This is a genomic window from Streptomyces sp. NPDC005863, assembly GCF_042871345.1.
Lineage (GTDB): Bacteria > Actinomycetota > Actinomycetes > Streptomycetales > Streptomycetaceae > Streptomyces.
On sequence record NZ_JBIAII010000004.1, the window covers coordinates 392451 to 619748 of the forward strand.

205 protein-coding genes, 3 pseudogenes and 1 riboswitch (1 of these 209 cut by a window edge) are annotated in these 227298 nt (G+C 71.5%); of the genes and pseudogenes, 113 read left to right on the top strand and 95 right to left on the bottom strand.

The annotated features are described in order from the left end of the window. From ACFYO9_RS18075 to ACFYO9_RS18085, 3 genes are all read right to left on the bottom strand, one after another. Positions 1–672, bottom strand: the 5' portion of a protein-coding gene (locus ACFYO9_RS18075) for an arylamine N-acetyltransferase (RefSeq protein WP_358777063.1). The gene continues 111 nt to the left of window position 1, outside the view; only the first 672 of its 783 coding nucleotides appear in the window; the start codon lies at positions 670–672; the stop codon falls past the left edge of the window. 112 nt (positions 673–784) lie between these two features. Further along, the gene (locus ACFYO9_RS18080; protein WP_358777062.1) at positions 785–2869 is read right to left on the bottom strand and encodes a M6 family metalloprotease domain-containing protein; all 2085 of its coding nucleotides are present in this window, start codon (positions 2867–2869) and stop codon (positions 785–787) included. Positions 2870–3009: 140 nt separating this feature from the next. Beyond that, entirely contained in the window at positions 3010–3732 is a 723-nt protein-coding gene (locus ACFYO9_RS18085; RefSeq protein WP_358777061.1) for a class I SAM-dependent methyltransferase, read from the bottom strand. Between the two features lie 493 nt (positions 3733–4225). Between ACFYO9_RS18085 and ACFYO9_RS18090 the strand changes: the two genes are divergently transcribed. Then, a complete protein-coding gene (locus ACFYO9_RS18090) occupies positions 4226–6445 on the top strand; it encodes an MMPL family transporter (protein ID WP_358777060.1) in 2220 nt (739 codons plus the stop codon). Positions 6446–6555: 110 nt separating this feature from the next. Here ACFYO9_RS18090 and ACFYO9_RS18095 read toward each other — a convergent pair whose 3' ends face one another. After that, positions 6556–7548: a DUF3048 domain-containing protein gene (locus ACFYO9_RS18095; protein ID WP_358777059.1), complete on the bottom strand. Its 993-nt coding sequence runs from the start codon at positions 7546–7548 to the stop codon at positions 6556–6558. A 295-nt stretch (positions 7549–7843) separates the two neighbouring features. On the opposite strand from ACFYO9_RS18095, the gene ACFYO9_RS18100 reads away from it, so the two are divergent. The 5 genes from ACFYO9_RS18100 to ACFYO9_RS18120 all read left to right on the top strand — a co-directional run bounded on the left by ACFYO9_RS18100 (position 7844) and on the right by ACFYO9_RS18120 (position 12517). Further along, positions 7844–9406, top strand: a complete 1563-nt coding sequence (locus tag ACFYO9_RS18100; protein WP_358777058.1) for a diacylglycerol kinase family protein — start codon at positions 7844–7846, stop codon at positions 9404–9406. A gap of 106 nt (positions 9407–9512) precedes the next feature. After that, positions 9513–9697, top strand: a riboswitch (cobalamin riboswitch). A gap of 29 nt (positions 9698–9726) precedes the next feature. Beyond that, positions 9727–10446 carry an energy-coupling factor ABC transporter permease gene (locus ACFYO9_RS18105; RefSeq protein ID WP_355807006.1) on the top strand — a complete coding sequence of 240 codons (720 nt, stop codon included), beginning with the start codon at positions 9727–9729 and terminating at the stop codon, positions 10444–10446. Then, entirely contained in the window at positions 10443–10850 is a 408-nt protein-coding gene (locus ACFYO9_RS18110) for an energy-coupling factor ABC transporter substrate-binding protein (RefSeq protein WP_358777057.1), read from the top strand. Before ACFYO9_RS18105 ends, ACFYO9_RS18110 begins: the two co-directional genes overlap by 4 nt. Before the next feature lie 6 nt (positions 10851–10856). After that, a complete protein-coding gene (gene cbiQ / locus ACFYO9_RS18115) occupies positions 10857–11606 on the top strand; it encodes a cobalt ECF transporter T component CbiQ (RefSeq protein WP_355807010.1) in 750 nt (249 codons plus the stop codon). After that, positions 11603–12517: an ATP-binding cassette domain-containing protein gene (locus tag ACFYO9_RS18120; protein ID WP_355807012.1), complete on the top strand. Its 915-nt coding sequence runs from the start codon at positions 11603–11605 to the stop codon at positions 12515–12517. The genes cbiQ and ACFYO9_RS18120 overlap by 4 nt, the downstream gene beginning before the upstream one ends. Before the next feature lie 38 nt (positions 12518–12555). On the opposite strand, the gene ACFYO9_RS18125 is transcribed toward ACFYO9_RS18120, so the two are convergent. Next, the gene (locus ACFYO9_RS18125) at positions 12556–13398 is read right to left on the bottom strand and encodes an endo alpha-1,4 polygalactosaminidase (protein WP_355807014.1); all 843 of its coding nucleotides are present in this window, start codon (positions 13396–13398) and stop codon (positions 12556–12558) included. A 206-nt stretch (positions 13399–13604) separates the two neighbouring features. Between ACFYO9_RS18125 and ACFYO9_RS18130 the strand changes: the two genes are divergently transcribed. Next, complete coding sequence (locus ACFYO9_RS18130) at positions 13605–14615, top strand: TIGR01777 family oxidoreductase (protein ID WP_355807015.1); 1011 nt, start codon at positions 13605–13607, stop codon at positions 14613–14615. A 34-nt stretch (positions 14616–14649) separates the two neighbouring features. On the opposite strand, the gene ACFYO9_RS18135 is transcribed toward ACFYO9_RS18130, so the two are convergent. From ACFYO9_RS18135 to ACFYO9_RS18150, 4 genes are all read right to left on the bottom strand, one after another. Further along, the gene (locus ACFYO9_RS18135; protein WP_358777056.1) at positions 14650–15870 is read right to left on the bottom strand and encodes a cytochrome P450; all 1221 of its coding nucleotides are present in this window, start codon (positions 15868–15870) and stop codon (positions 14650–14652) included. A 92-nt stretch (positions 15871–15962) separates the two neighbouring features. Continuing rightward, positions 15963–16553, bottom strand: a complete 591-nt coding sequence (locus ACFYO9_RS18140) for a DUF4232 domain-containing protein (protein ID WP_358777055.1) — start codon at positions 16551–16553, stop codon at positions 15963–15965. A 131-nt stretch (positions 16554–16684) separates the two neighbouring features. After that, positions 16685–16927 (bottom strand): hypothetical protein, encoded by a 243-nt coding sequence (locus ACFYO9_RS18145; RefSeq protein ID WP_355807020.1) that lies wholly within the window; start codon positions 16925–16927, stop codon positions 16685–16687. Continuing rightward, complete coding sequence (locus tag ACFYO9_RS18150; RefSeq protein WP_358777054.1) at positions 16924–18444, bottom strand: carboxyl transferase domain-containing protein; 1521 nt, start codon at positions 18442–18444, stop codon at positions 16924–16926. The genes ACFYO9_RS18145 and ACFYO9_RS18150 overlap by 4 nt, the downstream gene beginning before the upstream one ends. Positions 18445–18803: 359 nt before the next feature. Here ACFYO9_RS18150 and ACFYO9_RS18155 point away from each other — a divergent pair, with 359 nt between their 5' ends. Genes ACFYO9_RS18155 through ACFYO9_RS18165 form a run of 3 tightly spaced genes read left to right on the top strand, consistent with a single transcriptional unit; the run spans position 18804 to position 21651 of the window. Further along, complete coding sequence (locus ACFYO9_RS18155) at positions 18804–19883, top strand: type III polyketide synthase (protein ID WP_355807024.1); 1080 nt, start codon at positions 18804–18806, stop codon at positions 19881–19883. Then, positions 19880–21097 (top strand): cytochrome P450, encoded by a 1218-nt coding sequence (locus ACFYO9_RS18160; RefSeq protein WP_358777053.1) that lies wholly within the window; start codon positions 19880–19882, stop codon positions 21095–21097. Before ACFYO9_RS18155 ends, ACFYO9_RS18160 begins: the two co-directional genes overlap by 4 nt. Further along, positions 21094–21651, top strand: coding sequence for a cupin domain-containing protein (locus tag ACFYO9_RS18165; protein ID WP_355807027.1), 558 nt, complete (start codon positions 21094–21096; stop codon positions 21649–21651). Before ACFYO9_RS18160 ends, ACFYO9_RS18165 begins: the two co-directional genes overlap by 4 nt. Before the next feature lie 64 nt (positions 21652–21715). Here ACFYO9_RS18165 and ACFYO9_RS18170 read toward each other — a convergent pair whose 3' ends face one another. Next, complete coding sequence (locus ACFYO9_RS18170; RefSeq protein ID WP_355807029.1) at positions 21716–22210, bottom strand: hemerythrin domain-containing protein; 495 nt, start codon at positions 22208–22210, stop codon at positions 21716–21718. Between the two features lie 122 nt (positions 22211–22332). Continuing rightward, positions 22333–22632 (bottom strand): hypothetical protein, encoded by a 300-nt coding sequence (locus ACFYO9_RS18175; protein WP_355807031.1) that lies wholly within the window; start codon positions 22630–22632, stop codon positions 22333–22335. Positions 22633–22817: 185 nt separating this feature from the next. On the opposite strand from ACFYO9_RS18175, the gene ACFYO9_RS18180 reads away from it, so the two are divergent. Both ACFYO9_RS18180 and ACFYO9_RS18185 read left to right on the top strand, forming a co-directional pair. Then, positions 22818–23045 carry a DUF5133 domain-containing protein gene (locus ACFYO9_RS18180; RefSeq protein ID WP_355807033.1) on the top strand — a complete coding sequence of 76 codons (228 nt, stop codon included), beginning with the start codon at positions 22818–22820 and terminating at the stop codon, positions 23043–23045. A gap of 121 nt (positions 23046–23166) precedes the next feature. Continuing rightward, positions 23167–24189, top strand: a complete 1023-nt coding sequence (locus ACFYO9_RS18185) for a PHP domain-containing protein (protein WP_355807035.1) — start codon at positions 23167–23169, stop codon at positions 24187–24189. A 28-nt stretch (positions 24190–24217) separates the two neighbouring features. On the opposite strand, the gene ACFYO9_RS18190 is transcribed toward ACFYO9_RS18185, so the two are convergent. Genes ACFYO9_RS18190 through ACFYO9_RS18200 form a run of 3 tightly spaced genes read right to left on the bottom strand, consistent with a single transcriptional unit; the run spans position 24218 to position 27846 of the window. Beyond that, complete coding sequence (locus ACFYO9_RS18190) at positions 24218–26323, bottom strand: xanthine dehydrogenase family protein molybdopterin-binding subunit (protein ID WP_358777052.1); 2106 nt, start codon at positions 26321–26323, stop codon at positions 24218–24220. A gap of 30 nt (positions 26324–26353) precedes the next feature. Further along, a complete protein-coding gene (locus tag ACFYO9_RS18195; protein ID WP_355807038.1) occupies positions 26354–27349 on the bottom strand; it encodes a xanthine dehydrogenase family protein subunit M in 996 nt (331 codons plus the stop codon). Continuing rightward, on the bottom strand, positions 27346–27846 hold the full coding sequence (locus ACFYO9_RS18200; protein WP_358713788.1) for a 2Fe-2S iron-sulfur cluster-binding protein: 501 nt from the start codon (positions 27844–27846) through the stop codon (positions 27346–27348). Before ACFYO9_RS18200 ends, ACFYO9_RS18195 begins: the two co-directional genes overlap by 4 nt. Before the next feature lie 274 nt (positions 27847–28120). Between ACFYO9_RS18200 and ACFYO9_RS18205 the strand changes: the two genes are divergently transcribed. Then, positions 28121–28249 (top strand): LPFR motif small protein, encoded by a 129-nt coding sequence (locus ACFYO9_RS18205; RefSeq protein WP_355807042.1) that lies wholly within the window; start codon positions 28121–28123, stop codon positions 28247–28249. A gap of 199 nt (positions 28250–28448) precedes the next feature. Here ACFYO9_RS18205 and ACFYO9_RS18210 read toward each other — a convergent pair whose 3' ends face one another. Together ACFYO9_RS18210 and ACFYO9_RS18215 are read right to left on the bottom strand one after the other, a co-directional pair. Then, positions 28449–28604: a DUF6131 family protein gene (locus ACFYO9_RS18210; RefSeq protein WP_355807043.1), complete on the bottom strand. Its 156-nt coding sequence runs from the start codon at positions 28602–28604 to the stop codon at positions 28449–28451. Between the two features lie 156 nt (positions 28605–28760). Continuing rightward, a complete protein-coding gene (locus tag ACFYO9_RS18215; RefSeq protein ID WP_355807045.1) occupies positions 28761–29111 on the bottom strand; it encodes a PRC-barrel domain-containing protein in 351 nt (116 codons plus the stop codon). A 222-nt stretch (positions 29112–29333) separates the two neighbouring features. On the opposite strand from ACFYO9_RS18215, the gene ACFYO9_RS18220 reads away from it, so the two are divergent. Beyond that, entirely contained in the window at positions 29334–29903 is a 570-nt protein-coding gene (locus ACFYO9_RS18220; protein ID WP_358713752.1) for a DinB family protein, read from the top strand. 136 nt (positions 29904–30039) lie between these two features. Here ACFYO9_RS18220 and ACFYO9_RS18225 read toward each other — a convergent pair whose 3' ends face one another. Beyond that, entirely contained in the window at positions 30040–31056 is a 1017-nt protein-coding gene (locus ACFYO9_RS18225) for a GNAT family protein (RefSeq protein ID WP_358777075.1), read from the bottom strand. Positions 31057–31238: 182 nt separating this feature from the next. Between ACFYO9_RS18225 and ACFYO9_RS18230 the strand changes: the two genes are divergently transcribed. After that, on the top strand, positions 31239–31838 hold the full coding sequence (locus tag ACFYO9_RS18230) for a TetR/AcrR family transcriptional regulator (protein ID WP_358777050.1): 600 nt from the start codon (positions 31239–31241) through the stop codon (positions 31836–31838). 166 nt (positions 31839–32004) lie between these two features. On the opposite strand, the gene ACFYO9_RS18235 is transcribed toward ACFYO9_RS18230, so the two are convergent. Beyond that, on the bottom strand, positions 32005–32520 hold the full coding sequence (locus ACFYO9_RS18235) for a lytic polysaccharide monooxygenase auxiliary activity family 9 protein (RefSeq protein ID WP_355807051.1): 516 nt from the start codon (positions 32518–32520) through the stop codon (positions 32005–32007). A gap of 297 nt (positions 32521–32817) precedes the next feature. On the opposite strand from ACFYO9_RS18235, the gene ACFYO9_RS18240 reads away from it, so the two are divergent. Together ACFYO9_RS18240 and secD are read left to right on the top strand one after the other, a co-directional pair. Next, a complete protein-coding gene (locus ACFYO9_RS18240) occupies positions 32818–33333 on the top strand; it encodes a hypothetical protein (protein ID WP_355807053.1) in 516 nt (171 codons plus the stop codon). A 190-nt stretch (positions 33334–33523) separates the two neighbouring features. Then, a complete protein-coding gene (gene secD, locus ACFYO9_RS18245; RefSeq protein ID WP_358777049.1) occupies positions 33524–35866 on the top strand; it encodes a protein translocase subunit SecD in 2343 nt (780 codons plus the stop codon). 59 nt (positions 35867–35925) lie between these two features. Here secD and ACFYO9_RS18250 read toward each other — a convergent pair whose 3' ends face one another. The 4 genes from ACFYO9_RS18250 to ACFYO9_RS18265 form a co-directional block, all read right to left on the bottom strand. After that, positions 35926–36474, bottom strand: coding sequence for a TerB family tellurite resistance protein (locus tag ACFYO9_RS18250; RefSeq protein ID WP_355807057.1), 549 nt, complete (start codon positions 36472–36474; stop codon positions 35926–35928). 113 nt (positions 36475–36587) lie between these two features. Further along, positions 36588–37202, bottom strand: coding sequence for a TetR family transcriptional regulator (locus ACFYO9_RS18255; protein ID WP_355807059.1), 615 nt, complete (start codon positions 37200–37202; stop codon positions 36588–36590). A 136-nt stretch (positions 37203–37338) separates the two neighbouring features. Further along, the gene (locus ACFYO9_RS18260; protein WP_355807061.1) at positions 37339–38205 is read right to left on the bottom strand and encodes a DUF1206 domain-containing protein; all 867 of its coding nucleotides are present in this window, start codon (positions 38203–38205) and stop codon (positions 37339–37341) included. Positions 38206–38367: 162 nt separating this feature from the next. Next, positions 38368–38856, bottom strand: a complete 489-nt coding sequence (locus tag ACFYO9_RS18265; protein WP_355807062.1) for an STAS domain-containing protein — start codon at positions 38854–38856, stop codon at positions 38368–38370. A 387-nt stretch (positions 38857–39243) separates the two neighbouring features. Here ACFYO9_RS18265 and ACFYO9_RS18270 point away from each other — a divergent pair, with 387 nt between their 5' ends. From ACFYO9_RS18270 to ACFYO9_RS18280, 3 genes are all read left to right on the top strand, one after another. Continuing rightward, on the top strand, positions 39244–40020 hold the full coding sequence (locus ACFYO9_RS18270) for a hypothetical protein (RefSeq protein WP_355807063.1): 777 nt from the start codon (positions 39244–39246) through the stop codon (positions 40018–40020). Positions 40021–40151: 131 nt separating this feature from the next. Next, complete coding sequence (locus ACFYO9_RS18275) at positions 40152–40601, top strand: SRPBCC family protein (RefSeq protein WP_355807064.1); 450 nt, start codon at positions 40152–40154, stop codon at positions 40599–40601. 112 nt (positions 40602–40713) lie between these two features. Further along, the gene (locus tag ACFYO9_RS18280) at positions 40714–40977 is read left to right on the top strand and encodes a hypothetical protein (protein WP_355807065.1); all 264 of its coding nucleotides are present in this window, start codon (positions 40714–40716) and stop codon (positions 40975–40977) included. 15 nt (positions 40978–40992) lie between these two features. On the opposite strand, the gene ACFYO9_RS18285 is transcribed toward ACFYO9_RS18280, so the two are convergent. Further along, on the bottom strand, positions 40993–41871 hold the full coding sequence (locus ACFYO9_RS18285) for a TSUP family transporter (RefSeq protein WP_358777048.1): 879 nt from the start codon (positions 41869–41871) through the stop codon (positions 40993–40995). Positions 41872–41956: 85 nt separating this feature from the next. On the opposite strand from ACFYO9_RS18285, the gene ACFYO9_RS18290 reads away from it, so the two are divergent. Further along, positions 41957–42727 carry a helix-turn-helix transcriptional regulator gene (locus ACFYO9_RS18290; RefSeq protein ID WP_358777047.1) on the top strand — a complete coding sequence of 257 codons (771 nt, stop codon included), beginning with the start codon at positions 41957–41959 and terminating at the stop codon, positions 42725–42727. Positions 42728–42767: 40 nt separating this feature from the next. On the opposite strand, the gene ACFYO9_RS18295 is transcribed toward ACFYO9_RS18290, so the two are convergent. The 13 genes from ACFYO9_RS18295 to ACFYO9_RS18355 all read right to left on the bottom strand — a co-directional run bounded on the left by ACFYO9_RS18295 (position 42768) and on the right by ACFYO9_RS18355 (position 57948). Then, complete coding sequence (locus ACFYO9_RS18295) at positions 42768–43640, bottom strand: GyrI-like domain-containing protein (RefSeq protein ID WP_358777046.1); 873 nt, start codon at positions 43638–43640, stop codon at positions 42768–42770. A gap of 161 nt (positions 43641–43801) precedes the next feature. Continuing rightward, positions 43802–44458, bottom strand: coding sequence for a M23 family metallopeptidase (locus ACFYO9_RS18300; protein WP_358713776.1), 657 nt, complete (start codon positions 44456–44458; stop codon positions 43802–43804). 450 nt (positions 44459–44908) lie between these two features. Beyond that, on the bottom strand, positions 44909–45976 hold the full coding sequence (gene menC, locus ACFYO9_RS18305) for an o-succinylbenzoate synthase (RefSeq protein ID WP_358777074.1): 1068 nt from the start codon (positions 45974–45976) through the stop codon (positions 44909–44911). 41 nt (positions 45977–46017) lie between these two features. Next, the gene (locus tag ACFYO9_RS18310) at positions 46018–46821 is read right to left on the bottom strand and encodes a GNAT family N-acetyltransferase (RefSeq protein WP_355807073.1); all 804 of its coding nucleotides are present in this window, start codon (positions 46819–46821) and stop codon (positions 46018–46020) included. Continuing rightward, complete coding sequence (locus ACFYO9_RS18315) at positions 46818–47900, bottom strand: M20 family metallopeptidase (protein WP_358777073.1); 1083 nt, start codon at positions 47898–47900, stop codon at positions 46818–46820. The genes ACFYO9_RS18310 and ACFYO9_RS18315 overlap by 4 nt, the downstream gene beginning before the upstream one ends. A gap of 268 nt (positions 47901–48168) precedes the next feature. Then, positions 48169–49203: a membrane dipeptidase gene (locus tag ACFYO9_RS18320; protein ID WP_358777045.1), complete on the bottom strand. Its 1035-nt coding sequence runs from the start codon at positions 49201–49203 to the stop codon at positions 48169–48171. Between the two features lie 100 nt (positions 49204–49303). Continuing rightward, positions 49304–49999 carry an ATP-binding cassette domain-containing protein gene (locus ACFYO9_RS18325; protein WP_358777044.1) on the bottom strand — a complete coding sequence of 232 codons (696 nt, stop codon included), beginning with the start codon at positions 49997–49999 and terminating at the stop codon, positions 49304–49306. Next, positions 49996–51810 (bottom strand): dipeptide/oligopeptide/nickel ABC transporter permease/ATP-binding protein, encoded by a 1815-nt coding sequence (locus ACFYO9_RS18330; protein ID WP_358777043.1) that lies wholly within the window; start codon positions 51808–51810, stop codon positions 49996–49998. Before ACFYO9_RS18330 ends, ACFYO9_RS18325 begins: the two co-directional genes overlap by 4 nt. Then, positions 51810–52835, bottom strand: coding sequence for an ABC transporter permease (locus ACFYO9_RS18335; protein WP_358777042.1), 1026 nt, complete (start codon positions 52833–52835; stop codon positions 51810–51812). The genes ACFYO9_RS18330 and ACFYO9_RS18335 overlap by 1 nt, the downstream gene beginning before the upstream one ends. Continuing rightward, positions 52832–54406 carry an ABC transporter substrate-binding protein gene (locus ACFYO9_RS18340; RefSeq protein WP_358777041.1) on the bottom strand — a complete coding sequence of 525 codons (1575 nt, stop codon included), beginning with the start codon at positions 54404–54406 and terminating at the stop codon, positions 52832–52834. The genes ACFYO9_RS18335 and ACFYO9_RS18340 overlap by 4 nt, the downstream gene beginning before the upstream one ends. A gap of 260 nt (positions 54407–54666) precedes the next feature. After that, on the bottom strand, positions 54667–55593 hold the full coding sequence (locus tag ACFYO9_RS18345; RefSeq protein ID WP_358777040.1) for a serine hydrolase: 927 nt from the start codon (positions 55591–55593) through the stop codon (positions 54667–54669). Next, complete coding sequence (locus tag ACFYO9_RS18350) at positions 55590–56597, bottom strand: serine hydrolase (RefSeq protein ID WP_358777039.1); 1008 nt, start codon at positions 56595–56597, stop codon at positions 55590–55592. Before ACFYO9_RS18350 ends, ACFYO9_RS18345 begins: the two co-directional genes overlap by 4 nt. Before the next feature lie 25 nt (positions 56598–56622). Continuing rightward, positions 56623–57948, bottom strand: coding sequence for a serine hydrolase domain-containing protein (locus tag ACFYO9_RS18355; RefSeq protein WP_358777038.1), 1326 nt, complete (start codon positions 57946–57948; stop codon positions 56623–56625). Between the two features lie 172 nt (positions 57949–58120). Between ACFYO9_RS18355 and ACFYO9_RS18360 the strand changes: the two genes are divergently transcribed. Beyond that, the gene (locus tag ACFYO9_RS18360; protein ID WP_358777037.1) at positions 58121–58708 is read left to right on the top strand and encodes an isochorismatase family protein; all 588 of its coding nucleotides are present in this window, start codon (positions 58121–58123) and stop codon (positions 58706–58708) included. Positions 58709–58742: 34 nt separating this feature from the next. Here the strand turns inward: ACFYO9_RS18360 and ACFYO9_RS18365 are convergent, their stop codons facing one another. Then, a complete protein-coding gene (locus tag ACFYO9_RS18365) occupies positions 58743–60401 on the bottom strand; it encodes a helix-turn-helix domain-containing protein (RefSeq protein WP_358777036.1) in 1659 nt (552 codons plus the stop codon). A 107-nt stretch (positions 60402–60508) separates the two neighbouring features. Beyond that, positions 60509–61216 (bottom strand): amino acid racemase, encoded by a 708-nt coding sequence (locus tag ACFYO9_RS18370; protein WP_355807093.1) that lies wholly within the window; start codon positions 61214–61216, stop codon positions 60509–60511. A gap of 211 nt (positions 61217–61427) precedes the next feature. Between ACFYO9_RS18370 and ACFYO9_RS18375 the strand changes: the two genes are divergently transcribed. Continuing rightward, a complete protein-coding gene (locus tag ACFYO9_RS18375) occupies positions 61428–62567 on the top strand; it encodes a hypothetical protein (protein WP_358777035.1) in 1140 nt (379 codons plus the stop codon). Positions 62568–62588: 21 nt separating this feature from the next. On the opposite strand, the gene ACFYO9_RS18380 is transcribed toward ACFYO9_RS18375, so the two are convergent. Further along, positions 62589–64193, bottom strand: coding sequence for a sigma-70 family RNA polymerase sigma factor (locus ACFYO9_RS18380; RefSeq protein WP_388666407.1), 1605 nt, complete (start codon positions 64191–64193; stop codon positions 62589–62591). Between the two features lie 185 nt (positions 64194–64378). After that, positions 64379–65575, bottom strand: coding sequence for an alpha/beta hydrolase (locus ACFYO9_RS18385; protein ID WP_358777034.1), 1197 nt, complete (start codon positions 65573–65575; stop codon positions 64379–64381). Positions 65576–65818: 243 nt separating this feature from the next. On the opposite strand from ACFYO9_RS18385, the gene ACFYO9_RS18390 reads away from it, so the two are divergent. Further along, positions 65819–69040: an amidohydrolase family protein gene (locus ACFYO9_RS18390; protein ID WP_358777033.1), complete on the top strand. Its 3222-nt coding sequence runs from the start codon at positions 65819–65821 to the stop codon at positions 69038–69040. A gap of 74 nt (positions 69041–69114) precedes the next feature. On the opposite strand, the gene ACFYO9_RS18395 is transcribed toward ACFYO9_RS18390, so the two are convergent. The 3 genes from ACFYO9_RS18395 to ACFYO9_RS18405 all read right to left on the bottom strand — a co-directional run bounded on the left by ACFYO9_RS18395 (position 69115) and on the right by ACFYO9_RS18405 (position 71685). Next, positions 69115–69735, bottom strand: coding sequence for an L-threonylcarbamoyladenylate synthase (locus ACFYO9_RS18395; RefSeq protein ID WP_358777032.1), 621 nt, complete (start codon positions 69733–69735; stop codon positions 69115–69117). 181 nt (positions 69736–69916) lie between these two features. Then, on the bottom strand, positions 69917–70357 hold the full coding sequence (locus ACFYO9_RS18400; RefSeq protein WP_358777031.1) for a pyridoxamine 5'-phosphate oxidase family protein: 441 nt from the start codon (positions 70355–70357) through the stop codon (positions 69917–69919). Positions 70358–70398: 41 nt separating this feature from the next. Continuing rightward, on the bottom strand, positions 70399–71685 hold the full coding sequence (locus ACFYO9_RS18405; RefSeq protein ID WP_358777030.1) for an FAD-dependent monooxygenase: 1287 nt from the start codon (positions 71683–71685) through the stop codon (positions 70399–70401). Between the two features lie 80 nt (positions 71686–71765). Between ACFYO9_RS18405 and ACFYO9_RS18410 the strand changes: the two genes are divergently transcribed. After that, positions 71766–72344, top strand: coding sequence for a TetR/AcrR family transcriptional regulator C-terminal domain-containing protein (locus ACFYO9_RS18410; RefSeq protein ID WP_358777071.1), 579 nt, complete (start codon positions 71766–71768; stop codon positions 72342–72344). Here ACFYO9_RS18410 and ACFYO9_RS18415 read toward each other — a convergent pair. After that, entirely contained in the window at positions 72339–72698 is a 360-nt protein-coding gene (locus ACFYO9_RS18415) for a DoxX family protein (RefSeq protein WP_358777070.1), read from the bottom strand. The genes ACFYO9_RS18410 and ACFYO9_RS18415 overlap by 6 nt on opposite strands. 128 nt (positions 72699–72826) lie before the next feature. Then, positions 72827–73345: a hypothetical protein gene (locus ACFYO9_RS18420; protein ID WP_358777029.1), complete on the bottom strand. Its 519-nt coding sequence runs from the start codon at positions 73343–73345 to the stop codon at positions 72827–72829. Positions 73346–73498: 153 nt separating this feature from the next. On the opposite strand from ACFYO9_RS18420, the gene ACFYO9_RS18425 reads away from it, so the two are divergent. Next, complete coding sequence (locus tag ACFYO9_RS18425; protein WP_358777028.1) at positions 73499–75340, top strand: trypsin-like peptidase domain-containing protein; 1842 nt, start codon at positions 73499–73501, stop codon at positions 75338–75340. Between the two features lie 193 nt (positions 75341–75533). Here ACFYO9_RS18425 and ACFYO9_RS18430 read toward each other — a convergent pair whose 3' ends face one another. Further along, the gene (locus ACFYO9_RS18430; protein WP_355807244.1) at positions 75534–75917 is read right to left on the bottom strand and encodes a DUF2267 domain-containing protein; all 384 of its coding nucleotides are present in this window, start codon (positions 75915–75917) and stop codon (positions 75534–75536) included. Between the two features lie 201 nt (positions 75918–76118). Further along, positions 76119–76328: a hypothetical protein gene (locus ACFYO9_RS18435; protein ID WP_358777076.1), complete on the bottom strand. Its 210-nt coding sequence runs from the start codon at positions 76326–76328 to the stop codon at positions 76119–76121. Positions 76329–76477: 149 nt separating this feature from the next. On the opposite strand from ACFYO9_RS18435, the gene ACFYO9_RS18440 reads away from it, so the two are divergent. Next, positions 76478–77119 carry a type III effector protein gene (locus tag ACFYO9_RS18440; RefSeq protein ID WP_358777027.1) on the top strand — a complete coding sequence of 214 codons (642 nt, stop codon included), beginning with the start codon at positions 76478–76480 and terminating at the stop codon, positions 77117–77119. Between the two features lie 67 nt (positions 77120–77186). On the opposite strand, the gene ACFYO9_RS18445 is transcribed toward ACFYO9_RS18440, so the two are convergent. Continuing rightward, entirely contained in the window at positions 77187–77390 is a 204-nt protein-coding gene (locus ACFYO9_RS18445) for a hypothetical protein (protein ID WP_358777026.1), read from the bottom strand. 565 nt (positions 77391–77955) lie between these two features. Between ACFYO9_RS18445 and ACFYO9_RS18450 the strand changes: the two genes are divergently transcribed. Then, the gene (locus tag ACFYO9_RS18450) at positions 77956–80109 is read left to right on the top strand and encodes a HEAT repeat domain-containing protein (protein WP_358777025.1); all 2154 of its coding nucleotides are present in this window, start codon (positions 77956–77958) and stop codon (positions 80107–80109) included. Between the two features lie 115 nt (positions 80110–80224). Here ACFYO9_RS18450 and ACFYO9_RS18455 read toward each other — a convergent pair whose 3' ends face one another. After that, positions 80225–81184 carry a helix-turn-helix domain-containing protein gene (locus tag ACFYO9_RS18455; protein ID WP_358777024.1) on the bottom strand — a complete coding sequence of 320 codons (960 nt, stop codon included), beginning with the start codon at positions 81182–81184 and terminating at the stop codon, positions 80225–80227. A gap of 71 nt (positions 81185–81255) precedes the next feature. On the opposite strand from ACFYO9_RS18455, the gene ACFYO9_RS18460 reads away from it, so the two are divergent. Together ACFYO9_RS18460 and ACFYO9_RS18465 are read left to right on the top strand one after the other, a co-directional pair. Further along, positions 81256–82101, top strand: a complete 846-nt coding sequence (locus ACFYO9_RS18460) for an alpha/beta fold hydrolase (RefSeq protein ID WP_358777023.1) — start codon at positions 81256–81258, stop codon at positions 82099–82101. A 145-nt stretch (positions 82102–82246) separates the two neighbouring features. Then, on the top strand, positions 82247–83269 hold the full coding sequence (locus ACFYO9_RS18465) for a cation diffusion facilitator family transporter (protein WP_355807118.1): 1023 nt from the start codon (positions 82247–82249) through the stop codon (positions 83267–83269). 78 nt (positions 83270–83347) lie between these two features. Here the strand turns inward: ACFYO9_RS18465 and ACFYO9_RS18470 are convergent, their stop codons facing one another. Further along, a complete protein-coding gene (locus ACFYO9_RS18470; protein WP_358777022.1) occupies positions 83348–84283 on the bottom strand; it encodes a LysR family transcriptional regulator in 936 nt (311 codons plus the stop codon). A 119-nt stretch (positions 84284–84402) separates the two neighbouring features. Here ACFYO9_RS18470 and ACFYO9_RS18475 point away from each other — a divergent pair, with 119 nt between their 5' ends. The 7 genes from ACFYO9_RS18475 (at position 84403) to ACFYO9_RS18505 (ending at position 92648) form a co-directional block, all read left to right on the top strand. Next, positions 84403–85272 (top strand): alpha/beta fold hydrolase, encoded by an 870-nt coding sequence (locus tag ACFYO9_RS18475; protein WP_358777021.1) that lies wholly within the window; start codon positions 84403–84405, stop codon positions 85270–85272. A 229-nt stretch (positions 85273–85501) separates the two neighbouring features. Beyond that, positions 85502–86269, top strand: coding sequence for a GntR family transcriptional regulator (locus tag ACFYO9_RS18480; RefSeq protein WP_355807124.1), 768 nt, complete (start codon positions 85502–85504; stop codon positions 86267–86269). An 86-nt stretch (positions 86270–86355) separates the two neighbouring features. Beyond that, complete coding sequence (locus ACFYO9_RS18485; protein WP_055563275.1) at positions 86356–86583, top strand: ferredoxin family protein; 228 nt, start codon at positions 86356–86358, stop codon at positions 86581–86583. A 14-nt stretch (positions 86584–86597) separates the two neighbouring features. Next, a complete protein-coding gene (locus ACFYO9_RS18490) occupies positions 86598–88031 on the top strand; it encodes an ABC transporter substrate-binding protein (RefSeq protein WP_358777020.1) in 1434 nt (477 codons plus the stop codon). After that, a complete protein-coding gene (locus ACFYO9_RS18495) occupies positions 88028–88903 on the top strand; it encodes an ABC transporter permease (RefSeq protein WP_358713135.1) in 876 nt (291 codons plus the stop codon). The genes ACFYO9_RS18490 and ACFYO9_RS18495 overlap by 4 nt, the downstream gene beginning before the upstream one ends. Beyond that, positions 88900–89673 (top strand): ABC transporter ATP-binding protein, encoded by a 774-nt coding sequence (locus ACFYO9_RS18500; protein ID WP_358777019.1) that lies wholly within the window; start codon positions 88900–88902, stop codon positions 89671–89673. Before ACFYO9_RS18495 ends, ACFYO9_RS18500 begins: the two co-directional genes overlap by 4 nt. A gap of 74 nt (positions 89674–89747) precedes the next feature. Continuing rightward, a complete protein-coding gene (locus ACFYO9_RS18505) occupies positions 89748–92648 on the top strand; it encodes a fumarate reductase/succinate dehydrogenase flavoprotein subunit (RefSeq protein WP_388666410.1) in 2901 nt (966 codons plus the stop codon). Here the strand turns inward: ACFYO9_RS18505 and ACFYO9_RS18510 are convergent. The 3 genes and pseudogenes from ACFYO9_RS18510 to ACFYO9_RS18520 form a co-directional block, all read right to left on the bottom strand. Continuing rightward, the gene (locus tag ACFYO9_RS18510; protein ID WP_358777018.1) at positions 92588–93418 is read right to left on the bottom strand and encodes an MBL fold metallo-hydrolase; all 831 of its coding nucleotides are present in this window, start codon (positions 93416–93418) and stop codon (positions 92588–92590) included. The genes ACFYO9_RS18505 and ACFYO9_RS18510 overlap by 61 nt on opposite strands. 53 nt (positions 93419–93471) lie before the next feature. After that, positions 93472–94041: pseudogene (locus ACFYO9_RS18515) on the bottom strand (peroxiredoxin-like family protein); the annotation flags it as partial. Positions 94042–94080: 39 nt separating this feature from the next. Further along, positions 94081–94209: a hypothetical protein gene (locus ACFYO9_RS18520; protein ID WP_355807248.1), complete on the bottom strand. Its 129-nt coding sequence runs from the start codon at positions 94207–94209 to the stop codon at positions 94081–94083. A gap of 332 nt (positions 94210–94541) precedes the next feature. Here ACFYO9_RS18520 and ACFYO9_RS18525 point away from each other — a divergent pair, with 332 nt between their 5' ends. Continuing rightward, a complete protein-coding gene (locus ACFYO9_RS18525; protein WP_358777017.1) occupies positions 94542–95105 on the top strand; it encodes a hypothetical protein in 564 nt (187 codons plus the stop codon). 100 nt (positions 95106–95205) lie between these two features. Continuing rightward, positions 95206–96015 (top strand): GAF and ANTAR domain-containing protein, encoded by an 810-nt coding sequence (locus ACFYO9_RS18530; protein WP_358777016.1) that lies wholly within the window; start codon positions 95206–95208, stop codon positions 96013–96015. A gap of 69 nt (positions 96016–96084) precedes the next feature. On the opposite strand, the gene ACFYO9_RS18535 is transcribed toward ACFYO9_RS18530, so the two are convergent. Then, positions 96085–96780, bottom strand: a complete 696-nt coding sequence (locus ACFYO9_RS18535; protein WP_358777015.1) for a TetR/AcrR family transcriptional regulator C-terminal domain-containing protein — start codon at positions 96778–96780, stop codon at positions 96085–96087. A gap of 158 nt (positions 96781–96938) precedes the next feature. On the opposite strand from ACFYO9_RS18535, the gene ACFYO9_RS18540 reads away from it, so the two are divergent. Then, on the top strand, positions 96939–98423 hold the full coding sequence (locus tag ACFYO9_RS18540) for a serine hydrolase domain-containing protein (RefSeq protein ID WP_358777014.1): 1485 nt from the start codon (positions 96939–96941) through the stop codon (positions 98421–98423). Positions 98424–98587: 164 nt separating this feature from the next. Further along, complete coding sequence (locus ACFYO9_RS18545; protein ID WP_388666413.1) at positions 98588–100159, top strand: protein kinase; 1572 nt, start codon at positions 98588–98590, stop codon at positions 100157–100159. A gap of 63 nt (positions 100160–100222) precedes the next feature. Here ACFYO9_RS18545 and ACFYO9_RS18550 read toward each other — a convergent pair whose 3' ends face one another. The 5 genes from ACFYO9_RS18550 to ACFYO9_RS18570 form a co-directional block, all read right to left on the bottom strand. After that, positions 100223–100987, bottom strand: a complete 765-nt coding sequence (locus tag ACFYO9_RS18550) for an SDR family NAD(P)-dependent oxidoreductase (protein WP_358777013.1) — start codon at positions 100985–100987, stop codon at positions 100223–100225. Next, positions 100984–101970 (bottom strand): ornithine carbamoyltransferase, encoded by a 987-nt coding sequence (locus tag ACFYO9_RS18555; protein ID WP_358777012.1) that lies wholly within the window; start codon positions 101968–101970, stop codon positions 100984–100986. Before ACFYO9_RS18555 ends, ACFYO9_RS18550 begins: the two co-directional genes overlap by 4 nt. After that, a complete protein-coding gene (locus tag ACFYO9_RS18560) occupies positions 101967–103295 on the bottom strand; it encodes an APC family permease (RefSeq protein ID WP_358777011.1) in 1329 nt (442 codons plus the stop codon). The genes ACFYO9_RS18555 and ACFYO9_RS18560 overlap by 4 nt, the downstream gene beginning before the upstream one ends. Continuing rightward, positions 103292–103912 (bottom strand): ArpA protein, encoded by a 621-nt coding sequence (locus tag ACFYO9_RS18565; protein ID WP_358777010.1) that lies wholly within the window; start codon positions 103910–103912, stop codon positions 103292–103294. Before ACFYO9_RS18565 ends, ACFYO9_RS18560 begins: the two co-directional genes overlap by 4 nt. Before the next feature lie 380 nt (positions 103913–104292). Continuing rightward, a complete protein-coding gene (locus ACFYO9_RS18570) occupies positions 104293–104565 on the bottom strand; it encodes a hypothetical protein (RefSeq protein WP_358777009.1) in 273 nt (90 codons plus the stop codon). A gap of 205 nt (positions 104566–104770) precedes the next feature. Between ACFYO9_RS18570 and ACFYO9_RS18575 the strand changes: the two genes are divergently transcribed. Further along, positions 104771–105385 (top strand): LysE family transporter, encoded by a 615-nt coding sequence (locus ACFYO9_RS18575; RefSeq protein WP_355807151.1) that lies wholly within the window; start codon positions 104771–104773, stop codon positions 105383–105385. A gap of 6 nt (positions 105386–105391) precedes the next feature. On the opposite strand, the gene thrS is transcribed toward ACFYO9_RS18575, so the two are convergent. From thrS to ACFYO9_RS18590, 3 genes and pseudogenes are all read right to left on the bottom strand, one after another. Then, positions 105392–106633 (bottom strand): threonine--tRNA ligase, encoded by a 1242-nt coding sequence (gene thrS / locus ACFYO9_RS18580; protein WP_358777068.1) that lies wholly within the window; start codon positions 106631–106633, stop codon positions 105392–105394. A gap of 224 nt (positions 106634–106857) precedes the next feature. After that, positions 106858–107049 (bottom strand): DUF4236 domain-containing protein, encoded by a 192-nt coding sequence (locus ACFYO9_RS18585; protein WP_358713159.1) that lies wholly within the window; start codon positions 107047–107049, stop codon positions 106858–106860. Between the two features lie 47 nt (positions 107050–107096). Continuing rightward, positions 107097–107660, bottom strand: a pseudogene (locus ACFYO9_RS18590) (aldo/keto reductase); the annotation flags it as partial. Here ACFYO9_RS18590 and ACFYO9_RS18595 point away from each other — a divergent pair. The 8 genes and pseudogenes from ACFYO9_RS18595 to ACFYO9_RS18630 form a co-directional block, all read left to right on the top strand. Beyond that, positions 107654–108298, top strand: a pseudogene (locus tag ACFYO9_RS18595) (LysR substrate-binding domain-containing protein); the annotation flags it as partial. The pseudogenes ACFYO9_RS18590 and ACFYO9_RS18595 sit on opposite strands and share 7 nt — an antisense overlap. 134 nt (positions 108299–108432) lie before the next feature. Next, the gene (locus ACFYO9_RS18600) at positions 108433–109947 is read left to right on the top strand and encodes an alpha/beta hydrolase (protein WP_358777008.1); all 1515 of its coding nucleotides are present in this window, start codon (positions 108433–108435) and stop codon (positions 109945–109947) included. Positions 109948–110103: 156 nt separating this feature from the next. After that, positions 110104–110286: a hypothetical protein gene (locus ACFYO9_RS18605; protein ID WP_355807155.1), complete on the top strand. Its 183-nt coding sequence runs from the start codon at positions 110104–110106 to the stop codon at positions 110284–110286. Positions 110287–110508: 222 nt separating this feature from the next. After that, positions 110509–110805, top strand: coding sequence for a hypothetical protein (locus ACFYO9_RS18610; RefSeq protein WP_358777007.1), 297 nt, complete (start codon positions 110509–110511; stop codon positions 110803–110805). Between the two features lie 409 nt (positions 110806–111214). Then, entirely contained in the window at positions 111215–112111 is an 897-nt protein-coding gene (locus ACFYO9_RS18615) for a class I SAM-dependent methyltransferase (RefSeq protein ID WP_358777006.1), read from the top strand. A 91-nt stretch (positions 112112–112202) separates the two neighbouring features. After that, positions 112203–112526, top strand: coding sequence for a helix-turn-helix transcriptional regulator (locus ACFYO9_RS18620; RefSeq protein ID WP_358777005.1), 324 nt, complete (start codon positions 112203–112205; stop codon positions 112524–112526). Beyond that, positions 112523–114079, top strand: a complete 1557-nt coding sequence (locus ACFYO9_RS18625; protein WP_358777004.1) for a helix-turn-helix transcriptional regulator — start codon at positions 112523–112525, stop codon at positions 114077–114079. The genes ACFYO9_RS18620 and ACFYO9_RS18625 overlap by 4 nt, the downstream gene beginning before the upstream one ends. 84 nt (positions 114080–114163) lie before the next feature. Continuing rightward, on the top strand, positions 114164–114691 hold the full coding sequence (locus tag ACFYO9_RS18630; RefSeq protein ID WP_358777003.1) for an SRPBCC family protein: 528 nt from the start codon (positions 114164–114166) through the stop codon (positions 114689–114691). A 117-nt stretch (positions 114692–114808) separates the two neighbouring features. On the opposite strand, the gene ACFYO9_RS18635 is transcribed toward ACFYO9_RS18630, so the two are convergent. Next, positions 114809–116254, bottom strand: a complete 1446-nt coding sequence (locus ACFYO9_RS18635; protein WP_358777002.1) for an endonuclease/exonuclease/phosphatase family protein — start codon at positions 116252–116254, stop codon at positions 114809–114811. Between the two features lie 215 nt (positions 116255–116469). Here ACFYO9_RS18635 and ACFYO9_RS18640 point away from each other — a divergent pair, with 215 nt between their 5' ends. Further along, complete coding sequence (locus ACFYO9_RS18640; protein ID WP_358777001.1) at positions 116470–119631, top strand: BTAD domain-containing putative transcriptional regulator; 3162 nt, start codon at positions 116470–116472, stop codon at positions 119629–119631. Here the strand turns inward: ACFYO9_RS18640 and ACFYO9_RS18645 are convergent. Next, positions 119612–120403, bottom strand: a complete 792-nt coding sequence (locus ACFYO9_RS18645; RefSeq protein WP_358777000.1) for an ABC transporter permease — start codon at positions 120401–120403, stop codon at positions 119612–119614. The genes ACFYO9_RS18640 and ACFYO9_RS18645 overlap by 20 nt on opposite strands. Next, on the bottom strand, positions 120400–121392 hold the full coding sequence (locus ACFYO9_RS18650; protein ID WP_358776999.1) for an ATP-binding cassette domain-containing protein: 993 nt from the start codon (positions 121390–121392) through the stop codon (positions 120400–120402). Before ACFYO9_RS18650 ends, ACFYO9_RS18645 begins: the two co-directional genes overlap by 4 nt. Positions 121393–121866: 474 nt before the next feature. On the opposite strand from ACFYO9_RS18650, the gene ACFYO9_RS18655 reads away from it, so the two are divergent. From ACFYO9_RS18655 to ACFYO9_RS18665, 3 genes are all read left to right on the top strand, one after another. Continuing rightward, the gene (locus ACFYO9_RS18655) at positions 121867–122427 is read left to right on the top strand and encodes a helix-turn-helix domain-containing protein (protein WP_358776998.1); all 561 of its coding nucleotides are present in this window, start codon (positions 121867–121869) and stop codon (positions 122425–122427) included. 76 nt (positions 122428–122503) lie between these two features. Next, a complete protein-coding gene (locus ACFYO9_RS18660) occupies positions 122504–123019 on the top strand; it encodes a diadenosine tetraphosphate hydrolase (protein WP_358776997.1) in 516 nt (171 codons plus the stop codon). A gap of 345 nt (positions 123020–123364) precedes the next feature. Then, entirely contained in the window at positions 123365–124474 is a 1110-nt protein-coding gene (locus ACFYO9_RS18665) for a hypothetical protein (RefSeq protein WP_358776996.1), read from the top strand. A gap of 375 nt (positions 124475–124849) precedes the next feature. Here ACFYO9_RS18665 and ACFYO9_RS18670 read toward each other — a convergent pair whose 3' ends face one another. Then, a complete protein-coding gene (locus tag ACFYO9_RS18670; RefSeq protein ID WP_358776995.1) occupies positions 124850–126904 on the bottom strand; it encodes a hypothetical protein in 2055 nt (684 codons plus the stop codon). A gap of 341 nt (positions 126905–127245) precedes the next feature. Between ACFYO9_RS18670 and ACFYO9_RS18675 the strand changes: the two genes are divergently transcribed. Beyond that, positions 127246–128010, top strand: a complete 765-nt coding sequence (locus ACFYO9_RS18675; protein ID WP_358776994.1) for a barstar family protein — start codon at positions 127246–127248, stop codon at positions 128008–128010. A gap of 17 nt (positions 128011–128027) precedes the next feature. Here ACFYO9_RS18675 and ACFYO9_RS18680 read toward each other — a convergent pair whose 3' ends face one another. The 3 genes from ACFYO9_RS18680 to ACFYO9_RS18690 all read right to left on the bottom strand — a co-directional run bounded on the left by ACFYO9_RS18680 (position 128028) and on the right by ACFYO9_RS18690 (position 131581). Beyond that, a complete protein-coding gene (locus tag ACFYO9_RS18680; protein ID WP_358776993.1) occupies positions 128028–129239 on the bottom strand; it encodes a hypothetical protein in 1212 nt (403 codons plus the stop codon). Between the two features lie 840 nt (positions 129240–130079). Beyond that, a complete protein-coding gene (locus ACFYO9_RS18685) occupies positions 130080–130463 on the bottom strand; it encodes a helix-turn-helix transcriptional regulator (protein ID WP_358776992.1) in 384 nt (127 codons plus the stop codon). After that, positions 130460–131581, bottom strand: a complete 1122-nt coding sequence (locus ACFYO9_RS18690) for a site-specific integrase (protein WP_358776991.1) — start codon at positions 131579–131581, stop codon at positions 130460–130462. The genes ACFYO9_RS18685 and ACFYO9_RS18690 overlap by 4 nt, the downstream gene beginning before the upstream one ends. Positions 131582–131891: 310 nt before the next feature. Here ACFYO9_RS18690 and ACFYO9_RS18695 point away from each other — a divergent pair, with 310 nt between their 5' ends. From ACFYO9_RS18695 to ACFYO9_RS18720, 6 genes are all read left to right on the top strand, one after another. Continuing rightward, positions 131892–132404 (top strand): HAD domain-containing protein, encoded by a 513-nt coding sequence (locus ACFYO9_RS18695; RefSeq protein WP_358776990.1) that lies wholly within the window; start codon positions 131892–131894, stop codon positions 132402–132404. A gap of 187 nt (positions 132405–132591) precedes the next feature. Continuing rightward, positions 132592–133185 (top strand): hypothetical protein, encoded by a 594-nt coding sequence (locus tag ACFYO9_RS18700; RefSeq protein WP_388666428.1) that lies wholly within the window; start codon positions 132592–132594, stop codon positions 133183–133185. Between the two features lie 187 nt (positions 133186–133372). Further along, positions 133373–133786 (top strand): hypothetical protein, encoded by a 414-nt coding sequence (locus tag ACFYO9_RS18705; protein ID WP_358776988.1) that lies wholly within the window; start codon positions 133373–133375, stop codon positions 133784–133786. Positions 133787–133953: 167 nt separating this feature from the next. Next, a complete protein-coding gene (gene argG, locus ACFYO9_RS18710; RefSeq protein ID WP_355820422.1) occupies positions 133954–135408 on the top strand; it encodes an argininosuccinate synthase in 1455 nt (484 codons plus the stop codon). Between the two features lie 468 nt (positions 135409–135876). After that, the gene (locus tag ACFYO9_RS18715) at positions 135877–137223 is read left to right on the top strand and encodes an acyltransferase family protein (protein ID WP_358777067.1); all 1347 of its coding nucleotides are present in this window, start codon (positions 135877–135879) and stop codon (positions 137221–137223) included. Next, complete coding sequence (locus ACFYO9_RS18720) at positions 137220–137579, top strand: GNAT family N-acetyltransferase (RefSeq protein WP_355820423.1); 360 nt, start codon at positions 137220–137222, stop codon at positions 137577–137579. The genes ACFYO9_RS18715 and ACFYO9_RS18720 overlap by 4 nt, the downstream gene beginning before the upstream one ends. A 38-nt stretch (positions 137580–137617) precedes the next feature. On the opposite strand, the gene ACFYO9_RS18725 is transcribed toward ACFYO9_RS18720, so the two are convergent. Then, positions 137618–138427 carry a LysR family transcriptional regulator gene (locus ACFYO9_RS18725; RefSeq protein WP_358776987.1) on the bottom strand — a complete coding sequence of 270 codons (810 nt, stop codon included), beginning with the start codon at positions 138425–138427 and terminating at the stop codon, positions 137618–137620. 68 nt (positions 138428–138495) lie between these two features. On the opposite strand from ACFYO9_RS18725, the gene ACFYO9_RS18730 reads away from it, so the two are divergent. Together ACFYO9_RS18730 and ACFYO9_RS18735 are read left to right on the top strand one after the other, a co-directional pair. Next, on the top strand, positions 138496–139425 hold the full coding sequence (locus ACFYO9_RS18730) for an NAD(P)H-binding protein (protein WP_358776986.1): 930 nt from the start codon (positions 138496–138498) through the stop codon (positions 139423–139425). A 121-nt stretch (positions 139426–139546) separates the two neighbouring features. Further along, the gene (locus ACFYO9_RS18735; RefSeq protein WP_355820428.1) at positions 139547–139972 is read left to right on the top strand and encodes a pyridoxamine 5'-phosphate oxidase family protein; all 426 of its coding nucleotides are present in this window, start codon (positions 139547–139549) and stop codon (positions 139970–139972) included. A gap of 211 nt (positions 139973–140183) precedes the next feature. Here the strand turns inward: ACFYO9_RS18735 and ACFYO9_RS18740 are convergent, their stop codons facing one another. Beyond that, positions 140184–140699, bottom strand: a complete 516-nt coding sequence (locus ACFYO9_RS18740; protein ID WP_355820430.1) for a lytic polysaccharide monooxygenase auxiliary activity family 9 protein — start codon at positions 140697–140699, stop codon at positions 140184–140186. A gap of 275 nt (positions 140700–140974) precedes the next feature. Beyond that, positions 140975–141742 carry an SDR family oxidoreductase gene (locus ACFYO9_RS18745; protein WP_355820432.1) on the bottom strand — a complete coding sequence of 256 codons (768 nt, stop codon included), beginning with the start codon at positions 141740–141742 and terminating at the stop codon, positions 140975–140977. Between the two features lie 433 nt (positions 141743–142175). Here ACFYO9_RS18745 and ACFYO9_RS18750 point away from each other — a divergent pair, with 433 nt between their 5' ends. Beyond that, complete coding sequence (locus tag ACFYO9_RS18750) at positions 142176–142682, top strand: MarR family transcriptional regulator (RefSeq protein WP_355820456.1); 507 nt, start codon at positions 142176–142178, stop codon at positions 142680–142682. 333 nt (positions 142683–143015) lie between these two features. Here the strand turns inward: ACFYO9_RS18750 and ACFYO9_RS18755 are convergent, their stop codons facing one another. After that, a complete protein-coding gene (locus ACFYO9_RS18755) occupies positions 143016–143486 on the bottom strand; it encodes a DIP1984 family protein (protein ID WP_355820434.1) in 471 nt (156 codons plus the stop codon). 14 nt (positions 143487–143500) lie between these two features. Next, complete coding sequence (locus tag ACFYO9_RS18760; protein WP_358776985.1) at positions 143501–144631, bottom strand: protein kinase family protein; 1131 nt, start codon at positions 144629–144631, stop codon at positions 143501–143503. Positions 144632–144960: 329 nt separating this feature from the next. On the opposite strand from ACFYO9_RS18760, the gene ACFYO9_RS18765 reads away from it, so the two are divergent. Then, a complete protein-coding gene (locus ACFYO9_RS18765) occupies positions 144961–146355 on the top strand; it encodes an AMP-binding protein (protein WP_355820438.1) in 1395 nt (464 codons plus the stop codon). 72 nt (positions 146356–146427) lie between these two features. Here the strand turns inward: ACFYO9_RS18765 and ACFYO9_RS18770 are convergent, their stop codons facing one another. The 3 genes from ACFYO9_RS18770 to ACFYO9_RS18780 all read right to left on the bottom strand — a co-directional run bounded on the left by ACFYO9_RS18770 (position 146428) and on the right by ACFYO9_RS18780 (position 148829). Next, a complete protein-coding gene (locus ACFYO9_RS18770; protein WP_355820440.1) occupies positions 146428–146823 on the bottom strand; it encodes a DUF5958 family protein in 396 nt (131 codons plus the stop codon). Between the two features lie 78 nt (positions 146824–146901). Next, the gene (locus ACFYO9_RS18775) at positions 146902–147600 is read right to left on the bottom strand and encodes an alpha/beta hydrolase (protein WP_355820442.1); all 699 of its coding nucleotides are present in this window, start codon (positions 147598–147600) and stop codon (positions 146902–146904) included. A 101-nt stretch (positions 147601–147701) separates the two neighbouring features. Beyond that, positions 147702–148829: a ScbA/BarX family gamma-butyrolactone biosynthesis protein gene (locus tag ACFYO9_RS18780; protein ID WP_358776984.1), complete on the bottom strand. Its 1128-nt coding sequence runs from the start codon at positions 148827–148829 to the stop codon at positions 147702–147704. 451 nt (positions 148830–149280) lie between these two features. On the opposite strand from ACFYO9_RS18780, the gene ACFYO9_RS18785 reads away from it, so the two are divergent. Next, positions 149281–150012: an HAD family phosphatase gene (locus ACFYO9_RS18785; protein WP_358776983.1), complete on the top strand. Its 732-nt coding sequence runs from the start codon at positions 149281–149283 to the stop codon at positions 150010–150012. A gap of 332 nt (positions 150013–150344) precedes the next feature. After that, complete coding sequence (locus tag ACFYO9_RS18790) at positions 150345–151007, top strand: ScbR family autoregulator-binding transcription factor (protein WP_358776982.1); 663 nt, start codon at positions 150345–150347, stop codon at positions 151005–151007. A gap of 161 nt (positions 151008–151168) precedes the next feature. Here ACFYO9_RS18790 and ACFYO9_RS18795 read toward each other — a convergent pair whose 3' ends face one another. Beyond that, positions 151169–151939 (bottom strand): glucose 1-dehydrogenase, encoded by a 771-nt coding sequence (locus ACFYO9_RS18795; RefSeq protein ID WP_358776981.1) that lies wholly within the window; start codon positions 151937–151939, stop codon positions 151169–151171. Positions 151940–152443: 504 nt separating this feature from the next. Beyond that, positions 152444–153136, bottom strand: coding sequence for a ScbR family autoregulator-binding transcription factor (locus ACFYO9_RS18800; protein ID WP_358776980.1), 693 nt, complete (start codon positions 153134–153136; stop codon positions 152444–152446). A gap of 2264 nt (positions 153137–155400) precedes the next feature. Here ACFYO9_RS18800 and ACFYO9_RS18805 point away from each other — a divergent pair. Both ACFYO9_RS18805 and ACFYO9_RS18810 read left to right on the top strand, forming a co-directional pair. Then, positions 155401–156222 carry an AfsR/SARP family transcriptional regulator gene (locus ACFYO9_RS18805; RefSeq protein WP_358776562.1) on the top strand — a complete coding sequence of 274 codons (822 nt, stop codon included), beginning with the start codon at positions 155401–155403 and terminating at the stop codon, positions 156220–156222. Between the two features lie 1382 nt (positions 156223–157604). After that, positions 157605–157739 carry a hypothetical protein gene (locus tag ACFYO9_RS18810; RefSeq protein WP_358776564.1) on the top strand — a complete coding sequence of 45 codons (135 nt, stop codon included), beginning with the start codon at positions 157605–157607 and terminating at the stop codon, positions 157737–157739. A gap of 590 nt (positions 157740–158329) precedes the next feature. On the opposite strand, the gene ACFYO9_RS18815 is transcribed toward ACFYO9_RS18810, so the two are convergent. After that, positions 158330–159199, bottom strand: a complete 870-nt coding sequence (locus ACFYO9_RS18815) for a hypothetical protein (RefSeq protein WP_358776566.1) — start codon at positions 159197–159199, stop codon at positions 158330–158332. A 2123-nt stretch (positions 159200–161322) separates the two neighbouring features. Here ACFYO9_RS18815 and ACFYO9_RS18820 point away from each other — a divergent pair. The 16 genes from ACFYO9_RS18820 to ACFYO9_RS18895 all read left to right on the top strand — a co-directional run bounded on the left by ACFYO9_RS18820 (position 161323) and on the right by ACFYO9_RS18895 (position 183404). Then, positions 161323–162387 (top strand): type III polyketide synthase, encoded by a 1065-nt coding sequence (locus tag ACFYO9_RS18820; RefSeq protein WP_358776568.1) that lies wholly within the window; start codon positions 161323–161325, stop codon positions 162385–162387. A gap of 2199 nt (positions 162388–164586) precedes the next feature. After that, complete coding sequence (locus ACFYO9_RS18825) at positions 164587–165126, top strand: cupin domain-containing protein (RefSeq protein WP_355820535.1); 540 nt, start codon at positions 164587–164589, stop codon at positions 165124–165126. Between the two features lie 5 nt (positions 165127–165131). After that, a complete protein-coding gene (locus tag ACFYO9_RS18830) occupies positions 165132–166289 on the top strand; it encodes a DegT/DnrJ/EryC1/StrS aminotransferase family protein (RefSeq protein WP_358712477.1) in 1158 nt (385 codons plus the stop codon). Further along, positions 166286–167281, top strand: coding sequence for a class I SAM-dependent methyltransferase (locus tag ACFYO9_RS18835; protein WP_358776569.1), 996 nt, complete (start codon positions 166286–166288; stop codon positions 167279–167281). The genes ACFYO9_RS18830 and ACFYO9_RS18835 overlap by 4 nt, the downstream gene beginning before the upstream one ends. 238 nt (positions 167282–167519) lie before the next feature. Continuing rightward, positions 167520–168131 carry an NAD(P)H:quinone oxidoreductase gene (wrbA, locus tag ACFYO9_RS18840; protein WP_388666416.1) on the top strand — a complete coding sequence of 204 codons (612 nt, stop codon included), beginning with the start codon at positions 167520–167522 and terminating at the stop codon, positions 168129–168131. 783 nt (positions 168132–168914) lie between these two features. After that, the gene (locus tag ACFYO9_RS18845) at positions 168915–170501 is read left to right on the top strand and encodes a class I adenylate-forming enzyme family protein (protein ID WP_358779241.1); all 1587 of its coding nucleotides are present in this window, start codon (positions 168915–168917) and stop codon (positions 170499–170501) included. 1380 nt (positions 170502–171881) lie between these two features. Beyond that, positions 171882–173093, top strand: a complete 1212-nt coding sequence (gene metK, locus ACFYO9_RS18850; protein WP_355820496.1) for a methionine adenosyltransferase — start codon at positions 171882–171884, stop codon at positions 173091–173093. Positions 173094–173609: 516 nt separating this feature from the next. Then, positions 173610–174596 (top strand): carbohydrate kinase family protein, encoded by a 987-nt coding sequence (locus ACFYO9_RS18855; RefSeq protein WP_355820494.1) that lies wholly within the window; start codon positions 173610–173612, stop codon positions 174594–174596. Between the two features lie 277 nt (positions 174597–174873). Then, positions 174874–175779 carry a methylenetetrahydrofolate reductase [NAD(P)H] gene (gene metF / locus ACFYO9_RS18860; protein WP_358779242.1) on the top strand — a complete coding sequence of 302 codons (906 nt, stop codon included), beginning with the start codon at positions 174874–174876 and terminating at the stop codon, positions 175777–175779. 59 nt (positions 175780–175838) lie between these two features. Continuing rightward, positions 175839–175976 carry a hypothetical protein gene (locus ACFYO9_RS18865; protein WP_358779240.1) on the top strand — a complete coding sequence of 46 codons (138 nt, stop codon included), beginning with the start codon at positions 175839–175841 and terminating at the stop codon, positions 175974–175976. A 50-nt stretch (positions 175977–176026) separates the two neighbouring features. Then, complete coding sequence (locus ACFYO9_RS18870) at positions 176027–176566, top strand: hypothetical protein (protein WP_355820492.1); 540 nt, start codon at positions 176027–176029, stop codon at positions 176564–176566. Positions 176567–176772: 206 nt separating this feature from the next. Then, positions 176773–178299, top strand: a complete 1527-nt coding sequence (locus ACFYO9_RS18875; RefSeq protein ID WP_358779239.1) for an MFS transporter — start codon at positions 176773–176775, stop codon at positions 178297–178299. A gap of 455 nt (positions 178300–178754) precedes the next feature. Beyond that, the gene (locus ACFYO9_RS18880) at positions 178755–179006 is read left to right on the top strand and encodes a hypothetical protein (protein WP_358779238.1); all 252 of its coding nucleotides are present in this window, start codon (positions 178755–178757) and stop codon (positions 179004–179006) included. Positions 179007–179333: 327 nt separating this feature from the next. After that, the gene (locus ACFYO9_RS18885) at positions 179334–179516 is read left to right on the top strand and encodes a hypothetical protein (RefSeq protein WP_355820486.1); all 183 of its coding nucleotides are present in this window, start codon (positions 179334–179336) and stop codon (positions 179514–179516) included. A 349-nt stretch (positions 179517–179865) separates the two neighbouring features. After that, positions 179866–181902, top strand: coding sequence for an FAD/NAD(P)-binding protein (locus tag ACFYO9_RS18890; RefSeq protein WP_358779237.1), 2037 nt, complete (start codon positions 179866–179868; stop codon positions 181900–181902). A gap of 14 nt (positions 181903–181916) precedes the next feature. Beyond that, positions 181917–183404 carry an adenylosuccinate lyase family protein gene (locus ACFYO9_RS18895; RefSeq protein WP_358779236.1) on the top strand — a complete coding sequence of 496 codons (1488 nt, stop codon included), beginning with the start codon at positions 181917–181919 and terminating at the stop codon, positions 183402–183404. A 72-nt stretch (positions 183405–183476) separates the two neighbouring features. On the opposite strand, the gene ACFYO9_RS18900 is transcribed toward ACFYO9_RS18895, so the two are convergent. Both ACFYO9_RS18900 and ACFYO9_RS18905 read right to left on the bottom strand, forming a co-directional pair. Then, positions 183477–183698 carry a helix-turn-helix domain-containing protein gene (locus tag ACFYO9_RS18900; RefSeq protein WP_358779235.1) on the bottom strand — a complete coding sequence of 74 codons (222 nt, stop codon included), beginning with the start codon at positions 183696–183698 and terminating at the stop codon, positions 183477–183479. Continuing rightward, complete coding sequence (locus ACFYO9_RS18905; RefSeq protein WP_358779234.1) at positions 183695–184318, bottom strand: hypothetical protein; 624 nt, start codon at positions 184316–184318, stop codon at positions 183695–183697. The genes ACFYO9_RS18900 and ACFYO9_RS18905 overlap by 4 nt, the downstream gene beginning before the upstream one ends. 734 nt (positions 184319–185052) lie before the next feature. Here ACFYO9_RS18905 and ACFYO9_RS18910 point away from each other — a divergent pair. The 13 genes from ACFYO9_RS18910 (at position 185053) to ACFYO9_RS18970 (ending at position 201108) form a co-directional block, all read left to right on the top strand. Beyond that, the gene (locus ACFYO9_RS18910; protein WP_355820476.1) at positions 185053–186117 is read left to right on the top strand and encodes a polyprenyl synthetase family protein; all 1065 of its coding nucleotides are present in this window, start codon (positions 185053–185055) and stop codon (positions 186115–186117) included. A gap of 742 nt (positions 186118–186859) precedes the next feature. After that, positions 186860–188428: an FAD-dependent monooxygenase gene (locus ACFYO9_RS18915; RefSeq protein WP_358779233.1), complete on the top strand. Its 1569-nt coding sequence runs from the start codon at positions 186860–186862 to the stop codon at positions 188426–188428. 425 nt (positions 188429–188853) lie between these two features. Next, positions 188854–190623, top strand: coding sequence for a cytochrome bc complex cytochrome b subunit (locus ACFYO9_RS18920; RefSeq protein WP_358779232.1), 1770 nt, complete (start codon positions 188854–188856; stop codon positions 190621–190623). Between the two features lie 379 nt (positions 190624–191002). After that, positions 191003–191410, top strand: a complete 408-nt coding sequence (locus tag ACFYO9_RS18925) for a DUF3099 domain-containing protein (RefSeq protein ID WP_358779231.1) — start codon at positions 191003–191005, stop codon at positions 191408–191410. A gap of 558 nt (positions 191411–191968) precedes the next feature. Then, positions 191969–192871, top strand: a complete 903-nt coding sequence (locus ACFYO9_RS18930) for an aromatic prenyltransferase (RefSeq protein ID WP_358779230.1) — start codon at positions 191969–191971, stop codon at positions 192869–192871. Positions 192872–192964: 93 nt separating this feature from the next. Beyond that, a complete protein-coding gene (locus ACFYO9_RS18935; RefSeq protein WP_358779229.1) occupies positions 192965–194038 on the top strand; it encodes a methyltransferase in 1074 nt (357 codons plus the stop codon). A gap of 85 nt (positions 194039–194123) precedes the next feature. Beyond that, positions 194124–195047: an aromatic prenyltransferase gene (locus ACFYO9_RS18940; protein WP_358779228.1), complete on the top strand. Its 924-nt coding sequence runs from the start codon at positions 194124–194126 to the stop codon at positions 195045–195047. A gap of 351 nt (positions 195048–195398) precedes the next feature. Then, the gene (locus ACFYO9_RS18945; RefSeq protein ID WP_355820463.1) at positions 195399–195887 is read left to right on the top strand and encodes a PhzA/PhzB family protein; all 489 of its coding nucleotides are present in this window, start codon (positions 195399–195401) and stop codon (positions 195885–195887) included. A 35-nt stretch (positions 195888–195922) separates the two neighbouring features. Next, positions 195923–197098 (top strand): 3-deoxy-7-phosphoheptulonate synthase, encoded by a 1176-nt coding sequence (locus ACFYO9_RS18950; protein WP_359334217.1) that lies wholly within the window; start codon positions 195923–195925, stop codon positions 197096–197098. A gap of 97 nt (positions 197099–197195) precedes the next feature. Continuing rightward, a complete protein-coding gene (locus ACFYO9_RS18955; protein WP_355820548.1) occupies positions 197196–197819 on the top strand; it encodes an isochorismatase family protein in 624 nt (207 codons plus the stop codon). Further along, positions 197816–199771, top strand: a complete 1956-nt coding sequence (locus ACFYO9_RS18960; protein ID WP_358779397.1) for an anthranilate synthase family protein — start codon at positions 197816–197818, stop codon at positions 199769–199771. The genes ACFYO9_RS18955 and ACFYO9_RS18960 overlap by 4 nt, the downstream gene beginning before the upstream one ends. Before the next feature lie 108 nt (positions 199772–199879). Beyond that, complete coding sequence (gene phzG / locus ACFYO9_RS18965; protein WP_358779396.1) at positions 199880–200572, top strand: phenazine biosynthesis FMN-dependent oxidase PhzG; 693 nt, start codon at positions 199880–199882, stop codon at positions 200570–200572. A gap of 29 nt (positions 200573–200601) precedes the next feature. Then, positions 200602–201108, top strand: a complete 507-nt coding sequence (locus ACFYO9_RS18970; protein ID WP_388666419.1) for a PhzA/PhzB family protein — start codon at positions 200602–200604, stop codon at positions 201106–201108. A gap of 91 nt (positions 201109–201199) precedes the next feature. Here ACFYO9_RS18970 and wrbA (ACFYO9_RS18975) read toward each other — a convergent pair whose 3' ends face one another. Continuing rightward, positions 201200–201811 carry an NAD(P)H:quinone oxidoreductase gene (gene wrbA, locus ACFYO9_RS18975; RefSeq protein WP_388666422.1) on the bottom strand — a complete coding sequence of 204 codons (612 nt, stop codon included), beginning with the start codon at positions 201809–201811 and terminating at the stop codon, positions 201200–201202. A 559-nt stretch (positions 201812–202370) separates the two neighbouring features. On the opposite strand from wrbA (ACFYO9_RS18975), the gene sigJ (ACFYO9_RS18980) reads away from it, so the two are divergent. Beyond that, complete coding sequence (sigJ, locus tag ACFYO9_RS18980; RefSeq protein ID WP_358779060.1) at positions 202371–203303, top strand: RNA polymerase sigma factor SigJ; 933 nt, start codon at positions 202371–202373, stop codon at positions 203301–203303. Positions 203304–203392: 89 nt separating this feature from the next. On the opposite strand, the gene ACFYO9_RS18985 is transcribed toward sigJ (ACFYO9_RS18980), so the two are convergent. Continuing rightward, complete coding sequence (locus tag ACFYO9_RS18985; RefSeq protein WP_355820400.1) at positions 203393–203776, bottom strand: nuclear transport factor 2 family protein; 384 nt, start codon at positions 203774–203776, stop codon at positions 203393–203395. A 186-nt stretch (positions 203777–203962) separates the two neighbouring features. Between ACFYO9_RS18985 and sigJ (ACFYO9_RS18990) the strand changes: the two genes are divergently transcribed. Next, a complete protein-coding gene (sigJ, locus tag ACFYO9_RS18990; RefSeq protein ID WP_358779061.1) occupies positions 203963–204892 on the top strand; it encodes an RNA polymerase sigma factor SigJ in 930 nt (309 codons plus the stop codon). 133 nt (positions 204893–205025) lie between these two features. After that, positions 205026–205499 (top strand): carboxymuconolactone decarboxylase family protein, encoded by a 474-nt coding sequence (locus ACFYO9_RS18995; protein ID WP_358779062.1) that lies wholly within the window; start codon positions 205026–205028, stop codon positions 205497–205499. Positions 205500–205575: 76 nt separating this feature from the next. Here the strand turns inward: ACFYO9_RS18995 and ACFYO9_RS19000 are convergent, their stop codons facing one another. Then, positions 205576–207030 (bottom strand): multicopper oxidase domain-containing protein, encoded by a 1455-nt coding sequence (locus tag ACFYO9_RS19000; RefSeq protein WP_358779063.1) that lies wholly within the window; start codon positions 207028–207030, stop codon positions 205576–205578. A 310-nt stretch (positions 207031–207340) separates the two neighbouring features. Here ACFYO9_RS19000 and ACFYO9_RS19005 point away from each other — a divergent pair, with 310 nt between their 5' ends. The 3 genes from ACFYO9_RS19005 to ACFYO9_RS19015 all read left to right on the top strand — a co-directional run bounded on the left by ACFYO9_RS19005 (position 207341) and on the right by ACFYO9_RS19015 (position 209530). Beyond that, positions 207341–207925, top strand: a complete 585-nt coding sequence (locus ACFYO9_RS19005; RefSeq protein ID WP_358779064.1) for a hypothetical protein — start codon at positions 207341–207343, stop codon at positions 207923–207925. A 200-nt stretch (positions 207926–208125) separates the two neighbouring features. Continuing rightward, entirely contained in the window at positions 208126–208860 is a 735-nt protein-coding gene (locus ACFYO9_RS19010) for a triacylglycerol lipase (protein WP_358779087.1), read from the top strand. Between the two features lie 124 nt (positions 208861–208984). Beyond that, positions 208985–209530, top strand: a complete 546-nt coding sequence (locus ACFYO9_RS19015; protein WP_355820391.1) for a ferritin-like domain-containing protein — start codon at positions 208985–208987, stop codon at positions 209528–209530. A 125-nt stretch (positions 209531–209655) separates the two neighbouring features. On the opposite strand, the gene ACFYO9_RS19020 is transcribed toward ACFYO9_RS19015, so the two are convergent. Together ACFYO9_RS19020 and ACFYO9_RS19025 are read right to left on the bottom strand one after the other, a co-directional pair. Further along, on the bottom strand, positions 209656–210027 hold the full coding sequence (locus tag ACFYO9_RS19020) for a hypothetical protein (protein ID WP_358779065.1): 372 nt from the start codon (positions 210025–210027) through the stop codon (positions 209656–209658). Between the two features lie 91 nt (positions 210028–210118). Further along, entirely contained in the window at positions 210119–210394 is a 276-nt protein-coding gene (locus ACFYO9_RS19025) for a hypothetical protein (protein ID WP_358779066.1), read from the bottom strand. A gap of 267 nt (positions 210395–210661) precedes the next feature. On the opposite strand from ACFYO9_RS19025, the gene ACFYO9_RS19030 reads away from it, so the two are divergent. Beyond that, on the top strand, positions 210662–211840 hold the full coding sequence (locus ACFYO9_RS19030; protein ID WP_355820385.1) for a PP2C family protein-serine/threonine phosphatase: 1179 nt from the start codon (positions 210662–210664) through the stop codon (positions 211838–211840). Between the two features lie 7 nt (positions 211841–211847). On the opposite strand, the gene ACFYO9_RS19035 is transcribed toward ACFYO9_RS19030, so the two are convergent. The 3 genes from ACFYO9_RS19035 to ACFYO9_RS19045 all read right to left on the bottom strand — a co-directional run bounded on the left by ACFYO9_RS19035 (position 211848) and on the right by ACFYO9_RS19045 (position 214029). After that, entirely contained in the window at positions 211848–212063 is a 216-nt protein-coding gene (locus ACFYO9_RS19035) for a hypothetical protein (RefSeq protein ID WP_358779067.1), read from the bottom strand. An 84-nt stretch (positions 212064–212147) separates the two neighbouring features. Continuing rightward, positions 212148–213044, bottom strand: coding sequence for an SDR family oxidoreductase (locus ACFYO9_RS19040; protein WP_358779068.1), 897 nt, complete (start codon positions 213042–213044; stop codon positions 212148–212150). A gap of 358 nt (positions 213045–213402) precedes the next feature. Further along, a complete protein-coding gene (locus ACFYO9_RS19045; protein WP_358779069.1) occupies positions 213403–214029 on the bottom strand; it encodes a hemerythrin domain-containing protein in 627 nt (208 codons plus the stop codon). 389 nt (positions 214030–214418) lie between these two features. Here ACFYO9_RS19045 and sigJ (ACFYO9_RS19050) point away from each other — a divergent pair, with 389 nt between their 5' ends. Further along, a complete protein-coding gene (sigJ, locus tag ACFYO9_RS19050; protein WP_358779088.1) occupies positions 214419–215363 on the top strand; it encodes an RNA polymerase sigma factor SigJ in 945 nt (314 codons plus the stop codon). A gap of 252 nt (positions 215364–215615) precedes the next feature. On the opposite strand, the gene ACFYO9_RS19055 is transcribed toward sigJ (ACFYO9_RS19050), so the two are convergent. Together ACFYO9_RS19055 and ACFYO9_RS19060 are read right to left on the bottom strand one after the other, a co-directional pair. Then, a complete protein-coding gene (locus tag ACFYO9_RS19055; RefSeq protein WP_358779070.1) occupies positions 215616–217283 on the bottom strand; it encodes an MFS transporter in 1668 nt (555 codons plus the stop codon). A gap of 184 nt (positions 217284–217467) precedes the next feature. Next, positions 217468–217923: an SMI1/KNR4 family protein gene (locus ACFYO9_RS19060; RefSeq protein ID WP_358779071.1), complete on the bottom strand. Its 456-nt coding sequence runs from the start codon at positions 217921–217923 to the stop codon at positions 217468–217470. A 320-nt stretch (positions 217924–218243) separates the two neighbouring features. Between ACFYO9_RS19060 and ACFYO9_RS19065 the strand changes: the two genes are divergently transcribed. Then, positions 218244–219548: an aspartate aminotransferase family protein gene (locus tag ACFYO9_RS19065; protein ID WP_358779072.1), complete on the top strand. Its 1305-nt coding sequence runs from the start codon at positions 218244–218246 to the stop codon at positions 219546–219548. A 30-nt stretch (positions 219549–219578) separates the two neighbouring features. Here ACFYO9_RS19065 and ACFYO9_RS19070 read toward each other — a convergent pair whose 3' ends face one another. Continuing rightward, entirely contained in the window at positions 219579–220493 is a 915-nt protein-coding gene (locus tag ACFYO9_RS19070; protein ID WP_358779073.1) for an MBL fold metallo-hydrolase, read from the bottom strand. Between the two features lie 315 nt (positions 220494–220808). Between ACFYO9_RS19070 and ACFYO9_RS19075 the strand changes: the two genes are divergently transcribed. The 6 genes from ACFYO9_RS19075 (at position 220809) to ACFYO9_RS19100 (ending at position 225446) form a co-directional block, all read left to right on the top strand. After that, on the top strand, positions 220809–221069 hold the full coding sequence (locus tag ACFYO9_RS19075; RefSeq protein WP_358779074.1) for a hypothetical protein: 261 nt from the start codon (positions 220809–220811) through the stop codon (positions 221067–221069). Next, on the top strand, positions 221056–222480 hold the full coding sequence (locus tag ACFYO9_RS19080; RefSeq protein WP_358779075.1) for an amidase: 1425 nt from the start codon (positions 221056–221058) through the stop codon (positions 222478–222480). Before ACFYO9_RS19075 ends, ACFYO9_RS19080 begins: the two co-directional genes overlap by 14 nt. A 62-nt stretch (positions 222481–222542) precedes the next feature. Further along, a complete protein-coding gene (locus ACFYO9_RS19085) occupies positions 222543–223085 on the top strand; it encodes a TetR/AcrR family transcriptional regulator (RefSeq protein ID WP_358779089.1) in 543 nt (180 codons plus the stop codon). A gap of 104 nt (positions 223086–223189) precedes the next feature. After that, positions 223190–223642, top strand: a complete 453-nt coding sequence (locus ACFYO9_RS19090; protein ID WP_358779076.1) for a hemerythrin domain-containing protein — start codon at positions 223190–223192, stop codon at positions 223640–223642. Positions 223643–223778: 136 nt separating this feature from the next. Next, on the top strand, positions 223779–224531 hold the full coding sequence (locus ACFYO9_RS19095) for an MgtC/SapB family protein (RefSeq protein ID WP_358779077.1): 753 nt from the start codon (positions 223779–223781) through the stop codon (positions 224529–224531). Between the two features lie 219 nt (positions 224532–224750). Then, complete coding sequence (locus tag ACFYO9_RS19100; protein WP_355820358.1) at positions 224751–225446, top strand: ribonuclease H; 696 nt, start codon at positions 224751–224753, stop codon at positions 225444–225446. Positions 225447–225646: 200 nt separating this feature from the next. Here the strand turns inward: ACFYO9_RS19100 and ACFYO9_RS19105 are convergent, their stop codons facing one another. After that, a complete protein-coding gene (locus ACFYO9_RS19105) occupies positions 225647–225973 on the bottom strand; it encodes a MerR family transcriptional regulator (RefSeq protein ID WP_355820356.1) in 327 nt (108 codons plus the stop codon). A gap of 743 nt (positions 225974–226716) precedes the next feature. Beyond that, positions 226717–227121 (bottom strand): rodlin, encoded by a 405-nt coding sequence (locus tag ACFYO9_RS19110; protein WP_358714013.1) that lies wholly within the window; start codon positions 227119–227121, stop codon positions 226717–226719. Positions 227122–227298 lie beyond the last annotated feature (177 nt).

Sequence of the window (227298 nt, forward strand, 5' to 3'; positions counted from 1 at the left end):
GTCCTCGGTGGTGGTCAGCGTGCGGCCGCTCAGGGTGACCCGGCCCGCGTCGGTGAGCAGGGAGCAGACCAGGGAGCGGGTGAAGTGCGAGTCGGGTGAGGTGCGGTGGTACCAGGCACCCGCCTTGAAGTCGGCCAGCGCGCGCGGGCGCCGGTCGAGCAGATACTGCCGCGTGCCGTCGCGGGCGACCTCCAGATCGCCCTCCGCGGTCTCGGTGAGGCGGAACGTGCCCTCCGGGTCCACCTGCTCGCCCCGGTCGGCGAAGGCGAGCGGCAGCCGGGTGTGGCGGCCGAATCCGACGTCCGCCAGCAGGTCGCCGCCGTCCTCGGTGCGCACGCGCAGCGCCAGGTGGTCGTACGGGATGCCGGGCCGCCCCTCGTCGTCGAACACGCGGGCCTGCAACAGCGTGACGTCGAAGCCGAGGGCGGTCAGCAGCGCGGCGAACGCGCCGTTGAGTTCGTAACAGAAGCCTCCCCTGCGCGCGTCCACGACCTTGGACACCAAGGCCTTGTCGGTGAGCTCGATGTCCTCACCGAGATGGATCGAGAGGTTCTCGAACGGCACCCTGCGCAGATGCGCGGCGTGCAGGTCGCGCAGCGCCCCGGTGGTGGGGGAGGCGGGGCGTTCGGCGCCGATGCGCCGCAGGTAGGCGTCGATCTGTTCGGTGTCCATGGGCACCAGTGTGGTGGGCGACGGCGGCCTGGGACACGGCGCGCCCTGCTTGGCACGTCCTCGCGATCGACGACCACGAGGGCGTGCCGGTGAGACCGGGGGACAACCGTCGTCAGTGGCGGCCGTTCCTGGAGAGCGTGCAGGTGGCCTCGGCGGTCCGGCGCGGATCGCTCACCGAACGGGCGGTCAGGGTGATCCGGCCGTGTCGGGCCGAGGGCTTCGAGGTGACGGCGACGTCCACGTCGACGGTGGAGCCGGCCCTGGCGGTGGTGAGTTTGCTGGGCAGCCAGGCGGACCAGCCGCGGCCGGATGCCTTGGCGGAGAGCCGGTAGACGTCGGAGTCGAGGTAGCGGGCGGCGTCGTCGGGGTGGCCGCCCGGCGTCTCGACCGACGCCCGCCCGGTGTTGGTCAGCGGGAAGGTGCAGGTGGCCCGGCTCTTGCCGGGGTCGCCGGCCGCCTCGCCACGGCCCAGCGCGGTGCCCCGGCGCTGCGGTCCCGCGCCGTCGAGGGACTTCACCGCCACGGTGTACGACAGCACGCCCGCGCGGCTGCGCCGGATGTCGGTGACGTAGAAGTGCAGACGGTTGGCGCGGTCGACGTACTCGTAGGAGCTGCCGGAGTCCGTTCCGGCGTGGAAGAGCGCGTCGCTGAGCTGTCGGTAGTCGCCCATGGTGATCTTCTGCGGAGTGCCGTCGGGGCGGGTGAAGTCCACCATGCCGATGTCCTCGGGGTGGGCGTCGACCACCCAGGCGAAGGGTGCCCGGTCCGCGTTCTTGGTCTTGGTGATCAGCACCCCGTTGTCCGGCGTGAAGGAGTCCATGCCCATGCGGTCCACGACCTCAAGGGTGTAGTTCTGGTAGCCGCCGCCGTCGCACAGCGGGTCGGTGTCGCGGTCGCAGGCGGGGGAGAGGTCACGGGACATGGCGATGTTGACGCCGGACAGGCCGGTGGCGCCGGGCGGCGCCGAGCGCGCGGTGACCTTGGCGACGACCACGCCGGAGTCCTTGAGGGCGTCGCGGTCCAGGCGCAGCACGTTCTTCTCGTCCACGATGCCGAGCTTCAGCTTGTCGCGCAGGATGTGCTGGGACCCCATCGAACCGCCTTCGGTGGCGGGGATCTTCCAGCGGGTGTGCGGTCCGCCGGGCCCGTTGAACGAGCCACGCGACAGCATGCTCCAGATGCCGGTGTAGGAGCGGCTCAGGGGGGTGCCGTACGGGTTGTTGTAGTTGTCGCCGATGCCCAGGATGTGGCTGAGCTCGTGGGCGTACACCCCCATCCCGGAGCTCTCGGCCTGGGTGGAGGAGCCGGTGACGGCATTGGGCCAAATCCTGGCCGCGGCCTGCCAGGACGTCCACGGCACATAGCGGGTGGCGGCGGAGTTTCCGCCGGCGGCAACGGGCGAGGGCGGGCCCCACGCGGCCGGCACCCGATCACCGCCGGCGAACTTCATCTGCCCGAACTCCTGCCAGGTGGAGGACTCGTCCTGGCCCGCGGTGAGGAAGAAGACGAAGTCGTACTCGGCCGCCTTCTCCTCGCCGACCTCGGCGATCCAGGCGGCCTTGCCGTCGGCGCGGATGTCCTTGCCGCAGGTGGAGGCGAGCGGGCAGGCGCCCGGGTTCATGCCGGGCTCGACGCCGTACTGGAAGGACTTGAACGGCATGCGGTACACGCCGAAGGCCTTGAGGTCGACGCCGACGCGGCCGCCGGAGTCCTCCATCCAGTACTCGTTGATGGTGTGGCCGCGGTTCAGGGTGCCGGGCTTGTTGAGGAAGTCCTCGTAGAAGGTGGGCAGTCGGTCGCGCGGGACGCCGGAGGCGATCGGCTGCGGGTTGCCGAAGACGGAGGATCCGGGCGGCTTGCTGAGGGTGAACTCCTCGTCGGGGTAGTCGAGGAGCACCAGCGCGCCATTGAAGGTCCGCTCGGTGGGCTCGCGGCCGGGGTCGGCCCAGTCGGTGCCGGGCACGGAGCGGTACTCGCTCCAGGTCATGTCGTCGGGGTTGCGCCAGTTCTGTGGGTCGATGGGGCGGATGAGGGAGGGCCGGGTCAGGTCGGGCCCGTCGGGCCGAGCCTGCGCGGTGCCGACGGCGGTCGCCGCGAAGGTGGCGAGCACGGCGGCGACCACGGTGGCGCGACGGGCCGGGGCGCGGCGTGGACGGATGGCGCGCCCGCGGTCGGGGCGTCTGTGACGGAGGAACATGGCTCACCTCGTGCCTCTTGCCGGGACATAATGGACAAGTGCATGACAAGCCGTGCGAGGGGTGCGAGAACTGCTGTTTCACGGTAGGCGGCCGGAAGCGGTGAGAACAGTGCGCCTCGGTGGCGCTCCTGGGGCAGCGGTCACGCGTCAGGTCGCGACGCCGTGTACGGACGGAACCTGCCGCCCGCCTCGAAGGGCTCCGCGCGGAAGCCGCCCCGCGCCATCAGCTGCCCCGCGTCCTCCTCGGGCCAGAGGCGGAAGGGGGAGCGCTGGTGGGCCAGCACGGTGTCCCCGCGCAGGATGAAGTAGTCCTTCACGAACCGGCCCTCACCCTTGTCCTGGATCTCCTGTGCGTAGACGAGCCCGCCGGGCAGCGTGCGCCGGTAGGGGTGGTGCGTCCGCTGGACGGCCAAGAGAAGCAGGCCGCCCGGACGCAGGGCCGCGGCGACGTTCCGCAGGCCCCCGATGTTGTCCTCGTCCTCGACGAGGTGGCTGCCCAGCCAGTAGCGTCCCTCGTCCTCGACGCCGTACCAGATGCCGCCCACGGAGTACGCGACGTCGAACGCGTCCCGCTCGCTCAGGTCGAGGATGTCCTGGCCGACGAGCCGGGCGCGCCCGCCGAGTCTCGCGCGCGCCTGGGCCAGCATGCCCTCGGTGTGGTCGATCCCGGTGACACGCAGGTCGTCCGGGCCCAGGTCGAGCAGGCGTTCACAGGCCAGCCCCGTCCCCACGCCGAGTTCGAGCAGGTCCGCGCGGCCCTCGGCGCTCTCCAGGAGGGAGCGGGCGTACGCGTCGTAGTCGTAGTAGCCGGACGTCATGATGAGGTCGTAGTGGCGGGCGGGCTCGGCGTACGAATCGGTCACGTGCAACACACCACCTCGCAGGGGCATTTGCCGCAGAGGACATTGTTGTCCGTTGCATGCCACTCCGTCCGAACGCCGTGGGCAAGGGGGCTTCTCGGACAGGTCGTGATCTCTCGGGCGACGGAAACAGGCCACCGGGTCTCCATTGCGCCAGAGCCCGTCGGTGTGAATGCGTGAACGATGCAGGTAAATGGGCGGAGGCTGCGGCCCGGGACAAAGGGAACGGAAAGTTCCGCGCCAATGACGAAGAAACCGTTGACACGTGACTGCACCCTGTGGCCTAGAAAAGGAGATCGGCTCTCCTCCCAGGGGATGACTCGTCGCGTGCCGCAGTACAGCGACCGTGGGCCGATAGTCCGGCTTGCAGGCGGACTTGCTCCGGCTCAACGGCGGCGAGGATGGAGACCGATCCTGCTGGACCCGCTGACGTGCGCCGATCGCACCGGCAGAGGGTCGTCCACGCCTGCCGAACCCGACGGGAGCCCCTTTCGCCGTGGCTACGTTTCTGTACAAACTAGGCCGCTTCGCCTTCCGGCGACGCCGCTACGTGGCGCTGCTGTGGGTGGTGGCGCTGGCGGGGGCAATCTTCGCCTCCGCGACAGCTCCCGCCCCGCCCGAAGACTCCTTCTCCATGCCGGGAACGGAGTCCCAGAAGGCCTTCGACCTCTTGGAGAAGCGCTTCCCCGACGCCAGCGCCGACGGAGCGAGCGCACGTGTCGTGATCCGCGCCCCGAAGGGCGAGAAGATCAACTCCGGCAAGCCCAAGGCCGAGGTCGAGAAGCTCGTCGCGGCGATAGGCGAGGGCCCGCAGGTGTCGAGCGTCGACGACCCCTACAAGGCCCGCACCATCAGCAAGGACGGCACCACCGCGTACACCGCGGTCACCTACAAGGTGGTCGCCACCGAGCTGACCGACAAGGCGCGTGACGCGCTGACGGACGCCACCGACACGACCCGCAAGGCGGGCCTCACGGTGGAGACCGGCGGTGACGCCGTCATGGCCGAGCAGGAGATGGGCGGCAGCGCCGAACTCATCGGCATCGCCATCTCCGCCGTCGTCCTGATCCTCACCTTCGGGTCGCTGGTCGCCGCCGGCATGCCGCTGCTCACCGCGATCATCGGTGTCAGCATCGGCATCTCCGGCATCGGAGCCCTCGGCAGCGTCCTGGACCTGTCCGCCACGACCTCCACGCTCGCGATGATGATCGGCCTCGCCGTCGGCATCGACTACGCCCTCTTCATCGTCTCCCGCTTCCGAGCGGAGATAGCCGAGGGCCGCGCACCGGAGGAAGCCGCGGGCCGGGCCACCGGAACCGCCGGATCCGCCGTCGTGTTCGCCGGCCTCACCGTGGTCGTCGCCCTCTCGGGCCTCGCCATCGTCAACATCCCCATCCTCACCAAGATGGGCCTGGCCGCCGCCGGTACGGTCGTCATCGCCGTCCTCATCGCGCTCACCATGATCCCCGCGCTGCTCGGCTTCGCGGGTCGCAAGGTACTGCGCCGCAAGGACCGCAAGAAGTCCGCGAGCGAACTCGCCGACCCGAACGCCAAGCCCAAGCTCGGCACCCGCTGGGCCCGCTTCGTGCTGCGCCACCCCCTCTCCGTGCTCCTGGTCGCCGTCATCGGACTCGGCGCCGTGGCCGTCCCGGCCACCAGCCTGGAGCTCGGCCTGCCCGACGAGGGCACCTCGGCGCCGGACACCACCCAGCGCAAGGCCTACGACATGCTGTCGGAGTCCTTCGGCGCGGGCTTCAACGGCCCGCTGATGGTCACCGTGACCAAGGACTCCGGGGTGGCGGGCGCCGCCAAGACCGTCGGCGATGCCATCGGGAAGATCGACGGCGTCGTCGAGGTGAGCCCGGCGCATGCCAACAAGGCGGGCAACACCGCCATCATGAACGTCGTCCCGAAGACCGGGCCGAGCGACCACGAGACCGAGGAACTGGTCAAGTCGATCCGCTCGATCGCCGACGGCATCGGCACCGACACCGGCTCCGAAGTCCTGGTCACCGGCCAGACCGCGATGACCATCGACTTCTCGCAGACCCTGGACGACGCGCTCCTGCCCTACCTCGGACTGGTCGTCGGCCTCGCGTTCCTGCTCCTGATGCTGGTCTTCCGCTCCGTCCTGGTGCCCCTCAAGGCGGCGCTCGGCTTCCTGCTCTCGGTGGCCGCCGCGCTCGGCGCCGTGGTCGCGGTCTTCCAGTGGGGCTGGCTCGCGGACATCGTGGGAGTCGACCAGCCCGGCCCGATCATGAGCATGATGCCGATCTTCATGATCGGCGTGGTCTTCGGCCTGGCCATGGACTACGAGGTCTTCCTCGTGACCCGGATGCGCGAGGCGTACGTCCACGGGGCACGCCCCGGCGAGTCGGTCGTGACCGGATTCACCCACGGCGGACGGGTCGTGGCCGCGGCCGCGATCATCATGATCAGCGTCTTCTCCGGATTCATCATGGAGAACGACGACATGATCAAGATGATGGGCTTCGGTCTGGCCATCGCCGTCCTCTTCGACGCCTTCGTCGTCCGCATGGCGATCGTGCCCGCGGTCCTCGCCCTGCTCGGCAAGTCCGCCTGGTGGCTGCCGCGCTGGCTGGACCGGCTCCTGCCCAACGTGGACGTGGAGGGCGAGCAGCTGCACAAGAACCTCGGCGACACGGGGTCCCCCGAGGCCGAGACGGACCGCGAGCTGGCTCCGGTCGGCCGCTAGGACACCACCGGCCACGCACGCACGGGCGGGCCGGTCGGAACACCCCTTGGCGGGGAGCGTTCCGACCGGCCCGCCCGGTCCTTTTCCCGGCACCGAGGCCGCGGCCCGCGTCAGCCGCGGTCCGCGTAGACCACCCACACCTGGCCCGGCGCGAAGGGCATCGGCGCACCGTCCGCGCGGGTGAAGGTGGTGCCCGCCGCGGCCGTGGGGCGGCTCCAGCGCGTCGGGTAACTCCTGCCGTCGCGCAGCACCAGCGCCCGGCCGCTCCCGACGGTCTCGATGTACGGCGTCACCGCGCCCTTGAAGTCCTTGAACCGCGACGCCCGCATGGTCACGTACTGGACGACGATCGTGGGGGCGCCGAGCCGCGTCCCCGACGTGCTGCGGGCCGGTGAGCCGTCGAACGACACGAGCCAGCGGTGCTGCCCGGGCGACCAGGCGAAGGAGTGGCTGGCGGCGGCGTACCGCACGATCTTGTCCCGCGTGGGCGTGCCGCCGGCCGGCGCGGGGCCGAAGCGGAACCCGATGTCGGCCGGCGGCTCGGTCCGCGGCACCGAGCGCAGCAGCGCCCGCGGGCGGAGGAAGAGGTCGTGCGGGGCCGGCCGGCCGCTCCGGCGGAAGTAGGCGCCCGGGAAGCGGCCCTGCGGACGGGCGTACAGCGGCGCGTCCTTGAGCTTCTTCTGCAGCGCGGTGCGCACCCCGGAGTAGGCGAGGACCGGCCGGCCGAACTGGCGCAGCAGCTCGACGTCCGACTCACGGGCGCTGCGCACCGGCCCGACCACCGGCGGCACCGTGCTGGAGTAGACGCCCATGAGGCGGCTCATCCCGCCCTCGACCTTCTCCACGTAGACGATGTCCGACCGGTCGAGACCGGTGTGCGGGCGGGCGGCCCGGGCGTTGTCGAACTTGACCGCGACGACCTGCCCCTGACGGGCAGTGAGCCCGGTGAAGGGCGACGGGCTCCGGGGCGCGGGGGAGTCCTCACGAGCGGGGGCGCTCGCGTACGCGGAGGCGCCCACGGTGAACACCGCCGTGACGACGAGCGCGAGCACGCGCGGAGCGAGCCGGGTGCGACGGGCGTCCCGGACTTTCCTTGCTGCCATTGAGGCGTCTCCCTTCGGCGAAGCCGCCAGGGCCGCCCCGTGGCCGCCCTGGTGGCAGCCGCAGACCTACCTCCCCGTGCCCCGGCCCCAACCGCGGCTGGGGCCATCCACCCGCGCGACGTCACTCTTTCCGGGGCAGCCCCGCGTGGCTCCGCGGTGCGGTGCCGACGGACCAGGCGGAGCAGGCGGACCAGGCGGAGTGGGCGCATTCGACGCGGGTAGGCTGAGACTTCGTTGTGGTCCGTTCCGGCCGCGTGCTGCGGATTCTTTACAAATGCAGAGGTGTGGCGAGCGAATGAAGCGATCTGTTCAGCGGTGGAAGGTGCCGGGCCCGGGGCCCGGCAAACGGCTGGCCGCCGCCCTCGACCTGGCGGGCCCGGCCCGCGGCAGCGCCGTGAAACGGGCGCTCCGGACGGCGATCGAGCACGACGCCGTGTGGCTGGGCGCCGCCACGGCGCTGGGGCTCTCGGGGGACCGGAGCGCCCGCAGGGCGGCCCTGCGCGGACTCGGATCGGTGGCGATCGTCACAGCTGTGAACCATGCGCTGGCCAAGCCCGCGGCCCGCAGCGCCCGGCCCGTCCTGGACGGACTGCCCGCGCTGTTCCCCCGCCCCCGCACCGCCTCGCTGCCCGCAAGCCCCATAGCCGCAGCGACCGCCTTCACCTCGGCCGTCGTCATGGAGTCACCCCGGCACGGCCTGGCCGTCCTGCCGTTCGCGGCCGGGCTCGCCTACGCACGCGGCCAGAAGGGCCTGGACCACCGGGGCCGCTCGGCCGCCGGAGCTCTCATCGGCGTCGGGGCCGCGCTGCTCACCTGCCGCTGGTGGCCCGTGAAGCCCGCGGCCGCGGCCGCCGCCGCCCCGCCGCGCCGTCCTGCCCCCGCGCTCAAGGACGGCCAGGGCCTGCACGTGGTCGTCAACCCGTCCTCCGGGGTCGCCTGGAGCAGGGACGCCGCCGACACGCTGCGCACACTGCTCCCCGAAGCGTCGATCACCGTCTTCGAGCCCGGTGACGACCTGGTGGCCCTGCTCGACGCGGCCGCGCAGCGCGCCGTCGCGGACGGCGGGGCGCTGGGGGTGTGCGGCGGCGACGGCACCGTCAACGCGGGCAGCGTCACGGCGGCACGGCACCAGGTGCCCCTCGCCGTCTTCCCCGGCGGCACCTTCAACCACTTCGCGGTGGATCTCGGCAACGTGACGCTCGAAGACGTCACCCGCGCCATCGGCTCGGGCGACGCCGTCACCGCCGACGTGGGACGCGCCTCCGCCTACCGGCAGCCCGGCGCCGCCACCAAAGCCACACAGGACGCGCCCGCCGAAGAGATCGACGTCCGCGGCGAACAGCAGCTCTTCCTCAACACGTTCAGCATCGGCGTCTACTCGGACCTGGTGCACGCCCGGGAGCTGCTCGAGAAGCGCATCGGCAAGTGGCCCGCGCTCGTCATCGGCCTCGCCAAGGTCCTTGCGACGGGCACCCCGCTCTCCGTGGTCATCAACGGCCGACCGCGCCGCATCTGGCTGCTCTTCGCGGGCAACGGCATCTACCACCCGGCCGGCTTCGCCCCGACCTACCGCACCCAGCTCGACGACGGACTCCTCGACGTCCGCGCCGTGGAGGCCGGCACTCCGCTGGCCCGCACCCGGCTGCTCCTCGCCGTGCTCACCGGGACCCTGCACAACTCCCGTGTCCTGACGACCGCCCAGGTGCGCAGGCTGGAGCTGGAGGTCATGGAGGGGGACCCGCACCTCGCCTACGACGGTGAGGTCACGGACACCACGTATCAGCGGCTCGTCCTCGACAAGCTCCCCAAGGCCCTCACCCTGTACCGGCCCGCCGACCAGGACCAGTGGCTGCGCTGAGCCACGCTCCGCACGACCTCTGATCAGGGGCGTACGCGGTGGTACACGCGCTCGCGTGTGCCACCGCCGCAACCGGTGCGCAAGTTGTCAGCAGATCAGTTGCGCACTAATGTCGCCACGCCTTGGTGAACGGGAAATCCGGTGTGATGCCGGTGCGGCCCTCGCCACTGTGATCGGGAAGTCCGGCTCCAGCCCTCGCGGCAGCCACTGGGTGCTCATGCACCCGGGAAGGCGGAGTCCGGTCGGTACGACCCGTCAGCCAGGAGACCGGCCAAGGCGCGTTGTCCATCCACGAGGTGCTGGAGAGGGTCTGCCGAGCCATGCACATAGCCGAGGGTTTCCTCCCACCGGCGCACGCGATCGCCTGGGGCGTAGCGTCCGCGCCGTTCGTCGTCCACGGAGTCCGCTCCCTGACCCGTGAGGTCAAGGAACACCCGGAGAGCACCCTGCTCCTCGGCGCCTCCGGGGCCTTCACATTCGTCCTGTCCGCTCTGAAGATCCCGTCCGTCACGGGCAGTTGCTCGCATCCGACGGGCACCGGGCTCGGAGCCATCCTGTTCCGGCCGCCCATCATGACGGTGCTCGGCACCATCACGCTGCTCTTCCAGGCCCTGCTGCTCGCCCACGGCGGGCTCACCACCCTGGGCGCCAACGTCTTCTCGATGGCGATCGTCGGCCCCTGGGCCGGATACGCGGTCTACCGGCTCCTCAAGCGGTTCGACGTCCCGCTCATGGTCGCCGTGTTCTTCGGGGCGTTCGTCGCCGACCTGTCCACGTACTGCGTCACCAGCGTCCAGCTGGCGCTCGCGTTCCCCGACCCCAGCAGCGGATTCCTAGGGGCCCTCGGCAAGTTCGGCGGCATCTTCGCCGTCACGCAGATCCCGCTGGCGATCAGCGAGGGACTGCTCACCGTCCTGGTGATGCGGCTGCTCGTGCAGTCGAGCAGGGGCGAGCTCACCCGGCTCGGCGTGCTGCTGCAGCGCAAGAGCACACCGGACGTGACGACGACCAAGACGGAGACGGGGGCCGGCGCCCGATGAACCGGAACACGAAGATCAACATCCTGCTGCTCGTGGTGGTCGCCGCGCTCGCGGTGCTGCCCGTGGCCCTCGGACTCGGCGACGACGAGAAGGAGCCGTTCGCCGGCGCCGACGCGCAGGCCGAGACCGCGATCACCGAGATCAAGCCGGACTACAAGCCGTGGTTCTCACCGCTGTACGAACCCCCATCGGGGGAGATCGAGTCGGCGCTCTTCGCCCTGCAGGCGGCCCTGGGCGCCGGTGTGCTCGCGTACTACTTCGGGCTGCGCAAGGGGCGCCGCCAGGGCGCGGAGCAGGCGCTGGCGCAGGAGGCGGACGCGGAGCGGTCCACCGGTGCGCCGGCCGGTGCGCCCGGCGCCCCGGCCGGCCCTCGGGGCAGCCGGTCCGGGGCCGGGCAGGTCTGACCCGGCGTGCTGCCCATCGACGCGGCGGCGCACAGCAGTCGCTGGCGCCGCCGGCACCCCGTGGACAAGGCCGTGCTCGGGCTCGGCCTCACCGTCCTGGCCATCTCGCTGCCGCCCTGGCCGGGCGCCGCGCTGGTGCTCGCCGCGGCGCTCGTCCTGCTGCTCGGGCCCGCGGGCGTGCCGCCCCGCAAACTGTGGCGCGCCTACCGCGTGCCGCTCGGCTTCTGCGTCACCGGCGCCCTCACGCTGCTCGTCCAACTGGGCGGCCCCGAGGGCTTCGTGACGCTCGCCGACGGAGGCCCGGCGCGCGCGGGCGGTCTGCTCCTGCGGACCTCCGCGGCCTCCCTCGGCGTGCTGCTGTTCGCGTTCACCACACCGATGTCGGACCTGCTGCCCCGGCTGGTGAAGGCCGGTGTGCCCGCACCGGTCGTGGACGTGGCGCTCGTCACGTACCGCATGAGCTTCCTGCTCCTGGACTCCATGAGCCGGATCCGGCAGGCGCAGGCCGCCCGGCTCGGCCACACCACCCGCGCCGCCACCTGGCGCTCCCTCGCCTCGCTCGGCGCCACCGCGTTCGTGCGGGCCTTCGACCGGGCCGGCCGGCTGCAGGCCGGGCTCGCCGGACGCGGCTACGACGGCACGCTGCGGGTCCTCGTCCCCGAGGCCCGGATGTCCCGGCCCTTCGTGGCGGCCGCGGGCGCCCTCCTCGTGGGCCTGGTGGCCCTCACCCTCGTACTGGAAAGGTTCCTGCCATGACCGAGCCGAGGGCTCTTCGCGAGCCGGGCGCCCGCGGCGGGCCGGGGGAGCCCCTGGTCGCTCTGCGCGGCGCGTCCTACGCGTACGAGGACGGGCCCACCGTGCTCAGCGGCCTTGACTTCGACGTCGTCGAGGGCCGCGCCCTCGCGCTGCTCGGCCGCAACGGCAGCGGCAAGACGACCCTCATGCGCCTGCTCAGCGGCGGACTGCGCCCCGCCGCGGGCGGGTTGACGGTCGACGGCGTACCCGTGACGTACGACCGCAAGGGTCTGACCCGGCTGCGCACCACCGTCCAGCTCGTCGTGCAGGACCCGGACGACCAGCTCTTCGCCGCCTCGGTCGAGCAGGACGTGTCGTTCGGGCCGCTCAACCTCGGCCTGCCCGACGCCGAGGTCAGGGCCCGGGTGGCCGAGGCGCTCGCGGCCCTCGACATCGTCGCCCTCGCCGACCGGCCCACCCATCTGCTCTCCTACGGCCAGCGCAAGCGGACCGCCATCGCCGGCGCCGTGGCGATGCGGCCCCGCGTCCTCGTCCTCGACGAACCGACCGCGGGACTCGACCCCGACGGCCAGGAACGCCTCCTCGTCACCCTGCGACGGCTGCGGGACGCCGGGACCACCGTGGTGATGGCGACCCACGACGTCGATCTGGCCCTGCGCTGGGCCGACGACGCGGCGCTGCTGACCCCCGCCGGGGTGCGGACCGGGCCGGTCACCGAGACGCTGGGCCGGCGGGACCTGCTGGCGCAGGCCGGGCTGCACCTGCCGTGGGGCATCGCCGTCGGCGAGCTGCTGCGGGCGCACGGCCTGCCGGCCGGGGCGGGCGACGGGCCGCGTACGGCGGAGGAGTTGGCCGCGCTCGTGGGGGCGGCGGTGCCGGGCGCGCCGACGGGCCGAGCGGCGGAAAGCTGATCCCGGCCGCCTTCACCTGATCGGTCGGCCGCCTTCGGTCAGCAGTGGCGGTACACGTGGCCGTCCTCGCCGGCGGGCCGGACGTCGCGGTCGCGCAACGTGATGGAGAGCTTCTTGCCCCAGGTGCGGCAGGCGGCGTCGAAGTCCTTCGCCACGTACTCGATGTCGAAGACCTTCCCGTCGTACGCGGACGCGAAGTCGGGGCACTCCTTGTAGTGGGCGCACTCCTCGGTCACGGCGAAATCGAAGCCGATGCGCTCGCGCCGGTCCAGGAGGTCGGTGGTGTTCTTCTGCGCGACGGCCAGGCCCTGGTCGTGGGCGCGCCGGGCGAGCAGCCGGGCGAAGGCGGCCGCGTCGTCGGGGGTGAGCAGGCCGTCGGAGCGCTCGTAGGAGTCGAGGTTGTCGGGCTCCACCGCGTCGTAGCCCGCCGTGGCGCAGCCGTCGATCCACTTGCCGACGATCTCGGCGAGCGCCGCGCGCTTCTTCGCCGTGGAGATGTCGAGCAGGGGCTCCCGCCAGTCCTCGTCGACGACCGTCCGCCCCGCGTCGTCGCGGAGCAGCAGACCGGGGTGCTCGCGCTGCCACCAGCGCGCCGCCTTCTTGCCGGGCTGGGCCTGGAAGGCGTTGACGTAACAGATGTTGTAGCGGCCCGCGGCGGGCTCGGCGGCGCGGTCGCGCGAGACGGCGCGCACCTTCGCCGGGGGCGGGTAGGCGCCGCCCAACTGGTAGTCGAAGCGCGCGTCGACGGGCGGCTGCCGGACATCGCCCCGCGCGGCGGTGCCGCGCTCGGGCTGCTCGGAACGGCCGGAGCCGCCGGAGTCGCTCCCCGAGCAGCCGGCGACGAGGGCGAGGAGCAGGGCGCCGCCCAGACCGACCCGCACGGACCGCCGCGCTCCGATATTTCTGCTGATAAGCCGCTTGATCCCGATCACCGGGCCAGGATGTCAGTACGTGGCTCCGCCCTCCGCGCCGGGCCTCGTTTCGACTCCCGTCCGGCCAAGTCGAGCCGGGGTGCGGCGTCCGTGCGCGAGCGGGCCCGTCGTAGGCTCGCCGTACGAGGTCAGGCGTCGCGTCACGGGAGGCCCCAGTGAAGATCGTGCTGCCAGGAGGGACCGGTCAGGTGGGCGGCGTGTTGCGTCGGGCACTGACCGCCGCGGGCCACGAGGTCGTGGTCCTGACCAGGCGCCCCGGGCGGGACGGCGAAGTCCCCTGGGACGGCCGCGCGTTGGGCCCTTGGGCGGAGGAGCTTGACGGCAGTGACGTCGTGATCAACCTCGCGGGACGCAGCGTCAGTTGCCGCTACACCGAAGAGAACCTCCGCGCCATGATGGACTCGCGCGTGGACTCCGCGCGCGTCGTGGGCGAGGCGATCGCCGCCGCCCGCAAGCCGCCCCGGGTCTGGCTCCAGATGAGCACCGCCACCATCTACGCCCACCGTTTCGACGCGCCGAACGACGAGGCCACCGGCGCGATCGGCGGAGACGAGCCCGGTCTCCCCGGCTACTGGTCCTACAGCGTCGACATCGCGCGGAACTGGGAGCGAGAGCAGGAGCGTGCCGCGACGCCGGACACGCGCAAGGTGGCCCTGCGGTCGACGATGGTCATGAGCCCCGACCGCGGCGGCGTCTTCGACCACCTGCTCTGGATGGCACGGCTCGGCCTCGGCGGTCCGGTCGCGGGAGGCGCGCAGTACGTGTCCTGGATCCACGACCGGGACTTCGTGCGCGCCGTGGAGTTCCTGATCGACCGGGAGGAGATCGCTGGGCCGGTCAATCTCGCCGCTCCCGGGCCGCTGCCGCACCGGGAGTTCATGCGCGCGCTGCGCGGAGCGTGCGGCATGCCGGTCGGGCTGCCCGCGACGAGGTGGATGGCCGAAGTCGGCGCCTTCGTGCTCCGCTCCGACACCGAACTCCTCCTCAAGAGCCGGCGGGTGGTGCCCGGGCGGCTGCGGGACGCCGGGTTCACCTTCGACCACGGCGCCTGGCCGCGGGCGGCGGCCGACCTCGTACGACGGGCGCGCCGGGAACGGTCTCGGGCCGGCTTCCCCTCCCGCTCCCGCCGGACCGGCCGCGGGCTCGGTCACACCCGGCGCGGCTGATCCCGCCTCCTCCGCCTCGCGGACGCGGACGCGGTCACCAAGTGACCGGAAGGGAGAGGGGGCCGCGGATCATTGTGCGTTGACGGAAGGGAACCTCTTCGGCGGGCACGGTGAGGCGCAGGCCGGGGAAGCGGTCCAGCACGGCGTCGAGCAGCAACTCGAGCTGCATACGGCACAGGACGGCGGCCGTGCAGTAGTGCGGGCCGTTTCCGAACGCCAGGTGCGCGCCGGCGTCCCGGTCGACGTCGATGCGGTCGGGGTCGGTGAAGACGTCCGGGTCGCGGTTGGCGGCCAGGTAGGACACGTAGACGGGATCCCCCGCCCGGATCAGGATGCCGCCGATCTCGACGTCCTCCAGGGCGATGCGCGGCAGGCCCACGGCGGTGCGGTGGGGGATGTGGCGCAGGAGTTCGTCGATGGCGGCGGGGCGGGACGCGGGGTCGTCGCGTACCCGGTCCATCAGGTCGGGCCGGGTCATCAGCAGGTAGAACATCTGGCCGCTGTTGTTGGTCAGCGCCTCGCCGCCGATCTGCAGCGGGCCCGCGACACTGATCGCCTCTTCCTCGGCGAGCTCGCCGTCGCGCACCGCCGCACCGAGCCGCGACAGCACGTCGTCCCCGTCCCGCCCTTCGCGGATGGCCTGCGCGATCCAGCCGAACAGGCCCTTCTTGGCGCGCTCGGACGCCTCGGCGCCGCCCGCGGTGGAGATGATCTCCCGGGTCCACTCGTGCACCTGGCGCCGCTCGTCGGAGGGAACCCCCATGACCTCGCAGACGACGGAGATCGGGAACGGTTCGAGGACCCGCTCGATCAGATCGGCCGGCGGGCCGTCCTTCGCCATGGCGTCGACGAGTTCATCGAGGATCGCCGCGGCGCGCGGGCGCAGCCGCTTGACCGCCCCCACGGTGTACGCGGCGGAGGCGGCGCGCCGCAGCCGGTTGTGGTCGGGCTGATCGGCCCAGGCCAGCGCTCCGGGGCGCGGGGCGAAGTGCGGGGCGAGCCGGGTGAACTGGCGTACGGAGGCGGCCCTGCGGCTGAACCGCGGATCGTTCGTGATCATCTTCACGTCGTCGTACCGGGTGGCGAGCCACGCCCACTCCTCCTCACCGTGCGGAAGCCGGATCCGCGTCAGCGGGCCTTCGGCCATGAGCTCCGCGAGGACCGGGTCGAACTCGGTTCCCGGCACTCCGGCGTCGGGCCACTCCCGGACCGGGGGAGTGGCCGGCTCGGCAAGGGTGGTGGTGTCTTCTGCCATGGCTCAACGATCGGGCGCCACCCGGTACGTTGTCGCGGGGGAGTGCTCCAGACGGTGACCGAGGCCCCAGCTCGACCTCCTCAGCCGGCTTCTCAGTGCGCACGCACTGCCGGTACGGAGCCGACGGCGGAACCGGACCCGCCCGCCTTGACCGTGGCGCCGATGGGGCCGACCCAGTTACCGGGGTGCGTGGCACCCTCCTGCTTGGTCACCGGCCCCCACTTCCAGGGCAGGCTCGCCGAGGACTTGTTGTGCGGCGGGGTCACCACCGTCTTGTCGGGTGTGATGGCCTGCTTGGGTTCGTCCTTCTCGCTGAGGAAGGCCAGCGTGAACTGCGTGCTCTTGCCCGGGGCGAGCGACACCGTCTTGGGCTGCGGCTTGCCGGTGGCGGCCAAGGTCTCGGTGGTCTTGCCCTGGGTCAGGGACACGTTCGGGTGCCCCTTGAGCGTGCACGTCTTGTCGCCGGAGTTCTTCACCTGGACCACGGCGGTCTCCTGGCGGCCCGTGGCCCGGTCCGACGTGGCGCTTCCCGCGTCGCTCCAGGACATCGTGAGGTGCTCGGTGCGGCACGTGGCCTCGGTGGCGGTTGCCGCGTGGGCCGTGGTCGCCGTCAGGGCCGGCACCGCAAGGAGCGCGACAGCGGCCAGAGTTGTCGTGGTGGTCGTGCGGGTGTTGCTGCGCATGGCGTCACCTCCGTGGCTCGCCGGGATTCCTCCCGGCCGAACCATCGAGTCGCCCCGCCCTCAGCCCTGGGCCATGGAGGCCCGGGCTCTCCCATTATCGGGCCCGCGTCCGGGCGCCGCCTCTTCTCGCCCTAGGGTGGGGGGTAGGGGTACCGGGACGCGGGAGCGGTCCGCCACGACCCGGTCGGGCGCCGATGGGCCGCCGCCCACCCCGCGTGGTCCCAGCTCGCCCGGCGAGGTCCTGGTGCCTCCTCGCGCAGCGCGGCCGCGCGCCGTCGCAGACGCGTCGCCAACACCGCGGCGAGGGCCGCCAGTTCGTCGCTGCTGGGCTGTCCGCCGTGGATCCGCAGCTCCACGGGGAGTTGATCTGTCATAAGGGCGGGTTCCCGTGCTTGCGTGAGGGCGGATCCTCCTGCTTGGTCCGCAACGTCGTCAGGGCCGCGACGAGGATTCCCCTGGTCGCGGCAGGGTCGATCACGTCGTCCACCAGACCGTGCTCGGCCCCGTAGTAGGGATGCAGAAACCGGGCGGTGTACTGCTTGACCAGCCGCTCGCGAGTGATCTGTGGGTCGTCGGACTCCGCGAGGTCCCGCCGGAACGCCACGTCCACGGCCGTCTCGGCGTCCGTCACCGCGATCTCGTTGGTGGGCCAGGCGAGCGCCAGATCCGTGCCGATGGCTCGGGAGTCCCGCATGAGGTACGCGGCCCCGTGCGCCTTGCGCAGGACGACGGAGATCCGGGGCACGGTGGCGTTGCCGTAGGCGTAGAGCAGACCCGCGCCGTGCCGGATGAGTTCGCCCGCCTCCCGCGGGCTGCCGGCGACGAAGTCGGGCGCGTCCACCAGGGTGACCAGAGGGATGTTGAACGCGTCGCAGACCGTCACGAATCCGGCCGCCTTCCGCAGCCCCTCCGCGTCCGGCGCACCGCGCTCGGAGCGGGGCTGGTCGGCGACGACACCGACCGCCTCACCGCCCAGCCGCGCGAACGCGCAGACGAAACCGCTGCCCCAGCCCTCGTGGACCTCCATGTACGCGCCGTCGTCCACGATTTCGCCGATCACCTCGTGGATGTCGTACGGCCGTCCGGGCTCCCGAGGGACGATCTCGCGCAGCCTCTCGCTGCTCCGGCTCCGGCTCCTGCTCCTGTTCGCGTTCCGGCTCACGGGATCGTCGCTCTGGCCGACGGGGTCGTCGGACGCGTCGAGCGGGGGAAGTTCGCGGTTGTTCGCGGGCAGGAACGACAGCAGGCGGCGCACACCGGCCAGGCAGCTCTCCTCGTCCTCGAAGAGGAAGCTCGCCGTCCGCGCCTCGGCCTCCGGGAGCCCGGCGCCGCCCGCAGCCGCGACCGTGCCCCGCACCACGAAGACGAAGTCGCCGAGCAGCGGGGCGTACGCGGCGGCGCCCTCGCACGGTCCGAGCACCACGCCGATCTGCGGGACGACCCCGGAAGCGCGGGCGGCGCGGCGCAGGATGCCGCCGTACCGGGCCAGTGAGGCCGCCCCTTCCAGGAGGTGCGCCCCGGACCCCTCGCAGAGGCTCACCAAGGGCGCCCCCGCACGCTCGGCGAGGTCCATCACCTTGTGGATCTTCTCCGCGTGCGTCTCACCCAGCCCGCTCCCCGTGCCTCGGGAATCGAGCGCGTATACGAAGGTGGTGCGGCCCTGGACCGTCCCCCACCCGGTGACGACGCCGTCGGCGTCCTCGGGGGCCGTCGCACTCGCACACTGGGGGTCCCGGTGCCGTCGCAGGGGATGCGTCTCGACGAAGGACCCCTCGTCCAACAGCAGGTCCACCCGGTCACGCGCACCGAACCCCGCGCGCGAGCCCGGCGCCCCGGAGCCCTCCACCAGGGCCGCCTTGACCCGGTCGAGGTCGGCGACCCGGTGAGCCATCTCCCGTCCGCCGTCGGCCACTTGCCCGGGTGATCCCGCACCGAGGGGCTGAACCGCGGTGGCTGACCCGTCCGCCAACGTCATCGAAGGACCTCCGACCCCAGAGCCGATCGCTGGTCCCCACATCTTCTGCGGTCGGCGGCCGCGAGGCATCCGGTGGGCCGGCCGCCGACGCCCTCGTACGACCTGCCGAAGAGCCGGCCGGGCCCTCCCCGGCGGGACGGCCCGGTGCCGGGAGGCCCGCCGCGCCGGCTCGGCCACGGACACCCGATCGGACCAATTGATCTGGGGGCGGTACCCCCCTCAGGGGATGGTGGGAAAACGGCTTCGTCTCCGTTCGTGTGACAGAAGGGCTCCCCATGGCGACTCTGTGCCGACCTGCAGTGTCCGTGCCCGAGCATGTGATCACCATGGAGCAGACGCTCGACCTGGCGCGCACACTCCACGCCGACCACCCGCAACTCCCGCTCGCCCTGCGGCTGATCGAGAACACCGGCGTGGCGAAGCGCCATCTCCTCCAGCCGATCGAGGAGACCCTGCGCCACCCCGGACTCGAAGCACGCAACGCGCTCTACGAGAGCGAGGCCAAGGCCCGGGTGCCCGCCGTCATCCTGGAGGCCCTCGCCGACGCCCGTCTGCGGCCCGCGGACATCGACGTCATCATCTACGTCTCCTGCACCGGGTTCATGATGCCGTCCCTCACGGCATGGCTGATCAACACCATGGGCTTCAAGAGCGAGGCCCGTCAGATACCCATAGCCCAGCTGGGCTGCGCCGCCGGCGGCGCAGCCGTCAACCGCGCCCACGACTTCTGCCAGGCCTACCCGGAGGCCAACGCGCTCATCGTGGCCTGCGAGTTCTGCTCCCTCTGCTACCAGCCCACGGATCTGACCGTCGGCAACCTGCTGTGCAACGGCCTGTTCGGGGACGGCATCGCCGCCGCCGTGGTCCGAGGGCAGGGCGGCGAGGGCATCAGCCTGGAGCGCAACGGCTCCTACCTGGTCCCCGGCACCGAGGACTGGATCGCCTACAACGTACGGGCGACCGGATTCCACTTCCAGCTGGACAAGCGGGTGCCCGGCACCATGGAGGCGCTCGCACCGGTCCTGGAGGCGCTGACCAAGGAGCACGGCTGGCGCGCATCGGACCTCGACTTCTACGTCATCCACGCCGGCGGCCCGCGCATCCTGGACGACCTCAGCACCTTCCTCGGCGTACCCCCCGAAGCCTTCCGCTACAGCCGTGCCACGCTCACCGAGTACGGCAACATCGCCAGCGCCGTCGTCCTCGACGCGCTGCGCCGGCTCTTCGACGACGGCGGCGCCCCGGAGCTGGGCCGAGGGCTGCTCGCCGGCTTCGGCCCGGGCATCACCGCGGAGATGTCGTTGGGCCACTGGACCACCGCCCGCCCCACGCCCTCCACGGGAGACGCCCAGTGACCAGTGAGACCACCACCACGACCGAGGTTCCGCCGATCCGGTACTGGCCGGCCGCGGAGCTGACCGGCGTGGACTTCGACCCCGTCCTCGCGGACCTGATGCGCGAGGGCCCCCTCACCCGCATCCGGCTGCCCCACGGCCAGGGCTGGGCCTGGATGGTCTCCCGCTACGACGACGTCCGCACGGTGACCAACGACGCCCGCTTCAGCCGCGAGGCGGTCCTCGAACGAGACGTCACCCGGCTCGCCCCGCACTTCATCCCGAGCAAGGAAGCCGTCGGGATGCAGGACCCCCCGAACCACACCCGGATGCGCCGGGCCGTGGCGCCGGCGTTCACGGGCCGCGGTGTGGAACGCCTGCGTGAGCGCGCCCAGCACATGCTCGACGAACGCGTCGACGCCCTGTTGCGCGAGGGCCCGCCCGCCGACCTCACCGAGGGACTGCTCGCGCCCTTCCCGCTGGCCGTCATCTGCGAGCTCATGGGGGTCGCGGCCGCCGACCACCCGCGGATGCACGAGTGGACGGCGCTGATCCTGTCCTCCGCCAAGGGTGCGGACCGCAGCGAGCAGGCCAAGAAGGCGATGTCCGGCTACTTCCGGGAGCAGATCCGTCGGCGCGGCAGCAGTGGGGGAGAGGACGTCGTCGGCCTCCTCGCGGCCGCGGTGGACCGCGGCGAGGTCACGGAGGCGGAGGCCGTGGGCCTCGCCCTGCTCATCCAGATCGGCGGCGAAGCGGTCACCAACAACTGCGGCAACATGGTGTACCTGCTGCTCACCCACCCCGAGCACCTGGCCCGGCTGCGCGCCGAACCCGCACTGCGCCCACGCGCCATCGAGGAACTCCTGCGCTACATCCCCCACCGCAACTCGGTGGGCCTGTCCCGCATCGCCACCGAGGACGTCCTCCTGAACGGCGTCCGTATCGCCGCCGGGGACGCCATCTACGTCTCCTACCTCGCCGCCAACCGCGATCCCGAGGTCTTCCCCGATCCCGATCGTCTCGACTTCGACCGCAACCCCAACCCCCACGTGGCCTTCGGGCACGGGCCGCACTTCTGCGTCGGCGCCATGCTGGCCAGGCTGGAGACCGAGCTCCTGATCACGGCCGTCGTGGACCGCTTCCCCGGGCTGCGGTTCGCCGTCCCCGTGGAGGAACTGCGCTGGCGGCCCGGCGCCCTCATCCGTGGCCCCGAAGCCCTCCCGGTGACCTGGTGACCTCGGACCACGTCCGGACCGCGGACGGCCTCCTGGTGCCGACCGGCCACGGGCGCACCCTGCGCACCCCGGCACAGCAGGTGACCTTCAAGGTCACGGGCGCGCACTCACAGGTGGCTTCGAGCTTCGAGGTCGTGGTGCCGCCCGGCTTCGACGTCGGAGCCCATGTGCACCGGCGCAGCGAGGAGCTCTTCTACCTCCTGGAGGGCGAACTCGACGTCCTCGCCTTCGAACCGAAGGTACGCACCCCCGACGGCTGGCAGCACTGGGAGTCGGCCTCCGGCCGCCGCAGCGTACGCGCCACGCCCGGCACCGTCATCGTCGTGCCTCCCGGCTGCCCGCACGCCTTCGCCAACCGGGGCGACAAGCCCGCGAAGATGTTCTTCCAGGCCTCGCCACCGCCCGACCACGAGCGCTACTTCGAGGAACTTCTCGCGCTCCTCGACTCCGGTGGCGCCCCCGACCATGCCGCCATCGCGGCCCTGCGGGCCCGCTACGACATCGAGCAGCTCACACCCCTGCGCCACGACGGGCGGCCTGCTGCCGCTCGTTGAGACGCAGGGGCGTGCGGTGCTTCTTCGGCGTTACGTCCGCTTCTCTTCGACGTCGTGTCCGCGCTCAGTCCTTGCCGAGGATGCGGCGGATGTCCTCGGCGTTCCCGCGGTGCGCGGCGAGTTGCTTCTCGCGCTCCTCGAGGAAGGCGGTGCCGAGTTCCTCGCGCCGTTCCATGGCGACGTTCTCGCGGGCGTCGTTGAGGATGGTGCGCTCTTCCTCGTCCGTGTGGTGGGCGATGGCCTCGACGAGCTGCTCCAGCTTCTCGTCCCACTCGTCCGAACCGATGTCCTCGACCTCGAGCAGTTCGAGGAGTGCCTTGTTGCCCTCCTCGTGCTCCTCCTCGCCGTGCTCGACCTCTTCGTCGTCGATGTTCTTGTACCGGCGCAGCGCCGGGTACACCTTCGCCTCCTCGGCCAGGGCGTGCGCGATGAGCAGATCGGCGAACTCATTGAGCGCGGCGGCCCGGTCGGCCTCCACGCTGCGCATGTCGCGGAAGAGGTCCTCCATCGTGCGGTGGTCCCGGAGGATCAGTTCGACGACGTCCTTCGTCGGGGACATGGGTTCTGCCTTTCCTGGGCCGGGGCGCGCGGGGGCGGCACGTCGGCCCGGTCGGTCTCGGGTCCGGGGTCTCGACGAGCCGGATACCCCGTGATCGGGATTTTGCCCCTGACGCGATCCGCTCAGGGCGACTCGTCGGACAGCCGTGCGATGAACAGCTCCACCTCGGCGGGGCTGAGGTGGAGGAGCAGGGAGTCCTCGGGGGCGCCGGGCGCGGCAGGGGCGATCACGAGCCGTACGTGCTCGCCGGCCGGTCCCGTGCCCGGGGCGTGGAAGGCCGGGGGCAGGGACGTCCGCCAGGAGATCAGGGCGTCGCGCAGGCGGCCGTGGGTCGAGGAGATGTCGCGGGCGGCCCAGCGAGTGGTGACGGCGTCGAGGCCGTCGGTGCGCTGCGGTCCGGTCCGCGCCGTGGTGTTCGCCATGGCCTCATCCTGGGCGCCCGGCACACGGTCCGCCTCCGGTCCGCAGCAGAGGGAGTAACCGTTCGCAGGGGAGGGGCCGCGGGCGTCGGCCGGCACGGGGCCGGACTTTATGGATGAGTACGGCACGAAAGCGCGGGTACAGAGGAGAAACCCATTGGAATTTCACATCGTGGAAGGAGTGCGGCGTGCTCAGGCCCCACCCGGCGATTCTGGACGCCCTGCTGAACACCTACTCGACGTTGCGCGCCCGGCGCCTGACGGACGACTCCGCCGAGGTCCGTCGTGACCTCGACGACGTCTCGTACACGCTGTGCGTCACCACCGGCACCCGCAGCGTGGAGGCAGCCGTCGAGGCCGCCATGGCCCAACTGGGCAGGACCGTGCACGTCGACACCCCTGACCTGGCCGCCTGACCCCTCCCACCCTCGCCGCGCCGCCGCCCGCCGTCGCCGTACCGGCGCTCGTCGTGCCGCTCGCCCGCACCTGGGCGACGCTGGAAGGGCCACACCGCACGCGAGCGCGCCGGAGGTGTCGATGGAGCCCGTGGAGGCGTTGGAGCGGATCGCCTTTCTGCTGGAGCGGGGCCGCGCACCCACCTACCGGGTGCGCGCCTTCCGTACCGCGGCAGCGGTGGTCGCCGCACTGGCCGAGGGCGAGACCGCGCGTCGCGCCGCCGACGGCTCGCTGGAGTCGCTCAAGGGCATCGGACCCAAGACCGCGGGCGTGGTGCGCGAGGCGCTGGCCGGTGAGGTGCCGGGCTATCTGGAGCGGCTCGAGGGCGAGGCCCGCGAGCCGATCGCCGAGGGCGGCGCCGAGCTGAGGGCGCTGCTGCGCGGCGACTGCCATCTGCACTCCGACTGGTCGGACGGCGGCAGCCCCATCGAGGAGATGGGCCGGGCGGCGCAGGAGATCGGGCACGAGTGGGCCGTGCTCACCGACCACTCGCCGCGGCTGACCATCGCCCGCGGCCTGTCACCGGAACGGCTGCGCGAACAACTGGACGTGGTGGCCGCGCTCAACGAACGCTGGGCGCCCTTCCGGCTGCTCACCGGCATCGAGTGCGACATCCTCGACGACGGCTCCCTCGACCAGGAGCCGGAGCTGCTCGACCGGTTGGACGTGGTGGTCGTGTCCGTGCACTCCAAGCTGCGCATGGACGCGGCGGCGATGACGCGCCGCATGGTCACCGCGGTCAGCGATCCCCGGGCCGACATCCTCGGTCACTGCACGGGGCGCATCGTCGCCGGGCGCGGCAGGCCGGAGTCGCAGTTCGACGCCGACGAGGTGTTCGCCGCGTGCGCGGCCGCGGAGACGGCGGTGGAGATCAACAGCCGCCCCGAACGGCTCGACCCGCCACGGCGGTTGCTGCGCCGGGCCGTGGCCGCCGGGGTGCTGTTCTCCGTGGACACCGACGCGCACGCGCCCGGCCAGCTGGACTGGCAGATCATCGGGTGCGCGCGGGCCGAGGAGTGCGCGGTGCCCGCCGAGCGTGTGGTGACCACCTGGTCGGCGGAGGAGCTCACGGCGTGGACGCGGCGGAGCCGGGCCAGGTCCTGAGACGCAGGGGCGTGCCGCGGGCCTCGCCTCAGTCGCCGCTCTCCAGTACCGAAAGCACGCGGTCCGGCGTGAGCGGCAGTTCGCGCAGCCGTACGCCGATCGCGTGGTGCACCGCGTTGCCGATGGCCGCGGCCGTCCCGACGATGCCGATCTCGCCGATGCCCTTGCTGCCCATGGGGTTGAGGTGGGGATCGTCCTCGTCGATCCAGTGCGCCTCGATCTCCGGCACGTCGGCATGGGCCGGCACGTGGTACGAGGCCAGGTCGGACTCCGTGAAGTCACCGAACGCCGCGTCCATCGTGCTGCCCTCGGTCAGCGCCATCCCCAGGCCCATCGTCATGCCGCCGATGAACTGGGAGCGGGCCGTACGGGCGTTGAGGATGCGGCCGGCGGCGTAGACACCGAGGAGGCGGCGCACCCGTACCTCGCCCGTCACCCGGTCGACGGTGACCTCGGCGAAGTGGGCGCCGAACGCGTGCCGGGCGTAGTCGCTGTCGGCGTCGGCGGTGCCCGCCGTGTCCGCGGAGGCGCCGACGCCCTCGGGAGGAAGCTGCTGCCCCTGTTGTCCGGAGAGCCGCTCGGCCAGGCGTGCGCACGCCTCGTGCACGGCCCAGCCCCAGGAGGCGGTGCCCATGGAACCGCCGGCCAGCGGCGCCGCGGGCAGGTCACTGCTGCCGATCTCGGTGCGCACCCGCTCCACGGGGACGCCGAGCGCGTCCGCGGCGACCTGGGCGAGCACGGTGCGGGCGCCCGTGCCGATGTCGGTGGCGTTGATCCGGACCACGTAGCTGCCGTCCGGGTAGGCGTGGGCGGCGGCCCGGGACGGCGAGGCGTTGAACGGATACGTCGCCGCGGCGACCCCGCTGCCCACCAGGAGAGGTCCCTCGGTCCGGGAGCGCGGACGCGGGTCGCGCCCGGCCCAGCCGAAGCGGTGGGCTCCCTCACGCAGACACTCGGCGAGATGGCGGCTGCTGAACGGCCGGCCGCTGTCGGGTTCCTTGTCGGTGTCGTTGCGCAGCCGCAGTTCGACGGGGTCGACGCCGACCGCGTCGGCCAGCTCGTCCATCGCCGACTCCAGCGCGTACATGCCGGGGGCCTCGCCCGGCGCCCGCATCCACGACGGGCTCGGCACGTCGAGCGGCACCACGCGGTGGGTGGTGCGGCCGTGCGCGGAGGGGTACATGACGCGCGTCGCGGCGGCGCCGGTCTCCATGAACTCCTTGAGACGCGAGGTGTGCGCGGTCACCTCGTGGATGACGGAGGTGAGCGTGCCGTCCTCCTCGGCGGCCAGCCGCATCCGGTGCAGCGTGGGGGAGCGGTGCCCGACGACGGCCGGCAACTGCCGCCGGGGGAGGGCGAGCTTCACCGGCCTGCCGGTGACCCGGGCGGCCATCGCGGCGAGCACCACGTGCGGCCGTGGCGTGCCCTTGGAGCCGAAGCCGCCGCCGACGTGTTCGGAGACGACCGTGATCTGGTCCTTGGACAGCTCGAACAGGCCGGCCAGGACGTCGCGGACGGTGGTGGCGCCCTGGCTGGAGTCGTGCACGGTCAGGTGCCCGTCCTGCCAGTGTGCGGTCGCCGCGTGCGGCTCCATGGGGTGGTTGTGCAGCGGCGGCACCCGGTAGTCGACGTCGACACGCACCGGCGCGGCCTCGAACGCCGCCTCGGCGTCGCCCCGTACGTGCTCTCCCGACGTGCCATCGGAGTCCTCCGGCACGTAGGCGCCCGGGTGGTCGGTGCGCAGGGTGACGTCGTGCGCCTTCTCGGCATAGCTGACGCGGACCGCCGCGGCACCCTCGCGCGCGGCCTCCAGGCTGTCCGCGACGACGAGCGCGACGTACCAGCCGCGGTGCGGGACATGCGCGTCCTGCAGCACCGCGAGGGTCGCGTCGTCCGGCTCGGCCAGACGCGGCGCGTTCAGATGGCTGAGCACGCCGACGACGCCGGGCAGCGCCAGGGCCGCCGCGTCGTCGAGGGCCGTGACCTCACCGCTCGCCACCGTGGCCGGCACCGGCCAGGCGTAGGCGCACCCCTCGGGCGAGTGCTCGGCGGCGTAGCGGGCGGTCCCGGTCACCTTGTCGGGACCTTCCCTGCGCTCGGCGGGCGCCCCGAGAGCACTGACGGTGTCCGGCATGGGTTCTCCCTGAAGACGTGAGGGGGCGGGTCAGGACGCGGTGCGGGAGGCGGCCAGGCGCCGCAGCACGTCGACGGCGATGTTGCGGGCCAGCGGCACCTTGAAGGCGTTCTCCGGCAGCGGCTCGGCGGCGGCGAGCTCGGCGTCGACGGCCCGCAGGAACGCCTCGTCCGTGGGCGCGTCCCCCAGCAGCTCCTCCTCGGCACGCCGGGCGCGCCAGGGCCGGTGCGCCAGGCCGCCGAACGCGATCCGCACCTGGCGTACGACGGCGTCGTCGATGTCGAGCACCACCGCGACGGAGGCGAGGGCGAAGGCGTACGAGGCGCGGTCGCGCGCCTTGCGGTAGGCCGAGGGGACGCCCGCGGTCGCGGGTGGGAGCACGACGCCGGTGATGAGCTCGCCGTGCGTGATCTCGGTGTCCTGCTCGGGACGGTCGCCGGGCAGCCGGTGGAACTCGGTGGCGGGCAGCGTCCGCGACCCCCGGGTGCCCCGCAGTTCGACCTGAGCGTCGAGCGCGGCGAGCGCGACGGCCATGTCGGAGGGGTGGGTGGCGATGCACAGCGGGGAGTGGCCGAGGACGGCGTGGTCACGGTGGACGCCGTCGCGCGCCGCGCAGCCGGTACCGGGCTCGCGCTTGTTGCAGGGCTTGCCGAGGTCCTGGAAGTAGGGGCAGCGGGTGCGCTGGAGGAGGTTGCCGCCCGTCGTGGCCACGTTGCGCAGTTGTCCGGAGGCTCCGGAGAGCAGCGCCTGGGCCAGGACGGGATAGCGGTCGCGAACGAGCGGGTGGGCGGCGAGGTCGCTGTTGCGCACGGCGGCGCCGACCCGGACGGATCCGTCGTGGAGCTCCTCGACGGTGTCCAGCGGCAGCCGGCTGACGTCGATCAGCGTCTCGGGGTGCTCGACGCCCAGCTTCATCAGGTCGACGAGGTTGGTCCCGCCGCCGAGGTAGCGGGAGGTGGGGCGGCCGGCGTGGGCCGCGGTCGCCTCGTCGACGCTGTGGGCGCGTACGTACATGAAGGATTTCACCGGGCCACGTCCTCGACGGATTCGACGATGTGGGGATAGGCGCCGCAGCGGCACAGGTTGCCGCTGAGGCGCTCCTTGATCTCGTCCCTGGTCAGCCGTACGGGGGTGCCGTCGGCCGCGGCCGGGTCCGTCACGTACGACGCGCGGCCGTCGGCGGCCTCCGCCAGGGCGCCGACGGCCGAACAGATCTGGCCCGGGGTGCAGTACCCGCACTGGAAGGCGTCCCGTTCCAGGAACGCCCGCTGCAGGGGGTGCCGGCCCTCGCCGTCGTCGGCGCGCAGGCCCTCGACGGTGGTGATCTCGCAGCCCTCGACGGCGACGGCGAGGAGCAGACAGCTGTTGGCGCGGCGCCCGTCGACGAGGACCGTGCAGGCGCCGCACTGGCCGTGATCACAGCCCTTCTTGGCGCCGGTCAGGTCCAGCTGCTCCCGCAGGACGTCCAGCAGGGTCGAACGGTGGTCGACGACGGGGCGCAGGCCCCTGCCGTTCACCGTCATGGGCACTTCCGAATGGAACGCATCGGTTCCCATGGCGCGCTGCTCCCTCGTGCCGAACGTGGTCTGTGACGACATCGTCTGTCCAGCCTGAGTCAGGACACACATTCCGGCATGCCGGGAGTGCGCGGCGGCCCTTCGCCGCAGCGGGGCGTGGCCCCGTCGCCGTAACGGAAGAGTTTTCCCCGTGATTCGCGGGGCAAGCGACTGTTGCAAGGCTGTGTGAACGCACACAGCAAACGACCGCTATTGAGTCACAGCTCTACGGAGGCCCCTCATGCTGAAGGCCATTGCAGACGTTCTCCGAGCCATCGGTGGAGCCATTGCCACGGTGGTCACCCTGCCGTTCCGCGCCATTGCGCGGCTCTTCGGAGGTGCTTCCGACAGCGCTCACGGCCACCACTGACGGGCATTACGGCCGCAACTGAAGGGCCAGAACACGGTCCATCACCTACGGGCCATGGGAAGGGGGCCGGAGCAATCGCTCCGGCCCCCTTCCCATGGCCTACTTCTCTTGGCCTTTAAGCCGTTCCTTCGTCGTGCCCTTTGTGCTGTTCCCTTTGAACCGCCGATGTCACCGGTTCGCTCACCGATTCCGCTGACTTCTACCAGTAGTGCTTGCGCCCGCCCACCGAGTGTCCGACAGCCCCGAGAACCCAAAGGACCGCACCGATGACCAGAAGTGCGACGCCGATGGTCCAGAGAATGGAGATGCCTGTCAGCAGGCCGATGACGAGCAGAATGACGCCGAGTGCGATCATGGATCCTCCGACCCTGAGAACTTTTCTTAGTGTACTCCCGACGGGTGAAATCCGTCAGGTGGATGAATGCCGCTGTCAAAGCCACGGGTGCGGTTCCGAACGCCCGCCACCCCGTGGCCCTGATGTGTCGTGCCTAAGGAAACCGCCGTGGCGGAATCAGTGGCCCGGACCGCTGTAATAGCCGCCGAGCTGGTCGCGGTAGGCGGGGTCGCCCAAGTGCTTTTCCTTGTCGAACTCCGGGGCGTTCTTGATCTGCTCCTTGCTGCGAGAGACCAGGATCCGCCGCGCTTCGTGATCGATGGCGGTCACGGTGCTCGCGGGGAGCAGGACCTCCTTGCCGAAGATCCAGACGCCGGTGTCCACGACGATGTACTGGTTGGCGACCTCGTTCGAGTGCTTGTCGACCTTGCCGATGTGCCCGTCCGTGGCCTCGACCTTGTAGCCCGTCAGATCCGCGTCGGGGCCGTGGCCGGCGGTCGGAACGTAGCTCCACATTTCGTTGCTCACGCAGGACTCCCTGATTGACACCTGAAACACGCGGCATTGGAATGCCGGAAGCGGCGCGGAATTGATCGGCCGCTTCGATCCATCGGGTGTCCTGTCAAAGCGCGGTCAAACAAGAAAGACTCGATTTTCCTGACGCGCGCCGGTGCGCTGTCCGGACGCCGTCGCAGCGCCGCCGGAACCCCGCCCAAAATCGCTGGCGGCGCCGGGGCCGTACGGGCGAACATGGCGCGCATGAGCGACCAACCAGAGCGCTGGACCCGGGCCACCGTCTACACCGACATGTGGGCGGACCCCGCCGACGACCCCCGCGACAGCGACGGGGCAAGCCCGGACGGTGAGCTGGCGACGCTGCAGGACTACCTGGTGAGCTACCGCCTGACCCTGCGGATGAAGTGCGAGGGCCTGGACCCGGAGCAGTTGGCCCGTCGCTCGGTGCCGCCGTCGACGATGTCGCTGCTCGGTCTGGTGCGGCACCTCGCCGAGGTGGAGCGGGACTGGCGCAACTGGATCACCGAGGACGACCCGCTGCCGAAGCTGTACGGGCGGCGGGGCGCCGACTTCGACGAGGTGGTCGCCGAACAGGCCGAGGTCGACGCGGCGTTCGCGGACCTGGCGCGTGAACAGGACGAGCTGGACGCAGCGCTGGCCGGGCACCAGGACCTGGGGGAGCGGCTGGGCAAGGAGGAGGTCTCGGTCCGGGAGCTGTGGGTGCACCGGATCGAGGAGTACGCCCGGCACTGCGGCCACGCCGACCTGTTGCGCGAGTGCGTGGACGGACGGGTGGGGCAGTGACGGGCGCGGTGTGACGGGTGGGGCAGTGACGGGCGCGGTGTGACGGGTGGGGCGTGACGGGCGGAGAGGGCAGCCCCGCCTCTGGCGCGTGGGGCGAAGGCGCCCCCGCCCATTGCGGGTTGTGGTCGCCGCCGTTCTAGCGGGCCGTGGCGGGCGCGTCGTCCCAGGCCAGTGAGGCCATCCGCCAGCCGGCGGGGGTGCGCAGGTACTGCGTGGTCTTGTGGCCGGACCCTTCGAACGGCTCGCCGTTGTGGCGGCCGGACTTGCGGTACTCGCTGAACCGGTGGGCGACCGAACCGAAGATCTCGGTGCGCGCGGAGACCTCCCACTCGGTGAACTCCGTCAGGGTGCCGTCGGTGAGCATCTTCTGCCGGGGCTCGATGAACGCGTCGAGGTCGTAGAAGACGGGCTCGTCGCCGACGTTCGCGATGATCCGGCCCTGCGGGACGAAGATGTCGCGGATGGTGTCGAGATCCGGCTGCCTGCCGTCGGTGTTGGTGAAGGCGTCCATGAACACGCCCATGAGCCGGTCGAGTTCACGCTGGACACCGGCGGTCGATCCCACCCCTGACGCCGCCCCGCCCCCTGCGCTCGCCCCTTCACCGGCCGGCGGCCACTCCTCGGCGAGAACCGACCAGACCTCGCTGTCCTGCCGCGCCCCGCGATAGGGATAGCGCTGCCGCAGGACACCCTCGCGGGTCATGCCGAGCCGCCGGGCGACCTCGATGCTGCGCGTGTTGCCCGTGGCGACCCACCACTCGACGCGGCTCATCCCGCGCTCCCCGAAGGCCCAGTCGATCAGCACGCGGCAGGCCCGCGTCACCAGACCTCGGCCCTCACCGGCCGGTTCCGTCCAGCAGCCGACCTCGCAGTACCCGGAGTCGGTCTCGAAGCGGGGGAACATGACGCCGCCGACCAGCGTGCCTTCCAGCCAGATGCCGAAGATCCGGCCGGTGTCCGCGGCATGACGGTCGGCGTAGCGCTGCAGGGTGGCCCTGGCCGATGCGAGGTCGGTGCTGAAGGTCGCCCAGGGGATCCACGGGTCGACGGTGGCCCGGGCGCGGTCGATGTGGGCGAGGAACTCCGGTGCCTGCCACGGCTCCAGGGGGCGGAGCAGGGCGTGGTCGCCGTCGTCGAGCGGCAGAGTGAACATGGGCATGCGCCCTCCTGGGACGACCGGGTCCGGCGCGGGACTGCGGGACCGGTGCGAGTACGGGACGGTTGGGGACCGGACCGGTGGGGCGGACCCGGGTGGTGCGCGACAAGTGTTCGGTACCGTGGATAACAAGTGTTCGGTACTGTGCGTAACACGTGTTCGGTACGTAAGGTAGCACCATGCCACCCGCACCCGGAGACCGTGAAGCCCGCCGCAAGGATGTGTCCGAGGCGGTGTGGCGGGTCCTCGCCGACAAGGGCTTCGGCGGCCTGACGCTGCGCGCCGTCGCCGCCGAGATGGACGTCTCGACCGGCATGCTGATGCACTACTTCCCGACCAAGCGGGCCCTCGTCACGCACGCACTGGACCTGCTGGAGAAGCGCACCGCGGACCGCCCCCGCCGCGCTCGGCCCGCCGAGGGCCTCGCGACCGTACGGGTCATGCTCCTCGACATCCTGCCGCTGACCCCGGACGACACCGCCCGCAACCGTGTCTGGGTCAGCTCCTGGGATCTCTCCCTCGCCGACGAGCAGTTGGCCGCGGAGCAGGCCGACCGCTACACGCGGCTGCGCGCGATGATCCGCCCCCACCTGGCCGCCGCCCGCGACCTCGGCGAGCTGCCCGCCGACGCCGATCCGGAACAACTCGCCGCCACCGCGGTGGCGTTCACCCATGGCCTCGTCGTCCAGGCGCTCTTCGACCCCGCCCGGTTCCCGGAGGACGTGCAGACCGCCCTGCTCGACGGCTTCCTCACGTCGATCGCCGTCGCCGCGCACTGAACCGACCGACCCCGCCCGGCCTCCCCCCGGTCCCGTACGGCAAACGCCCGTCCCACCGGACCGAGGTGGTCCGGCGGGACGGGCGCGGTGGCATGTGTGGGGGGTCCGCATCGGGGCTCGCCGTGGGGGTCAGGTCCCGCGACGCGCCCCGGTGTCGGGGTCGGCGTCAGCCCTTGATGTTGACGTCGATACAGGCGTAGAACGCGTTCGTCGTGTCCGCGATGTTCCACACGGCGAGCACCTTCTGCCGGCCCTTGAGCCCGCCGAAGTCGACCTTGTGCGTGACGGTCTCGCCCGGCTGGGCGCCCCCGTCGTCGACCTCGGCAATCTTGTTGCCGCCGACGAAGTACTGCCAGGTGCTGGTGCTGTGACGGGCCGTCAGCTTCCAGCTGAAGTCCTGGGAGGAGCCGACGTCGGTGACCTGCCAGCCCTTGCTGTCGTCGTCGAGCTCGGCGAACCGCTCGTTGCCGCCGCTGCAGGTCGTCTGGCCCTTGGGCCCTTCGACGCTCTGCGGCTCATGGGTGATGTCGCCGCACTCGACCGTGCCGGCCGCGCACTGCGCCTGCCGGCTCGGCGGTGAGTTGACGTAACCGTGGGCGCCGGCGGGGGAGATGGAGGTCAGGACGAGGACGGGCGCGATGCCCGCACCGATGACCGCCGCCAGTTTCCGCTTCGCGTGCATCTCTGCTCCCTCTGGGGTGGGGGGATGAGGGGGAAGAGGCAACCGGGCGCCTCGGTCGACTCATTGGCCTAGACCTTACTGATTGTCTGAACGCCGTCAACCCTTCAATTGTTCTTCGTGGGGTGGGAGTTGTGTACGGGACCATCCGGCCTCGTGGAGTACGGGGCCTGATGGCTCGTCCCTAACGTGGGTGGAGGCGGGGAACGCGAGGATGGAACGGACCGGTGCGGCCGTACGTTGAGCAGGGCGGGGCCGCACCGTGCGCACCCGGACGGGCAATGAGGGGCGGGGGCGGACGTGTCGCAGCAGAGCCGTTCCGCGCGCGTGGCCGTGTCCGCGCTGTCCTTCGTCGTCACGGTGCTCGCCCTGTTCGTACCGTCCGCCGCGGCGTACGGAACCCCGGCCGATGGGCCGCTCGCGCGGCACACGGTTGCGGCGTACGGAACATCGGCCGACGGGCCGCTGACGCGGCACGCCATGGCGGCGTACGGAACGCCGAGCAACGGACCGCTCACGCGGCCCGCCGTGGTGGCGTACGGAACTCCGGCCGACCGGCCGCTCACGCGGCACACCGTGGCGGCGCACGCCGCGCAGCCGACCGGGCCGCAGGACGTCCCCGCCCTGCACGTCGCCGTCGCACACCGGCCGGACGCGCACGTTCCGGGGCCCAGGCCGGTAGGCCCGCCGCTCACCGCCCTCGACATCGCGCCGCACCGCGCCTTGGGCGGGCCCGACGCCCGCCCCGCTGCCGCGTACGCGCCGATACCGCGGCCCCATGCGGCCGCCGCCCCGCGCGGGCCGCCCCACCGATGAGCACGCAGACCCTCCCCGGCGCCTGACCCGTCGCCTCCGCAGGACGCACCGCAGCCCAGCACGGCATACCGCGCGCGGCGCGTGCCGCACCGCAGCCCCGCACGGCACACCGCGCGCGGCGCGTGCCGCACCTCCTCGGCCCGACGCCCGGTCACGCGCTCCTTCGACCTGCCCTCATCGTGGAGAACCCATGTCACGCGCGCCCTGGTGGCGGGCGATCGTCGCACTCGCCGTCGTCGCCCTGTCCCTGTACATCGCCCTCACCCAGTCCGCCCGCCTCGGCCTCGACCTGCGCGGCGGCACCCAGATCGTCCTGGAGACCAGGAGCACCCCCGCCGTCACGGCGGACGCCACCTCCACCGACCGCGCCCTGGAGGTCCTCCGGCAGCGCGTCGACGCCCTCGGCGTCGCCGAACCGGGCATCGCACGCTCCGGCGAGAAGCGCATCATCGTCGAGCTGCCCGGCGTCCAGGACCCCCGCAAGGCCGCCGAAGTCATCGGCCGCACCGCCCAGCTGACGATCCACCCGGTGACGGGGGAGTCGGCGGCCAAGGGCACCGCGAAGCCCGCCCCCGACGGGTCGCGCACGCTGCCCGACCCCGAACGCCCCGGAAACCAACTCCGGCTCGGACCCACCGCACTGACCGGCGACGGTGTGAAGGACGCCGCTGCCACGCTCGACCAGCAGTCGACGGCCGGCTGGACCGTGAACCTGGACTTCCGCGAAGACGCCGGGCGCACCTGGGCGGACCTCACCGGCGACGCCGCCTGCGCGCCGGCGGGCGCGCCCGAACGCCGCGTCGCCATCACCCTCGACGACAAGATCATCTCGGCGCCCGGCGTCAACGAGGGCGTGGCGTGCCGGACCGGCATCACCGGCGGCTCCACCCAGATCACCGGCTCGTTCGGGCAGTCCGAGGCCCGTGATCTCGCCGCACTCGTCAAGGGCGGAGCGCTGCCGGTGCCCGTCGACGTCGTCGAGCAGCGCACCGTCGGCCCGACGCTCGGTGCCGAAGCCATCGAGGCGAGCACCCGGGCGGCCCTGATCGGCATCGCCCTGACCGCGCTGTTCATCACCGTCGTCTACCGGCTCCTCGGCGCGCTCGCCGCGTTCGCCCTCGCGCTCTACGGCCTGATCTCGTACGCGGCCCTGGTGGCTCTCGGCGCGACCCTCACCCTGCCCGGACTCGCCGGCTTCGTCCTGGCCATCGGCATGGCCGTCGACGCCAACGTGCTCGTCTTCGAACGGGCCAGGGAGGAGTACCTCGCCGTACGCTCGACCGACCTGGCCACACCGGTGCGCACGGGCTTCGCGAAGGCGTGGAGCGCGGTCGTCGACTCGAACGTGACGACGCTGCTCGCCGCCGGACTCCTTTTCTTCTTCGCCACGGGGCCGGTCAAGGGGTTCGGCGTCACTCTGTGCATCGGCGTCCTCGCTTCGATGGTCACCGCGCTGGTCATCACCCGCGTTCTCGCCGACTTCGCCGTGGGCCGCGACCGCGTCCGGCGGCGGCCCGCCCTGACCGGCATCGCCACCACGGGCCGCGTCCGCTCCTGGCTGGCCCGCCGCGACCCGGACCTGGTGCGCCACCGGCGCCGGTGGCTCGGCGCCAGCGCCCTCCTGGTCGTCGTGGCCGTCGCCGGCATCGCCCTGCGCGGCCTGGAGTTCGGCGTCGAGTTCACCGGGGGCCGGCTCGTCGAGTACAGCACCAGCAGGCCCCTCGACGCCGACACCGCCCGCGGCGCCGTGGCCGACGCGGGATTCCCGCGCGCGGTGGTGCAGGAGTCCGGGGACGGCGACATCAGCGTCCGCACGGAGCGGCTCACGGACGCCGAACAGCAGCGCGTCAAGGCGGCCTTGGAAGGGCCCGGCGGCACGGTCACCGTCGCACGCGACGAGCTGATCGGGCCGAGTCTCGGCGCCGAACTCCGCCAGAAGGCGCTGATCGCCCTCGGTATCGCCGTCACCGCTCAGCTCATCTACCTGAGCGTGCGCTTCCGTTGGACCCTCGCGGCGGCCGCCGTGTCGGCGATGGTCCATGACGTCCTGATCGTCGTGGGTCTCTTCGCCTGGCTCGGCAAACCCGTCGACAGCGTCTTCCTCGCCGCGCTGCTCACCGTGATCGGCTACTCGGTCAACGACACGGTGGTGGTCTTCGACCGCCTGCGCGAGGCCCGCCGCCGCGATCCGCGCCGCGATCTGGCGGCTTCCGCGAACCGTGCCGTCGTCCAGACCCTGCCGCGCACCGTGAACACGGGCATGGGAGCCCTGTTCATCCTCACCGCCCTCGCGGTGCTCGGCGGCGACTCGCTCGCGGACTTCTCCCTGGCGCTGACCGCCGGCGTCCTGATCGGCATGGCGTCGACGGTGTTCACGGCCGTCCCGCTGGCCGTCGCGCTCGAACGCCGCAATCCGCCGGCCTCGCCTCCCGCGCGGCCGAAGCGGTCGCACGGCGCGGACGACGTGCCACACGGATACAGCCCGTTGGAGGCGAGGAGGAGGAAGGAGCGGGGCACGGGAGCGGTGGTCTGAGGCCGACGGGCGCCGCCCGACGCGGCGCCCGTACTCCTGCCGCCCCACCGGTCACCCGGTCAGAGGCCGAACTCCTGCGGAGAGACGTTGAGCGCGGCGCACGCCTCGCGCAGGACCTGCTCCTCGGCCGGTGCGATGTATCCGTCCGCCCCCGCGACGACGAAGCCGGTCTGCACGACCGCCTTGGCCTCCGTCGGCTTCTTCGCCGCCTTGGCGATCTCCTGCATCGCCTCGGTCTTGCCGTGCTGGAAGTTGGCCGTCAACTGGTCGACATGCTTGGTGAACCGCTGGCGCAACTGCTCCGGCGGGAAGTTCTGCAGCACGTCGTTCTGCAGGATCAGCGTCTCGACATGCTGCCGCTCGGCCGGGTCCACCGACCCGTCCGCGGCCGCCACCAGGGCGCACATCGCCATGCTTGCGTCCCGGTAGGCGCCGCTCTTGAGCTCCGTCTTGAGGGAGCTGAGCTGGGACTTCAGGACGCCCACGAGCTGGGTCTTCGACCCACCGCCGGACCCGGACCCCGGCCTTGTGAGGCCGCCGGAGCTCCGCGCCCCCTGTCCCTGCTGCAGACCCTTGGCCTGGTCCTTGATCCGGTCCCACATCGCCATCCGTGCCACCTCGGCTTGCCGTTCGCTGGTGCCGCGCGTTCTGCGCGTCGTTCTGCCAACGCCTCCCCGCTCCCCGGAGTTCCTCGTCGGGGCGGCAGGAAAGCGGCCCGGGGTCACCGGACTTCGACGGCGTCCAGTGCCGGGCCGATCACGGCGAAGGCCCGGTCGAGCAGGGCGGCGGGGTCCTCGGCGGCATCGCTGCCGCTCCACCGCTGCAGCACGGTGTCGAAGGCGGTCAGTGCCATCCCGGCGGCCAGCCGCGGATACAGGTCGGTCTCCGGGTCGAGGCCGGTGCGGCGTGCCAACTCCTCCGTCAGATGGCCGCGCCACTGTGCCTGCCGCTCCAGGAACCGGGCCAGCAGCGCCGGCGTCCGCAGAATGAGCTGCACCACGCCGAGCGCACGGTCGGAGTGGTCGGAGCAGGCGGCGAGCGGCACCCCGACGGCGTGCAGCAGCGCCTCGGAGGGGCGCTCCTCGGCGGGGCGGGCCGCCAGCTCCGCCCGCATGTCGGTCCCCATGTCCGCCAGGAACTGGACGACCACGTCCTCCTTGGACGCGAAGTACCGGAAGAATGTCCGCCGGGAGACCCCGGCGGCGGTCACGATCTCGTCGATGGTGACCGCGTCGTACCCCTTGAGGGCCAGCAACTGCAGCGCGGACTCGGTCAGTTCGTCCGAGACGAGGCGGCGCTTGCGTTCGGCCATGCTCAGCTTGGGGCGGGAGGTCACCCGGTCATCGTACACAGCGGGCTGTCAGGTGCCACGCATGGCGTTCAGGGTCTGGACCGGCACCGGGTGCCAGCGCCGAAACGACGGACAGGGTGCGCGGGAGGAGTCCCACGCACCCTGTCCGCCGGGTTGGTCGTCAGAACTTGCGCCATCGGGCATTGGCCCAGGAGAAGAGTCCGAACGCGCCGAGGCCGATGGCGATCAGCATCAGCAGCCAGGGCCCCGCGCCGGTGTCGGCGAAGGAGCGCAGCGTGTTGTCCATGCCCTTGGCCTGGCCGGGCTTGTGCCGCAGGGCCGCGCTGACGGCGAACCCGCCGGCGACGGCGAACACGATGCCGCGGGCCGTGCCGCCGGTGACGCCGAGGACGTCGACGCCCTGCCGCACCCGCCGGGACATCTCCGCCATGCGCAGCTTGTCGTGGTACTTCCGCAGGAGCGCGCGTCCGGCGATCCAGACCCCCGCCACGATCACTCCGGCGCCCGCGGCGGCGACGATCCACTGCCCGCCCGGCCAGTCGAGCACCCTGGCCGTCGCGTCCTGGGTGGTCTTGTCGCTCGAGCCGCTGCCGCTGCCCTTGTCGCCCGCGGCGTAGGCGAGCACGGAGTACGAAACGAAGCAGTAGAAGAGGCAGCGCGCACCCGCCAGGGCGCGTTTGCTCGCCTTGTCGCCGTCGGGCCCGGCCTGTCCGAAGAAGACTTCGGAGAGCCGCCACAGCGCCATGCCCGCGAGGGCGCAGCCGAGCAGCCACAGCAGGACGTTGCCGAACGGCTTGTCGGCGATCTCCGCCATCGCCCCGCCCCGGTCCGCCTGGCGTCCGCCGCCGTCACCGCCGTTGGAGAAGGCGATGCGCAGGGCCAGCGCGCCCACCAGGAGGTAGATGACACCGCGCCCGACGAAACCGGCACGTGCGACCGCCGCGACGGTCCGCCCCTTGGCCGCCTGCCGGGCCTTGCGCTTCCCGCGGTGGGTGACCGACGGGAAGCGTATGGATGAGAGATGCATGGCTGCCGAGTACCCCCGGGGAGTTGCCTCATGCTGCCCCTGATCCGGTCTTCTCGGTGGTCAGGGCCTGCCCCGGAGCGTGGCCTCTCGTGGAGCGGTTCCCTTACGGGGCGGATCCCTTACGGGGCGGTTGCCTCGCGGTGTGGTCCCCTTGCGGGCGGTTCAGCCGAATCCGCTGCGTGCGCCGGTCCGCTCGCAGGGGACCGGCGCGCTGGCCGGGATGGTGAAGGCCCGGTCGAGCGCGGTGATGCGCAGCAGCCGCCGGTTGCGCGCGCTGCCGGGAACGAGCCACAAGGTGCCCCGGTCCCGGTCCACTTGACGACGGATTCGCACCAGCAGCCGCAGGCCGCCGGCGTCCATGAAGGTCACTCCTCGAAGGTCGGTGACGACCCGGGGGCCGGCCCTGTCGAGGAGTGCCGTGACACGAGGGGCGAGCTCCTGGTCGGCCCAGGCGTCAAGTTCGCCCCAGAACGCAAGGACATCAGTGCCGTTCACCACGCGGTGACGCAGGCCGAAGGTGAAGTCGGCGGTGCCCGTTTCCCAGTCCAGCAGTGTCCCTCTCCTTTCACGGAGAGTAATCAAAAGTGCGGTGGCTCGGTGACGAAGACCGGCGCCGGACGGCATCGAAGTCCTGGGCGGCACCGAGGTCATATGTAAATCGTTCCCGCTCAGAGCTATACGTACCCGTACGGGGCAAGCGGAACCCCGAACCGCGCCCCCGATGCCGCGTCGAGGCGTCAACTACGGAGAGTAGTTATGCGGAGGAGTTGACTCACGGGGTCGCGCGGAAGGTGTGACGGTAGCCGCCCGGTGGCGTACCGAGGGCGCACGGGAGCCGTGGGCGGAGCCCTGATCGGCCCGAATGAAACGCGACGATCCGCCTGGGCGGTCGGGGGCGGTCATCCCGGGACGGCAGCAAGAGTCCAAGCCCGCGCCGCGATAGTCCATGGCGCGGTGGTGGGGGCCCGGCGGGACACTGCTGCGCACGTCTCTCCCCCCACGCGGAGTCTCCGGCCCCCCACAGAGGAGGAACAGGACATGATCCCGGTCAGAATCCGACGCCGGTGCGGCGTGACCGCGGCGGCCACCGCGGCCGCGGGCCTCCTGCTGGCGGCGCCCCACCCCGCCGCCGCGTCGGTCGGCGGCGGCAACGTGTCGATCAGCTGGTCCGTGCCCGGCACACCGTCCGCGGGCCTGAGCAACCTCACCTTCCCCATGACGGTCAACCCGGCCACAGCGCACACGTCGGGCATCTACTTCGCGCAGCAGTTCGGCTTCACCAACGCCCAGGACGTGGGCTACACCGGCCTGCAGCCCCGCGCGAACAGCGGCGGAAGCGAGCGGCTGTCCGCCCGTTTCTCCACCTTCGTCGCCGGCTCGACCACCGACGACCCGCTCTGCCACGCGGGCGCCGACGGCGGGCCCGGGGTGACCTGTGCGGTCGACTTCGACGGCGTCTACGGCCACCGCTACGACATGAGGGTCGAGCGCACCGGAACCGACACCTGGACCGGCACGGCCAGGGACACGGTCACCGGCAAGGAGACCCACCTCGGCACGTACACGCTCCCGGCGGGCAGCGGCGGTCTGCGCGGATCCCAGGGCGGCTTCGTCGAGTACTACGCGGGGATCCCCAGCTGCGCGGAGATGCCCCGGTCCGACGCGGTCTTCGGCGGTCCCACATCCACCGACGGGGGCGGCCTGAGCGGCACGTCGAGGGCGAACTACGAGTACAGCGACTGCGTGGGCGAGTCCAACTACCGGGCGGAGGACGTCGGTTCGGGAACACACGTCACCCGGGGCTTCGTCAGTTAGAGCCTGCCCGGTGAACTCCCTTCGGTCTCGGGGCCCTTCGGCAGGCGCGTGGCGAGTCGGGACCGGGGCGGTTCGCTCGACATGGAGGGGGCCCGCCACGCGTCCCGTTTCGCCCTCTCTAGGATGGGAGGGTGCCGCACTTCGAAGTTGTAACAGCCGTCGCCGCGTCCCCGGAGCGGGTGTTCGATGCGTGCCTTGATGTGGAGGCGCATACGCAGTCGATGGCCGGTTCATCGGAGCGGGCGGTCGGCGGGAGGACGCGAGGCGGCCTCTCGCTCGGCGACACGGTGACCTTCGAAGCCCGCCACTTCGGTCTGACCTGGCGACTCACTGCCCGCGTCACGTCGTACGACGCGCCCCGCTGCTTCGTGGACGAGCAGCAGAGTGGTCCCTTCAAGCGATGGCATCACAGCCATCACTTCGAGCCGGACGGCACCGGCGGCACCGTGATGAGAGACGTCATCGAATTCGCCTCGCCGTTCGGGCTTCTCGGACGCATCGCCGACCGCACCGTCCTGCGCTGGTACATGCCCCGCCTCATCAGGACCCGCAACGCCTATCTCGCAGGCGCGCTGCGCTGAGCCCAGATCGACGCGCCGTCGGCGCCTTCTCCGGCGGTACGGACATCCGGCGCCCCGACCACCAGCGGATCGTCAACGGCAGTCCGGTTGGCCCGCGTTCAACCCGGTCCAGGTGGCGCAGGGCCGCCCCGAGGCGTACCGGTCGTACCAGGGCCGGATGGCGCTCTACGCCGGCCGCAACGAGGACCCGTACGCCTGGAACAACGCGCTGCACACGGTCCTGAAGCAGCAGAGCGTCCCGCATCGCTACTGCTCGGGGCCCGGCGGCCACGACTTCTCCACCTGGACGCCCGCGCTGGAGCACTTCCTCCGCTTCGCCTTCGGCTCCGCGCCCACCGCGTGCCCGGACGCCGCCGGCCGGCAGCGGGAACCCTGAGTCCCGTCCCTCGCCTCACGCGAGGAACAGCATCGCCAGCGCCACCAGGGCGAGCAGCCCGATGTACGCCCAGGCATGGGCCCGGTCGGGTATCCGGGGCGGCCGCCTGCGCAGCACCGCGATGACCGGCAGGGCCCCCGCCAGCAGCGCCGCGGCGGCGCCGACGTCGAGCAGACCCACCAGGTGGACCCGCGCGACCGTGGCGGTGGGGACCGCGGCCGACGCCAGCGAGACCGCGGTGGCGGGCAGCGCGATGGCTAGGGTCAGCGGGTTGGCCAGCGAGGTCGCCACCCGCATCGGATGGCCGGCCCGCCGCATCGCGGGCACGGTCATCACACTGCCGCCCACACCGAGGAAGGCGGCCACGGCGCCGATCGGCGCACCGACGGCGGCCGGCAGCGGACGCGGGGCGCCGCGCGACGCCGCACCGCCGGACTCCACGCCGCGCGACGACGCATGGCCCGACTCCGCGTCATCCGACTCCGCACCTCCCGGCACCTCACCGCCCGCGTACGTGCGCAGGAACCCCGGGCGCAGCAACAGGTCGGCGATGGTGAGCAGGACGTACGCGACGAACGCCCAGCGGGCCAGGCCGTCCGGCGCGAGCCGGGTGGCGAACGCCCCCGCCGCGGCCCCGGCCGCGAGGAGGGCGAGCAGCAGACCGCTGCCGCGCAGCGCGGACAGCACGCGCCGCGGGGTGACGGCCGTCGCGAAGCCGGCGTTCACCACCATCACCAGGGCCGAGGTGGCCGTCGCCACCCGCATCGCGTCACCGCCGAGCGAGGCGTCCGCCGCCACCACGACCGGCACGGCCACGAACCCTCCGCCGAAACCGAACAGCACCGTCGTCACCCCGGTGAGGCACCCCACGCCGACCAACATCACGTAGTCCATGGAACCCACCCCACCAGCCCCACCTGGTCGCCCGCATGCGATGGTCGGCACCCTTCTTTCGCGAGTCGGCCACTAGGATGGCGGGGTGAGGAACGTCCCCCTGGCCGAGGTCGACCACATCGACCGGGCCGTCCTGCCGATCGGCACCGATTACGCCCCCGGCCACGTACTGGACTGGCACGAACACCGGCGCGCCCAGTTCCTCTACGGCGCCACCGGCGTCATGGCCGTCGACACCGCCGAGGGGGCCTGGACGGTTCCGCCCGAGCGCGCCGTACTGATTCCGCCCGCCACCCGGCACCGGGTCCGCATGCTGGGCGTGAGCACCCGCAGCCTGTACATCGAACCGCGCGCCGTCCCCTGGTGGCCCACCACCTGCACCGTCGTGGACGTACCACCGCTCCTGCGCGAACTGCTCCTGGCCGCCGCCGAGTTCGAGCCCGACTACCGGCTGTCCGGGCGGGAGGGAAGCATCGCCGCGCTCCTCCTGTACGAGATCGCCGAGCGCGCCCCGCTCCCTTTCCACGTGGGCATGCCCGCCTCCGCCGACCTCGCACGGCTCTGCCGCGCCTACCTGGACGCCCCGGACCCCGACGTCACCAACGCCACCTGGGCCGCCGCGACCGCCATGAGCGAACGGGCCTTCACCCGGCGCTTCCGCGCCGAAACGGGCGACAGCCCCGCCGTGTGGCGGGGCCGCGCCCGTCTGCTGGCGGCGGTGCCGCTCCTGGGCACCGCCTCGGTCAGCGACGTCGGCGGCCGGATCGGCTACTCCTCGCCGGCGGCCTTCACCGCGGCGTTCACGCGTGCCTTCGGCGTACCGCCGTCCCGCTTCGCCGTGAGCCGCACGCGTTAGCCGTATCCGGCCGGTTCGGACCTGATCGGGCGCCGCCCGATCAGCTCCGCTCCCGCTCCCGCTCCACGGGCAGCCACAGCTCCGCGTCGCCCTCGGCCTCGCCCTCCGGCATCCGCATCCGCAGGAGTTCGGGGCCGGGCCGGCTGCGGTACGGGTTGGACGGGAACCACTCGGTGAACACGTCCCGCCACAGATACTGCACGGTCTCCGGCATCGGCCCCGAGGCCGTGAAGACCGCCCACGTCCCGGCCGGGACGGACAGCTCCGCCGCGCCCTCGGGAGCGGCCGCAGCCGTGATCACCCCCTGGTAGTAGTCGAGTTCGGTGCCCTCGGCGCGACTCGGGTCCAGGTCGTCGCAGACGGCGAGGACGCCCCGCGGCTCCTGGTCCGACAGCTTCTCCAGACGCTCCACGTCCTCCCGCGGGATCCCGCGGACGAAGTCGATGATCGCCTGGTTCGGTCCCGCGTGCACCAGTGGCACCCGGGCCTTGTGGCCGACCACGGTGAAGGCCGGCTTGTCCACTACGCGATGGCGCATGTTGCTGCTCCCCTCGATGGTGAGACGGAAGGTCATCCGGGACTGGGAGCTGAGCACGGCTCCGGTGCGTCGGGCCTCGCCGGGCCCCACGCCGTGCATGGCGCGGAACGCGCGGGCGAACGCCTCGCCCGAGCCGTAGCCGTGGCGGACCGCGATCTCCAGCAGCGTGTCCTGCCCCGCGAGCACCTCGGCGCCCGCCAGGGTGAGCCGCCTGCGCCGGATGTACTCCGACAGCGGCATGCCCGCGAGCGCCGAGAACATCCTGCGCAGGTGGTACTCCGAGGTGGCCGCCACCCGCGCCGTCTCCGCCATGTCGACGGAGTCGCCGAGGTGGCGCTCGATGTGCTCCATGGCCTCGTTGAGCCGCTCCAGCACGCCCGGTCTCCTTCCTTTCCTGTGATCACCACGCTAGGGAGCGCGCATGGTGTCCGACCCGACATTCTGTGCCCGATGCAGTCGGGTGCCGCGCAGGAGAAAGGGCGGGCCGGTCCTTCGGCCGTCGGACCGGCCCCTCGGATCTCACCAGAGGCGGGCTCTCACCAGAGGCGAGTGCCCCGCCGGGCCAGGTACCGGTAGGGGTTGATGTCCGAGCCGTACTGCCGCCGGGCCCTGATCTCCAGGTGGAGGTGGGGTCCGGTGGCGCGCCCGGTGCTGCCGCTGCTCCCGAGCCGCGTGCCGGCGCGGACATGGGAGCCCTGGCGCACCTGGATCCGGGAGAGGTGCCCGTACACGGCGTAGTGCCCGTCGGACATCCGTACGGTCACGGCCTTGCCGTACGCGCCGGACCAGCGGGCGAGGACCACGACCCCGGCGCCCACCGCGTACACGGGGGTGCCGCGGGGGACCGCGAGGTCGACGCCGGTGTGGTGCCCGGCGGACCAGCTGCCGCGGGTGCCGTAGCGCGTGGTGACCCGGAAGTGGCGGCGCAGCGGCAGTCTGAACCGCGGGCGTGGACCCTCCGGGGGGAGCCCTCGGGCGTCGTCCTCCGGGAGCGCCGCGTCGGCCTCGGCGAGCGCCGCCTCGAACTCGGGGTCGTAGGTGGCCGGACAGGCGTCGTCGGGCTCCTCCTGGTCGACCCGGGGCGCGGCCGCCCCCGCGGAGAGGACGCCGCCCGTGAGGAGCGCCGCCGCCATGCCCAGTGCGTCACGTCGTGTGGTGCCCGCTTGGCGCGGGCTGTCTATGTGGTAGCCCATACCTCCGACAGCAGACCGTCCGCAGCGGCGGACCGCACCCCGGCTGGGCCATCCGGTGTACGTGACCGAGGGTGCGCGGCACGCCTTCCGGGGCCCTGCCGCCGGGGCCCGGACCGGCCGGTTCCCCATAACCGGCCGGACTGGCGCTCAGTACGAACTGATATTGGACGCCGTCCGAATGCCGGGACGATACTGGCGGGGTTCATCGTGGCCGGCATCCGTTCGACCGCGGTGAAGTGCAGGGAATGGGCGGTCATTTCGCGACCGTTGCCGCGGGGGGCGGTCGCGCCGTGAGGAGTTCGGGGGGCTCTGACGGAGGCCAGGTCCGTGCCGCCCGCGGTATAGCCTCCGGTGGGCCCCGGCCGGCGCGGGGCGACGCGATGCCGCCGTCGCCGGCCCGTCAGGCGGTCAACGGGCGTTCCCCTGCCTCACAGATGCCTCACAGATGCCTCACAGAGCGATCCATTCGGTCGTGGTGGTCACCTCGTCGAGGACGTCCGGCAGGGGTTCCGTCCCGAGTCCGGGGCCGGTGGGCACATCGAGGTGCCCGTCCGAGAGGACGAACGGCTCGGTGATGTCGGTCGCGAAGTAGCGGTGCGAGCCGGAGGTGTCGCCGGGCAGGGTGAAGCCGGGCAGCGCGGCCAGCGCCACGTTGGCGGCGCGCCCGATGCCGGTCTCCAGCATGCCGCCGCACCACACGGGAACGCCGTGCGCGCGGGCGAGGTCGTGGATGCGGCGGGCCTCCAGATAGCCGCCGACCCGGGCCGGCTTGACGTTGATGATGGAACAGGCGCCCAGGGAGATCGCCGCGGCCGCGTGGGCGGCGGACTCGATGGACTCGTCGAGACAGATCGGCGTGCGCAGGAGCTTGGCCAGCTGGGCATGCTGCACCATGTCGTCGTTGGCGAGCGGCTGTTCGATGAGCAGCAGCCCGAAGTCGTCCAGCCTGGCGAGGTGTTGGGCGTCCACGAGCGTGTACGCGGCGTTGGCGTCCACCTGCAACAGCAGATCGTCCCCGAAGCGCTCACGGACCGCGCGGACGGGTTCGACGTCCCAGCCCGGCTCGATCTTCAGCTTGATCCGCACATAGCCCTCGGCGACATAGCGCTCGACGGCGTCGAGGAGCTGCGGGACCGAGTCCATGATGCCCACCGAGACCCCGCACGGAACACGGTCCCGCGAGGCCCCGAGATACGACCCGAACGACTCGCCGGTACGCCGCAGTTGGGCGTCGAGCACCGCGCTCTCCAGGGCCGCCTTCGCCATGTGGTGGCCGGTGAACGGAGCCAGCGCCCGTCCCACCGCGGCGGCGTCCACGCCTTCTTTGGGCAGCGCGGGAACGAGGAACTTGCGCAGCACGTCCTGGGCCCCGTCGACGTACTCGCTGCAGTAACGCGGCTCCGACATCGCGGCGCACTCGGCCCAGCCCTCGCCGTCGGGCGTGACGACCCGTACGAGAAGGACGTCACGGCTCGTCTCGACCCCGAAGGACGTACGGAACGGTGCCACGAGCGGCATCGCGATCCGGCGCAGTTCGATGCCGGAGATCTTCGTCTTGGTCACTGGTCGCTCCCGGTGGGCAGGTGTGCGGGGGTGGTCTGGAGGCGCTGGACGACATAGCTGCGCCGGTCGTGGAAGCCGACGACGCGGGCGCCGTCGGCCAGCAGTCCGCCGAGGGTCGTGCGGACGGCGATCCGCCAGGCGCGGGCGGCCGAGGGGTCGGTACGGCGCAGTGCCTCGATGTCGTCCGGCAGGTCGACGAGCACGAACTCGGCTGCCGAGTAGGCCAGTTCGGGGTATCCGTCGCGGTCGCGTACGGCGTGTGCGGCGCCGGCGGGCAGCGGGACACCGCCGGCTCCGGCGGTCGGGAGCGGGGCCGACAGGTCCCATGCGGCGAGGACCCGGTCCGACTCGTCCCCGCCGTTGATGGCGTCGTCCATGGCGCCGTAGAACGACTCCAGGTACTCCTCGGGTCGCGCCCCGAGTTTGGTCAGATTGAAGTGGGCGTTGCGCCGGATCAGCGGGTCGTACGTCCACGTGATGCGCTTCAGGCCGCGCTCCAGGGCCCATTGGCGTTGGTGCAGTTTGAGGGCGAGGCCGACGCCGCGCCCCTGCTCGGCACCCGTGATGTGGGAGTGCAGGGTGGTGCCCGCGGGCTCCCCGAAGAAGGCGACGGACGCGCCGGTCAGCCGGCCCTCCTCGTACGCCCCGGCGACGTAGTTCCCGGCGTGGGCGAGCGCGCGCATCACCTCGGCGGAGACCGGCGCCGTGCTCGGGTCGGTGCCCCAGATGCCGGCGTAGAGACGGCTGACGGACTCGAACTCCGCCATGGTGTGCAGCGCCCGGATGTCGAGGAGGCTCACAGCAGCGCCCCCACGAGTCCGGCGAGGAGCCCGGCGCGCGGCGCCATGGCCTCGGTCACCACGTGCTCGTGGTCGGCGTGGGCGCCGTCCCCGACGGCACCGAGGCCGTCGAGGGTCGGGCAGCCGACGCCCGCGCTGTAGTTGCCGTCGGACGCGCCGCCGACGGCAGCCTGTTGCAGGGGGCCGAGCCCCGAGCGGACGGCCACCTCGTCGGCCAGCCCGAACAGCTCGCGCGAGGCCTCCGGGTCGAGCGGCGGACGGTTGGGCCCGCCGTCGACCCGCAGCCGGGCCTCGGGGTGGTGCGACGTGAGCCCCCGCAGGAGATCGTCGACCGCTTGCTGCGCCGCCGGGGTGGGGACCCGGACGTCGAGGGCCAGTTCGGCGCGGGCCGGGACGGTGTTGGTGGTCGTGCCGGCCGACATCACCGTCGGGGTGATCGTCGTTCCCGGCCCGGTGCGGGTGGTCACCGTGTCGGTGATGTCCTGGAGGGCGAGCAGGTGGCGGGCGAGTTCGGTGGCCGCGTTGACGCCCTTCTCGGGGTCGAGGCCGGAGTGGGCGGCGCGGCCCTGCACCGTGAGGTCGTAGTGGGAGACGCCCTTGCGGGCGGTCTTGAGGGCGCCACCGGCCGCCGACGCCTCCAGGACGAGGGTCGCCCGGCAGGCGCGCGCCGTGTCCTCGATGAGCGCGCGGGACGTGTCCGAGCCGACCTCCTCGTCACCGGTGACGAGCACACAGACGCCGTCGAGGGAGGGCAGCAGGGAGAGCGCGTGGAACATCTGCACAAGCCCCGCCTTCATGTCGAAGACGCCGGGCCCGCGCGCGATGCCGTCGCGCACCGAGAACGGATGGGTCTTGAGGGTGCCCATGGGCCAGACGGTGTCGTGGTGACCGAGGAGCAGGACGCTCGGGGTGCCGAAGGTCCACTGCAGGTGCGTCACGCCGCCGGTCACCAGCGTCCGGGGCCGCGCGCCGAGCAGCCGGCCGCCCTGCTCCGCGACGACCCGGGCGCTGTGGGCCACGGCCTCGTGGTCGGCGGAGTAGGACTCGCAGGTGACGAGTTCTTCGAGGTCGTCGAGCATGGCGCCGAGCGGCGGCGGCGCGGGACGGGAAACGTGGTCGGCCTGCACGGGTGAGTCCTCCAGACGGTGGGATGACCGCCACGCTAAGGACGCGGCCGACATCGGAGTTGGTACGCGGCACACAACGTCGGGCGCGGATTCGTACGGGGGACCGAAGCGGGCCGGCGCGGGGCTGGGGGAGCGGGCGCGCTGGGCCTGTGAGTACAGGCCCTATGGCCACACGCAAGCGCATGACCGCGACGTCAGCCCGCGACGTCAGCCCGCGACGTCAGCCCGTGGGCGAGCCCATATGTGTCCCCAGGAGCCGCCGCAGATTGCCGCCGAGCACCTTCACCACGTCCTCCTCCGCCAGCCCGCGGTCGAGCAGCGCGGCCGTGACCAGCGGCATGCCGGCCGGGCCTTCCAGGCCGGGAAAGTCGAAGAGCGGGTCCTCGTCGTCGAGGGACTCGCAGCACGGCGGCGTGAGGTCGACCATGACCTCCTGGATGAAGTCGGCGCCGATGCCGACATGGTCGATCCCCGCCACGGAGGCGATGTGCTGGACGTGGTCGACGATCCGCTCGACGCTCACCTTCTCCTGGGTGTCGGTGAGGAAGTCCGGGATGAAGTTGACGCAGATCACCCCGCCCGTGGCGGCCACACCGCGCAGCTGCTCGTCGGTGAGGTTGCGGTGGTGGTCGCGCAGCGCGCGGGCGCACGAGTGGGTGGCGAGGAGCGGGCGGGTGGCGATCTCCAGGACGTGCGCGACGCCGCTCGCGCCGAGGTGGGAGACGTCGAACAGCATGCCGAGACGCTCCATCTCCTGGAGCGCGCGGACACCGGGGGCGGTGAGCCGGCTGCCGGTGGCGTCCTCGCGGCTGCCGTCCGCGAGCGGGGTGCGGCCCCAGTGGGCTATGGAGGCGATCCGCACGCCGAGCCGGAAGAGGGTGGAGAAGAGCTCCACGTTCGCGTCGACTCCGGGCGCGCTCTCCAGCGCGAGCACCAGGGCGATCCTGCCCGCGGCGAGTGCGGCGTCGATCTCGCCCCCGCTCCGGCACAGGGCGACGTGGTCGGCGTTGCCCTCCGCCAGGACGTGGGCGCACTCGATCATGCGCAGGGTCTGCCGGAGCGCGCCCTCGGGACGGTACTGGTCGTCGATGAAGACGGGGAGCACCTGGATGTCGATGCCGCCCTCGCGCAGCTGGGGCAGCCAGCGTTCGCGGAAGAAGCTCGCCCAGCGCGCCGGGGGCCGGGCGGCGACGGCCATCAGGAGATCGTTGTGCGCGTCGGCGACGACGGCACGGGAGTGCAGTTCGTGGTGCATGACGGGGGCCTTTCGTCGGAGGTCACGCGGGTGCGCCGGAGGTGACGTACGAGTGTGTCGAAGGTCGTGGCGCGCCAAAGGCCTTAGTAGGCATGGGAATTCAGCCGTGCGCCAGGCTGGGCACGGCGTCGAGGAGGGTGCGGGTGTACGGGTGCTGCGGCGCGCCCAGTACGTCCTGGACGGGGCCGGTCTCCAGCAGATGGCCGTGGCGCATGACGGCGATGGAGTCACATACGTAGCGCACGACGGCGAGGTTGTGGGAGATGAACAGCATCGTCAACCCCAGCTCCGCGCGGAGATCACGGATGAGGTTGAGGACGGCGCCCTGGACGGAGACGTCGAGCGCCGAGGTGATCTCGTCGGCGATGAGCAGCTCAGGACCGGCCGCGAGTGCGCGGGCGATGGCGACGCGCTGACGCTGACCGCCGGAGAGCTCTCGGGGGTGGCGGCGTGCGTACGCGGCAGGCAGGGAGACGAGTTCGAGCAGCCTGGCCACCTCGGCGGCCCGTTGCCCGCGGGGGACACGCGCCCCCTCGGCGATGGCGTCACCGATGCGCATACGGGGGTTGAGCGAGGAGTAGGGGTCCTGGAACACCATCTGGACCCGCCCCCGCGCCACCCCGGACACCCGGCCGGCGTACGGCGTGAGCCCGGCGACCGCGCGGGCCAGCGTCGACTTGCCGGACCCCGACTCGCCGACGAGTCCGGTGACCGTTCCCGCCGGAACGTCCAGGCTGACGCCGTCCACGGCCGTGAACGAGCCGAACCGGACGGTGAGTTCACTGATCCGCATCATGCCTCCCAGCAGGCGACCTGGTGCCCGGCGCCGCGGGCGGTGAGCAGGGGCAGGGACGTACACCGCTCGCCGGCCGAGGAGCAGCGGTCGGCGAACGGACAGCCGTCGCCGACGTCGGCGGGTGACGGCTGGCGGCCGGGGATGGTGGCCAGCGGCAGGGTCCGGTCGGTGCCCATGTCGGGCAGCGAGCCGATCAGCGCCCGGGTGTACGGGTGGCGGGCACGGCGCAGGGCGTCGGCGGGCAGTTCCTCGACGACGCGGCCCGCGTACATCACCGCGACGCGGTCGCAGAGTTCGCTGACGACGGCGATGTCGTGGGAGATGAACAGCGCTCCCGCCCGGCTGTCGTCGACGACCTCGCGCAGTACCCGCAGCACCTCGCGCTGGACGGTCACATCGAGTGCGGTGGTCGGCTCGTCGGCGATGATCAGCCGCGGGGTGCCCATCAGGCCCATCGCGATGACGGCTCGCTGGCGCATGCCGCCGGACAGCTCGTGCGGGTACTGGCGGACCACCTGGGCGGGTTCCTTGATGTGGACCCGGCCGAGCCGTTCCACGGCCCGCGCACGGGCCTCGGCCGCGGTCGCCCCGTCGTGCAGCGTGGCCACCTCGGCGAGCTGTCCGCCGATGCGCAGGGCCGGGTTGAGGGCGGCCGTCGGGTCCTGGAAGACCATGGCGAGCGACGAGCCGAGCAGCGCGCGCCGCTCCGCAGGTGTACGGGAATCCAGGTCGACGCCGCACAGCGCGGTACGGGCACTGGCCGTGAGCCCGGGATACGGGACGATCTGCCCGATCGCGGCGGCCGTCATGCTCTTCCCGCTGCCCGACTCACCCACCAGACCGACGATTTCACCGGCGCGCACGGTCAGCGACACCCCGCGCACCGGTGTGACCCCGCCGGGAAAGGCGACGGTCAAGTCCCGTACCTCCAGGACCGCATCCGGATCCGGTGTGTCACGGGCGGGCGGCACGGCCGGGGGGGCCGGTCTGCCCACCGGCGCCGCGGCTCCGGCGGCGGCCTTGGCGAAGGTGTCGCCGAGCAGCATGAAGCCGAGTCCGGCCAGGGCGACGGCGAGCGCGGGCGCGACGACGACGGCCGGGGTGACGTAGACGTGCCCGAACGCCTCGTTGAGCAGCCGTCCCCAGTCGTACGAGGGCGCCTGCACGCCCATGCCGAGGAACGACATCGCGGAGAGGCCAAGCAGCGCACCGCCCATGGCCTGCGCGGTGTTGAGGATGAGCGGCTCGGCGATGTTCGGCAGGATGTGTCGGGTCAGGATGCGGCGGCGCGGGACCTGGAGCATGCGGGCGGCGGCGATGTAGTCGGCGCCGGCGACGGACGCCGTCAGGGTGTGGGTGAGGCGGGCGAACGTCGGGGCCAGGGCCACCCCGATGCCGAGGACCGCGCCGCGTGCGCCGAGGCCGGTGACGACCGCGGTGAACATCGCGAGGAGCAGCGCGGGGAAGGCGACGAGGAGATCGACGGCGGCGACGACCAGACGCCCGGCCCGGCGCGGCAGCAGCGAGGGCAGCGCCCCGAGGAGGACTCCGCCGCAGGTGCCGATCAGTGTGGCGAGGAACGCCAGGCCGAGGGTGAGGCGGGTGGCGACGAGCGTGCGCGCGAGCAGGTCACGGCCGAGCGCGTCGGTCCCCGACCAGTGGGCGCCGCCCGCTCCTTGGTTGATCCGGTCCGGGTGGATGGCGTCGGCCCGGCCACCGAACAGCGGCGGCCCGACGACGGCGAGGAGGAGCATCGCGACGACCAGGGCGGCGGCCGCCAGACCGACGGGATGTTTCACGAGACGGCGCATCAGCCCTCCTTGCGGGGTACGGGGGACGGGGCCTTATGGGGTACCGGGGCGGTCCGGGGCCGCGAGGGCGCCGAAGTCCGCGAACCCGGCCCGGACTTGGGGTCGAGCAGCCCGAGCACGAGGTCGACGACGAAGTTGACGACCAGGACGAGCGCGCCGTAGACGAGGATCATGGCCTGGGCGACCGGGTAGTCCTTCTGCGTGATCGCCTCGACGGTCCGCCGTCCGAGACCCGGCCAGGCGAACACGTTCTCCACCAGCACGCTCCCGGTGATCAGCCCGCCGAGCAGCAGACCGCCCATGGTCAGCGTGGCGGTCAGGGTGTTGGGCAGCAGATGCCGCCCGTAGAGCCGCAGCGGCGGCAGCCGCTTGGCGTGCGCCAGTCGCATGTAGTCGGTGTCGAGCTCCCGCAGGGTCTCCACCCGGGCGAGCCGGGCGATCATCGCGGCGGGCGCGAGGGAGAGCGCGGCGGCGGGCAGCAGGTACGACGTCGGGCCGGTCAGTCCGGCGGGCGGCAGCAGACCGAGGCCGAGCGAGAAGACCAGCAACAGGGCGAGCCCGTAGAGGTATTCGGGGATGGCGACGGCGGCGCCGGTCAGCGCGGTGAAGGCGGCCTCCGTGCCCGGCCGCCGCCCCCGGTGGGTGCGCACCGCGCCCCACATGCCGAGCGGGATCGCCACGATCAGGGCGACGAATGTGGCGAGCACGGCGAGGGAGAGGGTGTTGGGCAGGCCCTGGGCGATGATGTCGCCGACCGGCTGCGAGGAGAAGAACGAGGTCCCCAGGTCACCGTGGGCCAACTTCTCGACGTAATGGAGGAATTGGGCGGGCAGCGGATCATCGAGCCCGAGCGCCGCGCGCCGCTGGCTGACGAGCTCCTTGGGCGCCGTCGGGCCGAGCATCTGCCGCAGGGGATCGCCCGGAATCAGGTGGATCATCGCGAACGAGGCGATCACCAGTACGCCGAGACTCACGGCGAGCCGCACCAGATGCCGTGCGCCTGCCCAGACATGACGCGCCGTCATTTCTCGCCCCCCGTCATCCGGATCGACGTCGCGTCGAAGAGACCGGCGGTGATACGGAACGACGCGCCCTGCGACGCGGTGGCGAGCGTCTTGTCGACGACGGGCACGAGGTCCCCGGCGCGGATCAGAGCGCTCTCCGAACGGCCCCACAGGGCGCACCCCTTGGCGCCGGGCAGCTTGTCCGCCCGCTCGGTCAGCTCCTCGTACCGCCGATTCGTCAGGTGCGCGAAGTTGCCGCCGTCGGGAGTGAAGGGACCGGAGAGCGAGCCGGTCAGCTGGGTGGGGAGGGAGACGCCGAGCGGTGCCCAGTCCACGTCCCAGTCCTGGGTGACGGTCTCGACCTCCGTGTAGGCGGCATCGGACAGCGCCCGCAGGCGCACCTCGACGCCGACCTTGTGCCACGCCTGAGCCAGGTACTCGGCCGCGGCAGCCTGCGACTCGCCGCCTGACGTTCCGTAGATCATCCGGAGGGTGAGCTTCCTGCCGTCCTTGCGGCGGATCCCGTCCCCGGAGCGGCGCCATCCGGCGGCGTCCAGCGCGGCTTCTGCCGCCCGCACGTCGTGGCGGGGCAGCCGTCCGGAGACCGTGTCCTGCGGGCACGGGCGCGGCCGCATCACCAGGCCGGTGGGGCGGCGGCCGGTGCCGCCGGTCGCGATGGCGCCGAGATCGGTGAGGTCGACCGCCCGCAGGAGCGCCTTGCGCACCGCGGGATCGTGACCGGGACGGCCCTTGCCCTGGTGAAAGAAGAACTCATGGGTGCCGTTGGCCGCGACGTCCGTCGAGATGCCCGGCACGTCGGTCACCCTGGCCCGGTCGGGGCCGCCGAACTGCGCCCCGTTGAGCTGGTGGGACAGCAGCAGGTTCGCGGACGTGGGCTCGCTGCCGACGACCTGGAGGACGACCTCGGCCGGCGCGTGCGCGGCGGTGCCCTTGCCGCCCGGCCCCCACGCGTAACCCTTGCGCCGGGCGAAGGTGTAGCTCTGGTTCGGCCGCGCGGACGTCAGTTGGTACGGGCCGGAGCCGGAGGTGCCGCGCGCGAGCCGGGAGCGGTCCTTCAGGCCGGCGCCGCAGACGATGAACAGGTAGCGGGTGCTCTGCAGGATGAACGCGAACGGCTCGGGCGTCGACAGCGTGACGGCCCGGGCCGCGTCGTCGGCCTTCGCGGTCAGCCCCTGCGGCACGACCACGCCGAGCGCGGGCGACTTGGTCGCCGGGGCGGTCAGGTGGGCGACGTTGGCGGCGACCGTGCGGGGCGTCACGCGGCTGCCGTCGGCGCAGGTGGCGTCCGGTCGCAGCGTGAAGGTGACCGACGAGGGCCGGACGTCCCACTTCTCGGCGAGCCCGGAGACCACCCGCCCGTCGGAGTTGATGTTCACCAGGGTGTCGTAGGCCAGCGACAGCGCCGTGTAGGTGGTGGTGTTCTGCACCAGTGCGGGATCCAGCAGGCCGGGATCGCTCTTGACGGCGTAGCTGAAGGTGTCGCCGCCGGCCGATCCGGCCTGGCCGACACCGCAGCCGGCCGCCGACAGCGACACCGCGAGACAGGCGGCAACCGCTTTGGCTCTCTTCATGGGGGCTCCTCGGGGCGGAAGGTGGCCTCACCCTGACGATTCCTGGCCGGAATTGATTCAGACGGGGAGACAAAGAGGCGCCGAGGGGTTTGGTGCGGGGTCCGAAGCGGGTGGTGCGGGGCCCGAAGCGGGCAGTGCGGGGGGCGCGGCGGGTATGGCGGCGCGCATGCGGCGCACCCCTGGCGGACGGCGCCGGAAACGCCGCACGCCCCGGGGCGCCGTTGTGGCGGTCCGGGGCATGCGGTGGGCGACGGGATACGTCAGATGCCGCCCGCCCGCACGTGGTCGACCGCTGCGCGGGCCGCGAGGCCGATCGTGCGGTCGGCCAGGGGCTGGCGGGTCGCCGGGGACGACGTGCGGAGGAAGACGCCTACGGCGTACCGGCCGCCGTCGGGGTACTCCACGACGCCCGCCTCGTTGCGGACGGCGAAGTCCGTGCCGGTCTTGCCCGCCGTCCGTACGTCGTCGGGGAAGCCGGAGGCCAGGCGGTGCTGCCACACCTGTTGGCGCATGAGGCCGCGTACCTGTGCGCAGGCGTCGGCCGGTCCCGCCGTGTCGTGCCAGAGGGCGGCGAGCAGCGCGGTGACCTCGCGCGGGGTGGCGGCGGGGGAGCGGTCCGGGTCGTTCACGCCCAGGGCCATCAGGCGGTCCGGGGAGACGCCGGCCAGCTGGTCGTCGAGCGGGCGGCCCGGATCGAGTCCCAGTTCACGCCGGATGTCGTCGTCCAGGGCTCGGCAGGAGGACACCCCGAAGTCCTCGTGCCCGAGCCGGTCCAGGGTGGCGCGGACCCGGCCCTGTCCGACAACGTCGAGCAGGAGGTCGGTGGCGGCGTTGTCGCTGATCGTCATCATCAGGAACGCCAGATCGCGGGCGCTCATCCCGACATCGTGGCGGCAGCCGTCCGTGGCGCTGCCACCCGACCGGTACGCGGCCGTCACCGTGTGGCGCGACGCCGCGTCCAGCTCCCCGGCGGCGACCTGGCACGCGTACTCCAGCGCGATGGGGATCTTGAACACGGAGGCGAGGACGACGCGCCGGTCGGCGCCGTGGCCGAACTCGGCGCCCGAGTCGAGGTCGCGCACGTGGAGAGAGCCCACCACCCCTGCCCGGTCGAAGAGTTCGGTGAGCGTGGCGGTGATCCCGTGGCCGTCTCTCGGGTCGTCGGTCGTCAACTGGTGTTCCGTCAACTGGTGCTCTCCTTGGGTGAGATGGCGGTACGGGGAGCGCGGGCGGTTCGGGCCGCGCGCAGGTGGTCCACGGCGATGCGCGCGGCGCGGCCGATGGCGTCGCCCGCGGCCCTGTTGCGGCCGCCGAGGTCCGGGGTGCGCAGGAAGACGGCCACCGCGTAGCGGCCCCCGTCGGGGTACTCGACGACGGCGGCCTCGTTGAGGACACCCCACAGCGCGCCGTTCTTGGCCGCGACGCGTACGGAGTCGCCGTGATCGCCGAACCCGGCGACGAGCCGGTGCTGGGACAGCTGATGGGCCATCAGCTCGCGTACCTCCGCGCACGCTTCGGCGGAACCGGCCCGGTCCTGCCAGAGCGCCGCCAGCAGCGAGGTGATCTCACGCGGCGTACTGGCCCCGGAGCGGGCCGGGTCGAGCAGGGCGAGGTTCCTGATCCGCTGCTCGTCGACCGTGTCGAGCTGCGCGTCGATGTCGCCGTCCGCGTCGAGCCCGAGCTCCTCCCACACCGGGTCCCACAACTCGCGGTAGCGGCCCACCGGGATGCGCGGGCAGCCCAGTTCCGCGGCCACCGAGCGCACGTGGTCCGTGCCCAGGATCTCCATGAGCTTGTCGGTGGCCGCGTTGTCGCTCATGGACAGCATGAAGAACGCCAGGTCGCGGGTGCTCATCGTGACGTCGTGCAGACAGCTGTCGGTGCCGATGCCGCCGCCCTCACGATTCTCGGCAGTGATCGTGTGCCGTGCGGCGCGGTCCAGTTCGCCCGCGGCGGCCCGGCGGGCGTAGGCCACCGCGACGGGGATCTTCCGGATCGAGGCGACGATCACCGGCGCGTCAGGGCAAACTCCGACGCCCCGCCCCGTGTCGAGGTCCTGGGCGTGCAGGAAACCGGTCACGCCCGCCTCGTGGAAGACGGCGCGGAGGGCGTCGGGCACGACGCCGGCCGCCGACTCCTCGGCACGGGAGGCATCCGTATGGGAGACGTCGGCACGGTAGGCAGAGGTCATCGCAAGCTCTCCGTTCGTGACGCGGTCAGGCGACACGAGGCGTGGCCCGACCGCTGTGGTGCAGATACGAGGTGCCGTCCGCGCGGAGTTCGAAGACCACGGCGTTCCACATCGAGTCGCCCTCGTCCCGGCCGACGAAGGTCGTCGCGTCCACCGGAACCAGGTCCAGGGTCCGGGCGCGTGCCAGGCCCACGAGCATCCCGGTGGGCTCCGTGCGCATCCGCAGCCCGGCACCCTGGGCGCCGACGTGGATCCGGCTGCCGGCCCGCTCGTAGACGCCGGTGAACGACCCGGTGTCCACCGTGACCGGCCGGGCGGGCGGGGCGACCGGCTCCGGGACCGCCAACCCGTCCAGTTCGGCGAGGAGTTCACCGATCAGGCGGTGCTGGAACTCAGCGCTGCGCCCGCCGTTGGTCAGCAGCGCGACGACCGTGCCGGTCTCCGGCAGCACCCACAGCGCGGCGTGCTGGCCGATGGTGTCCCCCGTGTGGGAGGCCACCTCCCGGCCGTCCCAGGTGTCCAGGCACCAGCCGATGCCCCACTGCCGCCCGCCGTCATGGGGGTTGGGAAGGTCCACCTGCGGCCGCCGCATCGCGGCCGGGTCCGCGAGGAGTGCGCCGGGCGTCAGATGGGCGCGGCCGAAGGCGACCACGTCGCTGGCGGTCGCGCACACGAGACCGGCGGGCCCGACCGACCGGGGCAGCCCCCAGGCCGGTGCCACCTCCCCCTGTTCGACGTGCCCCATCGCCGCACCGAACCGCAGCACGTCCTCGGGCAGCGTCCAGGTGTGGGTCAGACCGAGCGGCTCACAGATCTGCTCGCGCAGCGCCCGGTCCCAGACCATGCCGGTGAGCTGCTCGACGACCCGTCCCGCGATCACGAAACCGGAGTTGCAGTACGAGTGGGAGTCCCCGACCGGAAACGTCTGCGCCAACTCCGCACACGCCGCGACATACCGCTCCAGACAGTCGTCGCCGCGCCCGGTGTCCAGGAACAGGTCCCCGTCGACGCCCGACGTATGGGTGAGCAGGTGGCGCAGGGTGATGCGCGAACTCGCCGCGCCGTCGGCGACCTTGAAGCCGGGCAGCACGTCGGCCACCGGGGTGTCCAGGGTGACCCGTCCCTGCTCGGCCAGGAGCATCAGCTGGGTGGCCGTCCACACCTTGGTGACCGACCCGATCTGGAACAGCGAATCGATGCGCGCCGGGGCGCCGGTCGCGGTGTTGAGCACCCCGGTCGCGCAGGCGTGGACCCGACCGTCGGAGAGGAACGCCAGGCTCGCGCCGGGCACGTCGGAGTCGGCGGCCAGCGCCGCGAGGCGCCTCCTCCAGTGGTCGATGTCGGCCTTCACGTAAGTCCTCCCCAGGGGTGCGGCGAGCGGAGCGCCAGCGTGGCACGGACCACCCGTCGCGTTCTTGGTCGGCGGCCACGAAGAAGACGGCCCGGGCTTGGCCACGGCGACGACTGCACCGGCCGTGACCGTCCCTAGGGTGATGCGTCCCCGAACGTGCGAGGAGCCGACCGTGACCCTGATCGACCGCGACGACTGCACCCTGGTGATCATCGATGTGCAGAGCGAGTTCTACCCACAGCACCGGCTGGACGTGGACCGCCCGCGCTTCGACGAGACGGTGCGGCGCGTCGCCTGGCTCACCGCGGTCGCCGACCGGCTCGACATCCCCGTCGTCGTCACCGAGGAAGCCCCCGAGGTCAGCGGCGCCACCGTCCCGCAGATCCGCGACGCGCTGCCGGCCGAGGCCGTGACGCTGCCGAAGAACGCCTTCTCGGTGTGGGACAACCCCGACATCGCCGCGGCCCTCGACGCCACCGGCCGCTCCACCACGGTCCTCGTCGGCATCGAGACGGACATCTGCGTCGCCCACTCGGCGATCCAGCTGCACCACGCGGGCAAGCGCGTCGCCGTCGTCGACGACGCGACCTACGCGCCGGGACCGGCCCACGAACGCGGACTGCGGCGCCTGGCCGGCCGGGGCATCGAGACCCTCTCCACCAAGGAGATCTTCTACGACTGGGTGCGCACCATCCAGAAGGCCGACACCTTCCACGACACCCACGCCGACCTGACCGTCCCGCCCGGCGTCCGCCTCTGACCGGGCGTACGACCGGGGCGCCGACGCGGACCGCTCACGCCGACGCCGCCCCGCCACCCTGGTCGTACAGCCCCATCAACCGCAGCTGCAGCATCGCGGCGAACCGTGCCGACGGATCCCGCAGATCGATCTCGCCCACCTCGGCGACCCGGCGGATCCGGTAGCGGAAGGTGTTGGGATGGACGAACACGCTCGCCGACGCGGAGATCACGTCGCCGAACGCGTCGAGCCACGCCCGCAGCGTCTCGACCAGATGCGCGTTGTGCCGCCGGTCGTAGGCCACCAGGCGGGCGATGGGGCCCGACAGTTCGTCACGGTTGGCGATCGCCAGGTCCCGCATCTCGATCAGCAGCGCGTCGATGTACACGTCGCCGATGGCGGCGACCCGCCGGGTGCCCCGGTCGGCGAACAGCACGCGCAGCGCCCGGTCCGCGTTGGTCCGCGAACGGGCGAGCGCCGCCGGTTCGGGCGCCACCGAGCCGATCCCGACGACCGCGCCCATCCGGTCCCCGGTGCGCTGCAGGAAGTTCGCCGCCACCTGCACGGCCCGCTCCCGCGCGGCCGCCGAGTCGTCCGGCACGGGGAACAGCGCGTACGCCACATCGCCCAGCAGCGCCACCGCCGACCGCGGCTGCACCGCCGTCAGATGCACGGCGAGCGCACTGGCCAGCCGCTGGCGCTCCGCGGTGAGATGGGCGTAGTCGCCGTCCGCCGCCGGTTCGAGTCCCAGGGCGAGTACGAGGACGGGCCCGTCGGCGAGCCCCAGGCGGCCCAGCGCCTCGACCGCCCCGGAGCCGCCCTCCAGCGCCGTCGTCACCAGGTCGGCGCGGAGCCGGTGCTCGGCGTCGGCGCCCGCGCGAAAGCGCAGCATGTGCAGGGCGACCAGTTTGGCCGCCTCCTGGAAGGCCTCCTCCCGCTCCGGGGTGAGCGGCCTGCGCAGCGTCGCCCACACCGAGCCGAGGATCTCGTCCCCCGCCCGCACGGCGATCGCCATGCGCGGCAGCGCGACCTCGTCGCCCACGGTCGGCGGTGGGATGTGCACGGGCTGCTCGCTGCGGTACAGCTCCTTGAAGACGCCGTGCTCCTCGTGGACGCGCAGATACCGCTCGGGCACCCGGCGGGCCAGGATGCTCGCCACCCGGGGCGCGTCCGCCTCGTCCTGGCGGCCGGAGAAGGCGAGGATGCGCGACCGGCGGTCCTCGATGGTGATCGGCGCGTCAAGCAGCGTCGCGATGGCGTTCGCCAGCGCGAAAAGGTCCCCGGACGGCACCCCGCCCAACGTCTGCCGGTCGGCCCCGCCCACGTCGTCCTCGGACAGCAACATCCGCAGCATGGCGGCCAGTTGGGCCCACGAGGCGCCGCGCGCGAGTGCCAGCACGGCGATGCCCGTCTCGGCGGCCACGGCTTCGAGCTCCGCGCCCTCCACGGGGCCGCGCACGACCAGAGCGGCCGCGCCCGCGCCGGACAGCCGGCGCATCAGCAGCGAGGTCTCCTCCGCTCCGTGCACCCCCACGCCGAGCACCACGGCGCGCTCCGGATGGAACTGCTCGTCGTGCGGATCGTGGATGCCGACGCCGCCGAGCTCCGTCGCGGACGCCGGGTCGCCGTGGACCAGATCGAGGAGGCCGGGGCCGAGGTCCTCGAGCACCCGGCTCAGACCGCGGGCGGGGTGCGTGGACATGTGCCTGATCATCTCCGCAGGTTAGGACCGGTGCGGACCCGTTCGTCCGTACGCACGTACGAGATTACGCACCGATTCCCGTCCCCGGAAACGAATGCCGCCGATACGGGCCGATGCGGTCACCACAGCCGTGTCAGGACACGGTCCGCGAGGGCCTCGGCCGAGTCGACCAGCGGCAGCACCCGCGCCGCCGCGCCGGCGACCAGCGGGATCTCCGTACAGGCGGCGACAACCACCTGCGCGCCCTGATCGCGGAGGGCCCGCGCCGCCGTGCCGATCCGGTGGACGGCGTCCTCGGTGGCCGCTCCCGCCTTGACCGCGCGGATCGCCGGGTCCACCTGCGAGCGCTGCACCGCGTCGGACACCTGCAGCACGCCGAGCCCGAGACGCGCGCCGGCCTGCTCGTACAGGCCCGCCGCCCGGGTGCCGCGCGTGGCGAGCACCCCCACCCGCTCCACGCCCGCCGAGCTGTCCGCCGCCCGCCGCAGCGCCGCCTCGATCATGTCGACGACCTCCACCCCCGTCACCCTGGTCAGCTGCTCGACGTAGGCGTGCGCGGTGTTGCAGGGGATCGCGATGCAGGTCGCCCCGGCCGCCCGCAGCCGGCGGGCGCCCTCCACCAGCGCCGGTACGGGCGAGGGCCCCTCGCCGAGCAGCGCCGCGCTCCGGTCCGGCACCGACGGGTCGGCCCAGACGACCACCGGCAGGTGCCCCTGATCGGAGTCGGCGGGGGTGCGCTCGACCAGCGTCCGGTAGAAGGCGGCCGTGGCGAGCGGACCCATGCCGCCGAGGATTCCCAGCATCGGACGCGTGCGTCGCACAGCCATGAGGCGTGGCCTTCCGTATCGAGGAGCGGGTGCGCCGATCCTTCGCCATCCGCGGCCGCGCGACATCGTCGCCGACTCCAAGAGCACCGGCCGCAGTTGGGACCGGGCGCCGGAACGGGCCCGTGGGGCGGGGACCGGGTGGAGCCCGATGGGCGCGTCGGGCCGAAGATGCGGATACGGTGCTGACGTGCTGATCGAGAAGGAGGGGCCCGTGCCTGGAACCGTGCTGCTCATCGCGGCCGCCCCGGTGGGCAGGGGGCGCCTGGTGGACGCGGCCTCCGTGCTCCCCGTCCTCGCGGCGGTGCCCCCGGAGACCCTGTCCGGAACGCCGACCGCGAGCATCGTGGAACTCGCGGACCCGCTGGACCCGCAGACGGTCCTGACCCGCCTCCGGGCGGCGGCCATGGCGCCGGGGCCCCTGACGATCTACCTCATCGGCCAGGTCCATCTCGACCGGCGCCAGCGGCAGTTGCACGTCGCGCTCGCCAGGACCACCACGGCGACCGTGCGCTACACCGGGTTCCCCTGGCACTGGATCACGCAGGAGCTGCGGCTGCGCCCGGCCGGCAGCACCACCATCCTCGCCGACCTGCACTCCGACGCGGAGAGCTGGCAAGCCCTCACCGCACATCCCCTCGACGCCGGACCCGGCGTCGTCCTGTACGGCCGCGTCGCCCCGCCCGCCCGGCGCCGGACGCCCGCGACCCCCTCGTACATGAAGGCCCTCGCGACGATCCTCCGCAGCGGCCACCGCCCGCTCCTGCCGCAGCTCCACCAGCACGCCGTGGCCCAGGGCCTCGACGAGGGCGCCCAGGACCTGCTGCCGGTCCACGACCCGAGCGCACCTCAGCTCGTCACGCCCGCGCCCTTGGCACCGGCGGCCCCGCCCGTGCCGCAGCGCCCGCTGCCGGCCGACAGCGGCATGGACCCGCACGCGGCGATCACCGCCGCCGTCGAGGCGGGCCGGCACGGCGAGGCGGCGTCCCTGGCGGCCTCCTGGGAGCAGAGCGCGCTGCGCATGCACGGGCCCGGCTCGAAGGACGCCATCCACTGGCTGGAGGTACGGGCGGACCTGGCGCGGTTCGCCGGCGACCCGGCGCGCAGCTGCGAGACCTGGCTCGCGGTGGCCTCGGCCCGCCTCACGGCCGGGCAGGCCCCCGACTCCCCGGAGGTGGAGGCCGCCGCGGACCGCGCCCACCACCTGTGGGACCGCATACGCGACCCCGAGGCCGTCCGCGCGCTCGGCCCCGCCCTGGTCTCCCTGCGCCGGCAGGTGCCCGGCCGGCAGCGCGGCACCCTGCTGCTCGCCCAGCGGCGACTGGAACAGTTCCACAGCCAGCACGTCGGCTGAGCCGCGCGGGGCGGGGCGCCGCTAGAGGGCCGTGCCGAAGGCCTGGGTCCACCACGGGCCGCCGGAGCCGTTGTGGATGCCGACGCCGATCTCCTTGAAGTCGCAGTTGAGGATGTTGGCGCGGTGGCCGGAGCTGTTCATCCACGAGTCCATCACCGACGCGGGGGTCTGCTGGCCGCGGGCGATGTTCTCGCCGTACGTGCTCCAGCGGTAGCCGGCCGCGGTGATGCGGTCCCCGGGGCCCTTGCCGTCCGGGTTGGTGTGGTCGAAGTAGTCGCGGGCCGCCATGTCGTTTGAGTGGTTGGTGGCGGCCGTGGCGAGCTTGGCGTTGGACCGGACCGGGCCGCAACCCGCCTTCGCACGCTCGGTGTTGACCAGCGCGACGACCTGCTCGGCGGGGCCGCCCGGCTTCGGGGGCGCGGGATCGGACGTGTCGGGCTTCGACGGCTTCGGCTTGGGTTTCGGTTTGTGCGGCGCGGCCGTCGAGCGGCTGGGGGAGGGCTTCGCCTTCTTCTTCGACTTGCTCGGCTTGGGCTTGGGCTTGGAGCTGGGCGACGCGGAGTGCTTGGGGGAGGCGCTCTTCGACGGCGTGGCCGCGGGAACGGTGTCGGAGGCGGGCGCCGCCGCCGTCGACGGGGCGCTGTCGTCCGTGTCGGGTCCGGTCAGCAGGTGCACCGCGGCGCCCCCGATGCCGAGCGCGACGACCGCGGCGGCCACGCTCGTCGTACGGCGCCTGCGTCTGGCGCGGTCGCGGCGGGCCTGCGTGCGCGCGGCGACCGGAGCGTCGGCGGCGTGACCGGACGCGGGGACGGCCGAGCCGACCTCGACGAGGTCCGGCGGCACCACCAGACCGGCGAGCCCGGCACCCACCGGGACCAGGCCCAGGCCGACCAGCAGCCCCTCGGCGGGAACCAGGTTGGACCAGTGGCCCTCGCAGGCCGCGCAGTCGCGGGCGTGGCGGGCCAGCCGCTTGCGCCACAGCGCCGAGGGCACCCCGTCCCAGCCGGCGGTGATCTGCCGGAGCACGCCGCAGGGCGGGTTGGCGGACAGCGCGCGGACGACGACGCGCGCCGTCTCCAGCTGCGCCTTCATGCGCTGCACCCGCACCGCCGCGTGCTGGGGCGACAGTTCGAGCGCCTCGGCGACCTCGGCGCGGGTCAGTTCACCGGCGGACTCCAGCCACCACAGCGACAGCAGGGCCCGGTCGTCCTCGTCCAGCCAGCGGGTGGCCTCGGCCGTCTCCCTGCGCTGCCCGGAGAGCCCGAGCCGGGTGATGGTGAGATCCACGAAGTCCGCGCCCGGGTCGACGACGTCGTACGCGTCCGCGAGGCCGCCACCGGTGGGTATCGCGCCCGACGTGCGCTCCCGCCAGTGGCCGCGTATCTGGTTCATGGTGATGGCGACCAGCCAGCTGCGGAAGTTCTCCGGATCGCGGAGCCCGTCCAGGCCGCCGAGGACGCGGAGCATGGTCTCCTGCACCACGTCGTCCACGTCCGCATGCCCGTTCAGGGCTCGTCCGACGATGTTGTAGACCAGCGGCAGATACTCCGCCACCAGCGCGTCCTGCGCCCGCTGGTTCCCGTCCTGCGCTGCTCTGATCATCGCGATGTGGCGTTCGCTGCTCACGCTGTGACCACTTTCTGTGTGGGGGGCCTTCTCCTCCGACACAGAGGAGACGCGCTGCGCCCACCTCGATAACAGAAATGTCCGGGGCAGGGTCTGCCGACCGTACCGAGTGCGGTCTCACCCTCGACGTGAGGGTGAGACTTCACACGTCGAGCGGACCGGGCGGGCGCGCGGGCCGGGCGTGGTCAGCGGTGCTGGAAGGTGACCTCCGGATGCTGCGGCGACGGCCCGTCGAGCAGCGGCTGCGGTGTCCCGCGCAGCTCCTGCTCGTAGAACGCCCCCACGTACGCCCGGGTGATCTGCTCGGAGCGCTCACCGGACAGCGGCACCTGGTGGTCGACCACCCCGGCCTGCCCGGCGAGCACGGGGATGTCGGTGAACGTGAAGTGGCCCGACCCCTCGACCGTGAGCCAGCGCTTCCAGCCGTCCAGACCCCGCCAGGTCCGGTCCCAGTTCTTGCCGTCCTCGACCCCCGGCGTGTGCTGCGCCGCGGTGCCCAGCATCAGGAAGGGCCGGCCACCGATCCCGTGGGGCGTGACGTGGAAACTGCCGTCCATGTTCAGGCCGGCCCGGACCCGGCGGTCGGAGGCCATGGTGGCGAGCGCGGCAGCCCCACCTATGGAGTGCCCGCCCGCACCGATCCGCTCGGGGTCGATCATGGCGGCGTGCCGCCAGGCGGCCTTGCGCCCGGTCAGCCGGTCGATCACGTACGAGAGGTCCTTGGCCCGCCCCTGGGTGACGACTTTGCCCATGCCGGGCTTCTCGGCGGGACCGCAGGCCCGGCAGGTCAGCACCCGCCCGCCGGGGAAGGCCGTGCCGACCGACTCGTACGCGTGGTCGACGGTGGCCACGACGAAGCCCCGGCTCGCCAGATCCTCGGCGAGGTGGGTCAGGGTGGAGCGGGGAGCGGTGAACCCGGGGGAGAGCACGATCAGTGGAAAGCGTCCCGGCGCCGGCCGTGCCCCGGTGCGCGCGTGGGTGCGGGTGGCGCTGTACGCGGCGGGGGAGACCTGCTGGTCGACCTTCCACCACTCCAGCAGCAACCGGGCCTCCTCCTTCGAGGTGTACGAGGTGGGGTGTCCGCCGCCGTGTCGCCCCGGGTAGTACACGGAGACCATCAGCTCGCGCGGGCTCGGCGAGGGGGCCCAGAGGTCGCGGCGGCTCTTGTCGACCAGGTGCAGGGTGTCGCGGCCCACGGCGAACGGGCCGGTGGGCCGGGGCAGGTGGAGCGGCGCGGTGGCCGCCTGGTGGGTCGTCCCGGTGCCGCCCGCGTCGGCGGCGAAGGCCGCTCCCGCGCCGGTGACGGGCAGGGCGAGGGCGAGGGCGAGGGCGAGAGTGGAGACCAGAGCGCTTCTGCGTACGGTGGTGCGGTTCATCGTCATGTCAAAGGACGCTATTTCGAGGGCAGTTGGTGCCGCGTCGCCCTGCGGTATCACGCGCCACCAGACTCTCGGGGTACGAGAAGGGCGCCCCGTCAGCTTCCGGTACGAGACGGCGTGGCCTCGGGCGGATACGCGCCCCGGGTGCGCCTGATGGTGACCCCGGCGTGTTCCTGATGGTGACCCCGGCGTGTTGTCGCCCCACAGAGTTGTCCGTGCCCCGGTGATGGGCGAGTGTGCTGTGTCATGGAATGTGACCGGCACCACACCGTGCTGCCCCTGACGCGACGTCAACTGATCGTCGCCGCAGGCGTGTCCGGGGCCGCCGTCGCCCTGGGCGCCGCCCCGGCGCCCGCCCGACCACGCACCACGGTCCCCCTCTCCTTCACCCGGGTCACCAACGGCTCGGCGACCCTCTCTCCCGGCGCCGACCGGCTGATCGTCGAGGCCCAGGCCACCCTGTGGTCCGTACCCCGCGGTCACGGCCACGGTCACGGCGAAGCGGTACCGCTGACGCCGCCGGGCCTCGAACCGAACCGGCCCGTGTACGCCCCGGACGGCACCTCGGTCGCGTTCTGCGCCTACCAGGACGGCGGCTTCCACATCTGGACGATGCACGCCGACGGCTCCCGGCTGCGACAGCGCACCGACGGCCCCTGGGACGACCGAGGGCCCGCCTGGTCACCCGACGGAACCCGCATCGCCTTCGCCTCCGAGCGCGGCGGCGACCCGGTGAAGGGCGGCTCCTACCGCATCCACGTCCTGGACCTCGCCAGTGGCGCACTCACCCGCCTCACCGGGCGCCCCGGCCAGGACGGACCCCTCCAGGACGGACCGTGGGAGGACTTCGACCCGACCTGGTCACCGGACGGCACCCGCATCCTGTTCGTCCGCGGAACCACCGTCACCACACCCCAGGGCACCTCACTCGACTCCCGCACCATCGCCGCCGTCCCCGCCCGGGGAACCGGCCCCGTCACCGTCGCGCACACCGAGACGGCCGCCGCGCAGGTCATGACGCCCGCCCTGAGCCCCGACGGCAAGCACCTCGCCCACCTGCGGACCACGCCCGCGCCGCACGCCTCCTGCACCCTCGTCGTCGACGGCCGCCCCGTCGACCTGCCCGGAGACCTGGCACCCGTGCCACCGCGCTGGACGACGGACGGGCGGCTGCTGCTCACCGTCGACGGCCGCTTCACCCTCGTACGACCGGGGAGCCAAAGCGCGCCCGAGGTCATCCCGTTCCGCGGCACCTTGCCGGTGGACCGCCCGCGCTACCGGGTCAAGGAGTACGACCTGGGTCTCGGCCGCGCCCGCCCGACCCGCGGCATCCACCTCCCGGCCCTCTCACCGGACGGACACCGCATCGCCTTCGCGGCCCTCAACTCGCTCTGGCTCGCCCACACCTCGGGCGGCCGACCGCCCCGGCGACTGCATCGGGCCGCCGCCACCGCCTATCTGCTCGGCCCGACCTGGGCGCCGGACGGAAAGTCCCTGGTGTACGCCGACGACCGCGACGGCCTGCTCGGCGTGTACCGGCACGACCTCGCCACCGGCACCGAGACCGCGCTGGCGACCGGCGGCCGCGTCCACCCCGTGCTCTCACCCGACGGCGAACGGCTCGCCTGCCTGGACCTGACCGGGCGCCTCCTGGTGCGCGAACTCGCCTCGGGCACCGAACGCGCGCTGGCGGACCCGCTCGGCGGGGGAGGGCTGCCCGGCAGACCCAGCTGGTCCCCGGACGGCCGGTACCTCGCCCTGTGCGACCGCAACCGTCTCAACTACCGCTTCCGCGAGGGCTACAACCTCATCCGGATCGTCGACACGCAGACCGGCGCCGACCACCTGCACGCGGTCGCCCCGCACACCTCGCTCTCCGACCGGTACGACTCGGGACCCATCTGGTCCCCGGACGGCCGGCTGCTCGCGGTGATCGTCGACTCCGCGCTGCACGTGCTGCCCGTGAAACCCGACGGCACGCCCCGCGGCGCCCCGCGGATGCTCTCCGCCGAACCCGCCGACCACCCGTCCTGGTCGGGCGACTCCAAGACGCTCCTCCACCTGTCGAACGGCCGGCTGCGCCTGATCGGCGCGGACGGCGGCGACCCGCGCACGGTGCGGGTGCCGCTGGACCACCGCAGGCCCACGCCCGCCGACCTCGTCCTGCACGCGGGCCGGCTGTGGGACGGCACCGGCGACGGGGACGACGTACGGGAGGACGTGGACGTCGTCGTCCGCAGCGGCCGGGTCGCGTCCGTACGACCCCACCGCCCGGCAGGCCGCGTCCCGGCGGCACGGCACGTCGACGCCTCCCGGCACACCGTCGTCCCCGGCCTCTGGGACACCCACACCCACCCCTGGCAGACGACGTACGGCGGACGCCAGACCGTCGGCCAGCTGACGTACGGGATCACCACCGCGGTCTCGCTCGGCGGCTTCGCGTACGAACAGGCCCGCATCCGCGAGGCGGTGGCCGCCGGGGAACTCGCGGGCCCGCGCCTGCTCACGACGGGCGAACTCCTGGACGGCTCCCGCGTCGCGTACAGCATGGGCCGCGCCCACCGGAACAGGGCCGCGCTCAGACGCTCCCTGGACCGCGGCGCGGCACTCGACTGGGACTTCGTGAAGACGTACGTACGGGCGCCGGGCTGGGTCATGGAGGAGGCGGCACGCTACGCCCACGAGCGGCTCGGCGTGCGCGCGGGAAGCCACCTGCTCTCACCCGGCATCCAGCTGGGCCAGGACCTGACGACCCATCTGCAGGCCACCCAGCGCGCGGAGTTCGGGCACGCCACGACGGCCACGGGCCGCGCCTGGGACGACGTCGTCGAGATCTACAGCGCCCACGGCGCGGCCTTCTCCCTGATCGCCACACCGTTCACCTCGGCGCCCCTGATCGGCGCGGACCCGGCGCTGGCCGACGACCCGCGCGTCACCGCCGTGATGCCGCCGTGGGACGCCGCCGCCGTGAAGGCGGGAGCGGCCGTGCCACCCAGCGCGGACCAACTGGCCACCCTGCGCAGGGAGACCGACATCTACCGTCGCATCCTCGCCGCCGGCGGCAAGGTGGCCCTCGGCACCGACCAGCCCCTCGTCCCGGTGGGCCTCTCGCTCCATCTGGGCCTGCGCGCCCTGCACTGCGGCGGGCTCTCCCCGGCGGCCGCGCTGCGCACCGCGACGGTCCTGCCGGCCAGGATCTTCGGCCTCGACCGGCACCTGGGCACCATCGAGGCCGGGAAGATCGCCGACGTGACGGTGGTGGACGGCGACCCGTTCACGGACTTCGACACGATGGTGCGCACGGTGTCGGTCCTGCGGGGCGGCACCCCGTACGCGACCGACGACTTGACGTCCGCGTACGAGCGGCGGTCGAAGAGCGGGGCCGGTACGGACGCGAAGGACGCGGCGCACTGGCTGGCGGCGGGACACCTGATGCGCAGGGACGGGTGCTGCACACCGACGCCCTGAACGACCGGACGCGTGCGGCAAGGGAACATCGCTCCCCGCCGGACCCGGTCCGGCGGGGGCGACGGCTCCAACCCCTACTCGAAGCGCGAGGTGTCGCCCGCTCCCCGGCGGACGATCTCCGCCTCACCGCCCGAGAAGTCGATGACGGTGGTGGGCTCGGTGCCGCAGTCACCGGAGTCGATGACGGAGTCCACGAGGTGGTCGAGGCGCTCCTTGATGTCCCAGCCCTGGGTCATCGGCTCCTCCTGCTCCGGCAGGAGGAGCGTGCTGGAGAGCAGCGGCTCACCGAGCTCGGTGAGGATCGCCTGGGTCACCGTGTGGTCGGGGATGCGCACACCGACGGTCCGCTTCTTCGGGTGCATCATCTGGCGCGGCACCTCTTTGGTGGCGGGCAGGATGAAGGTGTAACTGCCGGGCGTGGCCGCCTTGATGGCGCGGAACACATCGTTGTCGAGGTGCACGAACTGCCCCATCTGCGCGAAGCTCTCGCACATCAGGGTGAAGTGATGGCGGTCGTCGAGCTGCCGGATCGACCGGATGCGGTCCATGCCGTCGCGGCTGCCGAGCTGGCATCCCAGCGCGTAGCAGGAGTCCGTCGGATAGGCGACGAGCGAGCCGGACCGGATCCCGTCGACCACGCTGCCGATGCTGCGCCGCTGGGGGTTGTCGGGGTGCACGTCGAAGTACTTGGCCATTCGGCGAGTCTAAGTGACCGCATGTTGTCTGCCGGGGCTCCGGGTCACGCGTGTGGCGAACGGGGTGGGGTGGGGTCTCGGTCGACATCGCGGGTGACGGAAGCCCCGGCGGGGACCGGACTGACCGTGCACCGCGCCGGCCTCTTCGCGCGGGTCGGTGCCGGCGTCCGTCCGCACCACGTCACGTGGGCGGCACGGAGTAGCTGAGATCCTTGGCGGAGAGCGATGAAGGCACCAAGCGCAGCCACACCGTGCCCCGTTTGCCCGGATCATCGTGCAGATAGTTCACGAAACGCGCGTCCCACCGAGTTTCGTCCATCCCCAGGTAGCGGGCGAGCTTCCGGCGCCCCCTCGGCACATCGAAGGGCACAAGCTCGGCCCGACCCCGAGCGATCACCTGCCGGACGCGTCCCGACGCGAGATCGCACTCGTCCACCACGAGAGCGACCTTCGGGTCGTTCTTCACACGGTCGAACAACCGGGTCCACGGGCCCGTCAGGGTCCAGAAGGCGCCGTCCTCCCAGAGGAACCAGACCGGACGCACCGTCGGCCCGCTCGTCGCGACGCGAGCGATGAGCGGCTGCTGCAAGAAGGCGTCCACATCAAAACCAGGAGAGTCCACGACTCCCATCCTCCGGCGTCGCCGATCACTGCACCACCGACCTAAGGCCTACGACCAAAGCCCCGGTCGGGCCGACGTATCGGTGGGTGAGAGTAAGGGGAGTAGTCGGGGAGCTGCCAGTCACCGCCCCGGTCCTCCTTCGCGAAGCACGCGGCGAGATCCGGAACGTGGAGGGCGCACGCCAGAGCCGTGGCGGTCTGGAAGACGCTGATCGCGTGCCGGCTCATGGGCAGGCCCACGCGCAGCAGGCGGGGATTCACCTGGGCCTGGATCGCGTCGACGAACGGCCGCAGTACGCGGTCGTAGTTCGCCAGGGCGGTGGGCAGGTCTTCGGCATGCTGGTTGATCTCGCCGGCCAGGACGTACGCGCCGACCAGCCCACCGGAGATCCCCATGCCGCTGTACGGGGACGCGCAGTGCGCGGCGTCGCCGGCCAGGGCCACCCGGCCCTTGGACCAGGTGTCGGTGCGCACCTGGGCGATCTCCTGCGAGTAGAAGAACGGACTCGTCTCCATGCCCGCGATGAACCGTTCGCTCTGCCAGCCCGCGTCGCGGAAGCGCCCGGCCCAGAACTCCCGCAGGCGTTCGACGGGCGCCCGGTGGATCGCGGCCGCCTCCGCCGACTCCTCGCGCAGCACGAAGTACACCTGGGTCTCGGTCGGATTGTGGCTGCGCCGCATGATCTGGCGACCGCCCGGGACCATGTAGGTGTCGCGGATGTCGCTGTCGGAGGCGATGCGCGGGACGAACCAGTAGGCCATGTGGATCCCGACGCGCCAGTACGGATCGACGCCCTCCGGGAGAAGAGTCCGGCGGATGCGTGATCCCTGCCCGTCCGCGCCGACCAGCAGGTCGAACGCACCGGATGAGCCGTCGGAGAAACGGGCGGTGACCTGGTGCTCGTCCTGGTCGAAGCCGTCGACGCTCTTGCCGAAGACGTACTCGGCGTCGTCCTTGGTCGCGTCGTGGAGGATGCGGACCAGGTCGCCGCGCATGATCTCGTACTCCGACGTGAGGGTCTGGCGGCCCTTGCCGGAGGTGTTGGCCATGATCGTCACCTTCGGCCTCCCGCAGGAATCGACGAACGCGACGCCCGCCTCATCCACGAGGTGACCGCGAACGGTGTCCAGCAGTCCCATCCGGTCGACCGCCTCGATGCCCTGCCCGCGCAGGTCGACCTGTGCCCCCGAGACCCGCAGCGCCGGGAAGCGTTCGACGACCGTCACCTGGTGGCCGCCACGGGTGAGCCAGAAGGCCAGCGCCTGCCCGGCGACGCCGCCGCCGGCGACGAGCACCCGCAGCGAACGCTTCGTGATCTTGCTCGACATGCGCACCACCCCGAAAATCTATCGGTGATTGATTCCTTTCCAGAGTCTTCTATCACCGATAGAATGTCAACGTGACCAAGATGAACCGCGCGACCGTCGTCACCGAAGCGCTGAATCTGCTCGATGAGGTCGGTCTGGAGAACGTCAGTACGAGGCGGCTGGCGCAGCGGCTCGGCGTCGAGCAGCCCTCGCTCTACTACCACTTCCGCACCAAGAAGGATCTCCTCGCGGCCATGGCGCAGGCGGCCATGGCTCCCCACGCCGACGCGCCCCTTCCCGCGCCGGAAGACGACTGGCGCGAGTGGTTCCTGGAGAACACGCGCAGCTTCCGGCGCACCCTGCTCCTGCGCCGCGACGGCGCTCGCCTCCATGCCGGCAGCGCCCCGACCGGCGACCTCGACCGGATCCGCCGCAAGATGACCTTCCTCGTCACCTCCGGCGTGCCCGAACGCGAGGCGCAGATGGCCATGTTGGCCGCCGGTCGCTACACGGTCGGGAGCGTCCTGGAGGAACAGGCCGACACGGGTGCCGGCGACGCCATGGAGGGGCTGGCAGACGTGCCGGAGCTCGACCACGAAACGGCGTTCGAGGCGGGTCTTGCCCTCATTCTGGAGGGTCTGGTGCAGCGCACCGAAGCGGCTGCTTCCCGGGCCTCATAGCCAGGTCGTCGCGGGCCAGATGATCACGGCTGCGGCAAGGACGAGCGGGACATTGATGCCGAACCGACGGTCGGTCCTCAGGTGGACGGTGATCGCGCCGATCTGCAGGACCATGAGGCCGACGGCGGCGCCCAGGGCAAGGACGGGTGCGATGCCGGTCAGTGGGGGCAGGATCAGCCCCAGGGCGCCGAGGACTTCGGCCGCGCCGATACCGCGGACGGCGGACATCGGAAGGTGGTCCACCCATGCCATCATCGGCCGCAGCTGCTCGCGGGTCCGGAGGATCTTCAGCGCGCCTGCGTAGAGGTAGAAGAGGGCGAGCGGGCCCGCGAGGATCCAGTAGGTGATGTGCACGGTTCCTGCCGTCGTCGGTTCGTCAGCCATGCCCCGATTCCACCGCCCGGTCACCGCTGCCGTCCAAGACCCGTTCCGTGGTGTCGATACCGGGTGGGTATCAGCGCAGCACGGGGTGGGGAGTTACGTCATGCCGGCTCATCAACGGCACGACGGCGCTTGCGGCGCAGCCAGACGGCTCCGGCAGCGACCGTCGCGGCCACGCCCGACGGAACCCCGATCGCGAGGCCTGGGCCGAAGCCCAGCCCCTCCTGTTCCTCCTGTGGCGGTGCGGCAACCTTCAGCTGTTGCCGGAGCACGATCGGCGGGTAGTCGCACAGATAGTCCCGGTCCGCCTCGGCCATGCAGTTCGCGTCCTTGTGGCGGAGGGTGAACTTCACCTCGTACGTGCCGGGTTCGGCCCTCTCCTTGATCCGCGCGGCGCCCACCCAGGCCTGTCCCGTATCGCCCAAGGTCGTGTCGTCGGTCAGTGCGCGGCTGGAGACTTCCACCTCGGTGGGGTGCGGATTGCCGGGGCGCTCCTTCACTGTGATGTCCACGAGCTGGCCCGGCAGCGCCGGGCCGCCGACGGACACGTATCCCGCGCCGGGAAAGGGCAGCGCGTCGCCGTGGGCCGAGCCGGCCGCCCCAAGCAGCAGCCCTGGCACGGCAATTACCGCATATACGCCACGTACGGATCGATGTGTGAAGTTGCCCATATATCCCCCGAGTCCGCAATAGATTTACGATCATGACTCATATTGGCGCGGTCACGCCACACGGAGTGACCCGCCTCTCATCTTCATATGGGGGAAACGACCATGAGATTGCGCAGAGCGCTGGGCGCCGCGGCGGGGGCCGCGGCACTGGTTCTGCTGCCGGGCCTTCCGGCGTACGCAGATCCCGGCGATCCGACGCCGAGGGGGGACGCCACCGCACCGGCGGTGGCGGGGGACAGGGAAGCGCCCGTTGTTCCGCCGACCCCAGTCCCGGCCCATGGGGACGAGGACGCGCGCGGGTTCACGCCGGCCGACGCGGACGATTACTGGACGCCGGAGCGGATGAGGTCCGCGAAGCCCGTCCCGGAGCAGGAGGCCAAGGGGTTCTCCGCTCCGACGAGGATGCCCCGCTCCACCAGCCGGCCCTTCGAAGGCCTGCCGATCGTCGGCACCTTCTTCTGGAACGACGGCACCAACACCGGCCGGTTCTGCGGCGGCACGGTCGTCAAGAGCCCCGGCAAGAACATCGTGATGAGCGCCGGCCACTGCTTCGACGACCAGGACGCGCGCAAGAACCTCACCTTCGTCCCGCAGTACGACGACGGGAAGAAGCCGCACGGCGCCTTCACCGTCAAGCCCGGCCGGATCTATGTCGACAAGCGGTACCTGTCCAAGGGCCCTGACGCCGGGGCTGACCTCGACTTCAACTTCCTGCAGCTCGAACCGCGCGGCGGAAAGAACGTCGAGGACGTCGTCGGCGGCGCCGAGCTGAAGATCAACGCCGGCTACGACCACTCGCCGGTCCGCCTGATCGGTTACCCGGCCAACCAGAAGCGTCCGCTGGACTGCACGGACAAGACCGTCCGCTACAACAGCACCGACCCGAAGATCCCCGGCAGCTTCCTGCGCATCGCGTGCGACAAGTACTCGGGCGGAGCGTCGGGCGGCCCGTTCCTCATCAAGCAGGGGAGCGGCTGGGGCATCATCGGTGTCATCGGCGGCTGGAAGACCGGCGGCGACAAGGACGACATCTCCTACAGCTCGTACCTCGACGGCGACGCCAAGGCGCTGTACGACGACGCGGTCAACAACCGACAGCCGGCCGGCCGCGGTGTCCTGGGCACGGCCGACACCTGGCAGCACGCCGAGGCCATGACCGGCGGCTACTTCACCGACGGCAACCCCGGTACGTGGGACTACTCCGACCTGATCGTGCGCTGGTCCGACGGCGAAGTCACCCTGTACCGAGGCGCCGGCGGGGACGCCGACAACTTCGACAAGGAAATCCGTCTCACCGGCCCCAACGGCACCTGGAAGCACGCCGCCACCATGGCGTCCGGAGACTTCACCGGTGCCGACCGCGACGACCTCATCGTCCGCTGGTCCGACGGCGAGCTGACGCTCTACCCGGACGTGGACGAGCAGGGCTTCCACGGCGAGGTCCAGCTCCAGAAGCCCAACGACCTGTGGAAGAACGCCACGTCCCTCACCGGTGGCCGCTACACCAGCGACAACAAGTGGACCGACGACCTCCTGGTCCGCTGGAGCGACGGCGAAGTCACCCTCTACACCAACGTCAACCGTGACGGCTTCCACGGCGAGAAGAAGCTCGCCGCGCCCAACAGCACCTGGGGGCACGCCTCGACGCTCACCTCGGGCGACTTCACCGGAAACGACCAGCATGACCTGATGGTGCGGTGGACGGATGGTGAGCTGACCCTCTACAAGGACATCGATCAGAACGGTTTCCACGGAGAGGTCCAGCTCAAGAAGCCCAACAAGCTCTGGACGCACGCCACGGTTTTGGCCGCCGGCGACTACAGCGAGAACCGGCACCCGGACGACTTCCTGGTGCGGTGGTCCGACGGTGAGGTCTCCATGTACCCGGACGCCGACGAGACCGGCCTGAACCGGGAGATAACCCTGGTCTACCCGTCCGCCTGACCGAGCCCTCCCAACGGCTCGCCGGCTCATCCCGGCGGGCGAGCACCACCGGCATCTGCTGAGGAAGGCCCCGTCGACACCACCGTCAGGTGTGTCGCCGGGGCCTTCGCGGTGACGGGAGGGGGAGATGTCAGATGTCAGGTGTCTCCAGGGGGCCCGGTTCGAGCGCACTTCGCGGGCCGCGCCCTGTCGGCTATGCGGCGGGGGTGAGCTCGGCGCGGCCGAACAGCAGGGCGTAGCCGGAGGGGAGCCGACGCAGGATGCGGGTCAGGAGCTCGGGTCCGGCGTAGGCCGCGACGGCCCAGAGGACGGATCCCGTGTCCCAGCGGGTGGTGGCCAGAGGGGCGCCCGTGCGAGCGGCGAGGTCCTTGACGAAGGCCCAGCCGCCGCTCAACGGCTGGGTGGCCGGGACCTGTTCGGTGAGGATGCGTGCCGCTTCGCGGGGCAGGCGGGCGGCCAGGTCGACCCGTTCCTCACCGGTCAGCTGACGTCCCAGTCCCGCGAGGACCAGGCGGACCGCTTCCTCGGCGCGCTCCCGGGTGGGGTAGGCGCCTTGGTAACGGACCTTGTCCAGCATCTGCTCGTACGCCGTCGTGTGCTGGGGGTGGGGCTTGGGCTGGGACTGGCGCCGGGACTGGAGCTGGGGCCGGGACTGGAACGCTGCGCTCAGGTGGGACATCACTGCTGTGGTTGCCTTTCTTCAACAGGTCGGGGCGCGGGAGTGGGGCGGGTGCTCTGAGGGGGCGGCGTCGGCCGCTTTGTTCCTGTATCCATCCGGTCAGCCGGAGATCTGCGTACGACCCATTCCAGTTGCGGTTCCCGTGCGGACGGCGATCTTGCGGGAGAACACGCCCAGTTGCCGCTCCGAGAGTGTCATCCGCGCCTCGTCGCGCGACCAGGTCCCGGGACCCACCAGCTGCTGCGCCGACCGGTCGGGGCCGTGGGTCCGTCGGATCCCGTCGAGTCCACGGAAGGGATCAGTGCGCATCAACATCATGAAACACCTCCAGCGGTACGGGCAGTCACTGCCAATGCGCCTCACTGAAACCGTTGTATCATGTCATCCATTGGATGACAAAACGCGATGTCATCGAGTGGATGACCGAGTTAACCTGGATGACCACCAGAGGAGGTGCCATGACCCCGGCCGACCAGTCCGCCCGCACCGCCCGCGCCAGCACCGGCACGCAGAGCGCCGCGTCGTTCCCCGCAGCCGAGGCGGCCCTTCAAGCCGTGGACGACGCCTTGAGGGAGGCCCGGCAGAAGGAACCCGGCACATCCGAAACGCACGAAACTCGCCTGGAGCAGGCCCTGGCTTCCCTTCTCCTGCTGCGGCAAGTCCGTGAGCAACTCGCCGGATGGGAGACCGACCTGATCGAAACGGCCCGCGACGCGGGGGCCAGCTGGGCCGACCTCGCCCACCCCCTAGGCGTCGCCAGCCGCCAGGCCGCAGAACGCCGCTACCTGCGCAACCGGCCCGGCCCGGCCGGAACCACCGGAGAGCAACGCGTCCAGGCCACCCGCGAACACCGCGCCGCCCAGCGCGTCACCGCCACTTGGGCCCGCCGCAACGCGGCTGATCTGCGCCGCATCGCCGGCCAGATCACGGCCCTCACCGACCTGCCCGCCGCGGCCCGCCGCCCCCTCGGCCAACTCCATGCGGCCCTGGCAGCCGACGACCCCGCGGAGTTGCTCGACCCCCTGATCGCAACCGCCCCGCACCTGACCACGACCCACCCCGACCTCGCCGCCCAACTCAAAGCCCTTATACCGCCCTGAACCGAGAGCGGGGATCACCGGGCGCCCCGCACACCCCCTCCATGTGCGGAGCGCTCGGCTCACGAGGTCAGGCTGCGACCTTGTGCAGCTTCGCGGGCCACTTCCAGCTCGACTTCCAGGACTTGTGGGCGCGGACCCGGTGCCAGTAGTCCGGGTGATGGTCGAGGACCACGCGGTATGTGACGGAGCTGCGGCACTTGTTCTTCAGCTTCAGGTGGTCGGTGACGCCGGAGGTGACGAGCTTGCCGTGCCGGGCACACTTGGGCACCATGTCCCGGCCGTGCGTGTCCCACGGAATGCGTGACAGCACCTGGACCGAAGCCCCGGCAGCGTCCGGCTCGCCGCTGGGTGTGGTGAGGACTGTCTGGTTACGTTCAGGGACCACCGTCTGGTGCCGATCCGGAACGACCGTTGTGTTGCGATCCGCCAGCGCGTTGCCCGCGGAGAGCGCGAGCATCCCCGTCGCGAGCGCGCTCGCCGCGACACAACGCACTGTCCTCCGCCTTCACCGTCGAGGACCTGGCGCGCACCCGCGTGGTCGCGGCGCCGCGCCCTCTGCTGGAAGTCGGCCTCGCTCTGTGGATGCTGGGGCAGCCGGAGTGCGTAGGGCGGCTGGACGCCTGGCAGCGGGCTACGTTTCGTCGACTGGCCGCGCCGGTAAGGCAGTTGGCCGGTCACCGGCCCGGTGCGGGCAAAGCTCCGGACTTCGTGTTGACGCCCACGCTCGGCGACAGCACCGCGGAGGCCTTACGGATCGTCGCCGCCACCCCTGTCGAACAGGTGCAGACCCAGATCCGGCGCCTGGCTGCCCACTACGCAGCTGGCACGATGCCCGAATGGATCACGTACACCCGCTCCACGGCCTGGATGCCCAACCCTGGCATTCGCACTCCCACGCGTACGGCAGCGCCGAGGACGTTCCCCAGTTGCTGCGGGCTCTTACCGGCGGCGACGTGGACGCGGCGGAAGAGGCGTTGTCCGAGCTGTACGGGAGCGTTCTGCATCAGGGGACGGTGTACGCGGCCAGCGTGGCGACGGTGCCGTTCCTGGCCAGGATCGCGGCGGCCGGCCACCGTACGGCAGACGTCTTGGCGCTGCTCGGCGGCATGGCGGAGAGCGAGGACGAGTACGGCGTGGCACCAGGCGCCGTCCGGGCCGCCGCGGCGGACCAACTCCCCTTGTTGCTGCCCTTGTTGACGTCTCCGGACCCCGAGGTGCGCCGGACGGCGGCCTGGACGGTGTCCCACACCCGCGCGACCGCGACCGTACTCCCCGCCCTTCGCGCCCGCTGGGCCGAGGAATCCGAACCGTCCGCGCGCGCGGAAGCGCTGGCCGGGATCGCGCGGCTCGACCCGCAGAGCGGAGCTGCCGCGGCCGCCGCAGTTCTGGATCCGTCCCAGCCGGCCGCGGTACGCATGGCCGCCGTCTTCGCCTCCCTCGACGCCGGCGTTCCATGGACAGAGCCCATGCACACGACGATGCTGTCCCTTCTGCCCGCCGACCCCCTGCGTTCTGATCTCGACCTCGGTCGTGGCGAGCCGCTGGCCGCCGTCGTCGAGGCGCTCCTCGGCCGAGGCCGCCGCACGGAACGCGAGGGGGTGTTCGCACTGATCGACGCGGCGCTGCGGGACGATCGGGCCGAGGTGCGGGCCGAAGGCCTCTGGGCTGCGGACCGCGCGTGCTCGCTCTCCCGCAGCGCCCCTCGGCGACTGGTGCGCAACCTGCGAGCGGCGGCCGTCGACGACGAGTCGGTGACCGCCATGTCCTCCCTCCTGGGCCGGCTGGGCAGCGTCGCCGCACCGGCCGCGGACATCCTCGCTTCCGTCGCCGGACGAAACCCGGAGCACGAGGACGACCATGCGGACCAGGCGCTCGCTGCGCTCGTACTCGTCGCGCCCACGAAGGCGGCCCCGCTGCTGGCCGCCGGCTTCGGGAGACGCCCGCGAGCCCTCGACGCCGCTGCCAGGTTCGAAGGCCCGGAAGACTCCGGCTTCCCGTACAGCCGCGACCTCCTCGACGCCGTCCGCGACCACCTCGCCCGGCCCGAGGCCCTGCGCGGCAACACGCCCTGGCAGCTGACGAACCTGCTGGCGGGGTGGGGCGCGGAGGCGGCGCCGGCGTTGCCCGAACTGTGCGCGGCACTCTCACACTTTCCCGGCCAGGCCGCCTGGGCCATCGGCTGTGTCGCCGCCGAATGCGCTCCGCCGGAGCGCGCCCGGGCCGTCAGTTCGTTGCGGGCGGCCGCGGCAGAGGGGGGAGGGCTCTCCGTGGCGAAGGCGCTGTACGGCCTCGACGGGCAGATCACCCCGCTGCTGCAGTGTCTCGAACAGCACCTCCGGCGTGGCACCAGCGAGCCCACCGAGGCCGCCAGGACGGCTGGTGCGCTCGGGCCCCGGGCAGCGGCGCTCGCACAGGCCCTGCGAGAGGCGCTCAGCGACTCGGAGGGTGACACCACGCCTGTGCTGGATGCGGACACGGCCGTCGCCGAGGCTCTGTGGCGGGTGACGGGGGATGCGGAGGGGGCGGTTGCCGTTCTGGACTCGGTCTTCGCGCGCGCACAGCAGAACCCTTGGGCCCGGTGGTCCGTGGCGCGCGCTGCCCGCGCGACAGTTCACCTCGGTCCGGCGGGACGGCCGCTTGCCCCACGCCTGGAGGCTGCCCTCGACGATCCGGCGCAGGCAGCGGCTGCGGTGCTGGCTCTGGTGGCGGTGGGCGGCCCGGCCTCGCTGGACCGCGCCGCGCTCGCCGAGGCCGCCTTGCGGTCGGCCGAATCGGACGCCGATCCTGCGGGTGCCTGCGACGCCTTGGAAGCACTCGGCACCGACGCGCTGACCGGTGACCAGAGGCGCCGACTTGCCGTTCTCGCCGACGGTGACGCGCGGGTGGTGCGCTCGGGCGTCGAAACTCACGTCATACGCCAGGACGAAGCCTTCCGAGACCGTGCCCAGGCACTTCTCACCCCCGTCCGCGCGGACTCCGCGGCCCCCTGACCGTTGGCGGGCGGGCCAACCAAGTAGCTCGGACAGCGCGCCGTCTCGCCCAGCGCGCCAGGGTGACGGGCCTGTGCGTCGGCGGGTCCACGCAAGGTACGTCGGCACCCCGTCATCAGGCGTGCCTGAATACGCGTCGGTAGGCGCCAGGTGTCGTGCCGAGATGGGACCGGAAGCGGCGGCGCAGGTTGACTGCCGAGGTGAGCCCGACCCGGGTGGCGATGGCTTCGACCGGCAGGTCGGTCTGTTCCAGCAGGGCGCGTGCCGCGTCGAGACGTTGGTTGAGCAGCCACTGTCCTGGGCTGGTGCCGAGTTGTTCGGTGAAGCGCCGGGCCAGGGTCCGGCTGGACAGGCCGGCACGTTCGGCGAGGCGGGCGAGGGTCAATCGGGTGCCGAGCCGGCCGACGGCCCACTCCAGCAGGGGCGCAAGGGACTCGTCCGTCTTGGCGGGCGCGGGCTGCGCGGGCTGTGCGGCGTACTGGCGTTGGCTGCCTTCGCGGTGCGGGGGAAGGACCATGTTTCTGGCGATCTGCGCGGCGTACGCCGAGCCGTGGTCGGAACGCACCAGGTGCAGGCAGAGGTCGATGCCCGCGCCAGTTCCGGCGCTGGTCGCCACGTCGCCGTGGTCCACGAAGAGCACGTCCTGGTCGATGTGCAGCTGGGGGAAGGCGGCAGCGAGCCGGGCGGCGTCGCGCCAGTGGGTGGTGGCGCGACGGCCGTCCAGAAGGCCGGCCTGGGCGAGGACGAAGGCGCCGGTGCAGATGGCGACGATCCTTGCCCCGCGCCGATGGGCGGTGCGCAGCGCCGCGATGACGGCCGGTGGCGCGGGGGCGCCGGCCGGCTGCCAGCCGGGGACGATCACCGTGTCCGCTTCTTCCAGGGCCTCCAGGCCGGCGTCCACGACCATCACGTAACCGGCGGTGGTCGATAGCGAGCCGGGGTGCTCGGCGCAGATCCCGAAGCTGTAGCGGGGCGGCTCGTCGTGGGGAGCGGTCCCGAAGACCTCGCCGGCGCAGGAGAGTTCGAAGGGCGACTGAGGCGGATTGAGCAGGGCCACCACCCGATGTGCGCGCATGGCAAGAATGTACCCCCAGGTGTCTTTCTGGACTCTCGGATCGGTGTGGGCGTACGGGAGACAGTGGGCCCATGAGCGAAACGACCGGCACCACCGTGACGAGGGCAGCAGTGGAGGTCGATGGCGAGGCCGCCAGCTACCTGACCGCGGGCCGCCAGGACGCCCCGCCGGTGCTGATGCTGCACGGCACGTACTGGAGCCGGGTCTGGCTCCCCGTACTCGATCACCTCGCGGAGGCCGGATTGCGGCCCCTCGCGGTCGACCTTCCCGGCCTTGGCCGCTCAGGAGGCCGGCTCACCGCGGAGACGGCCACGGTTCCGGCTCTCGCCGACTGGGTGACGCGATGCGTCTCCGCGCTGGGTCTGTCCGGTCCCGTAGCCCTGGCGGGCCACGACATCGGCGGCGCCATCGCCCAGCACCTCCTCGCCCACGAGCAGCTCGACGTGGACCGGTTCGCCTTGGTCAACTCGGTCCTCTACGACTCCTGGCCCGCGCCCCACGTGGCCCAATTCCGGGACGGGGGTGGCGACTGGGACAGGAACGTGGGTGAGCGCGTGCTCGCCGCGCGGCGACAGGCGGTGACGAGGGTGCTGGCCGGTGTCGGCACCGAGAAGCTGATCGCGGAGTACGTGGATCCGTGGACCGACGAGCGGGTGTGCCGTTCCTGGGTGGCTCTGGCGAGCGCGGCCGACAGCCGCTACACCCTTGACCTCGTCCCCGCGCTGCGGCGATCCACCACGCCCAAGCTGTTGATCTGGGGAGAGGACGACCTCCACGAGACGGTGGAATACGCCGCACGGTTCGCTTCGGAGATGCCCCGCACCACGCTCGTCCGCATCCCCGACGCGGATCACATCCCCACGGAGAACGCCCCCGGCCGCATCGGCCGCGCACTGGCCGAGTTCTTCACGGCGTAGAGCTCAGGCTTGGAGTTCTGCACGGCGCAGAGGCTTCAATCCTGGAACCCCACCCTCGTTCGCCTGGACTGACACCTCCGGGGTACACGAACGGCGTGCTGCCCCCTGCAAGCACCTTTGAGCCATTGCAGAACTGAGAGGCCAGATGACCGCCAAGCCGCCGACCGAGCACCTGTCGAACACCTCAGCATCGGCCGAGCGAGCGCCGAACGAGCAGGCCACGGGCGACGCGCCGTCGAAGGACCAGGAGACGAAAACCACCGTCTGGGTGGCCCTCGCCGCGAACCTGGTCATCGCCCTGGCCAAGATGGCGGGAGGGCTGTTCGCCGCGTCGCCCGCGCTGCTGTCCGAGGCGGCGCACTCGATCGCCGACAGCATGAACGAGGTCTTCCTGCTGGCCGCCCTGCGCCGCAGCCGCAAACCGGCCGACCCCCAGCACCCCTTCGGCTACGGCAAGGAACGCTTCTTCTGGTCGCTGCTCGCCGCAGTCGGCATCTTCGTCACCGGTGGCTGCTTCTCGATCTTCCAGGGCGTCGAGGCGCTGCGCTCCGAGAGCGCGGAAACCACCACCGGCTACATCGTCGGTCTCATCGTCCTGGGGGTCGCCTTTCTCGCCGAGGGCGGTTCCCTGGTCCGCGCGCTCTGGCAGGTGCGGCAGCAGGAGGGCGGCATCGGCTCCGACCCGGCCCTGCGCACCGTCATCGCCGAGGACGGCACCGCCGTGCTCGGCGTGACCCTCGCCATGATCGGCATGGGCCTGCACATGGCGACCGGCGAGGTCGTCTACGAGGCGGCCGCCTCGGTGGCGATCGGCCTGCTGCTCATCGCGGTCGCCTACCGCTTGGGCAAGGAGGCCAAGGAGCAGCTGATCGGTGAGTCGGTCGACCCCGAACTGCGCGAGGACATAGGGCGTTTCCTCGCCGAGCAGCCCGAGATCGACCACGTCGCGAGTCTGCTGACGATGCGGCTCGGCATGGATTCGACGCTCGTCGCCGCGCGCATCGACCTCGCACCAGGCCGGGACAGCGAGGTCGTGGAACTGGTCATGGAGCGCATCAAGTCCGGTGTGGCCGAACGTTGGCCGCAAGCCGATCAGGTCTTCCTCGACATCACCGAGGCGCCGCCGGTGCCGGGGGACGAGGCGGCCCAGGGCTTCACGGGTTCTTAGGGGTTCCGCCCGGGCTCACCGGAGCAGTTCGAGGTGGGGTGTTCCGCGGGCCGGCGACGGAGGCAGTGACCGTCGAACTCATCGATGTCGCGGGCCGAGCCGGTGGTCGAGGGCGGCACCGACCTCGGGGCAGTTCCCGCGGATCACGTCGAGGAAGGCGTTCAGCGCCGGGGAACGGTCCAGGGAGCTGAAGGACAGGACCAGATCGGGCAGCGGCGTTCGCGGGGTCACCTCGCTGAACCACGTACCCCGACGCGGAGCCGTCAGCATGCGGGAGGGGCCCAGGCCGACGCCCACCCCGCAGGCGGCGAGGCCGATGATGGTGTGGACGTCCCTCGCGACGGTCGCGCCGACGAGCGCCGGGGCGTCCTTGCCCAACAGGTTCCGCAGCCCGGCGACGGCGGCCGGCTCGTCCTCCTCCGGGGCCACGATCAGCGGCTGTCGCCGCAGCTGCTCCACGTCCACCGACGCCTGCCCCGCGTACGGGTGCGTGCTGCTCACGACCGCGACCAGATGGTCGTGTCCGATCGGGACCGACACCAACTGCTCGGCCCCCACGCCCGCTGGCCGGCCGAGGCCGATCGCCACGTCCAGCTCACCGGAGACGAGCGCGGCCGTGCTGCGCCTGGTCGCCATCTCGTGCAGTTCGAGGCGTACGTCGGGCCGTTCGCGGCCGAACCGGCCGAGGACGTCCGGCAGCGGTTCGAGCAGCGCCGAGGCGATGAACCCCAGGCGCAGCCGCCCCGTCTCGCCGCGCGCCGCCCTGGTGGCGTCGACCGTGGCCGCCGCGATCTCGTCGAGCGCCGAGCGCGCCCGGGGGAGGAAGGCCGCGCCCGCCGCCGTCGGGAACACTCCCTGGCGGGTGCGATCGAACAACCGGGCGCCCACTTCCCGTTCGAGGTCGGCGATCTGCTTCGACAGCGGAGGCTGCGCGATGCCCAGCGCGCGGGCCGCCCGGCCGAAGTGCGCGTGCTCGGCGAGGGCCAGGGCGTACCGCAGATGCCGTGCCTCCATGTCGGTCTCCCGCCTCGTTCTCCGGTCTCAAGCCCTCCGCGATACCTCACATGTATCGCCGACCAGCTTGTCAGATCCTTCGCTGGATGACCGGGGGCGGGGGTGCGTGGAATGTGGTCATGACTGATCACTCCTCCATTCCCTCCTCCCTTCACTCCTCCACGGACACCGTCTTCGTCTTCGTGCACGGGGCGTGGCACAGCTCCGGGCAGTGGGCGGTGACGCAGCGCGCTCTCGCCGTACTCGGTGCCGCGAGCCTGGCCGTCGACCTGCCGGGGCACGGCTTCGACGCGCCCCTGCCCAGCGGATACCTCCGGCCCGGCCAGCCGGGTCTGTCGACCGAGAAGTCCGCGCTCGCCACCGTCACGATGGACGACAGCGCCGAGGCGGTGCTGGACACGCTGCGCCAGGCCCGCCGGCACCGTCGTGTCGTGCTCGTCGCGCACAGCGCCGGGGGCGGCCCCGCGTCACTGGCCGTCGAGCGCGCACCCGAACTCGTCGACGAGATCGTCTACCTCTCGGCCTTCGTGCCCGCAGGACGGCCCCGGTTCTTCGACTATCTCGGCTCCCCCGAGAACGCCACGGCACGGGGCGGGAGCCTCAACCTCGGCGACCCCGCGGACCTGGGCGCCGTGCGGATCAACCCGCTCTCGCAGGATCCCGCCTACGTCGAGGAGTTGCGGCAGACCCACTACCACGACACCGCTCCGGACCGCTTCGACCGCTGGCGTTCGGCGCTGAGCCCCGATCTGCCGCTGGCGCTCCCGACCACTCCGGTCGTCGTGACCCCGCAGCGGTGGGGGAGCGTCCCGCGGACCTTCGTGCGCTGCGCGGACGACAGGGCACTGCCTAGGGCCGTGCAGGATCTGATGATTGCGGAAGCGGACCGGGCCATGCCAGGCACCCCATTCACCGTGCGCACCCTGCCGGGCAGCCACAGCCCGTTCGCCGCCCGGCCCCGTGAGCTCGCCGCGGCGCTGCTGCCGTGAGCGGCGACGCCTCGCGCTGTCCGGGGTGCGGTGCTCGGTGCCACCTTCGCGCAGCGCTCAGTGCCATCTGCGCGCACGCGCCGTACCGTCCCACCTGGTGGGCACCAGGGTGGCGGGTCTTCGGCGCCGCCCGACCGAAATAGCAGGTCAGAGCCTTGGGCTGACGTGTGTCAGGTGGCGCAATGCTGCCGCAACACCACCGCGGTCACCACGCCGGTACGTTCCTGCCATGCCAGCCGAACACAGTCACGCCTCACGTCCGGTCGCCGCCGCACGGCGTCGGCGGCTCCGTGCTGACCAGGCACGGCAGCTCGCCGATCTGCTGCGGCACCAGATCCTGACGGGCGGCTTCCCGCGCGGCGTCCTGCCGCTGGAGGACGCCATCGCCGCCGACTACCGGGCCAGCCGCAACACCGTACGACAGGCCCTCGACCTGCTCCGCGGCGAGCAGCTCGTGGACCGCAAGGCCGGCGTCGGCACCGTCGTCGTGTGCGAGAAGTACCCGCACGCCCTCGACCGGCTCCAGGGTCTGGCCGAGATCCTCCACGAGCACGGCCGGGTCACCAACGAGGTCCGCACGGTCGGCCCGGTCGGCGCGCCGGGCCCGGTGGCGCACCGGCTCGGGCTGCCCGACCACACCGACGTGCTCTGCATCGAGCGGCTGCGCCGCCTGAACGGCCTCCCGCTCTCCCTCGACTTGTCGTACCTGCCCATGGACGTGGGCGGCGAACTGCTCGGGTGCGACCTGGAGAACACGGACGTCTTCCGCCTCCTGGAGACCGTGACCGGCGGTCCGCTGGGGCACGCCGAGATGACGCTCGAAGCCGTGAACGCCGACACGCACTCCGCCGCGGTCCTCGAAGCCCCGCGCGGCAGCGCCGTCCTGATGCTGGAGCGGCTCACCCATCTGCCCGACGGGCGCCCCGTGGACCTGGAGTTCATCCGGTTCCGCGGGGACCGCATCACCATGAGCGGCGTCCTGCGCCGATCCGTCTGACCTTCCGCCGACGACCCTTCACCCACCTCTCGCCCACCTCCCGGGACGTTCCCCCGGACCTTCACCCGCCCTTCCTGGAGTCAGCCATGCCTGTTGTCCCGCAGCGCGCCGACGTGCCCGTGACCATCGACGAGTCCCGCTGCATCGACGGCTGCACCCTCTGTGTCGACATGTGTCCGCTCGACTCGCTCGCGATCCGCGAGGACAACGGCAAGGCGTACATGCACGTCGACGAGTGCTGGTATTGCGGCCCGTGCGCGGCCCGGTGCCCCACGGGCGCCGTCACCGTCAACATGCCCTACCTGCTCCGGTGAAAGGCCCGACTCCGATGACTCGCACGACGGGTTCGACAGACAAACCCTCCAACGCCCGCACCAGCAGCAGCACTTGCACCCATGCCCCAGCCCGCACCCTCACCCGCCTCCTCCCGCTCGCCCTGCTGCTGCCCCTGGCCACGGCGTGCGGCGGCGTGGCCGGAGCCGACGACTCCGACACCGTCACGGTGACCGTCGGGTACCAGTCGAAGACCATCAACACCGTCACCGCCGGCACCCTGCTGCGCTCCCTCGGCTACTTCGAGGAGGAGCTCGCCGCGCGCGGCAAGAAGGACGGCAAGAAGTACGAGGTGAAGTGGCAGGACTACGCCACGGGCGCCCCGATCACCGCACAGATGACCACCGGAAAGATCGACATCGGATCGATGGGCGACTATCCGCTGCTGATCAACGCGGCCCGCGGCAAACAGCTCGGGCAGCCGACGCGGCTCGTCTCGGTCACCGGATACAACCTGCGCGGCGGCCTCAACACCGTTGTCACCAAGCCTGATTCGGCGCTTCGGTCGCTGACGGGACTGCGCGGCAAGAAGGTGTCGACCAGCGTCGGATCCGCCGCCGACGGCACCCTGATCCGGGCCCTGAAGCAGGCCGGAATCGACCCGGAGAAGGACATCCACAAGCTCAACCAGCAGCCCAGTGTGGGCGCGTCCGCCCTGTCCGGCGGCAGCGTCGACGCCCTGTCGCAGTTCGTCGCCTGGCCGGGGCAACTGGCCTACGAGGGTAAGGCGAAGGCGCTGTACGACGGCGCCGATCTGAACCTGCCGACCTTCCACGGGGTCACCGTCCGCGAGGAGTTCGCGAAGGAGCGGGCCGGGGTGCTCGACGACTTCCTCACCGCTCAGCGGCGGGCAACGGACTACCTGCGCGAACGGCCGGTCGCCGCCGCCGAGTCGGTGGCGAAGGAGACCGGGCTGCCCGCCGAGGCGGTCTACCTCTACAACGGCGCCCACGGCATCGCCACCTTCGACCCGGCGCTGCGGCCCGAACTGGTCGCCGCCCTGAAGAAGGACGCCCCCATCCTCAAGGCGGCCAAGCTGGTCGGCGACGTCGACGTGGACGCCTTCGTCGACCCGAAGCCGCTGAAGCGGATCGCCCGAGGCCACGCCCAGCCCATGCCCACGCCCACACCCCCGGCGGGCGCCGCCAAGTCCGAGCTGTGGCTCAGGGGCCAGGACACCACCCGTACTTTCGCCGACCCGAAGAAGCTCCTTGCGGCCGTCGCGGCGGCGAAGAAGTCCGAGGTCAGGGCCGCCTATGTGCCGGACGCCCTGACCGGCACCCCCTGGTTCGCGGACCGGGCCGTGTGGGTGGCGGACGGCTCCGAGCTGCGCGCCTTCGTCACGCCGAGCCATGCCAAGACCTACGCGGAACGGCACGCGGGCGCCCGCGTCGTCAGCTACGCGGACGCCGTGGAGCTGGCGTCATGAACATCGTCCGCAGGCTCGTCAGGGTCGCGTCGCTCGCCGCCGCCCTCGGCCTCTGGCAGCTCCTGACCACCCTGGACGTCGATCTGTGGCTGCGGTTCGGCCAGTTCCCCACGGTCGGTGAGGTCGCGGCCGCCTTCGGCGACCGGGTGGGCACCGCCCCGTACTGGCAGGACCTCGTCCACAGCCTGCGCCGCATCCTGGTCGGCTTCCTGCTCGCCGCGGTCCTCGGGGTCGCGGCGGGCACGGCGATCGCCCGGTCGCGGTGGGCCGCCGACCTGCTCGGACCGCTGGTGGAAGTGGCCCGGCCGATCCCGGCGATCGCCCTGGTCCCGGTCGCGATCCTGCTCCTGCCCACCAACGAACAGGGCATCGTCTTCATCACCTGCGCCGCGGCGTTCTTCCCCGTCCTGGTCTCCACCCGGCACGCGGTGCGCGCACTCACCCCGGTCTGGGAGGAGGCCGTGCTCACCATGGGCGGCGGCCGGCTGCGGGTGCTGTTCTCGGTGGTACTGCCGGGCGCGCTGCCCGGCATCTTCGGTGGCCTCTCCGTGGGCATCGGCGTCGGGTGGATCTGCGTGATCTCCGCGGAGATGATCTCCGGTGAGTACGGGGTCGGCTACCGCACCTGGCAGGACTACACGGTCGTCGACTATCCGGGCGTCTTCGTCGGCATGGCCACCATCGGCGCCCTCGGCTGGCTGACCTCCACCGCGGTGGAGGTCCTCGGCCGCCGCGCCACCGCCTGGCTGCCGCGTCCGCCCGAACGAGCCCCGTCCCGTGCGGCACGCCGCGCCGTCCGCGCCGCCGACCCGGTGGCCTCACTGCCCGCCTCAGCCCCGGTTCCGGCCCTCGACAAGGAGCCCGTCGCATGAGCCCCGTACACCGCGGTCAAGAGGCCGGCAGGGACGCCCCCGCCCAGCAGCAAGGCGCGCAACTCGGTCTGGACGACGTACGGCTCGGCCATCGAGAGGGCCAAGTGCTGCCCGGGACCGTACGGTTGCGCATCGCGCCCGGTGAACTCGTCGCCGTGCTCGGCCCCTCCGGCTGCGGCAAGTCCACGCTGCTGCGCACCCTCGCCGGACTGCTGCCGCCGCTGGACGGGCGGGTCACCCAGGACGGGGTGCCCGTCCGCGGGCCCGCCGCCGACCGTGCGCTGGTCTTCCAGGAGGACGCGCTGCTGCCCTGGCGCAGCGTCCGCGCCAACGTCGAACTCCCGCTGGCCATACGCCGGGTGGGCAGGGCCGAGCGGCGGCGGGCCGCCGACGACTGGCTGGAGCGGGTCGGCCTCGCCGGGCACGCCCGCAAGCTGCCCCGTCAGCTCTCCGGCGGACAGCGGCAGCGCGTGCAGCTCGCCCGCGCCCTGGCCGGGGAGCCTCGCGCGGTGCTCATGGACGAACCGTTCGGCGCCCTCGACCCGCACACCCGCGCCGGCATGCAGGACCTGCTAGTGGAGATCCTGCACGGCACCGGCGCGACCGTCGTCTTCGTCACCCACGACGTGGACGAGGCGCTGCACCTCGGCGACCGGATCGCCCTGCTGCCCTCCGGAGACGTCCTGGACGTCCCGCACCCCCGGCAGCGGGACGCCCGCAACGCCCCCGGCACGACCGAACTCCGCCGCCGAGTCCTGGCGTCGCTGTAACCCCCGTACGCCCCGCACCCCTCGTACGCCCGTACGCCCAGCACCTCCCATACCCCTTCGTGAAAGGCGCGCCCGTGGACTCCCCCCTGGCCATCCCCGCCCTCGCCGACGCGACCGAGATCTCCTGCGACGTCCTCGTCATCGGCGGCGGCACCGCGGGCACCATGGCCGCCCTGACCGCCGCCGAGCACGGCGCGGACGTGCTGCTCCTGGAGAAGGCGCACGTGCGCCACTCCGGCGCCCTCGCCATGGGCATGGACGGCGTCAACAACGCGGTCATCCCGGGCCGCGCCGAACCGGACGACTACGTAGCGGAGATCACCCGCGCCAACGACGGCATCGTCGACCAGTCCACGGTCCGTCAGACCGCCACGCGCGGTTTCGCGATGGTCCAGCGCCTGGAGTCGTACGGCGTGAAGTTCGAGAAGGACGAGCACGGCGAGTACGCGGTCCGCCAGGTGCACCGCTCCGGCTCGTACGTACTGCCCATGCCGGAGGGCAAGGACGTCAAGAAGGTCCTCTACCGGCAGCTCAGGCGCCGTGAAATGCGCGAGCGCATCCGCATCGAGAACCGGGTGATGCCGGTACGGGTGCTCACCGTGGACGGACGTGCCGTCGGCGCGGCGGGATTCAACACTCGTACGGGCGAGTTCGTCACCGTCAGAGCGGGCGCGGTGATCCTGGCCACCGGCGCCTGCGGACGCCTCGGGCTGCCCGCGTCCGGCTACCTGTACGGGACGTACGAGAACCCGACCAACGCGGGGGACGGCTACGCCATGGCCTACCACGCGGGAGCGGCGCTCACCGGCATCGAGTGCTTCCAGATCAATCCGCTCATCAAGGACTACAACGGCCCCGCGTGCGCGTACGTCGCCAACCCCTTCGGGGGGTACCAAGTGAACCGGCACGGCGAGCGTTTCGTGGAGTCGGACTACTGGTCGGGGCAGATGATGTCCGAGTTCGCGGCGGAGCTCGCCTCCGACCGGGCCCCGGTGTACCTGAAGCTCAGCCACCTTCCCGAGGAGACCATCAGCGCGGTCGAGTCGATCCTGCACAGCACCGAACGGCCCACGCGCGCCGCCTTCCACGAGGGGCGCGGCCACGACTACCGCACGCACGACATCGAGATGCACATCTCGGAGATCGGTCTGTGCGGCGGCCATTCGGCGTCCGGAGTGCGGGTCGACGCGCACGCCCGCACCACCGTGCCCGGCCTGTACGCGGCCGGCGACCTGGCCTGCGTACCGCACAACTACATGATCGGCGCGTTCGTCTTCGGTGACCTCGCCGGAGCGGACGCGGCCCAATACCGCGCCTACGACGGCGAGTTGCCCGGCGACCAGCTGGCCGCCGCGCACGAACTGGTCTACCGGCCGCTGCGCAACCCCGACGGGCCGCCACAACCGCAGGTCGAGTACAAGCTGCGGCGCTTCGTGAACGACTACGTCGCGCCCCCGAAGAGCGGGGCGAAACTGTCCTTGGCCGTCGAGGCGTTCGAGCGGATGCGGGGCGAGATCGCCGGCATGGGCGCGCGGACCGCCCATGAGCTGATGCGGTGCGCGGAGGTGTCGTTCATCCGGGACTGCGCGGAGATGGCGGCGCGCGCGTCGCTGGCACGGACCGAGTCCCGCTGGGGTCTGTACCACGAGCGCCTCGACCATCCCGCGCGCGACGACGCGGGCTGGCTGCACCATCTCGACCTGTACAAGGCGCCGTCGGGGGCCATGGAGTTCAGGGCCCGCGCGGTCGAGCCGTACGTGGTGCCGGTGCCGGAGTTCGACCCGGTGGCGGGGGAGGACCGGCTGCTCGGCGAGGTCGCGCTGGTGCCGGTGGCGACGGCGGGTCCGAGGAACACGGCGCCGGCGGCGCGGCCGGGTGCGTCGAGTCCAGCCATGGGCGCCGGTCCGGCGCCAAGCGGTTCCGCCCAGGAGGCCGGACCCGTATCGGGCCCCGACTCGAATGCCCTGCCCGCGCAGAGCCGTGATGCGGATGAGGGGTTCGCGGGGAGCCGTGACGTGGACGCCGGGCTTGCGCAGAGCCGTGGCGCGGACGCCGGGCTCGCGTCCAACCCCGCCCTCCTCCGCCTGCTCGCCCTCGCCGAGGAGGCGCCCGGGCTCGACGCCCTCGCCCCCTACCTCGCCGACCCCGAACCCGCGGTGCGGGCCGCCGCTGTCGCCGTCCTCGCCGAAACGGCACCCACCGGCGTGGGCCCCGCACTCGCGGCACGGCTGCGGGACCCGGCGCGCCAGGTCAGGGAGGCCGCGGCAGGGGCCCTGCGCGAGCTGGCCGAGGTGCTGCCGCCCGGCCCCGAGCTGGGGGAGGGGCTCCGGGCGGCGCTCGACGTGGCGGACCCCGCGGTGCGCGGCGCCGCCCTCGACGTACTGCGAGAACTGCGGCTCGGCGCCGCCGAGGTGTACGCCGCCGCGCTCGGCGACACCGACATCGGCGTCCGCATCCATGCGGTGCGGGCCCTGGTCTCCGTCGACGCGACCGCCCAACTCGTCGATGCCGTGGCCGATCCGGCCCGCGAGGTGCGGGTCGCGGTGGCCCGCGGTCTGGCGGCGGTGCGCGATCCGGCGCCGGCGCACCTCGCCCCGCTCATTGACGACCCCGATCCGCTGGTCAGGGCGGCGGCCCTGACCGGACTCGCCGCCACGGGCTGCCCGCTGCCGTACGCCGTACGGACCGTGTCCGCGCTCGGCGATCCCGCCTGGCAGGTACGGGCGGGCGCCGCGACCGCACTGAGCGCGGCCCCGGCCGACCCGGCGGTCCCCGGCCTCGCCAAGGCCTCGGCCGACGCCGAGGCGGACGTCCGCAAGGCCGCCGTCCTCGCGCTCCTCGCCCACGCGACCGACCCCGACGCCCGAGCGGCTCTCGCCGCCGCGACCACGGACAGCGACGCGGATGTCCGTGCCTACGCGAGCCGTGGCGGAGCCGGGTCCTCACCTCGGCGGGCCGCTGCGGGACGGGCCTGACCGATGGTGAAGGCGGAGCCGGGGGCAGCGTGGTCAACGGGCCCGTCGAAGCGGGCGGATGCGCGGGTCACGGCCTGCCGCGGGGTGAGGGAGCGGCCGACGTGCGTGACGATCAGCCGGCCTGCCCCGGCCGCGCGGGCGGTGTCGCCGGCATCCTCGGGGGTGTGGTGCACCGGGTCGCCCTCAGCAGGATCCTGCGCGCTGTCGGAATCGGCCTCGCACAGCAACACGTCGCATCCCTCGGCCAGTTGCGTGAGGCTCGGGCACGGCGCGGTGTCCCCGGAGTACACCAGGGACCTGCCGTCCGCCTCCATGCGCACGGCGAACGCCGGCATGCCGTGCGACACCACCCGGCTCGTCAGCCGCACCGAGCCGACGGTCGCCTGGTGGCCGTCGTACAACTCGGTGACGGCGAAGGCGGATTCGAGCGGACTGCGGGTCGACGAGTTGGTGAGGAACCCGGCCAGCCGGTCGGCGATCCCTGGCGGGCCGAAGAGAGGCAGGGGCGCTGCCAGGCGGATGTCCGCGTAGAGGACGGCGTAGTACGCGGTGAGCAGGTCTGCGCTGTGATCGGCGTGCAGATGGGAGATCCAGATCGCGTCGAGCTCGTCCAGCCGCGCATGCCGCTGCAGCGGGCCGAGCGTCCCGCTCCCCGCGTCCACCCAGATCCGGGTGTCACGGCTCGACACCAGGTAGCCCGAGCACGGGTTGTCCACGCTGGGGTAGGGCGTCGCGGACCCCAGGACCGTCAGGCGAAGATCGTCAATCATTTCGGGATCCTAGAACACGTGATCCGTGAGCTTCATGCACACCACGAGGTGCACTAACGCAAGGCGTCGAGCGCGGTGAGGATGTCCGCTGGTTCGGCGCGCTTGGTGTAGTCGGCGTCGACGAACGCCCAGCGGATGACGCCGCCCTGGTCGATGACATAGGTCGCGGGGACCGGAAGGGTGCGCGGATGGCCGCCGTTGACGCGATCGAGGGGGATGCCCAATGTGTCGTAGGCGGCGGCGAGGTCGTCGGGCAGCTCGAAGGCCAGACCGTACGCCTTGGCGGTTTCGGATCCGACGTCGCTCAGGACGGTGAAGTCCAGGGCGTGCTTCTCGGCGAGGGACAGGGACGCGTCGGGGACTTGCGGCGATACGGCGACGAGGTGAGCGCCGCGGTCGGTGAACTCGCCGTGGTGCTGCTGGAGGGAGCGCAGGGCCAGATTGCAGTACGGGCACCAGGAGCCGCGGTAGAAGGTGAGCACCACCGGACCTCGGTCGAGCAGCTGATCGAGGGCGACGGCCTCACCGGTCGCGGAGGGCAGCGTGAACCGTGGGGCCTGCGCGCCGGAGGCAAGCGCACGGTCGGCCTGGCCGGACGCGGCGAGCTCGGCGTCCGCCCGCTGCGGCCGGAATCCGGTGTTTCCGTGCGACCTTCGAGGCCGCTATTTCCGGCGGCGGATGAACAGCCAGATCCGGGCGGCGATCAGGCCGAGGACCACGACGCCGACGGTGATCTGCAACCAGCGCGGGGTGGCGCCGGAGCCAGGGAGGTACAGGGCGAGGGCGGTCACGGCGTGCTCCAAGGTGGGTGCGGGTGACGGGCATTCTGCTACGAATGCCCGTCACCCGGAGGCTTTGACCCGACCCGACCCGACCCGACCCGACCCGACCCGACCCGACCCGACCCGTACGACGCAACGGTCGTCCAGAGCGGGGTGGCGTTTCTGCGACCCGTGAAAGCGCCCCGCCGCAGGGCCGCCCGCTGTAACCTCACGAGCACAAAGAGTGGCAACCGGTCGAGGCCTTGCGTCCGGCGGCGCGTACGGGGCATTGCTGGAGCTGCGGATGGCTGTGCAGGAACTGCTCGATGGTCTGGAGCAGGCCGTCGACGACGGCAAGGGGCGTGCGTGGGCGACGCGATGTGCGCGCGCTGGGGCTGGACGGCATCTCCGTCACCCTGCGGTGGGGTGCGGAGTTGGTGTGGTTCAGCGACGGGGTCAGCGCCCGGCTGGAGGATGTGCAGTTCACGTTGGGGCAGGGGCCGGGGCTCGACGCGGACTTCACGCGGGTTCCGTACCAGTTGGCGGACCTGTCCGTGGATGGGCGGTGGCCCGAATTCTGTGATGAGGCGCGGACGTTGAAGGTGCGCGCGATGTTCATCTGGCCCGTCCGCACAGGCGCGGCACGGTTGGGCGCGCTGACCGGCTACCGCGGAACACCGGGTCCGCTGAGCGTGCGGCAGGCGGCGGACGGGCTGCGGGTGGCCGACGCATTGGCCGGTCGGCTGCTGGCCTGGCGGTCCGGCGCCGACGACCCGTCCATCGAGCCGGGCGGCGCCGGCGCGATCGACCTGCACTGGGCCGAGGTGCATCAGGCCACCGGCGTACTCAGCTGCCGGCTCGGCGTGTCGCTGGAGGAGGCGCTGGTCCGAATGCGGGCCCGGCCTTCGCGGCGGGTCAGCCCCTGACCGAGACCGCTCGCGAGATCCTGGCGAGGGAACTGCCGTCGTGAACCAGCCGCCTGGCGCGGGATCCGTGGAGGGTTCCCGCGCACAGAGGAGTCAAGGCATGAGCCGTGAAAGCAAAATCACCGAAACCTTCGTCGAACTCGCCGACACCTTCGTCGCGGACTTCGACGTCATCGACTTCCTGCAACAGTTGACCGTCCGCTGCTGCGACATCCTCGACGTCACCAGCGTCGCGGTTCTGCTGGCCTATCCAGGGCCACAGTTGTACAGCCCCGCCCCGTGCGACCCCAGTCCCGCGCTGAGCAAGGTGCTGGATCTGGCTCTGTGCGAAGGCCCCGCCCTGGACGCCTACCGCGCCGCCGACATCGTCGCCCCCGGCGATCTCGCCCACGCGCCCACGACCTGGCGCGACTTCACCACGACCGCTCGTGAGGCCGGTTACGCCTACGCCAGCGCCGTCCCCCTGCGTCTGCGGGAAGAGAGCATCGGGAGCCTGCTGCTGTTGCGCGCCACCGACAGTCCGTTGCAGACCGGGGACCTCATGCTGGCTCAGGCGTTCGCCGACGCGGCCACCATCGGCCTGCTCCACGCCCGCACCCTGCGGGACACCGAGACCGTCAACGACCAACTGCACACCGCTCTGCACAGTCGCATCATCATCGAGCAGGCCAAAGGATTCCTCGCCGCCCAGCACAACACCTCCCCCGACGCGGCCTTCCACGCCATGCGCAGCTACGCCCGCAGCGAGCGCATCCTGCTCACGTCTGTGGCCCAACACGTCATCGACACCGGCAGCATCACCGAACTCGAAGCCGGCAGCATCACCGGGTCCGACACCGGCAGCATCAACGAACCACCGTCCCGGCCGCGGCCACCGCGGCGTCCGGCCGCTGACGCGGCGAACGAGTAGCTTCCCGCGCGGCCGGCCCCAACTGCCCCCGGCCGTACGGTGATCGCTGGCCTGCCCACGCCACCGCGCTTACGCCTGGCCTCCCTTGCCGGACGCGAGGCGGTCGGCAAGGCCGTCGAAGATGCGGTCGAGTCCATACGTGAAGCGGTCCTCGCGCACCTGCCGCGGGTCCGCCCCATCGCCGACGTCCGGGCTGTGCTCCGACAGCCACTGGTGCTCGGAGACACCGCTGCGGGCGACGAGTGAGAGGTACGCGGCCTCGCTGGTCGCGACGCCGATGACGTACGACATGAGCGCCGACGCGGCTTGACCCTCCTCGCCCGCGGGGAAGCCGGCCGCCTCGAACTGTGCGAGGAGCCCCGAGGTCATGCGGACGGCGTTCGGGCCGACGTGGAGAAGCCCGACCTGACCGAGCTCGGGGCCGACCCAGGGGTGGCGCAGGACCATGGCCCGGAGGTCACAGGCGGCGTGGGCGACCGCGGCGCGCCACGTCTCGCGGGCGGCGGCGACCGGCGGGTCCAGCTCACCGAACACGTCGTCCACGGCCAGCTGGATCAGCTCGTCCCGGTTGGCCACGTGCCGGTAGAGGGAAGTGGCCCCGGCCTGGAGCCGGGTGCCGAGCTTGCGCATGCTGAGCGCCTCGACGCCCTCCGCGTCCAGCAGTTCGATCGTCGCGGCCACGATCTGCTCCCGCGTCAGCTGCTCCCGCTGGGGGCGATGCGGACGTGTCCACACCGAGGTGATCGGCTTCGCGTCGCCAGACATGCGCGCCCACTTTCTTCGATCCATCGTCGGTCCACCTGCTCCTTGTCCCCCTCACTGTAGCCGACACCGTACGCACCTTGCGAACGGCGATCCTCGGTGCGTACAGTGTTCGCATCGAGGGAACGCCGTACTCGGTACGCAACCTAGGGGGACCCGCCATGCAGATCACCAAGCAGACCGCGCAGAGCGCGCAGACCGTCACGACCCACGATGAGCAGGGCAACTGGAGTGTCGAAGGGGCCTGGGGGACCCGCAACTCGGTCGGGCGGAAGCTGGATCTCGCCCGCTGGCAGGCCCGCCTCGACCAGCTCTGCGCAGAGCACCACGTGCCGGGAGCGGCGCTGGCCGTCCTCGTCGACGGGGCCGTCCACGACTGGGCGAGCGGCGTCCTGCACCGCGGTACGGGTGTGGAGACGACGACCGACTCGGTCTTCCAGATGGGCTCGATAGCCAAGATCTACACGGCGACCCTGGTGATGCAGCTCGTCGAGGCCGGCCGGCTGGAACTGGACGCACCGGTGACGGACGTGTTGCCGGAGTTCTCGATCGGTGCCCCCGAAGTGACCCGGATGATCACCGTCCGTCGGCTGCTCAGCCACACGAGCGGGCTCACCTGCGACTTCAATCACGACAGTGGGCGCGGTGACGACTGCCTCGCCAAGTACGTCGAGGCCGCGAGGGACGTCGCGCTGGACTGCCCGCCGGGGAGCGCGATCTCGTACAGCAGCGTCGGCTACAACGTGCTCGGCCGGATCGTCGAGGTGCTGACCGGCAAGACGTGGGACGAGGCGCTCAAGGACCTGCTGCTCACCCCGCTCGGCCTCACCCACACCATGACCCTGCCCGAGGAGGCGCTGCGCTTCCGCGCGGCCATGGGGCACCTGGGGGAGCCGGGCCAGGACCCGGCGCCGGCGCCGGAATGGGACATGATGCCGCGATCGGCGGGCCCGTACGGCAGGGTCATCGCCAGCGCGGGGGACCTCGCCCGGCTCGCCCGGATGCACCTTGCCGGCGGCGTCGCCGAGAACGGCACCCGCGTGCTCTCCGAGGAAAGCGTCGCCCTGATGCAGCGCCGGGAGGTGGACTGCCCCGACAAGTGGACGGTCAGTTCGGACGGTTGGGGCCTGGGCTGGACCCTGTACGACTGGAACGGCGTCGAGGGCTACGGCCACGACGGCGCCTCCATCGGACAGTACGGCTACCTGCGCGTGGTGCCGTCGGCCGGTGTCGCCGTCGCGCTGCTCACCAACGGCGGCGGTGCGCGCGAGGTGTACGCGGCGCTCTACCGCGAGCTTCTCGCCGAGCTGGCCGAGGTGACCATGCCGGAGCCGTTCACCCCGGCACCCACGCCGCCCGCGGTCGACTGGGCGCCGCTCGTCGGCACGTACCGGCGCGAGGGCGTGGTCATCACGGTGACCGAGAAGGACGGTGCCGGGCACGCGCTCTACGAGTTCGTCGACGGCATGAAGGACCTCTCGGACCCCCTGGGGATCGATCTGCTGCCGGTCACGGAGACGGCCTTCGCCGGCACGGGCGTGGGTTCGGCCTTCAGCACGGACTACACCCCGGTGATCTTCTCCGTCCTCCCCGACGGCACACGCTGCGTCTACATCGGCATGCGGTGCGCCCCCAAGGCCGATTGACCGCCGACGCCGCCGGGCCGAACGTCCTACGGTTCTCTGTGCTGCCCGAGCGTCGGTCATACTGGCGCGCGGTGTCTCGACAGGGGAGTGTGCGACGCATGGGGTGGGGAGCGGGGGGCGGGGACCTGCCACGGAGCATCGGCGGGTACGCCGTTGAGCGCGAGTTGGGCTCCGGCGGCATGGGGACGGTGTACTTGGCGCGATCACGCGGCGGGCGCGCCGTGGCCGTCAAGGTGGCCCGGGCCGAACTGGCCGGCGATCCGCATTTCCGGGCCCGGTTCCGGGCCGAGGTGGAGGCGGCACGCAAGGTGGGCGGGTTCCACACGGCGCAGGTCGTGGACGCCGATCCGGAGGCGGTCGCGCCGTGGCTCGCGACCGCCTACATACCAGGGTCGACACTGTCGGAGCTGGTCGCCACGCGTGGTCCGATGGACGAGGCGCAACTGCGCCTGCTGGGCGCGGCATTGGCGGAGGCGCTGCAGGCCGTGCACGCGTGTGGGCTGGTGCACCGCGACCTCAAACCGGGCAACATCGTCATGGCCGACGACGGGCCCCGGGTCCTCGACTTCGGTATCGCCCACGCGGTGGAGTCGACCCGGTTGACCTCCACCGGAATGGCGTTCGGCACCCCCGGCTTCCTCGCTCCCGAACAGGCTCAAGGGCTCAAGGTCGGGAGCGCGGCGGATGTGTTCGCGCTCGGGGCAGTGCTGGTCGCCGCGGCGGGTGGCAGCGCCTTCGGGTCGGGGACGCCGATGGGGTTGATGTACAGGTCGGTGCACGAGGAGGCGGACCTGTCGGCGGTGCCACAGGGGGTACGGGCAGTCGTCGCGGCGTGCCTGGCCAAGGACCCGGCCGGGCGGCCCACACCGGAAGCGCTGTTGGACCTCTTCACGCCGGAGCCCACTGAGGAGACGCATCCCCCGACCCGCCGCGTCCCGGCTGCGCAGGGCGCACCAGGAGCGCGGGGTGGGCCGGTCGGGCGGGCCGAACCGGATGGGTCGAACGCAACCCCGGGCCCTGCGAACTCGCCGACGGCAACCGCGGATGCGGTCGCCGCTCCGGACCCGGGTGGCGTGGCGAGTGCGCAGACCGTCGCCGCGACCCCGCGCGGGAAGGCATCCACCCGGGGGCCCGCGGCGCGGCCGATGCCGCCCGGGCTCCTCGCCGCCGTGGTGACGGGTGCGCTGGTCCTTTTCGGGGGCGCGGTCTACGCCGCCTATGTGTTCAAGGACTCGGGACCGTCCTTCCCCACGGCCCAGTACAAGCTCGAACCGCCCGCCACGCTGCTGGGAGGTGCCTACGAGCTCAAGGAAGGGACGCTTTCCGCACCCTCCAAGAAGCTTTACGACGACGAGGACCGGAAGGACGCGAGGGAATTCCGCGCCACCTATACCGGGAAGGCGAAGGCCGGCGCGTTTCAGGAGCTGAAGGTCGACGGTGTGTACGGGCGGCTCAAGAACTCCGAGGTGCAGCGCGAAGACATGGTCTCCAGTTCCATCGTGACGAACGAGGAGAAGGTCGTCGCGCCGCTCAAGGAGATAAGGGTGGCCGGAGCGGACGTCGTGTTCAGCTGCGAAACGGCGACGTCCAGGTCTTACGGCACGAAGACGGTGTGTGCATGGGCCGATGAGAACACCGCGGGCAGCGTCCAGTTCAAGCCGCACGCCTCACTCGAACGAGCGGCGGCGGAGACCCGCAAGATACGTGACGACATGCGGAAGCGGATCGAAGGCTGAGTGTTGGCGACACTCGTGGTTCATTGACGGCCGCTGCGAGACTCGTGTGTCACAGACCGCGCCTCAAACGCTCCCACCCCCGTCCACCGTCAACACCGCCCCCGTGACGAAGTCCGCGTCGGGGCCCGCCAGGAAGGCGACCGCCGCGGCTATGTCCTCCGGTGTGCCGATGCGGCCCAGTGGGCGGTCGGCGGCCTCCGCGAGGAACTCCGTGTCGGACTGGCCGAGTTGGCGGGCCTCGCGGGCCAGCATGGGGGTACGGGTGTCGCCCGGTGCGACGCAGTTGACGCGGATGCCCGCGGGGCCGTGGTCCAGGGCCATGGCCTGGGTCAGCATCACCACCCCCGCCTTGGCCGTGCAGTACGCGGCGGCCTTCTCCCCAGCACGCAGACCCCAGCCGGAGGCCACCGTGACGATGCGGCCCCGCCCGGCCCGTTCCATGAGCGGCAGCACCGCCCGGCACATCAGGAAGACGGAGTCCACGTTGTCCGCGAACGACCGGTGCCAGTCCGCCAGGGACAGCTCCGGCACCGTGCCGCGCCGGATGCTTCCCGCCACACAGCACAGGTCGGTGATGGCGCCGAGTCTGCCGCTGACCTTCTCGACCAGGGCCGCCACGTCGCTTTCCGCGGACACGTCGCACAGGAACGCCTCCGCACGCCCGCCCGCGTCACGAATGCGTCCGGCCACGGACTCGGCCGCGTCGTCCCGGTCGACCACCGCGACCGCCGCCCCCTCGTCCGCGAGCCGTCGCGCAACGGCGCTGCCGATGCCACCGCCGCCCCCGGTGACCAGCGCGACCCGTCTGTCCGAACCGGTCGCCGTCATCGCGCGCCTCCCGAGAGGGTGCCGTCGAACAACTGGGTGAGCAGGGCCTTTTGGGTGTGGAGGCGGTTCTCCGCCTGCTGGAAGATCTTCGACCACGGGCCGTCCTTCACCTCCGCGTCGACCTCCTCGCCCCGGTTGCTGGGCATGCAGTCGAGGAACACCGCCCCGTCGGCGGCCCGCCGCATCAGCGGAGCCGTGACGCGCCACCGGTCCGCGAGCCGGGTCCGCGCCTGGATCTCCTCCTGGCCGACCAGCGTGGGGGACTTCCAACTCAGCGTGTACACCGCCGCACAGTCCTTGACGGCGTCCTCCAGGTCATGGGTGAGCTCGACGCTCGCGCCGGTGCGGGCGGCGACCGCCCGGGCGGCCCGGGTCACCCGCTCCTCCGGTGCGAAGCCGGGCGGGTGCGCGACGGTGACGCGATGGCCGAGTACCGCCGCGGCCATCATGGAGGAGTGCAGGACGCCGGGGGTCTTCTGGCGCGGCGAGTAGGACCAGACGTACACGATCCGTTGGGAGGCAACCTCCGCCCCGTACAGCTCGCGCAGGGTCATGAGGTCGGCGAGGACCTGGCAGGGGTGCTCCTCGTCGTCGAGTGCGTTGATGACGGGAATCGTCGCCTGCTCGGCCATCGTACGGAGGCGGCGGTGGCCGGCGCCGTACTCGTTCATGTCGTACCAGCGCACCACGAGCGCGTCGAGGTAGCGGTTGAGCACGCCGATGGTGTCCTCGATCGACTCGCGGTTGGCGAGCCGGAGTTCCTCCACGCCGTACGGGAAGCTGTCGGCGCCCAGTTGGGAGGCGGCGACCTGGAAGGAGACCCTGGTTCTGGTGGAGGGGACGTTGAAGAGCAGGCCGATGCAGCGGCCCGCGAGGTGGGCGCGGGTGTCGTCGCCGCGCTTCATCGCTTCGGCGAGGTCGAGCAGGGAGTGCATCTCCTTGGCGGAGAGGTCCTGTATGCGCAGGATGTGTCGCGCGGTCATATGAGGACTCCTGTCTCGGTGGGTGGGGTCACGCGCTTGCGCAGCCACCGTTCGGCGACGACGGAGAGGAGGAGCATCGCCAGGGCGATGGCGAGGCTGATGCCGAAGAACGGCAGTATGGCGACGGTGGTGGCGATGAGCGCCAGGTTCAGGCGGGCGGCACCGCCCCGGGGGAGCAGCCGGGCGGCGGAGAGGAACGCCATCAGGAAGATGAGCAGATACGTGGCCGACGACGCCTTGATCAGCGTGGACTCGCTGGAGTCGGTGATCAGGAGGAGAACGACCGACACCGCGTAGCCGGGCAGGAGCGCGAGCACGGCACGGGCCGGCACCGTCCCCTGTGCGGAGAGCTTGCTGAGTCCGGCGGGCAGGACGCCGTCGCGGGCGAGGGCGAAGACGACGCGCGAGGTGCCGAGGCACCAGGCGTTGGTGGTGAGCAGCAGCAGAATTCCGGCGACGAGGAATCCGCTGCTCTGCAGCGAGGAGCCGGTGGCCACCTGGAGGAGGCGTACGAACGCCGTGATGTCCGACTGCCCCGCGGCGGGTTCGGGCAGCGCCACCGAGACGGTGAAGGCCATGGCGAAGTAGAGCAGGCCGACACAACTGACCGCGTAGAGAATGCCTTTGGGGAAGGTGTGCCCGGGATCGCGTACCTCCTCGGCCACCGGCGCGGCGTTCTCCCAGCCGATGAATCCGAAGAAGCAGATGAGCAACGTACTGCCGAGCGCGCCCCAGCCGTGCGGCGCGAACGGCGTCAGACGGGTGTAGTCGGCCTTGGGCAGGGCCAGACCGATGACGACGACCAACAGCAGCACCACGGCGCCGAGGACCACCATCTGGGCGCGCGTACTCACCCTGATGCCCCACAGGTTGAGCGCCAGGCAGAACACGATGACGGCGGCGCCCGCGAGGAGGGCCGCGCGGTTCGACGCGGTGGGGTCGACCGCCGAGAGCAGGTAGCGGCCGGCCGCGAGCCCGAGGACCGGATTGCCGGCGAGCAGCGTGAGGAGGAGGAAGACGGCGGCGACGCGGCCCGCCCGGGTGCCGAACGCCGCCTCCACGAACCGGGCGACGCCCTTGCTGGTGGGGTGGAGCACGGACATCTTCGCGAAGATCAGGGCGAAGGGGTAGCTGTAGAGGATCAGCACCCCCCACGCGACGAGGGACAACGGGCCTGCTTCGGCCCAGGCGAGAGCGGGGATCAGCAGGACGCCCGCACCCATCACGGAGGTGACGTAATGGGCCACGAGCCCCGACGTGCCGAGCTGCCGCGGTAGTTGAGGGGGTCCGGACGCTTCCGCGGGGGCCCCCTCGAGCGACGTCATACGGTCTGGCCCGCCTGTTCTTCGCGCGAGCCGTGCCAGAGCCCGTCCATCGTCTCGTGACTGATCGGTTTGTGCAGGTCCGCCTGGGACGCGTACCCCATGTTGATGATGAGCCTGCGGCCGCGGCTCAGCGGGTAGACGCGGTGCAGGGTGGTGTCGGTGCGCATCAAGTACAGGTCGCCCGGCCGTAGTTCGAAGGAGTGGATGGGCTGCGCGATGAACTGCCGGTGCAACTGCGGGTCCTGCTTGTTCCAGTACGTGCGCGGTACGCACTGGACGAATCCGCCGTGCTCGGCGGGCGGGCAGGCCACGACCCAGACGAGCGCGAAGCTGTAGTCGTCCCAGTGCCAGCCGTGGGTGTCACCGGACTGCTCCAGCTCGGTGATCACGTACCGCTCCGGCTCATAGGGACACGGGAGGACCGGTTCGCCCGCGACCCGCGTCAGCGCCGCGAGGAGATCCGGGGCGGCGTACACCTCCGGGATGACGGTGCCGTGCTCGCTTATTTCCCGGTGGCGGACATTGCGCATCTGCCGGGGCGTGTGCCCCGTCTCCTTGAAACTCATTCCACGGCGGACGCCGTGCGTCTCGACGAGACTTTCGCTTTCGTCCGCCACCGCTGATTTGACTTCGTCAGGTGCCAGGAAGGGCAAGGTGGTGAATCCGCGCTGCAGGAAATCGCGGCGCGCGCCCTCCAGGAGGTGTTCCTCCACATTCCTGACCAGGTGTTCCGAGAGGGACTGAACGAGGCCCCCGATCCGCCCGTCCGGTCGCATGACCAGCTCCCAACGTCGTCGGCAGGAGGTTTGCTCACTTCGGTACTTCGGTCTATTTCGAAGACGGAAGCCTACCGGGTCATCCTGTCGACACCCAAGAAAAGGGATGCATTCAAGCCAAACAGGCGAAACTGGTGCGACATTGTTTTTGACGCTTCGTTTCTTTCTGTCATGCGACTGACGCGTATTCCGCCGGGTGTTCGGACGGTGCGGCCGAGGTGTCAGCGCGTGCGGTCGGCGACGCGCACCGAGAGCCCGTAGTCGAGTTCGGCCCCGTCGACGAGAAGCGCCTCGACCGCGCGGGTCGCCGGGTCGATGTCGGCCTCCATGCCGTCCCCCGCGTATCGCGGATAGCCGGAGGCGCCGGTCTCGCCGGTGGCCACCACCACCGCCGAACGCAGGGCGGGGGCGTCGGCGGTGTCGCCGGAGCCCGCCTCGTTCTCGGTGAACTCGGGCACCAGCAGGAGCTCGTAACTCTGGGGATCAGTCGTCATGTCAGTGACGCTAGACAGGAGTGGCGCGCGCCGCACGTTCACACGCCGCGCGACCGTCCGTCGAAGCGCCGAACGCGCCGAACGCTCCGAACGCTCCGAACGCTCCGAACGCGCCGGACGCGCCGGACGCCGGACGTGCGGTGCGTCGACCACGTGAGAATCCTTACCTGTACTTAGAGCGACAATGATCATTAACGTCGAGGTCATGGGATCGACACTGACCGCCACAGCCGCCGGATTCGGCACGGGACTCTCGCTCATCGTCGCCATCGGCTCGCAGAACGCCTTCGTGCTGCGTCAGGGCATCCGACGCCAGGCGGTGTTCGGCGTGGTGGCCATCTGTGCCGTGTCCGACATCATGCTCATCGCCGCCGGGGTCGGCGGGGTCGGCGCCGTGGTGACCGCGTGGCCGCCGGCGCTGACCCTCATCGGACTGGTGGGCGGCGCCTTCCTCCTCTCGTACGCCGTGCTCGCCGCACGCAGGGCGCTGCGCCCCGCCGCGCTGACGGCGACCGGCTCGGCGGCCGGGTCACGGCGCGGCGTCCTGCTCGCCTGCCTGGCCCTGACCTGGCTCAACCCGCACGTCTACCTCGACACGGTCCTGCTCCTCGGCTCCGTTGCCGCCGGCCACGACGGGCTGCGCTGGGCCTTCGGGTTCGGCGCGATGGTCGGCAGCGTGTGCTGGTTCGCGGCGCTCGGCTACGGAGCCCGGCTGCTCAGCGGTTTCTTCGAGCGCCCCGCGTCCTGGCGCGCCCTCGACTTCCTGATCGCGGCGACGATGGCCGTCATGGGGGTGACGCTGGTCGTCGGCGTGCTCTGACGCCTTTCACCGCGCCACCGGCTCGGCCTCCCACAGCTCGGTCCGGTGCCGCGCCACCAGTGCGCGGACGCGTTCCAGGGTCTCGGCGGCGGGCAGCGGGTCCAGGCGCCGCCCGTCGCGCAGCCGCAGCGCGACCCGATCGTCCGCGTCCTCCTTCGCGCCGATGACGGCCTGATAGGGGACGAGACGGGCGGCCCGTACGCGCGCGCCCAGGCTGCCGTGCTCGGGACCGGCCGACTCGGCCCGCAACCCGAGCTCCGCGCACCGCCGCAGCAGGCGCTCGGTAGCGGGCACCTGGGCTTCGGAGACCGGCAGGACCACCAGCTGGGTCGGGGCGAGCCAGGCCGGGAAGGCCCCACCGTGCTGTTCGATGAGATGGGCGACGGCTCGCTCCACACTCCCGATGATGCTGCGGTGGACCATCACGGGGCGGTGCTTGGCGCCGTCGGCGCCGATGTAGTGCAGATCGAACTGTTCGGGCTGGTGGAAGTCGACCTGGACGGTGGAGAGGGTCGACTCCCGGCCCGCCGCGTCGACGACCTGGACGTCGATCTTCGGCCCGTAGAACGCGGCCTCGCCCTCCGCGGACTCGTGGGGCAGCCCGGAATCCTCCAGTACGGCGGTCAACAGGGCGGTGGACCGCCGCCATTTCTCCGCGTCGGCGACGTACTTGCCGCCCGGGCCCGGCAGCGAGAGCCGGTAGCGGGACGCCCCGATGCCGAGCGCCTCGTACGCGCGGCGGATCATCTCCAGCGCGGCGCGCGCCTCGTCGGCGACCTGGTCGAGGGTGCAGAAGATGTGGGCGTCGTTGAGGTGGATGGCCCGGACCCGGCTCAACCCGCCGAGGACGCCCGAGAGTTCGGCGCGATACATGCCGCCGATCTCGGCCATGCGCAGCGGCAGCTCACGGTAACTGTGCGAGCGGGAGCGGTAGATGACGGCGTGGTGCGGGCACAGGCTCGGCCGGAGCACGACCTGTTCGCCGCCCAGATCCATCGGCGGGAGCATGTCGTCGCTGTAGTGCGACCAGTGCCCGGAGATCTCGTACAACTCGCGTTTGCCCAGCACCGGCGAGTACACGTGCCGGTAGCCGGCGCGTCGCTCGGCGTCGCGGATGTACTCCTCCAGGGCGTGCCGTACGGCCGCGCCGTCCGGCAGCCAGTAGGGGAGCCCCGCACCGATTAGCGGGTCGGTGCCGAACAGGCCGAGCTCGCGGCCGAGTCTGCGGTGGTCGTGCGGGCGATTCATGTCGGACACGGGGGTCTCCTCGCGGGCAACGGGCGAGTGACCGCCGACAAGCCGAAGCCCCGGGGCACTCGCCCCGGGGCTTCGGACTCGAACATCGGTCAGCGCGCCGGGACACTCTCCGGCGTCGTCGTCACTGCGGCGCGCTTCATCATGGGGGTGACCGTAACAAGGCCGCGTTCGCCACGCGACGGAGTTTCCGGGGCCTACCGCCGAGCGGCCGCCTGCTAGCGGCGCTTCGTCGTGCGGCGCCAGCCGAAGGGGCCCGGCAGATCCATCGACGTGGTGCGCCGGCCGGTGCTGCTGTGGGTGCGCCGGGGGCCGTTGCGGCCACCCGTGGTGAGGGACCACGAGCGCTTGTTGATGTTCAGCCGCACCCCGGGAAGTATCCGGAAACTCTTGCGGAACGTGAGTGGCATGGACTCCTCCTAGCGTCCGTCTGCGGGTACCCGGAGACGGCCACCTCTCACGCGGCCGGCAGCCTCCCCGTGTCCGCCAGGACACCGTCGAGCTCCGCGATCTCCGCCGCGCTCAGCTCGACCTCCACCGCCCGGGCCGAGTCCTGGACGGAGGCCGGACGGCTGGCTCCCGGCACCGGGATCACCGCCGGGGAGCGGCTGAGCAGCCATGCCAGTGCGATCTGTTGCGGACTGACACCCCGCCCGGCCGCGACGCGGTGAAAGGCTGTGTCCGCGGAAGACCGGCCTGAGGGACCGTCAAGCGAGCTGCGGGATATACCAACCAGTGGACTCCAGGGCAGGAAGGCCAGGCCAAGCTCCGCACACAGCCGCAGTTCGGCCTCGCTGTCGCGCACGGCGGGCGAATACTGGTTCTGGACGGAGACGAGCCCGGCGCCGAGGATCGCGTGCACCTCGCGGATCTGGGCGGTGTGCACGTTGGAGATCCCGGCGGCGCGGATCGTGCCGGCGTCGAGCAGTTCGCGCAGCGCTCCCACGGACTCGGCCCAGGGCACGGCCGGGTCCGGCTTGTGCAACTGATAGAGGCCGACGGCCTCGACGCCCAGCCGTCTCCCAGCACGTGGCGGCTCTGGAGCGCAGCCTCGGCACCCAAGTCGTCACCCGCAGCACGCGCGGCGTCACCCCGCACCTAGGCCGGCCGCATCATGGTCCGGGCCGCCGAGTCGGTCACCGCGGAACTCGCGCACGCACAGCGGCAGGTCGACCGGCTCCACACCGGCCGTACGCAACTGAGCATCGCCACGTTCACCAGCGGCGGCAGGTTCCTGCTGCCCGGCGCCCTCGCCCGGTTCACCGCGGCCCACCCCGACACCGTGCTCCACGTCAGGGAGGGCGAACCGGAAGACAGCCTGCCGCTGGTCCGCCGGGGCGCTGTCGATCTCGCGCTCCCTACCACTTCGACGGCCCTCTGCCCGGCCAGGTGAGTCAGAACCCCGCCATGAGTTGGATCGCGCTCATGCAGGATCCCCTGTAGGCCGTCCTGCCGGTCGGGCACCGCCTGGCCAGCCGCACCGCACTCGACCTGGCCGAACTGGCGGCCGAGCCCTGGGTGCTCGGCTGCTCCAAGACGGACGCCTACCTACGGCGTTACGCCCGGCAGGCCGGCTTCGACCCCGAGATACGCGGCACGACAACCGACTACTACTTCGCTCGCTCACTCGTCGCCGCGGGCATGGGGATCTCGCTGCTCTCCAGGAACAGGCGGCAGCGCCGGACGCCACGTGAGGGCCCAACCCCCTAGGTGATCGCTAAGGGTAAACCCCCACCCGCTGCGGCCAGTTGGGATGATGCGGGTGACCCCGGGGACCGGCGAAGCTCTTCCGCATGACGAAGATCAAGCGCAACACCGCCCTGCTCGCCGCCTCCGCGGCCGTCCTCTCCCTCACCGCGCCACTCGCCGCGTCGGCGTCCACGGCCACCAAGACGACCGACACCTCCAGAACGAGCGCGGCGGGCGCGGGGCTCGACTGGACCACCTGCGAGGGCCACGGCCCCGAGTCCCGGCAGCAGTGCACGACGCTCGCCGTACCGCTCGACTACGCCCACCCCGACGGCGAGCAGATCGACATCGCGATCTCCCGCATCAAGAGCGAGCGGCCCGTCGCCCGCCGCGGCGCCCTCCTGCTCATCGCCGGCGGGCCCGGCGGTTCCAGCATCGACGACCCCTCCGGCAAGGGCCAGAAGCTCCCGCAGAGCGTGCGGGACAGCCACGACCTGATCGGCTTCGACCCCCGCGGGCTCGGCCGCTCCACCCCGGTCAGCTGCGGCTTCGAGGACACCGACATCGCCCCCTCCAAACTGCGCCCCTGGCCGGCCCCAGACGGATCCGTCACCGACAACATGGCCGCCGCCCACCGCATGTCCGACGCCTGCGCCCACAACGGCGGCGCGCTCATCCGCCACATCAGCACCGCCGACAACGCCCGCGACATCGACCGCATCCGGGCCGCGCTCGGCGAGAAGAGAATCTCCGCGTGGGCGGTCTCGTACGGCACGTACGTCGGCGCCGTCTACAACCAGCTGTTCCCCAACCGCACCGACCGCATCGTGCTGGACAGCAACGACGACCCCAACCCGGCCCGCGTCGGCCGAGGCTGGCTCGCCGCGCACGAACGGGGCATCGAGGACACCTTCCCGGTGTTCGCCGAGTGGGCCTCACGGCCCGGCAACAAGTACCGGCTGGCACGCACCGCGGCCGAGGTGCGTCCGCTCTTCCTGCGCCTCGCCGAGCGCCTCGACCGCGCGCCGATCCCCTGGGAGGGCGCCGATCCGGCGGAACTGAACGGAAACGTACTGCGCCAGACCATGCTCAACGCGATGGGCGACCCCGATGACTTCCCCGCCCTCGCCCGGCTCATCCTCGGCGCCGAACGGGGCAGCCTGCCGCCCGCGCCCCCGGCGCCGCCCGAGGAGGCGATCCAGAACTCCGTCGCCGTCGGCTCCGCGACCCTCTGCAACGATGTCGCGTGGCCCGGCACGACGGCCGCGTACCAGAAGGGCGCCACGGCGAGCCGCGCCGCGTTCCCGCTGACCGCGGGCATGCCCAGGAACGCCATGCCGTGTGCGGCGTGGCCGTTCGAGCCGAAGGAGGCGCCGGTGCGCATCACCGACCGCGGCCCGTCGAACATCCTCCTGGTGCAGAACGAGCGAGACCCCTACACCCCGCTCAGCGGCGCCCTGAAGCTGCGCGAAGCGCTCGGCCGCCGGGCCGTCATGGTCACCGTCGACGCCACCGGCCACGACTCCTACCTCGCCAACGGAAACGCCTGCGGGGACCGGACGGTCTCCCGCTTCCTGGCCACGGGGGAGCGGCCGCACCGCGACAGTTACTGCTCCTGACCTGCTGTCCTCGGCAGGCCGGCCCCGTGTGAAGGTCGTCACAAGCAGCCGTCTCATGATCGGGGTCGGTGCCATCGGCGCACCGAGTTCGCGTAAGGTCGCGGGTCGGCCGCACCCCGGCCGAGTCAGCAGTCACCGAACGAGGAGCCGCAGGTCATGCCGGCCAATGACGCCACCCAGGCGCCGATCTACCACACGCTCATCCAGGAACACGGCGACGTCGTCGCCACGGCCCGCAAGGCCGCGGAGGAGACCCAGCAGACGGCAGAGGACCTTCTGGACTTCAGCATCCCCGGCAGAGCCGGCGCGCCCACCGCGCCCGCCGCCCCCGCGTCCTAGGGGGTGCGGCGCGGGCCGCGGCGCGGTGTGTGCGTCGGAGGGGCGCGAGGCGGGAGCGAGCTCGCCGCCGGCCCCTGAGTCGCTGGGTCCTTTGGCCCCCGAGTCCCGAGTCCCGAGTCCCGGTTCTCAGGTCCAGGTCGGTACGGCGGCCCGGTACCCGTAAGGGGTCTCGTGGCCGGTCCGCCTCGCGTCGACCGCGGCCGATCGGCCAGGATGGCGCCCATGGACTACGAGTTCTGGAAAGAGATCCACGCACGCGGCGGCATCCCCGCGGTCAAGAGCGCACTGGAGGACCTCCCCGGCGACCTCCCTCCGCAGGAGGCCGACGCCGCGACCGAGCTGGCCCTGAAGGTCATCGAGGACGACATCGCCCGCATCAACGCCCGTGCTGACCAGGCCGAGGCACGAGCGCGTCAGCTGGCCGAACAGGCCCGCGAGGTGAACCAACAGCTCACCGAACACGCGACCCGCGAGACGGACGGGCCCGACCCCGCGGGACGGGTCGGCGGAGTGACGTGACGCGCGGGGGCGACGGGGTCTGCCCCTAAGGATGCGTCGGGCCCCCAGACCCGCGCCGTGAGGTGCCGCCCGCAGCGGGACTTGCCGGGACTTGCCCCACAGGTGCGCCGAGTCAGTACCGGCGCGGCAACGCGACCGCCCCGCACCGGCCACAGGCCTCGCACGGGACGCCGCCACGGCCACAAGGCAGCGGATGGCCTCGGCTTCGTCGCCCATCCCAGCAGCGCCTCCCCGGACCACGATGCGCAGCAGCCCCCGGATCGCCGACGGCATCTCCGCCGGGGAGTGGAGGTCGAGGGCGGCCGTCGCCGTCCTGAGGGCGGGCTGCCACTCACCGGCGTCGAAAAAACGAGCGCAGCCGGTACGGGGCCGCACGAACTCACCGCGATACGAAAGGTGGCGAACGCGCATGGCAGCCGACGGCGAAGACCACTGGGAGTGGGATGACACTCTCTTCGCGGGGGCGGCCCCTTATTACGCGCGCGGGAGGCTTCCCTACGCGCCAGGTCTGGCGGACGTGCTGGCGGACGTGCTGGCCGAGGTGCTGGAGCTCGACGTCAGGGAAGCCGGAGGGGCGGAGTTCGGTGGGCGGAGCCGCCTCATCGACGTGGGGTGCGGCCCCGGCACGCTCGCGCTGAGCCTCGCCCACCTGTTCGGCGAGGTGGTGGGCGTGGACCCGGACGAGGGAATGATCGCCGAGGCGGAACGAGGGTCCGTCGAGCGGGGCGTGGCCGAACGGGCGCGGTGGGTGCGGGCCCGCGCGGAGGACCTGCCCGGCGACCTCGGCACCTTCGACGTCGCGGTCTTCGCCCAGTCCTTCCACTGGATGGACCGCGACCGGGTGGCGGCGACCGTGAAGGGCATGCTGCGTCCCGGCGGGGCGCTGGTCCACGTGTCGGACCTGAAGACGGAGGAGCGGAGCACCGACGGGCTCCCATACCCCGCACCCCCCTTCGCGGCGGTCGACGAGTTGGTACGGCACTACTTGGGACCGGTGCGCCGCGCGGGAAAAGGGGTGCTGCCGCAGGGAACCCCCGGCGGTGAGGCTGCGGTGTTCGCGCGGGCGGGCTTCGCCGGGCCGCGCCGCCATGTCGTCCCCGGCGGCCAACCCCTGGAACGTACGGCCGATGACGTCGTCGCGGGTGTGTTCTCCCTGTCCAGTTCGGCCCCTCACCTGTTCGGGAGCCGGCGCGACCGCTTCGAGGCAGACCTACGGGGAGTGCTGCGGGAGGCCTCCGCGTCGGGCCTCTTCTCCGAACGGGTCCCGAGCACCGAGGTCTTCGTCTGGCGGAACGAAGAGCGCTGAGAGTCGCGCAGAGATATGTGCGGGGCCGTCGGTTCATGCGTTATCCGCCAGGTTCGTGCGCGTAGCGCGACCGACTCGGTAGGCTGAGGCCATGGGGATGTCTTCCGTCGAGAGACTGCGCACCGCGGTGGCCGCGCTGATGCAGGTCACCGGTGACACCCAGGCGAGCCTCGCGGCCGTGCTGGGCGTCGACCAGACGCAGGTGTCGCGCCGTCAGTCGGGCACGGCGGCCTGGGGCCTGGACGACTGCGACGCGATCTCCGCGCACTACGGAATCGATGTCCTCGACCTCCTGGCCGGGCCCACGCGCGCCTGCGAGGCGCTGGCCGCCGACCGCCGACGTACCGTCCCCAGGCGCCGCGCCGCGACCAAGGCCGCGACGACCGCCGCGTCCGCGAAGGGGGCCCGGCGGTGAGCGAGTTCGACGCGATCGACGCACTGTTGGCCTCCTCCGGCCCGGAGGCGGAGCTGCCGTCCGTCGAGGAACGCCGTGCGCTGCGCGCGGCACTGAACCTGTCGCAGGCGCAGGTGGCGCGTGCCATCGGGGTGAATCCGACGACGGTCGGCGGCTGGGAGTCGGGCCGCGAACCGACCGGCGACGTGCGCGAGAAGTACGCGTACTTCCTGGAAGCCGCCCGGACGAGGCTCGCGTCACCGGCGACGGAAGAGCCGACCCCCACGCCGACGGAAACACGAGCGGAGCCGGAATCGGAGCTACGAGCGGAGCCACGAGCAGAGGCCGCGACACCCCCGGCTCCCGTACGGGCTGCAGCCGCCGACAGCACGGCCGAGTGCCTCACCCACCCCGAACCGTGCGTCCTGTGTGGCCGGCCCGCCACCGACGAGGTGGAGGGCTTCCCGCAGCACCTGGACCCGGCTGACTGCGGGAGCCGGAACCCAGAAGAGGCCGCCTTCGACGCGAGCGCCCCGGCACGCCCGAAGGCGGAGCCGGAGACAGCGGCGTCCGAGAAAGGTGAGCCAAAAGGGAGCGCGGTGAAGCTCGTCCCCGTCGGCCGCAGGGCTCGGACCGACGCCGAGTCGCCCGATGCGATCGGCCGGGCGGTGAAGGAGGCGCTCGCCGCGCACGCCGGTGACGTGGAGGCCGCCACCGCCGCCCTGGTGAAGCGGGCCATCCCCGACGCGATGGCCCTCCTGGACGAGACCCGCAAGGGCGGCCGCTACGACATCGTGGCGCACCCCTGGATCCCCGACATCCTGCGCAAGCAGACCTCGCGCGGCGCGGACCAGGTGTGGGAGGCCCGCCCCAAGTGGACCCGCCCCGAACTCCCGCCGGGTGCCCACGAAGTGACGGCCCTCGACATCAACGGCGCGTATTTGTCGGCGCTGAAGACGCACCTCCCGATCGGCCAGCTGGAGCACTCCACCGGCTTCGACCACGACCGCAGGCGGGCCGGCGTACACCTCGTCACGCCGCCCGACTGGCACCACGAGGGAGTTCTCCCCAACCCGCTCGGCAACCGCGACGAGCCGGGACCGCTCTGGATCACCGAGCCCACGCTGCGCCTGCTCCTGCGCCTGTCCTCACCGAAGTACGCGCTGTGCGACCCGCCCAAGATCCACGAGTCGTACACGTCGGGCGCCACCGAGGGCCTTCTGGAGAAGTTCCGCATCGCGCTGAAGGACGCCCGCGACCGGGCGATCGACGAGGAGGACGAGGTGACCTTGGAGTACGTGAAGGCGATGTACTCCAAGTTCGTCTCCACGATGGGGGAGTCGAACTACAACCGTGAGCTCTACCGCCCCGACTGGATGCACCTCGTCCGCTCCCAGGCCTTCGCCAACCTCTGGATGAAGGCCTACAAGGCGTACGACGAGGGCCTCACGGTGGTCCGCGCCATGGGCACGGACGAGCTGCACGTCATCGGCGACTGGCAGAGCGTCTTCCCCGAGGGCCGCGCGGTCACCGAGGTGAAGGTCAAGGACCGGTACACGGTGGGCGGCGACTGAGCGGGCCTGCCTGAGGGGACCGGTACACTTCCCGCCCAACCTACTGACGGGTAAGGTCGGGGCCCGAGGAATGGAGCGCCCCCTATGCCCCGTACGTTCACCGTGTCCCGCAGCATCGTGGTCAACACATCGCCCTCGGTGGTGTACGAGCAGGTCAGCCGCCCCGCACAGATGGGCCGCTGGAGCCCGGAGAACCTCGGCGCGACCGTGCCCGGCGCCGACGAACCGGCCGAGGTGGGCCTGGTCTTCGAGGGGCACAACAAGCGCGGCGCGTTCCGCTGGACCACGCGCTGCACGGTCACCGCGGCGGAGCCGGGCAGGCGGTTCGCCTTCCGTGTGCACGCGATCGGCGTGAAGCGCCCCCGGCTGCGCGCTCCCATCGCCACGTGGGAGTACCGCTTCAAGGAGGTCGAGGAGGCGGGCGCGGCGGGGACGTCGACGCGGGTGACCGAGACCTGGACGGACGACCGCCGCTCCTGGCCGGACGTCGTGGCGGGTGTCTTCGACCGGATCGCCACGGGCGGCCACACGTTCGCGGTGTTCCAGGTGAGGAACATCGACAGGACCCTGCGCAACCTCAAGAGGGAACTGGAAAGCGGCCCCAGCCTCTGACGAGCCGCTCTGCCGCAGAGCGGTACGGGCGGGCCCGGTTGGTGTGCCGCCACACGTCGACTGGGCGTGTGGCGGCCGTTCCGTTGTGCGTGATCGATGCCCTGCTGTCGCGGTGTCCTACCGAGCCGGCAGCGCCACCGTCCCCCACACCGGACGGTGGTCCGAGGGATTGTCGGTGTCGGTGCCGATGGTGCAGCCGGACCAGGTCGCGGGGGACGTGGCGAAGAGGTAGTCCAGCTTGGAACTGCCCGCCGTCGGGCGGTTGGTGGGCTGGTCACATTCCTTGTGCGCGTCGTACAGCGGCTGCAGGACGGGCATCGTGCTCTGATCGGGTGTGACGGTGGGGGTGGCGTTCAGGTCGCCGCCGATCAGGGTTCGGTAGCCCAATGCCGAGTATGTCGTGGAGCGATCGGCCATGTGGGCGGCCTGGGCCTGCTGGGTGTGCCGCTCCGGGTCGTCGTAGGTGGGGCCGCCGGTGCTGAAATGGGCCGTACAAGCCATGACGGCCCAGGAGCGGACGGCGGCGCACAGGGCGGTCCGGCGCTCCTTGTTGTCCGGCGAGTCCAGTTCGATCGCCTTGTACCAGGTGTTCTCCGCGGGTACGGCGATGGCGACACCGTAGGCCCCACGGTTCTGGGTGCACGTCTTCTGCGCGAAGCGGTCCGGGGCGACCTTGAGCTGGATGGGCGCGAACCGGACGTCCCACGTGTCCGCCCCGCCGTCCCTGGCCTCCAGTTTGTGCTCCAGTGGCTTGGCCAGCTTCTCGCAGAACTCCTGGAGGAAGATCACATCGGCGTGGGCGGCGGTGGCCCGCTGCGTGACGGTGTCGGTGAACCTGTCCGCCGAGTAGCCGGCCATCTTGCAGGCGCCGTTGTTGCTGCAGGTGTTCCAGGTCAGAGTGCGGAGGCTGCGCGCCGGCGTCGGGAGGGCGGCCGCGGGCGGCGCGTCCGAGGACGGGAACGGGATGTCGACGAGCTTGAACCGCTCCCAGGAACCGGGCGTCGCGTCCGTGCTCGCTCGCAGCAGCCCCTTGTCCTCACCCTCGAGGTTGACCCGTGCGGAGACGTAATAGTCCTTGGAGACGCCGTTCTGGGTGTACTTGTAGCGCAGCGCGTACCAGCCGTCTTCCAGGTCGACCAGCTTGAACTTCTCCCAGCTCCCGAAGGCTTCGCTCTGGCGGGCGCGCAACATGCCGAAGTGGGGGTCCGCGTCGTGGAACTCGGCGGACACGTACTGGCCGTTCGCCTCGGAACGCAAGGCCGGGGCCGCGTCCTTGTCGGTGTGGAGGGTGAAGGTCTCCGTCGGCTTCAGGGTGCGCACGTCAGCGCAGTCCACCCGGGCGCGGAGCTTGCCCGCTTGATTGCTGGTCCCGTCGGGGTCGGCCACGGACGCGCACACCGGCTTGCCGGCCTCGTCGGTGGCCGCCTTCGACTGGAGCGCGAACCTGCGTCCCGCCGACTTCTCGGTCAGGATGTCGCCGGCCTGCGCCGACGGTGCTATGCACAGCGTGAGGAGCGTGAGCAGCAGCCCGATCATGGCTCCCGCCCGGGTGGTTCTTCGCAAGGTGACTCCGTTTCTCCTTCTCCGCACGGGTGGTCCGTGGGAGAGCATCGCTCGCCCCACAGGCGCACGAGCAGGTGGAACGCGTGTCAACGGAACACGTGTATGGGGCATCGAGCGCCGTGGGAGGGATGGATCATCTCACGCGCTCGAGCGTGCCGTGCGGGCCTGTGCGTGCTCTGAACGGGGCGCGGTGGAGGGCCCGTTACCCTGCACGGATGACCCCCGCCCTGATCCTGCTGCCGCGCGTGGCCTGTCGTGGGCAGGAGGTCGGCGCGCCACGCCTTCGCGCCCTCCTCGCGCTGCTCGCGGACGACGTGCGTACGGGGTGCAGCACCGAGCGGCTGGTGGCCGGGCTGTGGCCGGACGTGCTGCCGGCTCACCCGGGCAAAGCTCTGCAGGTCCTCGTCTCCAGGGCTCGGTCGCGGCTCGGCGCCGACGTCATCGCGAGTACGCCGACCGGATACCGGCTCACCTTCGCCGAGGACCAGGTCGACAGCTCCGCCCTCCTCCGGCACGCCGCCGCGAGCGCGGAGCGCGCCAGGGCCGGGGACCACACCGGATCGCTGACGGCAGCCGAGGCAGGACTCGCGCTGTGGGAAGGCGGGGGAGGCGACCCCGACGGCGCGGCTGCCGACGACCCTGTGGCCGCGCTGCGCGCCCGATGCGCCCGCGTGCGCGGCGACCTCGTCCGCGCACAGGGACTCGCGCTCGCCCGGTCGGGACGCCACGCGGAGGCGACCGCGCCATTGACCGCTGCCGCAGCGCAGTACCCGCGCGACGAGGAGGTGCTCGCCGAACTTCTGCGCGGCGAGGCGGCGACGGTGGGCCCGGCCGCCGCACTCACCCGCTACGAGGACTACCGCAGGGAGCTGCGCGGCACGCTCGGCACGGACCCGGGCGCCGGACTGCGAGCCGTCCAGCAGGCATTGCTGCGTGAGCAGAAGCCCGTCGCGCGCCACGGTGTGCCGCACGAACCGAACCAACTCCTGGGCAGGCAGGACGACATCGCCGCGGTCCAGCAGTTGCTGCGCACCGCACGCGTGGTCACCGTCGTCGGACCCGGCGGCATCGGCAAGACCCGGCTCGCCCACGCCGTCAGCCGCCGGGCCGCGCAGCGCCTCGTGCACGCCGTGCCGCTCGCCGGCGTCACCACGGACGAGGACATCGCCGCGGAGGTGGCCTCGGCGCTCGGCGCGGGCGCAGGACGACACGGGGCGGTCACCGGCACCGCCGCACTCGACCCGGTTCAGGCAATTCTCGGCGTGTTCGGCTCGGGCCCCGCTCTGCTGGTCCTCGACAACTGCGAGCACGTCGTCCAGGGCGCCGCTGACCTCGTACGGACGCTGATCGCGTCGGCACGGGAACTGCGCGTACTCGCCACCAGCCGCGCTCCGTTGGACCTCAGGTCCGAGGCGGTGTACGCCCTGCCCGAGCTCGGCCTCGACGTCGCCGTCGAGCTGTTCACGCAGCGGGCGAGAGCGGCCAGGACCCGCGTGGAGCTGCCGTCGGACGCGGTGACCGAGGTGTGCCGCCACCTCGACGGGTTGCCGCTCGCCGTCGAGCTGGCCGCGGCGCGGGTGCGCGTTCTCTCCGTCCAGCAGATCGCCCACCGGATCGGTGACCGGTTCGCGCTGTTGCGTGGCGGCGCACGTGACGCGCCGGTGCGCCACCGCACGCTGCACGCGGTCGTCGAATGGAGCTGGAACCTTCTCACCGAGGACGCCAGGGCGGCACTGCGCACCCTGTCCGTGTTCCCCGGCGGCTTCTCCGCCGAGGCGGCGGACCACGTCCTTGCCGGCGACGCCCTGCCCCTCCTGACGGAGTTGACCGACCAGTCTCTGCTCACCGCCACCGACACGCCGGTCGGCGCGCGGTTCCGCATGCTGGAGACCGTACGGGAGTTCAGCGCGGCCCGCCTCGCGGAAGAAGGCGAAGCAGAGCGGGCGCTCGGCGAATTCCTGGCCTGGGCGAGGGAGTTCGGAGTCGTCCACCATGACTGGGTCTTCGGCTCGGATCCGCGGGCGGTGGGAGCGCGGGTCAAGGCGGAGCAGGACAACCTCGTGTCGGCACTGCGGCACGCCATGGCCCGTACGGACGGCCCGACCACGGCGGCCCTCACGGCCGTCCTCGCCGCGCTGTGGTCCACCGACGCGGACTACCCCCGCCTGGCCGCACTCGCCGCCGACACCGGACAGCCGCTGTCGCATTACCGCCCGGAACCCGATGACGTCGAAGTCGCCCGCGCGGCAGCGGTGTTGTGCGGAGCGAGCCTGTTCATGAACTACGGCCCGCAGGTCGGCCTCCCACGACAGCTCATCACCCTCCGGCGCCTTCCGCCGGCCCCGCCGGACACGTTGCTGGGCGCCGCCGCGACCGTACTGGGCGCCGTCCCGGACATGCTGGCCTCCGGCCACGACGTGCTGCACGAGCTCTGTGGCAGCGACCAACCGCTGGTCGCCGGAGTCGCCGAGTGCGTCGCCACCTATATCTGGGAATACGAGCACGACATGGACCGCGCGCTCGACTCGGCCCGCCGGACGACCGCCGCCCTGGCGGCGGTGGCCGGCCCGGCCCTCCAGGTCATGGTGCGGTCCAGGGCGAGTGAGCTGTGCCTGAAGGCCGGCCGTGGCGACGAGGCCCACGAGCACCTTTCGGCGGCGCTCGACGCGCTGCCCCGGCTGGGCGACGAGCACGATTACATCGGCATCCGCACAGGCCTCGCCCTGGCCTGTCTGCAACGGGAAGACCCCGACGAAGCCGAGAAGTGGCTGCGGCAGGCGGACGGCGCCGGGACCACACCGTACGACGACTTCTACAGCCCCGATCTCGGCGCCCGCGCCGAGATCGCACTCGCCCGCGGACAGACGGAGACCGGGCTTCGCCTGTGGCGCGACGCCGTGCAGCGGATGTCCTCGACCGGCGCGGCACGCGGCGATGGTGGGCTGTACGTGCCGGGAGACTCGTGGCGCGACCCGTGGGCGCTGCAGATCCAGTCGGCGGCGATCACGGCACACGCGCACGCAGGCCGGATCGACCTCGTCATGGAGCCGCTCGATCGGCTACGTCGTCTGCTGCGAATCATGGCGCAGGGATCGGCACAACTGCCCCTGGAACTAAAGGTGTACGGGACCATGCTGCACGCTCTCGGCATGGCGGGGGTTGCCTCGGGAGACGCCCGAGCCGTCCGGATGATCGCGCTCGCCGAACGGATGCGGGTGCTGCGCGAGTTCCAGCCCACCATGTCGGCGGTCCGAGCCCGGCAGGCCGCCGAGGACACCGACAGGGCGGCGTACGCCGACGCGGTGTCGGAGTACGCCACGCTGGAGCGGCATGAACTGTGCGCGGCCACAGGCGAGTTCACCTTGGATCGCGCCTGAACAAGGCCGTCGACCAGAAGTAGCCGAGTACCGCGAGTCCGAGGCACCAACCGGTCGCGAGCCAGCCGTTGTTGCCGATCTCGCTGCCGAGCAGCAGTCCGCGCAGGGTCTCGATGGCGGGGGTGAACGGCTGGTACTCGGCGATCGGCTGGAACCAGCCCGGCATCGCGTCGACCGGAACGAACGCGCTGGAGATCAACGGCAGAATGACCAGCGACATCGCGTTGTTGCCGGCGGCCTCCGCGTTGGGACCCGCCATCCCGATGCCGACCGCGATCCACGTGAACGCCGTCGCCACCAGGACGAGCAGCCCAAAGGCGGCCAGCCATTCCAGGGCGGAGGCGTCCGTGGAGCGGAAGCCGATGGCGAGGGCGATGGCGCCGACGAGCACCACGCTCATGACCGACTGCAGCACGCTGCCGACGACGTGCCCGATGAGCACCGAGGGGCGGTGGATCGCCATGGTGCGGAAGCGGGCGATGATCCCCTCGGCCATGTCTATCGCCACGCCGACCGCCGTACCGGCCGGAGTGGCGCCGATGGTCATGAGCAGGATGCCGGGGACGAGATAAGCGATGTAGTCGGAGCGCTCGGCACCGCTCCCGCCGATGCCCGCACTCATCACGTCGCCGAAGACGTACACGAAGAGGAGCAGCAGGACGATGGGCGTCAGCAGGATGTTGAGGGTGAGGGAGGGGTAGCGGCGGGCGTGGAGGAGGTTGCGGCGGAGCATGGTGTGGGAGTCGCGCAGGGCGAGGGTGAGGGAGCTCATCGCAGGGCCTCCGTGGGCTGTTGGGTGTGGGTGTCGCTGGTGGGGGTGTCGGCGGTGAGGGCGAAGAAGACGTCGTCGAGGTCGGGGGTGTGGAGGGTGAGTTCGTCGGCGTGGATGTGGGCGGTGTCGAGGCGGTCGAGGAGGGTGCGCAGGGCGTGCTGGCTGCCGTCGCTGGGGAGGTGCAGGGTGAGGGTGTCGTCGTGGTGGGTGGCGTCGTGGAGGGTGTCGGCGGCGGTGCGGTAGGCGGTGGGGTCGGTGAAGCGCAGGCGGACGTGGCCGCCGGGGATGAGGCGTTTGAGTTCGTCGGGGGTGCCGTGGGCGGCGATGGTGCCGTTGTTCAGTACGGCGATGTGGTCGGCGAGTTCGTCGGCTTCCTCGAGGTATTGGGTGGTGAGGAAGACGGTGACGCCGTCGGCGACGAGGGTGCGGATGATCTGCCACATGGTGTGGCGGGAGCGGGGGTCCAGGCCGGTGGTGGGTTCGTCGAGGAAGATGATGCGGGGGTCGCCGACGAGGGTCATGGCGATGTCGAGCCGGCGTTTCATGCCGCCTGAGTAGGTGGCGGCGGGTTTGGTGGCGGCGTCGGTGAGGTCGAAGCGGGCCAGGAGTTCGGCGGTGGTGCGGCGGCCTTCCTGTCTGGGCAGGTGGTGCAGGTCGGCCATGAGGAGCATGTTCTCCTCGCCGGTGATCAGGTTGTCGACGGCGGAGAACTGGCCGGTGACGCCGATGGTGGCGCGGACGGCCTGGGGGTGGGTGGCCAGGTCGTGGCCGGCGACGTGCAGGTCGCCGGAGTCGGCGCGGATGAGGGTGGACAGGATTTTCACGGCGGTGGTCTTGCCGGCGCCGTTCGGGCCGAGCAGGGAGAAGACGGTGCCTTCGGGGACGGCCAGGTCGATGCCGTCCAGGACGACTTTGTCCCCGTAGGACTTGCGCAGCCCGTGCGCCGCGATGGCCAGGGGGCGTACGGGAGTTGTGGTCGTGGTGGTCATGGCAGAGAGGCTGCGGCATCGCGCATTCAGCGCGGTTTCACGACGGTTTCAGCGACCGGCAGCACGGCGCCTCAGTGACCTTTTCAGGGACCGTTTCAGTGATCGGCACCACGGTGGTCGCAGCGACCGGCACGCGAACGGGCCGCTTCCGACGGGTGGGGGCGGCTCACCTGGTGGGAGGGGCGCGCCAGGGAGCCCGCGGCCCCACCCGTCGGGCGGTTCCCGGTGGTGGGCGGGTGGCCGGCCTCCCGCGTCGGCTCCCCTGCCGGTTGATGCGTACACCGGGATCCTGGGGTGGTGCATGGGGCGCAAAGCCACAGCAACTGCTCGGCAGGGACAGAAAGACCGGTCTGTCTCGTGAGCCGTTGCTTAGACGATGGCAGCGGGCGGTGGCTCTGTCCAGGGCAATTCTGGACGGTGATGGACAGCGTCCCGCCGCCAAAGACGCGTCGACCCGCGCCTCGTGAACGGATATTGAGCACCGCGTACGAGCTCTTCTCGCGACGCGGCATCCGTGATGTCGGCATCGACGAGGTCATCGCGCGCTCGGGGGTCGCCAAGGCCACGCTCTACCGGCACTTTCCCTCGAAGGACGCGCTGGTGCTCGCGTTCCTCGCCCGCCGTGAGAGGCAGTGGACGCTGGGGCTCGTCGTGGCCGGCGCCCGCAGCCGGGGCGGCTCACCGGAAGAACGGCTGCTGGCGATCTTCGACGTCTTCGACGAGTGGTTCCGCGGCGACGACTTCGACACCTGCACGTTCATCAACGTCCTGCTGGAGATGGGCTGCGAGCACCCTCTCGGGCGGGCGAGCATCGACTACTTGAGCAACATCCGATCCCTCGTGCGCGGCATGGCCGAAGAGGCGGGGCTGCGCGAGGCGGACTCGTTCGCGCGGTCCTGGCACATCCTGATGAAGGGGTCCATCATCTCGGCGGCCGAGGGCGACGTCGACGCCGCCCTCCGGGCATGGAAGATGGCCTCCACGCTGATCGCGCAGCACCGTTGGCCGGTCGATGAGGGCGCGGACCTGAAGTAGGGGGGCGAGCGGTGGCCGTCGGGCGTGGGCGAGGATGGGGCCCCGGCAGTCGGCGAACGAGCGGATGGGACACGGCATGACGAGTGAGGGCCACAGGGATTGGCGCGGGAACCGGATAGCGAGCGCGCTGGCTGGCCAAAACCCCACCGTGCTGCGGCGGTTGACGGCCGGATTCGCCGCCATCGGTGACGTGCAGTTCCTGCCGGGCTACTCGGTCCTCCTCGTCGACGAGCCCCACGTGGAGCGGCTGTCCGACCTGCCCAAGGCGAAGCGGCGTGCGTTCCTGTCCGACATGGACGCGCTCGGGGAGGCCGTGGAGCTGGCCTGCCGGCGCCTCGACGCGGAGTTCCGCCGGGTGAACCTGGAGATCCTCGGCAACACCGACGGGTTCCTCCACGCCCATGTCTGGCCGCGGTACGCATGGGAGCCGGCCGACCTGGTGCGGCTGCCGGTCTGGCTCTACCCGCGCGAGAACTGGACGGACGAGCGGTACGCACTGGCGGCCCGGCACGACGAGCTCCGAGCCTCGATCGCGCAGGAGTTGGACGGACTGGTGGCGGGCGGGCAGGTGTCGGACGGGACCAGCCGGTAGGGCGGCGCGCTCGGGCTCCACGGACGCTCCCCTGGGCTTCCTCAACCCGCACATGCGCCACGCGGTAGAGAACACCGAGTGGACAGACGGCATTGCGTTGTTCTTCGCCGGTCTGGAGCGTGCCTTCGGGGTCTCCTTGCCCCAGGACGGGATCACGTCCGGGAACGTGTGCTGCGCGCGCCCCGCCCGCCGGGCGGCGTGAGGCGCGTAGGCCGACGGCATGTAACCCGATGCCCCGTTCCCGACGTCGCACCGCGGCACCCCGCAGGTGCGCGTGTCGGTGCGAAAGCTAACGTTGCGCTCCGGGAAACACGTCAGCCACCGCACCGATCAACGGGGAACTCCTTGCTCAAGCACGGCACGCAGCACACACAGCGCACGCAGTACACACAGCACACGTCTCATGCGCAGCGCACGCACCGCGCCACCCGCGCCGCCCTCCTCATGACCGCAGGGACGGCCGCGCTCGCTCTCACCGTCACCGCCTGCTCCTCGAAGTCCGGGGACGGGGACGACGCGAAGAACGCTGCGGACCGCGCGCCCAAGGGTCTGGTCACCCAGGCCGAGGCGAAGAAGATCGTCGACCACTACGTGAAGGTCAACAACCGGGCCAACGCCAAGCGCGACAGCGGCGTTCTGTCCGCCGTCGAGGGCGGTGGACTCTTCGAGACGAGCGCGAACGGTTATAAACAGGACAAGCTGCTCTCGGCGAAGGACCGGGCCGAGGGGCGCAAGCCCTTCGACTACGTGAATCGCGAATACCTCATCCCGTCCGCGAAGAGCCACGCCACCTGGTTCGCGCTGCGCACCGACACCAAGGACCACAGCGGCACCTCGGCCAAGACCAGCCGCGCCACCGTCATCTTCGACAAGCAGGACGGCGACTGGAAGGCCGTGTGGAGCGGCTGGACCACCAAGAAGGACCCCAAGACTCCCGAACTCGCCAAGGACGCCGACGGGTTCGTGCTCCCGGTCACCGACACCGCCAAGAAGCGAGGTGTCCTCGCCCCCGACCAGATGGACGACGCACTGGTCGCGCTCTACAAGGGCGACGAGAAGCTCGGTTCGAAGGTCGGCGCCAGCGAGACCTCGAAGTGGATGACGCAATTTCCGGTGGAGCAGAACAAGATGCTCACGCCCGGCGGCAAGTCCGAGTTCAAGGCGGGCGAGACCGACCACAAGAAGGTCTACGCCCTCCAGACGAAGCAAGGCGGCACGCTGACCTTCTTCGACGCGGTCGTACAGGAGTACATGCACGCCACCGACCCGGCCGCGCGCATCACCCCGTCCCCGCAGATCGCCTTCCTCGTCGGCAGCAAGAAGGACGAGCTGCTGTTCGACGTGGACTACCTGCACCAAGGAGAGGCGTACATCCCGGCCAAGGGCAAGGTCTCCATGGTCACGGACAGCTGGGACATGACCAAGGCGGAGGGCCCGCAGCGCGGCCTTCTCTGACCTGCGCCGACTTCTCGCGCGGGCCCGTCCTGCTCGTACGGACCCGCGCGGGCCTCTTGTGCGGGCCCTGTCCGTCTCGCACGGACTCGCGCCGGCCTCTCGTGCGAGCTCCGTCCGGCCCGTCCGGACCTACGATGAGGCCCACGTCCTGGCCCTGACCGGCCCCGGCGGTGGCCGCCTTCGCTGAACGCCTGTCGGGGCGGTCGGCATCCGCCGCGGGTACGGGCGCGGCCGCCGTGACGCTCACCGGAGTCGCGCTCCCCGCCGCGACTGTCGCGGCCGGGTGTGGCCGGTACGCGACCCGGCCCGCCCCGGCCCGTACCGCGGGCGCGTACTAGTACTCAGTACGGGGGTTCTCAGGAGTCTCCACCCCCGTCAGCCCCGACCGTCGGGGCGCCCTCCACCGGAACGGGGGCCCCGAGCGCGTCCCACCTCCGCGAGGTCCTCGCCGTCCGCCAGCCGTGCCCGTACCGTCACCCTGGCGTCCCTCGGCGCGCGGGCCGCGAGGAAGCGGCCGCGCTTGCGCTCGTCGACGTCACCGGTCACGGTGATCCGGGTGACCTCACGGCTCCCGGCGGCGAGCAGGAACCGGTGTCCCGACCCGGACGTCCAGCGGGTACTGGCCACGACATGCTGGCCGAACCGGCTGCAGGCGGCCGTCGGCCCCGCGCGGCCCACGATCTTCGCCTGTGACGTCGGGGATCCGGTGGACGTACGGAACTGGATCAGCACGCTGCCGGCGCCGCGCCAGGTCGAGGCGCGCACGCAGGACCACACGGCCCGGCCGTCGTCCTCGGGCAGCTCCTGCTCGGCGAAGTCCCACCGGTTGACCGCCCGTACGCCGCTCCCGTGCAACTCCGCGAGCCGGCACGCGCCCCGCGCCCAACTCACCAGCGCCGCACCGCTGGTGGCCTCGCGGGGTTGACGGGCCGGGGCGCCGCGACCGGGCAGCGGTGTGTAGCTGAGGTGCGCGGGGGTGAGCCCACCCAGGTCGGTGACGAGGAAGGCGTGCTTCTCCACGATCCGCCGGGAGGAACGCAGTTGGAGTACGGGCAGGTCGGTGCAGGGACCCGTGGCCGACGGGATGGCGACCGCCGTCGTGAGGCCCCCGCCGGAGATGTGGAGCGGGGGGCCGGGCGAGTTGGGCCGGAGCAGGTCGCGTGTGCCGGCCTCGGCGATCCACGGGGCGGTGAGATAACGGACCTTGCCGTCCTTGCGGCTGACGGCGACCGCCGCGGCCGTCGTCACGTCGGAGTCGTCGGCGCGGGCGAAGTCCAGGGACGCGGGCGCCGAAGCATCGTCCGGCTCCCCGTAACGCACCACGCGGCGACCGTCGTAGAACACCACGACAGCCTCCCCACCCACCTCGCCGGCGTACAGCAACTGCGTTCCCCTGGGCGGCGGTTCGGTGGTCGTGGCCGCCGCTGCGCCGACACGAGTGCCGCGCGGCGGGTCGGTCCAGGCGGAGAGGGCGCGCGTGAGCAGGGGGCGGTCGTCCACGCGGGAGCCGCGGGCCGGCCATGCGCTGAAGTCCACCCGCGAGGTGTCGGCCCAAGCGGCGGGCGAGGTGCGGAGCAGGGCGTCGGCGCTGATCGCGGGGCGCCCGCCGGAGGGGCGGGACGGCTCGTCCCGGGGCGCGGAGCCGAGCGATACGAGCGCCACACAGCTGATGGCGGCGATGCCCGCGGCGCACCCGACGAGACGGAACCGGCGTCTGCGGCGCAGCAGATCGGTGGGCCGGGTCTGGACGGAACAGGCGTCGAACTCCTGTGACTTCAGCAGCGTTCCGGCCGCGTCGCCCACCGTCTCCTCGACCCGGGTCGCGGCATCCAGCGCCTTCGCCGCGTCGGCCACGCCCGCGGCGGCGAGCAGGTCGGCTACCTCCGCGCGGGGCAGTCCGTCGAGGCGGCACAGCACGAAGGCGGCGCGGGCCGGCGCGGACACCTCCGACAGGAGCCGCGCCAGCGCGATCTCCTCGGTGCCGCCGGCGCGGGGGAAGAGGCGCAGCCCCCAGACGACGGGCAGCGCGGGCCGCAGGGTGCGGGGCGGCGGCACACGGGCCGGCCATCCGCGCGGGCGCCGCTCGTGCGCCAGCGCCGCGCACAGCACCCGCCCCGTCACCCACGCCGCGTCGGCCCCGGACGACCAGGAGGCACCGGGTCCGCGTGCGCCGCGCCGGCTCTCCTCCCGCGCCCCGCCCGCCCTCGGCATCGGGACCCTCGGCGGCGCGTACCGCGCGCGGAAGCCGGGCAGCGCGCGCTGCACCAAGGCGTGCGCGACCAGGACGCGGCGGTGACGGCTGAGAGCGGTGGGCAGGGTGAGATACGCGAGACGTACGAGCCGGGTGTACCGGTCGAGGATGACGGCCTCGGCCTGGTCGAGGGCCACGGGCTCGGTCCTCTTCGCCCGGCGCCGCTGCGATGTGCTCATCGGTCAAGAGGCCTTCCGAAGGCTGACGACGTTCCGTCCTGACCTCCGTCAAACGAGTGAATCCTGCGATGGTCACAGCAGGAGGCGGCGGGAGCAGGAGCCGGGGCACGGCACGGCGGGGCCGGTAGCGTGACGCCGTGATCGAATCGGCGCGGCGCCCCCTTCTACTGGCGGTGGGCAGTATTGGTTCCTGCCGAGTGCCCCAAACGAGCTGTCACGTTGAGTGACTCCTTCCACGTCGCGTCAACGGGTCAACTGTGCTGAAGCCCAGGCCAGTAGGATCGGCGGCTGTTCGAAAGTGGTGGGGGCAAGGTATGGGCTTTGATGGGGCTGGCTTCTCTTTGACCAGCGATGATGACGAGAGTGACTTCTGGGGAGATGCCGAAGAGGCCGCCGGGCTCTTCGTGCCGCTGGGGGACGGGTCACGGAGAGTTGCGTTGCTCGGGTGTTCGCCTCAAGGCGGTCTGCGGATGTGTATTGATCGCATAGGCAGCAAGCGAGCGCTGGCCGGCAATGCCAATCTCGCGTTCTTGGATTCATCGGGCGCCAGGATGGGGCAGTACTTCGTCAATGACGTGACGCCAGAGGCCGTGCGGCCCTCGACGAGAGGGGCGGACCTAGTCGATCTGTCCGTTCGTCTATGGTGCGACAACGCGCTTTCACAGTCCGAATGGCCGTGGGAGCTCATCCGCGCCGGACGGATGAACCGGGCCGGGTTGTGGCATTCCCTCGGCCCGGCTGGCCGTCGTGGTTGGCTGTCCGTGGCTCTGACGCGTCACAGCTTCCGATCCTTGCCGGATCGACCCTCCGGCGCCACGTTTCACCTGGACGGTGAGCACATCGTGGACGCGGACAGCTTCTACTGCGCTCTTGGCGAGGCCGTGAATGGGCCAGGCGGCTATTTCGGGTGGAACCTTGACGCTTTGGATGACTGCCTGCGCGGCCGCTGGGGTGCCGAGTCACCATTCACGCTGGAATGGCATTCCTCCAGCGTCGCTAAGTCGTCCCTTACTCAGCGCCACGGTCCGAGCAAGGAGAGTGGGTCGTTGTTCGAAGTCGCCCTGGAGATTTTCCGCGACCGCGGCGTTGACGTCATCTTTCGCTGAGTAGGGCACCGGGACAGCTATTCGGGGCTGGCCGGTGCCGAGTGTTTCTTCAGGCGGCTGGCTACGTAGCTGGCTCGGTCGCCGCCGTTGATGTGATGCCATTGGTATGCGGTCTGGTCGGCGAGGCCGAGCAAATCAGCGACGAGTTTCCAGTGGATGTTGTCGACCATGGCGAGGATCGCGCCATTGCGTGCGAGTCGGGCTGCGGGAATACCATGTGCGGCCAGGCGTCGGGCGAGTGTGCTCGCCGAGATCGGCTGGCCCGGCCGGCGGCCTGGGAACAAGTAGGGGTTGGGCAGGTGAGTGGCGGCGATCGGGCGGCGTTCGTCAATGAGCCTTCGGACCAGGGCGGACAGTCGCGGACGGAGCCAGAGGGGATCGCGGCCGACCTTTAGCCCGCAGACCGCGGGATCCGAGGGGTGATCGAGTACGTCGTCTGCCTTGAGAGCCACCAAGCGGGTGCAGTGCTGGCCGTACTGAAGGATCAGGCAGCCTGACACCCTGACCGGCAGCGTGATGCTCTCGTCGGTCTCGAGCCGGTGCGCGAGCACCACACGGTCCCGGTCGCTCATGATCGACCGGTCCTCGCAGTTGGCCAGAGCAGATACGGCCAGGTGCTTGGGAGCGAGCTGGTGGGCTGCGGCCCACGTCAGGAAGCGCCGGACTTCGCCTTGCCGGACGCGGTGTGCGGCCACCCAGCGGTCCACCAGTGGCTGCAGGCAGGTTCCGAGCGAGCTTCGATGGCCGCGAAGGTGGAGGCAGAGCTGACGCGCCACTCGTAGGTGGTTCGTCAAGTATGTCCGGGTGCCAGTCGTCAGGCTGCCTCGTTGATGGATCTGTCGGTGGGCCATAGGCAGCAATTGCCAGCGGGCATAGCGGACGAGCGCCAGGCGGTCGTCGCTGTCGGACACGTTCGTGAGTCGGCGGATGTCCAGCTGAAACTGGGCGAGTTGCTCGTCGCGCGCTGGCAGGATCTCGGTGAGTACGAGCAAATTTCGCAGATGCGTCACCGAGTTGGTTTGTGGGAGCGCGTCGAGAGCCTCGTGGCTGCAGTCGAGCTCCCCGGTGACCATCTTTCGGATTAGTTTCCCTCCTGCTTTCTGCCGCAGGTAGTCGAGCGCCGTGTGCGGGTTGTCATATCGAGCCAGCTCTTCCGCAAGAGGAATCAGCCGGGTGTCCAGTCGGTTTCCGGGAGCGGTGAAAGTCTCCTCAATTCTGATCTGGACCATGCATGCTGGGCAGCGTCCGCGGTGTTCAAGTCTGCCGAGGGAGCTGCAGGAGACGCACCGGTACCGGAGACGGACACCTGCGCATTCAGGACAGAGTGGGTCGCCATTGTCGGTGCGCTGGAAGACGACGGAATCCTGGTGGCATGTGGCGCAGGCAGCATGCGTGCTGAAGACAGCATTGGCGCAGGAGACGCAGATGGGCCCCTCCGGCCAGTGGCGATCGGCGCGGGACACGATCCCGCATCGGCTGCAGGGGACTCGCATGGCCAAATAGCACAAATGGCAGCGAGGAAGGCCGTCGACAGTGCGAACCGGTGCCGATGGACGACGCTCGCAAGTCGTGCAGAGCGGCGAAGGCCGAAGCCGGTTCCAGCACGCTCGACAGTACTGCCCTTGGGGCGTGCGGGCGTTGATACGACGGGCTTCGCCGCACCCATCGCACGGGTGGCGGTCGGTGCGTTCGCGGCAGGTGCTGCACTGTGGCCCGTCACTGGTCCGGCCGGCGACGCGGCGAACCTGCCCGCAGTCCCGGCACGCCTCCCTGCGTCCCTTCGCACGAGCCCAGCAGGAACCACAAAGTCGATCAGCCTGAGAGGTAACGTGCCGCATCCGGCTGCAGCCGGAGCACAGTTCGAGTGGTTGGCGCTGTTTCCAGCACCGATCACAGACCGGACCGGAATCGGTAATCTTTCGCGAGCGTTTAACTTCGCCACAGTCGATGCAGCTCCGCCGTCGACTGTCCCGCCAACACCGTTCGCATAAGGGGCGTCCTGCCTTGCGCGACACAATTCTGTTTTGCTGTCCGCAGGATTCACACGTTGTCGAGTCAGTAGGCACAACTCAGCTTTCGGCATCGAAGAAATCTGGCGACAGCATCGGAGTGTCCGGAAGAACCGGCCGCAGCCGAGTTACCTGCCCAGGATCCGGCGCCACAGGTTCTTCCGGCGTGATCGGGACCACGAGTTCCTCGAATGTGCACTCCAGGATCTGACACAGAGCCACGAGTAGACCGATGGCCACCTTGGGTGGTTGATCCGCTTTCACCAGGCGAAAGATGTAGCTGCGATCGAATTCGAAGCCGCGCTCACGAAGGGCTGGGACCAGCTTGGTAGTGGTGTACCAGTTCTTGCGGACGGCCATCAGCTCACGCAGGCGCCACTCGTACTGGGGCTGCAGCTCTTCCACGGCCTTGCGGCGTGCAGCATCGTTGGGGTCAGCCATCATGCCCTCCTGCGATTGCTGTGTGGCTCTGCGGGAGCCTCCTCGAACTCATCCTCCATCTGGGCCTCCGCATCGGCACGGGCGAATGCCTGGTGCAGCATCTTTTCCTCTTGAGCATCGAGGAATTCCCGCACTTTGAGGTTCTTGTAGTCGCTGCTGAGTGCCGTGTAGATGGCCGTCGTCGCTGCGTGGGAATGCCCAACCTGCTCGGTGACGAACTGCGTGTCATATCCGCTCTCGATGAGCCGGGTGACGTAGGTATGCCGCAGACAGTGCGGGTCCAGCTCCGCAGACAGGCTGGCCCGGTCACGCCAGGTCGCAAAGCGCGCATTCACAGAACGTTCGGAGATCGTCTCGTGGCGCTCGGTGGGGAACATGACGCCGTCGTCCGGCCGGTCAAGATAGAACTGCGGACGCACGTGGTCGAGGTAGAAGCGAACAGTGGCGACGGCCCATGGCCACACGGACACCACGGTCCGTCGCCGGGGCGGCTGCCCCGCACTCGCCTTGCCCCACCGCACCGATAGCCCGGCCAGGTCTCCGAACTCCGGCAGTTTCGCTTGGCGTCGCCAGTCATGCGTCTCCAGTCGGGCGGTTTCTCGACGCCGCAGTCCCCACGCGTAGGCGCTGGTGAACATCGCCACATCCCGGGCCGCGGCCAGCGCGCCTTTGTGTCCCTCAGCCTGCATCCGCTTGATCTCCGGATCCATTTGGGAAAAGAACCGCTTGATCTCCTGCCGCGTCAGCGGACGATTCCGGTTGGGCCGCCCCACGTAATCCTGCGAGTGCCGCACCGCATTGAGGTCACGTACCACCTGTGCCGGGAAGGTGCCGAAGAGGTTCAGGCACACTTCCTGCCACTGGTAAGCCGGGTTGGTGAGGTACTCCAAGTACAGCCGCAGAATGCGCGCTTTCGACCCCAGAGTGCCGCTCGTGTTGCCCGGCGCACACAGCGACATCCAACGGTCGAACAACGCGGCATTCCAGGCAGGCTCCCACGGATAGGCGTCCGCAACGGCCTGCACCTGCCGGATCACGCTTTCCCGGCCGTTGACCGTCGTGTCCTGCAGGTTCCTGGCCTTCTGGTGCTCGCGAAAGCCCAGAAGAGTGCTCTCGAACACAGCCTCCGCAGGCCGCAATATGGGCACGCCGGGAACGACGTACAGCGTCGCAACACCGGGTGCCGGCGCAGGACCACGCTGGACTGCACTGCGGCTGGCTCGACTCACCGATCACACTCCGTGCTCATTCATCGCGTCACCAGGTTGCCCTCACGTTGTCCGAGAGGCACCGTTGATGCATCACAGTCATCAGAACGAGGGATCAGGCAGCAGGACACGCAACTTGGCTTGCCGAGCCGTGGTAGAACTCGTCTCGAGATGCCACGCAGAACCTGCACTTCTCGCGTTCGCAAGCGGCATCATTGGTGCAGTGGAGTCAACACTGCCTCTTCTCTTCCTCGACATCGACGGACCCCTCATCCCGTTCGGAGCCTCGCCGCGGGACCTGCCCGGGGGCTACCCGACGTACGCCTCCCAGTCACCCGAGGACGACGGCGCCAACCCGTTGCTGGCCAGGGTCGATCCGTCCCTGGGTCCCCGACTGCTGGCGCTGCCCTGCACATTGGTGTGGGCGACGACCTGGATGTCGGACGCCAACGCATACGTCGCACCACGACTCGGCCTGCCCCCTCTGCCCTTGGTGGACTGGCCCGAGCCGTCACCTGACGACGGCCGGGACGGACTGCACTGGAAGACCCGCACACTCGTAGACCGCGCGGCCGGCCGCGCCTTCGCCTGGGTCGACGACGAGATGTCCGAGGCCGACCGGGCCTGGGTAGCGGCGCACCATCAGGGGCGGGCCCTGCTGCACCGGGTCGACCCGCGCCACGGCCTCCGCGACGCGGACTTCCGCACCCTGGACGCCTGGCTCCGCGCGGCGTAACTCCGTCCCGGTCGGCCGCTGTTGCCGTTCGGTGACACGGAAGACAGAGCTGTGACGCGGGCGAGGGCAACGAGTTCGCGGGGCCGCGGGTCGTATGGGGCGTGGGAAGGAAGAGCGGGACCGTCCGCCCTTCGACAAGCAGTCTGAACCGAACGAGCTGGGGGAAACAGTGGAGATGAACATGCGTATGAGCAAGGGACTGCTCGCGATGGGCGCCGCCTTGGCGGCCGCAGGTGTCGCCGTCGGCACGGTGCCCGCCGCCGCGGCCGGCACGCCCCGGTTCCTGGCCGCCTCCGAACTGCCGCCGCACGCGTCGTCGGAGTGGACCGCCGGCCCGGTGACCTCCGGACAGCCCGACCCGCTCCCGATGTGTGTCGGCGAGGCGCTGCCGTCGATCTCCGTGCACCGCGCCTACCGCACCGACCTCGACACCAACGCCCTTCAGGTGACCGTCGTCGAGCGCAACGTGCAGCGCGCCAAGGACTTCGCGGCCCTGCTGCGCAAGGACCTGGACGGCTGTGCGAAGAAGGTGATGGCCGAGAACCCCGACATCACCGCCCAGCAGAAGTACTACGGCAAGGTCGACGTCGAGGAGGGCGCCCACGTCTACGGCGTCCACACCACCGCGACGTGGGGCGCCTCCGACATCAACATGTTCTCGGTCGGCCGTGACGGCAACACCGTGACCCTCGTGCACTGGGGACAGATGGGCGGCTTCCCCGACGCCCAGGTCGCCGACTTCAAGAAGACCACCGCCACGGCCGTCAACAAGCTCTACTAGGAATTCTGCCGGGTGCGACGGCGCCGGGACCGATCTCGGCATCCCTCTGACGGGGTGGGAGAATCGGGCCCGGCAAGACCGCGCCCGAGCTTCCACGCCGGTGCGCCGGTCTCGTTGCACGAGGATTCGGCCGGGGTGGGCCCGGGCGCCGGGATCGCTTCCGGCCCCCGGTGGTGGGGAGGAACCGATGGTGCTGGAGTGGTGGGACATCGCCAAGGGGGCGCGTGCCGTTCCCGAACCCATGGCCACACCGTTCGTCTGGACGACGGCCTGCTCGGGCTCCTTGGTGCTGGTCATCACCTTCGACCTGCTCGGCGCGCTCGACCGCACCCGGCTCGCCCTCGCCGCGCTGTCCGTGCTGGCTGCCCTGGTCGGCACCCTCGGCCGGTTCGTCGCGGCGCCCGGCACCGCGGTGCTGTGCTGGGCGCTCCTGAACGTCTTCGCCGCCCACCCCACCGGCGAGCTCTCCTGGGCCGGGCACCGGGACCCCGGCTGGGTGGCGTGCCTGCTGGCCGCCGCGCTCATCGGCACGGCGACGGCCCGGGTCTGGTACGCCCGGGCCGCGTACCGCCGCCTCACCCCGTTCGACGGGACGGCCTGATACTCCCGGGGCCCACGCATCCGGCCTGACTTCCGTCGGAAGCGGGGCCCTCACCCTGCTCCGCCCCCGCGACTCTCGTGCGCCGCACGACCCCTTCGTAGACCCTTCATAGGGTGTCTCCGCACGGCACCTTTGCATGACCATGCGAGATGATGCATACTCTTCCTATGTCTAAGGTCCTCACCTCCCTTCCCGCCGGCGAACGTGTCGGCATCGCCTTCTCGGGCGGTCTCGACACCTCCGTCGCGGTCGCGTGGATGCGCGACAAGGGTGCCGTCCCCTGCACCTACACCGCCGACATCGGTCAGTACGACGAGCCCGACATCGCCTCGGTGCCCGGCCGCGCCAAGACCTACGGCGCCGAGATCGCGCGCCTGGTCGACTGCCGCGAGGCGCTCGTCGAGGAGGGCCTGGCCGCGCTCACCTGCGGTGCGTTCCACATCCGCTCCGGCGGCCGCGCGTACTTCAACACCACCCCGCTCGGCCGCGCCGTCACCGGCACGCTCCTGGTCCGGGCGATGCTCGAGGACAACGTCCAGATCTGGGGCGACGGGTCCACCTTCAAGGGCAACGACATCGAGCGGTTCTACCGGTACGGGCTGCTCGCCAACCCGCAGCTGCGGATCTACAAGCCCTGGCTGGACGCGGACTTCGTGACCGAGCTCGGCGGCCGCAAGGAAATGTCGGAGTGGCTGCTCGCCCACGAGCTGCCCTACCGGGACAGCACGGAGAAGGCGTACTCCACCGACGCCAACATCTGGGGCGCCACGCACGAGGCGAAGACGCTGGAGCACCTGGACACGGGTGTCGAGACGGTCGAGCCGATCATGGGCGTGCGGTTCTGGGACCCCGAGGTCGAGATCGCCGCCGAGGACGTCACGATCGGCTTCGACCAGGGCCGGCCGGTGACGATCAACGGCAAGGAGTTCGCCTCCGCCGTCGACCTGGTGATGGAGGCCAACGCCATCGGCGGCCGCCACGGCATGGGCATGTCGGACCAGATCGAGAACCGGATCATCGAGGCCAAGAGCCGCGGCATCTACGAGGCGCCGGGCATGGCCCTCCTGCACGCCGCGTACGAGCGCCTGGTGAACGCGATCCACAACGAGGACACCCTCGCCCAGTACCACAACGAGGGCCGGCGCCTGGGCCGCCTCATGTACGAGGGCCGCTGGCTGGACCCGCAGGCGCTGATGGTGCGCGAGTCGCTGCAGCGCTGGGTCGGCGCCGCCGTCACCGGCGAGGTCACCCTGCGGCTGCGGCGCGGCGAGGACTACTCGATCCTCGACACGACGGGCCCGGCGTTCAGCTACCACCCGGACAAGCTGTCCATGGAGCGCACCGAGGACTCGGCGTTCGGCCCGGTCGACCGGATCGGCCAGCTCACCATGCGCAACCTGGACATCGCCGACTCGCGCGCCAAGCTGGAGCAGTACGCGGGCCTCGGCCTGATCGGCACCGCCAACCCGTCGATCGGCGCCGCCCAGGCCGCCGCGACCGGGCTGATCGGCAGCATGCCGGAGATGCCCGAGGGCGGCGCCCAGGCCATCGCCTCCCGCGGCCAGGTCTCCGCGGAGGACGAGATGCTGGACCGCGCCGCCATGGAGTTCGGCACGGACTGATCCGCGTACGAGCCCGGGCTGACACGGTCCGGGCAGCGGCTGATCGCCACCCGCATTGCGGGGAGGGGCCGGTACGACGCCACGGATGTGGGCGTCGTACCGGCCCTTGCGCGTGTGGGCCAAGGCGCGGGGTGCGAGGTGCGAAGCGCGCGGTAGGGGGTAACGGGTGTGAGCGGACACCACCCGAACGAGCGCATTTGGTCCCGCGTACGGGGACTTGGCGCGGTGCCCGGCCGACCCCGCGGACCTGGCATCGAGCGCCGAGCGGCACGTCTCGCGCGGGTCGGTGGGCGCGACCGGCTGAGTTTTACGCGGGTGTAGAAGTTTGGCTAGGGTGCCGGGAACGCACCGCGACGACGCACCACCCGCATCTTCGGCACGACGCTTTGCACGGCATGGTCTCGCGGGCCCGGGTTCACTGTGGGAGGCATCTTGAAGGAGACGTCACGCCCGACCGGCCGTCACGCGATGCCGCTTCCCCCTCAGCGGCCCACCGCGACCCCGGCCACCGGCCAGGGCCAGAGCCAGGGCCCCGCCCCCGGAACGAGAACCGCCCGGCCCGGCGAACGGTCATGCGCACCCGGTACGAGGGGCAGCGCGGCAGACTTAAGGAGCGGCGCGGGAGGCACGAGGGGCGGCCCGTCGGACTCAAGGGGCAGCGCGGCAGAAGAGCGGCCGCCGAAGCGACGGGACGCGTTCTTCGACAACGCCAAGTACCTCGCGATCGTCCTCGTCGCGATGGGACACGCCTGGGAGCCGCTGCGCGGTGACAGCCGGGCCGCCGCTGCCCTCTACATCACCGTCTACACCTTCCACATGCCGGCGTTCATCGTCATCTCCGGCTACTTCTCCCGCAGCTTCGACGCGAGCCCGCACCGCATCAAACGCCTGATCACGGGCATCGCCGTGCCCTACGTGATCTTCGAGGTCGCGTACACGTTCTTCAAGCGGTGGGCGGGCGCCGACCCGGACTACCCCATCAGCCTGCTCGACCCCTGGTATCTGACCTGGTTCCTGGCCGCACTGTTCATCTGGCGGCTCACCACCCCGATCTGGCAGGCCGTGCGGTGGCCGCTGCCGATCGCCCTGGCCGTCGCCGTCCTGGCGTCCGTCTCGCCGGACATCGGCGACGACCTCGACCTGCAGCGCGTCCTGCAGTTCCTGCCCTTCTTCGTCCTCGGACTGGTCCTGAAGCCGGCACACTTCCAGCTGGTGCGCCGCAAGGAGGCACGCCTGCTGGCCCTGCCCGTCGTCGCGGCGGCGCTGGTCTTCGCCTACTGGGCCGCTCCCCGGATGAACGCGGCGTGGTTCTACCGCCGCGACAGCGCCCAGGAACTGGCCGCGCCCGGCTGGGCGGGCGGCGTGATGACGCTGGCCATGTTCGGCTGCTCGCTGGTGCTGGTCGCCTGCTTCTTCGCCTGGGTGCCGGGTCGCACGCTCTGGTTCACGGCCCTCGGCGCCGGAACGCTGTACGGCTACCTCCTGCACGGCTTCCTCGCCAAGGGATCCCGCTTCGGCGACTGGTACGACGCCGACTGGATCCACCGTCCGCTCGGCGAGGTCACCGTGACGCTCCTCGCCGGGACGGTGATCACGCTGCTGTGCACGCCGCCGGTCCAACGCATGTTCCGCTTCAGCATGGAGCCGAAGATGACCTGGGCCTTCCGGCAGGACACGGCCGACCTCGCCGAGGGCCGCACCACGGGCCGCGCCAAGAGCCACGCCAGGGCCCGCACCAAGAGCCACGCCAGGGCCCGCACCAAGAGCCGCGCCACGGGCCGTGAACAGGGCAGACGGGGCGGAAGAGCCGAGTGAGCCGCCCGGCCCGGCCGCCCGCCGTCCACTTCGAGCGCGTCATCGAGACGCCGCCCGCGGGCCGCCAGGCCCTCACCATGCTGGACCACGGCGACCGGCCGGTGGGCTGCCTCGAATACCAGATCTGCCACCCCTGCCGACGCGGATACATCGGCAACATCGCGGTCGCCGCCCACTGGCAAGGGCTCGGCCTCGGCCGACACGCACTGCACACGGCCCTCGCCCCGTGTCCCGGCTACACCTGGTCCACGTCACGGCAGTCCGCCGAGGGCAAGCGCTTCTTCACGGCCATGGCGGACGAGTTGGAGATCGCTTTCCCGCCCGATGGGGTGCGCTGCCCGCACATGGCGCCCTGACCCACGAACCAGTCGACACCGCATCGGGCCAAGGGCCCTCAGGTGCCGCGCAGCGTCGCGACGGCGATCTCCTCGAAGTCGCGCAGCAGCTTTTCCTGCCGTTCCGGGCGGACGACCAGACACGTCTCGACCCCGGGAGCGTCCGTGACGGGCACGTGCACGAGGTCGGGGCGCGAGTAGGAGCGGGCGACGCTCAGCGGTACGAGGGCGATGCCGCGGCCGGAGGCGATGAGCTCAAACTTCTCTTCGAGGGATGCCGTCCTCCGCGTCGGTGAGTCCAGCATGGGCCCGTCGGCCAGGTCGGCGGAGACGAGCTCGGCACGGTGGGCCAACGGATGCGTGGCCGGCATGCAGGCGACCCGGGGCTCGTGGCCGATGGGCACGACACGCAGACCCGTCTCGTCGAAAGGGCGCCGCAGATAACCGATCTGGGCCCGGCCGTCGCGGAGCGGCGCGTCCTGCTCCCACCAGCGCGCCGGGACGACGTCGGTCTCCACCTTCGGATGGAGCGCGGCGAACGCTCGGATCGCGTCCGCCACGTACAGGCCGGGGGAGAAGGCGACGGACAGCCGTTGCACGCCACGGTCGATGTCGTGCACGCGGCGTACGGCCGCCGCGGCGGCCGCGAGGATCCCCTGCGCCTCCTCGTGCAGCTGCTTGCCGGCCGCCGTGAGCTCCACGCTGCGGGTCGTGCGTACGAACAGCGCACACCCCAACTCCTGCTCGAACGAGCGGACTTGGCGGCTGAGGACCGGCTGCGTGATGAAGAGCTGCTCCGCAGCCCGGCCGAAGTGCCGGTGCTCGGCCACCGCGGCGAAGTAGCGGAGCTTGCGCAGATCGAGATCCATGCCCTCAGGGTATCAATCTCCTGAAAGGGTATTGGACGCCGCGGACGGCAGGCCCCGAGACTCGACACATGATCGTCATCACGACTCCCACCGGCCAGATCGGCGGCCGGCTCCTGGACATCCTGCTCAACGACACCCTCACCCGCGGGGAGGGCCTGCGCGTCATCGTGCGCGACCCGGCGAAACTCCCCGCGTCGGTCCGCGACCGCGTCGACGTGATCACCGGCTCGCACGGCGACGCGGAGGTCGTCGACCGGGCCTTCGCCGGCGCGGACGCGGTCTTCTGGCTCGTCCCGCCCGACACCCGGGCCCCGAGCCTGGAGGCCGTCTACTCGGGATTCACCCGCGCCGCCGCGGAGGCGTTCGTGCACCACAAGGTGGGACACGTCGTGGGCGTCTCCGCTCTCGGCCGCGGCACCCCCGTCGCGGGCCGCGCCGGACAGGTGACGGCCTCGCTGGACATGGACGACCTCATCGCGGGCACGGGCGCGGCCTGCCGCGCCCTCGCCAACCCGACGTTCATGGACAACCTGCTCCGCCAGCTGCCGTCGATCCGCGACCACGGCGTGTTCACGGACGTCGTCTCCGCCGACCGGAAGGCACCGACAGCGGCCTGCCGCGACATCGCCGCGAACGCCGCGGGCCTGCTGCTGGACCGCTCCTGGACGGGGGAGGGCGAGGTCCCGGTGCTCGGCCCCGAGGACCTGTCACCGAACGACCAGGCGCGCATCATGTCTGAGGTACTCGGCCGCCCGGTCCGCTACGAGCGGCAGTCGTATGACGACTGCCGTGCGGCGTTCGGCGCGTACGGCGCCGGCGACGCGTTCATCGAGGGTTACGTCGAGATGATGCGCGCCAAGGACGACGGCCTCGACGGCGGCGTTCGACGCACGGCGCAGACCGCGGGTTCGACGAGCTTCCGGACCTGGTGTGAGGAGGTGCTGAAGCCGGCGATCGGCGCGCGGACGGGTGAGGGCTGGGGTCAGAACCAGGGTTGAGGGCGGGGCCCGGCTGATCCGGGTCCGTCCTCGTAGCCGACGACACGTGGGCGTGGAATACCGTCGGAGCGGGGCGAGTTGGGGATCATGACGGGACGCCCACGATCGAAGGAGACCCGCGATGCCCCTCAGCGTCGAAGAGCGCGAGCAGTTCCTGGCCGAGCCGCACATCGGAGCGCTGGCCGTGACGGCGGGCGAGGGGCGGGCGCCGCTCACCCTGCCGATCTGGTACCAGTACGCCCCGGGCGGCGAGCTGTGGGTCATGACCGCCCGCGACTCCAAGAAGGGGAAGCTGATCGCCGAGGCGGGACGCTTCTCGCTCATGGTCGACCGCCTGGAGCCGACCGTCCGCTATGTGTCCGTCGAGGGCCCGGTGGTCCGGACCGAGGAGGCGACCATCGAGCAGTTGCGGGAGATGACGGCGCGCTACCTTCCGGCCGACAAGGTCGAGCCGTACGTGGAGGGCGCCTGGAAGGCGCACGGCGACGAGGTCGTCTTCACCCTGCGGCCCGAGCGCTGGTACTCGTCGGACCTCGGGGCCGTCTGACACCTCGACCCGGCCGACGGGCAGGGACGGAGACGGAGAAGGACGGAGACGGCGGGCTCTGAGGCGCGCCCCCACTGAGCGGCCGAAGTGGGGGCGCGCCTCGGTCGGTGTACGGCCCGGTGGCCATACAGTCGGCGACGGTCGTACGGTCGGCGGACGCGCGGTCACCGGGGCGCGCGGTCACCCGGGTGTACGGTCAACAGGCGTACGGTCAGCGGATGTTGACGTCGATGCACGCGTAGAACGCGTTGGACGTGTCGCCGATGTTCCACACCGCGAGGACCTTGTGCCTGCCGGTGGCGTTGCCGAGGTTGACCTGGTGCGTGACGGTCGCGGGCGGTTGCTGGTTGCCCCCGTCGATGGTGGCGACCTTCGTGCCGTCGACGAAGTACTCGTAGTTCGCGGTGCGATGACGGGCGGTGAACGTCCAGGTGAAGGTCTGCGTCCTGCTGACGTCACTCACCCGCCAGCCCTTGTTGTCGTTGTCGAGTTCCGCGAACCTGGCGTTGCCGCCGCTACAACTGCGCAGGCCCTTGGGCCCCTCGACGCTCTGCGGCTCGTACTTGATCTCGCCGCACGACACCGTGCCGGCCGCGCACTGCGCCTGTCGGCTCGCCGGTGCGTTCACGTAGCCGTGTGCGCTGGCCGAACCGGTCGGCAGCGTGAGAGCGAGGACCGGTGCCAGGCCGGCGCCGATCGCGGCGGCTATCTTCCGTTTCTTGTCCATGCGTACTCCTTCACTGCATTGCTTCATGGGGGTGTGCAGCGCGAAGTGCTCTTGTGGGGGGTAGGGGGCGGGTGGGGACGCGGGTGCGGGTGGGGGTGGAACGGGGAAGGTGTATCGGGGGTGGCCGCGCCGAATGGTGGGGCCACGTGGGCGCGACTGCTGATTAGTCCGGACCATAGACTTTGGCGAGCCGCGGTCAAGGTCGGTTTCGCGCCATGCGGAGAACCCTGCCGCCGGAGGCGGCGGCCGGCAGCATCGTGAGGCGCCGCAGCGCCTCAACGCGTCTTGTATGCACCGCCGTTGACATGCAGCACCTGACCGGTGATGTGACGCGCGCCGGGTGACGCGAGGAAGGCGATCGTCTCCGCGACGTCCGAGGGCGCACCGGCACGGCCCGTGGCGGTCGAGGCCACGAGCTGCTCGCGCCTCTCCGCCGGGAGCCGGTCCCGGAAGAACTCGGTGTCGGCGATGAAACCGGGCGCGACCACGTTGGCGGTGATGTCACGCGGCCCGAGGGTGTTCGCGAGGTCCAGATTCCAGGTGGAGAGGCCGGCCTTGGAGGCGCCGTAACTGCCGTACGACCCGGAGCCGCGGTTTGCGGCGATCGACCCGATGTGGATGACCGCCCCGCCGGGCGCGAGCCGGGGGTCCAGTGCCCTGGTGGTCAGCGCGGCGCTGACGAGATTCGCGTCCAGGTTGGCGCGGAAGGCATGTGCGTAGGCGATGAGGTCGGCTTCCCCGCCGAGCTCGAGGTCCGACTGTGACGCGGCGTCGAAGTCGGTGTTCCCGCCGGCGTTGTTGACGAGGACGTCGATCTGCTCCGGCAGCCGGGCGAGGAGGGCGGTGAGCGCCGCCGGCTCGGTGTGGTCGCACACCAGCCCGCGTATGTCCCCGTCGACCTCCGAGGCCTCCTTGGCCAGCCGGTCGAGCGGTTCGGGCCGACGGCCGGTGACGAACACGGTGTCGCCGCGCTCGGCGAAGTGCTGGGCGGTCGCGCGGCCGATGCCGGTGCCGCCACCGGTGATCAGGATGGTGCGTGCCATAAGCTGAACTCCGTACTTCATTGAGGCCTAAATTTAGAGCTAAACGTAGCATTGGCGGGGGCGCGAGGGGAGGCCTCGCGGAGGAGGGGGCGGTCGTGGGGCCGTGGTGCCACGGCTCATAAGGAACCCGATATGGGGGATGCATGAGAGATGCGCGGGGATGTCCCGACACGAGAGGTGAAGGTGCACGAGTGGTGAGGGTGAGGGTGTGGGGTTGATGGGATCCGGGCCGACGGAAGGGCGAGGTGAGGGAGTGGCCGGGCATGCCGGGGGAGGAGACGGTCCCGAGGAGGGGGCGAGCGGCGCAGGAGGTTCCGTGGCTCGTCGAAGGCTCGACGACGATGCCGCCGCACGGACTTCCGTACCCCGTGGAGGCCGGTACGACGCCGGCCCGCCTCCCGGCGACGCCACCTCGGCGTACACCGCGCGGGACATCGCCGCCGCCTGGGAGCGGGAGCGCCCCGGTACGCCCGCCACCTCGATCGGCATCGTCACGCCCATCTGGCAGCTGGCCAAACTCTTCGGTGACGACCGGCGCCGGGTGCTCGCCCGAGCGGGGGTGGACACCGCGACACTCGACCTGCTCAGCGTCCTGCGCCGCAGCGGGGCCCCCTACACCCTGACCACCCGCGAACTGGGCCACCTCTCCATGGTCACGGCAGGGGCGGTGTCCCAACGGGTGGCCCGTGCCGAACGCGAGGGCCTCGTCACCCGTCGCCCCGGCGAGGGCCGCCCGCGTACCGTCGACGTCACCCTGACCGACGCCGGCCACGCCCTGGTGGAGGCCACCGTCGACCAAGTGCTCGGCAGGGAGGCCGACTTGATCGGCGGCCTCACCTCGGGGCAACAGGCCCAGCTGACCGAGCTGTTGAGCATCCTGCTCACCGACGTCCAGCGGAGTCTTGGGGACGAGCGGATCACTCAGGTGGGCGAGGAGTGACGACGTCGGATCGCCGCGTGTGATTGCTGGCGGTTGCTAGCGGTTGCCCGCGGCGGACTGCGGTTGCCCACGACGGATGGCGACTGTCTGCGATGGGGAAACCCCGAGCCCGCCCTCACTGCCCGGATCTGCACGTGGTGATGTGCTGTGCAATGTGCACTGTCACCTGTACGCGGTGCGGAGCTGCATTGTTAACGGGGAATCGAACCCCTGCGTTGCTCTCCACGCGCCAGGAGTGAGCCGAAAACCGCGGCTCTCGGTGTGTGCACGCCTCCGGAACAGCTACCTGCTCCCCATCGCCTTCGGTTGGAACGCCCGAGTCCGCCGGACGGATCAGTCCAGCAGGTCGGCCTCCCAGTTCGCACGCTGAATGCGGACGTCGACCTCGCGGATGTCCCGCGCGAGCGCATCCGCCTGCCCGCGCAGTTCGGCCACGGGGAGAGCAGACAGCATCATCAGCTCGGACCGCAGCTGCCGGCCGTACCCGCGATCGCCGGTACCCGCCGCCGCGTCCGCGGCCGCGGTGACCACCGAGTGGCGCAGCCGCAGGACGTCCCGGCGCGCGAGCGCGTCGGTGAGCGTGCCGTCCTCGCCCAAGTCCACCGTCGCGTTGGTCCGGTTGATCCGCCGGATCAGTGACTCAAGGGTGTCCAGCGCCTCTCCGGCGTCGGACAGCAGCTGCGCGGCGTCCTCGGCGGGCGTCTCACCCTCCTGGTACCGCGCGCTGCTGACGACGCGCGAGCGCAACTGCTCCACGCGACGCGTCGCTTCCGCCCGCTCGGCCAGTGCCTCAGCAAGTTTCACCGTCTTCCCCCCGTTCACTGAGTTCGCAAGATCGCATGAGTATACGAACACGGGGATGAGGTGTGCGCACGGGTTTTTTCACCCAGGATCCGTCGAATGTTTTCTCCGGGATACGGAACGCCCCGGCTCTCGTGCTGCAACCGGCCGAGGAAGTCGGTCACGACCGCCGCGAGCGGCGCAAGACGGGCGAGAAGTGCCGCCGTTTCCGACGGGCCGGCGGGTGGAGGTCGACCTTCGGCGCACGCACGTATCAGCGCCTCCCGTTCCGCTCGCTCGTAGCCGTAGAGGCAGGTGATGAGCGAGTTGACGAGGTAGCTGAGGGTGTACGCGCGATCGTACGTTCTGTGCGCATCGAAGAAGTCACGTTCCGCGGGCGACAGATCGAACCGCGAGGAAAGCGCCAGCCCGAAGTCGGCGAAGTAGAGCCGCTGCCCATCGGTCAGGATGTTCTGGAAGTGGGCGTCGAAGTGGAGAAGCCCGCGGTCGTTCATGAAGGAGGTCCCGGCCACCAGTTCCTCCTCGATGAGGGCGCAGGCCCGGACGACCGCATCGGGGCCCATTCGCACCTGCTCGGCGAGCCAAGCGTGCAGGGTTTGCGGGATGTACTCGAGAAACAGCACAACACTCGATGAGGATTCCTTGAGGCTGGTTATACGGCGTCGTACGGAGCCGCCTCCGCCCCAATAGGCCACGGCCCGTTCGATGTCGGCGAGTTCCGACGGCAGGGTGACGGGTGCCGTGTTCGGGAGTACCCGCCAGTGATACATGAGCGGGAACCCCTGATGACCGCCTGAGAGCACCCAGTTCGTCGTCATGGTGTGCGCGGCAACTTCGCGCCACGCACCGAAGCCCGGCCCACCGATGCCGTATTGGCAGAAGAGGGGCAGCCCGAAGGTGTTCGCGGTGGAACGGAGATGATCCGGTTGCAGCTCCACGTCGGTGAGGGGCACGCGCTTCACGAAGACCGGCGTATCGGCGACTTGGAGAAGCGCGGAGCTCCCGCCGATGCCGGATCCGAGCGGTGAGGCCGTGTCCAGGAGGCGCTGGAGCTCGCGATCACTGTGCAGGGCGAGGTCGGTTGAGACGCGACTGTAGGTAGCGGGGCGGGGGCTGGGGTTGGGGTTGGGGTTTGGGTTGGGATGCATTGGGCGTGCCGCTTCCCTTCATCGACTACGGCGATTGTGCGGTGTGCGATGTGCGTGAGGGCCGAGGCGGGAGAACTACGGGCCCACTCGCCCCACCCCCACCCGGCAGGAAAGTTGCCGTCGCAAAATCCAGCCCGGGGGAACGAGGCACCTTGGATGTTCCGCCGAGAGACGTCGTCACCCATGGTTCGCACAGCGCATTGCGTGCGAGCACGAGGGCCGACTGGAATGGCTGGATCAAGGAGTCGGGGTAGCGGGGGTGGCCAGTATGCCTGGGGCGCCCCCAGTAGTCCCACCCCACCCAGAACGCCTGGTACAGAAGGAACCGCATGACATCCGTGCTCGCGGGCTGCACGCCCTGGCCAGAGGAGTTCGTCGACCGTTACTGGAAGGCCGGCCACTGGCGCGGCAACACGCTCGACAACCTGCTGCGCGGCTGGGCCCTGCAGTACGGGGCACGGACCGCGCTGGTCCAGGACGACACCCGCCTCACGTACGCGCAACTGAACCGGCGCGTCGACCGCATGGCCGCCGGCTTCCGGCTGCGTGGCCTCCGACCGGGGCAACGGGCCGTCGTTCAGATGCCGAACGTTCCCGAATTCGTCATCACCGTGTTCGCGCTGATGCGGGTCGGCGCGATCCCTGTGTTCTGCCCGATGTCACACAGGGGTACCGAGGTCTCGTACGTCGTACGGATCACGGAGGCGGCCGGTTACGTCGGTCCGTCGACCTATCAGGGCTTCGACCACTCCGCGATGGTCGCTGACGTCGCGGCCCAAGGAGTGTTCCTGCGGCGGGTGTTCACGTACGAGCCCCCGGGCACATCCTCTCCGTACGGCGGCCTCACGATCGACCCGACGGGTTGTCACTACTTCCCCCTGGCCTCCGTGGACGCGCCGCCCGAACGGCCGCAAGTACGCGGTGCGGACGGTGTGGCGTTCTTTCTGCTCTCCGGCGACAGCACCAGTGCCGAGAACCCCAGGCTCGTCCCGCGCACTCACAACGGCTACGCCTACCAGGCGCGTGCCGCCGCCGAGTTGCTGTCGCTCACCGAGGACGACGTGTACCTCGCCGCCATGCCCGCCGAGTCCAACTTCGCCTTCGGCTGCCCGGGCATCATCGGCACGTTCACCGTCGGCGGCGCCGTCGTCCTGGTCGAGGACCCGGAACCCGAGAGGTGTCTGACGGCCATAGGCCGGGAGCGGGTCACGGTCACGACACTGGAACCGGCGGCTGCCCAGCACTGGCTAGACGTCCTCCCTGGGGCTGAGGCCGACGTAAAGAGCCTGCGCCTGGTCCAGCTCGCAGGCAGGCCGATACACCAAGCGACGGCGACGGCGGAGCGTGTTCCACGAGAACTGGGTTGCGGCGTCCAACGGCTCTTCGGCCTGGCCGAGGGCCTGCTCACCCTGACCCAAGTCGACGATCCACTCGCCGAGCCGGAGGAGCCCACCCGCACCACGCAGAACCGTCCACTCTCACCAGACGACGAGATCCGCATAGTCGACGCGAACGGCAAGGAGAGGCCCCCGGGCGAGCCCGGCGAACTCCTCACCCGCGGCCCGTACACGATCAGGGGCTACTACCGAGCACCCGACCACAACACTCGCGCCTTCACCCCCGACGGCTACTTCCGCACGGGCGTCCTGGCGACGAGCACCCCGGAGGGCGGGGTGGTCGTGCTGGGCGACTTGGAGACACGAGACCGCCTCGCGCAGAGCTGATCACCGACCACGCGTCGTCGAAGGTAGTCGAGGCCGTCAAAGACGTAGGCGCGGACGTCGTCGCCACGGACATCACCGGTGTCCACCCAGCTGGTGCCAGGCATGGCTGCACCCGTGGCCACAGAACCGAGTCTGCCGCCGCGCGTCGGCCACGCCGAGCAGAGCGACGAGCAGCCGGAACGCCTTGACACGCTCGTCCCGCGGCAGACCGATGATCTTCGCCAGCTGTTCGGTCAACTGCCCACGGGTGATCAACACGGCAGGCGTGTGGGTGGGCCGAATCCCGGCCCTGCGGATGGCCTCCGGCCCGTCTTCGATGAGAGCACGGGCCTGGATACAGAAGCCCACCAGCTCACGCTGGACATCGAACTGCTCGACGTCGTCCAAGTTCCCGAACCACTCGACGCCCTGATCAAGCGGACGAATCCCCTGCGCCAACTCGTTGAGAACCACCATGCGCTCGTTCAACCCGCGCCCCTTCACAGCCTGTTGGCCCGGAAACCTGCATGAACATCGAGCCACGGCTCCCATCATCGCGGTCAAGGCCTAGTCGGCGTGCAACCCGAGAAGAACCCGCGCCAGTTCGCGTGGTTGGGAGAACATCGGCCAGTGGCCGGTGTCCATTTCGATGAGCCGCCACCGCCCGCCGGCCAGCAACTTGGCTACGTCGTCGCTCGGCTCGGGGTCACCGAGCGTGCACTTGATGTAAGTCGCCGGGAGATCGCCGAGCGGTCTTTCCAGCACGGCGGGTTCGGTCAGCGTGGCACCCGGATGCGGCGTCGAACCGGCCACGATCCGTGCGATCTGGTCATCGGTGAGGCCGTGCCCCTCGAAGTGAGCCGCGGGTACGACCGGCCAGAACCCGCCGTTCTCGGCGATGGATGCTCTCATCGTCGTTCCACCGTCCGGCCAGTCGGAGACGAACGGTTGACCCTCGGTCGGGATGCTGGCGTCGAGGAAGACCACATGCGTTAGCCGGTCGCCGATCCGCCCGGCGGCCTGACCGCTCGGAACACCCGAGTAGCTGTGACCTACCAGGATGACTTCATACAGATCTTGGCGTTCGACCTCATCAACTATGTCTTGCACGTGGGTCTGTTGCCCGGCTGGCACGCCCTGCTTCTCAGCGAGACCGGACAGCGTCAGGGGGTGGATGCCGTGCCCGGCCGCACGCAGGTGCGGCACCACGTCGTCCCACGCCCACGATCCGAGTCGCGCGCCTGCAATGAGTACGAAGTTCACCATGGCCGCACCGTAGCGGCGTGACCCGACGACCACTCCGGGGAGGCGTCAGACACGCGCCCTGGAGCGTGATGCCTGATCCGGCGTACATGACATCGCTCCCATTACGGGGTGGTCGCAGTGTGGTGCGTGGTGAAGGTGGGCTCATCGTTCTGGTACCCGGTGATGGTGTAGGTCCGGGTTTGTGGGGCGGTGGTGGGCTGCGGGGTGATGGTGATGTAGCAGGGGTCGGTGAGTTCGACGTACCGGTGGAACTGGGTGCGGGTGTGCGTGGTGGTGGCGTCCGGCGGGAGGTGGGGGCGGGTCGCCTGGCGGGCGGCCTCGATGAGGACCATGCCGGGGATGTGGTCGGTGTCGTGGTCGAAGAGGATCGGATGCATGGGGTCGGGATTGAGGAGCCAGGTGTGGGGCCGGGAGGTGGGGGCGAGGACGAGGTCGTGGGTGTGGGTACGACCGAAGGTGATGGGGCTTTGGTTGGTGGGCGTGTGACGGAGCGCGCTGAGGTTGGCCATCGGAGTGGCACGGATCCGTCGGTAGACGGCGGGAGAGATGCAGGTGAAGTGTCCGCGGCCGGTGGCGACGATGTGTTGGTGGGCGTTGGTGATGGTGAGGTAGATGGCGAAGTTCGCGCCGCGGGTGCTGCGGGTGAGGATGGCGTTGAGGCTGAGATCGGTCGGGGCGGCTTCGATGCCGAGGTGCTGGGGATGCGTGGTGACCGTCATGTCCTGCATGACGAAGTGATGGTCCAGCGGGACCTGGTGCTCTGTGTGCGCGAGATAGATGCCGGCCTGGCGGACCGTTTCGCACGCCTGGAGATGATCGTGGCTGCGCCCGTCCGGAGTGGAGAAGAAGGCGTGGGCGCGGGGCCACTGACCGGTCAGGACGTAGGTGTTCTCACCGGTCTTCTGGTGCCCCGTGAGGAAGACTTCGGCGTGGGCCGCGCGATGGACGTACTGCCGGGCGACGGTACTGGAGAGCGCGGGCGGCGGTGCCGGCGTGCAGGGGGCGGTGAGGGGGCCGGGTATGGTCAGCGACTTCTGAGTCGCCACCGCGGTCATGGGCTTTTCCGGCGTGGGGGCGGGGGCGGTTGCAGCAGAGTGCGCCGTCACGGCGCCGCGCTCGTCCTGCGCCTCGTAGGGACCGAATACGCCCTCCGGGCACGGCAGATCCTGATCGCTGTGTGTGGGCTCGCTGTTGCAACTGTTCTGTGGCGTCAGGACAAGACCGCTCATGAACCTCTCCCCCTGGAGGTGAATGAAACTGAAGCCATAACATACATACCCACCGGTTTTTGAGACAAGAGTCGGTGGGGATTACATGTGACGGCGTGGGGGAATGGCGGCAGTTACGGCTATCGGGATTCTGTCACGCTGGGTAGTTCCCTTTTGGTGGAGGATTCAGCATAAGGGGATCTGTGCCGTCCGTTTAATACGAAACCGAGCGGTCGGTTTCATCGAGTGCGGCGGTGCCGGTTCTGGCCTCGACGGTTGCAGATGACTGTGCCACCGGTGCCTGTGATTCTCTACGGAGAGTCGGCTGCGGGGTGTGGGTTAACGGCGGTGTCCGCGATCGTGAACATCGTGAAGTGAAGCCGAGGTTGCTGGTGGGATGCCGGGTTGGCGGCACCGGAGACAGGGAGTTGTCGTGGTCCGTGACGGGAGTGTGCATCGTGGAGCCGGGCAAGTGGGCGGCGTCGGTGGCGAGAGTCAGGGCGGGTGCAGGGAAGGCCACGGGCAGGGGTTGGCGCACCTGAGCCTGGTGGCGGTCAACATCGACGGCGTCCTGCTGAACGACAGTTTCGGTCCGGTGATCAGGCGCCTGGTGGAATCGCGAGGCGGGGTGTACGGGGAGGAATTGGAAAAGGCATTGCTGTCGCAGCCGCAGATGGAGGCGGCACAAGTGGCCGCGGAAGTTCTGGGTGGGAGCGCGCGAGAACTGCTGGAAGCGTATTTCAAGGAGCGCGAACGCTATGTTCTCGAGCATCCGATCAGGATCCTGGACGGCGCGGATGAGTTGTTGCGGACGGTGCGGTCGCTGAAGGTGCGCGCTGTTTGCTATGGAGGTTTGGAAAGAGCACATTTCGACCGCTACCTGGAGAGCATGGCAGGGTATTTCGACGAACCAGTATATATCTGTACGAACGATATTCGTCCAGGCATCCAGGAGATCGCGGAGATGTTCGCACTTCGCTTGGATCAAGTGCTGTTCATTGATGATGTGGCGCGGGTGGCGGAGGCTGCGCGGGAGCTTGGGACGCCATTCATCGGGCATCCCAGTGGTGAGGAGACCGGTTTCCAGCGGCGGTCGATGGAGCGGGCCGGAGTTCGGCACATGGTTGGTGGGCTCGGGGAGATCGATGAGGATCTCCTGCGCAGGGTGGACGCGGAGGCGGCTGCCGGAGAGTCTTGGCGCTAACGGGTTGAAGCAGAGGGAGGACAACTCCCGCCCTTCGCCTATACGTTGCCGCCAGGCGGCGGCAGCGGTCAGCGCTCGCTCGTGCGCGTACACCACATCCTTGGCGTTGCCTGACGGCAGCTGCCTGCTGGATGTGCCCGGTGGCCTCAGCGGCACGGAGCGCAACGGATTCGAGATCAGGAGGAGACCCACAGGTGGGCAGGTGACGGGCAGAAGGACGCTCAAGATCCTTGGCGGGGTCGTTCGGGGAAGTTATGGGTAAGGTACGCGCACGACGATTGATTTCGGGTCCGCTGCATACCCGATACGGCGCGGAGTGCAGGGGAGGTCACGTGGCGCAGCAAGAGCGTGCGGTTCGGACGCGTCGCGCGGTGTTGGAGGCGGCCGCGATCGTGTTCGGCGAGCATGGATACGCAGCGGCCACGGTGTCGGAAATCCTCAAGATCGCCGGGGTCACCAAGGGAGCGTTGTACTTCCACTTCGACTCCAAGGAGGCCTTGGCGCGAGGGGTGTTGGACGCGCAGACCGCCTATACGGGACCGCCGCAGGACCTCAAGATCCAGGAATGGATCGATGTGGGGCTGCTGCTCGCGTACCGGCTGCCGAGGGATGCGGTGGTTCGAGCCGGTGCCGTGCTCTCATCCGACCCGCTGGGCAGGGAACAGTACGGCAGTGCCTGGCCGACGTGGGTCGACCTGTCCGTCGGAATGCTGACCGATGCCAAGGAGCGGGGCGAGATTCTCTCGCATGTGGTGCCGCGACAGACAGCGGAGCTCCTCGTCGGCGCCTTCCACGGGGTTCAGCTGTTCTCGCAACTGGAGTGTGGGCTGGCCGATGTCGAACGGCGCATCGCGGCGCTCTACGACCATGTGGTACCGGCGATCGCGGTGCCCGCGGTACTGGCCCGTCTGGATCTGACGCCGGACCGAGGGGCACGGCTCTTCGCACAGACGGTGTCCGTTCCGCGCCCTGTACTGGCCGACAGCGTCTCCTGAAGCGCGCCGCCCATCGCCTTGCGTTCCTGCACGCGTGAAGCTGGCCGGCAACCGGGGCCGGGAGGGGCGTGGCGTGCGGGGCCAGGACCCCTCGTACACCGTACGTGGCCACTGCGCGAGCACCCGCAGCGAGAGTCGCGAATGGTGGCCGCTCCCTTGCCTCACCAGGTAGTGGCGCCGCCGTCGACGGGCAGAGTGGCGCCGGTGACGAAGGAGGCGCGATCACTGCACAGCCAGGCGGCCGCTTCGGCGATCTCGTCGGGTTCCGCCATCCGGTTCTGGGGTGAAGAGGCTTTGCTCCTGGCCTCCTGGGCAGGAAAACGGCTGAACCAGTCCTCAACCATTTCGGAGCGGGCCAGGCCCGGGGCAATGGCGTTGACTCGAATGTTGCTGGAGGCGTACTCGACCGCGGCAACCTTGGTGAGGCCGACCACGGCGTGCTTGGCGGCGATGTAGGGGGCGGCAACTGAGGTGGCGACCAGGCCGGCCACGCTGCTGGTGTTCACGATCGCTCCACCACCGTTCTCGATCATGACGCCGATCTCCGGGCGCAAGCAGTTCCAGACCCCGCGCACGTTGGTGTCCATGATCAGGTCGTAGACGGTGTCATCCATCAGGTGCAAAGGGGTCTTCTCCACGGCGGTACCGGCGTTGTTGAACGCGACGTCCAGGCGGCCGTGGAGCTCCACGGCGTGGGCGACGGCCCGGCGCATGTCCGCGGCGACTAGGACGTCGGCAGTGCAGTAGGAGGCCTGGGCGCCCTCGGCGCGCAACTCTTTGACCAGCAGGGCCAATCGGTCCTCGCGCCGGGAGACCAGCACCACGTGGGCGCCCTCGCGCGTGAACACCCGGGCCGCCGCCGCGCCGATCCCGCTGCTCGCGCCGGTGATGAGGGCGACTTTTTCCGCGAGAGATCCCTGAGCGTGCGTCAACCTGCGTACTCCTCACGTGCCTTGGGCGACAGATGCCGCAACGTGACGCTCCGCCCACGGCGTGCGGATCATGACTGTAGCTTAGCGTGCCCGTTCGATAACAGGCGTCGGATTCCCGCTTGTTGTTCCGGATCGGCCCTGGATGGTGCTGCGGATCTGGGGACGGGGTGGTGCGGGGCGCGCATGCGTGAGAGTTCGCTGGGGGTACGCCGTCGGGATTGATGTCGCTCTGCACGGCGGCCGGAACGCGATAGGGGCGGGTGAGCTCGTCGACCGCGGGGCGTGCGTCGTAGCGTCGTGCGGCGCTAAGTTCGTGGATTCGGTCGGCGGCCGACGCGTCGATGTCCCGCTGCCATGGGGTGCGTTTGCAGACGGCGTGCGCACCAAGAGCCTCCCGCTGCAGGTGCATTCGGGGCGGTCACGAATTTCGGTGCGGGGTGCGGTGCGCCGGTTGGGCTGCCGAGTGGTGGTAGTGAAAGCTGAACCGCTCCGTGGCGCGCGATGTCAGGCGCGTGTGCGTCCTGCTCCGCCGTCGTTCTTCTCGGCCCCGTCTTCGCCGTGGCCGATGCCGCCCTCGCTGTGAGGATCATCGGTGCCGTGCGGGTTGCAAGCGCTGCGGGTTGTGGGAGCGGTGATGGTCGGGAGGAGGAGTTCCCAGAAGGTGGTGAGGGGGGCGGGGGCGAGCCATTGCTGGTTGGTGCGGCTGAGGACTTCGAGGCCGGTGGTGGTGGCCACGATGGTGGTGGTGAGGTGATCAGGGTGGATGTTGCTGTTGAGGGTGTTTTGGGTGGCAGCACGAGTGATGAGCTGATGGATGCACGTGTGCCATTGCTGGCGGAGGTTGTGGGTGGTGTGAGGGGTGGTATCGGTGTTGAGCCGGAATCCAGCTCGAACGGTCGTGTTGTGGTGTAGCAGGTGGTTGAGGTGATGGGTGAGGTCAATGAGGGTCTGAAGGGAGTTGGAGTGGTGGGGGATGTCGTTCGCGGTCTGGTGGAGGGCCTGGGTGGCGGACTGCTCCACGGCGTTGGCGACGGCGGCCTTGTTCTCGAAGTGGAAGTGGAGGGCGCCACGACTGACGCCGGCGCCGTTGCTGATGTCGTCGAGGCTGGTTTTGGTGTAGCCGTGCCGTTCGAAGAGTCTTGCGGCAGAAAGAATCAGGGCGTTGCGGGTACGGGTGGCCCGTTCCTGCTTGCTCACGGGGTGACTCCTGTCGAGGATGGATTCCGGTCACCATATAAAACCAGCATGGCGGTTTCGTCTCTAGGGTTATACCGGTTCGGCCTGTCCTGATGGGTCAGGTGTGTCGTCTTCCGCTTGCCGTGGGTGAGGGGAGCGGTGACGGTCACCTTGGCAGTTGCCCGGGGGTGGAGTGGTGGACCGGGGTGGCAATTTGGCTTGAAGGGTTGGTTTTCAGTTCTCTCAGGCCGGGCTAGGTACGCGGTGAGATGTGATCGGGCGGGCAAGCTGAGGCGCCGTGGCCGAAAACCGAACCAGCGGTATGTTTGGGTGGGTTGGATTGGTCGGTTGGCCGACCGTTCGGCTGGTCATCCGGAGGGCTGGACGGTGGCTGGTTGAAACGGAGGGGCGCGGAGGAGGGGTTGGAGCGTGAGGGGATGTTCCAGCTGTATCCGAGTGCGCTTTGAGGCGGGCGGTCGATCGTGGACGTATTGCGGGGAGGGGGGCCTGTGGACGCCGGTGAGGTCGCACTGTTCAAGGTGGTGCGTGGTCGAGCCTCCGAGGAGGAGCTCGCCGCGGTTGCGGTCACGCTGTTCTCGCTAGCGGCGGGGTCGGCGGGGCAGAAGCGTTTGGTTGCCGCTGGTGCTGGTGCTGGTGCCGGGGTCGGTGTCGGTGTGTCGGTCGGTTCAGGCGCGGGTGGCGGGTTCGGCAGGAGAGCTTCTTGGCGCTCGCCTGAGGCCGCCGCGTACCGGGCGCCGCAGAGCTGGCGTTGAGCCGCGGGGTCCGGGTGGCCTCATGGCGGGAGCTGTCCCTCCTGTGATGCACCGGGGAGGACCGGCCGTACGGGGTGCGTGTCTGGCAGCCCAGTCGCCGGCTTTGTCTCACACCCTCAAACCCTTTGATCCTGCGGCCTGTTGGGCCCAGCCTGCCTATCCTGCTTCCGGTGGCCGCGGTGTGACTGGTCGGCGCTGCGTCCCGCGCCCTCAACTCCCGTACTGCCAGCTGGGTTACGGTGGCGATGGGCCTGCGATCTCCCGGTCAGTGGAGCGCACGATCCTCCAGGTCGACCGAGGGCCCCTTCCACTCGGCGGACCGTTGGGTTGATGGTGGCCCTGCGGCTGTCCGGGGGCAGCTTCCGTCTCTGTCTGTCATGCGCGTTGAGCTCCCGTGCTCTCCGGCGACGCTTACCGGCGTGGCGGTCAGCCCGCGCAGAGGCACACGTACCGTGAGGCCATCGCGCCTCCCCGCTGCCCGCCTCGTTTCGGTGGAGCTTCGTGCGCTCGCCTGTTGAGTGCGGCTGAGTGCCGCAAGCCACTGCATCACGTCGGCTGCGTCGTGGCTGGCGCCCTTAAGGGTGCCCTCGCTCCCGTGCTCCCGTGCTCCCGGGGGTCCCTGCCTCCATTGCGCTTGCTTCGCAACCGGCCTTCGTGCGGCGGCGGGTTCGCCGGGCTCGTTGTGGGGGGTTCCGCTTGAGGGGTCGACTCCCTCGTGAGGCAGGCCCGTTGCCCCCTTCGTGCGGTCCGCACCCTGCGGTGGCGTCTGTACGTGCTCGTCCGCTTTCTGGCCAGGGTCAAGGCGGGTTCGGGCGGGGATACTGGAAACAGCGGACTGTCGCTGTTTCCGTGGGTTGGGATCGCTGCGGCGGGAGGCCGTTGAGCTGGGGTTTTCTCGTGTGTGGGTGGTGTCGTGGTGGGTTGCGGGTAGGGGGCGGGTAGAAACCAGCTACGCGGTTTTCTATTGACAGAGGGTGGGGGATCCAATTGAATTTGGGTGCGGTTCAGCGCGATGTTTGTGTGGGCGGGCTTTTTGGATCTTCGCTTTCAGGGGGACGCTGTGGACGTTGAGGTGCGCGGTGGGGGGCCTGGGGGGCAATGTTTGCCTGGTTGTCGTGTGGACGTTGTTCCGGGCTGCTTGTTCCTGGTCCTGTGTGTCTAACGTGCAGTGACGCAGGGCCTGTTAACGGCCTTGGGCGCGGCAGTGTCCGTCTCGCATGCGGGCGCAGGGGGGAGGGGGGCCGGAGTCGTTGTACTCCCTTGGTCCGCGGTGATGCGCCGCCGCTTGTCGTCGGCGGCCTCTGGCCTGCGGCCCGTGTTCGGTCCCTGCGTTGCGGTAGGGCTGTCAATGGCTCTGGGGCTGGCTGCCCGCTGAGAGAGCATCAAGAAGCTTCGGTCCGCGGCGTGTTGTCGTACTCGCGGCCTGTGTGGTGGGGGTGGGGTGGGCTGTTGCTGGTGGGTTGCTGATCGTGTGGTTGTGGTTGGTGGTCGATGATGTACGGGGGATTTTCCATGAGGGTTCGGGTTTTGGGTCCGTTGGGTGCTGAGGTTGATGGGGTGTCGTTTGTTCCGTCGGCGGGGAAGCCTCGGCAGATTTTGTCGTTGTTTGCTCTTTATCCGGGGCGGGTGGTGCCTGTTCCGATGTTGATGGAGGAGTTGTGGGGGACGGAGCCGCCGCAGAGTGCGTTGACGACGTTGCAGACTTATATTTTGCAGTTGCGGCGGCATTTGGGTGTGGCGTTGGGGGTGGAGGGGCGTGGGTCGGTGAAGGAGGTGTTGGCGACGCGGCATGGGGGGTATTTGATGCGGTTGCCTGGTGAGGGGGTGGATGTGCAGGTGTTTGAGCGTTTGGCGGGGGAGGGTCGGGCGGCGTTTGATGCGGGTGATGATGTGGGGGCGGCGGATTGTTTTAGGCGGGCGTTGGCGTTGTGGCGTGGGCCGGCGTTGGTGGATGTGCGGGTGGGGCCGATTTTGGAGATTGAGGTGATGCGTTTGGAGGAGAGTCGTTTGGGGGCGGTGGAGCGGCGTATTGATGCTGATTTGCGGTTGGGGCGGCATGCGGGGTTGATTGCGGAGTTGACGGAGTTGACGGCGCGTTATCCGCAGCATGAGGGGTTGCATTCGCAGGCGATGGTGGCGTTGTACCGGTCGGGGCGTCAGGCGTCGGCGTTGGAGATTTATCGCAGGTTGCGGATCAGGATGATTGAGGGTTTGGGTGTGGAGCCGTCGCCGCAGGTGCAGCGGTTGCATCAGGCGATGTTGGCGGTGGATCCGCAGTTGGATGTGGTGGCGGGGCCGCGGCGGGGTTCGACGTTTGATCTGTATGCCGCGTGAGGCGGGGTGCTGTGTGAGGTGGGCCGGCGGCTGGGGTGGTGTTTGCGGGCGCTGGTGGCCGGGGTTTTGCTGCTGGTGAGGTCCGTGCTCATGTGGGGCGGGTGGCCGGTGCGGCATGCGGGGCGTGTGAGCGTGTGCTGTGGCGGTCGCGCTGGTTGAGGTCTCCGGCTTCTTCGGTGTGGACCTGCCGGGCCTGGGCGGGTACGTCACTCTGTCCGGCGCCACGTGCGGGAGGCGGTGGCGCCGGCTGTGCGCCGGGCCGCGGCCCGGGCCGTGGCCGCCTGCGCGGGGGCCGGGCTCTGGCCGCCGCTCGGGTCGTGGCCGCCTGCGCGGGAGCCGGGGCCGGGGTGGGTGGGGCCCTGCTGGAGGCCGGCTGGTCGATGCGCGGATCTTCGGTGCGGTGGCGGGCCTGCTCGCCGCTCTGTCCAGTCCGCCGTTGCGGGAGGGTTTGGCGCTGTTCCCCGGCACGGGCCGCCCGGTAGCCCAACGGGCCGGTGCGGCGCGGGTGTTGGGTGTGGCACGGGCGTTGGGTGCTGCCCGGTGTGCGGCCGCCGTCCCCTTGCTCCTTGCCGCCCTGGCGGACGGCGCCGCTCCGAGGGTGGTGCGTACCTCGGTCGTGGGCGGGCTCGGTGTCCTGCGGCTGTTGGCGGGAGCCGCGCTACTCGCGGTCCTGGTGAAGGATGAGGAACACAGCGGCACCTTGCGCGCCCGTGCCGTGCGGGCCCTTGGCCGTGTCCGGCGTGCCGGACACGTTGCCGGTGGTTGTGGCGTGCGTTCGTTGTCCGCACGGGGCGGTACGGGTGTGTGCGGTGACGGCGCGTACGGGTGTGTGCGGTGACGGTGCTGGGCGGCTTCCGCGTGCGGGAGGCAGCCCGGGGGGCTCGGGGAGTTCGTCGTACACGCTCCCGATCCCGATGGCGGACGGGCGGCCCTGCAGTTCCTGGGGCGGATCGGCGTCCCGGCGCTGTCTATCCTTGTCCGGCTCGTGAACGGTGTCCGAAGCGGGTGTGGGGTGGGTGATTACACGCTCCCGATCCCGATGGCGGACGGGCGGCCCTGCAGTCCCTGGGGCGGATCGGCGTCCCGGTGCTGTCCATCCTTGTCCGGCTCGTGAACGGTGTCCGAAGCGGGTGTGGGGTGGGTGATTACACGCTCCCGATCCCGATGGCGGACGGGCGGCCCTGCAGTCCCTGGGGCGGATCGGTGCCCCGGTGCTGTCCACCCTGGTCCGGCTCGCGAACGGTGTCCGAAGCGGGTGTGGGGTGGGTGATTACACGCTCCCGATCCCGACGAGGCGCGGGCGGCCCTGCAGTCCCTGGGGCGGATCGGCGCTCCGGTGCTGTCCATCCTGGTCCGGCTCGCGAACGGTGTCCGGAGTGGATGTGGGCGATGAGGTTGTCGCGGTGCTTGCCGCCCGCCCCGAGGCCGAGGCGAGCGCCGCCCTGGGGCGGCTTGCGGCGGCGTCCCCGGCCAGCGCGGTCGCGGCCGGCGGCGTCCCCGGCCGGTGTGCTGAGTGAGTGGGCCACAGCCGGTTGTGTCGAGTCTCTGGCGGTGCTGCTCGATTCCGGCTTGCATCCCTGTACCTGGGGGGCTGTCGTATGCGGTCTGCTGCGGATCGGCGCCGACGAGGCGCATGAGCGTGTGCTGGCTCACTGCCTGGTGGCGGGGGACCTGTACGGGTGGCGCGTCGGGGCGCTGGATGTCATCGCCGCGGTCCGAGAGGGCCGGTGACCTGTACACGCGGGCGGCGGGCCGGGTGCTGGGTCTCGTTCCGGGCCCGACGCGGGTCAGGCGCTGCCGGCACGTTGTGCTCGAGCCGGAGTCCGGCTCTTGGGGCAGGCGGGGAGGGCAGGTGGGGTGGGTGGTCGAGGTCGTTGCGAGGCTGGCTGCGAGTCCCCCTGGGCTGTGGCTGGTCTTCAGGTGTCGTGGGGTATGCCGACGTGGTGGCTGCCCTCTGCACGTTTTGTTCGAGGAGCGGTGCCCATCCGGCAGAGCGGCGGGTCCATGGATGCGCTGTCCGAGTGCTGCCCGGCTGGTCAGGTCTGGTCTGGTCTGGTCTGGCGTCTGTCCTGCTCGGGTGGTTCGCAGCCGCTCGGGTTGGTTTGTTTCAGTCGGTGGTGGTCCATTGGGGTGGGGGTGCGGGGTGGGCTGTGATCGGGTCGCCTTCGGCCCAGTTGTGGTATTTCACCTGGAAGGATTCGTTGCCGGTTGGCGTGTCGGCTGCTGAAGGGACCCAGGTTTTGAGGGTTTTGGGCAGGTCGCGGGTGGTGACGGTCAGGGTGAAGCGGACGGTGCCCTCGGGGTGGGCGGTGGTGTTGGGGCGGTAGAGGGCGCCGATGGCGGGGTCGGCGGCCAGGGTGCGCAGGGGGGTGTGGCCGGTGAGGGTGCGGGTGGCGTGGTCTTGTTGGGTGTGCACGCCGGTGGCGCCGTCGAGGAGTGCCTGGATGTGGGCGGGCTGGGCCAGCCAGCGGGTCTCCAGGGCGGCGTGGAGGTCGGTGTCGTCCTTGGCGGCTGTGCTCGCGTCGGGCTCGGTGCGGTATCCGCCGTGCGGGCCGGATTCGGGTGCGGCCACCGCCTGGTGGGGCGTGATGGCGGCGCGGTTGCCGATCAGTACCACCTGCGGCGGGTACCAGGGGTGGCCTTCGCCTCCGTCGTAGGCGACATGGGTCGCCGCCTTGGTGGTGGTGGCGTCGGCCAGGTCGAGGCGGGCCTGGCCGTGGAAGGAGTCGGTGACGCCGAGTTCGCTGGCGCGGACGTCGACACCGACCAGCCGCTGGGCCAGCATCGCGGTGCGGATGCTCTCGGCCCGGGAGAGGGCCGGTGCGGCGGCGGGCGGCTGGGGCCCGTCGTCTTCGCCGGGCCACCACTGGTGGGCGGCGAGGCCTCCCACGGCGCCGGCCACCAGGCCGACGGCGGCCGCCGCCATCGCACGGCGGCGCGGCCGCGCGGACCGCTTCGGGGTCTCTTCCTCGGACATGGCCCAGCCCCCTTTCGCCGCCGCCCCGGCACGAGAAGCGCCGCGTTGCGTACACGGTAGGGCCGCCGGGGCGCAGACCATGGTGCTTCGCCGGATTCGTCGCGGGCCGGGCGAACGGACGTGTCGTGCCGTGCCGTGCCGTGCCGTGCCGTGCCGTGCCGTGCCGGCCGAGAGTCCCGGCTCTGCCTGCCGGGGGAGTCCTCCGGTACCGGTTTCCTGGAAGGTGATGAGGCCAGCCGACCAGGACGCCCCCTCGCCGAGGGCCGGACCTCCGGTCGCGGTCCGCGGGTGCTGCGGCTCGCGGACGGCTCCGCCAACTCCCTGCGCGTCGTTAGGAATTCAGGGGAAGAGTCCGGGTTCCCTGACGCCTTCCGTGCCGGCGCCGGCACCGGTGAGGGACTTTCCGTACCGCAGCACACCTGCGAGGCCATCCGTGCCACCGGCCCGGGGACCTCCTCCTCCTCCTCCTCCTCGACGCCGATCGCGGACTCTCAACATCGTCTGACCCAAGGACCACTGATGGCCTTGGGTGCCCGGGAAAGCGGCGTCCGCGGCCGTCTCCTGTTTCTGGAGGCTGGTCATGGCCGACCCGACCGCCCTGCATCGGGTGAGGGCGGGGGCCCGCTCGATCCCACCATCGCCAAGTGGCTCAAGGACCACCGGGAGCGTGAGCTGTTGAAGGGGACCGAGCTCACCGCGGTCGAGACCAGTATCTCTGGCCGTGACCTACGTCACTTTCGGGGGTCTTGGTGTCGGGGCGGTGCCCGTGTCACTATTCCTGCACGACTTCCCTGCCCAAAGCCGGTTCTGAGACGGCGAGTTGAGGGCTCGTATACGCCGCCGGCATCCAAACCATGCCGAGCTGTCTACCCCCTGCAGCGCCGGGCTTCGTTGAGTTTCTCCTTCCCTGGCATTCCTTCATCCGTCTGCCCGTATGCCGTGATGGCGTGGTGTTCTGGTGCTGTCGGTCCTGCGGACTGGCGGCAGGGATTCTCCGCCTTCCTTCCCGGGGTGGAGGCTGGGCATGTTCCTTGCGCCTGGGGGATGTTGGGGCTGTCGGGTGCTGGCTCCGGGGTTGTGATCGTGCAGGCGGTCACGGGTCGGTAGCCGGGTTGCTTTAGGGGCAGGGTGTATGTCTCGGCAGTAGTGCGCCTCCGCGACATGGCCGGCCTCGCTTCTGTCCCTCACGTCCCCGGCAGGGGGTGGCTCGTTGCTGCCTGGATGCGTCTGCGATCCCTGGCCGCAACCCGCAGTCGCTCACTGGCTTGCCGGGGTGTGCCGGCCCGGTTTGCCGGTTGTTGCTGGTCGGTTTGGGTTCGACTCCCGTTGTGCGTAGTGCTGTTGTCCTCTCCCTTGTTCTGGTGTCGGGGGTGGGGGCTTTGTTCTTTGTCCTGTCGGGGTGGTCTGGTCCGGGTGTGCTTCGGGTCTTGGGTGCTGGCCGCTGGAAGTAGGAGTCCGGCAGGGAAGGGGCAGGCCGTGCAAGGTGCGGGTTTCGGCCTGGTGCTGTTTTTGCCGTTCAGCTCCGGGTGAGGGGCGGGTGTCGTTGTCCAGCGCCTTTTGCCGCGTCCCGGCCGCCCTTCCGGAAGGCGCCCCGGCACGCCCCGGGGTGAGGGGGGTTCGTTGTGCGGAGCCTTCTCCCGTGCCCCGGCGCCCCTCTTGATCGCACCCCGATACGCCCCCGGGTACCTCCAGCACAGCTCCGGAAGACCCGCCAGCATGCCTCCGGGTGTCTCCAGCGCGTCCAGCACACTCCCGGGGTGTCTCCAGCACGTTTCAGCACACAGTCCGCCGGTTCTCCTGGGCGTTCTTGTATGCCTCTTCTTCGCCTGTCACCTCCTCTCCTGTTGTTCCTCTCTCCGTTGTCCGTGGGGCTGGTCTTCGAAGGCCGGCCGCAGGCCGGTTCCTGAAAAAAGGGGGCGCGGGTGGGGGCGGGTGCTTCGCCGGGTGTTCGGCCGGGGTGGGATTGGTGTTTAGGGAGGGGTGGTTAGGGGTGTGTTGGCTGCTGCGCTTGCCCTTCCCCTTCCCCTTGTTGTCGCTCTGAGGGGGGGTGGGGGCTGGTTGCGGGTGTGTGGGTGTTTCGTTCACGTGTCTAAGGCAGACTCTAGAGAAAGTGGATTCCCGTTATGCCCAGGCTATGCAAGCCGTCAGTGCGTGTACCGGAATACGTCATCACGGCGGAGGAGACGCTGGAGTTCGCCGAGAGGGCTCATGCCGGGAAGCCGCAGCTTCCTCTGGCGCTTCGGCTGATCCGTAACACGGGGGTGGTGAAGCGGCATATCGTCCAGCCCATCGAACAGACCCTCAGGCACCCGGGGCTGGCCGAGCGGAACCGTGTCTATGAGGCGGAGTCGAAGAAGCGTACGCCCGAGGTGGTCCAGGAGGCTCTGGCCAATGCGGGGGTCGGTGCCCGTGACATTGATGCGATCATCTACGTGTCGTGCACCGGGTTTTTGATGCCGTCGCTGACGGCGTGGCTGATCAACAAGCTGGGTTTTCGTTCCGACACGCGTCAGATTCCCATCGCGCAGCTGGGCTGCGCGGCCGGCGGTGCGGCGATCAACCGTGCGCATGACTTCTGCCTGGCCCATCCGGGCAGCAACGTGCTGATCGTCTCCTGCGAGCTGTGCTCGCTGTGCTACCAGCCCGACATGGACGACATCGGCTCGCTCCTCTCGGATGGGCTGTTCGGGGATGCGGTCGCGGCCGCGGTGGTGCGCGGCAGGGGCGGTACGGGCATCGAGCTGGAGGTCAACTCTTCGTATCTCATTCCCGATACGGAGGAGTGGATCTCCTACGCGGTGCGTGAGACCGGTTTCCACTTCCAGCTCGACCGTCGGGTGCCGGGGACGATGGAGCCGCTGGCGCCGGTGCTGCGTGAGTTCGCCGCCGGGCACCGCTGGGATGCCTCCAACCTCGACTTCTACATCATCCACGCGGGCGGGCCCAGGATTTTGAGCGACCTCGCGAAGTTCCTGGACGTGGACCGCAAGGTGTTCCGCCACAGCTGGTCGACGCTGACGGAGTACGGCAACATCGCCTCCGCCGTCGTTCTGGATGCCGCGCTGCGGCTGTTCGAGGAGGACACCCCGATGCCCGATGCGACCGGGCTGATCGCCGGGTTCGGGCCCGGTATCACCGCGGAGATGGCGCTGGGCCGCTGGAACAGCGACACCCCACCCACCCCCTGACCCCCTCCCGGGGCCACCCCGTCCCCGTCGGCATCGGCGATGCCCACAGCCTCCGGCCCGCAGCTCACGGCCTCCGGCCCACGGCCTGCGGCCCCGAGGCGCGGCTCACGTCCTGGGGCCACCACTCACTGCCTGCGGTCCTCGGCCTCTGGGCTCCAGGCACCGGGCGGGGCCCACCAGGCCTTTGGCCCACGGGTTTTCGGGTTGCCGCCGCCGGTCCGGTCTCGGCGTGCGTCGGCTGCTTTGGTCTCTGGCCTGCGGCCCTGGCTTACGGTCCGTTGCTTGCGTCCTTCGGTCGTGGACCTCGGTGTCCGGTCTGCTGCTGTGGGGTTGTGGCCTGCAGTCCCGGCCCTTGGCTCACGGGCTCACGGCCCGCTGTCTTGGGGTTACGGCCTGCGGCTCACGGCCTGCGGCCACGGCTCACGGTCTGCGGTCCTCGGCCTTCGGGCTCTGGACCCGGGGTTGGGCCCACCAGGCCTTTGGCCCACGGGCTCTTGGGCTGCCGCTGTCGGCCCGGCTTTGGTGTGCGGTCGGCCTGGTTTTGGCCTCCGGCCCCGGCATAGGGACCGCTGTCTTCGGGTCGCGTCCTTCGGGTCTGGCCCCTGGCGTGCGGTCCGTTGCCTCCGGGTTGCGGTCTTCGGTCCCTGCCCTTGGCCCTCGGTCCGTTGTCTGGGGGATGGTTTTCCCGGCTCATGTTCCGCTGCCTCTGGCGTACGGTCCGTTGCTTTTGGGTGACGTCTTTCGGCGTCCGGCTTCTGGCGTGCGGCCCATTGCCTCGGGTTACGGCCTTCGGTCTCGGCCCCGGTGTTCAGCTTCGGCCTCCGGCCTCCGGTTCCGGGCCCATCGAGCCTGCGGTCCACGGGCTTTCGGGTTGCGTCCTTCGGCGCGGCTTTGGCATACGGTCTGTTGCTTTCGGGGTGGGGCCTTCAGCTCCGGCCCTTGGCTCTCGGTCCGCTGTCTTAGGGCTGCGGCCTTCGGTCACGGCGCCGGTGTTCAGCTCCGGCCTCCGGTTCTTGGACCAGGCCTGCGGCCCATGGGCTTTCGGGTTGCGGTCTGCGGCCCGGATTTGGCGTGAGGTCCGCTGCTTTCGGCTTATGGCTTTCGGCCCTGGTGCACGGTCCGCTGTTTTTCGGGGTGCGTCCTGATGCCCCGACCTTTGGCGTTCGGTCCGTTGCTATCGGGTTGCGGCCTTCGGTTCTGGCCCTTGGGGTCTGGTCTGTTGCTTTCGGGTTGAGGTCTTTGGTCCCGGCCTCCGGTTCATGGCTCGCTTTCTTTGGGTTATGGCCTCCGGTCCGGATCCCGGCTCACGGCCTGTTGCTTTCGGGTGACGGCCGCCGGCGTCGGGCTTCTGGCGCGCGCCCGTTGTCTCGGCTTACGGCCCCGGCCCCGGCCCCGGCCCCGGCCCCGGCCCCGGCCCCGGCCCCGGCCCCGGCCCCGGCCCCGGCCCCGGCCCCGGCCCCGGCCCCGGTGTTCGGCTCCGGCCTGCGGGCTCTGGTTCTTGGCCCATCAGGCCTGCGGTCCAGGGGGGGTCGGCTCCGGCTCGTGGTCTGGTGTCTTCGGTTCACGGCCTGCGGCCTTGGTGCTCGGCTCCGGCCTGCGCCATTGGTCTCAGCTGTGGCTTTCGGGCTGTTGGCCCCGGCGTTCGTTCCATCAGGTTTTCGGCTTACCAGGCCTGCGGCGCAAGGAGGTTGCGGTCTTCGGCCCTCGAACGATGGTCTTCGGGCCCCGGGGTTAGGGCCACCAGGCCTCCGGTCCTCCAAGGGGATTCGGTCTCCGGCGGTGCTCTCCCGCCCTCGACGGTGGTCTCCGGCCCTCGAACGGTGGTCTTCGGCCCCCGGCCCCCGGGGTTCGGTCCACCAGGCCTCCGGCCCAAGGGTGTCGGTCTCCGGTTCCCGGCGGTGCTCTCCGAGCCCCGGCGGTGCTCTCCGGACCCCGCCCCCCGGGCGGTGGTCTCCGGCCCCTGCCCCAGCCGGTGGTCTGCGGGCCCCGGCCCCCGGCGCCTCCCGGCGCCGGTGGGTCCCGGGTGTGGGTGCACGGCGTGTCCGCCTCCCGGCGGGCGTGAGACCACACCCCCGCCCCGCCCCACCGCCCGCCCCTTCTTCTTGTTCCTCCCGCCCTCCCGCCCTCCCGCCCTCTCGCCCTCTCGTTCTTTCGTCTTCTTGTCCTTTCGTTTTCTCGTCCGTGAAGGAAACCCATCACATGACTGGCCTGATCGTCCCGCCCGGTGGGGGACGCAAGCTGATCACTCCGGCGCAGGAAGTGACCTTCAAGGCCACCCAGGCGCAGGGCTCTTCAGTCTCGATCTTCGAGGTGGTCGTGCCGCCCGGGTTCGATGTCGGTGCTCACGTGCACCACGAGTCCCAGGAGTTTTTCTACGTCCTTGAGGGCGAGCTGGACCTGATGTGCTTCGAGCCCCTGGAGCGGACCCCGGACACCTGGCACCACTGGCGTTCGGCCGCCGGTGAACGCGTCATCCGTGCGGGGGAGGGCGGCTGCATGTTCGTGCCGCCCGGTATCCCGCACGCTTTTCGCAACGCCACCGACAAGCCCGTCAGGATGCTGTTCGAAAGCTACCCCTCACCCGACCACGAGCAGTACTTCGAAGAGATCACGGAGATCTGGGCGCGGGGCACCACCGTCGATCCCGCGGCCGTGGAAGAGATGCGCAAACGCTACGACGTCGAGGAACTCACCCCCCTGCGCTACACCCCGCCCCCCTTTGCCGGCAACGGGAAGTGACCGTCATGAACACCCCCATACCCCTGGTCCACGCCAGCCTGGGCGAGAAGGAACTGGCCGCCGTCGCCGAGGTGTTCGCCTCGGGCTGGCCGGCCGGACAGGGCCCCCGGGGCAAGGCCCTGGAAGCCCAGCTCACCCACCGCTACACCCGCCAGAGCGTCGCGGTGAGCAACTGCGGCGCCGCCCTGCACCTGGCGCTGCTCGCCCTGGGCGTGCAGGCCGGCGATGAGGTCATCGTCGCCGACTACACCTTCCCCGCCCCCGCCCACGCCGTGCGCTACCTGGACGCGGTGCCCGTCTTCGCCGACGTCCGCGCCGACACCCACACCCTGGATCCCGCCAGCGTCGCCGACCTGATCACTGCCAGGACCGTCGGCATCATCGCCGTGGACACCGTGGGCCTGCCCGCCGACTACCGCGAACTGCAGGCCCTGGCCGATGCCCGCGGCCTGTTCGTGATCGAGGACGCCGCCTGCGCGGTCGGCGCCACCTACCAGGGCCGCGAGGCCGGCACACTGGCCGAGGTGGCCTGCCTGTCCTTCCACGGACGCAAGGGCGCCACCAGCGGCGAGGGCGGCGCCCTGGTGGCCGCCGACCCCGCCATCGCCCAGGACGCACGCCTGCGTTCCTCCTTCGGCATCGGCAGCATCTTCGACCAGTCGAAGATCGTGGGCCTGCCCATTCCCCAGTTCACCGAGATCGGCTACAACTTCAAACTCTCCGACATCGCCGCCGCGATCCTGCAGGTCCAGATCGGGCGCATCGGCGAACTCCTGGAGCGCCGCGCCGCCGTCGCCGCCCACTACCACCACCTCCTGGCCGGCGAGGAACTGCTGAGCCTGCCCACGGTGCCCGCCGACCGTACGCATGCCTGGCAGTCCTACCTGGTGCGCCTGGACGAGCGGGTGGACCGCGCCGCGCTGGCCGCGGACCTGCGCGCCCAGGGCATCGGCTGCGGCCACGGCACCTGGGCCACCCACCTGCAGCCGGTCTTCGAATCGAAACAGACCTGCCCCGTCTCCGCCGCCCTCTACCACCACCACCTGGCCATCCCCATGCACGCCGAACTCACCCCCGAGCAGGTCGAACGGGTCGCGAGCCGGCTGCGCACCGCCCTTCACACGCACGCGGCCCCCGCCCGGGCCCTGGGAGGAACCCGATGAGCGAGCACCAGCCCACCCCGGACACGGTCCTGCGCCTGATCAACGGCTACTGGTCCACCGGCATCATCGGCGCCGCCGCCGGCCACCGCCTGTTCACCCACCTCAACGCCGGCGCCCACACCGCCCCGGCGCTCGCCGAGCGCGCCGGCATCTCCCCGCGCGGCGCGCAGAGCCTGCTGGACGGCCTGGTCAGCATCGGCCTGGTCCACCTGGAGGAGGGCACCTACCGCAACAGTGCCGAAGCCGACGCCTACCTCGTCGAGGGCCGGCCGGCCGACCTGAGCGCCATGGCCCGCCTGAAGCTGACCCACATGGGCAGCCTGACCGGGCTGGCCGACGTGGTCGCCGCCGGCGGCCCCGTCAGCGACCCGGCCGTCGAGGTCGCCGACAACCCGCACTGGGGCCAGGTCGTGCCCGCCATCGCCGCCCAGTCCGTGCCCGCCGCCGCCGTCGCCGCCGACGTCCTTGGCCTGGACGACGCCGGCGCCCTGTCCATCCTGGATGTCGGCGGCGGCTCGGGCATCTACTCCGCGACCTGGCTCGCACGCAACCCCCGCGCCCGCGCCACCCAGCTCGACTGGGAACCCATCAACGCCATCGCCGCCCGCCTGCTCGCCGAACGCGGCCTGAGCGACCGCTTCACCTGCATCGACGGCGACTTCCACCACACCGACTTCGGCCGGCACGCCTACGACGTCGCCGTCTACTCCCACATCGCCCACCAGGAGGGCCCCGAGGACAACATCGCCGTCTTCACCCGCCTCAAGGACGCCCTCAAACCCGGCGGCGCCCTCGTCGTGTGCGACTACGTCGTCGACGACGACCGCAGCGGGCCCGCCTTCCCGCTCCTCTTCGCCTGCGAAATGCTCCTCAAGAGCAAGCAGGGCGGCACCTGGCGGCGCACGGACTATGACGCCTGGCTCACCAAAGCCGGCTTCAGCGACATCACCTTCCACACCGCCCCGCCCGCCACCCTCGTCATCGCCCGCTAACCCCCAGACCCCCAGCCCCCCAGCCAGCTCCCCGGTCCGCCAACTGCCAGGCCCGGCAGGGGTGTCAGGCCCATCAGGCGCGTATACGCGTCAGGGGTCAGGCGGGGACATCAGGCAGGGGGGACATCGGACAGCGGCGGCGCCGGCAGCGCGGGCACCGGCAAAGCCCCCGCACCAACACCGGCACACCGGCACGCCGGTATGCCGGTACACCACGCAAAAGGAAAGGGAATCTGCTGTGGAATCTGTGAACGTTGCCATCATCTATTACAGCGCGACCGGCACCGTGCACACGCTGGCCAAGGCGGTGGCCGAGGGCGCGGAGAAGGCAGGCGCGCAGGTACGGCTGCGCACCGTCGCCGAAACCGCCCCCCAGGCCGCGATCGAGGCCAACCCGGCCTGGGCGGCCCACCGTGAGGCCACCGCCGACATCGCCGAAGCCGGCCATGACGATCTCGCCTGGGCCGATGCGGTCCTGTTCGGCACACCCAGCCGGTTCGGGAACCCCGCAAGCCAGCTGCGGGCCTTCATCGACACCACCGGACCCCTGTGGTTCGCCGGGAAGATCGCCGGGAAGGTGTTCTCCGCGTTCACCGCCAGCAACACCGCCCACGGCGGCCAGGAATCCACCATCCTGGCCCTGTCCAACACCTTCTACCACTGGGGCGGCATCATCGTGCCCCCCGGCTACACCGACCCCGTCCAGTTCCAGTCCGGCAACCCGTACGGCACCTCCCACGTCGCCGGCGACGGCGCCCCCGGCGAAATCGCCCTCCAAGCAGCACGCCACCAGGCACGCCGCGTCGTGGACACCACCGCCGCCCTCAAAACCGGCCGCGCCACCCTCTGAACACACACCGAGAGACCGGGCGTCAACTGCCCGCCGTACGAGGCCGGTTGCGGTCCTCCCACGCCTCTTACGGTGCCTGGCTCATGTGCTGCTGAGGTGCTGCGGCCCCTGCGGCGCTGTGGCGTTGTGGTGTGTCCGCCGCCGGGGGGGGCGGGGGTCACGGGTCTGGCCGGGGGCGCGGCCGGCTGCGTGGACCGGCCCGAGGGGGCGCCCCCGGCGCCCCGGCGCGGCCCAGGCGTCCATCCGGCCCCCACCCTGTGAAGGGTGCCGGGCCGGTGGCGTCCGCCTCGTCCGCCTCACTCCTGTCGACGACGCAGCCGTACGCAATGTGAGGCCGCCCGCCCCACCTCTTTCCCCGCCCCCGCCCACTTCTTGCCTCCCGTCCGGCCCCACCTTGGCGGGGAGCAAGGGGCGGGCGGCGATCTGCGCGTGCAATCCCGCGTGCGGGGGCTGCGGCAACATCCAGCATCCGGCCGGTGTGCTCAAGCAGCGCATGCCGCTGGCCCGGGCCGTGGGAGCGTCCTTGAATCCGGTGCCCCGATGGTGTCCATCGCAGGCGGCGAGCCACGGCACACCCGCCCCACCCGCTCACCCCAACCGCCCCGCCCGCGCACCTCGCCGGCCCCGCACCCCTCGCGCGCCCTGCGCGCTCTGTGGCCGGGGCTTCGCCCGCCTCACCCGCCCCGCGCCCGGGATTTGCCCGGCCGGCCGGCCGGGCGGGGCGGGGGGTGTGGCCGGGGTGGCGGGTTTCGTCCATCCGTTCCCGCAGAAGGAGACAGCCCGATGAAGGGCTCCACGGTCTACCGATCGATACAAAAGCGCGGCCTGCACCTCGGACTCCTGCCGCAGATGGCCGCGGCCGTCAACGGCTCGACGCCGCTCACCCTCGACCACGACCTGGACGTCCTGCCCCAGCTGGGACGGCGCCTGACGGTCGCCGAGTTCGCCGACGCCATCGACGACCTGGCGGCCCGGCTGTGGGCGGCAGGGGTGCGGCCCGGTGAACACATCGTGGTCCACAAGAGCGCCAACGCCGACATCTGGATGCTCGGCGCCGCCGCCTCCCGGATCGGCGCCATCCCGGTGATGCTCTCGCCCGCCCTGGACGGCGCGACCGTCGGCGCCCTCATCCAGCGCCTGGAGCGGCCCAGCCTGCTCACCGACACCCCCAAACTCCAGGGCATGACCCAGGTCCCGCTCAAGGACATCACCCGCCGCGTCATCCTGACCGCCGGTGAACACCCCGGCGCCCAGTGCCTGGCCGCCCTCGCCGGCGCCCCCCGGGTACGTGCCCGCACCCGCCCGATCGACGAAGCCGCCGTCATCACCCACACCTCCGGCACCACCGGACTGCCCAAACTCGTCGTGCACACCCCCCGCACCCAGGGCATCCGCCTGGTGCCGCAGTGGCGGCTGCTGGCCCTGATGCGCCGCAAGGACACCGTCGCCATCCACATCCCCTTCGTGCACTCACGGATGGTGGCGGCCATGTCCCTGGCCCTGCTGAAACAACTGCCGATCCTGCTGATGAACGCATCCGATCCCGACAGCGTCGCCGAGCAGTTCGCCGCCCACCGGCCCGGCTTCGTCGAGGCCCTGCCCAACTCCCTGATGGACTGGGAGGACCTGGCCGCCGACCCGCGCCGCCCCTTCTCCTCGGTGAAAATCTTCAGCAGCACTTTCGACGCCATCCACCCGCGCACCATGAGCCGGCTGCTGAACTCCTCCGAGCGCACCGGCGCCCTGTTCTTCCAGATCTACGGCCAGAGCGAGGTCGGCCCGGCCGTGGGCCGCGCCTACTTCCGCTCCTCCGCGCACAAGGCCAACGGCCGCTGCGTGGGCTGGGCGATGCCACTGGGAGCCGCGAAGGTCCGCGTCACCAGCCGCAACGGCCGGCCCCCCTCCAAGGACAACCCCGGCTTCATCGAAGTGGCCTGGGACGGCCTGGCCAAGACCTACTTCGCCGAACAGGACCGCTACGACACCAACCGCAACGGCGCCTGGTGGCGCACCGGCGATGTCGGCTACCGCACCGCGCTGGGCTGCCTGCACATGCTCGACCGGGAAGTCGACATGATCGAAGGCGTCACCAGCTCCCTGGAAGTCGAGGACGTCGTCCTGGGCCGGCTGCCCGAACTGAGCGAACTCGTCGTGGTGACCGGCCCCGACGACCGGCCCGTCCCCGTCATCTGCACCACCGACGACGCCCCCCTGGACCGCGCCCGCTGGCGCGCCGCGGTCACCGCGTTCCCCCAGCTCGCCGACCCCGTCCAGATCCCCCAGGCCGAACTGCCGCGCACCGCCACCCTCAAGGTCCAGCGCAGCGCGCTGGCCCACCAGCTCCACACCCGCCTGACCGACCCCGCCTGACCCCCCACCCCCAACCCTCGCGCCCCGCAACCGCGTTCACCCCGGCCGTGAACCCGGCCGCCCGGACACGGCGGGGGCGCGGGGCGCGGGGCGCAGGGGAGGGTGTACGAGGCCGCCGCGCGAGACCCGGCCGGGGCCGGGTGGGGGAGAGGCGTACGGGCGGGGTGTACGGGTGGGTGGGCTCGGCTCGCCTACTCGGTGCCCACTGCGAGTTCACCGCACAGGGCAGCGGCGCACCGCAGTCGGGCAGAGGCATACGGGCTGCTCCCGCGGGCCACGCGCGGGGGAGCGGCGTACGGGTACTGGAGGGGCAGGCCCAAGGGAACGGCGTACGGGCCAAAACCGCAGAGGGAGCGCCGCGGTACACCGTCGCGGCGACACCCCTTGACCGTGCCGCCCGCGCCCGGCCCCGTACCGCCGGATACTCCAGATACGCCGAGCCCCCTCGGCTCTGCCCGGTGTGCGGTACGGCCCATGAGCTGTCCGGTACACGGGGGTTGAACCCATCGACCCCCACGCCCGCCTCCGGTTTTGTCCGCCGCGCGGTTCCGAAGGTCTGTCCCGTACGTGGGAGTGGGGTCCCCGTCGCCCCCGCGCTCGCCCTCGCCCGGCGCGTTGTTCAGCCCAAAAGCGGTCCCGTATACGGGAGTCGGCCCCGGCGGGCGGGTTGGGTCCCGTGCCCGCCTCCGGCCCCGGGCGGTGCGCGGTTCGGTTTGCAAGCGGCCCCGTACGCGGGAGTGGGGCCCGCTATCCCCGCGCTCGGCTCCGACCGGCGCGCGGTTGGGTCTATGAGCTGTCCCGTGCGCGGGAGTTGGCCCTGGCAGGTCCCACGCTCGCCCCCCGGCCCCGCTCGGCGCATGGTTCAGCCCAAGAGTTGTCCCGTGCGCGGGAGTTGGCCCCGGCGAGTCTCATGCCCGCCTCCGGTGCACGGTTCGGTTCAAGGGCTCTCCCGTCCGCGGAGGTTGAACCCGGCGGGTCCCCAGCCCGCGCCCTCAGGCTCCGCCCGGCGCGCGGTTCGGTCGAAGGTCCCTCTTGTGCGCGGGAGTGGGCCGCCGTCGTCCCACGTTCGCTCTCGGCCCCGCTCGGTGCGCGGTCCAGGCCAAGGCCCCTCCCGTACACGGGAGTTGGGCCTGGTGGGTTCTGTTCTCGCCCCGCGGTTTCGGCGGGTGGCTGCACGGCCCGTACCCGACGGCCCGTACCCGACGAGCCGTACCCGACGAGCCGTGGCCGGGCTGCCCGGCCGGGCCGGTCGCCGGAGCCGGGACGGCGCCCGGCACCTGCCCGCCCGGCCCCCGCGCCCGTGACCGCCCCGGTGACCGCCGCCGGGGCCCCGCCCCCACACGCACTTCGTCCATTCACCCTGCTACGTCCTGGAGAGTCATGTCCCGTCGTCTGTTCACCTCGGAGTCCGTGACCGAGGGCCACCCCGACAAGATCGCCGACCAGATCAGCGACACCATCCTGGACGCCCTGCTCAGCCAGGACCCCGCCTCCCGGGTCGCGGTCGAGACGCTGATCACCACCGGGCAGGTGCACATCGCGGGCGAGGTGAGCACCACCGCCTACGCCGACATCGCCACCCTGGTCCGCCAGAAGATCCTCGACATCGGCTACGACTCCTCCGCCAAGGGCTTCGACGGCGCCTCCTGCGGGGTGTCGGTGTCCATCGGCGCGCAGTCCCCCGACATCGCCCAGGGCGTCGACACCGCCTACGAGAAGCGGGTCGAGGGCGATGAGGACGAGCTGGACAAGCAGGGCGCGGGCGATCAGGGCCTGATGTTCGGCTACGCCACCGACGAGACGCCCGCCCTGATGCCGCTGCCCATCGAGCTGGCCCACCGTCTTTCCCGCCGCCTGAGCGAGGTCCGCAAGGACGGCACCGTCCCCTACCTGCGCCCCGACGGCAAGACCCAGGTCACCATCGAGTACCAGGGCAGCCGCCCGGCCCGCCTGGACACCATCGTGGTCTCCTCCCAGCACGCCGCCGACATCGACCTGGACGACCAGCTCACCCCCGACCTGCGCGCACACGTCGTCGAGCACGTGCTGGCCCAGCTCGCCCAGGAGGGCATCAAACTCGACACCGACGGCCACCGGCTCTTCGTCAACCCCACCGGCCGCTTCGAGATCGGCGGCCCGATGGGCGACGCCGGCCTGACCGGCCGCAAAATCATCGTCGACACCTACGGCGGCATGGCCCGCCACGGCGGCGGCGCCTTCTCCGGCAAGGACCCCTCCAAGGTCGACCGCTCCGCCGCCTACGCGATGCGCTGGGTCGCCAAGAACATCGTCGCCGCCCAGCTCGCCACCCGCTGCGAGGTCCAGGTCGCCTACGCCATCGGCAAGGCCGAACCGGTCGGGCTGTTCATCGAGACCTTCAACACCGCCACCGTCCCCCAGGCCCACATCGAACGCGCCGTCGGCGAGGTCTTCGACCTGCGCCCCGCCGCGATCATCCGCGACCTGGACCTGCTGCGCCCCATCTACGCCCAGAGCGCCGCCTACGGCCACTTCGGCCGCGAACTGCCCGACTTCACTTGGGAGCGCACCGACCGCGCCGACGCCCTGCGCGCGGCCGCCGACGCCGGCTGACCCCCCCTCCGGGGAGCCCGCCGGGGAGCCCGCCGGGCGGGGCGGGGGTGTTGCGCGGGTGGAGGTGTACGGCGGGGTGGTGGCGCCCCCGCCGCGCGGACGCGCCGCGCCCCCGCCGGGCCACGCCCCCGCCGGGCCTCGGCCCGCCCCGCCCGGCCTGGCCCGGCGTCGCGCCCGTACCGCCCGCCGCCCCGCCCGGCGGTGGCCGCACCCCATCGCCGTACCCGCCGCACCCGCCGCGCCTGTCGCCCCGCCCGGCGTTGGCCGCACCCCATCGCCGTACCGCCATACCCGCCGTACCTGCCGCCCCGCCACGGCAGATCCGGGTGGCCATCCGCCGCCCCGCCACGGCAGCCCCGGCGCCGCCTGCCCGCCTGACGCAGGTGGCCCGCCACGTACCCCTCACCTCACCTCGCCCCACCCCCCCGCCGCGCCGCCGCCCCACCCCGTCCTGCCCGATGCCCGCCGGCCCCGGCCCTCACCGGCCGGCCCCCGCCTCAAGGGAGTGCTTTGTCCGTGCGTATCGCCGTGACCGGATCGATAGCGACCGACCATCTGATGGTCTTTCCCGGCCGTTTCGCCGAGCAGCTGATCAAAGAGCAACTGGAGCGCGTCTCCCTGTCCTTCCTCGCCGACCGGCTCGAGGTCCGCCAGGGCGGCGTCGGCGCCAACATCGCCTTCGGCCTGGGGCTGCTGCGGCTGAACCCGGTCCTGATCGGCGCGGCAGGACTGGACTTCGCCGAGTACGGGCGCCGGCTGGAGGAACACGGCGTGGACATCTCCGCCGTCCAGGTCAGCGACACCCTGCACACCGCGCGTTTCGTGTGCACCACGGACCAGGACCAGAACCAGATCGCCACCTTCTACGCCGGCGCCATGGCCGAGGCCGCCCACATCGACCTCGCCGCCGTCACCGCCCGCACCGGCACCCCCCATCTCGTCCTGGTCGGCGCGGACGATCCCGCCGCGATGCTGCGCCACACCGCCGCCGCCCACGCCCTGGACATCCCGCTGGCCGCCGACCCCTCCCAGCAGCTGGCCCGCCTCGAGGGCGATCAGGCCCGCCGCCTGGTCGAGGGGGCGCGCTGGCTGTTCACCAACGAGTACGAGGCCGCCCTGCTGCAAGAGCGCACCGGCTGGAGCGAGTCCCAGCTCCTGGAGCGCGTCGGCACCTGGATCACCACCCTGGGCGCCGGCGGCGTCAGCCTGGCCCGCGCCGGCTGCCCCCGCCTGAGCGTGCCCGCCGTCCCCGCCGCCGCCATCGCCGACCCCACCGGCGCCGGCGACGCCTTCCGCTGCGGCTTCCTGGCCGCGACCGCCTGGGAACTGCCCCAGGAACGCGCCGCCCAGCTCGGCTGCGCCCTGGCCACCACCGTCCTGGAATCGGTGGGCACCCAGGAGTACAAGCTCAGCCCCGCCGACCTGCTCACCCGCATCGAGCACACCTACGGGCCCGCCGCCGCCCGCGCCCTGCAGGCACCGCTCACGGGCAGCACCTCATGACCCCGCCCCCCGCCCACACCCCCAGCCCCCGCCACCAAGGCGCCGGCCACCGCACACCCCGCGAGCCCGCCCGCACCCCGCCCCACACCCCGGCCACCCGGCCGGCGGCGGCCGAGGGGGCGAAGAGCGTTGTGCCGCGCGGGCAGGACCCCGCCTTGAGAGACCGCATGAACATCGCCGCCGCCGTCCTGGCGCGGGCGCAGCGCACTGGCGGCCGGCTCCCGGCGGAGGTCCCGCTGCCGGCCGGCCGGCGCAATACCGGGGGGCGGGCATGAGCATGAGCACCCTGCGCGAGGTCATCGCCGGGCCCGACCCCAGCTTCTCCTTCGAGTTCTTCCCGCCCAAGGACGAGACCGGCGCCCGCCTGCTGTGGCGCACCATCCGCCGCATCGAGACCCTCGCCCCCGCCTTCGTCTCGGTCACCTACGGCGCCGGCGGCTCCTCTCGCGAGCGCACCGTGGAACTCACCCAGCGCATCGCCGCCGAAACCACGCTGCGCCCGGTCGCCCACCTGACCGCGGTCGGCCACTCGGTGGCCGAACTGCGCCACATCATCGGCCAGTACGCCGACGCCGGCGTCCGCGACGTACTGGCCCTGCGCGGCGACCCGCCCGGCGACCCGGGCGCCTCCTGGAGCGCCCACCCCCAGGGCCTGGCCCACGCCCACGAACTGGTGCGCCTGGTCAAGGAGTCGGGGGAGTTCAGCGTCGGCGTCGCCGCCTTTCCCGAACGCCACCCCCGCTCACCCGACTGGGACAGCGACATCCGCCACTTCGTCGCCAAGTGCCGGGCGGGCGCCGACTACGCCATCACCCAGATGTTCTTCCACGTCGAGGACTACCTGCGGCTGCGCGAGAAGGTGACGGCCGCGGGCTGCACCACCCCGATCATCCCCGAGATCATGCCGGCCACCGACGTGCGCCAGATCAGCCGCTTCGCCCAGCTCAGCGGCGCCGCCTTCCCCGAAACGCTGGCCCACCGCCTGGAAGCCGCCCGCGGCAACCGGGCCGAGGGCCACCGCATCGGCGTCGAGCACGCCACGCTCATGGCCCAGCAGCTGCTGGCCGAAGGCGCCCCCGGACTGCACTACATCACCCTCAACCGCTCCACGGCCACGCTCGAGATCCACCGCAACCTCACCCCCACGCGCAGCGCCCCGCACGACCTCGCAGCCCACCACTGACCCCACCCACCGACCCCGCCCCGGCCACCGCCACTGGCCCCGACCGGCAGGAGGATCACGTGTACGACAGCGAAGAGGAGGACCACCGGCCCTCCCGGGACACCGCCCTCGCCCCGCCGCGCACCCCGCCGCTGCGGCTCGCCGGCATCGACGAGGACGACACCTTCGAACCCCACGTCGTACGCGGCATCGACTGACCCCTCCAGGCCGCCCGCCCCCAACTCCCCACCCCCCAGAAGGAGAAGAGATGTCCCACACCGCGCACCAGGCCCACACCCCGCAGGACGCCCACGCCTCACAGGACGGGCAGGGCGCGCACGCCGCTCAGGATGCGCAGGGCGCGGACGGGGCCGGCGCGCTGGCCGACATCGGGGGCGCCCTGGCCCGGGCCGGGGCGGCCTCCCTGAGCGGAGAGCGCGCCGAACTGGCCCAGAGCCTGCTGCGGGCCGCCCTGTCCAAGTGGGAGGACCCCGCCGCCCGCCCCCAGCTCCTGGCCGCCTTCAGCGCCGTCTTCACCGGCGAGGACGGCGCGGCCCAGATGCGCGACTTCATGTCCCGCCAGATCTTCCGCCAGCTGGCCGACTCGCTGCAGGAACCGGCCAAGGACTTCGAGGAGGTCGCCCGCGCCCTGGGCGTGCCGCCCATGAACATCAACGCCGCCCAGGCCCAGGTCTGGGGCGTGGCCGTGCTGCGCTACGTCGTGAAACTGGAGCCGCTCGCCTCCGCCTCCGTCGAGGACGTCATCGCCCTGGTCTCACCCACCATCCAGCGCTACCTGGTCGGCTGACACCCCCACCCCACCCCGCCCCCGCTGCGCGCGCTCTGTCCCGCGCCGCGCCGGCCCCCCTCACATTTGGCGGCCCTGTTTCGTCGTACCGGTGGAGACGGCGCCACCCCGCGCACAGCGGGCGCGGCCACCCACCGGCGCCGGCCGCCATGTCCGCGCGGACGGCCTTCTTGGGTCGCACTTTATTCGGAGGAAGTAACCAGGCCATGAGTACTCTCGACAAAGAGTCCACGGGCGGGGCGCAGGCTCCCGCCGGCGACCCGCGGCGATGGAAAGCACTGGCCGTTCTCGCGGCGATCCAGTTCATGCTCGTCATGGACGTCACGATCGTGCTCGTCGCGCTCCCCGAAATCGACAAGGACCTGACCTTCAATCCCAAGGGCGACCTCGCCTGGGTGATCAACGGTTACGTCCTGATGGCCGGCGGATTCCTGCTGCTGGGCGGCAGGCTGGCCGACATGTTCGGCCGCCGCAGGATCTTCATGGCCGGCGTGATCTGCTTCGGCGTCGCCTCGGCCACCTGCGGCGCCGCGATGTCCTCGGGCATGCTGGTCTCCAGCCGCTTCGTCCAGGGCCTGGGCGAGGCGCTGTGCGGCCCGGCCGCCCTGGGCATGATCCCCATCCTCTTCCCCGACGCCCGTGAGCGGATGAAGGCGCTGGGCGTGTGGGGCGGCACCGCGGCCCTGGGCGGCGTGATCGGCTCGGTCGTCTCCGGCGCCCTGACCGAATACGTCGACTGGCGCTGGATCTTCTACATCAACATCCCCATCGCCGTGGCCGCGCTCATCCTGGTGCCCCGCGTCATGCCGGAGAGCCGCATGGAGCGTGAGGGCCGCAGCGTCGACGTCGTCGGCGCCATCGCCATCACCGGCGGCCTCGTCGCCGTCGTCTACGGCCTGATCAAGGCCGCCGACCACTCCTGGAGCTCCTCCACCGTCCTCATCCCGCTGCTCGGCGGCGTCGGCGTGCTGCTCCTGGCCGCCCTGTGGGAGGTGCGCACCCCCGACCCGATGGTGCCCATCCGCTTCTTCACCAACCGCACCCGCGTCACCTCCAACGTGGTGACCCTGGCGCTGCTGGCCAGCTTCCACTGCTACGCCTTCCTGCTCATCCTCTACATGCAGCAGGTCCTTGACTACTCCGCGATCAAGTCCGGCATGGCCGTGGTGCCGCTGGCCTTCGCCATGGGCGCCGGCATGGGCGCGGCCTCCGCGCTGATGCCCCGCATCGGCGTCAAGGCGGTGCTGGCCATCGGCTTCGGCGGCGCCGCCGTGGGCCTGTTCGTCGCCAGCACCCTGGAGGCCGACTCCTCCTACGTCGGCGGCGTCCTGCCCGGCATGCTCGTCTTCGGCATCTTCAGCGCCATGTGCTACCCCGCCCTGGTCAACGGCGCGCTCTACCAGGTCACCGGCAAGGACTCCGGCCTGGCCTCCGGCGTGCAGACCGCCATGCAGCAGATCGGCGGCGCGCTCGGCCTGGCCACCCTCGTCCCGGTCGCCATCCGCTACACCACCGACCACATCGGCGAGGGCGTCCTGCCCACCGTCGCGCAGTCCGACGGCGCCTCCCGCGCCTTCCGCATCGGCGCCATCCTGGTGGCCGTCGCCGCCGCCCTGGTCGTCGCCCTGATGCAGAAGGTCGACGCCACCCCGCGCAACGTGCTCGCCGAGGCCGACGCCGAGTCCGGCGACGAGACGGTGGCCCAGCCCACCGCCACCGGCGCCACCACCTGAGCACCACCCTTCTTTACGCACCGCCCCCGGGGAGCCGACATTCCCCCCGGGGGCGGTGCCCTGTTGTGTGCTGGGGGGCGGGTGCGGGGCGTCAAGTCGTCTTCCGCTACGGGCCGGTTGGGGCCTCTTGGGCGGGGCGCGCGGGTGCGTGACCCACACCACGCCAAGGCGCACTAGGCGCGGGCCCGCGGCGCGTGTCACGATTCTGGTGCGTCCATCCTGCCCAAAAGCCGTACGGGGGCAGGGAATTGGGCGCTTCTTCATGTGTGCGTCCGGTACGTGCCGCGGCGGGCCGGGGGAGTGGTGGGTGCCGGCTCCGGTGCCGTCTGCCCCGGCCGTCCTGGCGGGCGAGCACGCGGTGCTCCGTGCGGCGTCCACCCGCCCTCGCTCCGGCGGTTCCGGTTGGTCCGCCCGCATCCCGGCCGATGCCGGTGAGGCCTGCCGTGTCGCCGGCCATGAGCGGCTCGCCCTGCCGGCCCCTGGACACCCAGGCCCCGCACGGGCTGCGGGAGCTGACCGCACGCTTGCGCTCGGCTCTGAGCGGGGCGGAGGGCATCCACCTCGACGTGAGCCTGGACCGCGCGATCCCGCCCGGCCGCCGCTGGGCTCCAGCGCCGCCTGCGCTGGGCGGCCACCTCGGTGCGGGGGCCGCCTTCGGCCTCGTACAGGCGGCCAGGACCGTCGCCCACGGACCGCTGCTCTATTGATCAGCGCCGCTCCCGCGAACTGCCCGCCGGCATGGGTGGGTTGTGGGGGATTGCTCATCGTCGCCGACAGTGGCGAGACCGGCCGCACCAACGGGGCCGGGCCCTGTTGCGCGAGCGTTTCACCCACCTCCCCGGCGCCGGGGAGGACTTCGTACGCCGCGCCACCGACCTGGCCGACCGCCGTCGGACACGGTGTCCCGCATCTCGACGCGATGAGCCTGGGCGGCCCGGACGCGGCCAACTGGCCTGTACGGGGCCGCGCTTGACCAGCCCCGCAGGGACACGTACGAAACCGGACACGGAGCCGATACGGGAAGGAGCAGGCCCATGCACACCACCACCGGCACCCCCCACCGCAGCGGCAGCCGCCTCGTCGGCGCCGCGTCCCGTATCCCCACCGGCGTCTGCCCGCCGAATGCCGGTGCCCGCGAGGGACTGAGGGTGGGGGAGTACGGAGCCGGGGGCGCTGTCCCGCCGGCGGTCACGGTCAGGGGAGGCACGGCATGGTGAACGGCTACCGCCCGCCCCGCGACAGCGGCTGACGCGGGGCGCGGAGAGAGCGCGCCGAGGATCGGATGCAGGGCCCGGCATACCCGGGTCCGGACCCAGTCCTTGGCCGTGCGTTGCGTAGCCATCCATGCCGCACGTGCCGTGTGCCCGCCCCCGGGCTCAGTCCACTTGGGGGCCGGGCGGGGCGTGCGTGCGGAGAGCGGCACCCGATCCTCGTTGCCCGGTCCGTCAGGCGGCGGCAACGGGGGGGTGTCTGCCCGGACCGGACGTGAGCGGCGCCGCCTTCGGGTGCGGTGCCGGCCCGCGCCGCGCTCCCGCCCCTCTCGCGTGACCAGCAGAAACGGCCGACATGACCACGTTCCACAGCACGATCTGCCTGATCGGTGCCGGACCGCGCGGGCTGTCCGTGCTCGAGCGGCTGTGCGCCAACGCCCGCTCACAGCCCGCCGACCGCACCCTCCGCATCCACGTCGTGGATCCCTACCCGCCCGGCGCCGGGCAGGTGTGGCGCACCGACCAGTCGCCGCACCTGCTGATGAACACCGTGGCCGGGCAGATATCGGCGTTCACCGACGCCACCGTCGACCTGGAGGGCCCCCTGGAGCCCGGCCCCAGCCTGCACGCCTGGGCCGCCGCCCTGGCCGGCGAGCCCGCCGAGGACCGCTGCCCGGACCACCATCCGGACGGCTGCCCGGACAACTGCCCGGACCGCTATCCGGAGAGTGTCCTGGCCCAGGCCCGCACCCTTGGCCCCGACTCCTACCCCACCCGCGCCTTCTACGGCCACTACCTGTGCTGGGCCTACAGGCGCATCGTGCGGGCCGCCCCCGCCACCGTCACGATCACCTCCCACCGCTGCCGCGCCCTGCGCCTGGACGAGGACCCCCACCCCCACCCCCACCCACATCCTCACCTCACCGGATCGCCGGGCGGGGGCGGCGGTTCGCCGCGGCAGCGGGTGCGGCTCAGTGATGGGAGCCTGCTCGAGGACCTGGACGCCGTCATCCTGTGCCAGGGACACCTCCCGGCCCGGCCCACCGCGACGGAGGCCGAATTCGCCGCCCGCGCACGAAAGTTGTCGCTGGCGCACTTCCCGCCGGCCAATCCCGCCGACGTCGACCTGGACGCCGTTCCGGAGCACGCCACGGTGTTGCTGCGCGGCCTGGGACTGAACTTCTTCGATTACCTGGCCCAGTTCACCCACGGCCGCGGCGGCATCTTCACCCGCACCGCGGGACAGCTCCTCTACCAGCCCTCGGGGCGTGAGCCGCGCCTGCTGGCCGGCTCCCGGCGCGGCATCCCCCACCAGGCCCGCGGTGAGAACGAGAAGGGCCCCCACCACCGTCACGAACCGCTGGTGCTCACCGCCGGGCGCCTTGACGCGCTGCGCCGCGCCCGGGGCGCAGGCGGCCTGGACTTCACCGAGCACCTGTGGCCGCTGATCGCCCACGAGGTCGAAACCGTCTACTACCGCACCCTGTTCACCTCCCGCGGCCACCGCGCCCGCGCCGACCAGCTGCAGGCCGACTACCTGGCCGCCGCCCCCGCACAGCGCCCGGCGGTCCTGGACTCCTACGGCATCGGAGAGAAGTACCGCTTCGACTGGCAGGTCCTGGCCCGCCCCTACCGCGAGCGGCAGTTCACCGGGCCCGAGGACTTCACCGGCTGGCTCGTGGACCACCTGCGCCAGGACGTCGCCGAGGCCCGCGCCGGCAACGTCAGCAACCCCCTCAAGGCCGCCCTGGACGTGCTGCGCGACGTGCGCAACGAGATCCGCCTGGCCGTCGACCACGCCGGGCTGCACGGCGACTCCCACCGCACCGACCTGAACGGCTGGTACACCCCGCTCAACGCCCACCTCTCCATCGGCCCGCCGGCCCACCGCATCGAGGAGATGACCGCGCTGATCGACGCCGGCGTCCTGAGCGTGGTGGGGCCCGGCCTGCGGGTGGAGGCCGCACCCGGCGGCTACCGCGCCCACTCCCCGTACGTGCCCGGCTCCGCGCGGCGCGCGGACCTCCTCATCGAGGCCCGGCTGCCCGCCACCACGCTGGCCCGCACCGGCGACGTACTCCTCGGCGATCTGCGGGAGCGCGGCCAGTGCACCACCCACCGCATCCCCACCCGCACCCAGCAGCCCCACGACAGCGACGGACTGGCCGTCACCCGCCGCCCCTTCCACCTCATCGACGCGGCCGGGCGCCCCCACCCGCGCCGCTTCGCCTTCGGCGTGCCCACCGAAGGCGTGCACTGGGTGACCGCCGCGGGCATCCGGCCCGGCGTCGGCTCGCTCACCCTCACCGACGCCGACGCCATCGCCCGCGCCGCCCTCGCCCACCCCGCCGCCGGCCCCAACCCCCCTGCCCGGGCCGGGGAGCGGCCGTGACCAAGGAGGCCCGCATGCCCCCCGCCGACCCCACCCCCGCCGCGCAGGACGGTGTGCCGTACGCGCAGGACGGTGGGCCGTACGTGGCCGGTGTGCCGCAGGAGGGGCTGCTCGCCCCCGTCTGGGCGGACACCCCGGTGGCCGCAGCGGTCGGTGACGGGGCGTGGCTGCAGGCCATGCTGGATGCCGAGGCCGCCCTCAGCCGTGCCCAGGCCCGCCTGGGCACGGTGCCCGCCACCGCCGCCGTGGCCATCACCGCCGCGGCCCGCGCCGAACACTTCGACCTGCCCGCCCTGGCCGCCCGCGCCCGGCACAGCGCCAACCCCGTGGTGGCCCTGGTCAAGGACCTGACCGCAGTGGTGGCCGCCCGGGACGGCGAGGCCGCCGCCTACGTGCACCACGGCTCCACCAGCCAGGACATCCTGGACACCGCCTCTGTCCTGGTGGCCCACCGCGCCCTGCGCCTGATCCGCGCGGACCTGGCCCGCACCGCCCAGCACCTGGCGCGCCTGGCCCGCGCCCACCGCGACACCCTGATGGCCGGGCGCACCCTGGCCCTGCACGCGGTGCCCACCACCTTCGGCTGCAAGGCGGCCGGCTGGCGCCACCTCGTCCTGGACGCCGAGGAGAAACTGGCCCACTGGCACACCCGCGCACCCGTCCAGCTCGGCGGCGCCGCCGGCACCCTGGCCGGCTACCTCCAGCACGCCCCCGCAGCCGATCCCGCCGCCCACACCCGCGATCTGAGCGCCGCCTTCGCCGCCGAACTGGGCCTGGCCGCGCCCCTGTTGCCCTGGCACGTGCTGCGCACCCCCGTCGCCGACCTGGCGCACGCCGCCGCGTTCACCTGCACCGCCCTGGGCAAGATCGCCGTGGACGTGCTGTCGCTGACGCGCACCGAGGTCGGCGAGGTCCACGAGCCGGGCCCCGCCGGGCGCGGCGCGTCCTCGGCGATGCCGCACAAACGCAACCCCGTCCTGTCCGCCGCGATCCGCTCCGCCGCCCTGCAGGCACCCCCGCTGGCGGCGGGCGTGCTGGGCTGCATGCTGAGCGAGGACGAACGCTCCGCCGGGGCCTGGCACGCCGAATGGGAGCCGCTGCGCGCCCTGTTGCGGCTGGCCGGGGGAGCGGCCCGCCAGGCCGGCGAACTCACCGCAGGCCTGCGCGTCGACGCCGACCGGATGCGCGCCAACACCGCCCTGACCGCCGGGCGGATCGTCTCCGAGAAGATCGGCGCGGTCCTCGCCGGGCACCTGGGCCCGGCCCCCGCCCGCGCCCTGCTGGAGCGGGCCTGCGCCCGCGCCGCCGAGCAGGGCCTGGCACTGGCCGACGTACTGCGCGCCGACCCCGAAGTCGCCGCACTGGTCCAACAGGAGCCCGGCGCGGCCCTGTTCGACCCCGAGGCCTACACCGGGGCCGCGGCCGTACTGACCGAGCGGGCCCTGACCCGCACCCTGGCACCACAGCCGGCACACGAGGACGCCGGCACCACCCGAGGGTGATGCCGGCGCCGAACCCCACGCACCGGACGCACCGTGCGGTTCCTGAGCTCAGAGGCTCAGGGGCTCAGGGGCTCAGGAGCTGCAGGAGGCGGGCGTGGGTGCGGGTGTGGGGGAGGTGCTGCGCTGCAGGGCGATCTCGGTGAGTTCCTCGATGTCGAACTGCGAGCGTCCCGGCGTGCCGTAGCGGGTGATCTTCCCGCGGCTCACCCACTTGCGGATGGTCGCTTCGGAGACCCCGGTGGCCAGGGCGGCCACATTGGTGGGGACCAGACGGTGGCGGGGCGGTCGGTTCATGCGGCGTCCTTTTGTTGCCGGTCCATGTGGTGGCGCAGGGTGAGCAGTTCGCGCATCTCCCAGAAGTGCCCCGACGTGCAGCTCACGCCGGTGCTCTGCGGCGGGGTGCCGGGCGGCGCGGTGCTGATCGTCCCCGGGCAGTCCTGCACCACGCACCCGATGGCGGGCGGGCGCTGCTCGTCGGGTTCGGGGTCGATCGCCCGCAGCGACTCCTGGTGCAGGCCTTCGACTTCGTCGGCGAATTCCACGGCCGGCGCCTGGGCTGCGAGCCACTCCAGATGACGTAACAGAAAACACGCCAGATGCGGGACGGAACGCCCCGGAGCGGCCTGTCCGAGCTTCTCCATCACATACCCCGACCACGACTCCAGGATGGCGAGAATATTGTCCCTGGCATCGAGTGCGGAAATATTCAGGTGATCGCGCCGACGGCTGCCCGACACCTTCGTCGGGTTCCTGCGGCGGGACGTCGAAAGAATGTGGTGCAGTCCTTCCTGGTGAAGTCCGGGAAGGGTACGCAGATTACGCTCCAGTTGCTCGACGCAGAGGGCACACAGGACCGATCCGGCCGTGGCGGGTAAGTCCTGGGCATGGTTCCTCGGGCATGAGTGAAACTCCAATGTGAATCTCCTTCATGAGCTGAACGCGCCCCGCGCCCGGCCGGCCGCAGACATAGAAAAACCGTGCCGGACGCCGTGGTGAAGAAAGGATCAAGGATCGATGAATCCCGCGAAAGGGAAAGAAGGGGGCGAGGAGGGCAGGGCCGGGGCCCGAAGGGCAGGGGCCGCTGACGGACGCCGCGGTGAACGGGCGCTCCCGGTCAGGAAATTCCGGCGGACGTGAATGCGGCCCGGCACGCGCCGGCTCCGGTCTGTGTACTGGATACGGCCCTCATGCGCATTCCATCCCCCCGGTTGGTGCCCAGATACCCACGCTGCCCAGCCGCAGCCATGGATGCACATCGGAGAGTTCCACGAGCGGTCGCAGGGTGTCAACGTGCACCCCGCCGGTAAGAGAGCGGTAATCCAGCGGCGTTAAATTTTTCCTTTCGTAATCGATCCCCCCTAAAGGGGAACTCTAGATTCCTCTTTCTTGCGGGGGAACTCCAGCTTTCTTCCAGCGGCGCCGCACCCGGACCGCACCCGGACCCCGGCCCGCCGCAGGCCGGCCCCGCTAGCCTCTCCCACCAGCACCCCCCTGCCCCGCCGCGCCAACTCCCGCCCCATGCCGCCCTGTTGACGCCCCCGCACGCCCCGCCGGGCCGGTCGCGCGGGCGGCGGGCCGGTCCCCCCGCCGCCTCGCCCGACCTCCCCCCCTTTCAGCACGTACCCCCGACAAGGAAAAGGCTGTGGCCATGGAAATGACCTGTATCGGCACGGAACAACAAGGGGCGGCAACGGCACGCCGTACCCGCGACAATCTGCTGCAGGAGATGGAGGAACATCTGCGCGCATTCCTCTCCGCCGAGCACGAGTTATGGGCGGCGGTGAATGAACGCGCGGTCGGCGCCGTCGACGCACTGAGCGAGCTGGTCGCCGCGGGCGGCAAACGCATCCGCCCCGCCTTCTGCATCGCCGGCTACCTCGCCGCCGGCGGCGAGGCCCACGACGGTGCCGTCGTCGCGGCCGCCGCGGCCCTGGAGATGCTGCACGCCTCGGCCCTCATCCACGACGACATCATCGACGCCTCCAGCCACCGCCGCGGCCTGCCCACCGTCCACACCCGCCACTCCGCCCTGCACCGCCACCACCGCTGGCAGGGTGAGTCACGCCGCTTCGGCGAGGGCGTGGCCCTGCTCGTCGGCGACCTGGCCCTGGTCTACTCCGAGCAGCTGATGGCCCCCGTGCCCGCGGCGGCGGGCGCGGTGTGGCACCGGCTGCGCTCGGAACTGATGATCGGCCAGTACATGGACATGAGCGCGGCCGCCGAGTTCAACGTCGACCCCCAGCTCTCCCGCTGGATCGCCCTGGCCAAGTCCGGCCACTACACCATCCACCGGCCGCTGGCCCTGGGCGCGGGCGCGGCAGGCCGCCCCGACCTCGCCTCGGCCTTCGAACGCTACGGCGAAGCGGTCGGCGAGGCCTTCCAGCTCCGCGACGACCTGCTGGACGCCTTCGGCGACTCCGCCGCCACCGGCAAACCCGCCGGACTCGACTTCAGCCAGCACAAGATGACCCTCCTGCTGGGCTGGGCGATGCAGCGCGATCCCCGCATCCACCACATGATCACCACCCCCGGCCACACCCCCGAAGAGGTACGCCGCCGCCTGCTGGACACCGGCGTCCCCGACGACGTCGAAAAACACATCGCCGCCCTCGTCGACCAGGGCCGCACCGCCATCGCCGAAGCGCCCATCGCCCCTGTATGGCGCGAGGAGCTGACCGCCATGGCCGAACGGGTCGCCTACCGCACGTCCTGACCCCGGACGCACCCTGCCGCCCCACGCCCGGGGGCCCGGGTCCCGCCGTCGGGCAGGGCCCGCCTGGGCGTCCCTGAAGTGCCTGTGCAGGTGCGGGGGTTGGCCCTTGTTCAGGGGGCGGGGCTCACGCCGCGCGTCCCGTTGTCCCGGGCGGCGGCGGGCCTGGGCCGTCCGGCTGCCCCCGAAGCGCACGCGCGGGCAGGGCAGTTGGCCCTGCTGCAGAGACCCCCTGCTGCGAGGGTCGGACCTCACCCTGCCGCGTCCCGCCCCGGCGATGACCGGCCTCTGCGAGCGGGATGCCCACCCGGGCAAGGCGGTGCGCAGGCGGCGCCCGGCAACCGGCACCAGGGCCCCGGAGGCCCCGGACGACTGCGACACCCCCCGGCCCACCGCGGCGGGGGAGAAGCGCACGGCGGCAACCCCCGCCAAAAAACCACCCGTTCACCCGGCCGGCCCGCCTCAACGGCCGCCGGAGCCCGCGTCGCGGACCCCTCAAGGCGCGCTGGAGCCCCCTTCCGCCCCGCCCCGCCCACCGCCCCCGCACCGAGCCCCCCGCGGCAGCCGCGCCCCCGCTCCCACCAGGCACATCACACCACCGGGTGACAGCACCGTGTGTCCCCGTACCAACCGGCAGGGACGCGGGCCAACGGCAGGCGGGGACAGGGGGGTTGGGCAAAGCCCGCCGACCGGGGCGGCCCACACCGCATGATGCAACCACATATGCACCGGAAGGGCGGCCACGATGACTCTGGACGCACACGGCGTCGACAGGAGCGCAAGCGGCGGCCGCGGCCATGCCGTGGTGATCGGGGCGAGCCTGGCCGGACTCACCGCGGCACGCGCCCTGGCCAACTCCATGGACCGGGTCACCCTCATCGAACGCGACCGCCCCCCGCACGGCACCGGCCGGCGCCGCGGCGTCCCCCAGGCCCGCCACACCCACACCCTGACCACCACCGCCCAGCAAGGCCTGGAACAGCTCTTCCCCGGCATCGGCGCGGACCTCGAACGCGCCGGAGCCGTACGCCTGCGCATGCCCCAGGACATGCTGCTGCTCGGCCCGCACGGCTGGCTGCCCCGCTTCGACTGCGGCCTGTCCCTGCTCAGCGCGGGCCGCGACGTGATCGACGCGGTGATACGCGAGCGGCTGCGCGCCGAGGGCCGGGTGGCCTTCCTGAGCGCACACGAGGTCGTCGCCCTGCAGCCCGACCGCAACGACACCGTCACCGGCGTCTGGGCCCGCGGCCGCGACCGCACCAGCCCCGACGGCCGCGGCCCGCGCCGGCTCATCCCGGCCGACTTCGTCGTGGACGCCTCGGGAAGCGGCTCCCGCGCCCCGCACTGGCTGGCCGAACTCGGCTACGAGGCACCCCGCGAGAGCACGGCCGGCGCCCGCACCACCTACGTCTCCACCGTCTTCGCCCCACCCGTGGGCCACGTCGCCGACTGGCAGGGCCTGCTGCTGATGGCCTCACCCGGCCACCCCCACCAAGGCACCCTCACCCCCATCGAGGGCGGCCGCTGGTCGGTGACGCTGTGCTGGAGCGACGGCCGGCCCCCGCCCGCCGACCACACCGCCCTGCTGCACGCCGCCGCCGCCCTGCGCCACCCCCTGCTGCACGACGTCATCGAGGCCGCCACCCCCCTCGGCCCCCTCTACACCTGCACCCAGGCGGACCACCGCTGGCGCCACTACGAGAAACTGCGCCGCTTCCCCGACCAGTTCCTCGTCCTGGGCGACGCGCTGGCCGCCCTGGACCCCGCCCACGGCCAGGGCATGACCCTGGCCATACAGGGCGCGCTGGTCCTCGACCACCTGCTGGCCGGCCACGGCACCACCGTCGGCCTCACCTACCGGCTGCGCCGCGCCCTGGCCCACCGCCTGGCCCCCGCCTGGCAGTCCAGCACCCGCCACCTGCGCACCACCACCGGCCAGGACGCCCCCACGGGCCTGCGCGCCCACCTCGGCCGGCGCCACACCGCCAAGATCGCCGCCGCCGCACCCACCGACCCGCACGCCGCGACCCTGCTCGTCGCCCGCCTCCAGGCGGCAGGACCGCTGGCCGCCGTACCGCACCCCACCACCGCCGGCCCCACCACCGTCCGCCCCGCGCCCGGCCCCCTCGACCCCGCTCCCTCCGCGCCGCCCAGCTCCACCCATGGCCCCCACGGCCCCCGCACCCGCCGCCCCGCCCCCCGCCCCGCCGACCCGGCCATCGGGGTGGCCACCGGCTCCGCCCTGCTGAACCCGCCCGGCTCCTCCGCCCAGTGGCCGCCCCCGGCCCCGGCCGCCAAGAGCCGCAGAACCTGAAACACACCCACCGCCCGCCCCAGGAGATACGGGGGGAGAGCGGGGGAGGGCGGGCGCGGGCGCCACACCCCGTGGACATAGGGTTCGACCATGACAAGAAGGCAGCAACTTCCCGCTGTTCAGGCCGACTTGAGCGACCCGGGCAGAGCGCGCGGCCACAACTCACCCTTCTCGTACGCCCTGTTGGACACCGGCCGCACCCCGGCACTTGAGAACAACTCGAAGAGCCCTAAAAAGACAGTGGAGTTGGGGCCGGGTTCCGGCTGGAGCGCGGTTGTCGGCCCGCTCAGGGCCCCGATAGCGTTCCTTCCGCTCCAGGGCACGGGCCCGTTTGCGCCGCTGCAGGCCGCCCCCACCACCGACCGTCCACCGGCCGGCACGGGTGTGCCTGTGACCACTGAGCGGCGAGGGGAGGGCGCGCGGGCATGAGCATCACCGAAGATGCACCGCAGCGGGAGCGGAGCAAGACGCCACAGGGCGAACGCATCGCCGACTGGGCCGACGGACGCCTCGGCATCTACCAGTGGCGCACCCTGATGCGCAAGGTCTTCCCCGAACACTGGTCCTTCATGTTCGGCGAGATCGCCCTCTACAGCTTCATCATCCTGATCCTCACCGGCCTCTACCTCACCATGTTCTTCAACCCGAGCATGGGCGAGACGGTCTACGAGGGCCCGCACGTCCCGCTGCAGGGCGTGCAGATGTCGGAGGCCTACGCCTCCACGCTGCGCATCAGCTTCGAGGTCCGCGGCGGCCTGTTCATCCGCCAGCTGCACCACTGGGCCGCACTCACCATGATCGCCGCGACGATGGCGCACACCCTGCGCCACTTTTTGACCGGCTCCTTCCGCAAGCCGCGCGAGCTGAACTGGCTGATCGGCGTGGTCCTGCTGGTCCTGGTCACCCTGGAGGGCTTCCTCGGCTACTCACTGCCCGACGACCTCCTCTCGGGCACCGGCCTGCGCATCGCCGAAGGCGTCACCCTCGCCATCCCGCTGGTGGGCACCTACCTGACGATGTTCCTCTTCGGCGGCGAGTTCCCCAGCACCGACGTCATCCCGCGCTTCTACAGCTTCCACATCCTGCTGCTGCCCGGCATCATCCTGGCCCTGGTCACCGTCCACCTGATCCTGGTCGTCTACCAGAAGCACACCCAGTTCCGCGGCCCGGGCCGCACCCAGCAGAACGTGGTCGGCCAGCCCTTGATGCCGCACTACGCGGCCAAGGCCGGCGGCTTCTTCTTCCTGGTCTCCGGCGTCCTGTCACTGATGGCGGGCATCGCCCAGATCAACGCCGTCTGGGTCTACGGCCCCTACCGCCCCGACCAGATCTCCCAGGGGTCCCAGCCCGACTGGTACATGGGCTTCCTCGAAGGGGCCCTGCGCGCCTTCCCCGCCTGGGAGTTCGCCGTCGCCGGCTACACCGTCAACATGGGCGTGCTCGTCCCGGCCGTCGTCCTGCCCACCCTGCTCATCGGCATCGCCTGCCTGTGGCCCTTCATCGAGGCCTGGATCACCGGCGACAAACGCGAACACCACCTGCTGGACCGGCCCCGCGAACAGCCCACCCGCACCGCGTTCGTCTGCTCCCTGGCCGCCTTCTACCTGGTGCTCTTCTTCGGCGGCGCCAACGACATCCTCGCCGAACGCTTCCACCTGTCGATGAACTCCATCACCTGGGGCGTGCGCGTCGGCGTCTTCATCATCCCCGCCCTGACCTACCTCATCACCAAGCGGATCTGCCTGGGCCTGCAACTGCGCGACCGCGACAAGCTCCTGCACGGCCGCGAGACCGGCCGCATCAAGCGCCTGCCGCACGGCGAGTTCATCGAGGTCCACGAACGCCTGGAACGCGGACAGGAGTACATGCTGCTCTCCCGCGAGATCCACCAGCCGCTGCCGGCCCCGCTGCGCGAGGACCGCGACGGCGTGCCCAACCCCAACTCCCGCACCGAGCTGGTCCGTCACCGCCTCAGCCGCTGGCTCTCCGGCGGGCAGATAGCCGCCCCCACCGAGCAGGAGATGCGCCAGGCCCTGGAGCACCTCGACCACGGCCCGGCCGGCGTCAACGGCCACGCCCCCCTCAACGGCCACGCGCCGGTGAACGGCCACACCCCGGTCAACGGCCACGGCTCCGCCAACGGCCACACGCCGGACGCCGTCGAGGGACGCGAGCCCGACCAGCAACGGCACTGACCCAGCGGCCCGGCCCCGTGCGGCCGGGCCGAGGGCAGCGGCGCGGGCGACCAGGGGACGGGTCACCCGCGCCGCCCGCATCCCGCTCCCACACCACCTCGTCCCCCCCACCCCCGTACCGCCTGCATCCCCCCGCCCCACCTCGTCCCGCCCCGCACCGCCCCGGGCCCCGGAGCGCCGTCCTCCCGCACCGGGCCTCCCGAGCACCGGCCTCCCGCACCGCACCGGGCCCCGCGCACCGCGTCCCGGCACCCCCGTGCACCGCCTGCACCGCACCGCACCGCGCCCGCCCCTCCGTGCACCGCACGCGTCCGGCCCCGCCCGCCGGGCAGCCGGTCCCGGGCCCCGCCCGGCCGGGGCCGCAGAAGGGATGGTCCTCATGTACCGCCCCCCAGGCCACCGCGACCACCCCCGGCCCGCCCTCACCCCCGCACCCGCGCCCCCGCCCGGGCCCGGGCCGGGTTCCCTCACCGCCGGCACCGCCGCGCGCACCGGTCTGACCCAGGAACTGTGCGGCCGCCAGCGCCGTTACGTGGGCGCCATGCTGGTCCGCACCGCCTGCGTGGTCCTGATGGCCCTCACCTGGAACCGCTGGCCGGCCTTGGCCGTGTGCGCCCTCATCGGCGGTGTCGCCATCCCGTACGTGGCCGTGGTGGCCGCCCAGGCCGGCTGGCGCCAGCAGCGGGGAGAGCGGGCCGCCCTGGCCCCGCTGCCCGAGGACAGCACCACGCGCACCCCCCTCGAACCCACCCTCATCCTGCCTCCCGCACACAACCCCGCTCCCTGACCCGCCCGTTGCCCCGCAGCCCCGTCAACACCCCGTATATGTAGGGGAGTTGGGGGAGCGGGGGCTGCCGCGCCTGCCCCGCTCCCGCCGGTGCCGGGGCGCCCGCTGTTCTGCTGGCAAGTGCGCCGCGCACACCGCCACTTGGAGTGACCCACGTCACTTCGAAGGGCTCTTGGTGTGGGGCCCGGCCCGTGTCACTATTTCTGCAGACCTCCCCTGCCCGAAAACGAAAAGCCCCCTCCCTTCGCGGAGCGTGGAGCATCGGCGGCAGGGGAGCTGAGCCGGGCCCGGGACACCGCACGGAAATCCGCGCAGGAAACCGCGCGCCGATCCCAGGGGCCCCTCACCCTCCCTCTGTTTTCCCCGGACACCGGCCGAGCCCGCTGCGCGCGGCAACCCGCCCCGCTGCCCGGCGTCTTCGCGCGGCCCGCCCGTATGCCGCCGGGCAGGACACCGACCGCCCGGCCCGCCCGGCCCGCGTCCTTTTTCCGCGCTCCGGCGCGCCGCCGCCCGTAACCGCCGCCGCTCATACCGGCGCCGCAATCCACCCATGGAGGAATGATGTCGGGAACCGCCGATCCGGCAGGTGTCTACGCAGCCGTCGAGGAGTCAGCCGGGCTGCTGGGCGTGGCGTGCGCGCGCGAGAAGGTGTGGCCGATCCTGACTGCGTTCGAGGAGGTCCTGCCGGACGCCGTGATCGCTTTCCGGGTGGCGACCAACGCGCGCCACGAGGGGGAGTTCGACTGCCGGTTCACCGTGCCCAAGGGCATCGACCCCTACGCCACCGCGCTGGAGAAGGAACTCACCACCCCCACCGGCCACCCGATCGAGTCGCTGGTCACCGAGGTGCAAAAGCACTGCGCCGTCGACAGCTACGGCGTCGACTTCGGTGTCCAGGGCGGCTTCAAGAAGATCTGGGTGTACTTCCCCGGCGGCCGCCACGAGTCCATCTCCCACCTCGCGCAGGTGCCCTCCATGCCCGCCGCGCTGGCCCGCAACGAGGACTTCTTCGCCCGCTACGGCCTGGCCGACAAGGTCGACCTGATCGGCATCGACTACGCCGGGCGCACCATGAACGTGTACTTCGCGGCCTCGCCCGAGGTGGTGGCCCCCCAGACCGTGCGCGCCATGCACCGCGAGATGGGGCTGCAGGAGCCCAGCGAGCAGATGCTCGACTTCTGCGGCAAGGCCTTCGGCGTCTACGCCACCGTCAACTGGGACTCGATGAAGGTCGAGCGGATCTCCTACAGCGTCAAGACGGAGAACCCCCTGGAGCTCTCCGCCCGCCTGGGCAGCAAGGTCGAGCAGTTCCTCAAGACCAACCCCTACGGCGCCGGCACGCCCAAGATGGTCTACGCCGCGGTGACCTCCGGCGGCGAGGAGTACTACAAGCTCCAGTCGTACTACCAGTGGCGCACCAACAGCCGGCTGAACCTTTCCTACATCGGCGGGCGCTCGTAAGGCCCCGTAACGCCCCGCAAGGCTCTGGGTCCCGCACGCACCGCAGCACCCCTGCGCACCGCACCTCACACCCGTCGAAAGGGAACAGCGCACATGTCAACTGAAGCCACTCTCGGGCGCTTTCGCGAATACATGGTCGGCCCCTCGCGGTTCATGAGCCTGCTGTCGGTCTTCGAGCTCGGCATCATCGACCGGCTGCGCGAGCGGCCCGGGATGAGCGCCGCCGAGCTCGGCCAGGCCGTCGGCGCCAAGCCCGACGCCGTGGAGCAGCTGCTGTTCCTCCTGCTCAAGGAGGGCTTCGTCGCCCAGGACGAGACCACCGGCGGCTACAGCCTGGACGCGCTCGCCGAGGTCAGCGAGAGCGACCTCAAGCGCGCCCTCACCTACATGAACATGATCAAGGTGGTGGCGCTGCGGCAGCTCTTCTACCTCACCGACAGCGCCCGCACCGGCACCATCGTGGGCCTCAAGGAGCTGTACGGCACGCAGAGCGGCACCCTCTACGACGCCGTCGCCGACCACAGCGACCTCAACGACGCCTGGCTGACGCTGATGAACAACGTCACCGCCAACATCGACCCCTGGTTCTTCTCCAACATCGACGTCCCCGCCGGCGCCCGGGTCCTGGACGTGGCCGGCAACACCGGGCTCGGCGCGATCCACACCTACCGGCACAAGGCCTCCGAGGGGCTGAAGGTGACCACCTTCGACCTGCCGGAGAAGGAGAGCGCCTGTCTGGCCAACTTCGCCGAGCACGGCGTGGCCGAGCACTGCTCCTTCATCGGCGGCAACGTCTTCGACGAGATCCCCCAGGGCTTCGACACCGTCCTGATCAAGCACTTTTTGGACATGTTCGACAAGGACGACGTCTTCACGATCCTTAAGGGCGTCCACCGCTCCCTGGAGATCGGCGGCCAGGTCCACATCATGGTGCCGGTCTACCCCGAGGACATCCGCGACGCCGACAACTACAACGTCGACTTCTTCCCGGCCTTCTTCATCGGCTGCACCATGGGCCAGGGCGGCCCGCAGAAGATGTCGACCTACCAGCGGTGGCTGGAGGAGTGCGGCTTCAAGGTCACCAAGGCCATCACCAAGGACCCCGCCGAGGTCCCTGACGACGTCATCCCCGTCCAGGCCATCCTGTGCGCGACGAAGGTCGCGTGACCCGCTGAGCCGGGCACCGCGCGGCCCCCCTGGGGGGCCGCCGCTGTCTGCTGCGAACAAGCGCCGACCGGCACATGGAGGACACATGTCCACACGCACGGCACCGACCGGCATCGACCGGGTGTACGCGGCCATCGAGGAGGCGGCCCGGCTCGCCGGCGTCGCCTGCGCGCCGGACAAGGTCCGCCCGGTCCTGGCCGCCTACGACCAGGGGCTGGAGCAGGCCGGGGTCGTCTACAGCGTCTCCAGCACCGAGCACGCCCCGGCCGACCTCGACTACACCGTCACCGTGCCGCCCGACAGCGGCGACCCCTACGCCACCGCCCTGGCCCACGGCTTCCTCCAGGCCACCGACCACCCCGTCGGCGGCCTGCTGGCCGCCCTGCAGGAGCGGTGCGCCATCGCCGAGTACCTCATCGACGGCGGCGTCCTGGGCGGATTCAGCAAGATCTACGCGCACTTCCCGCAGGACGTGCAGCCCGTCGCCGGGCTCGCCGAACTGCCCGGCATGCCGCCCGCCCTGGCCGGCCACGCCGCCCTGTTCGAACGGCACGGCCTGAGCCACGTCGCGATGACCGGGATCGACTACCGGCGCCGCACGGTCAACCTGTACTTCACCCAGCTCTCCGCGGCCTGCCTGGCACCGCACAACATCCGCGCCCTGCACCGCGCCCTGGCCCTGCCCGAGCCCGACGAGCAGATGCTGGCCTTCGCCGGGCGCTCCTTTCGCATCTACACCACCCTCGGCTGGGACTCACCCGGCGTCGGACGGATCTGCTACGCCCCGCCGCCGGCCCGCGGCTTCGACCCCGCGGCGCTGCCGGTGGCCATCACCGGGCAGGTGGAGCGGTTCGTGCGCGAGGCCCCGCGCGCCTATGAGGGCGATCCCATCGTGATCGCGGCCGTCAAGTGGGAGAGCGGCGGCAGGTACCTCAACCTGGGCCCCTACCACCAGCTCTCCCCGCTCATGCGCAAGGTGATCAGCGCCGTCCACAACGGCCGCATCTGACACACGCCGCACCCCTGCGCGCCCTTGGCGCCACCCCCGCCTGAGCCCGGACCGGATCCCGGTCGGGGCTCAGGCCTTTTCTTTGTTCCACCCGCCTTCCGAAATCCGCCCCGGACTCATTCCGGCGGCATATTCAACACCTTCCCAGGGGCCTTCTTTTTGTTTCCACCGGCGCGTGCCACACCATGCCCTCATTAAAGTTGAACATTACACCATGTTCAGGAGTGTAACGTCATAACGGTGTTGATTTTGCTCCGGTGAATCAGGCAGGATCACAACGGATCACCACGGAATCCGCGCCGAAAAGCGCCGATTCCCGCATTCGGCTCACTATTCGAAGAGGGGACACCCATGTCTGATTCCGTCCAGGATCAGGGCTTTGCCGACGCCGCCGGACTGCGCGCCGCCAACCGCGCCACCGTCGAGCAGTACATGCACACCCGGGGCCAGGACCGGCTGCGCCGCCACGAGCTGTTCACCGAGGACGGCCGCGGCGGCCTGTGGACCACCGACACCGGGTCCCCGGTGGAGACCGTGGGCCGCGACCGGCTCGCCGAGCACGCCGTGTGGTCGCTCGGCTGCTTCCCCGACTGGGAGTGGTACAACATCCAGATCTTCGAGACGCAGGACCCGAACCACATCTGGGTGGAATGCGACGGACGCGGCAAGATCCGCTTCGGCGACTACCCCGAGGGCTACTACGAGAACCACTTCCTGCATTCCTTCGAACTGGACAACGGGAAGATCAAGCGCAATCGCGAGTTCATGAACCCGTTCCAGCAGCTGCGGGCGCTCGGCATTCCGGTGCCGGAGATCAAGCGCACCGGCATTCCCACCTGAGAACCACTCGATTACCGCTGGATCGGAGTTACGTCATGGAAGACGTTATACGGGAGATTCGTATCCGCGGGGCACTTCAGCAACCCGACTGGAGCGATATTTCCCAGCTGAACCGGGTCGCGGAGGCGCTGGCCGCCCGCCCCCCGCTGGTCCAGGGCGATGACCTGGCCACCCTGCGCACCCTGCTCGGCAAGGTCGCCGCGGGTGAGGCGATGGTGCTGCAGTCCGGCGACTGCGCGGAGGATCCCCAGGAGTGCACGCCCCGCCAGGTGGCCCGCAAGGCCGCCCTGCTCGACCTGCTGGCCGGCTCGCTCGGCCTGATCACGGGCAAGCCCGTCCTGAGAGTGGGACGCATCGCGGGCCAGTTCGCCAAACCCCGCTCCAAGCCCACCGAAATCATCGACGGCGTCGAACTGCCCGTCTTCCGCGGCCACATGGTCAACGGCCCCGAACCCGACGCCGAGAGCCGCCGCCCCGACCCCTTGCGCATCCTCACCGGCTACATGGCCGCCGGCGACATCATCGAACACCTCGGCTGGCGCGACCGCGCCGCCGGCCGCGACGTCGTCGAACCCCTGGTCTGGACGAGCCACGAGGCGCTGCTGCTGGACTACGAGACGCCGATGCTGCGCATGGACGACAAGGGCCGCATGTTCCTGGGCTCGACCCACTGGCCCTGGATCGGTGAGCGCACCCGCCAGGTCGAGGGCGCCCACGTCGCGCTGCTGGCAGAGGTCAGCAACCCGGTGGCCTGCAAGGTCGGCCCCACCATGGAACCGGCCGACCTCCTCGCGCTGTGCGAGCGCCTTGACCCCTGGCGCGACCCGGGCCGCCTGACCCTGATCGCCCGCATGGGCGCCGGCAACGTCAGCGCACGCCTGCCCCGCCTGGTGGAAGCCGTACGCGAGGCCGGGCACCCGGCGATCTGGCTGAGCGACCCGGTGCACGGCAACACCGTCACCGCGCCCGGCGGCTACAAGACCCGCATGGTCGACACCGTCGCCGGCGAGATCACCGCGTTCGTCGAGGCGGTGCGCGCCGGCGGCGGCACCGCGGGCGGCCTGCACCTGGAGACCACCCCCGACGACGTCACCGAATGCGCCAGCACCGAAGCCGACCTGGAACGCGTCGGCGAGCGCTACACCTCCTGCTGCGACCCCCGCCTCAACCCCGCCCAGGCCCTCACCGCCGTCAACGCCTGGCCCGCCTGAACCGTACGCCCGGCCCGTACGCCCGGCCCCGTACGCCCAACCCGTACGCCTGGCCCGTATGTCAGCAGCACCCGCCCCACGACCGAGGACTGCCACCATGACCGGCATACCCCCCATCAGCGCCTACCCCCTGCCCGCCGAGGGCGACCTGCCCCAGGCCGCCGTGTCCTGGACCGCCGACACCGAGCGGGCGGTCCTCCTCATCCACGACATGCAGCGCTACTTCCTGGCGCCCTTCCCCGAGAGCCTGCGCCAGGAACTGACCGCCAACGCCGCCGCCCTGCGCGAGAAGTGCGCCGCGGCGGGCATCCCGGTCGCCTACACCGCCCAGCCCGGCGGCATGAGCGAGGAACAGCGCGGCCTGCTCAAGGACTTCTGGGGCCCGGGCATGCGCCCCGCCCCCCAGGACCGCCAGGTCGTCGACGCCCTGACCCCCGCCCCCCAGGACTGGCTGCTCACCAAGTGGCGCTACAGCGCCTTCTTCAAGACCGACCTGCTGGAGCGCATGCGCGCCGCCGGACGCGACCAGCTCATCCTGTGCGGCGTCTACGCCCACGTCGGCGTCCTGGCCACCGCCGTCGACGCCTTCACCCACGACATCCAGCCGTTCTTCGTCGCCGACGCCACGGCCGACTTCACCCACGACTACCACCGCTCGGCCCTCACCTACGCCGCCGAGCGGTGCGCCCGGGTCACCACCGTCAAGGGGCTGTTCACATGACACCGACACCACCCACCCCCGCCACCCCCGGCCCTCCGGCCGCCGCCGACCTCCTGGAACAGGCGCTCACCGGCCGCGCCGAGGCCTTCGCGCTGCTGCACCGCCCCGGCGCGACGGGCCCCGACACGGTGGAGGTGGTGACCGGCTCGGTGACCCTGCCGGCCACCCTGGCCGACATCCCGCTGCCCCCCGCCCCCGCACCCGGCACCGGCGCCCACCACGAAGTACTGGTCGTCATGCCCTACCGGCAGCTGTCCGAACGCGGCTTCGCCTGCGCCGACGACGGCACCCCGCTGGTCGCCATGACCATCACCGGCCAGCAGCAACTGCCGCTGCGCCAGGCCCTGGCCCGCATCGCGGACGTCCCCACCCCGCTGGCCGGCGGCGGCTTCGACGTCGACGACGGCGCCTACGAGGACATCGTGCGCCGCATCGCCAAGGAGATGATCGGCACCGGAGAGGGCGCCAACTTCGTCATCAAGCGCACCTTCGTCGCCGACATCACCGACTACGGCCCCGCCAGCGCCCCCGCCCTCTTCCGCCGCCTCCTGGAACGCGAGAGCGGCGCCCACTGGACCTTCCTCATCCACACCGGCAGCCGCATCCTGGTCGGCGCGTCCCCCGAACGCCACGTCAGCCTCCACCACGGCACCGCCGTGATGAACCCCATCAGCGGCACCTACCGCTACCCGCCCGCCGGCTCCACCCTGGAAGGTGTCCTCGCCTTCCTCGACGACCGCAAGGAGACCGACGAGCTGTACATGGTCCTGGACGAAGAACTCAAGATGATGGCCCGCATCTGCGAGGGCGGCGGCCGCGTGGTGGGCCCCTACCTCAAGGAAATGGCCCGCCTGGCCCACACCGAGTACTTCATCGAGGGCCGCACCGACCGCGACGTGCGCGACATCCTGCGCGAGACGATGTTCGCCCCCACCGTCACCGGCAGCCCGCTGGAGAGCGCCTGCCGCATCATCCACCAGTACGAACCCGGCGGCCGCGGCTACTACAGCGGCGCCGCCGCCCTCATCGGCCGCGACGAACACGGCGAGCGCGCCATGGACTCCGCGATCCTCATCCGCACCGCCGACATCAGCCACCAGGGAAGCCTGGCCATCGGCGTCGGCGCCACCATCGTGCGCCACTCCGACCCCGCGTCCGAGGCCGCCGAGACCCGCGCCAAGGCCGCCGGACTCGTCGCCGCCCTGGGCGGCGACACCACCGAACGCTTCGCCGACCACCCCAGCGTGCGCCGCGCCCTGGAAGGACGCAACGACTCCATCGCCGGCTTCTGGCTCTCCGACACCCGCGCCCGCACCGCCGCCCGGCCCGAACTGGCCGGCCGCAAGGTCCTGGTCGTCGACGCCGAGGACACCTTCACCTCGATGATCGACCAGCAGCTGCGCTCCTTGGGCCTGGAAGTCACCGTGCGCCGCTACGACCAGAACTACGCCTTCGAGGGCCACGACCTCATCGTCATGGGACCCGGCCCGGGAGACCCCCAGGAGGTGGCCCACCCCAAGATGCGCCACCTGCACACCGCGGTCGCCACCCTGCTGCGCGAACAGCGGCCCTTCCTCGCCGTCTGCCTCAGCCACCAGGTCCTTGGCCTGCAGCTCGGCCTGCCCCTGCGCCGCAGGAGCGTGCCCAACCAGGGCGTGCAAAAGCAGATCGACCTCTTCGGCGCCGCCGAACACGTCGGCTACTACAACACCTTCGCGCTGCTGAGCCAGGAGGAGGAATTCACCCCCCGCGGCGTGCCCGGCGTGAGCGGCAAGACCCCCGTCCAGGTCAGCCGGGACGCGGCGACGGGGGAGGTGCACGCCCTGCGCGGCGCGGGCTTCGCCTCCCTGCAGTTCCACCCCGAATCCGTCCTCACCCGGCAGGGCCCGCGCATCGTGGGCACCACCCTGGCCCACCTCCTGGCCCCCGCCCGCACCCCCGACCCCGCCTGACCCACCCCCCAAGACCGCCGGGCCGGCGCCCTCCCCCGAGCGCCGGCCCGGCCCTTCCCCTGCCCCCAAGCCGCCGCCCTGTGGCCGCACTCGCCGAAGGATTGACCCATGTCTGATGTACGGCGCTCCGAAACCCTGACGGGCTCTGTGGAGGTGGCCTTCCCCGAGTTCCGCACGCCGCCCGCGGAGCCGTTGGGGCTGTTGTCGTCCTGGCTGAAGGCGGCCACCGAGCTGGGGGTGCGTGAGCCCCGCGCGCTGGCTCTGGCCACCGCCGACGCCCAGGGCCGGCCCTCCTCCCGCATCCTGGCGGTCAACCAGATCACCGACACCGGGCTGGTGTTCATCACCCACGCCGGCAGCCAAAAGGGCCGCGACCTGGCCGCCAACCCCCACGCCTCGGGCGTCCTGTACTGGCGCGAGACCAGCCAGCAGGTCACCCTGGCCGGCCCCGTCGTCCAGCTCCCGCGCGCCGAGGCCGAACAACTCTGGGCGGCCCGCGCGGTGTTCACCCACCCCATGTCGACGGTCTCCCTGCAGAGCGAGCCGCTGCGCGACCTCGACCACCTCGAGGAGATCCGTGAGCGTGCGCTGGCGCTGGGCGAGCCGGCCCGCCCGCTGCCCTGCCCCGAGGCGTTCGTCGGCTACCGCCTGGAACCGGACAGTGTGGAGTTCTGGGCGAACGGCACCGACCGCCTCCACGAACGCCTGCGCTACGACCGCACCAGCCAGAACCAGAACCAGAACCAGGACCAGAACCAGGACCAGGACCGGGGCTGGACCGTCACCCGCCTGCAGCCCTGAAACCCCCCACCCGTTCGGAGACCCACACCATGACCTCCCCCATACCCGACCAACTCGCCGCCACCGGCCCGGTGTTCACCAGCCACCTGGACCTGCGCGCCCGCAACCGCCGTGCCGTCGAGCAGTACATGGAGATCGGCCCCGAGGCCCGCCTGCGCCGCTACACCCTCTACACCGACGACGGCACCGCCGCCCTGTTCAACACCGATATCGGCCGCCCCATCATCGTGCAGGGCCGGGAGAAGCTGAAGCGGCACGGGGAGCTGTCCCTGAAGGTCCTGCCCGACTGGCAATGGTTCGACGTGCACCTCTACGAGACCCAGGACCCCGCCACCATCTGGGTCGAGTGCGACGGCGAAGGCACCATCCGCTTCCCCGGCTATGCCGAGGGCCGCTACCGCAACCACTTCATCCACGGCTTCACCCTCCACGACGGACAGATCGCCGCCAGCCGCGAATACACCAACCCCATCGAGCACATGCGCGCCCTGAGCATCGACACCCCCCACATCAACCGCGACTGGATCCCCTCCTGAATCCCGTCTCAACGCTGAAGGGCCGCCCGGCGAACTGCCGGGCGGCCCTTCAGCGTTGACGAGAGGGGGGAAGGCACCTCTCGGTGTGTGTTCAGAGGGTGGCGCGGCCGGTTTTGAGGGCGGCGGTGGTGTCCACGACGCGGCGGGCTTGGTGGCGGGCTGCTTGGAGGGCGATTTCGCCGGGGGCGCCGTCGCCGGCGACGTGGGAGGTGCCGTAGGGGTTGCCGGACTGGAACTGGACGGGGTCGGTGTAGCCGGGGGGCACGATGATGCCGCCCCAGTGGTAGAAGGTGTTGGACAGGGCCAGGATGGTGGATTCCTGGCCGCCGTGGGCGGTGTTGCTGGCGGTGAACGCGGAGAACACCTTCCCGGCGATCTTCCCGGCGAACCACAGGGGTCCGGTGGTGTCGATGAAGGCCCGCAGCTGGCTTGCGGGGTTCCCGAACCGGCTGGGTGTGCCGAACAGGACCGCATCGGCCCAGGCGAGATCGTCATGGCTGGCTTCGGCGATGTCGGTGGTGGCCTCACGGTGGGCTGCCCAGGCCGGGTTGGCCTCGATCGCGGCCTTCGGGGCGGTTTCGGCGACGGTGCGCAGCCGTACCTGCGCGCCTGCCTTCTCCGCGCCCTCGGCCACCGCCTTGGCCAGCGTGTGCACGGTGCCGGTCGCGCTGTAATAGATGATGGCAACGTTCACAGATTCCACAGCAGATTCCCTTTTCTTTTTGCGTGTTCTATCGGGTGGTGTCACGGGATACGGCCGCTCGCGCACAAGGGCCCGATCCCGGTGGGGACAAGTGAAGACAAGCCGGTGAAGGCAAGGGGAAAACCAGGAGGCCGCGAAGGCGGCGTCCGGTCCGGTCCGCGGGGTGCCGCCGGCCCGGTTCGGCCCTGCCGGCACCCCTGCGAACTGGAGCCCGTACGGCCCGTGTCGGCCGCAGAAGCCCGCCCTGGTGGGCCGGCTCAGCCGCGCCCGGCCACCGCCCGGTGCGGGCGCGGCATACGGGCTGGTGATCCGCGGATCGACGTCACGTACACGGCGATTCTCCTGACGGTGAGGAATGGCTTCGCCGGGCGAAGCCGGGGCAGGGAGAGCCGATGTGCGGATTCCGGGCGACCGGGGGAGGGAGGCCCGGATCCGAATTCGATCTCCACCTCTACCGACGACACAGGCCGTTGTAATGTGAGGTGACGAGCGCCACCTTCAGTGCGATGTCTCGTCGAACTGGTGAAGTCGGGGCGCGGCCAAGGGAGTTGGCGACACCATGAGCATGCATCCCGAGCCGGAGGAGAGCCGGCTCGAACCCGGTCTGCGCGCCGTCCTGAGCGAGCGGCGCCAGCTCATCAACCTCGCGTACCGGTTCCTGGGATCACTGGCCGACGCCGAGGACGTCGTGCAGGAGACCTACACCCGCTGGTATGCCATGTCCCAGGAGCGCCGGGATGCCGTCGCCTCCCCGGGCGGCTGGCTGACCCGGGTCGCCAGCCGTGTCTGCCTGGACCTGCTGGGCTCGGCCCGGGCCCGGCGCGAGCGCTATGTGGGGGAGTGGATCCCCGAGCCGCTGCCCGACCGCATGGAGTGGACGAGCGGGCCCTTGACGACGGCCGATCCGGCCGACCGCATCACCCTGGACGAGTCGGTCAACATGGCCTTCCTCGTCGTCCTGGACTCCATGACCCCGGCCGAGCGGGTCGCGTTCATCCTCCACGACGTCTTCCACTACTCCTTCGCCGAGATCGCCGAGATCGTCGGCCGCAGCCCGGCCGCCAGCCGCCAGCTGGCCTCCTCCGCCCGCCGCCGCATCCACGACGCCCAGCAGGCCCCCGTACCCGCCACGGCGCGCCGCGCCGACGTGGTCCGCGACTTCAAGCAGGCCTGGCAGGCCAAGGACATCGACGCCCTCATCGGCCTGCTCGACCCCGACGCCACGACCATCGCCGACGGCGGCGGCCTGGTCAGCGCCCAGCTGCGCCCGGTCACCGGCGGCGAGCAGATCGCCCGCGTCTTCGCCGACGTCGCCGGCAAGGCCCCCGACCTGACGATCCTGGAGCGCACCGTCAACGGCCAGCCCGGCCTGGTCGCCCAGCAGGACGGCGTCACCGTCTCCGTCCTGGCCTTCGACGTGGCGGGCGAGCGCATCACGCACATCTGGGCCGTGCGCAACCCCGAGAAGCTGCGCCCCTGGACGACCGGCTGACCCCTCCCGGGGCCCGCAGCGTTTCGGCCATCGCGCGGCCCGGCCCGCAGAAAGCGCACGCCGGGCCGCGCGGGATGGGGTACGGCCGTTCAGCCGCGGGGCGGTGCGCCGAGCGGCACCTTGTAGCTCTCCAGGTGGCTGATCGCCTCCCCGGCGAAGGTGAACACGTCGCAGAAGAGGAACTCCGCCTTCTTGCCGTCGGGCAGGGCGAGCGCGGCGCGGCCGGTGGCGACCACCGTGTCGCCCTCCTCGATCAGCCGGTCGACGGTGATCGTCGGCCGCTGCACGACGCCCTGCGCGGCGGCACCGTCCTTGTTCTGCACGATGGCCCGCAGGGCCTCCTTGCCCTGCACCCGGGTCTGGCCCAGGCTCTCCCACACCACGTCGTCGCTGACCAGGGCCAGGACCTGCTCGTGGTCGCCGCTGAGGACCCCCTCGCGGTACCGCTCCACGGTCGCTTTGTGTTTGCTCATGCCCCCATGACTATGGGCCGGGCCTAGGAGGGCGCTGGAATCCCGACAGAAGCGGACGCACCCCCCACCCCCGCACCGCACCCGCCACCCCGGCGAAGGCCAGGGGCGACCTCACATTCGGCGGGGCTGTCTCGTCGTATCCAGGACAGCAGTTTCGGCCAAGGGAGCAGAGGGAGTACGCGAGCGATGAGGACGCAGACCGGTCCGGACGACGACCAGCTCGAGGCGGGCCTGAGCACGGTCCTGAGCGAGCGGCGCCAGCTCATCAACCTCGCCTACCGCTTCCTGGGATCCCTGGCCGACGCCGAGGACGTCGTGCAGGAGGCCTACGCCCGCTGGTATGCCATGTCCCGCTCCCAGCGCGAGGCCATCGCCTCCCCGGGCGGCTGGCTGACCACCGTCGCCAGCCGCATCTGCCTGGACCTGCTGGGCTCCGCCCGGGCCCGGCGTGAGCGCTATGTGGGGGAGTGGATCCCCGAGCCGCTGCCCGACCACTCCGAATGGATCAGCGGGCCTTCCACGACGGCCGATCCGGCCGACCGCATCACTCTGGACGAGTCGGTCAACATGGCCTTCCTCGTCGTCCTGGAGTCCATGACGCCGGCCGAGCGGGTCGCGTTCATCCTCCACGACGTCTTTCGCTACTCCTTCGCCGAGGTCGCCGAAAGCGTCGGCCGCACCCCGGCCGCCTGCCGCCAGCTGGCCTCCTCCGCCCGCCGCCGCATCCGCACCGCCCAGCAGGCCCCCGCCACCGGCACCGCCCAGCGCGCCGGCATCGTCCGCAGCTTCAAGCAGGCCTGGGAGGCCAAGGACATCGGCGCCCTCATCAGCCTCCTGGACCCCGACGCCACCGGACTGGCCGACGGCGGCGGACTGGTCAACGCCGCACCGCCCACCGGCGGCAGCGAGCAGATCGCCCGCTACCTGGTCACCATCACCGGCCGGGCGCCCGACCTGAGCATCCTGGAGCGCACCGTCAACGGCGAGCCGGGCCTGGTCGTCCAGCAGGACGGCGTGACCGTCTCCGTCCTCGCCTTCGACTTCGCAGGCGAGCGCATCAAACACCTGTGGGCGGTGCGCAACCCCGAGAAGCTGCGCCCCTGGACGACCGCCTGAACCCCGCCCCGCACACCGGCCCGCAACCGCGCGGGGTGGCGGGATCGGTGCAGGCCGGCGGGGGTGGTGTCACATCGCGGCCAGCCATTTCGTCCAAGCTGTGTAGGCACCAAGCACGGCGAAGGAGCACGACATGGACGCGCGCATGAACCTCTTCGACAACCCGGTCTCGGCCAAGTTCCTCAAGCACTTGGCGGCGGCGGGCCAGGTGAGCGCGAACACCACGCTGCCGGCCGCGACACAGGAACTGGTGCGCCTGCGCGCCAGCCAGATCAACGGCTGCGGCTTCTGCACGGACATGCACACCAAGGAGGCCACGCACGCCGGGGAGAGCGTCACCCGCCTGCACCTGGTCGCCGCCTGGCGGGAGGCCACGGTCTTCACCGACGCCGAGCGCGCCGCGCTCGAACTGGCCGAGCAGGGCACCCGTATCGCGGACGCGGCCGGCGGTGTCAGCGACGAGGCCTGGGCGAACGCCGCCAAGCACTACGACGAGGACCAGCTCGCCGCGCTGGTGGCGCTGATCGCCGTCATCAACGCCTTCAACCGCGTCAACGTCCTGGTCCGCCAGCCCGCCGGCGACTACCGGGTGGGCCAGTTCGGCTAGCACCTGCAGCAGCACCCCTCCCCGCCCGCCGGGGCCCGGTCTGTCCGGGGCCCCGGCGAGATGGAAGAAGGGGGTGTCAGCTGATCTTCATGGTGGCCATCATGCCCATGGCCGAGTGGTCGAGCATGTGGCAGTGGTAGAGGTAGGTGCCCCGGTAACTGTCGAAGGTGGCCTGGAGCTTGACCGTCTCGCCCGCCGCGACGATCACGGTGTCCTTCAGGCCCGCCTCGCCGGGAGCCGGCGGCTTCCCGGCCCGCTCAAGGACCCGGAACTGCACCAGGTGCATGTGGAAGTTGTGCGGCACCCGGGTGTTGGTGTTGGTGACCGTCCAGATCTCACTGGCCCCGAAGCGGATGCTGGAGTCCACCCGGGCGGGGTCGTAGCTCTTGCCGTCCATGTACCCCTTGGGATGCGCGGCGCCCTCGTCCATCTGCATGGTGATGGTGCGCTCGTTGGTCGGCGCGGGCAGCGCGGGCAGGGTGCGCAGCACCTCGGGCACGGAACTGGGGTCGGGGGCGGTGCGCACCACGTCGAAGCGCATCACCTGGCCGACCTGCTCGGGGGTGCCGGCGAAGATCAGGGTGTTCTCCAGCACCACCTTCTCGCCCACCGCGTAACGCGAGAAGTCCACCACGGCATCGACGCGCTCACCGGGGGAGAGCAGGAAGGAGCTCGTGGTGTGCGGGCGCTCCAGCAGGCCGCCGTCCGAGCCCACCTGGACGATGTCGCTGCCGTCGGCCAGCCGCAGACTGTAGAAGCGCTGGTTGGACATGTTCGCAAAACGCAGCCGGTACTTGCGGGCGGCGACCTGGAAGTAGGGGTAAGGGGCGCCGTTGACCAGCAGCGTGGTGCGCTCCTGGTCGTCCATCACATACATCAGCTGCCCGGCCGCATCGAAGTGCGCGTCACGTATCGCGAGGACCACGTCGTACTCGCCCTTGGGCAGCGGCAGGCTCTCCTCGAGGGAATCGGTCAGCAGATAGCTGCCGTGCAGCCCGCGGTAGACGTTCTCCGACTCCACGTGGTGGGCGTGATCGTGATACCAGAGCGAGGCATGCGACTGCTTGTTGGGATAGGTGTACAGCCGCTCGCCGCCGGGGGCGAGGGTGTCCATCGGGTCGCCGTCATTGGCCTGGGTCACCGAAGCGCCGTGCAGGTGGACCGAGGTGGGCACGGCCAGCTTGTTGCGCTGACGCACGATCACCGGGCGGCCGGTGCGGGCCTTGATGGTCGCGCCGGGGAAGTTCCCGTCGAAGGTCAGCAGGTCGGTCTGGATGCCCGGCAGGATCTCCCGGCGGGCCGGGCGCATGGTGACGTCGTAATGGTCGGCCGTCGCGGTCCTGAAGGTGGGTCTGAGCACCGGCATCTTGGGCAGGGGCACGGCGAACAGCGGCGGATTGGCCGCCTTGGCGGCCTTGGCCGGGCTGGCCTTGGCGCGGTCCACGGCGAGCAGGGGAGTAAATGACGCCCCGGTGAGCCCTACGCCCGCGGCGGCGAGTCCGGTGCCGAGCAGACGGCGTCGGGTGACCATGGTGTGCCCTCCTATGTACGTGTATGTACGTGTATGTACGTGGATGTAAAACGGCACCCGGCCGGTGGCCGCGGCCCCGCACACGCGGCGGCAACACGGCAGCGCACAGCCCTGCGGTGCCAGTTCGCAGTCCACCAGGGGCGGCTAGAGGCTCACTCGGGTCCACTCCGCGCGCCGACGCCGCGCTCCTGCCGCGCGCCCGGCGCCCAGGTGCCCGGAAGCCGGAGCCTGCCTCGCCGCGGGCGGCCCCCGCGGCGCACACTGCCGGTGCCACCCGCACCGCCCGCACCCGCTGAGGGAGTCCTTGCCCATGAGTGAACCGCCGTCCATGAGTGAACCGGCGTCCACGGATCAGCAGGCGTCCACGAGTGAACCGGCGTCCACGGATCAGCAGGCGTCCACGGGCGAACCGGCGTCCACGGGTGAACCGGCCCTCGCCGCCCCCGTCTTCGTCGACCCGCACCAGAGCCTGGCCGAGCGGCCCGCACCGATCAGCCTCGTGTGGTCCCTGGGCGGCCGGGACCGCGACCTGGACGCCGCCGTCGTACGCCTGGCCCCCGGCGCGGGCCTGGAGGAACACACCGAGAACGGCTTCGGCGTCCTGCTCACCGTGCTGGCCGGCAGCGGCGAACTGCGCCTGCCCGCCACCGTCCTGGCCCTCGCCCCGGGCGCCCTGGCCTGGCTGCCCGCCCACACCCCGCGCGCCCTGCACGCCGGGGCCGGCGGCCTCACCTACACCACCGCCCACCGCCGCCGCCCGCCCGCAGACCCCACCGCCGCCGGGGAGCCGGCCTGCCTGCTGCCGCGGCTGTGCCCCGCCTGCGCCCGCCCGGCCGCCGACCGCGACGCCCGCTACTGCGCCCGCTGCGGCACCGCGCTGAACGGACCCGCCTGACCCACCGGGGCCCGGCTTCACGTCGTACGTCGGCAGCCCGGGCGCGTTCGGATCCGCCTGACCCACCGGGGCCCGGCCCTTCTCATCTGCGCCGCCCGCCCCCACAATCACCCTCGCCCCGCCCCGCGGCCGGCCCCCTCTGCCGCGCCCGCCCCGCCGAGCCCCCCCTGCCGCGCCCGCCGAAGGAGCCCTCCGTGCCGATGGTCCGCCCGGCCCGCCCGCTCACCCTGCTGCGCCTGCTGCGCCTGCTGCGCCTGCTGCGCCTGCTGGGCCTGCTGTGTCTGCTCGCCGCCCTGGCGGCGCCCACCGCCCGCGCGCAGGGCCCCGCACCTGCCGCGCCGCACCGCCCCGTGGTGTTCGTGCACGGCTACAACGCCGACCCCGGCGTGTGGGGCTCCCTGCGCGAGGACCTCACCGCCGCCGGCTACCCGCCCGAGGACCTCTTCGCCTGGGGCTACGACACCAGCCGCTCGGTCAACGAGGAACTCTCCGGCCAACTGGCCGCCTACGTCGAGCAGGTGCGCGCCGCCACCGGCGCCGACCGAGTGGACCTGGTCGCCCACTCCTTCGGCAGCCTCGTCACCCGCTGGTATGTGAAGTACGGCGGCGGCACCGCCACGGTCGCCCACTGGGCCTCGCTGGCCGGCCCCAACCACGGCACCTCCACCGCCTGGGCCTGCGCCCTGTGGTCGCAGGCCTGCCGGGACATGACCCCGGGCTCCTACGTCACCGGCCGGCTCGCCCAGGGCGATGAGACACCCGGCCCCCTCGCGTACGCGACGTGGTGGTCGAACTGCGACGAGGTCATCAACCCCGACTCCAGCGTCCAGCTGGCCGGGGCGGCCAACCACCCGGCCGGCTGCCTGGCCCACAACGACCTGCTCGGCGACGACGGCGTCTCCCGCGGCGTACAGGCCTTCTTGAACAGCCCCTGACCCCGCCGCCCGCCACCACCCCACCCAGGGGGGGATGAATGGGGAGAAACGGGTACGTTCAAGGTCAGCGGGGCGCCGGACGGTCCGCCCGCTGTGCCGTTCACCCGATCAGAGAGCAGTTGTCATGGCCGAGTTCCTGACCGACATCAAGACCATCCGCGAGCGGGCCCGCCGGCAGATCGAGAAGGGCCCGGTGACAGAGGCCTACGGAGCGGACCTGGAGCGCGTCCTCATCGTGCTCAACGAGGCCCTCGCCACGGAGATCGTCTGCACGCTGCGCTACAAGCGGCACTACTACACCGCCTCCGGCCTCTACTCCGAGCCGGTGGCCGCGGAGTTCCTGGAGCACGCCCGGGAGGAGCAGGAGCACGCCGACAAGCTGGCGCAGCGCATCGTGCAGCTGGGCGGCGAGCCCGACTTCAACCCCGACACCCTCACCTCGCGCTCCCACGCGGAGTACACCGCCGGCACCGACCTGATCGACATGATCAAGGAGGACCTGGTCGCCGAACGCGTCGCCGTGGCCGCCTACACCGAGATCGCCCAGTGGCTGGGGGAGGGCGACCCCACCACCCGCCGCGTCTTCGAGGAACTCCTGGCCCAGGAGGAGGAGCACGCCGACGACCTGCGCGGCCTGCTCGAACGCATCCCCGCCGACCGCCAGGGCTGAGCCCCGGGCACGCCGCGGGCCCGGCCAAAACCAGCCGGCCGGGCCCGCGGCACGCACCCAGGCGGCACGCACCCAGGCGGCACGTACCCAGGCGGCACGGCCCCAAGGGCCGCGCCGCACGGCGCTCAGCGGCCGCGCAGCCGCAGGGTCACATCCTTTTCCTGGTCGCCCGACGCGGAGCCCTCCTCGCTGACGGCGAAGGCCGCCGAGAGCACCGTGACGATCTGGTCGACCGCCACATAGCCGCCCTGCACCGACGCGGTCACCGGGCCCTCCAGCGAGGGCGTCTGCTCCGGTGCGTCGCCCGCCGGGCGGGCGGTGTCGAAGACGCCGCTCCACACCGTGGGCCCGCCGGACGACGTGGAGTGCGGGGCCGCACCGTCCGTGCGGTCCGAGGCGAACGCCGCCCCCAGGACCGAAAAGACGCTCCCGGCGTCGTCCGCCGCACCGCTCAGTTCCACCGTGACCTGCGCCGAGGGATCTCCCGCACCGCTCACCGTCGTTCCTTTCCATCGTGTTCGTACCGGGCCGTCGACCGCCCCGGCCCCGCGGCCGAAGTACGGGCCGCACTCACCAAGGGGGCCGCACTCACCCGGAGGGCTCCTGCGGCGTCTGCTCCTTCGGCGCCCCGTCCCCGTCCGCGTCCTCCTGCCCGCGCCGGCCGGTGCCCGCCTCGTCGGTCTCGGGCACGTCACCGCCCGCGCCGCCCGCGCCGCGCTCCTTGCCCTGCGCACCTTGCTCGCTCTGGTCGCCCTCCTGCACCTCCCAGGGGTCCTGGCCGCCGTCGGCCTGCTGGTCGGGCGGATCCCGGGGGACCGGCGTGCTGCCGTCCGCGCCGGGGGAGGCCGGTACCTGCTCACTCATCGATGTCTCCTCTCGGCCCTTGGCTACCGAAGACGCCCGGCCCTTGCCGCCCGGACGCCCGTACCGGGGCTGGGGTGCAGGTACCCGCGCAGGGCAGGACAACTCGTACTGATCACCGTGGACCACCCGCGCCTAATCGGCGACACGTGAACGGGCCGGCCACCACCGCCACCCACCCCCCTGGCCGGCCCCGCGGCGCCCGCGCGGACCCGGCGGCCCGGTGTGAGACTGCTCCTGTCACGCCGCCCGCCGCACAAGGGAGAAGACGTGTCGAGAGCGGACCCGCCCGGCGGCCTCGAGGAGTTCCTCGCGGACCCCGACAACGCCGTACTGGACCTGGCCACCGCGGTCGCGCGGTGCACGGCGTCCCTGGGCGTGCCCCAGGCGGTGGTCTACCTCGCCGACCTCCAGCAGCGCCGGTTGGTCCCGCTGAGCGAGGACGCCCCGGCGATCGACGTGGACGCCTCCCTGGCCGGCTGGGCCTACCGCACCCTGGCGCTGCGCGTGGAGGAGTCCGCCACCGGCGGCATGACCGCCTGGCTCCCCCTGCTGGACGGCGCCGAGCGCCTGGGCGTGGTCGCCGTCCACGCCCCCTTCCTGGACGGCCCCCTGCTGCGCCGCGGCCGGGCCCTGGCCTCCCTGCTCGCGATGATGATCACCTCCAAGCGCGCCTACAAGGACAACCTCGTCCAGCGCACCCGCTCCCAACCCATGCAACTGCCCGCGGAGATGCTGCGCGCCTTCCTGCCGCCGCGCACCATCGGCAACGCCCACGTGGTCTCCACCGCCGTCCTGGAACCGGCCTACGAGATCGGCGGCGACGCCTTCGACCACTGCCTCACCCGGACGGACCTGCACGCCACCATCGTCGACGCGATGGGCCACAACCTGCTCTCCGGCCTGACCACGGCGGTCGCCCTGGCCGCCTGCCGCAACGGCCGGCGCACCGGCCAGGACCTGCCCGAACTCATGGCGGCCGTGGACACGGCGCTGGGGCAGTGGCTGCCGGACCAGTTCTGCACCGGTGTCCTCACCCGCCTCGACCTCGTCAGCGGGGAGCTGCGCTGGAGCAACTGCGGGCACCCGCCGCCCCTGCTGATCCGCGACGGCCGGCTCGTCGAGGGCGCCCTGGAACGCGAACCCGACCCGCCCATGGGCTTTCCCGCCGACTTCCGCGACGGCGAGCGCCAGATGCACGAGATCGCCCTGGAACCGGGCGACCGCGTCCTGCTCTACACCGACGGCATGACCGAGGCACGGCTGGCCGACGGCACGGAGTTCGGGCTCGAACGGTTCGTCGACTCCGTCATCCGCGCCTCCAGCGCCGGCGAGGTCGCCGCGGAGGCGCTGCGCCGGCTCATCCACTCCGTCCTCGACGCGCAGACCGACCGGCTGCGCGACGACGCCACCATCCTCATGATCGAGTGGCAGCCGCCCAGCCGGTGACCCGCCGCTACCGGCTGCCGCTGTCCCCGTCGTCGTGGTGGATGTCCTCCTGGGCGCCGGGGCTGGGGGTGAGGGTGTCGCCGGCCTCGCCGTCCCTGGCCCGCTCGCGCTCCTCGTCGGGCACGGGCCGCTCCTCGGCCTCCTCCACCTCCTGGAGCACCTCGTCGGCCGCGCTCTGGGCGGGGGTGTGCGGGCGGGAGCTGTCGCGGTGGCTGTCCTGCATGGTGATGTCCCTTTCCGTGGGCTGAAGTTGATACGGGAACGGGGGATGTGAGGGATGTGAGGGTGGGGGATGGGGTGGGGGGGGTCAGGGCAGCGGCGTGCCGCCCGTGGCGTTCACGATCTCGGCCGTGATGAAACTGGCGTGCTGGGAGGCGAGGAAGACGTAGGACGGTGCCATCTCCGCGGGCTGCGCGGGCCGCCCCATCGGCGCCTGCTTGCCGAAGTCGGCGGTGTCCGGCAGCGTCGCGGGGATCAGCGGCGTCCACACTGGCCCCGGCGCCACCGCGTTGACCCGGATCCCGTCCTCCACCAGCATCTGCGCGAGCCCCTGGGTGAAGGTCACGATGGCGCCCTTGGTCATGGCGTAGTCCAGCAGGTGCGGACTGGGCTTGTAGGCCTGCACCGACGTGGTGTTGATGATCGACCCGCCCCGCGGGATGTGCGGCACCGCCATCTTGCACAGCCAGAACATGCCGTACAGGTTGGTGCGCATCACCCGGTCGAACTGCTCGGTGGAGATGTCGGTGATGCCCTTGGGCTGCGACATCTGGTACGCGGCGTTGTTGACCAGCACGTCGATCTGCCCGAACTCGGCCACCGTACGCTCCACGAGCGCGCGGCACTGTTCCTCCTCGCGGAGGTCGCAGGCCACCGCGAGGGCCCGGCGTCCGGCGTCCTCGACCCAGCGGGCGGTCTCCCGCGCCTCCTGGGCCTCGGACGGCAGATGGGTGAAGACGACGTCCGCGCCCTCCCGGGCCAGGGCGATGGCCACGGCCCGCCCGATCCCGGAGTCGCCGCCGGTGATCAGCGCGGCCTTCTCGCGCAGCAGCCCCGAACCGCGGTAGGACTCCTCGCCGTGGTCGGGCGGCGGGTCCATGGGGCCGGTCCAGCCCGGCGGCTCCTGCTCCTGCTGGGGAAAGTCCGGCCGCGGCCCCCTGGTGGTGGGGTCCTGCGGGCCCTGCGTGCCGGGGGTGTCCTTCATCTGCTCTCGCCTTCCCTGGTACGGGGGTACGTGCTCGCGCGGGCGGTGGGTGCGGGCCGGCGCCGGCCCCGCCGGGGCCGGGCGCCTCTCCCCACCTTCCGCAAGACCGGTGCCCCGCACCACCCGAGCCCGCCCGGTACGGCGCACCCGCCGCTCGCGGCCCTCGGGTGCCCGGGCCCCCCAGGGACAAAACGCACCCACCCTGTGAGACCGCCAGGCATATCCGGGGCAATCGGGGGGAGCTGAAGAGGCATGAAGATCCTCATCGTCCTCGTCGTCCTGGCCGTCGCCGTCGCCTGGTACATGAACTCGCGCAAGGGACGCTGACCGGCACGCGCCGCCCAGGCGCCGCCCAGGCTCAGGCGGAGAAGAGCCCGCGTTTTTGGTAACTCGGCTCCCAGAACAGCTTGTTGAGGACCTTCACCGGGGCGGGCATGCAGTCCAGGAACCGCTTGCGCTCGGTGACGTCCCGGCCGTCCATGACCCAGGGGATGTAGATGGCCGCGCCCTTGGGTCCCTGCTTCTTGGCCATGGCGCTGCGGAAGGCGTCCCAGTCCTTGTGGGTGAGCACGTCCTGGATGAGCGGCAGCGCCGCGTCCTCCTCGTGGCGCATGTGCGAACCCAGCGACTGCGCCAGGCGGCCCACCCGCTCGCCGAGGTCGGCGGAGCGGCTCGAGAGGCCCGCGTCGACGGCGGCGAGGGCGGAGTCCAGCTGCGCGTGCTCGGCCTCCATCTCGGCCAGCAGCCTCTGGTCATCGGGCCGCTCGCTCACCTGCCCGGCGATCCGCGGCCACAGCACGGCGTCCTCCACCGTGTGGTGGACGTGCAGCTGGCGCTTGAAGTTCTCCCAGCCGGCCCGGACCTGAGGGGTGCCGGCCCGCCCGGAGGCCACGGCGGCCGCGAGCCTTTCGAGGTCACGCCGGAACGCATCGTGCGTCGCGTACATGACGGCGAAGTCGATCGGGGCCTGCTGTGCGACTGCCATGGTGTGCCGTTCCTTTCGTTGGCGACCGGCCCCCGCCGGTCGACAGAATCAGACAACTCGCGGCCGCGGAGGCGGGGTTGGGATCTCCCGGGGCCCTGCCCGCGCATCCCGCGGCCCGGGATGCCCTCGCGAACGAGAGGGGGCCGGCCTGGACGGGTGTGACATCGGCCCCCGATTCTGTGAGCTGAAGCACATCCCGCCGGGCTGATGTCACACTCCGGGCCGGCCACGGCCTCTCACGGGCGAGCGCGTCACACGGGAGGTGCACCATGTCCGACAGTGCGGAAGAGGACTTCACCGGCGAAGACCTCACCAGGCGGGAACTCGTCGGCGAAGACCTCACCGGCGAGGACGTCACGCAGGAACGACGGGCCGGGGAGGCGGGGCGCATGCCCGAACGCGCCGCCGCCGATGTCGTCGAGGCCTCCACCGAGGTCTTCGTCGGCCACCGGGAACTGCTCTTCTCCCTCGTCTACAACCTGCTCGGCTCCGTCGCCGACACCGAGGACGTCCTGCAGGAGACCTGGCTGTCCTGGTCGGGCAGGAAGAGCCGCTCGCCGCGCCAGGAGATCGAGAACCCGCGCGCCTACCTGGTGCGGATCGCCGTCAACCACGCGCTGGCCCGCAAGGACGCCATCACCCGCAGGCGCGAGACGTACGTGGGCCCGTGGCTGCCCGAGCCGCTGATCACCAAGGCGGGCCAGGAGGGCACCCCGGACGTCGCCGAGCAGGCCCTGCGCACCGAGTCGGTGTCGATGGCCATGATGGTGGTCCTGGAGACGCTGACCCCGCTGGAGCGGGCGGTGTTCGTGCTGCACGAGGTGTTCGGCTACGCGCACACCGAGATCGCGGGCATCCTGGAGCGCAGTCCCTCGGCGGTGCGCCAGCTCGCCCACCGGGCCCGCGCCCACGTCCAGGCGCGCCGTCCCCGTTACGAGACCACTCCGCAGGTCCGGCAGGAGGTCGCCGAACGCTTCGTGGCCGCGGCGCTGGGCGGTGACCTCGACGCGCTGATGCAGATGCTGGCCCCGGAGGTCACCATGTGGACCGACGGCGGCGGCAAGGTGCGCACCGCGGGCCTGCGGCCGGTCAGCGGCCGCGACAAGGTGTGCCGGATGCTCGCCGGGTACGCGGAGCGGGCCCCCAAGGACATCGACGTGCACTACCGGCACGTCAACGGTGATGCCTCGGCGGTGGTCTTCTCCGGGGAGTCGCCCTACGCCGTCATCGTCATGGACCTCACGCCCGGCGGCGATCAGGTGCGCGGCATCTACGCCGTCACCAACCCCGACAAGCTGGCGCGGATCCGGTCGGGCCCGGACGAGGAGGAGTGAGAGCGGGCCTCTCAGCGCGGGCCGGGCGGGGGCTGGTCGGGGGGGGGCTGGGGTTTCCGGCCGGTCCGGCCGCGACCGCGGCCACCGCCACCGTCGTATCCCGGCCTGCACCCTGGACGCGCTCTCCTCGCCCGCTCCGGGTAGGGGCCCGCCGCGGGGCCGCTCATGCCGGGCAGCCTCGGCGGCGGGCCCGCCGTCGCGCTGGTGATCTGGGCCATCACCCCCCTCGTGGCGAGCATCCGCGGGTGTTCATCAGCGCCCCGAACGCGGCGGCCTCGCGCCGGGTCGGCCGGCGACGGTGTTCTTTTCCGGGGTGGTGGTCTCGGGGCCCGCGGGCGCGTCGTGGCCCAGGCCGGAGGGGGTGGGTCCGCCCTTGAGGGCCAGGCACAGGGCGGCGCCGGCGAACATCGTCAGGGCGGGCACCAGCATGGTGGGCCGGAGCGCGTCCACGAAGCCGTGGGAGAAGACCTTGCCGGCCAGTTCCTCGAAGGTGCGGGCCACCTCGCCGGGCAGGTGGGAGGGCGGGGAGCCGCCGCCCTGTTCGGTGCCCACGCCGACGGTCCTGGCGCCGCTGTCGAAGGCGGAGGTGAAGCTCTTGCGGTAGGGGGCGGGCAGCTGGGCGGCGCTGGTGGCGGCCTCCTCACGCAGCGAGGAGACCAGGCGGGCCTGCAGGACCGCGCCGATGACGGCGCCGGCCATCACCGAACCGACCTGGCGCAGCGCGTTGTTGACGCCGGATGCGGCGCCGGTCAGGTGCGGCGGGACGTTGCGCATGACCTCCGAGCCCATCGGGGCGAAGGTGCAGCCGGCGCCCAGGCCGGCGACGAACAGCGGCCCGGCGAACGTGGTCCAGCTGCTGTCGGTCTCGGCGCTCAGCAGGATCCAGGTGATGCCGATGCCGAACATCGACAGTCCGGCGGTCAGGATGTACTTGCCGCCGAACTTCTGCGAGAGGATGCCGGCCGGCCCCGCGGTGATCAGCGAACCCAGCGCCAGCGGCACCAGCACCAGACCGCTCTTCAGGGCGCTGAAGCCGAGCACCGACTGCAGGTAGATGGTGGTGGGCAGCAGGATGCCGAGCACGCCGAAGGAGACCGTGATGCCGACGAGGTTGACCAGGGAGAAGTTGCGGTCCCTGAACAGTGAGAACGGCAGCAGGGGTTCGTCGTCCTGCCGGCCGCGCTCGTGGAGCAGGAAGACGCCCACCAGGGCGGCGGAGGCGCCGATCAGTGTCCGGATCCAGCTGTTCCAGTCGTAGCGTTCGCCCTCGGTCAGGCCGAAGGCCAGGCAGAACAGGGCGGCCGAGGCGAGCAGCACGCCCGGCAGGTCGTAGCGGTGCTTGACGACCCTGACGTGCTCGGGCATGACCCGCGCGCCGAACACCAGCACCAGAGCGCCGATGGGGATGTTGACGAAGAACACCCACCGCCAGTCCAGGTGGGTGACCAGCAGGCCGCCCGCGGTCGGGCCGATCGCGCCGGAGACACCGGCGACCGCGCCCCAGACGCCGTAGGCGGCGCCGCGCTTCTCGGGCGGGAACACGTCGGTGATGATCGAGAGGGTCTGCGGCATCAGCATCGCCGCGCCCACGCCCTGCACCGCGCGGAACGCGATGAGCTGGGCGGGATCCTGCGCGAGGCCGCAGGCCAGGCTGGAGAGGGTGAACAGCGCCACCCCCGACAGGAACAGGTTGCCCTTGCCGCGGATGTCGCCCAGCCGGCCGGCGGTGATGATCAGGGTGGCCAGTACGAGGGTGTAGGCGTTGACGACCCACAGCACCTGGTCCAGCGAGGCGCCCAGGTCGTCGGTCATGTCCGGGATGGCGATGTTCACGATCGTCAGGTCCACCAGGGTCATCACGAACCCCAGGCACAGGACGCTCAGAACCGCCCATGGATTTGTCTGCCGTACGTGAGTCATGGTCTCTCCCCGTGGGCCTCCAGGCCGCTCACAGCGTGTGGCGGTGCAACCAAGAGGCCGGACGCGCGCGGGATGTGACATACGGGCCACCAGTGAGACGCGCACCACAACCGCCGTCGGGCCACGCCGAAGTGCGCGTCATCCGCAGGGAGTTGGCCCTCGGCGCGAGGGGGTCCTGTTTCGGTTACGGCTGATACCAGTCGTCTTCGCCGGCGCGCAGCGAGCGGCCCAGGTAGTCGCGCAGGTTGTTGGCCACCCACCTGCGGCTGTCGCTCTCGTGTTCCCAGACGAACACGTCCGGGCGCTGTGGCTTCTGCACGAAGGCGAACTGATCGCCGCCCCCGTTGTCGCCGAAGAACATGAGGGCATCGAAAGACATGTAGAGCTGGGCGAAGGCTTCGTCGGACCAGAAGCGGAGGTTGTGCTCGACGATCTGATCGATGGTCCAGACGGTGTCCACGTGAGAGTGGCCGAGCACCCCGTCGCTCTCCAGCAGCAGCTGCTCGAGGTCCGTCGGCAGAGCTCGCCCCAGCCGCCTCTCGGCCTCGACGATCTCGGACGCCTCGACCGGCTCCCGAAGTCCTGCACCAGGAAAGACTTCCTGCACTGCCTGTCTCCACATGACGGCGAGCTTAGCCAAGGGTGACTCCCGTTCCGGTGAACATCCGCAGCACCCAAGACCGCCAGCTGTCGCCCGGATCGCTGACCGATCGCTGCCACTTCACGCCGGCCGCACCGGTCACGGTGACTGCGGCTGCGGCGGGGGTGTCGCGGTGGCCGGCGGGCCCGCCGGCTGGGCCCGTGGTGTACGGCTGAGCCGCACAGCACGCCACGAAGACCCGATGGACGCGGCATCGCGGCGCGAACTACCGTCCCGTATATGGCAGTTGACAATCCGCCCCGCCCGTAGCCGCCTCCCACCCCGACCCCTCCCATCCCGGCCCTTGCGGTGCCGATGCCTTGCGTACCGGTGCCTTCTGGGCCGACGCCGAGCGTCATCTGGTGCGCTACGGCGTCGAGTTCACCCCCGAGGTCATCGCCCGCGCCGCCGGGAGCTTCGTGTTCACCGAGGGCGGCCGCCGGATCCTGGACTTCACCTCCGGCCAGATGAGCGCGGTCCTGGGCCACTGCCATCCGCGGATCGTCGCCACCGTACGGCGCCAGGTGGCCGCCCTGGACCACCTCTACAGCGGCATGCTCAGCCGCCCGGTCATCGACCTGGCCCGGCGGCTGGCCGCGACGCTGCCCGCGCCGCTGGAGCGGACGCTGCTGCTGAGCACCGGCGCGGAGTCCAACGAGGCGGCGCTGCGGATGGCCAGGCTCGTCACCGGCCGGTACGAGGTGGTCTCCTTCGCCCGCTCCTGGCACGGCATGACCCAGGGGGCCGCATCGGCCACCTACAGCGCGGGCCGCAAGGGCTACGGTCCGGGCGCGCCCGGCAACTTCGCCATCCCGGTGCCCGCAGCCCGCCGGCCCGGGGCCGCCCCCGCCGGCCGGGCGACGGGCTGGCGCCGTCAGCTGGATGCCGCCTTCGACCTGATCGACGCGCAGTCGACCGGCAGTCTGGCCGCGTGCCTGGTCGAGCCGATCCTCAGCTCGGGCGGCGTCATCGAGCCGCCGCCGGGCTACTTCGCCGCCCTGCGCGCCAAGTGCCGGGAACGCGGCATGCTGCTGATCCTCGACGAGGCGCAGACCGGGCTGTGCCGCACCGGCACCTGGTACGCCTTCCAGCGCGACGGCGTCGTCCCGGACATCCTCACGCTGTCCAAGACGCTCGGCGCGGGGCTGCCGCTGGCCGCGGTGGTCACAAGCGCCGAGATCGAGCAGGAGGCGCACGCGCGGGGATTTTTGTTCTACACCACGCATGTCGCCGACCCGCTGGTGGCCGCGGTCGGCGCCACGGTCCTGGATGTGCTGGCCGAGGAGGAGCTCGACGTCCGCGCGCGGCAGCTGGGCGCGCTGCTGCGCGCGGGCCTGGAGGAGCTCGCCGGCCGCCACCGGGTCGTCGGCGACATCCGCGGCCGCGGTCTGCTGATGGGCCTGGAACTGGTCACCGGCCGCCAGGAGCGGCAGGGTGCGGACGCGCTGGGCGCCCGGGTCACCCGGCGCTGTCTGGAGCTGGGCCTGCACATGAACATCGTCCAACTGCCGGGCATGGGCGGGGTGTTCCGCATCGCGCCGCCGCTGACGGCCGGCGAGGGGGAGCTGGCGCTCGGCCTGGAGATCCTGGACCAGGCACTGGGCGAGGCCTGCGCCACCCTCTGAAGGGCCCCGCCGCGCCCCGGCCCGCCCTGCTCACGGGGTGCGGGGCCGGCGGGTGGGCGGTACGGGGGTGAGGCGGTAGGTGTCCTGGTGGGCGCTGACCCGGCCGGAGGTGGGGTCGGGGAAGTGGGTGCCGAGCAGGAGGGTGTCGGTGCCGGCGAGGGAGGAGAGCAGGGCGCGGCGTGAGGCCTCGGCCTGGCGGGGGTCGGTGTCGACGCAGCTTCCCAGGTGGGGGTGGGGGAGCTGGACGGGGTGGTGGATGAGGTCGCCGGTGATGACCGCGCCGCGTCCGCGGCTGCTCAGCTGGACGGCGAGGTGGCCGGGGGTGTGCCCGGGGGTGGGCAGCACGCGCAGGCCGGGGGCGATGTCGAGGCCGCGGGCGGGGACGTCGAGGAGGTCGAGCAGTCCGGCCTCCTCGACGGGGTGCACGGAGTCGCGGAACATCTGGCGCCGCGGTGCGTCCATGCTCTGCGCGGCCCAGTACTCCCGTTCCGTGCGGGAGGCCAGGTAGCGGGCGTTGGGGAAGGTGGGCAGCCAAGTCCCGTCCGCTTCACGGGTGTTCCAGCCGACGTGGTCGGTGTGCAGGTGGGTGAGGACGACCAGGTCGACCGTCTCCGGGGTGAATCCGGCCTCGGCCAGGCGGGTGAGGTAGTCGGTGCGCAGACGGTGCCAGGCGGGGTTGGCGCGCGTCTTGCCGTTGCCGATGCCGGTGTCGATCAGGACCCGCAGGGGGCCCAGGGTGAGCGCGAAGCTGTGGCTGTCCAGGCGCAGGGTGCCCTCGTCGTCGGCGAAGTCGGGGCTCAGCCAGTCCTGCCGGGCGACGAGTTCGGGGGTGGCGCCGGGCAGCAGCCAGGGCCCGGTCCCGGGCGGCAGGGGCGTCTCGTCGATGCGGTGGACGGTGATGTCGCCGACGCTCCAGTGCGGGGTGGCGAGGGGAGTTGTCTGCATGTCGGGGTCCTTTCCCGGGGGCCGGCGGCGTGCGGGTCGGCGGCGTGCGGGCCGCGGCCGCGGATCCGATCCGGGCTCCATCGCACCCCGCCCCGCTAAAAGCTAAGCGTTTGCGTTAAGTGAGCGTAGGCCCTACCGTGGCCTAACGCAAAAATTTAGCTTTTGGCTGGAGGTGGGGCGGCCCGACGAGCGCGCCACGGAAGCGGTACGGGGCACGCGCCGCCCCCGTACCCCCGTATCGCACCACCCCCAACTCCCGCCCCCGGCAACGGTGTTCACCCCCGCCCCCGCCCCCGCCCCGTAGGAGAGCCCCGCATGTCCGCCCCCGAACAACTCACGCCCCCCGAAGCCGCCCGCTGGGCGGCACGTTCCGGGCTGCCGTTGCCCGAGGACCGTCACCGGGCGGTCGCCGCCACCGCCGAGCACATCCACTCCGTCGTCGCCGTCCTGCGCGAGCTGGACTTCGCCGAGACGCCGCCCGCCCACCACCACGCGGACCAAAAGCCCCACACGAACCAGAAGCACCACACGTACGAGAAGCACCACACGCACCAGGAGCACCATGCAGCCGTATGAACTCACCCTCACCGCCGCCGCGTCGGCGATCCGGGACCGCCGGCTCTCGCCCGTGGAACTGGTGGATTCCGTCCTGGAGCGGATCGAGCAGAGTCAGCCCGCCCTGAACGCCTACGTCACCGTCACCGCGCAGCGGGCACGCGCCGCGGCACGCCGGGCCGCGGACGAAGCCGCGGCCGGCCGCTTCAGGGGGCCGCTGCACGGCATCCCCGTGGCCCTGAAGGACCTCATCGACGTCGCGGGCCTTGCGACCACGGCGAGCTCTAGGGTCCGCGCCGGGCACCGGGCCGAGGCGGACAGCACCGTCGCCGCCCGTCTGGCCGAGGCCGGCACCGCCCTGCTGGGCAAGACCCACACCCACGAGTTCGCCTACGGACTGATAACGCCCCAGACCGCCAACGCCTGGGACCGGGGCCGGGTGGCCGGCGGCTCCAGCGGCGGCTCGGCCGTCGCCGTCGCCGCCGGCGCGGCGCCCTTCGCCCTGGGCACCGACACCGGGGGCTCGATCCGCGTACCGGCCGCGCTGAACGGCGTCGTCGGCCTCAAGCCCACCTACGGCCTGGTGCCCCGGCACGGCGTGACGTCCCTGTCGTGGACGCTGGACCACGTCGGCCCCCTGGCCCGCACGGTCCAGGACGCGGCCCTGGCCCTGACCGTCCTGGCCGGCCACGATCCCCGCGACCCCGCGGCCCTGCCCCTGCCGCCCGCGGATTACCGGCCCGCCCCCGGCACCGACCTGAGCGCGGTGCGCGTCGGGGTCCCGCGCACCTACTACTTCGACCACGTCGACCCCGAGGTCGAGCGGGCCGTCCGCGCGGCCATCGCCCACCTGCAGAGCCTCGGCGCGACCCTCGTCGACGTCGACATCCCCATGACCCGCTACATCCAGGCCACCCAGTGGGGCCTGATGGTCCCCGAGGCCAGCGCCTACCACGAACAGGGGCTGCGCTCGGCCCCCGAACGCTACGGTCCCGACATCCGCGTCCTGCTGGAAGCCGGCGCCCTGATGCCGGCCGCCGACTACCTGCGCGCCCAGCGCGCCCGCACCCTGATGCGCCGCGCCTGGCTGGAGCTGCTGGAGCAGGTCGACGTGATCGCCGCCCCCACCGTGCCCATGACCGCCGTGCCCGCCGGCCGGCAGACGCTGACCTGGCCCGACGGCACCCACGAGAGCGTCTCCGATGCCTACGTACGCCTGTCCGCCCCCGCCGACATCACCGGCATACCGGCGCTGTCCCTGCCCGTCGGCCGCGACCGCGCCGGCCTGCCCATCGGCATGCAGCTGCTGGGCCGCCCCCGCGCCGACGCGGACCTGCTGCGCGTGGGCCACGCCTACGAACAGACGGCCCCCCAGCCCGCCGTGGCGTCCCTCACCCCCCTGAAGAGCCTTTCTCCCGCAGGCCCGCGCTGAGGAGCGCGCGTCCTGCCGCAGACCGGATCCGTTTTAAGGTGAGGCCCGTGAGCCGTAGACCGATGGCACGCCCCGGCGGCCGCAGCGCCCGCGTCCAGGAAGCAGTCCACGCCGCCGTCCGCGAACTGGCGGCGGAGGTGGGCCGCGACGCCCTGACGGTGCCCCAGATCGCCGCCCGCGCCGAGGTCACCCCCTCGACCGTCTACCGCCGCTGGGGCGATCTGCAGGCACTCCTGTCGGACGTGGCGGTGGAGCGGCTGCGCCCCGAGACGCCCCCGCAGGACCTCGGGGACCTGGCGGGCGACCTGCGCGCCTGGGCCGAGCAGTTCCTGGACGAGATGGCCTCCCCGGCGGGCCGCGCCTACATCCGTGACGCGCTGCTGGGCGACGCGGACGGCGCCAACGCCGGCCAGTGCTCGGCCTACGCGGCCGAGCAGATCGACGTCATCCGCGCCCGCGCGGCCGGCCGCGGGCAGAGCGCGCCGGAGACCGAGACGGTCCTGGACCACGTCGTCGCCCCGATGATGTACCGGATCCTCTTCCGCCCGGGCGGCCTGGACGCCGCCTACGCACGCCGTCTGGTGAACGGCGTCCTGACCGCCTGAGGTGCCCGGGCCCGCCATCGGTGCGCCCGCGCGCGGGTGAAGGCCGCCGCCCTGCGCGCGTGGCGCGGCGCCGGGGGAGGGGGCCGCTGCCTACAAACGGCTCCATGTGCCATTACTGCGGTTGCCGGGAGATCCCCCTGATCAAGGAGTTCATCGCCGAGCACGAGCGGGTCACCGACGCCGCGGGAGACGCGCTGCGCGCCCTGCGCCGGGGGGAGACCGCCCGCGCCCAGGCGCTCGTGGAGGTGATGGCCGGCGAACTGCGGGCGCACTGGAGGGGAGAGGAGAACGGCCTGTTCGCGGTGATGCGCACCGACCCCGAGTACGCGCACTACATCCAGGCCCTGGAGCGCGAACACCGCGAACTGGCGGCCCTGTTGCCCGCCCTGGACCTGTCCGACCCCGCCGACGCGGCCACCCTCACCGAGGCGGTCGAGGAACTGCACCGCCACATCGCCAAGGAGGAGGACGGCCTCTTCCCGGCCTCCCTCACCGCCCTCGACGGCGAGGAGTGGAACCGCTCCATGGCGGCCTGGCGCGAGGCCCACCCGGCCTGACGCCCGCCTCCGCCGGCCACGGCGCAGGCCGGAGGAGGCGGGACGAGCGCCAGGGGCGCCAGGTGTGGCAGCCCCAAATCCCCGTACGTCCCGCGCGGTTGCCCGCCCCCGCCGCCCGGAGTGGAACAATTGGGGCATGTTGTCGACCGGTGAGGCCCTGCACTCCAGCGCCGCCCCCCTCTTCGATACCGGTGCGGGGCAGGGCGCCCGCCAGTTCGCCGAACTCGGCCTGGCCCTCGTGCTGTCCCTGCTGATCGGGGTGGAGCGCGAGGCCCGCCAGAAGAGCGCGGGCATGCGCACGCACACCCTGGTCGGGGTGGGCAGCGCCCTGTTCATGGAAGTCTCCGTACACGGCTTCGGCGCCGCCGCCCACATGGGGCAGGTCTCCCTGGATCCCTCGCGGGTGGCCGCGCAGATCGTCTCGGGGATCGGCTTCATCGGCGGCGGCCTGATCTTCGTCAAACGCGACGCGGTGCAGGGCCTCACCACGGCAGCCACCATCTGGCTGGCCTGCGGCATCGGCATGGCGTGCGGGGGCGGGCTGCCGCTGCTGGCCGCCGGGGCCACCGCCGTGCACTTCCTCGTGGTGCGCGGGCTGCCCCACCTGACCGACCGCATCCCGCGCACGCCCCGGCCAAGGGAGCTGGAGCTCACCCTCGCCTACGACACCGCGCAGGGCCTGCTGGGCCGGGTCCTTGAGATGACCACGCATGCGGGCTTCCGGGTGGAGGCGGTACGCGTGCTGCGCGACGAGGCGCCGCCGGGCCGGGCCTGGGTGCGCCTGCGGCTGGCGGGCACGGCGCAGCCCCACCGCCTGGTGGCCGACCTGGCGCGCCTGGAGGGGGTCAGCGAGGTCGGCCTGGGTGCGGCGACGGAGGCCACCGAATGACCGCGGGGCCCGGCGGTGGACGATATGCCCGGACTGCTCCGGGCGGGTGGTCCGTGCATGGCGGGAGGGATCACGGGCAGGCGCTGATCACCCCCCTGCCTCAACCCCCGAGTGAGGCAGGGGGTGATCCGTGTCCGGGCGGCGAAACCACCGCAGGGCCACCAGACCAGGCGGGGTGGGGTGGGCGGCCGGGGGCGCGGCGGATGAAATCATCGGGGCATGCCTGACTTGATCATTGCCGCCTGTGACGGAGCGGCGAAGAAGAACCCCGGGCCCGCCGCGTGGGCCTGGGTCGTCGCCGACGCCGAGGCCCGTCCGCTGCGCTGGGAGGCCGGCCCGCTGGGCCACGCCACGAACAACGTCGCCGAACTGACCGCGCTGGCCCAGCTGTTGGAGGCAACCGACCCGGACGTGCCGCTGCAGGTGCGGATGGACAGCCAGTACGCCATGAACGCGGTCACCCGGTGGATCGCCTCCTGGAAGCGCAACGGATGGCTGACCGCGGCCAAGAAGCCGGTCGCCAACAAGGACCTCGTCGTCCGCATCGACGCGCTGCTGCAGGGCCGTGCCGTGACGTTCCGCCACGTGGCCGCCCACCAGGTGGACGGCGATCACCTCAACGCGATCGCCGACGTCGCGGCCAGCGACGCCGCCACGACCCAGGAGCCCGCGGGCACCGCCCACGGCGCGAGGGCCATCCCCGAGCCGCGCGCGGACCGCACCACCGCCGCCGCCCCCGCGGGCCGCGCCCCCAAGAAGGCGGCGGGCCGGGCGGGGAGCGGCTCGGGCGCGGTCATCAAGGCCAAGTTCCCCGGCCGCTGCCACTGCACGAAGAGCTACGAGGCGGGGGAGAAGATCGCCAAGAACGCGCACGGCTGGGGCCACGTCGAGTGCCGGGAGACGGCCGGCGCCTGAGACGGCCCGCCACGCCCGCCCCGGGCCGTGAGCCCCTTTACGGCGGGGGGGGTGCGCCAAGAGCCCGGCCCCCACGCGCGGGGACGGGCTCTTCGTCTCTCCAGCGGTGCGCCGCGAGCAGGGTGGTGTCGTACGTCCTCCTCGCGGGCGTCCCCCCTCCCAGGGCCGCCCCGTCCGCCGGGAAGGGGCGCCGTGGTCTCTCAGGCGGGGGCGTCTTGGGTGCGCAGTTCCTCGTTGATGCGCTGGGCCTCCTCGAGCTGGTCCTCGAGGATGACGATGCGGCAGGCGGCCTCGACGGGGGTGCCCTGGTCCACGAGTTCGCGGGCGCGGGCGGCGATCCGCAGCTGATACCGGGAGTAGCGGCGGTGGCCGCCCTCGGAGCGCAGGGGGGTGATCAGCCGGTGTTCGCCCAGGGCGCGCAGGAAGGCGGGGGTGGCGCCGAGCATCTCGGCGGCCCGGCCCATGGTGTAGGCGGGATAGTCGTCGTCGTCGAGCTTGTCGACGGGGCTGGTACTGCGAGGGGGCATAGACCTCTTCTTTCGGGACGCGTCGAGGGGCCCGGATGCCGTACCGGCACCCGGGCCCCGAGCTTTCAACACCATCTACCGGCCGACTGCGCCGGTCTCATTTTTCCGCGGGTCCGCCTGGGAGAGCGGAGGCGCGGGGATCGCGGTTGCGTGACCGGGGACCACCTTCCAATCCGGGGCCTGCGGTACCCGGGCGAACGTGCTGCCGGCCCGGGCGATCCTGATGGCGTCTGCTCCTTACCTCACTCGGTTACTTGTTGCTGTGTTCCTCGTACTGCTGGATACCGCGGTTACTGCGCGCGGCCCCTGGGGCCGCTCGGCCCGGCAGTCAGCCTCGGGACCCCACCATTTCCGGCCCCGACGCTCCACTGCCGTTCCGCCTACTGCTTGACCTGCTGTCCTGCTTGACCTGCATGCACGGCAGTTCGCCTCTGCCGTGCCCTCTTCGACTCCGTGAGTACGAGAAAACAGTAACCCCACGACGCGCCAATGTCTACCGTCACCGCTACAGATTTCCTCCACGGGCGAGTCGGGCACTTCTGCGCCGCCCACGCCCGGAAGGCTGCCGCCCAGGCAGCAGCCCGAGCGGACCCCGACAGCACCCCGAACACCTTGCCCCGGCCCGTGGCGACCGGACTCCCGGCGGAACGCACTGCGGGCACAGAACGCCCCTCGGCGTCCTGTGCCCGCAGTCGGCGCGCTGCGCGGGGCCGGGCGGTGCCGGCCCCGCGCAGCGCGTGGGATCAGTGGTTGTTCGTGCCGTTGCCCGAGAGCGCCGGGATGTCGCTGAGGAGGTGCGAGAGCGGCTCGTCCTCCTTGGCCTGCGTGGAGTTCTCCACACACTGCTGGTTCTGCGGCGCCGAGAGGATGGGGATGTCCTGAACGGCGATCGGCACGAGACCGACGAGGGAGCCCACGTTCGCCTTGACCGGCACGCCCGCGCAGAGCTTGTTCAGCGAGCCACCGACCAGGTGCGCCTGCGGACTCAGATTCCCCTCGCTGGCGCTGTTGCCGAACGCCTGCTCGGCACCGTTGCCGCTCGCGCTCTGCGTGCCGGTGTCGTCACCGATGGCGGCGGCGCTTCCGGCGCCGCCGGCCAGGGCAAGCGCGGCAAGGCTCAGGGCAAGGGGGAGATTACGGGTACGCATGTCACTCCAGTACAGAAACGTCAGTTGCCGGAAGAGGCCAGTACATCCGCCAATGCCCCAGCTAGGGGGCTATTCGCCCGTTAGTGGAGTGTCGGAGGAGCGGAGCTGACGCCGCACAGCCGCCCGCCCCGCCCCGCCCCGGCCCCCGCCCGACCCCGGCCCTGCCGGCCCCGCCGG

Coding starts and splice junctions, on each gene's coding strand:
- ACFYO9_RS18385 (WP_358777034.1), bottom strand. CDS start 65,575: ATGACGATGAACCGCACCACCGTACGCAGAAGCGCTCTGGTCTCCACT.
- ACFYO9_RS19075 (WP_358779074.1), top strand. CDS start 220,809: ATGTCCGCCCCCGAACAACTCACGCCCCCCGAAGCCGCCCGCTGGGCG.
- ACFYO9_RS18745 (WP_355820432.1), bottom strand. CDS start 141,742: ATGGCACGCACCATCCTGATCACCGGTGGCGGCACCGGCATCGGCCGC.
- ACFYO9_RS18105 (WP_355807006.1), top strand. CDS start 9,727: ATGCACATAGCCGAGGGTTTCCTCCCACCGGCGCACGCGATCGCCTGG.
- ACFYO9_RS18395 (WP_358777032.1), bottom strand. CDS start 69,735: ATGGCCAAGTACTTCGACGTGCACCCCGACAACCCCCAGCGGCGCAGC.
- ACFYO9_RS18845 (WP_358779241.1), top strand. CDS start 168,915: ATGAAGGGCTCCACGGTCTACCGATCGATACAAAAGCGCGGCCTGCAC.
- ACFYO9_RS18170 (WP_355807029.1), bottom strand. CDS start 22,210: ATGTCCCCGACGAAGGACGTCGTCGAACTGATCCTCCGGGACCACCGC.
- ACFYO9_RS18480 (WP_355807124.1), top strand. CDS start 85,502: ATGCCAGCCGAACACAGTCACGCCTCACGTCCGGTCGCCGCCGCACGG.
- ACFYO9_RS19085 (WP_358779089.1), top strand. CDS start 222,543: ATGGCACGCCCCGGCGGCCGCAGCGCCCGCGTCCAGGAAGCAGTCCAC.
- ACFYO9_RS18540 (WP_358777014.1), top strand. CDS start 96,939: ATGCAGATCACCAAGCAGACCGCGCAGAGCGCGCAGACCGTCACGACC.
- ACFYO9_RS19055 (WP_358779070.1), bottom strand. CDS start 217,283: ATGACTCACGTACGGCAGACAAATCCATGGGCGGTTCTGAGCGTCCTG.
- ACFYO9_RS18685 (WP_358776992.1), bottom strand. CDS start 130,463: ATGATGGCTGACCCCAACGATGCTGCACGCCGCAAGGCCGTGGAAGAG.
- ACFYO9_RS19040 (WP_358779068.1), bottom strand. CDS start 213,044: ATGAAGGACACCCCCGGCACGCAGGGCCCGCAGGACCCCACCACCAGG.
- ACFYO9_RS18660 (WP_358776997.1), top strand. CDS start 122,504: ATGACGAGTGAGGGCCACAGGGATTGGCGCGGGAACCGGATAGCGAGC.
- ACFYO9_RS18120 (WP_355807012.1), top strand. CDS start 11,603: ATGACCGAGCCGAGGGCTCTTCGCGAGCCGGGCGCCCGCGGCGGGCCG.
- ACFYO9_RS19015 (WP_355820391.1), top strand. CDS start 208,985: ATGGCCGAGTTCCTGACCGACATCAAGACCATCCGCGAGCGGGCCCGC.
- ACFYO9_RS19000 (WP_358779063.1), bottom strand. CDS start 207,030: ATGGTCACCCGACGCCGTCTGCTCGGCACCGGACTCGCCGCCGCGGGC.
- ACFYO9_RS18740 (WP_355820430.1), bottom strand. CDS start 140,699: ATGGACAAGAAACGGAAGATAGCCGCCGCGATCGGCGCCGGCCTGGCA.
- ACFYO9_RS18190 (WP_358777052.1), bottom strand. CDS start 26,323: ATGCCGGACACCGTCAGTGCTCTCGGGGCGCCCGCCGAGCGCAGGGAA.
- ACFYO9_RS18485 (WP_055563275.1), top strand. CDS start 86,356: ATGCCTGTTGTCCCGCAGCGCGCCGACGTGCCCGTGACCATCGACGAG.
- ACFYO9_RS18270 (WP_355807063.1), top strand. CDS start 39,244: ATGATCCCGGTCAGAATCCGACGCCGGTGCGGCGTGACCGCGGCGGCC.
- ACFYO9_RS18435 (WP_358777076.1), bottom strand. CDS start 76,328: ATGCGCACTGATCCCTTCCGTGGACTCGACGGGATCCGACGGACCCAC.
- ACFYO9_RS18350 (WP_358777039.1), bottom strand. CDS start 56,597: ATGACCTCTGCCTACCGTGCCGACGTCTCCCATACGGATGCCTCCCGT.
- ACFYO9_RS18095 (WP_358777059.1), bottom strand. CDS start 7,548: ATGGCAGCAAGGAAAGTCCGGGACGCCCGTCGCACCCGGCTCGCTCCG.
- ACFYO9_RS18700 (WP_388666428.1), top strand. CDS start 132,592: ATGAGCAAGGGACTGCTCGCGATGGGCGCCGCCTTGGCGGCCGCAGGT.
- ACFYO9_RS18185 (WP_355807035.1), top strand. CDS start 23,167: ATGGAGCCCGTGGAGGCGTTGGAGCGGATCGCCTTTCTGCTGGAGCGG.
- ACFYO9_RS19105 (WP_355820356.1), bottom strand. CDS start 225,973: ATGCCCCCTCGCAGTACCAGCCCCGTCGACAAGCTCGACGACGACGAC.
- ACFYO9_RS18370 (WP_355807093.1), bottom strand. CDS start 61,216: ATGGCTGTGCGACGCACGCGTCCGATGCTGGGAATCCTCGGCGGCATG.
- ACFYO9_RS18210 (WP_355807043.1), bottom strand. CDS start 28,604: ATGATCGCACTCGGCGTCATTCTGCTCGTCATCGGCCTGCTGACAGGC.
- ACFYO9_RS18560 (WP_358777011.1), bottom strand. CDS start 103,295: ATGACGTCGCTCGAGGGGGCCCCCGCGGAAGCGTCCGGACCCCCTCAA.
- ACFYO9_RS18935 (WP_358779229.1), top strand. CDS start 192,965: ATGTCAACTGAAGCCACTCTCGGGCGCTTTCGCGAATACATGGTCGGC.
- ACFYO9_RS18500 (WP_358777019.1), top strand. CDS start 88,900: ATGAGCCCCGTACACCGCGGTCAAGAGGCCGGCAGGGACGCCCCCGCC.
- ACFYO9_RS18970 (WP_388666419.1), top strand. CDS start 200,602: ATGACCTCCCCCATACCCGACCAACTCGCCGCCACCGGCCCGGTGTTC.
- ACFYO9_RS18950 (WP_359334217.1), top strand. CDS start 195,923: ATGGAAGACGTTATACGGGAGATTCGTATCCGCGGGGCACTTCAGCAA.
- ACFYO9_RS18780 (WP_358776984.1), bottom strand. CDS start 148,829: ATGAGCGGTCTTGTCCTGACGCCACAGAACAGTTGCAACAGCGAGCCC.
- ACFYO9_RS18285 (WP_358777048.1), bottom strand. CDS start 41,871: ATGGACTACGTGATGTTGGTCGGCGTGGGGTGCCTCACCGGGGTGACG.
- ACFYO9_RS18340 (WP_358777041.1), bottom strand. CDS start 54,406: ATGAAGAGAGCCAAAGCGGTTGCCGCCTGTCTCGCGGTGTCGCTGTCG.
- ACFYO9_RS18670 (WP_358776995.1), bottom strand. CDS start 126,904: ATGAGCACATCGCAGCGGCGCCGGGCGAAGAGGACCGAGCCCGTGGCC.
- ACFYO9_RS18315 (WP_358777073.1), bottom strand. CDS start 47,900: ATGCTCGACGACCTCGAAGAACTCGTCACCTGCGAGTCCTACTCCGCC.
- ACFYO9_RS19110 (WP_358714013.1), bottom strand. CDS start 227,121: ATGCGTACCCGTAATCTCCCCCTTGCCCTGAGCCTTGCCGCGCTTGCC.
- ACFYO9_RS18600 (WP_358777008.1), top strand. CDS start 108,433: ATGACGAAGATCAAGCGCAACACCGCCCTGCTCGCCGCCTCCGCGGCC.
- ACFYO9_RS18920 (WP_358779232.1), top strand. CDS start 188,854: ATGAGCATCACCGAAGATGCACCGCAGCGGGAGCGGAGCAAGACGCCA.
- ACFYO9_RS18610 (WP_358777007.1), top strand. CDS start 110,509: ATGGACTACGAGTTCTGGAAAGAGATCCACGCACGCGGCGGCATCCCC.
- ACFYO9_RS18805 (WP_358776562.1), top strand. CDS start 155,401: ATGAGGGTTCGGGTTTTGGGTCCGTTGGGTGCTGAGGTTGATGGGGTG.
- ACFYO9_RS18640 (WP_358777001.1), top strand. CDS start 116,470: ATGACCCCCGCCCTGATCCTGCTGCCGCGCGTGGCCTGTCGTGGGCAG.
- ACFYO9_RS19100 (WP_355820358.1), top strand. CDS start 224,751: ATGCCTGACTTGATCATTGCCGCCTGTGACGGAGCGGCGAAGAAGAAC.
- ACFYO9_RS18725 (WP_358776987.1), bottom strand. CDS start 138,427: ATGGATCTCGATCTGCGCAAGCTCCGCTACTTCGCCGCGGTGGCCGAG.
- ACFYO9_RS18835 (WP_358776569.1), top strand. CDS start 166,286: ATGAGCGAGCACCAGCCCACCCCGGACACGGTCCTGCGCCTGATCAAC.
- ACFYO9_RS18550 (WP_358777013.1), bottom strand. CDS start 100,987: ATGACGGCGACCGGTTCGGACAGACGGGTCGCGCTGGTCACCGGGGGC.
- ACFYO9_RS18830 (WP_358712477.1), top strand. CDS start 165,132: ATGAACACCCCCATACCCCTGGTCCACGCCAGCCTGGGCGAGAAGGAA.
- ACFYO9_RS18960 (WP_358779397.1), top strand. CDS start 197,816: ATGACACCGACACCACCCACCCCCGCCACCCCCGGCCCTCCGGCCGCC.
- ACFYO9_RS18885 (WP_355820486.1), top strand. CDS start 179,334: ATGCACACCACCACCGGCACCCCCCACCGCAGCGGCAGCCGCCTCGTC.
- thrS (WP_358777068.1), bottom strand. CDS start 106,633: ATGAATCGCCCGCACGACCACCGCAGACTCGGCCGCGAGCTCGGCCTG.
- ACFYO9_RS18405 (WP_358777030.1), bottom strand. CDS start 71,685: ATGTCGAGCAAGATCACGAAGCGTTCGCTGCGGGTGCTCGTCGCCGGC.
- ACFYO9_RS18155 (WP_355807024.1), top strand. CDS start 18,804: ATGGCGACTCTGTGCCGACCTGCAGTGTCCGTGCCCGAGCATGTGATC.
- metK (WP_355820496.1), top strand. CDS start 171,882: ATGTCCCGTCGTCTGTTCACCTCGGAGTCCGTGACCGAGGGCCACCCC.
- ACFYO9_RS18820 (WP_358776568.1), top strand. CDS start 161,323: ATGCCCAGGCTATGCAAGCCGTCAGTGCGTGTACCGGAATACGTCATC.
- ACFYO9_RS18930 (WP_358779230.1), top strand. CDS start 191,969: ATGATGTCGGGAACCGCCGATCCGGCAGGTGTCTACGCAGCCGTCGAG.
- ACFYO9_RS18140 (WP_358777055.1), bottom strand. CDS start 16,553: ATGCGCAGCAACACCCGCACGACCACCACGACAACTCTGGCCGCTGTC.
- ACFYO9_RS19035 (WP_358779067.1), bottom strand. CDS start 212,063: ATGCAGGACAGCCACCGCGACAGCTCCCGCCCGCACACCCCCGCCCAG.
- ACFYO9_RS18110 (WP_358777057.1), top strand. CDS start 10,443: ATGAACCGGAACACGAAGATCAACATCCTGCTGCTCGTGGTGGTCGCC.
- ACFYO9_RS18390 (WP_358777033.1), top strand. CDS start 65,819: ATGGAATGTGACCGGCACCACACCGTGCTGCCCCTGACGCGACGTCAA.
- ACFYO9_RS18945 (WP_355820463.1), top strand. CDS start 195,399: ATGTCTGATTCCGTCCAGGATCAGGGCTTTGCCGACGCCGCCGGACTG.
- ACFYO9_RS18605 (WP_355807155.1), top strand. CDS start 110,104: ATGCCGGCCAATGACGCCACCCAGGCGCCGATCTACCACACGCTCATC.
- ACFYO9_RS18555 (WP_358777012.1), bottom strand. CDS start 101,970: ATGACCGCGCGACACATCCTGCGCATACAGGACCTCTCCGCCAAGGAG.
- ACFYO9_RS18535 (WP_358777015.1), bottom strand. CDS start 96,780: ATGTCTGGCGACGCGAAGCCGATCACCTCGGTGTGGACACGTCCGCAT.
- ACFYO9_RS18570 (WP_358777009.1), bottom strand. CDS start 104,565: ATGACGACTGATCCCCAGAGTTACGAGCTCCTGCTGGTGCCCGAGTTC.
- ACFYO9_RS19080 (WP_358779075.1), top strand. CDS start 221,056: ATGCAGCCGTATGAACTCACCCTCACCGCCGCCGCGTCGGCGATCCGG.
- ACFYO9_RS18365 (WP_358777036.1), bottom strand. CDS start 60,401: ATGATCAGGCACATGTCCACGCACCCCGCCCGCGGTCTGAGCCGGGTG.
- ACFYO9_RS18985 (WP_355820400.1), bottom strand. CDS start 203,776: ATGAGCAAACACAAAGCGACCGTGGAGCGGTACCGCGAGGGGGTCCTC.
- ACFYO9_RS19010 (WP_358779087.1), top strand. CDS start 208,126: ATGGTCCGCCCGGCCCGCCCGCTCACCCTGCTGCGCCTGCTGCGCCTG.
- ACFYO9_RS18430 (WP_355807244.1), bottom strand. CDS start 75,917: ATGCTGGACAAGGTCCGTTACCAAGGCGCCTACCCCACCCGGGAGCGC.
- ACFYO9_RS19045 (WP_358779069.1), bottom strand. CDS start 214,029: ATGGCAGTCGCACAGCAGGCCCCGATCGACTTCGCCGTCATGTACGCG.
- ACFYO9_RS19025 (WP_358779066.1), bottom strand. CDS start 210,394: ATGAGTGAGCAGGTACCGGCCTCCCCCGGCGCGGACGGCAGCACGCCG.
- ACFYO9_RS18925 (WP_358779231.1), top strand. CDS start 191,003: ATGTACCGCCCCCCAGGCCACCGCGACCACCCCCGGCCCGCCCTCACC.
- ACFYO9_RS18645 (WP_358777000.1), bottom strand. CDS start 120,403: ATGAGCTCCCTCACCCTCGCCCTGCGCGACTCCCACACCATGCTCCGC.
- ACFYO9_RS18265 (WP_355807062.1), bottom strand. CDS start 38,856: ATGACCTCGGTGCCGCCCAGGACTTCGATGCCGTCCGGCGCCGGTCTT.
- ACFYO9_RS18135 (WP_358777056.1), bottom strand. CDS start 15,870: ATGGCAGAAGACACCACCACCCTTGCCGAGCCGGCCACTCCCCCGGTC.
- ACFYO9_RS18445 (WP_358777026.1), bottom strand. CDS start 77,390: ATGGTGCCCAAGTGTGCCCGGCACGGCAAGCTCGTCACCTCCGGCGTC.
- ACFYO9_RS18450 (WP_358777025.1), top strand. CDS start 77,956: ATGGATCACGTACACCCGCTCCACGGCCTGGATGCCCAACCCTGGCAT.
- ACFYO9_RS18300 (WP_358713776.1), bottom strand. CDS start 44,458: ATGGGCTACCACATAGACAGCCCGCGCCAAGCGGGCACCACACGACGT.
- ACFYO9_RS18900 (WP_358779235.1), bottom strand. CDS start 183,698: ATGAACCGACCGCCCCGCCACCGTCTGGTCCCCACCAATGTGGCCGCC.
- menC (WP_358777074.1), bottom strand. CDS start 45,976: ATGCCGCTCGTGGCACCGTTCCGTACGTCCTTCGGGGTCGAGACGAGC.
- metF (WP_358779242.1), top strand. CDS start 174,874: ATGAGCACCCTGCGCGAGGTCATCGCCGGGCCCGACCCCAGCTTCTCC.
- ACFYO9_RS18875 (WP_358779239.1), top strand. CDS start 176,773: ATGAGTACTCTCGACAAAGAGTCCACGGGCGGGGCGCAGGCTCCCGCC.
- ACFYO9_RS19070 (WP_358779073.1), bottom strand. CDS start 220,493: ATGCAGACAACTCCCCTCGCCACCCCGCACTGGAGCGTCGGCGACATC.
- ACFYO9_RS18335 (WP_358777042.1), bottom strand. CDS start 52,835: ATGACGGCGCGTCATGTCTGGGCAGGCGCACGGCATCTGGTGCGGCTC.
- ACFYO9_RS18510 (WP_358777018.1), bottom strand. CDS start 93,418: ATGATTGACGATCTTCGCCTGACGGTCCTGGGGTCCGCGACGCCCTAC.
- ACFYO9_RS18880 (WP_358779238.1), top strand. CDS start 178,755: ATGAGCGGCTCGCCCTGCCGGCCCCTGGACACCCAGGCCCCGCACGGG.
- ACFYO9_RS18440 (WP_358777027.1), top strand. CDS start 76,478: ATGACCCCGGCCGACCAGTCCGCCCGCACCGCCCGCGCCAGCACCGGC.
- ACFYO9_RS18205 (WP_355807042.1), top strand. CDS start 28,121: ATGCTGAAGGCCATTGCAGACGTTCTCCGAGCCATCGGTGGAGCCATT.
- secD (WP_358777049.1), top strand. CDS start 33,524: ATGTCACGCGCGCCCTGGTGGCGGGCGATCGTCGCACTCGCCGTCGTC.
- phzG (WP_358779396.1), top strand. CDS start 199,880: ATGTCTGATGTACGGCGCTCCGAAACCCTGACGGGCTCTGTGGAGGTG.
- ACFYO9_RS19095 (WP_358779077.1), top strand. CDS start 223,779: ATGTTGTCGACCGGTGAGGCCCTGCACTCCAGCGCCGCCCCCCTCTTC.
- ACFYO9_RS18940 (WP_358779228.1), top strand. CDS start 194,124: ATGTCCACACGCACGGCACCGACCGGCATCGACCGGGTGTACGCGGCC.
- ACFYO9_RS18080 (WP_358777062.1), bottom strand. CDS start 2,869: ATGTTCCTCCGTCACAGACGCCCCGACCGCGGGCGCGCCATCCGTCCA.
- sigJ (WP_358779088.1), top strand. CDS start 214,419: ATGCCCGAACGCGCCGCCGCCGATGTCGTCGAGGCCTCCACCGAGGTC.
- ACFYO9_RS18465 (WP_355807118.1), top strand. CDS start 82,247: ATGACCGCCAAGCCGCCGACCGAGCACCTGTCGAACACCTCAGCATCG.
- ACFYO9_RS18225 (WP_358777075.1), bottom strand. CDS start 31,056: ATGTTCACTCTGCCGCTCGACGACGGCGACCACGCCCTGCTCCGCCCC.
- ACFYO9_RS18955 (WP_355820548.1), top strand. CDS start 197,196: ATGACCGGCATACCCCCCATCAGCGCCTACCCCCTGCCCGCCGAGGGC.
- ACFYO9_RS18330 (WP_358777043.1), bottom strand. CDS start 51,810: ATGCGCCGTCTCGTGAAACATCCCGTCGGTCTGGCGGCCGCCGCCCTG.
- ACFYO9_RS18825 (WP_355820535.1), top strand. CDS start 164,587: ATGACTGGCCTGATCGTCCCGCCCGGTGGGGGACGCAAGCTGATCACT.
- ACFYO9_RS18425 (WP_358777028.1), top strand. CDS start 73,499: ATGAGATTGCGCAGAGCGCTGGGCGCCGCGGCGGGGGCCGCGGCACTG.
- ACFYO9_RS18175 (WP_355807031.1), bottom strand. CDS start 22,632: ATGGCGAACACCACGGCGCGGACCGGACCGCAGCGCACCGACGGCCTC.
- ACFYO9_RS18325 (WP_358777044.1), bottom strand. CDS start 49,999: ATGATGCGGATCAGTGAACTCACCGTCCGGTTCGGCTCGTTCACGGCC.
- ACFYO9_RS18235 (WP_355807051.1), bottom strand. CDS start 32,520: ATGCACGCGAAGCGGAAACTGGCGGCGGTCATCGGTGCGGGCATCGCG.
- ACFYO9_RS18145 (WP_355807020.1), bottom strand. CDS start 16,927: ATGACAGATCAACTCCCCGTGGAGCTGCGGATCCACGGCGGACAGCCC.
- argG (WP_355820422.1), top strand. CDS start 133,954: ATGTCTAAGGTCCTCACCTCCCTTCCCGCCGGCGAACGTGTCGGCATC.
- ACFYO9_RS18910 (WP_355820476.1), top strand. CDS start 185,053: ATGGAAATGACCTGTATCGGCACGGAACAACAAGGGGCGGCAACGGCA.
- ACFYO9_RS18260 (WP_355807061.1), bottom strand. CDS start 38,205: ATGCATCTCTCATCCATACGCTTCCCGTCGGTCACCCACCGCGGGAAG.
- ACFYO9_RS18460 (WP_358777023.1), top strand. CDS start 81,256: ATGAGCGAAACGACCGGCACCACCGTGACGAGGGCAGCAGTGGAGGTC.
- ACFYO9_RS18100 (WP_358777058.1), top strand. CDS start 7,844: ATGAAGCGATCTGTTCAGCGGTGGAAGGTGCCGGGCCCGGGGCCCGGC.
- ACFYO9_RS18250 (WP_355807057.1), bottom strand. CDS start 36,474: ATGGCGATGTGGGACCGGATCAAGGACCAGGCCAAGGGTCTGCAGCAG.
- ACFYO9_RS18470 (WP_358777022.1), bottom strand. CDS start 84,283: ATGGAGGCACGGCATCTGCGGTACGCCCTGGCCCTCGCCGAGCACGCG.
- ACFYO9_RS18585 (WP_358713159.1), bottom strand. CDS start 107,049: ATGCCACTCACGTTCCGCAAGAGTTTCCGGATACTTCCCGGGGTGCGG.
- ACFYO9_RS18220 (WP_358713752.1), top strand. CDS start 29,334: ATGGCGCGCATGAGCGACCAACCAGAGCGCTGGACCCGGGCCACCGTC.
- ACFYO9_RS18620 (WP_358777005.1), top strand. CDS start 112,203: ATGGGGATGTCTTCCGTCGAGAGACTGCGCACCGCGGTGGCCGCGCTG.
- ACFYO9_RS18705 (WP_358776988.1), top strand. CDS start 133,373: ATGGTGCTGGAGTGGTGGGACATCGCCAAGGGGGCGCGTGCCGTTCCC.
- ACFYO9_RS18410 (WP_358777071.1), top strand. CDS start 71,766: ATGAACCGCGCGACCGTCGTCACCGAAGCGCTGAATCTGCTCGATGAG.
- ACFYO9_RS18490 (WP_358777020.1), top strand. CDS start 86,598: ATGACTCGCACGACGGGTTCGACAGACAAACCCTCCAACGCCCGCACC.
- ACFYO9_RS18915 (WP_358779233.1), top strand. CDS start 186,860: ATGACTCTGGACGCACACGGCGTCGACAGGAGCGCAAGCGGCGGCCGC.
- ACFYO9_RS18495 (WP_358713135.1), top strand. CDS start 88,028: ATGAACATCGTCCGCAGGCTCGTCAGGGTCGCGTCGCTCGCCGCCGCC.
- ACFYO9_RS18650 (WP_358776999.1), bottom strand. CDS start 121,392: ATGACCACCACGACCACAACTCCCGTACGCCCCCTGGCCATCGCGGCG.
- ACFYO9_RS18735 (WP_355820428.1), top strand. CDS start 139,547: ATGCCCCTCAGCGTCGAAGAGCGCGAGCAGTTCCTGGCCGAGCCGCAC.
- ACFYO9_RS18680 (WP_358776993.1), bottom strand. CDS start 129,239: ATGGTCCAGATCAGAATTGAGGAGACTTTCACCGCTCCCGGAAACCGA.
- ACFYO9_RS18230 (WP_358777050.1), top strand. CDS start 31,239: ATGCCACCCGCACCCGGAGACCGTGAAGCCCGCCGCAAGGATGTGTCC.
- ACFYO9_RS18760 (WP_358776985.1), bottom strand. CDS start 144,631: ATGCATCCCAACCCAAACCCCAACCCCAACCCCAGCCCCCGCCCCGCT.
- ACFYO9_RS18715 (WP_358777067.1), top strand. CDS start 135,877: ATGCCGCTTCCCCCTCAGCGGCCCACCGCGACCCCGGCCACCGGCCAG.
- ACFYO9_RS18730 (WP_358776986.1), top strand. CDS start 138,496: ATGATCGTCATCACGACTCCCACCGGCCAGATCGGCGGCCGGCTCCTG.
- ACFYO9_RS18455 (WP_358777024.1), bottom strand. CDS start 81,184: ATGCGCGCACATCGGGTGGTGGCCCTGCTCAATCCGCCTCAGTCGCCC.
- ACFYO9_RS18530 (WP_358777016.1), top strand. CDS start 95,206: ATGAGCCGTGAAAGCAAAATCACCGAAACCTTCGTCGAACTCGCCGAC.
- ACFYO9_RS18630 (WP_358777003.1), top strand. CDS start 114,164: ATGCCCCGTACGTTCACCGTGTCCCGCAGCATCGTGGTCAACACATCG.
- ACFYO9_RS18200 (WP_358713788.1), bottom strand. CDS start 27,846: ATGACGGTGAACGGCAGGGGCCTGCGCCCCGTCGTCGACCACCGTTCG.
- sigJ (WP_358779060.1), top strand. CDS start 202,371: ATGAGCATGCATCCCGAGCCGGAGGAGAGCCGGCTCGAACCCGGTCTG.
- ACFYO9_RS18815 (WP_358776566.1), bottom strand. CDS start 159,199: ATGTCCGAGGAAGAGACCCCGAAGCGGTCCGCGCGGCCGCGCCGCCGT.
- ACFYO9_RS18320 (WP_358777045.1), bottom strand. CDS start 49,203: ATGCACCACGAACTGCACTCCCGTGCCGTCGTCGCCGACGCGCACAAC.
- ACFYO9_RS19090 (WP_358779076.1), top strand. CDS start 223,190: ATGTGCCATTACTGCGGTTGCCGGGAGATCCCCCTGATCAAGGAGTTC.
- ACFYO9_RS18575 (WP_355807151.1), top strand. CDS start 104,771: ATGGGATCGACACTGACCGCCACAGCCGCCGGATTCGGCACGGGACTC.
- ACFYO9_RS18150 (WP_358777054.1), bottom strand. CDS start 18,444: ATGGCTCACCGGGTCGCCGACCTCGACCGGGTCAAGGCGGCCCTGGTG.
- ACFYO9_RS18870 (WP_355820492.1), top strand. CDS start 176,027: ATGTCCCACACCGCGCACCAGGCCCACACCCCGCAGGACGCCCACGCC.
- ACFYO9_RS19005 (WP_358779064.1), top strand. CDS start 207,341: ATGAGTGAACCGCCGTCCATGAGTGAACCGGCGTCCACGGATCAGCAG.
- ACFYO9_RS18895 (WP_358779236.1), top strand. CDS start 181,917: ATGCCCCCCGCCGACCCCACCCCCGCCGCGCAGGACGGTGTGCCGTAC.
- ACFYO9_RS18775 (WP_355820442.1), bottom strand. CDS start 147,600: ATGGTGAACTTCGTACTCATTGCAGGCGCGCGACTCGGATCGTGGGCG.
- ACFYO9_RS18765 (WP_355820438.1), top strand. CDS start 144,961: ATGACATCCGTGCTCGCGGGCTGCACGCCCTGGCCAGAGGAGTTCGTC.
- ACFYO9_RS18890 (WP_358779237.1), top strand. CDS start 179,866: ATGACCACGTTCCACAGCACGATCTGCCTGATCGGTGCCGGACCGCGC.
- ACFYO9_RS18475 (WP_358777021.1), top strand. CDS start 84,403: ATGACTGATCACTCCTCCATTCCCTCCTCCCTTCACTCCTCCACGGAC.
- sigJ (WP_358779061.1), top strand. CDS start 203,963: ATGAGGACGCAGACCGGTCCGGACGACGACCAGCTCGAGGCGGGCCTG.
- ACFYO9_RS18995 (WP_358779062.1), top strand. CDS start 205,026: ATGGACGCGCGCATGAACCTCTTCGACAACCCGGTCTCGGCCAAGTTC.
- ACFYO9_RS18615 (WP_358777006.1), top strand. CDS start 111,215: ATGGCAGCCGACGGCGAAGACCACTGGGAGTGGGATGACACTCTCTTC.